Source organism: Pseudomonas bananamidigenes, assembly GCF_001679645.1.
GTDB classification, from domain to species: Bacteria; Pseudomonadota; Gammaproteobacteria; order Pseudomonadales; family Pseudomonadaceae; genus Aquipseudomonas; species Aquipseudomonas bananamidigenes.
Window position 1 is genome coordinate 1 of record NZ_LRUN01000037.1, and the last position, 161893, is coordinate 161893.

At 61.2% G+C, this 161893-nt stretch carries 156 protein-coding genes and 5 pseudogenes; 94 read left to right on the plus strand and 67 right to left on the minus strand.

Features of this window, described 5'->3' with window-relative positions; genetic code table 11:
* Window positions 1–205 precede the first annotated feature (205 nt).
* The 30 genes from rpsJ to bfr all read left to right on the plus strand — a co-directional run bounded on the left by rpsJ (window position 206) and on the right by bfr (window position 16215).
* On the plus strand, window positions 206–517 hold the full coding sequence (rpsJ, locus tag BBF94_RS13430) for a 30S ribosomal protein S10 (RefSeq protein ID WP_003186070.1): 312 nt from the start codon (window positions 206–208) through the stop codon (window positions 515–517).
* Between the two features lie 80 nt (window positions 518–597).
* A complete protein-coding gene (gene rplC / locus BBF94_RS13435; protein ID WP_065259507.1) occupies window positions 598–1233 on the plus strand; it encodes a 50S ribosomal protein L3 in 636 nt (211 codons plus the stop codon).
* A 12-nt stretch (window positions 1234–1245) separates the two neighbouring features.
* Entirely contained in the window at window positions 1246–1848 is a 603-nt protein-coding gene (gene rplD, locus BBF94_RS13440) for a 50S ribosomal protein L4 (protein ID WP_003228735.1), read from the plus strand.
* A complete protein-coding gene (rplW, locus tag BBF94_RS13445; protein WP_002555488.1) occupies window positions 1845–2144 on the plus strand; it encodes a 50S ribosomal protein L23 in 300 nt (99 codons plus the stop codon). The genes rplD and rplW overlap by 4 nt, the downstream gene beginning before the upstream one ends.
* Before the next feature lie 14 nt (window positions 2145–2158).
* Complete coding sequence (rplB, locus tag BBF94_RS13450; RefSeq protein ID WP_065259508.1) at window positions 2159–2983, plus strand: 50S ribosomal protein L2; 825 nt, start codon at window positions 2159–2161, stop codon at window positions 2981–2983.
* Between the two features lie 16 nt (window positions 2984–2999).
* Window positions 3000–3275 carry a 30S ribosomal protein S19 gene (gene rpsS / locus BBF94_RS13455; protein WP_011336172.1) on the plus strand — a complete coding sequence of 92 codons (276 nt, stop codon included), beginning with the start codon at window positions 3000–3002 and terminating at the stop codon, window positions 3273–3275.
* An 11-nt stretch (window positions 3276–3286) separates the two neighbouring features.
* Window positions 3287–3619, plus strand: coding sequence for a 50S ribosomal protein L22 (gene rplV, locus BBF94_RS13460; RefSeq protein WP_003304070.1), 333 nt, complete (start codon window positions 3287–3289; stop codon window positions 3617–3619).
* A 13-nt stretch (window positions 3620–3632) separates the two neighbouring features.
* A complete protein-coding gene (rpsC, locus tag BBF94_RS13465; protein ID WP_007924192.1) occupies window positions 3633–4319 on the plus strand; it encodes a 30S ribosomal protein S3 in 687 nt (228 codons plus the stop codon).
* Between the two features lie 12 nt (window positions 4320–4331).
* A complete protein-coding gene (rplP, locus tag BBF94_RS13470) occupies window positions 4332–4745 on the plus strand; it encodes a 50S ribosomal protein L16 (RefSeq protein ID WP_003228729.1) in 414 nt (137 codons plus the stop codon).
* Window positions 4745–4936, plus strand: a complete 192-nt coding sequence (gene rpmC, locus BBF94_RS13475) for a 50S ribosomal protein L29 (protein ID WP_002555481.1) — start codon at window positions 4745–4747, stop codon at window positions 4934–4936. The genes rplP and rpmC overlap by 1 nt, the downstream gene beginning before the upstream one ends.
* 2 nt (window positions 4937–4938) lie before the next feature.
* Complete coding sequence (gene rpsQ / locus BBF94_RS13480) at window positions 4939–5205, plus strand: 30S ribosomal protein S17 (protein WP_065259509.1); 267 nt, start codon at window positions 4939–4941, stop codon at window positions 5203–5205.
* Between the two features lie 23 nt (window positions 5206–5228).
* Complete coding sequence (rplN, locus tag BBF94_RS13485; RefSeq protein WP_002555479.1) at window positions 5229–5597, plus strand: 50S ribosomal protein L14; 369 nt, start codon at window positions 5229–5231, stop codon at window positions 5595–5597.
* A gap of 11 nt (window positions 5598–5608) precedes the next feature.
* Complete coding sequence (gene rplX / locus BBF94_RS13490; protein WP_003186046.1) at window positions 5609–5923, plus strand: 50S ribosomal protein L24; 315 nt, start codon at window positions 5609–5611, stop codon at window positions 5921–5923.
* A 20-nt stretch (window positions 5924–5943) separates the two neighbouring features.
* A complete protein-coding gene (gene rplE / locus BBF94_RS13495; RefSeq protein ID WP_003194642.1) occupies window positions 5944–6483 on the plus strand; it encodes a 50S ribosomal protein L5 in 540 nt (179 codons plus the stop codon).
* Between the two features lie 13 nt (window positions 6484–6496).
* Window positions 6497–6802: a 30S ribosomal protein S14 gene (gene rpsN / locus BBF94_RS13500; RefSeq protein ID WP_065259510.1), complete on the plus strand. Its 306-nt coding sequence runs from the start codon at window positions 6497–6499 to the stop codon at window positions 6800–6802.
* Window positions 6803–7010: 208 nt separating this feature from the next.
* On the plus strand, window positions 7011–7403 hold the full coding sequence (gene rpsH / locus BBF94_RS13505; protein WP_011336171.1) for a 30S ribosomal protein S8: 393 nt from the start codon (window positions 7011–7013) through the stop codon (window positions 7401–7403).
* 12 nt (window positions 7404–7415) lie between these two features.
* Complete coding sequence (rplF, locus tag BBF94_RS13510; RefSeq protein WP_065259511.1) at window positions 7416–7949, plus strand: 50S ribosomal protein L6; 534 nt, start codon at window positions 7416–7418, stop codon at window positions 7947–7949.
* 10 nt (window positions 7950–7959) lie between these two features.
* Complete coding sequence (gene rplR / locus BBF94_RS13515; protein WP_003186037.1) at window positions 7960–8310, plus strand: 50S ribosomal protein L18; 351 nt, start codon at window positions 7960–7962, stop codon at window positions 8308–8310.
* 3 nt (window positions 8311–8313) lie between these two features.
* Complete coding sequence (gene rpsE, locus BBF94_RS13520; protein WP_007955637.1) at window positions 8314–8814, plus strand: 30S ribosomal protein S5; 501 nt, start codon at window positions 8314–8316, stop codon at window positions 8812–8814.
* 2 nt (window positions 8815–8816) lie between these two features.
* Window positions 8817–8993, plus strand: a complete 177-nt coding sequence (gene rpmD, locus BBF94_RS13525; RefSeq protein WP_003176408.1) for a 50S ribosomal protein L30 — start codon at window positions 8817–8819, stop codon at window positions 8991–8993.
* A 3-nt stretch (window positions 8994–8996) separates the two neighbouring features.
* The gene (gene rplO, locus BBF94_RS13530; RefSeq protein WP_011336169.1) at window positions 8997–9434 is read left to right on the plus strand and encodes a 50S ribosomal protein L15; all 438 of its coding nucleotides are present in this window, start codon (window positions 8997–8999) and stop codon (window positions 9432–9434) included.
* On the plus strand, window positions 9435–10763 hold the full coding sequence (gene secY / locus BBF94_RS13535) for a preprotein translocase subunit SecY (RefSeq protein WP_003228718.1): 1329 nt from the start codon (window positions 9435–9437) through the stop codon (window positions 10761–10763).
* A 27-nt stretch (window positions 10764–10790) separates the two neighbouring features.
* Window positions 10791–10907 (plus strand): 50S ribosomal protein L36, encoded by a 117-nt coding sequence (rpmJ, locus tag BBF94_RS27160; protein WP_002555468.1) that lies wholly within the window; start codon window positions 10791–10793, stop codon window positions 10905–10907.
* A 130-nt stretch (window positions 10908–11037) separates the two neighbouring features.
* Window positions 11038–11394 (plus strand): 30S ribosomal protein S13, encoded by a 357-nt coding sequence (gene rpsM, locus BBF94_RS13540; RefSeq protein WP_003186020.1) that lies wholly within the window; start codon window positions 11038–11040, stop codon window positions 11392–11394.
* Between the two features lie 30 nt (window positions 11395–11424).
* Complete coding sequence (gene rpsK / locus BBF94_RS13545; protein ID WP_002555466.1) at window positions 11425–11814, plus strand: 30S ribosomal protein S11; 390 nt, start codon at window positions 11425–11427, stop codon at window positions 11812–11814.
* Between the two features lie 18 nt (window positions 11815–11832).
* On the plus strand, window positions 11833–12453 hold the full coding sequence (gene rpsD, locus BBF94_RS13550; protein WP_065259512.1) for a 30S ribosomal protein S4: 621 nt from the start codon (window positions 11833–11835) through the stop codon (window positions 12451–12453).
* Window positions 12454–12475: 22 nt separating this feature from the next.
* Window positions 12476–13477 carry a DNA-directed RNA polymerase subunit alpha gene (locus tag BBF94_RS13555; RefSeq protein WP_003186012.1) on the plus strand — a complete coding sequence of 334 codons (1002 nt, stop codon included), beginning with the start codon at window positions 12476–12478 and terminating at the stop codon, window positions 13475–13477.
* 42 nt (window positions 13478–13519) lie between these two features.
* Window positions 13520–13906, plus strand: coding sequence for a 50S ribosomal protein L17 (rplQ, locus tag BBF94_RS13560; protein WP_007955635.1), 387 nt, complete (start codon window positions 13520–13522; stop codon window positions 13904–13906).
* 237 nt (window positions 13907–14143) lie between these two features.
* Window positions 14144–15598, plus strand: a complete 1455-nt coding sequence (locus BBF94_RS13565) for a catalase (protein WP_065259513.1) — start codon at window positions 14144–14146, stop codon at window positions 15596–15598.
* Window positions 15599–15747: 149 nt separating this feature from the next.
* The gene (bfr, locus tag BBF94_RS13570; protein WP_065259514.1) at window positions 15748–16215 is read left to right on the plus strand and encodes a bacterioferritin; all 468 of its coding nucleotides are present in this window, start codon (window positions 15748–15750) and stop codon (window positions 16213–16215) included.
* Window positions 16216–16280: 65 nt separating this feature from the next.
* On the opposite strand, the pseudogene uvrA reads toward bfr, so the two are convergent.
* Window positions 16281–19114: pseudogene (gene uvrA / locus BBF94_RS13575) on the minus strand (excinuclease ABC subunit UvrA).
* Window positions 19115–19304: 190 nt separating this feature from the next.
* Between uvrA and BBF94_RS13580 the strand changes: the two are divergent.
* Together BBF94_RS13580 and BBF94_RS13585 are read left to right on the plus strand one after the other, a co-directional pair.
* Window positions 19305–20702, plus strand: a complete 1398-nt coding sequence (locus BBF94_RS13580) for an MFS transporter (protein ID WP_065259515.1) — start codon at window positions 19305–19307, stop codon at window positions 20700–20702.
* Between the two features lie 9 nt (window positions 20703–20711).
* The gene (locus BBF94_RS13585) at window positions 20712–21224 is read left to right on the plus strand and encodes a single-stranded DNA-binding protein (protein WP_065259516.1); all 513 of its coding nucleotides are present in this window, start codon (window positions 20712–20714) and stop codon (window positions 21222–21224) included.
* Window positions 21225–21299: 75 nt separating this feature from the next.
* On the opposite strand, the gene BBF94_RS13590 is transcribed toward BBF94_RS13585, so the two are convergent.
* The 7 genes from BBF94_RS13590 to BBF94_RS13620 all read right to left on the minus strand — a co-directional run bounded on the left by BBF94_RS13590 (window position 21300) and on the right by BBF94_RS13620 (window position 26447).
* Complete coding sequence (locus BBF94_RS13590) at window positions 21300–22457, minus strand: glutathionylspermidine synthase family protein (protein WP_065259517.1); 1158 nt, start codon at window positions 22455–22457, stop codon at window positions 21300–21302.
* Window positions 22457–23137, minus strand: coding sequence for a DUF1190 domain-containing protein (locus BBF94_RS13595; RefSeq protein ID WP_065259518.1), 681 nt, complete (start codon window positions 23135–23137; stop codon window positions 22457–22459). The genes BBF94_RS13590 and BBF94_RS13595 overlap by 1 nt, the downstream gene beginning before the upstream one ends.
* Window positions 23138–23154: 17 nt before the next feature.
* Window positions 23155–23580, minus strand: a complete 426-nt coding sequence (locus BBF94_RS13600) for a DUF350 domain-containing protein (RefSeq protein WP_065259519.1) — start codon at window positions 23578–23580, stop codon at window positions 23155–23157.
* A 13-nt stretch (window positions 23581–23593) separates the two neighbouring features.
* On the minus strand, window positions 23594–24232 hold the full coding sequence (locus BBF94_RS13605) for a DUF2491 family protein (protein WP_065259520.1): 639 nt from the start codon (window positions 24230–24232) through the stop codon (window positions 23594–23596).
* A 122-nt stretch (window positions 24233–24354) separates the two neighbouring features.
* Window positions 24355–25053, minus strand: coding sequence for a PspA/IM30 family protein (locus BBF94_RS13610; protein WP_065259521.1), 699 nt, complete (start codon window positions 25051–25053; stop codon window positions 24355–24357).
* A 17-nt stretch (window positions 25054–25070) separates the two neighbouring features.
* Window positions 25071–25739: a YjfI family protein gene (locus tag BBF94_RS13615; RefSeq protein ID WP_065259522.1), complete on the minus strand. Its 669-nt coding sequence runs from the start codon at window positions 25737–25739 to the stop codon at window positions 25071–25073.
* A gap of 144 nt (window positions 25740–25883) precedes the next feature.
* Window positions 25884–26447 (minus strand): cysteine hydrolase family protein, encoded by a 564-nt coding sequence (locus BBF94_RS13620; RefSeq protein WP_065259523.1) that lies wholly within the window; start codon window positions 26445–26447, stop codon window positions 25884–25886.
* Between the two features lie 100 nt (window positions 26448–26547).
* Between BBF94_RS13620 and BBF94_RS13625 the strand changes: the two genes are divergently transcribed.
* From BBF94_RS13625 to BBF94_RS13635, 3 genes are all read left to right on the plus strand, one after another.
* Complete coding sequence (locus BBF94_RS13625) at window positions 26548–27543, plus strand: GlxA family transcriptional regulator (protein ID WP_065259524.1); 996 nt, start codon at window positions 26548–26550, stop codon at window positions 27541–27543.
* Window positions 27544–27721: 178 nt separating this feature from the next.
* Window positions 27722–28831, plus strand: a complete 1110-nt coding sequence (locus BBF94_RS13630) for a DUF3182 family protein (protein ID WP_065259525.1) — start codon at window positions 27722–27724, stop codon at window positions 28829–28831.
* A complete protein-coding gene (locus BBF94_RS13635) occupies window positions 28821–29579 on the plus strand; it encodes an alpha/beta hydrolase family protein (protein WP_065259526.1) in 759 nt (252 codons plus the stop codon). Before BBF94_RS13630 ends, BBF94_RS13635 begins: the two co-directional genes overlap by 11 nt.
* On the opposite strand, the gene BBF94_RS13640 is transcribed toward BBF94_RS13635, so the two are convergent.
* The 5 genes from BBF94_RS13640 to BBF94_RS13660 form a co-directional block, all read right to left on the minus strand.
* Window positions 29580–30569 carry a lysylphosphatidylglycerol synthase domain-containing protein gene (locus BBF94_RS13640; protein WP_065259527.1) on the minus strand — a complete coding sequence of 330 codons (990 nt, stop codon included), beginning with the start codon at window positions 30567–30569 and terminating at the stop codon, window positions 29580–29582. It abuts the gene before it with no gap.
* Complete coding sequence (clsB, locus tag BBF94_RS13645) at window positions 30566–31852, minus strand: cardiolipin synthase ClsB (protein ID WP_065259528.1); 1287 nt, start codon at window positions 31850–31852, stop codon at window positions 30566–30568. Before clsB ends, BBF94_RS13640 begins: the two co-directional genes overlap by 4 nt.
* Complete coding sequence (locus BBF94_RS13650; RefSeq protein ID WP_065259529.1) at window positions 31849–32646, minus strand: endonuclease/exonuclease/phosphatase family protein; 798 nt, start codon at window positions 32644–32646, stop codon at window positions 31849–31851. The genes clsB and BBF94_RS13650 overlap by 4 nt, the downstream gene beginning before the upstream one ends.
* Window positions 32643–33569 carry a DUF72 domain-containing protein gene (locus BBF94_RS13655; protein ID WP_065259530.1) on the minus strand — a complete coding sequence of 309 codons (927 nt, stop codon included), beginning with the start codon at window positions 33567–33569 and terminating at the stop codon, window positions 32643–32645. The genes BBF94_RS13650 and BBF94_RS13655 overlap by 4 nt, the downstream gene beginning before the upstream one ends.
* A 193-nt stretch (window positions 33570–33762) precedes the next feature.
* On the minus strand, window positions 33763–34974 hold the full coding sequence (locus BBF94_RS13660; RefSeq protein ID WP_065259531.1) for an MFS transporter: 1212 nt from the start codon (window positions 34972–34974) through the stop codon (window positions 33763–33765).
* A gap of 394 nt (window positions 34975–35368) precedes the next feature.
* Here BBF94_RS13660 and BBF94_RS13665 point away from each other — a divergent pair, with 394 nt between their 5' ends.
* The gene (locus tag BBF94_RS13665; protein ID WP_065259532.1) at window positions 35369–37474 is read left to right on the plus strand and encodes a mechanosensitive ion channel family protein; all 2106 of its coding nucleotides are present in this window, start codon (window positions 35369–35371) and stop codon (window positions 37472–37474) included.
* Between the two features lie 150 nt (window positions 37475–37624).
* Here BBF94_RS13665 and BBF94_RS13670 read toward each other — a convergent pair whose 3' ends face one another.
* On the minus strand, window positions 37625–41920 hold the full coding sequence (locus BBF94_RS13670) for a DEAD/DEAH box helicase (protein WP_065259533.1): 4296 nt from the start codon (window positions 41918–41920) through the stop codon (window positions 37625–37627).
* Window positions 41921–42097: 177 nt separating this feature from the next.
* Here BBF94_RS13670 and BBF94_RS13675 point away from each other — a divergent pair, with 177 nt between their 5' ends.
* Both BBF94_RS13675 and BBF94_RS13680 read left to right on the plus strand, forming a co-directional pair.
* The gene (locus BBF94_RS13675; RefSeq protein ID WP_065259534.1) at window positions 42098–42982 is read left to right on the plus strand and encodes a sugar nucleotide-binding protein; all 885 of its coding nucleotides are present in this window, start codon (window positions 42098–42100) and stop codon (window positions 42980–42982) included.
* Window positions 42975–43904: an NAD-dependent epimerase/dehydratase family protein gene (locus BBF94_RS13680; RefSeq protein ID WP_065259535.1), complete on the plus strand. Its 930-nt coding sequence runs from the start codon at window positions 42975–42977 to the stop codon at window positions 43902–43904. The genes BBF94_RS13675 and BBF94_RS13680 overlap by 8 nt, the downstream gene beginning before the upstream one ends.
* Window positions 43905–44087: 183 nt before the next feature.
* Here BBF94_RS13680 and BBF94_RS13685 read toward each other — a convergent pair whose 3' ends face one another.
* The 6 genes from BBF94_RS13685 to BBF94_RS13710 form a co-directional block, all read right to left on the minus strand.
* A complete protein-coding gene (locus BBF94_RS13685) occupies window positions 44088–44786 on the minus strand; it encodes an OmpW/AlkL family protein (RefSeq protein WP_065259536.1) in 699 nt (232 codons plus the stop codon).
* 222 nt (window positions 44787–45008) lie between these two features.
* A complete protein-coding gene (locus BBF94_RS13690; RefSeq protein WP_065259623.1) occupies window positions 45009–45527 on the minus strand; it encodes a DUF3299 domain-containing protein in 519 nt (172 codons plus the stop codon).
* Between the two features lie 11 nt (window positions 45528–45538).
* Window positions 45539–46804 (minus strand): ABC transporter permease, encoded by a 1266-nt coding sequence (locus BBF94_RS13695; protein ID WP_065259537.1) that lies wholly within the window; start codon window positions 46802–46804, stop codon window positions 45539–45541.
* 1 nt (window position 46805) lies between these two features.
* Complete coding sequence (locus tag BBF94_RS13700; protein ID WP_065259538.1) at window positions 46806–47516, minus strand: ABC transporter ATP-binding protein; 711 nt, start codon at window positions 47514–47516, stop codon at window positions 46806–46808.
* A gap of 14 nt (window positions 47517–47530) precedes the next feature.
* Entirely contained in the window at window positions 47531–48133 is a 603-nt protein-coding gene (locus tag BBF94_RS13705) for a DUF2796 domain-containing protein (RefSeq protein WP_065259539.1), read from the minus strand.
* A gap of 157 nt (window positions 48134–48290) precedes the next feature.
* Window positions 48291–48845 carry a hypothetical protein gene (locus BBF94_RS13710; RefSeq protein WP_065259540.1) on the minus strand — a complete coding sequence of 185 codons (555 nt, stop codon included), beginning with the start codon at window positions 48843–48845 and terminating at the stop codon, window positions 48291–48293.
* A gap of 258 nt (window positions 48846–49103) precedes the next feature.
* Between BBF94_RS13710 and BBF94_RS13715 the strand changes: the two genes are divergently transcribed.
* Complete coding sequence (locus BBF94_RS13715; RefSeq protein ID WP_065259541.1) at window positions 49104–49460, plus strand: hypothetical protein; 357 nt, start codon at window positions 49104–49106, stop codon at window positions 49458–49460.
* A gap of 4 nt (window positions 49461–49464) precedes the next feature.
* On the opposite strand, the gene trxA is transcribed toward BBF94_RS13715, so the two are convergent.
* From trxA to BBF94_RS13730, 3 genes are read right to left on the minus strand one after another with little or no spacing between them, the layout of a single operon-like run.
* A complete protein-coding gene (gene trxA / locus BBF94_RS13720) occupies window positions 49465–50337 on the minus strand; it encodes a thioredoxin (protein ID WP_065259542.1) in 873 nt (290 codons plus the stop codon).
* A 39-nt stretch (window positions 50338–50376) separates the two neighbouring features.
* Complete coding sequence (locus BBF94_RS13725) at window positions 50377–51033, minus strand: class I SAM-dependent methyltransferase (RefSeq protein ID WP_065259543.1); 657 nt, start codon at window positions 51031–51033, stop codon at window positions 50377–50379.
* On the minus strand, window positions 51030–51494 hold the full coding sequence (locus BBF94_RS13730; protein ID WP_065259544.1) for a hypothetical protein: 465 nt from the start codon (window positions 51492–51494) through the stop codon (window positions 51030–51032). Before BBF94_RS13730 ends, BBF94_RS13725 begins: the two co-directional genes overlap by 4 nt.
* A 128-nt stretch (window positions 51495–51622) precedes the next feature.
* Here BBF94_RS13730 and nrdR point away from each other — a divergent pair, with 128 nt between their 5' ends.
* From nrdR to BBF94_RS13790, 12 genes are all read left to right on the plus strand, one after another.
* Window positions 51623–52087 (plus strand): transcriptional regulator NrdR, encoded by a 465-nt coding sequence (gene nrdR / locus BBF94_RS13735; protein WP_003228656.1) that lies wholly within the window; start codon window positions 51623–51625, stop codon window positions 52085–52087.
* Window positions 52084–53217 (plus strand): bifunctional diaminohydroxyphosphoribosylaminopyrimidine deaminase/5-amino-6-(5-phosphoribosylamino)uracil reductase RibD, encoded by a 1134-nt coding sequence (gene ribD, locus BBF94_RS13740; protein WP_065259545.1) that lies wholly within the window; start codon window positions 52084–52086, stop codon window positions 53215–53217. The genes nrdR and ribD overlap by 4 nt, the downstream gene beginning before the upstream one ends.
* Before the next feature lie 47 nt (window positions 53218–53264).
* A complete protein-coding gene (locus tag BBF94_RS13745; RefSeq protein WP_065259546.1) occupies window positions 53265–53930 on the plus strand; it encodes a riboflavin synthase in 666 nt (221 codons plus the stop codon).
* Between the two features lie 16 nt (window positions 53931–53946).
* Entirely contained in the window at window positions 53947–55038 is a 1092-nt protein-coding gene (gene ribBA, locus BBF94_RS13750; RefSeq protein ID WP_065259547.1) for a bifunctional 3,4-dihydroxy-2-butanone-4-phosphate synthase/GTP cyclohydrolase II, read from the plus strand.
* A 91-nt stretch (window positions 55039–55129) separates the two neighbouring features.
* Window positions 55130–55606 carry a 6,7-dimethyl-8-ribityllumazine synthase gene (gene ribH, locus BBF94_RS13755; RefSeq protein WP_003228649.1) on the plus strand — a complete coding sequence of 159 codons (477 nt, stop codon included), beginning with the start codon at window positions 55130–55132 and terminating at the stop codon, window positions 55604–55606.
* Window positions 55603–56103, plus strand: a complete 501-nt coding sequence (gene nusB / locus BBF94_RS13760) for a transcription antitermination factor NusB (protein WP_065259548.1) — start codon at window positions 55603–55605, stop codon at window positions 56101–56103. The genes ribH and nusB overlap by 4 nt, the downstream gene beginning before the upstream one ends.
* A 27-nt stretch (window positions 56104–56130) precedes the next feature.
* Complete coding sequence (thiL, locus tag BBF94_RS13765) at window positions 56131–57096, plus strand: thiamine-phosphate kinase (protein ID WP_065259549.1); 966 nt, start codon at window positions 56131–56133, stop codon at window positions 57094–57096.
* Window positions 57093–57596 (plus strand): phosphatidylglycerophosphatase A family protein, encoded by a 504-nt coding sequence (locus tag BBF94_RS13770; RefSeq protein ID WP_065259550.1) that lies wholly within the window; start codon window positions 57093–57095, stop codon window positions 57594–57596. The genes thiL and BBF94_RS13770 overlap by 4 nt, the downstream gene beginning before the upstream one ends.
* Before the next feature lie 27 nt (window positions 57597–57623).
* Window positions 57624–58358: a substrate-binding periplasmic protein gene (locus BBF94_RS13775; protein ID WP_065259551.1), complete on the plus strand. Its 735-nt coding sequence runs from the start codon at window positions 57624–57626 to the stop codon at window positions 58356–58358.
* Window positions 58359–58481: 123 nt separating this feature from the next.
* Window positions 58482–59099, plus strand: coding sequence for a GTP cyclohydrolase II (gene ribA, locus BBF94_RS13780; protein ID WP_065259552.1), 618 nt, complete (start codon window positions 58482–58484; stop codon window positions 59097–59099).
* Window positions 59096–59515, plus strand: coding sequence for an MFS transporter (locus BBF94_RS13785; protein ID WP_065259553.1), 420 nt, complete (start codon window positions 59096–59098; stop codon window positions 59513–59515). Before ribA ends, BBF94_RS13785 begins: the two co-directional genes overlap by 4 nt.
* Window positions 59515–60315 (plus strand): cobalamin-binding protein, encoded by an 801-nt coding sequence (locus BBF94_RS13790; protein ID WP_065259554.1) that lies wholly within the window; start codon window positions 59515–59517, stop codon window positions 60313–60315. The genes BBF94_RS13785 and BBF94_RS13790 overlap by 1 nt, the downstream gene beginning before the upstream one ends.
* A 124-nt stretch (window positions 60316–60439) precedes the next feature.
* Here the strand turns inward: BBF94_RS13790 and BBF94_RS13795 are convergent, their stop codons facing one another.
* The 4 genes from BBF94_RS13795 to BBF94_RS13810 all read right to left on the minus strand — a co-directional run bounded on the left by BBF94_RS13795 (window position 60440) and on the right by BBF94_RS13810 (window position 65604).
* On the minus strand, window positions 60440–62323 hold the full coding sequence (locus BBF94_RS13795; RefSeq protein ID WP_065259555.1) for a TonB-dependent receptor domain-containing protein: 1884 nt from the start codon (window positions 62321–62323) through the stop codon (window positions 60440–60442).
* Between the two features lie 164 nt (window positions 62324–62487).
* Window positions 62488–64386 (minus strand): 1-deoxy-D-xylulose-5-phosphate synthase, encoded by a 1899-nt coding sequence (gene dxs / locus BBF94_RS13800; protein ID WP_065259556.1) that lies wholly within the window; start codon window positions 64384–64386, stop codon window positions 62488–62490.
* A 91-nt stretch (window positions 64387–64477) separates the two neighbouring features.
* Complete coding sequence (gene ispA / locus BBF94_RS13805) at window positions 64478–65365, minus strand: (2E,6E)-farnesyl diphosphate synthase (protein WP_065259557.1); 888 nt, start codon at window positions 65363–65365, stop codon at window positions 64478–64480.
* Window positions 65362–65604 (minus strand): exodeoxyribonuclease VII small subunit, encoded by a 243-nt coding sequence (locus tag BBF94_RS13810; protein WP_065259558.1) that lies wholly within the window; start codon window positions 65602–65604, stop codon window positions 65362–65364. Before BBF94_RS13810 ends, ispA begins: the two co-directional genes overlap by 4 nt.
* A gap of 364 nt (window positions 65605–65968) precedes the next feature.
* On the opposite strand from BBF94_RS13810, the gene BBF94_RS13815 reads away from it, so the two are divergent.
* The 6 genes from BBF94_RS13815 to BBF94_RS13840 are packed head-to-tail and all read left to right on the plus strand — an operon-like array spanning window position 65969 to window position 76159.
* Window positions 65969–66760, plus strand: coding sequence for a YfaP family protein (locus tag BBF94_RS13815; protein WP_065259559.1), 792 nt, complete (start codon window positions 65969–65971; stop codon window positions 66758–66760).
* Window positions 66761–66812: 52 nt separating this feature from the next.
* A complete protein-coding gene (locus BBF94_RS13820) occupies window positions 66813–68525 on the plus strand; it encodes a DUF2138 domain-containing protein (protein WP_065259560.1) in 1713 nt (570 codons plus the stop codon).
* The gene (locus BBF94_RS13825; RefSeq protein WP_065259561.1) at window positions 68495–69160 is read left to right on the plus strand and encodes a DUF1175 domain-containing protein; all 666 of its coding nucleotides are present in this window, start codon (window positions 68495–68497) and stop codon (window positions 69158–69160) included. The genes BBF94_RS13820 and BBF94_RS13825 overlap by 31 nt, the downstream gene beginning before the upstream one ends.
* Window positions 69157–73722 (plus strand): alpha-2-macroglobulin family protein, encoded by a 4566-nt coding sequence (locus tag BBF94_RS13830; protein WP_082302403.1) that lies wholly within the window; start codon window positions 69157–69159, stop codon window positions 73720–73722. The genes BBF94_RS13825 and BBF94_RS13830 overlap by 4 nt, the downstream gene beginning before the upstream one ends.
* A gap of 1 nt (window position 73723) precedes the next feature.
* Window positions 73724–75343 carry a DUF2300 domain-containing protein gene (locus BBF94_RS13835; RefSeq protein ID WP_065259562.1) on the plus strand — a complete coding sequence of 540 codons (1620 nt, stop codon included), beginning with the start codon at window positions 73724–73726 and terminating at the stop codon, window positions 75341–75343.
* A 3-nt stretch (window positions 75344–75346) separates the two neighbouring features.
* On the plus strand, window positions 75347–76159 hold the full coding sequence (locus BBF94_RS13840; RefSeq protein ID WP_065259563.1) for a YfaP family protein: 813 nt from the start codon (window positions 75347–75349) through the stop codon (window positions 76157–76159).
* Between the two features lie 9 nt (window positions 76160–76168).
* On the opposite strand, the gene BBF94_RS27165 is transcribed toward BBF94_RS13840, so the two are convergent.
* The 11 genes from BBF94_RS27165 to exaC all read right to left on the minus strand — a co-directional run bounded on the left by BBF94_RS27165 (window position 76169) and on the right by exaC (window position 87619).
* Window positions 76169–76621 carry a hypothetical protein gene (locus BBF94_RS27165; RefSeq protein ID WP_225875054.1) on the minus strand — a complete coding sequence of 151 codons (453 nt, stop codon included), beginning with the start codon at window positions 76619–76621 and terminating at the stop codon, window positions 76169–76171.
* Window positions 76622–76727: 106 nt separating this feature from the next.
* Window positions 76728–77789 carry a PDDEXK nuclease domain-containing protein gene (locus BBF94_RS13845; protein ID WP_065259564.1) on the minus strand — a complete coding sequence of 354 codons (1062 nt, stop codon included), beginning with the start codon at window positions 77787–77789 and terminating at the stop codon, window positions 76728–76730.
* A 520-nt stretch (window positions 77790–78309) separates the two neighbouring features.
* Entirely contained in the window at window positions 78310–79050 is a 741-nt protein-coding gene (locus tag BBF94_RS13850; RefSeq protein WP_065259565.1) for a S24 family peptidase, read from the minus strand.
* Between the two features lie 221 nt (window positions 79051–79271).
* Entirely contained in the window at window positions 79272–79799 is a 528-nt protein-coding gene (gene ppa, locus BBF94_RS13855; RefSeq protein ID WP_065259566.1) for an inorganic diphosphatase, read from the minus strand.
* Between the two features lie 112 nt (window positions 79800–79911).
* Complete coding sequence (locus BBF94_RS13860) at window positions 79912–80724, minus strand: M90 family metallopeptidase (RefSeq protein ID WP_065259567.1); 813 nt, start codon at window positions 80722–80724, stop codon at window positions 79912–79914.
* Between the two features lie 4 nt (window positions 80725–80728).
* Window positions 80729–81385: a DedA family protein gene (locus BBF94_RS13865; RefSeq protein ID WP_065259568.1), complete on the minus strand. Its 657-nt coding sequence runs from the start codon at window positions 81383–81385 to the stop codon at window positions 80729–80731.
* A gap of 225 nt (window positions 81386–81610) precedes the next feature.
* The gene (locus tag BBF94_RS13870; protein ID WP_065259569.1) at window positions 81611–82072 is read right to left on the minus strand and encodes a GNAT family N-acetyltransferase; all 462 of its coding nucleotides are present in this window, start codon (window positions 82070–82072) and stop codon (window positions 81611–81613) included.
* Between the two features lie 115 nt (window positions 82073–82187).
* Window positions 82188–83021 carry an ethanolamine ammonia-lyase subunit EutC gene (eutC, locus tag BBF94_RS13875; protein ID WP_404820944.1) on the minus strand — a complete coding sequence of 278 codons (834 nt, stop codon included), beginning with the start codon at window positions 83019–83021 and terminating at the stop codon, window positions 82188–82190.
* Window positions 83018–84412: an ethanolamine ammonia-lyase subunit EutB gene (locus tag BBF94_RS13880; protein ID WP_065259570.1), complete on the minus strand. Its 1395-nt coding sequence runs from the start codon at window positions 84410–84412 to the stop codon at window positions 83018–83020. The genes eutC and BBF94_RS13880 overlap by 4 nt, the downstream gene beginning before the upstream one ends.
* An 81-nt stretch (window positions 84413–84493) precedes the next feature.
* Window positions 84494–85864, minus strand: a complete 1371-nt coding sequence (gene eat, locus BBF94_RS13885) for an ethanolamine permease (RefSeq protein ID WP_065259571.1) — start codon at window positions 85862–85864, stop codon at window positions 84494–84496.
* A 234-nt stretch (window positions 85865–86098) separates the two neighbouring features.
* Entirely contained in the window at window positions 86099–87619 is a 1521-nt protein-coding gene (gene exaC / locus BBF94_RS13890) for an acetaldehyde dehydrogenase ExaC (RefSeq protein WP_065259572.1), read from the minus strand.
* A 298-nt stretch (window positions 87620–87917) separates the two neighbouring features.
* Here exaC and BBF94_RS13895 point away from each other — a divergent pair, with 298 nt between their 5' ends.
* The 4 genes from BBF94_RS13895 (at window position 87918) to BBF94_RS13910 (ending at window position 92223) form a co-directional block, all read left to right on the plus strand.
* The gene (locus BBF94_RS13895; protein ID WP_065259573.1) at window positions 87918–89834 is read left to right on the plus strand and encodes a sigma-54-dependent Fis family transcriptional regulator; all 1917 of its coding nucleotides are present in this window, start codon (window positions 87918–87920) and stop codon (window positions 89832–89834) included.
* 118 nt (window positions 89835–89952) lie between these two features.
* Window positions 89953–91302, plus strand: coding sequence for a UDP-N-acetylmuramate:L-alanyl-gamma-D-glutamyl-meso-diaminopimelate ligase (gene mpl, locus BBF94_RS13900; RefSeq protein ID WP_065259574.1), 1350 nt, complete (start codon window positions 89953–89955; stop codon window positions 91300–91302).
* Window positions 91299–91946, plus strand: a complete 648-nt coding sequence (gene ubiX / locus BBF94_RS13905) for a flavin prenyltransferase UbiX (RefSeq protein ID WP_065259575.1) — start codon at window positions 91299–91301, stop codon at window positions 91944–91946. Before mpl ends, ubiX begins: the two co-directional genes overlap by 4 nt.
* The gene (locus BBF94_RS13910; protein ID WP_065259576.1) at window positions 91939–92223 is read left to right on the plus strand and encodes a YceK/YidQ family lipoprotein; all 285 of its coding nucleotides are present in this window, start codon (window positions 91939–91941) and stop codon (window positions 92221–92223) included. The genes ubiX and BBF94_RS13910 overlap by 8 nt, the downstream gene beginning before the upstream one ends.
* Window positions 92224–92261: 38 nt before the next feature.
* Here the strand turns inward: BBF94_RS13910 and BBF94_RS13915 are convergent, their stop codons facing one another.
* From BBF94_RS13915 to BBF94_RS13930, 4 genes are all read right to left on the minus strand, one after another.
* Complete coding sequence (locus BBF94_RS13915) at window positions 92262–94514, minus strand: hypothetical protein (protein WP_141676579.1); 2253 nt, start codon at window positions 94512–94514, stop codon at window positions 92262–92264.
* A gap of 490 nt (window positions 94515–95004) precedes the next feature.
* Window positions 95005–95646 (minus strand): oxidoreductase, encoded by a 642-nt coding sequence (locus BBF94_RS13920; RefSeq protein ID WP_065259578.1) that lies wholly within the window; start codon window positions 95644–95646, stop codon window positions 95005–95007.
* Window positions 95647–95673: 27 nt separating this feature from the next.
* Window positions 95674–97401 carry a C13 family peptidase gene (locus BBF94_RS13925; protein WP_065259579.1) on the minus strand — a complete coding sequence of 576 codons (1728 nt, stop codon included), beginning with the start codon at window positions 97399–97401 and terminating at the stop codon, window positions 95674–95676.
* Between the two features lie 110 nt (window positions 97402–97511).
* The gene (locus BBF94_RS13930) at window positions 97512–97967 is read right to left on the minus strand and encodes a MaoC family dehydratase (RefSeq protein ID WP_007909575.1); all 456 of its coding nucleotides are present in this window, start codon (window positions 97965–97967) and stop codon (window positions 97512–97514) included.
* Window positions 97968–98160: 193 nt separating this feature from the next.
* On the opposite strand from BBF94_RS13930, the gene BBF94_RS13935 reads away from it, so the two are divergent.
* Genes BBF94_RS13935 through BBF94_RS13945 form a run of 3 tightly spaced genes read left to right on the plus strand, consistent with a single transcriptional unit; the run spans window position 98161 to window position 99840 of the window.
* Window positions 98161–98523, plus strand: a complete 363-nt coding sequence (locus tag BBF94_RS13935) for a CidA/LrgA family protein (RefSeq protein ID WP_065259580.1) — start codon at window positions 98161–98163, stop codon at window positions 98521–98523.
* Window positions 98523–99239 carry an LrgB family protein gene (locus BBF94_RS13940; protein WP_065259581.1) on the plus strand — a complete coding sequence of 239 codons (717 nt, stop codon included), beginning with the start codon at window positions 98523–98525 and terminating at the stop codon, window positions 99237–99239. Before BBF94_RS13935 ends, BBF94_RS13940 begins: the two co-directional genes overlap by 1 nt.
* A 10-nt stretch (window positions 99240–99249) precedes the next feature.
* A complete protein-coding gene (locus BBF94_RS13945; protein WP_065259582.1) occupies window positions 99250–99840 on the plus strand; it encodes an LON peptidase substrate-binding domain-containing protein in 591 nt (196 codons plus the stop codon).
* Window positions 99841–99846: 6 nt separating this feature from the next.
* Here BBF94_RS13945 and BBF94_RS13950 read toward each other — a convergent pair whose 3' ends face one another.
* The 4 genes from BBF94_RS13950 to BBF94_RS13965 all read right to left on the minus strand — a co-directional run bounded on the left by BBF94_RS13950 (window position 99847) and on the right by BBF94_RS13965 (window position 107168).
* On the minus strand, window positions 99847–101277 hold the full coding sequence (locus tag BBF94_RS13950; RefSeq protein WP_225875055.1) for a hypothetical protein: 1431 nt from the start codon (window positions 101275–101277) through the stop codon (window positions 99847–99849).
* 244 nt (window positions 101278–101521) lie between these two features.
* Window positions 101522–104764 carry a hypothetical protein gene (locus tag BBF94_RS13955; RefSeq protein ID WP_065259626.1) on the minus strand — a complete coding sequence of 1081 codons (3243 nt, stop codon included), beginning with the start codon at window positions 104762–104764 and terminating at the stop codon, window positions 101522–101524.
* A 337-nt stretch (window positions 104765–105101) separates the two neighbouring features.
* Entirely contained in the window at window positions 105102–106418 is a 1317-nt protein-coding gene (locus tag BBF94_RS13960) for a bifunctional DedA family/phosphatase PAP2 family protein (RefSeq protein WP_065259584.1), read from the minus strand.
* Between the two features lie 54 nt (window positions 106419–106472).
* Window positions 106473–107168 (minus strand): DNA-3-methyladenine glycosylase, encoded by a 696-nt coding sequence (locus tag BBF94_RS13965; RefSeq protein ID WP_065259585.1) that lies wholly within the window; start codon window positions 107166–107168, stop codon window positions 106473–106475.
* 177 nt (window positions 107169–107345) lie between these two features.
* Here BBF94_RS13965 and BBF94_RS13970 point away from each other — a divergent pair, with 177 nt between their 5' ends.
* The 13 genes and pseudogenes from BBF94_RS13970 to BBF94_RS14030 all read left to right on the plus strand — a co-directional run bounded on the left by BBF94_RS13970 (window position 107346) and on the right by BBF94_RS14030 (window position 120069).
* Window positions 107346–108617 (plus strand): glutamate-5-semialdehyde dehydrogenase, encoded by a 1272-nt coding sequence (locus BBF94_RS13970; RefSeq protein ID WP_065259586.1) that lies wholly within the window; start codon window positions 107346–107348, stop codon window positions 108615–108617.
* Window positions 108586–109308, plus strand: coding sequence for a nicotinate-nucleotide adenylyltransferase (gene nadD, locus BBF94_RS13975; RefSeq protein WP_065259587.1), 723 nt, complete (start codon window positions 108586–108588; stop codon window positions 109306–109308). The genes BBF94_RS13970 and nadD overlap by 32 nt, the downstream gene beginning before the upstream one ends.
* 72 nt (window positions 109309–109380) lie before the next feature.
* Entirely contained in the window at window positions 109381–109875 is a 495-nt protein-coding gene (gene rsfS, locus BBF94_RS13980) for a ribosome silencing factor (RefSeq protein ID WP_065259588.1), read from the plus strand.
* Window positions 109876–109884: 9 nt separating this feature from the next.
* Window positions 109885–110352, plus strand: a complete 468-nt coding sequence (gene rlmH, locus BBF94_RS13985) for a 23S rRNA (pseudouridine(1915)-N(3))-methyltransferase RlmH (protein WP_011063671.1) — start codon at window positions 109885–109887, stop codon at window positions 110350–110352.
* Window positions 110353–110362: 10 nt separating this feature from the next.
* Window positions 110363–112258 (plus strand): penicillin-binding protein 2, encoded by a 1896-nt coding sequence (gene mrdA, locus BBF94_RS13990; RefSeq protein ID WP_065259589.1) that lies wholly within the window; start codon window positions 110363–110365, stop codon window positions 112256–112258.
* Between the two features lie 31 nt (window positions 112259–112289).
* The gene (gene rodA, locus BBF94_RS13995) at window positions 112290–113393 is read left to right on the plus strand and encodes a rod shape-determining protein RodA (RefSeq protein ID WP_065259627.1); all 1104 of its coding nucleotides are present in this window, start codon (window positions 112290–112292) and stop codon (window positions 113391–113393) included.
* Between the two features lie 17 nt (window positions 113394–113410).
* Entirely contained in the window at window positions 113411–114421 is a 1011-nt protein-coding gene (gene mltB / locus BBF94_RS14000) for a lytic murein transglycosylase B (RefSeq protein ID WP_065259590.1), read from the plus strand.
* Window positions 114421–115432: pseudogene (locus BBF94_RS14005) on the plus strand (septal ring lytic transglycosylase RlpA family protein). The gene mltB and the pseudogene BBF94_RS14005 overlap by 1 nt, the downstream one beginning before the upstream one ends.
* A gap of 324 nt (window positions 115433–115756) precedes the next feature.
* Window positions 115757–116914: a D-alanyl-D-alanine carboxypeptidase family protein gene (locus BBF94_RS14010; protein WP_065259591.1), complete on the plus strand. Its 1158-nt coding sequence runs from the start codon at window positions 115757–115759 to the stop codon at window positions 116912–116914.
* 84 nt (window positions 116915–116998) lie between these two features.
* Complete coding sequence (locus tag BBF94_RS14015; protein ID WP_007958664.1) at window positions 116999–117274, plus strand: DUF493 domain-containing protein; 276 nt, start codon at window positions 116999–117001, stop codon at window positions 117272–117274.
* Window positions 117274–117921, plus strand: coding sequence for a lipoyl(octanoyl) transferase LipB (lipB, locus tag BBF94_RS14020; protein ID WP_065259592.1), 648 nt, complete (start codon window positions 117274–117276; stop codon window positions 117919–117921). The genes BBF94_RS14015 and lipB overlap by 1 nt, the downstream gene beginning before the upstream one ends.
* A gap of 25 nt (window positions 117922–117946) precedes the next feature.
* Window positions 117947–118945: a lipoyl synthase gene (gene lipA, locus BBF94_RS14025; protein WP_176704459.1), complete on the plus strand. Its 999-nt coding sequence runs from the start codon at window positions 117947–117949 to the stop codon at window positions 118943–118945.
* Window positions 118946–119118: 173 nt separating this feature from the next.
* Window positions 119119–120069 (plus strand): S66 peptidase family protein, encoded by a 951-nt coding sequence (locus BBF94_RS14030; RefSeq protein WP_065259594.1) that lies wholly within the window; start codon window positions 119119–119121, stop codon window positions 120067–120069.
* Window positions 120070–120185: 116 nt separating this feature from the next.
* On the opposite strand, the gene BBF94_RS14035 is transcribed toward BBF94_RS14030, so the two are convergent.
* The 5 genes from BBF94_RS14035 to leuS all read right to left on the minus strand — a co-directional run bounded on the left by BBF94_RS14035 (window position 120186) and on the right by leuS (window position 126238).
* Window positions 120186–121508 (minus strand): lytic murein transglycosylase, encoded by a 1323-nt coding sequence (locus BBF94_RS14035; protein WP_065259595.1) that lies wholly within the window; start codon window positions 121506–121508, stop codon window positions 120186–120188.
* A 62-nt stretch (window positions 121509–121570) separates the two neighbouring features.
* Window positions 121571–121735, minus strand: coding sequence for an alternative ribosome rescue factor ArfA (gene arfA, locus BBF94_RS14040; RefSeq protein ID WP_065259596.1), 165 nt, complete (start codon window positions 121733–121735; stop codon window positions 121571–121573).
* Between the two features lie 126 nt (window positions 121736–121861).
* On the minus strand, window positions 121862–122899 hold the full coding sequence (holA, locus tag BBF94_RS14045; protein ID WP_065259597.1) for a DNA polymerase III subunit delta: 1038 nt from the start codon (window positions 122897–122899) through the stop codon (window positions 121862–121864).
* 39 nt (window positions 122900–122938) lie between these two features.
* Window positions 122939–123544: an LPS-assembly lipoprotein LptE gene (locus BBF94_RS14050; RefSeq protein WP_065259598.1), complete on the minus strand. Its 606-nt coding sequence runs from the start codon at window positions 123542–123544 to the stop codon at window positions 122939–122941.
* A gap of 87 nt (window positions 123545–123631) precedes the next feature.
* Window positions 123632–126238: a leucine--tRNA ligase gene (leuS, locus tag BBF94_RS14055; protein ID WP_065259599.1), complete on the minus strand. Its 2607-nt coding sequence runs from the start codon at window positions 126236–126238 to the stop codon at window positions 123632–123634.
* A gap of 254 nt (window positions 126239–126492) precedes the next feature.
* Between leuS and BBF94_RS14060 the strand changes: the two genes are divergently transcribed.
* Window positions 126493–126816 carry a hypothetical protein gene (locus BBF94_RS14060; protein WP_065259600.1) on the plus strand — a complete coding sequence of 108 codons (324 nt, stop codon included), beginning with the start codon at window positions 126493–126495 and terminating at the stop codon, window positions 126814–126816.
* Window positions 126817–126921: 105 nt separating this feature from the next.
* Window positions 126922–127683, plus strand: a complete 762-nt coding sequence (locus BBF94_RS14065; RefSeq protein ID WP_065259601.1) for a YdcF family protein — start codon at window positions 126922–126924, stop codon at window positions 127681–127683.
* Window positions 127684–127779: 96 nt separating this feature from the next.
* On the opposite strand, the gene lnt is transcribed toward BBF94_RS14065, so the two are convergent.
* The 5 genes from lnt to miaB form a co-directional block, all read right to left on the minus strand.
* The gene (lnt, locus tag BBF94_RS14070) at window positions 127780–129303 is read right to left on the minus strand and encodes an apolipoprotein N-acyltransferase (RefSeq protein WP_065259628.1); all 1524 of its coding nucleotides are present in this window, start codon (window positions 129301–129303) and stop codon (window positions 127780–127782) included.
* A 289-nt stretch (window positions 129304–129592) separates the two neighbouring features.
* The gene (locus BBF94_RS14075) at window positions 129593–130432 is read right to left on the minus strand and encodes an HlyC/CorC family transporter (protein WP_007909641.1); all 840 of its coding nucleotides are present in this window, start codon (window positions 130430–130432) and stop codon (window positions 129593–129595) included.
* A gap of 5 nt (window positions 130433–130437) precedes the next feature.
* Window positions 130438–130932 carry an rRNA maturation RNase YbeY gene (gene ybeY / locus BBF94_RS14080; RefSeq protein ID WP_065259602.1) on the minus strand — a complete coding sequence of 165 codons (495 nt, stop codon included), beginning with the start codon at window positions 130930–130932 and terminating at the stop codon, window positions 130438–130440.
* On the minus strand, window positions 130925–131929 hold the full coding sequence (locus BBF94_RS14085; protein ID WP_065259603.1) for a PhoH family protein: 1005 nt from the start codon (window positions 131927–131929) through the stop codon (window positions 130925–130927). Before BBF94_RS14085 ends, ybeY begins: the two co-directional genes overlap by 8 nt.
* A 123-nt stretch (window positions 131930–132052) precedes the next feature.
* Window positions 132053–133381 (minus strand): tRNA (N6-isopentenyl adenosine(37)-C2)-methylthiotransferase MiaB, encoded by a 1329-nt coding sequence (gene miaB / locus BBF94_RS14090; RefSeq protein ID WP_065259604.1) that lies wholly within the window; start codon window positions 133379–133381, stop codon window positions 132053–132055.
* A 134-nt stretch (window positions 133382–133515) separates the two neighbouring features.
* Between miaB and BBF94_RS14095 the strand changes: the two genes are divergently transcribed.
* A complete protein-coding gene (locus BBF94_RS14095; RefSeq protein WP_007958692.1) occupies window positions 133516–133845 on the plus strand; it encodes a DUF1820 family protein in 330 nt (109 codons plus the stop codon).
* A 17-nt stretch (window positions 133846–133862) separates the two neighbouring features.
* On the opposite strand, the gene BBF94_RS14100 is transcribed toward BBF94_RS14095, so the two are convergent.
* The 4 genes and pseudogenes from BBF94_RS14100 to BBF94_RS14115 all read right to left on the minus strand — a co-directional run bounded on the left by BBF94_RS14100 (window position 133863) and on the right by BBF94_RS14115 (window position 137375).
* Window positions 133863–134417, minus strand: a complete 555-nt coding sequence (locus tag BBF94_RS14100; protein WP_065259605.1) for a tetratricopeptide repeat protein — start codon at window positions 134415–134417, stop codon at window positions 133863–133865.
* Between the two features lie 225 nt (window positions 134418–134642).
* Window positions 134643–135925, minus strand: a pseudogene (hemL, locus tag BBF94_RS14105) (glutamate-1-semialdehyde 2,1-aminomutase).
* 10 nt (window positions 135926–135935) lie between these two features.
* Window positions 135936–136559, minus strand: a complete 624-nt coding sequence (thiE, locus tag BBF94_RS14110) for a thiamine phosphate synthase (RefSeq protein ID WP_065259606.1) — start codon at window positions 136557–136559, stop codon at window positions 135936–135938.
* An 18-nt stretch (window positions 136560–136577) separates the two neighbouring features.
* Window positions 136578–137375, minus strand: a complete 798-nt coding sequence (locus BBF94_RS14115) for a hydroxymethylpyrimidine/phosphomethylpyrimidine kinase (RefSeq protein ID WP_065259607.1) — start codon at window positions 137373–137375, stop codon at window positions 136578–136580.
* A 303-nt stretch (window positions 137376–137678) separates the two neighbouring features.
* Here BBF94_RS14115 and BBF94_RS14120 point away from each other — a divergent pair, with 303 nt between their 5' ends.
* The 4 genes and pseudogenes from BBF94_RS14120 (at window position 137679) to BBF94_RS14135 (ending at window position 144065) form a co-directional block, all read left to right on the plus strand.
* Window positions 137679–140027, plus strand: a complete 2349-nt coding sequence (locus BBF94_RS14120) for a hybrid sensor histidine kinase/response regulator (RefSeq protein WP_065259608.1) — start codon at window positions 137679–137681, stop codon at window positions 140025–140027.
* Between the two features lie 95 nt (window positions 140028–140122).
* Window positions 140123–141771, plus strand: a pseudogene (locus BBF94_RS14125) (acyl-CoA dehydrogenase family protein).
* Between the two features lie 86 nt (window positions 141772–141857).
* Window positions 141858–143357: an AMP nucleosidase gene (gene amn / locus BBF94_RS14130; protein ID WP_176704457.1), complete on the plus strand. Its 1500-nt coding sequence runs from the start codon at window positions 141858–141860 to the stop codon at window positions 143355–143357.
* Between the two features lie 72 nt (window positions 143358–143429).
* Window positions 143430–144065: a pseudouridine synthase gene (locus tag BBF94_RS14135; RefSeq protein WP_065259609.1), complete on the plus strand. Its 636-nt coding sequence runs from the start codon at window positions 143430–143432 to the stop codon at window positions 144063–144065.
* On the opposite strand, the gene BBF94_RS14140 is transcribed toward BBF94_RS14135, so the two are convergent.
* Both BBF94_RS14140 and BBF94_RS14145 read right to left on the minus strand, forming a co-directional pair.
* Window positions 144060–144269: a DUF2788 domain-containing protein gene (locus BBF94_RS14140; protein WP_003228500.1), complete on the minus strand. Its 210-nt coding sequence runs from the start codon at window positions 144267–144269 to the stop codon at window positions 144060–144062. The genes BBF94_RS14135 and BBF94_RS14140 overlap by 6 nt on opposite strands.
* Window positions 144270–144440: 171 nt before the next feature.
* Window positions 144441–144920, minus strand: a complete 480-nt coding sequence (locus BBF94_RS14145; RefSeq protein ID WP_008081091.1) for an Lrp/AsnC family transcriptional regulator — start codon at window positions 144918–144920, stop codon at window positions 144441–144443.
* Between the two features lie 455 nt (window positions 144921–145375).
* On the opposite strand from BBF94_RS14145, the gene BBF94_RS14150 reads away from it, so the two are divergent.
* A complete protein-coding gene (locus BBF94_RS14150) occupies window positions 145376–146407 on the plus strand; it encodes a DUF6515 family protein (protein WP_065259610.1) in 1032 nt (343 codons plus the stop codon).
* Here BBF94_RS14150 and BBF94_RS14155 read toward each other — a convergent pair.
* The gene (locus BBF94_RS14155; protein ID WP_065259611.1) at window positions 146401–147297 is read right to left on the minus strand and encodes a cation diffusion facilitator family transporter; all 897 of its coding nucleotides are present in this window, start codon (window positions 147295–147297) and stop codon (window positions 146401–146403) included. The two genes, BBF94_RS14150 and BBF94_RS14155, sit on opposite strands and share 7 nt — an antisense overlap.
* Before the next feature lie 15 nt (window positions 147298–147312).
* Window positions 147313–147732, minus strand: coding sequence for a polyribonucleotide nucleotidyltransferase (locus BBF94_RS14160; RefSeq protein WP_065259612.1), 420 nt, complete (start codon window positions 147730–147732; stop codon window positions 147313–147315).
* A gap of 361 nt (window positions 147733–148093) precedes the next feature.
* Between BBF94_RS14160 and hrpB the strand changes: the two are divergent.
* A pseudogene (hrpB, locus tag BBF94_RS14165) lies at window positions 148094–150612 on the plus strand (ATP-dependent helicase HrpB).
* Window positions 150613–150615: 3 nt separating this feature from the next.
* On the opposite strand, the gene BBF94_RS14170 reads toward hrpB, so the two are convergent.
* Window positions 150616–151530, minus strand: a complete 915-nt coding sequence (locus BBF94_RS14170; RefSeq protein WP_007958716.1) for a LysR family transcriptional regulator — start codon at window positions 151528–151530, stop codon at window positions 150616–150618.
* A gap of 238 nt (window positions 151531–151768) precedes the next feature.
* Between BBF94_RS14170 and BBF94_RS14175 the strand changes: the two genes are divergently transcribed.
* The 5 genes from BBF94_RS14175 to BBF94_RS14195 all read left to right on the plus strand — a co-directional run bounded on the left by BBF94_RS14175 (window position 151769) and on the right by BBF94_RS14195 (window position 157697).
* Window positions 151769–153262, plus strand: a complete 1494-nt coding sequence (locus BBF94_RS14175; RefSeq protein WP_065259613.1) for an aldehyde dehydrogenase — start codon at window positions 151769–151771, stop codon at window positions 153260–153262.
* Between the two features lie 32 nt (window positions 153263–153294).
* Window positions 153295–154665, plus strand: a complete 1371-nt coding sequence (locus tag BBF94_RS14180; RefSeq protein WP_065259614.1) for an aspartate aminotransferase family protein — start codon at window positions 153295–153297, stop codon at window positions 154663–154665.
* Between the two features lie 416 nt (window positions 154666–155081).
* Window positions 155082–156059, plus strand: a complete 978-nt coding sequence (locus BBF94_RS14185) for an ABC transporter substrate-binding protein (RefSeq protein WP_065259615.1) — start codon at window positions 155082–155084, stop codon at window positions 156057–156059.
* A gap of 10 nt (window positions 156060–156069) precedes the next feature.
* On the plus strand, window positions 156070–156873 hold the full coding sequence (locus tag BBF94_RS14190) for an ABC transporter permease (RefSeq protein ID WP_065259616.1): 804 nt from the start codon (window positions 156070–156072) through the stop codon (window positions 156871–156873).
* On the plus strand, window positions 156861–157697 hold the full coding sequence (locus BBF94_RS14195) for an ABC transporter ATP-binding protein (RefSeq protein WP_065259617.1): 837 nt from the start codon (window positions 156861–156863) through the stop codon (window positions 157695–157697). The genes BBF94_RS14190 and BBF94_RS14195 overlap by 13 nt, the downstream gene beginning before the upstream one ends.
* A 2-nt stretch (window positions 157698–157699) precedes the next feature.
* On the opposite strand, the gene BBF94_RS14200 is transcribed toward BBF94_RS14195, so the two are convergent.
* Together BBF94_RS14200 and BBF94_RS14205 are read right to left on the minus strand one after the other, a co-directional pair.
* On the minus strand, window positions 157700–158776 hold the full coding sequence (locus BBF94_RS14200) for an endonuclease/exonuclease/phosphatase family protein (protein WP_065259618.1): 1077 nt from the start codon (window positions 158774–158776) through the stop codon (window positions 157700–157702).
* Between the two features lie 74 nt (window positions 158777–158850).
* Window positions 158851–159525 (minus strand): YciC family protein, encoded by a 675-nt coding sequence (locus tag BBF94_RS14205; protein WP_065259619.1) that lies wholly within the window; start codon window positions 159523–159525, stop codon window positions 158851–158853.
* Window positions 159526–159703: 178 nt separating this feature from the next.
* On the opposite strand from BBF94_RS14205, the gene BBF94_RS14210 reads away from it, so the two are divergent.
* The 3 genes from BBF94_RS14210 to BBF94_RS14220 all read left to right on the plus strand — a co-directional run bounded on the left by BBF94_RS14210 (window position 159704) and on the right by BBF94_RS14220 (window position 161781).
* Window positions 159704–160462, plus strand: a complete 759-nt coding sequence (locus BBF94_RS14210; RefSeq protein ID WP_065259620.1) for a DUF2076 domain-containing protein — start codon at window positions 159704–159706, stop codon at window positions 160460–160462.
* Window positions 160463–160678: 216 nt separating this feature from the next.
* Window positions 160679–161158, plus strand: coding sequence for a LabA-like NYN domain-containing protein (locus BBF94_RS14215; RefSeq protein WP_065259621.1), 480 nt, complete (start codon window positions 160679–160681; stop codon window positions 161156–161158).
* 17 nt (window positions 161159–161175) lie between these two features.
* Complete coding sequence (locus BBF94_RS14220) at window positions 161176–161781, plus strand: 3'-5' exonuclease (protein WP_065259622.1); 606 nt, start codon at window positions 161176–161178, stop codon at window positions 161779–161781.
* Window positions 161782–161893: the final 112 nt, after the last annotated feature.

The following is a 161893-nucleotide window of genomic DNA, read 5'->3' on the forward strand; positions in this document are numbered from 1 at the left end:
AGGCGGTCGTACCGTCGGCGCCGGCGTCGTAGCCAAAATCATCGAGTAATCTCTTTTTAGAGATGGCTTGATGAGTTGAAAAAGCCCCCGCTCAGCGGGGGCTTTTTTATTGGGTTGACACCTATCTGGGGCGTCTATAGAATTGCGCCTCCTTTTAACGGGCGTATTGCGCCCGGTGGGAATAGCAGCCGGAGTCTGAAATCCAATGCAAAATCAGCAAATCCGTATCAGGTTGAAGGCTTTTGACCATCGCCTGATCGACCAATCAACCCAGGAAATCGTGGAAACCGCGAAACGTACTGGTGCTCAAGTGCGTGGTCCAATTCCACTGCCTACCCGTAAAGAGCGGTTTACCGTTCTGGTTTCCCCGCACGTCAACAAAGACGCGCGTGACCAGTACGAAATCCGCACTCATAAGCGCGTTCTGGACATCGTTCAGCCAACGGATAAAACCGTTGATGCACTTATGAAGCTGGATCTTGCGGCCGGTGTGGAAGTGCAGATCAGCCTCGGCTAAGACTCGGTCTTGGTCGTGTAACGCTCTGAAATGGGCGGCCATAGCGGGTGAAAGCCCCGTACACTCATGAGGTTTACAACATGACTATTGGTGTAGTCGGTCGTAAAGCGGGTATGACCCGTATTTTCACCGAAGAAGGTGTCTCCATTCCGGTCACGGTCATTGAGATCGAGCCGAATCGCGTCACCCAGTTCAAAACTGAAGAAACCGATGGCTATCGTGCAGTGCAAGTCACTGTCGGCGAGCGTCGTGCTTCCCGTGTAACAGCTGCTCAGGCTGGCCACTTCGCCAAGGCGAACGTTGCTGCCGGTCGTACCGTGCTGGAATTCCGTCTTGAAGAAGGCGAATACAAGGCCGGTGACCTGATCAACGCTGAAATCTTCGCTGCTGGTCAGCTGGTTGATGTAACCGGTCAGTCCAAGGGTAAAGGCTTCCAGGGTACGATCAAGCGCTGGAATTTCCGCGGGCAAGATAACACCCACGGTAACTCCGTATCCCACCGCGTCCCAGGCTCTATCGGCCAGTGCCAGACTCCTGGTCGTGTATTCAAGGGCAAAAAAATGTCCGGTCATATGGGCGCTGAGCGCGTGACCGTGCAGTCCCTGGAAGTAGTGCGCGTGGACGCTGAACGCAATCTGTTGTTGGTCAAGGGCGCTGTTCCTGGCGCTACTGGCGGCAACGTGGTTGTACGTCCAGCAGCCAAGGCTCGCGGTTAAGGGGAAGCTGACATGCAATTAAATGTAAATGACGCTCAAGCGATCGAAGTTTCCGAACTGACATTTGGCGGCGAGTTCAACGAGACGCTGGTTCACCAAGCAGTCGTGGCCTACATGGCTGGCGGCCGTCAAGGTAGCAAGCAGCAAAAGACCCGTTCCGACGTTCGTGGTGGCGGTAAGCGCCCATGGCGTCAGAAAGGTACTGGCCGTGCTCGTGCCGGTACTATCCGTAGCCCAATCTGGCGTGGCGGCGGTACCACTTTCGCAGCTCGTCCACAGGATCACTCCCAGAAGCTGAACAAGAAGATGTATCGCGCAGCAATGCGTTCCATCCTTGCTGAGCTGGTGCGTACTGATCGTCTGGTCGTGGTTCAGGATTTCGCAGTTGAAACTCCGAAAACCAAAGACCTGCTGGGCAAGCTGAACAACATGAGCCTGACCGACGTACTGATCGTGTCGGACGCTGTTGATCAGAACCTGTACCTGGCTGCTCGCAACCTGCCGCACGTAGATGTACGTGATGTGCAAGGTTCCGATCCAGTTAGTCTGATCGCATACGACAAGGTGTTGATCACCGTGTCGGCCGTGAAGAAATTCGAGGAGCTGCTGGGATGAACCAGGAACGCGTATTTAAAGTTCTGCTTGGCCCGCACGTTTCCGAGAAGGCTACGGTTCTGGCGGACAAGAAAGGCCAGTTCGTTTTCAAGGTTGCTACCGATGCAACCAAGCTGGAAATCAAGAAGGCCGTCGAAAGCCTGTTCAGCGTGAAAGTTGAGCGTGTTACTACCCTGAATGTCCTGGGTAAGAGCAAGCGCACCGCTCGCGGTCTGGGCAAGCGTAATGACTGGAAGAAGGCAGTTATCTCCCTTCAGCCAGGCCAAGATCTCGATTTCAGCAGCAGTGCTGAGTAAGGAAGGGGTGCATCATGGCAATCGTTAAATGCAAACCGACTTCCCCTGGCCGCCGTTTTGTGGTCAAGGTGGTCAACCAGGAGCTGCACAAAGGCGCTCCTCACGCACCGCTGCTCGAGAAGAAATCGAAGTCTGGTGGTCGTAACAACAATGGCCGCATTACCACTCGTCACGTTGGTGGTGGTCATAAGCAGCATTACCGTATGGTCGATTTTCGTCGCAACGACAAGGATGGCATCGTCGCCACCGTCGAGCGTATCGAATACGATCCAAACCGTACTGCTCACATCGCTCTGCTGTGCTACGCAGACGGCGAACGCCGCTACATCATCGCCCCTAAGGGCGTGAGCGCTGGCGATCAGCTGGTAGCGGGTGCTCTGGCTCCAATCAAGCCAGGCAACGCTCTGCAACTGCGCAACATTCCGGTTGGTTCCACTGTACACGGCATCGAACTGAAGCCAGGTAAAGGTGCACAGATCGCTCGTTCCGCTGGTGCTTCGGCTCAGTTGATCGCTCGTGAAGGTGTTTACGTTACCGTGCGTCTGCGTTCCGGTGAAATGCGTAAAGTGCTGGCTGAATGCCGCGCGACCCTGGGTGAAGTCTCGAACTCCGAGCACAGCCTGCGTTCGCTGGGTAAAGCTGGTGCCAAGCGCTGGCGTGGCGTTCGCCCAACCGTTCGTGGTGTTGCCATGAACCCGGTTGACCACCCACATGGTGGTGGTGAAGGTCGTACCTCTGGTGGTCGTCATCCGGTATCGCCATGGGGCTTCCCGACTAAGGGCGCGAAGACTCGTGGTAACAAGCGTACCGACAAAATGATCGTCCGTCGTCGCAAGTAAATAGAGGGATACGACAGTGCCACGTTCTCTGAAAAAAGGTCCTTTTATTGATCTTCACCTACTGAAGAAGATCGAAGTGGCGGCGGAAAAGAACGATCGCAAACCAATTAAGACTTGGTCGCGTCGTTCGATGATCCTGCCACAAATGGTCGGTCTGACCATCGCAGTACACAACGGTCGTCAGCACGTCCCAGTTCTCGTTAACGAAGACATGGTCGGCCACAAACTGGGCGAGTTCGCCGGTACCCGCAACTATCGCGGGCACGTGGCAGACAAGAAAGCCAAGCGTTAAGGGGTAAGGAAATGGAAGTAGCCGCTAAGTTGTCGGGCGCTCGAATCTCCGCCCAGAAAGCCCGCTTGGTCGCCGACCAGATCCGCGGGAAGAAGGTGGGCGACGCGCTCAACCTGTTGGCTTTCAGCAGTAAGAAAGCCGCCGAGATCATGAAAAAAGTGCTGGAGTCGGCCGTGGCCAACGCCGAGCATAACGAAGGCGCAGACGTTGATGACCTGAAGGTCAGCACTGTTTTCGTCAACGAAGGGCGTTCGCTGAAGCGCATCATGCCACGTGCCAAAGGCCGTGCTGATCGCATCGTCAAGCGGTCTTGCCATATCACTGTCAAGGTTGCTGACAAGTAACGGAGTCGAAGAGATGGGTCAGAAAGTACATCCCATTGGCATTCGCCTGGGAATCGTCAAGGAGCACACCTCCGTCTGGTACGCAGACGGTCGGACTTATGCGGACTATTTGCTCGCAGATCTGAATGTGCGTGAGTATCTCCAAGACAAACTAAAAAGCGCGTCCGTAAGCCGTATCGACATTCATCGTCCGGCTCAAACTGCACGCATCACCATTCACACCGCTCGCCCAGGTATCGTTATCGGGAAGAAAGGTGAGGATGTTGAGAAACTGCGTCAGGACCTGACCAAGCAAATGGGTGTGCCTGTGCACATCAATATCGAAGAGATCCGCAAGCCGGAGCTCGACGGTATGCTGGTTGCCCAGAGCGTAGCTCAGCAGCTGGAGCGTCGTGTGATGTTCCGTCGCGCCATGAAGCGCGCCGTACAGAACGCCATGCGCATTGGTGCCAAAGGCATCAAAATCCAAGTGAGCGGTCGTCTCGGCGGTGCTGAAATCGCACGTACTGAATGGTATCGCGAAGGTCGTGTGCCACTGCACACCCTGCGTGCCGATATCGACTATGCCACCTACGAAGCTCACACCACTTACGGTGTGATCGGTGTAAAGGTTTGGATCTTCAAAGGCGAAGTAATTGGTGGTCGCCAAGAAGAACTGAAACCACAAGCACCAGCGCCTCGTAAAAAAGCTGCTAAGTAAGGGGTACGCCAAATGTTGCAACCAAAGCGTACGAAGTTCCGCAAGCAGATGACCGGCCACAACCGTGGTCTGGCGCTGCGCGGTAGCAAAGTCAGCTTCGGCGAGTTCGCGCTGAAGTCTGTTGCTCGTGGTCGTCTCACCGCTCGTCAGATCGAGTCAGCGCGTCGTGCTCTGACCCGTCACGTAAAACGTGGTGGCAAGATCTGGATCCGTGTATTCCCGGACAAGCCGATCTCCAAGAAGCCTCTCGAGGTTCGTATGGGTAAAGGTAAGGGTAACGTGGAATACTGGGTTGCCCAGATTCAGCCAGGCAAAGTCCTGTATGAAATCGAGGGTGTTTCTGAAGAGCTGGCGCGTGAGGCTTTCGCCCTGGCTGCTGCAAAGCTGCCGCTCGCCACCTCCTTTGTTAAGCGGACGGTGATGTGATGAAAGCGAATGAACTTCGTGAAAAATCCGCACAGCAGCTGAACGAGCAACTGCTCGGCTTGCTGCGCGACCAGTTCAATCTGCGCATGCAGAAAGCAACTGGCCAGTTGGGGCAGTCTCATCTGCTCTCGCAAGTTAAGCGTGACATCGCTCGCGTGAAGACTGTGCTCAACCAGCAGGCAGGTAAGTGATCATGGCTGAAGCCGAAAAAACTGTCCGTACGCTGACTGGCCGTGTTGTCAGCGACAAGATGGACAAAACCATCACCGTTCTGATCGAGCGTCGCGTGAAGCACCCGATCTACGGTAAATACGTTAAGCGTTCGACTAAGCTGCACGCGCACGACGAAACCAATCAGTGCCACATCGGCGACAAGGTCACTATTCGTGAAACTCGTCCGATGGCCAAGACCAAGTCTTGGGCGCTGGTTGAAGTTCTCGAACGCGCTGTGGAAGTCTAAGGGCTAGGGGTCGGAGAAATTATATGATTCAGACTCAATCCATGCTCGATGTGGCCGATAACAGCGGCGCTCGCCGCGTTATGTGCATCAAGGTGCTGGGTGGCTCCCATCGTCGTTACGCTGGTATCGGTGACATCATCAAAGTTACCGTGAAGGAAGCAATTCCTCGCGGTAAGGTGAAAAAAGGCCAAGTGATGACTGCTGTTGTAGTCCGCACTCGTCACGGCGTACGCCGTGCTGATGGCTCCATTATCCGCTTTGATGGCAACGCTGCTGTTCTGTTGAACAACAAGCAAGAGCCGATCGGCACCCGTATCTTTGGGCCAGTGACCCGTGAACTTCGTACTGAGAAGTTCATGAAGATCGTCTCGCTCGCCCCAGAAGTGCTGTAAGGAGATCCGACATGCAAAAGATTCGTCGTGACGACGAGATCATCGTGATCGCCGGCAAAGACAAAGGCAAGCGCGGTAAGGTGCTGAAGGTTCTGGCTGACAACCGTCTGGTTGTTGGTGGTCTGAACCTGGTCAAGCGTCATACCAAGCCTAACCCGATGTCGGGCGTACAAGGCGGTATCGTCGAGAAAGAAGCGCCACTGCACGCTTCCAACGTTGCCATCTTCAACGGCGAAACCAACAAGGCTGACCGCGTTGGTTTCAAAGTGGAAGACGGTAAGAAAATTCGTGTCTTCAAGTCGACCCAAAAAGCGGTTGATGCTTGAACACTGCTAGGTAGAAGACCATGGCACGACTACAAGAGATTTACCGGAAGGAAATCGCTCCCAAGCTGAAGGAAGAACTGAAGCTTGGCAACGTGATGGAAGTTCCGCGCGTTACCAAAATCACCCTGAACATGGGTCTGGGCGAAGCGATCGGTGACAAAAAAGTCATCGAGCACGCTGTTGCTGACCTGGAAAAGATCACCGGCCAGAAAGTCGTTGTGACCTACGCTCGTAAATCTATCGCTGGCTTCAAAGTCCGCGAAGGTTGGCCGATCGGTGTCAAAGTGACTCTGCGCCGTGAGCGTATGTACGAGTTCCTGGATCGTCTGCTGTCGATCTCCCTGCCTCGGGTTCGCGACTTCCGCGGCCTGAATGCCAAGTCCTTCGATGGTCGTGGCAACTACAGCATGGGCGTGAAAGAGCAGATCATCTTCCCGGAAATCGACTACGACAAGATCGATGCTCTCCGCGGTCTGGACATTACCCTGACCACCACTGCCAAGAACGATGACGAAGGCCGCGCTCTGCTGCGTGCTTTCAAATTCCCGTTCCGCAACTGATTGGAGTAGGAAAATGGCCAAGAAGAGCATGAAGAACCGTGAGCTGAAGCGTCAGCTCACCGTTGCCAAGTACGCCGTCAAGCGTGCAGCGCTGAAAGCTATCATCGTGGATCTGAACGCAAGTCCAGAAGCACGTTGGGAAGCTGCCGTAGCTCTGCAGAAGCAGCCGCGTGACGCAAGCGCTTCGCGCATGCGTAACCGCTGCCGTCTGACTGGTCGTCCGCACGGCGTTTACCGCAAGTTCGGCCTGGGCCGTAACAAGCTGCGTGAAGCTGCAATGCGTGGTGACGTTCCAGGTCTGGTTAAAGCCAGCTGGTAATCGCTGTCAACGTCTCGATGGTCGGGGTCTCAGGAGCCTGACCATCGGTGACCTTGAAGATGAATCAAGCCCCTTTTGGGGCTTGATTCATTTCTGGGGTGTGTCTAGAATGACCGGCTCGCCTGAGCCCGTGTTTTTCTGCCCGGAGTTTCTCGGCGACAAGTAGTAGCCGCAAGGCTAATTTTTCTGTATTAGGAGCGTCTAGCCCATGAGTATGCAGGACCCGTTAGCGGACATGCTAACTCGAATCCGTAATGCCCAGATGGCTGAAAAGTCCGTCGTAAGCATGCCTTCTTCCACGTTGAAGGTGGCTGTAGCTAAAGTCCTGAAGGACGAAGGTTACATCGCGGGTTATCAGATCAGCAGCGAAACCAAGCCACTGCTGTCTATCGAGCTGAAATATTTCGAAGGCCGTCCGGTTATCGAAGAAGTCAAGCGCGTTAGCCGTCCAGGCCTGCGTCAGTACAAGTCCGTCGAAGAACTGCCAAAAGTACGTGGCGGTCTCGGTGTGTCTATCGTCTCCACCAACAAGGGTGTGATGACTGATCGTGCTGCGCGCGCTGCCGGTGTCGGCGGCGAAGTTCTTTGCACTGTGTTCTAAGGGGGGATAAGCATGTCTCGCGTCGCTAAGAACCCCGTTAAGCTGCCAGCCGGTGTCGAAGTAAAATTCGCAGGCCAACAGCTTTCGGTGAAGGGTGCCAAGGGTACTCTTGAACTGAACGTCCATTCGTCCGTTGAAATCGTTGAAGAAGCCGGTGAGCTGCGTTTTGCTGCTCGCAATGGCGATCAGCAGACTCGCGCAATGGCCGGTACCACTCGTGCGTTGGTAAACAACATGGTCCAGGGCGTAAGCCAAGGCTTCGAGCGCAAGCTCCAGCTGGTCGGTGTTGGTTACAAGGCGCAAGCAAAAGGTCAGGTGCTGAACCTGGCTCTTGGCTTCTCGCACCCAGTGGATTACGAACTGCCGGAAGGCATCACCGCTGAGACTCCTAGCCAGACCGATATCCTGATCAAGGGCATCGACAAGCAGCTGGTGGGTCAAGTGGCCGCCGAGATCCGCGACTTCCGTCCACCAGAGCCGTACAAAGGCAAGGGTGTGCGCTACGCGGACGAAGTCGTCCGTCGTAAAGAAGCCAAGAAGAAGTAGGGCATAGCAAATGACCGACAAAAAAGTTACTCGACTGCGTCGCGCTCGCAAAGCACGCCTGAAAATGCACGAACTCGAAGTCGTGCGTCTCTGCGTGTTCCGCTCTTCGCAGCACATCTACGCCCAGGTCATTTCGGCCGACGGCAACAAAGTCCTGGCAAGCGCCTCGACTTTGGATAAAGAACTGCGTGATGGCGCCACTGGCAACATCGACGCGGCCACTAAGGTTGGCCAGCTGGTCGCTACGCGTGCTAAGGCCGCTGGCGTCTCGCAGGTGGCTTTCGACCGCTCTGGCTTCAAGTACCACGGCCGCGTTAAAGCGCTGGCTGATGCTGCTCGTGAAGCTGGGCTGGAGTTCTAAGTTATGTCAAATAACGACCAAAAGCGCGACGAAGGCTACATCGAGAAGCTGGTTCAAGTTAACCGCGTAGCAAAAACCGTTAAAGGCGGCCGTATCTTCACTTTCACCGCGTTGACCGTGGTTGGTGATGGTAAAGGCCGTGTTGGCTTCGGCCGTGGCAAGTCGCGTGAAGTGCCTGCTGCGATCCAGAAGGCAATGGAAGCTGCTCGCCGCAACATGATCCAGGTTGATCTGAACGGCACCACTCTGCAGTACGCAATGAAGTCCGCCCACGGCGCTTCGAAGGTGTACATGCAGCCTGCTTCTGAAGGTACCGGTATCATCGCTGGCGGCGCAATGCGTGCTGTCCTCGAAGTTGCTGGCGTCCAGAACGTTCTGGCCAAGTGCTACGGCTCGACCAACCCTGTAAACGTGGTTCACGCCACTTTCAAGGGTCTGAAGGCCATGCAATCTCCTGAATCCATTGCGGCCAAGCGTGGTCTGCGTGTTGAGGAGATCAAGTAATCATGGCTACCGTAAAAGTTACGCTGATCAAAAGCATGACCGGCCGCATCCCTAACCACAAACTGTGCGTTAAGGGTCTGGGCCTGCGTCGCATCGGTCACACTGTAGAAGTCCAGGATACTCCCGAGAATCGCGGGATGATCAACAAGGCTTACTACATGCTGCGTGTCGAGGGTTAATCGATGAAACTCAATGATCTGAGTCCAGCGCCGGGTTCCCGCCGCGAAAAGCATCGTCCGGGCCGTGGTATCGGTAGTGGTTTGGGCAAGACTGGTGGCCGTGGTCACAAAGGTCAGACCTCCCGCTCCGGTGGCACCATCGCTCCAGGCTTTGAAGGCGGTCAACAGCCGCTGCATCGTCGCCTGCCGAAGTTCGGTTTCGTTTCCCTGAAAGCCATGGATCGCGCAGAAGTGCGTCTGTCCGAACTGGCTAAAGTGGAAGGCGACATCGTCACCGTGCAGTCCCTGAAAGATGCCAACGTGATCAACGTCAACGTACAGCGTGTGAAAATCATGCTGTCCGGTGAAGTGGCTCGCGCTGTCACTATCGGCAAGGGAATCGGCGCCACCAAAGGTGCGCGTGCGGCTATCGAAGCAGCTGGCGGCAAGTTCGAGGAATAAATGGCTAAGCAAGGTGCTCTCTCTGCGCTCGGCAAAGGCGGTATGTCTGAACTCTGGGCTCGTCTGCGTTTTCTGTTCCTGGCGATTATCGTCTACCGAATAGGCGCACACATCCCGGTTCCAGGTATCAACCCGGACCGACTCGCGGACCTGTTTCGACAGAATGAGGGGACCATTCTTAGCTTGTTCAACATGTTTTCCGGCGGCGCGCTGGAACGGATGAGCATCTTTGCACTGGGGATCATGCCGTACATTTCGGCATCGATCATCATGCAGCTGATGACCGCCGTCAGCCCGCAGCTGGAGCAGTTGAAGAAGGAAGGTGAAGCTGGCCGTCGCAAGATCAGCCAGTACACCCGCTACGGCACCGTCGTCCTCGCTCTCGTTCAGGCCATTGGCATGTCCATTGGTCTGGCGGGGCAGGGCGTTGCGTTCACTGGTGACTTTGGCTTCCATTTCGTCGCGGTATCCACGTTTGTGGCTGGCGCGATGTTCATGATGTGGCTGGGTGAGCAGATTACTGAGCGTGGTGTAGGCAACGGTATCTCGATGTTGATTTTTTCGGGTATCGTCGCCGGTCTTCCGAGAGCGATCGGGCAGTCTTTCGAGTCTGCGCGTCAGGGTGATATCAACATCTTCGCCCTGGTTGCCATCGGTTTGCTGGCAGTAGCGATTATCGGTTTCGTGGTGTTCATTGAGCGTGGCCAGCGTCGTATCGCTGTTCACTACGCCAAGCGTCAGCAGGGCCGCAAGGTTTTCGCTGCGCAGACCAGCCACCTGCCGCTGAAAGTGAACATGGCCGGTGTTATTCCGGCTATTTTCGCGAGCAGCATTCTGCTGTTCCCGGCTTCGCTGGGTGCCTGGTTCGGTCAGTCTGAAGGTATGGGCTGGTTGCAGGACATCTCGCAGTCGATCGCTCCTGGTCAGCCGTTGAATATTCTGCTGTTTAGTGCAGGGATTATTTTCTTCTGCTTCTTCTATACGGCGTTGATGTTCAATCCGAAAGACGTAGCGGAAAACCTGAAGAAGTCCGGTGCCTTTATTCCGGGCATCCGTCCAGGCGAGCAGTCTGCGCGCTACATTGATGGCGTTCTGACTCGTTTGACCATGTTCGGTGCTCTTTACATGACGGCCGTGTGTCTGTTGCCCCAGTTCCTGGTGGTTGCAGCAAACGTTCCGTTCTACCTTGGCGGGACCTCGTTGCTGATCGTGGTCGTGGTTGTGATGGACTTCATGTCCCAAGTACAATCGCACCTCGTTTCGCACCAGTACGAATCCCTGATGAAGAAAGCCAACCTGAAGGGTTACGGCAGCGGCATGTTGCGCTGAGTACCCATAAGGTTCGAGGAGTTGGTGATGAAAGTTCGTGCATCGGTGAAAAAGCTGTGCCGTAACTGCAAGATTATTCGCCGCGAAGGTGTTGTTCGAGTAATTTGCAGCGCGGAACCGCGTCACAAACAGCGCCAAGGCTGAGTGTGATTGTGCTTCAAGCCCGGCAGCTAGTGCGCTGCCGGGTTGATTATTTGTTATTACAGCGATATTATCTCGCGCCCTATTTCTTGGCTTCCGGGGCGTAGGTAGCTGTCAATTGGAGTCCCACTGAATGGCCCGTATTGCAGGCGTTAACATTCCAGATAACAAGCATACTGTTATCTCGCTGACCTACATCTATGGTGTTGGTCGCACTACTGCGCAGAAAATCTGTGCAGTGACTGGGGTAAACCCAGCAGCAAAGATCAAGGATCTGAGCGACGAGCAAATTGAACAGCTGCGTGGCGAAGTGGCGAAGTTCACCACTGAAGGTGACCTGCGTCGCGAAATCAACATGAAAATCAAGCGCTTGATGGACCTCGGTTGCTATCGCGGTCTGCGTCATCGTCGTGGTCTGCCAGTACGCGGTCAGCGTACCAAGACCAACGCGCGTACCCGTAAAGGTCCGCGTAAGCCGATCCGCAAGTAATCGCCCCAGCGAATCGACAGGAATTTAATCATGGCAAAACCTGCTGCTCGTCCTCGTAAAAAAGTTAAAAAGACAGTGGTTGATGGCATCGCCCACATCCATGCCTCTTTTAACAACACAATCGTGACCATTACCGACCGTCAAGGTAACGCTCTTTCCTGGGCTACCTCCGGTGGTTCGGGTTTCCGCGGTTCCCGCAAGTCCACCCCGTTCGCTGCTCAGGTAGCTGCTGAGCGTGCTGGTCAAGCTGCGCTGGAATACGGCCTGAAAAACCTCGACGTAAACGTCAAGGGCCCAGGTCCAGGTCGTGAATCCGCAGTCCGCGCTTTGAACGGCTGTGGCTACAAGATCGCCAGCATCACCGACGTGACGCCAATCCCGCACAACGGGTGCCGTCCGCCGAAGAAGCGCCGCGTGTAATCCAGGAGATTGTAAAGAATGGCTCGTTACATTGGTCCAAAATGCAAACTCGCTCGTCGCGAAGGCACCGATCTCTTCCTGAAGAGCGGCGTGCGCGCGATCGAATCGAAGTGCAACATTGAAGCAGCACCTGGTATCCACGGTCAGCGCCGCGGTCGCCAGTCCGACTACGGCACCCAACTGCGTGAGAAGCAGAAGGTTCGTCGTATCTACGGCGTTCTCGAGCGTCAGTTCAGCAGCTACTACAAAACTGCTGCAAGCAAGAAAGGTGCAACCGGTGAAAACCTGCTGCAACTGCTCGAATGCCGTCTGGACAACGTTGTATACCGTATGGGCTTTGGCTCGACTCGTGCCGAATCCCGTCAGCTGGTATCTCACAAGTCGATCAGCGTTAACGGTCAAACCGTAAACGTTCCTTCGTACCAGGTTCGTGCTGGTGACGTGGTCGCTGTTCGCGAGAAAGCAAAAAATCAACTTCGCATTGTCCAAGCTCTCGATCTGTGTGCTCAACGTGGCCGCGTAGAGTGGGTAGAAGTAGACACTGAGAAGAAGTCGGGCGTTTTCAAGAACGTTCCTGCTCGCAGTGATCTGTCCGCCGACATCAACGAAAGCCTGATTGTCGAGCTCTACTCCAAGTAAGGGCTAGAAAATAGGTGCATCCATGCAGATTTCGGTAAATGAGTTCCTGACACCCCGCCATATTGATGTGCAGGTTGTCAGTCCAACCCGCGCCAAGATCACTCTCGAGCCTCTCGAGCGTGGTTTCGGCCACACCCTGGGCAACGCGCTGCGCCGCATCCTGTTGTCCTCAATGCCCGGCTGCGCAGTAGTCGAGGCCGAGATTGACGGTGTGCTCCACGAGTACAGCGCCATCGAAGGTGTACAGGAAGACGTAATTGAAATCCTGTTGAACCTTAAAGGTCTGGCTATCAAGCTGCACGGCCGTGACGAAGTTACGCTGACCTTGTCGAAGAAGGGTTCGGGGGTGGTTACCGCTGCCGATATTCAGCTGGATCATGATGTCGAGATCGTTAATCCCGATCACGTAATCGCTAACCTGGCGTCTAACGGCGCCCTGAACATGAAGCTCACCGTAGCTCGTGGTCGTGGTTATGAACCAGCCGACTCGCGTCAGAGCGATGAAGACGAAAGCCGCAGCATCGGTCGCTTGCAGCTTGACTCTTCGTTCAGCCCGGTTCGCCGTATCGCATACGTGGTGGAAAACGCCCGTGTGGAACAGCGTACCAACCTGGACAAGCTGGTTATTGATCTGGAAACCAACGGTACTCTGGATCCTGAAGAGGCTATCCGTCGTGCTGCAACCATCCTGCAACAGCAGTTGGCTGCGTTCGTGGACCTCAAAGGTGACAGTGAGCCAGTGGTTGTCGAGCAGGAAGACGAGATCGATCCGATCCTGCTTCGCCCGGTTGACGATCTGGAACTGACTGTACGTTCGGCTAACTGCCTTAAGGCGGAAAACATCTACTACATCGGCGACCTGATTCAGCGTACCGAAGTAGAGCTGTTGAAGACTCCGAACCTGGGCAAGAAATCCTTGACTGAAATCAAGGACGTTCTGGCCTCCCGCGGTCTGTCCCTCGGCATGCGCCTCGACAACTGGCCGCCTGCAAGTCTTAAGAAGGACGACAAGGCGACTGCCTGATCGTCGTAATCACCGAACGTAGTGTTTGGTAAGGAATGAACCATGCGTCATCGTAAAAGTGGTCGCCACCTGAGCCGCACCAGCTCGCACCGCAAGGCCATGTTCCAAAACATGGCTGTGTCGCTGTTCGAGCACGAGCTGATCAAAACTACTCTGCCAAAAGCCAAAGAACTGCGCCGCGTTGCCGAGCCGCTGATCACTCTGGCCAAGACAGACAGCGTTGCTAACCGTCGTCTGGCTTTCGACCGTACTCGTTCGAAAGCTATCGTTGGTAAGCTCTTCAACGACCTGGGCAAGCGTTACGCTACCCGTGAGGGTGGCTACCTGCGCATCCTCAAGTGCGGTTTCCGCGCTGGCGACAACGCGCCTATGGCGTATGTCGAACTGGTTGATCGTGCTGTCGGCGGTGAAGCTGTATCCGCTGAGTAAGACGTCAGTCTGAAACAAAAAACCGGGCCCAGTGCCCGGTTTTTTGTGTCTGTAAGAAATGCGCCGTTCGTACAAGCTTCTACCCTGTTGAGGTCTGCACTATATGCCGGGGTTGATCGTTAGTAATTTTCTATTGATAGTCATGAGTTAATGAATTTGTGACTGTCATAGTGATGATCGATACTCCCAACAAGCCGATTAGCCGGCAGTTCAAGACTGACAGAGGAAGAAGATCGCATGAGCCAGAACAAGACGCTTACGACTGCCAGCGGCGCGCCTGTCGCCGACAACCAGAACTCCCGTTCCGCCGGGCCGCGTGGTCCATTGCTGCTCGATGATTTTCACTTGATCGAGAAGCTTGCCCACTTCAACCGGGAGAACATTCCGGAGCGCCGTGTTCACGCCAAAGGCTCGGGCGCCTACGGTACTTTCACCGTTACACGCGATATCACGCAGTACACCAGCGCCAAGCTGTTTTCTGCTGTAGGCAAGCAGACACCGACTTTCCTGCGTTTCTCTACGGTGGGTGGTGAACGCGGATCGGCTGACACCGAGCGTGATCCTCGTGGATTCGCTCTGAAGTTCTATACCGAAGAAGGTAACTGGGACATCGTTGGTAACAACACTCCGGTGTTCTTTATTCGTGATCCACTGAAATTCCCCGACTTTATCCACACCCAGAAGCGTCTGCCGCAAAGCAACCTGAAAAGTGCGCAGATGATGTGGGATTTCTGGTCGCACTCACCCGAAGCGCTGCACCAGGTCACCATCCTGTTTTCTGATCGCGGCATTCCGGACGGCTACCGCCATATGCATGGTTTCGGCAGTCATACTTACAGCCTGATCAACGCACAAGGTGAGCGTCATTGGGTGAAGTGGCACTACAAGACCATGCAGGGAATCAAGAATCTCGCCCCGGCTGAGGCGGCACGCCTGGCAGGCACAGATCCAGACTACGCACAACGTGACCTGTTCGAGGCCATCGAGCGCGGTGATTTTCCGAAATGGAGCGTGTGCATCCAGATCATGACCGAAGCCCAGGCCGCGGCGCATTACGAGAACCCGTTTGACGTGACCAAAACCTGGTCGCAGAAGGAGTTCCCGTTGATCGAAGTCGGTGAGCTTGAGTTGAATCGCAATCCGCTGAATTACTTTGCTGAAGTCGAGCAAGCCGCGTTCGGCCCAAGCAACATGGTGCCAGGCGTAGGCCTTTCGCCGGATCGCATGCTGCAAGGTCGAGTGTTCGCTTATGCCGATGCGCATCGCTACCGTGTAGGCACCAATCACCAGCAACTGCCGGTGAACGCTCCGCGCAGTCCGGTGAATACCTACCAGCGCGATGGCTCGATGGCATTCGGCAGTAACGGCGGTGCGACCCCCAATTACGAGCCGAACAGTTACGTGGAGTCGCCGAAACAGGCGCCGCACTACGCCGAACCCGCACTGGCCTTGAACGGTGCTGCTGATCGCTACGATCACCGGGAAGACACCGATTACTACAGCCATGCCGGTGCACTGTTCCGTTTGATGAGCGAAGAGCAGAAAGCTCTGCTGGTCAGCAATATCGCGGGTGCGATGGCAGGTGTTTCGAGTGACGTGGTAGACCGTCAGTTGCAGCATTTCCACAAGGCCGACCCGGCGTATGGAGAAGCGATCGCAAAGCTGCTCAACGTACAGCTTAACGAAGTCTAAACGAGAAGCAGAACCGCCCTCATTAGGGCGGTTTTTGCGTTATTTAACCTGCTTTTCTCAGAATATCTTCGCTTTTATTGCGCGAAGTAAGTGACCTTGCAGCCAGGTTGGTTCAAACTACAGACTTTCAAGAAGGGAGATGTAGGGCGATGCAAGGCCACCCAGACGTTATCGATTACCTCAACACGTTGCTGACCGGCGAACTGGCTGCGCGTGACCAATATTTCGTTCACTCGCGGATGTATGAGGACTGGGGATTCACCAAGCTCTACGAACGAATCAACCACGAGATGGAAGAAGAAGCCGGTCATGCTGACGCTTTGATGCGCCGCATTCTGATGCTCGAAGGCACGCCGCGCATGCGCCCGGATGATCTGGATGTCGGCACCACGGTGGAAACCATGCTCGAAGCGGATCTGCGCCTGGAGTACAAGGTGCGTGCCGCACTGTGCAAAGGCATCGAGCTGTGCGAGAAGCACGGCGACTACGTAAGCCGCGATATCCTCAAGCTTCAGTTGCACGACACTGAAGAAGATCACACCTACTGGCTGGAAAAGCAGTTGGGCCTGATCAAGCTGATCGGTATCCAGAACTATCTGCAATCCCACACCTCCTGATTGCAGCTGCTACAAAAAAGCCCCTGTCACTGATGAAGTGACAGGGGCTTTTTCATGCCCGTCAATCAGGCTCTATCGCGGATCAGCAGCGGCTTGAGGTAATGGCCGGTATGAGATTGCTTCATCTCGGCCACTTCCTCCGGCGTACCGGTAGCAATGATCTGCCCGCCTTTCGAGCCACCCTCCGGGCCGAGATCGACCAGCCAGTCGGCGGTCTTGATCACGTCGAGGTTATGTTCGATCACGACCACGGTGTTGCCGTGGTCGCGCAGGCGATGCAGCACATCGAGCAGTTGCTGGATATCCGCGAAGTGCAGGCCGGTGGTCGGCTCATCGAGGATGTACAGGGTCTTGCCGGTGTCGCGCTTGGACAGCTCGCGAGACAACTTGACCCGCTGGGCCTCACCACCGGACAGCGTCGTGGCCGACTGCCCGAGCTTGATGTACGACAGACCCACATCCATCAGCGTCTGCAGCTTGCGCGCCAGCGCCGGCACCGCGTCGAAGAACTCCCGCGCTTCCTCGATCGTCATCTCGAGGGTTTCGTGGATGCTCTTGCCCTTGTATTTGATTTCCAGGGTTTCGCGGTTGTAGCGCTTGCTCTTGCACACGTCGCACGGCACGTAGATGTCCGGCAGGAAGTGCATTTCCACCTTGATCAGGCCATCGCCCTGGCAGGCCTCGCAACGACCGCCCTTGACGTTGAACGAGAAGCGCCCCGGGCCATAACCACGGGAGCGGGACTCGGGCACGCCGGCGAACAGTTCGCGGATCGGCGTAAACAGGCCCGTATAGGTCGCCGGGTTGGAGCGTGGTGTGCGCCCGATCGGGCTCTGGTCGATATCGACAACCTTGTCCAGATGCTCCAGACCCTTGATGCTGTCGTGGGCCGCAGCTTCCAGGGTGGTCGCACCGTTGAGTGCCGTGGCGCTCAGGGGGAACAGCGTGTTGTTGATCAGCGTCGACTTGCCCGAGCCGGAAACGCCGGTCACGCAGGTCAGCAGGCCGATCGGAATCTCCAGATCGACGTTGCGCAGGTTGTTGCCACGAGCGCCCTTGAGCGAGAGCACCTGCTTCTTGTTGCGTGGTGTGCGTTTGGCCGGCACTTCGATCTTGACCCGGCCCGACAGGTATTTGCCGGTCAGCGAATCCGGGTGCGCCATGACTTCGTCCGGCGTGCCTTCGGCGACGATCTGTCCGCCATGAACCCCGGCACCCGGCCCGATATCCACGACGTAGTCGGCCAGACGGATCGCGTCCTCATCGTGCTCGACCACGATCACCGTGTTACCGATGTCGCGCAGATGCTTCAGGGTGCCGAGCAGGCGGTCGTTGTCGCGCTGGTGCAGGCCGATGGACGGCTCATCGAGGATGTACAGAACCCCGACCAGTCCGGCGCCGATCTGACTGGCCAGACGAATCCGCTGGGCTTCGCCGCCGGACAGGGTATCGGCGCTGCGATCCAGCGACAGGTAGTCCAGCCCCACGTTGACCAGGAACTGCAGGCGCTCGCGGATTTCCTTGAGAATCTTGTCGGCGATTTCGCCCCGGCGGCCGGTCATTTTCAGCTCGCCGAAGTAGTCGCAGGCGTCGCCAATCGGCAGGTTGGTCACCGCCGGCAGCGTTTTCTCGCCAACCCACACGTGTCGCGCTTCGCGTCGCAGGCGGGTACCGCGGCAGTCCGGGCAGGACTGGGTGCTGAGGAACTTCGCCAGTTCTTCGCGCACGCTCGCCGATTCGGTTTCACGGTAACGGCGCTCAAGGTTGGGCACGATGCCTTCGAACGGGTGCGAGCGCTTGACGATGTCGCCGCGATCATTGAGGTACTTGAAATCGACGTTCTGCGAACCGCTGCCGTGCAGGATGTACTTCTGCTGGTCGGCCTTCAGCTCGTTGAAAGGTTTTTCCAGGCTGAACCCGTAGTGTGCAGCCAGCGAGCCAAGCATCTGGAAGTAGTAGACGTTGCGCCGGTCCCAGCCGCGTATCGCGCCTTCGGCCAGGGTCAGTTCGCCGTTGACCAGGCGTTTGATGTCGAAGAACTGTTTCACCCCCAGGCCATCGCAGGTCGGGCAGGCGCGGCCGGGTTGTTGAAGGAAAACAGTTTGGGTTCCAGCTCGCTGATCGCGTGGCCGCAGATCGGGCAGGCGAAGCGCGCGGAAAAGATCATTTCTTCGCCCGGCTCGTCGTCCATCGGCGCCACCAGGGCGATGCCGTCCGCCAGCTTCAGGGCGGTCTCGAAGGACTCGGCCAGACGCTGCTGCAGATCGGCGCGAACCTTGAAGCGGTCGACTACCACCTCGATCGTGTGCTTCTTCTGTTTGTCGAGCTTCGGCAGTTCGTCTAGCTCGCAGAGCCGACCGTTGACCCGTGCCCGGACGAAACCCTGGGCGCGCAGCTCTTCGAACACCGACAGATGTTCGCCCTTGCGTTCGCGGATCACCGGTGCGAGCAGCATCAGCTTGCTGCCTTCCGGCTGGGCCAGCACCAGGTCGACCATCTGGCTGACGGTCTGGGCTTCCAGCGGGATGTCGTGATCGGGGCAGCGCGGTGTACCGACGCGTGCATACAGCAGGCGCAGGTAGTCGTAGATTTCGGTGATGGTGCCGACCGTGGAGCGCGGGTTGTGCGAGGTCGACTTCTGTTCGATGGAAATGGCGGGTGACAGACCTTCGATGGTGTCGACGTCGGGTTTTTCCATCATCGACAGGAACTGCCGGGCATAGGCCGACAGGGATTCGACATAGCGGCGCTGACCTTCGGCGTACAGCGTGTCGAAAGCCAGGGACGACTTGCCGGATCCGGACAGGCCGGTGATGACGATCAGTTTGTCCCGTGGCAGGGTCAGGTCGATGTTCTTCAGGTTGTGGGTACGGGCCCCACGTATCAGGATCTTGTCCAAAGTGGCCTCGCTCGGCGGGCTTCGAAAACACAGGAGTATACGGCCAAATACTGGATGGATGCACACTATCGAATGAAGGGTTTTCTCCTTGCATGAAGAGAATTTCATCTGTACGTGGCAAAGCGTCGCGATATACCCCGTCTTTCGATGGGACTGGTAGAATCGCCGCCGGTTCACACGAGGTTTTTCCATGCACGATCCCCACAGCGAACGCATGAGTGGCAGCGAGACCCGCGCGGCGAGCGGTCTGGCCCTGGTGTTCGCCTTCCGTATGCTTGGCATGTTCATGGTGCTGCCGGTACTGGCGACCTATGGCATGGATCTGGCTGGCGCGACCCCGGCCCTCATCGGGCTGGCGATTGGCGCCTACGGCCTGACCCAGGCGATTTTCCAGATCCCGTTCGGAATCATTTCCGACCGTATCGGCCGCCGTCCGGTGATTTTCCTGGGGCTGATCGTCTTCGCCCTCGGCAGTGTGCTGGCGGCCCAGGCGGATTCGATCTGGGGCGTTATCGCCGGTCGCATCCTGCAGGGCGCCGGGGCGATTTCCGCGGCGGTCATGGCCCTGCTTTCCGACTTGACCCGCGAACAGCACCGCACCAAAGCGATGGCGATGATCGGCATGACCATCGGCCTTTCGTTCGCCGTGGCCATGGTGGTCGGCCCGCTGCTGACTCGCGCCTTCGGTCTTTCCGGTCTGTTCCTGGCCACTGGCGGCATGGCGCTGGTGGGTATCGTGATCGTGCAGTTCATGGTGCCGAAATCCACCGGGCCGCTGAGTCATCGCGAGTCCGGCGTTGCGCGTCAGGCATTGATGCCCACGCTCAGGCACCCGGACCTGCTGCGTCTGGATCTGGGCATTTTTGTGTTACATGCGATGTTGATGTCGAGCTTCGTCGCACTGCCTCTGGCGCTGGTGGAAAAGGCCGGGCTGCCCAAGGAACAGCACTGGTGGGTCTACCTCACAGCCTTGCTGATCTCTTTCTTCGCCATGATCCCGTTCATCATCTACGGCGAGAAGAAACGCAAAATGAAACGAGTTTTGCTCGGCGCCGTCATGACGCTGATGCTCACTGAGCTATTCTTCTGGCAGTTCGGTGACAGCCTGCGGGCTCTGGTGATCGGCACGGTGGTGTTCTTCACCGCGTTCAATCTGCTGGAAGCTTCGCTGCCGTCGCTGATCAGCAAGGTTTCACCGGCAGGCGGAAAGGGCACGGCCATGGGCGTGTATTCCACCAGCCAGTTCCTCGGTTCTGCACTCGGCGGGATTCTCGGTGGCTGGATGTTCCAGCATGGCGGTCTGTCGGTTGTGTTCCTCGGATGTGCCGGGCTGGCTGCCATCTGGCTGGCCTTTGCTGTTACCATGCGCGAACCACCCTACGTGACGAGCCTGCGCTTGCCGTTGTCGCCCGAGGCGATCCGCGAAGCGGGTCTGGTCGAGCGCCTCAGGGCCCTCGTGGGGGTAACGGATGCAGTGATAGTCGCCGATGAAGCGGCTGTTTACATCAAACTGGATAAAGAATTAGTGGATCGCGACACCCTCGAACGCCTGGTGAACAACCCGGCCGAGGCTGCTTGCGAAGCCTAGGAGAACGTTATGGCCCGTGGGGTTAACAAAGTCATATTGGTCGGCACTTGCGGCCAGGATCCCGAAGTTCGCTACTTGCCTAACGGTAACGCCGTGACCAACCTGAGTCTGGCAACCAGCGAACAGTGGACCGACAAGCAGACCGGTCAGAAGGTCGAGAAGACCGAATGGCACCGCGTATCGATGTTCGGCAAGGTTGCCGAAATCGCCGGCGAATACCTGCGCAAGGGTTCGCAGGTTTACATCGAAGGCAAACTGCAGACCCGCGAGTGGGAAAAGGACGGCATCAAGCGTTACACCACCGAAATCGTGGTCGACATGCAAGGCACCATGCAACTGCTGGGCGGCCGTCCACAACAGGGCGACCAACAAGGCGGTGGCAACAACTATCAGCAGCAGGCGCCACGCCAGCAGGCTCCACGTCCGCAGCAGTCGGCACCGCAACAGCGTCCGGCTCCTCAACAGGCCGCACCGCAACCGGCTCCGGATTTCGACAGCTTCGATGACGACATTCCGTTCTGATTCGCTGCTGCATCCGCTTTGAACAAAAAGGCCCGTCGCTGAACACGACGGGCCTTTTTCATGGGCGCAGGTTTTTCAGTCGAGAATCAGATGCGGCAGGAACCGGCTCGAATCCTTGGTGATCAGGCTGTTGTCCTCGCGCACGCCAATTCCCGCCGCCTGATCGCCGATGACCCATGACCCGATCAGCGTGTAGCTGTCATCGAACTTCGGCAGCGGCGCAAATTCCTGCAGGATGAAGGGCGCATCCGTGTAGGGACCATCCTCTTTGACGATCAGACCGTCGGCAGTTTGCAGCTCGATGTTGGCACCTTCCCGGGAGAAGTACGGTTTGCGTACCCAGCCTTTCGGCACAGCGCTTCCCGGATTCGGATCGAGATGCGCCGCCAGCAGATTCGGATGGCCCTTGTGCATTTCCCAGAGCAGGGGCAGGGCGCCCTTGTTCGAGAGAATGGCTTTCCACGCCGGTTCGAAAAACTGCGTATCGCAGTCGGCAATGGCGGCACCGAACGGCTCGTGGAAGATGAACTCCCAGGCATGCAGCTTGAACAGGTGCGGGATCCAGCGATCCTCGAGGTCAACGAAACGCCCTTCACTCGTCAGGCCGATGTCTTCGATATCGATGTGCCGGGATTCGATGCCGACTTTCTCCGCGATCAGTCGCAGGTAGTCTGTGGTGCCCTTGTCTTCGACGGAGCCTTTCATCGAGGCAAAGTAGAAAGGACGCTTGAGCTTCAACGCGGCAAAGGCTTCATGCAATCGTGTGTCGATGCTGTTGAACTGGTCGGCATGGCGCGGCAGCATCCCGCGCTCGATGCATTGCTCCAGCCAGCCCCACTGGAAGGCCGAGGCCTCGTAAAGGCTGGTAGGCGTGTCGTAGTTGAGTTCCAGCAGCTTCGCCGGGCCCTTGCCGCTGTAGGAGAAGTCCATGCGCCCGTACAGATGCGGATGACCTTCCAGCCAGGACGTTCGGATCATGTCGTAGTACGGCGCGGGGATGCTCAGGCGGTCGAGCAGTTCTTCGCTGTGCACGACCCGATCCACCAGATCCATGCACATCTCATGCAGTTCGGCAGTCGGATCTTCGAGATCGTTTTCGATCTGTGCGAGCGTGAACTGGTAGTACGCGCGCTCGTCCCAGTAGGGCTCGTCGTCGATGGTGTGGAACAGAAAGCCGAGGCTTTCGGCCGTCTGTTTCCAGTCGTGGCGCTCGGCGCAATGGATCTTCTTCATCAGCTGCTCGAACTGCCCCAGCCGCCCCAACCGCTGCGGGCGCTGGACTGGCTGCCGAAACCGCCACGGGACGTCGAAGACGCCACGTTGACCGGTTTGCTCCGGGAACTGGTGTAGTCCGAACTGCTGCTGGTGCGCGTCGATTCGATACGCCGGTTCAGCGTCGAAGTGTCGTACGTCTGACGGGCAGGGCGGTCGCGATACACCGTCCGCGTGTTGTTGCTCATGGCATTGCCGATCAACCATCCGGTGAGCCAGCCGTTACTCGACCCGCCACCGCTGGAGACGTGAGTCGTGCTCTGGGTCCGGACAGGTTCGGCATCGCCTGCCGGCATCTGCGCATTGGCAATCGCATCGAGGTTCTGGGCCGGCTCGGGATTTGGCGGCACCTTGAAACCACCGAGCTTCGGCACAAAACGCCCGTCCGAATTTTTCTGACACCAACCGGCGGCAAAGTCTGCGTCACACTTGCTTTTGTCGTCGTACGCCGGGGCGATGCGCCGGTGTTCGGCCAGCGCTGCAATGTAGGCATTCGAGCAGGCATCGGCTGCCACTTCGGCGTCGACGCACTGTTCCACGCTCTGGAAGGTGCGCTGTTGTGCCTCGGCGGCCGCTTCACCGGAAATCGCCAGGGCCACCGAGGCGGCCAGTGACAGTTGAACGTACTTGCTTCGTTTCATCTCAGGCTTCCTGCCGATCAGTAGGACGGAGTCATGCATGCGGCGTTGAGCATGCCGACGCTGATCGCCACCGCCGCCACATAGATGCCGGCGGCGACCTCACCGTTGGCGATGCGTCGGGAGGTGCCCTTGAGCACCAGCCCGGTGGCCAGGAAGGCCAGCAGTTGCACCACGGCAGCGATCACGGCCCAGAGGACGAAATCGAGGACGTTGATCGAGTGAGCGATGATGTTGCTCGCCGGGATCGCGAAACCGATGATCGCACCCGACAGGGCGATGGCCGCCGCGTTGTTGCCGGCGCGAATCAGTTCGAACTCCTTGTGCGGCGTGATGCGCGTGTAGACGAACTGAAACAGCATGAACAGCAGTACGGCGCCGATCAGATAGGCGACGAAGCCCACCAGCGCGGCCTTGTTCAGGGAAACGGACAGCACTTCCAGCATGAGGAACTTCCTTTTAAATGGTGCTCAGATCGGTGGTGTACAGCGAGATGCCCAGCGATGTGCTCAGGCTGACGGTGCCTTCTTCGTCCTGTTCGACGGAGAACAGCAGCAGTTCGCGGCGGTCGGTCAGGCCGGTTTCCCGGGCGTACAGCATCGAATGGTGCTCGATGGTGTAGGACTCGTCGGGATTGATCACCTGCTCGGTGAGCGGGACCAGTTCGGTCTGACCGCGTTCGGTGCCCCATTCGCGGGTAAAGGTGACACCCTCATGGGTATAGGCCGGCAGACCGATCAGGCTGTTCGGGCCCGCCAGGCGCTGCAGCTCGGCATCACTGTTGACCGTGATGTAGCTGAGGTAATTGAACAGCGTCACCGACTCGACCTGATCCTCGCCGGTGACGTGAACCTGCAGCCAGAAATCTTCGTTGTCCAGGTAGTAACGATGCAGCTTGTTCGACTGACCGAGATCGATCCAGCCGGCGCTCCAGATGGCCTGGGCATCGGGAACCCTTACCGAGGTGCTGCCGTCGAGCAGCAGGCCGAGCGTCGAATCGAAGCGGATCGCCTTGCCCTGCGCCAGCCCCAGCGGGCCGCCGGCCGCCTCGCGTACGGGGGCCGGGCCGGTGCCGAGCAAGTTCTTTAACCATCCCATGGGTACATTCCTTGAAGCGGGTGGAGGTGTTCTTTGGCAAAACGCCGCTAGTGTACCGGCCTCGTGACGAACGAGCAGGCAAAAAAGAAGGGCACCGGGTGCCCTTCTTTTCCCTGTCGCCCTTACTGGGCCGACTTCTGCTTCAGGCGCTCGAGAATCGCGTTGGCGCTGCCTTCGTTCGGCGTGATGCCGGCTTCGCGCAGCTTGCGCTCCAGGTCGTTGCCGGTCGTGGCATCGGCCAGTTCGTCCTGAGCGTTCAGCTCGGCGGCGCGTTGTTTTTGCTTTTCCTGCAAACGGTTCAGGGTGCCGACCGCGGTTTCCAGTTTGCCATTGGCGCCGCCGCTGGCGATGGACGCACTGACCTGGGCCTTCTGCACGCTCTCACGGGCCTTGGCCATGTCCACTTGCTGACGCAGGCTCTTGATCCGCGCTTCGGCCTTGTTGATGTCCTTGCGCATGTTGTCGGCGTAGGTGCCGAACTCGTCGCTCTGGGCTTTCTCGGTGTTCAGGTCGTTGGTCAGGGTCGAAATCGCTTCGGCCACTTCCATGGCCAGGTCTTCACGACCGGCGTTCAGGGCAGAAACGGCCTTGGCTTCCAGATCCTTGATCTTGGCGTCGTACTCGCTCACGCGGTCGGCGGAGAGTTTGTGCTTGGCCATGATGGTGACCAGTTCGCGACGGGCACTGGACAAGGCACTGTCGGCGTCACGGATTTCCTGGTCGAGAATGCGCAGGGCCTGTTGATCGACGATCGCTTCGCCGACTTCACTGGCGCCGCCACGCAGTGCGGTGAACAACTTGCTCCAGATGGACTGAGTCATTGGATTTTCCCTGTTGATTACTTGAAGAAGTGTTCGAAGGCTTCGCTGGCGCGCTGCACGTTATCGACCAGGGTTTTCACCTCGGTGACCACGTTGGTCAGGCTCGAATCCGCGCTCAGTGCGCCGAACATGTTGTAGACGGTCTGCCCGTTGGGCATGGTCTCGATGCCGATCGACGACAGCGGGAACATTTCCCGGCTGCGCAACACAGCGTCGTTGAAGGCGCGCACGTCGGTGATCGAATCGATGTCCACCAGCACGGTATCGACGATGATCTGCTGACCGGCGATGGCGATGTGAATCGGCAGGCCGCCGAACTCGTTCATTTCCAGTTTGAGGCTGGGTTCGGCGCTCTGGATCAGGGACAGCGTGATCTCGTGCGATGCCACCTCGTCCAGCGCCTTGAAAGCGTTGTAGAGGCTATCGATGTTCCAGTTGTTGCCTGCGCTCATGTAATTCTCCGACATGAATGAGCCAGCCAGAATCGGTTGGCGTAGCTGTTGCTCCATTTGCTTGAGCAAGCTTCGGTTTTCGGGAAGCACCCAAGTTTCGTGTTTCACATAACCGGCGGCAGCCAGGCCCGCGCGCATCTGCTTCATGTAGAAGCTCGACGGCTTTTTCGCGGACGGTGTCGAGCGCACTCCCTTCGGGCTCTCCGATTTTGTTGCGGGGGAGTTGCTTTTCATGGCGATGACTCCGTTATGAACATCTCACGCGTGAGCCACACTACAGCCAATCCAAAGTGCCATCAATGACTCACGCGTGAGATTTTTTTCAGTGCACAAAAAAAGGCCCGCAACATGGCGGGCCTGTATGTTTACGAAGTTTCGTTACAAGGATTGGCGGCCGGCTGCGAGGAATTCGTCTGCCGAGACCACGCTGGCGTAGGCAAATGCCAGCGAAGACATGAACGCCGTATGCACCTGGGCCGCCGGCACGGTCAGGCCATTGAATTCCAGATCACGGGTGGCGCAGGCATCGTGGATCACCGTGACGGTGTAGCCCAGATCCGCCGCCGCACGGGCGACACCATCGATGCACATGTGGCTCATGCTGCCGACCACCACCAGTTCCTTGATGTCTTTCTCATCGAGGATCGATTGCAGTTCGGTTTCGCGGAACGCGTTGACGAAATGTTTGAGCACCACCGGTTCGTCGGCGCGGTTGAGCACCTTGGGGTGCAGCTTTGCGCCCTCGGAACCTGGAGCAAAAAACGCTGCGTCTGCAGTGGCGAACTCGTGGCGGATATGGATCACCGGTTTACCCGCTTCACGGAACGCGGCGATCAGTCGGGCGGCGTTGTCGGCGGCGGCATCGACGCCTGCCAGCGGCCACTTGCCCTGGGGGAAGTAGTCGTTCTGGATATCGACTACGATGAGTGCTTGCCTGGCCATGGGGGTGTCCTCGAAGTGTTGTTGAGAGTGGATTCAGTATTGGCGCGGAGCACGGTTTCGAGGATTGGCCGCACCGACAATAAGCAGGGGAAAACTGACAATGGGTGTTGAAAGGGCCGTTGCCGAGCTGGGCGTGCTGATTTATCCCGGTGCGCAGATGGCGGCGGTGCATGGTCTGACCGACCTGTTCGGCGTGGCCGAGCGGATCGCTGCCGAGCATCGGGCCGAGCAATTGCCGCGCCTGCGGGTGAGTCACTGGCAGGTCGGCTTCGATCACGCGCCGGTACGGATCCACGACAGCCATCCGGCAACCGATACGGGGTTGCTGGCGGTGTTGATCCCGCCTTCGATCGCCGGGTTCAGCGCAGAGCAGGCAACACCGCAACTGCTGCAATGGCTGCGCGAGCAACACGCCCGGGGCGCGACGCTGGGCGGGGTTTGCGTGGGTTCGTGGCTGCTGGCCGAAAGCGGCCTGCTCGACGGGCGCAGCGCCACCACTCACTGGACCTCGGCCAAGGCCTTTGCCGAGCGTTATCCGCAGATCAGGCTCAAGGCTGACACACCGGTTGTCGATGACGGCGACCTGATCACCACCGCCGGGCTGATGGCCTGGTCGGAACTGGGGCTGCGACTGGTCGATCGTTTGCTGGGGCCGAGCATCGCCAGCGCCACCGCGCGGTTTCTGGTGATGGACCACAGCGACAGCGCCAGTGCCTGCGGCAGCAACTTCGCGCCGATCCTCGGCCATGGCGATGCGTCGATTCTCAAGGTCCAGCACTGGCTGCAGAGCACCGGTGCGACCGATGTATCGCTTGGGGCGATGGCCGAACGCTCGGGCCTGGAAGAGCGCACATTCCTGCGCCGGTTCCGTGCCGCGACCGGGCTGAAACCCACCGAGTACTGTCAGCACCTGCGGGTCGGCAAGGCCCGGGAAATGCTCGAGTTCACCAACGGTACCATCGATCACATTGCGTGGACGGTGGGTTATCAGGATCCGGGAGCCTTTCGCGCCATCTTCAAGAAAATCACCGGGCTCACACCAAGTGATTATCGCAACCGGTTCGGCGTGTCCCCGCCGACGGCGCTGGCGAAATAGCACCGGTCGGTCGTGCAAAATGCCGGGGCCATGGCCCCGGTCGTGCAGATTGAAACGGGCGGGGTGCCAGTACTAAATGGCTAATGCACTGATTCCCGTGAATTTTCCCGCGACGCTGATTTGGCCTGATCTCTGCACCCTCTGACCTACATTCACCGAGCCGCTGGAAGGGGGACGCATGACCCCGACACCTCGCAAAAAATTAGTCGTCGCCCACTCCGTACGTCCCGACGCGCCGCAACACGAAGTGCAGACCAACAGGGCACTGGCCCGTTGGCTGGCGCAGATTCTCGGGCTGAAATTCGGCGGCAGCTACGACGCGCAACAACACCGTGGTCGCGATTTGTATCTGCTGCCGACCCAGACCATTGTCGGCGCAGCCAGCGCCCATGCACTGGGCATCAAGGGTCCCGACGATCTGTGGGGCGGCTTCGTCGAGCACGATTTCATCTGCACCAAAGCCATCAGTCATGGTTTGCGCAGCCATCTGGCCCATGCGCCGCAAGGCTGGTCGCCGCTGTTTTCCGAACGCACGCGCAATGTCGTGCTCGACGGGCTCAGTGTGTTCGCGCTGGAAGATGCACGGCCCGCCGCAGAACATCTTCTCTACAGCGGGCCGATCCGTCTCAAGCCGGTTCACGCCTGTGCCGGGCGCGGCCAGGAAGTGATCGATAGTCTCGATGGGTTCGACGAAATCCTCGTTCGCCCTGATGCCGCAAAGCTCTTCGCTGAAGGTGTGGTGCTCGAACAGGATCTGAGCCGGGTGGTCACCCACAGCGTCGGCCAGTCGTTCATCGGCGACCGGGTGCTCAGTTACTGCGGTGATCAATACTTGACCGAAGACGCCCACGGCGAAGAGGTCTATGGCGGTTCGAACCTGCTGGTGGTGCAGGGCGGCTATGACGATTTGCTGAAACTGGATCTGCCGGACGATGTGCGGTTGGCGATTGAACAGGCGCAGGTGTTCGACAGTGCGGCGAATGAGGCCTATCCACGTTTCTACGCTTCGCGACGCAACTACGACATCGCTCAGGGGCTGGACAGCAATGGCCGATCGCGCAGCGGCGTGCTCGAACAATCCTGGCGCATGGGTGGCGCCAGCAGTGCCGAAGTGGCGGCGTTGCAGAGTTTCGTCAACGACCCTGCGATGCGCGGGATCCGCGTCTCGTCAGTGGAAACCTATAGCGACCGGGCACTGCCGGCGGATGCCATCGAGGTCTATCGCGGCCCGGCCGAGAACAGCGACTTTCTCCTCAAATACGTAACGGTCCAATCCTATGACGGCTAGAAGCGAAAGCATTCAGATCGACATTGATGACGAGCAGATGAGCGGGACCTTTCTCAGTCCCAGATCGAAAGTCCCCGGCGTGTTGTTCGTGCACGGTTGGGGCGGCAGCCAGGAGCGGGATCTGGAGCGGGCCAGAGGCATCGCCGGTCTGGGTTGCGTGTGTCTGACGTTCGACCTGCGCGGGCACACCGGCGGCACCGGCATCCCGTTGAGCCGGGTAACCCGTGAAGACAATCTGCGTGACCTGCTGGCGGCCTACGACCGACTGCTCGCGCACCCGGCGCTGGACACCTCGGCCATCGCGGTGGTCGGCACCAGCTACGGCGGCTATCTCGCCTCGATCCTCACCTCGCTGCGTCCGGTGCGCTGGCTGGCGCTGCGGGTGCCGGCGCTGTATCGCGACGAACAATGGCACACGCCCAAGCGCGATCTGGACAAGGCCGACCTGCGCGATTATCGCGGCACCCTGGTGCGGGCCGACAGCAACCGGGCACTGCATGCCTGCTCGCAATTCACCGGCGACGTGCTGCTGGTGCAATCGGAAACCGACGACTATGTGCCTCACGCGACGATCATGAGCTATCGCGCCGCGTGCCAGCAGACCCACTCGCTGACCCACCGGATCATCGACGGCGCCGACCATGCCCTGAGCGATCCGACGTCGCAGCAGGCCTACACCTCGATCCTCGTCGACTGGATCACCGAGATGGTGGTGGGTGAGCGGTTGAGCATCATTCAGTCGCGCTGATCACGGTTTGGGTTTCTTTTCGATCCGCAGCGCCTTGGCCTTGGCCTCCACCACCAGGTACATCACCACGGTGATCAACAGCGGCAGCAGAAAATAGATCGCCCGATAGGCCAGCAAACCGGCCACCAGGCTGCCGCGTGAAGCCTCGTGTTGCAGCAGGGCGACGAACACGGCTTCGAGCACCCCAAGCCCCGCCGGAATGTGGGTGATGACCCCGGCAATCGCACTGATCAGCAGTACGCCGAGCACCAGCGGATAGTCGAGTTTGCCAGGCAGCAAAGTGAAAATCACCGCGGCCATCAGCGACCAGTTCAGCGCACCGAGCAGCAGTTGCAGAACGGCCATGCGCAGCGACGGCAGGTTGATTTCCACCCCGCGGATCGACCATTCGCGTCGTCGGGAATACCGGCACGCAAGCAGATAACCGGCACTCAGCAACAGCAACAGCACGCCGATGCCCTGCAACGCTTCGCTGCTGACTTTCCAGCCCGGCGGCATGCTGACCAGTCCGCTGCTGAACACCGCTCCGGCAATGGTCATGTAGCCGAACCAGTTGGTGGCCAGGCTCAGTCCGAGGATCTTGGCGATATTGCTTTTGCTCACCCCGAGCCGCGAATACAGGCGATAGCGCATGGCGACTCCGCCGACCCACGCGCTCAGGTTGAGGTTGAACGCGTAACTGATGATGCCCACCGGCAGGATCTGTTTCCAGGTCAGGTTCTGGCGGATGTAGGTTCGACCGATCAGGTCGAAACTGGCGTACACCAGAAAGCTCAGCAGCGTCAGGCTGGCGGCGACGAGCAGCGTGCGCACCTTGAAGTCGGCGAGGGTTTGCAGCACTTCAGCCCATTCGATGCGGGTGGCGAACAGCGTCAACAAGACGATCAGTGCAAGAAAAAACAGCAGCGTCAGCGGACGCTTCCAGCGGCTCCAGCGAGAGCTGGTCGAGGTCGGCGAGTGCGTCGCGGCATGCGCATCGGAACGGCTCATGATGGATCGCTCCCGCGCTTGCCAATGAAGGGTTTCAACCGGGGTTTATGCGCGGGCAACCAACCGGCCATGGCCGGGAAATGGCGCAAAAAGTGAAACACCAGAAAACCCACGGTCATGTGCCAGATGCGTCCACGCGGGGCCTTTTCCGGATCCATGGCCTTGCAGTGGTTCTGGCTGAGGTCTTCGAGTCGCTCGAACAGCGTCTGATTGAAGGCCCGGTCGCGGATCAGCACGTTGGCCTCGAGGTTCAGCGACAGGCTCAGCGGATCGAGATTGCTCGAGCCGACGGTACTCCAATCTTCATCCACCAAAGCGACTTTGCCGTGCAGCGGTCGCTGGCAATATTCGTGAATCTGCACCCCGGCCTTCAGCAGGTAGTCGTAGGTCATGCGCGCAGCGAGCTTGGCCACCAGCATGTCCGGCTGGCCCTGCAGGATCAGTCGCACGTCGACACCGCGCCGGGCCGCGTTACGCATCTCGCGCAGCAAGCGATAACCGGGAAAGAAATAGGCGTTGGCGATCACCACCCGGCGTTTCGCCCGACGCAACACCTGCAAGTAAACGTCTTCGATATCGGTGTGATGTTGGTCGTTGTCGCGAAACACGAGGCGCACCTGACCGTCATGTTCGGTGAACGCCATTTCTGCCCGTCGCTGGCGCCGGCGCTGCCACCAGAAGCGCGCCCGGCCGGGGCGACCGCTTTGCAGCAGGGCGAAATGGTGAATATCGGTCACCGCCGGGCCCTGGATTTCCACCGCGTAATCCTGCTTCGCCTCGGGGCCGAAATCGGCCAGGTGATCACCGGAAAAATTGATCCCGCCGATGAACGCGATCAGCCCGTCGACCACCACGATCTTGCGGTGCAGGCGACGGAACCAGTTGGTGCGAAAACCAAGGTGTTTCGGTGCCGGGTCGAAGATCTGCAAATGCACGCCGGCATCGCTCAGCGCCGCCAGATAACCGGTGCTCAGTTCACCGCAGCCGAAGCCGTCGAGACTGACCGTGGTGCGCACGCCACGTCGGGCGGCATCGATCAGGATCTGCTGCAGTTCCTTGCCCACCTTGTCTTCGAAAACGATAAAGGTTTCCAGGAGGATTTCGCTCTTGGCCCCACGCATCGCGTCGAAGACTCGCGGGAAGTATTCCTCGCCGTTTTCCAGCAGCTCCACGCGGTTGCTACCCTGCCAGCCATAATCGACCTCGACGTGACCGGGCTCGCGGATCGGCGGGTTGATGGTGATCGTTTCGGCGGCGGTTTTTTCCAGCGGCGCGCTGCTCATAGTTCGATCTCCACGGACAGCGGTACATGATCGGACAGGTGTGACCAAGGCCTGTTGGCAAGGACCCTGGGCTGGCGGGCCTTGAGGTTGCGCACGTAGATGCGGTCCAGCCGCAGCGCCGGCCAGCGCGCCGGAAAACTGCGCGCCGGTCTGCCCAGATGTTCGGCAAACACTTCGCGCAGTCCGCAAGGCGCAAGCAGCGCATCGGCGCGCTGGCGCCAGTCGTTGAAGTCGCCGGCGACAATGACCGGCACGTCGTCGGGCAGCTCGGCCAGACGTTTGCCCAGCAGTCTCAGCTGGGCGTTGCGATGGCTTTCCCGCAGGCCCAGGTGCACACAGATCGCATGCAGTTCGCGATCGTCTCCCGGCAGGCGCAGGACGCAGTGCAACAGGCCGCGGTTTTCGTGGCCGCTGATCGAGACGTCGAGGTTGTCGTGGCGCACGATCTGGAATTTCGACAACAGCGCATTGCCGTGATCGCCATCGGGGTATACCGCGTTGCGGCCATAGGCGAACTGTGGCCACAGGCTGTCGGCGAGGAACTCGTACTGCGGCATGGCCGGCCAGTTGTCATAGCGCTTGGGATGGTGTTCGTGGGTGCCGTGCACTTCCTGCAAAAACACCACGTCGGCGGACACGCTGCGCACCGCTTCGCGCAATTCCGGAAGAATGAAACGCCGGTTCAGTGCGGTGAAACCCTTGTGGGTGTTGACCGTCAGCACCGTGAAGCGACGTACCGTGGTGATGACGGCGGCCTGTTCATCGGTGACGCCAATCGGCTCGGGAATGCTCATGCCAGCACTCCTTCGGCAACCGGTTCGCCGGGAGCCGTGACAAGGTCCTTGTCGAGGTCGAATCGATGCAGCAGGCTGCGCGCATCGAAAGGTGCGCGGACTTTGACGTCGTTGTCGAAGTAGCAGAAGACTTCCCGTGACTTGCGCGCCCGGGGCTTCAGGCGTGGGGCGATCAAGTGGGCGTCACGGGGTTGCCGACCGTGCTGCCAGGCGTCGATGCGTTCGGCCCAGCGTTTGATGGCCGTCTCGGTGTAGCCGCTGGCGTAGAGTTCTTCGGCTCCGTGCAGACGCAGGTAGACGAAATCGCTGGTGAGATCCTCGCGATACGGCCACTTGCCGGCGGTGTCGGCGATCACCAGCGCCGTGTTGTAGCGCTTGAGCAAGCGGACGAAGTCCGGATCGATGAAGCTGTCGTTACGGATTTCCACGGCGTGCCGCAGAGGTTTCTTGCCGTAGGCCTTCAGGCTGGCATGGCCGTGCAGATGAGCGTCGTGCTGGCGGGCGAGTGCAGCGGCCGCCTGGGTGTCGTGAGGGAGTTGCGTGAGGAAGTGTTCGAAAAGAGCCGGATCGAATTTGAAGCTGGGCGGAAACTGCCAGAGTATCGGGCCGAGCTTTTCCTTCAGTTCGAGCACCCCGGAAGCAAAGAAATTCGCCAGGGGCTTTTCGATATCGCGCAAGCGGCGGATATGGGTGATGAAGCGCGGCGCCTTGACGCTGAACACAAAGTCGTCAGGCGTCTCGGCGTACCACTGGGCGTAGCGTTCCGGCCGTTGCAGGGCGTAGAACGATCCGTTGATTTCGATGCTGTTGACCGCCCGGGAGGCGAACTGCAGTTCGCGCTTCTGTGCCAGCCCCCGCGGGTAGAATTCGCCACGCCACGGGGCATAGCGCCAGCCCGAAATCCCGATATGAATCGCCGTCATGCCGTCCTCCCGTCGAAAGTCCTCGTGCAGCCTCTGTCTGGTGATGACTGTGGGCGGTTCGGGAAAGTTTCGACGGGACTACGGACGGTATGTGGGAGCGAGCCTGCTCGCGATAGCGGAGTGTCAGGCACATCAATTTTGAATGTGCTGCCGCAATCGCGAGCAGGCTCGCTCCCACAGGGGTATTTCTGGATCAGTGGCCGGTGATGACTCGCGCCGAGCCGCCAGCAGGTTCGGCATGGACCGGGCCCAGACGGTCGAGGCGACCGCTCAACGCTGTCAGCGCCCATGCCACCAGCACTACCAGCCCGCCGATCCACGCGGTATGGATCAGTCCGATGTGCGCGACGATCAGCCCGCCACCCCAGGCACCGCCGGCAATGCCGAGATTGAACGCGGCAATGTTCAGCCCCGAAGCCACATCCACCGCCTGCGGCGTGTGATGTTCAGCCTGACGCACCACGTAAACCTGCAAGCCCGGCACATTGCCGAAAGCGACGGCGCCCCAGACCAGTACGGTGACCAGTGCCAGCCACGGATTGGCGGCGGTGAAGGTGAGGATGAACAGCACGGCGGCGAGCAGGGCGAAGATGATTTTCAGAGCGCTGATCGGCCCGCGCTTGTCCGCCAGTTTGCCGCCCCAGATATTGCCGACGGCCACCGACACGCCATACACCAGCAGCACCAGGCTGACCGCGCCGGCACTGAAGCCTGAGAGGTCCTGAAGAATCGGTGCCAGGAAGGTGAACGCAATGAACGAGCCGCCGTAACCGATAGCGGTCATGGCGTACACCAGCAGCAGGCGTGGCTGCTTGAGCACCTGCAGCTGTTGCAGCAACGATGCCGGTTTGCTGTGGGCGATGTTTTTCGGCACGTACAGCAAGCTGCCGATGAACGCGATGACACCCAGCGCCGACACGGCAAGGAAGGTTTCACGCCAGCCGAAATGCTGGCCGATGAAGGTGCCCAGCGGAACCCCGGTGACCAGCGCCACGGTCAGGCCGGTGAACATGATCGCAATCGCGCTGGCGGCTTTTTCCTTGGGCACCAGGCTGGTGGCGATGGTCGAGCCGATGGAGAAGAACACGCCGTGGGCCAGACCGGTGACGATCCGTGCCAGCACCAGCGATTCGTAACTCGGCGCGAGCCAGGCCAGCAAGTTGCCGAGGGTGAACAGCACCATCAGCGACAACAGCAGCAGTTTGCGCGGGACTTTGCCGGTGAGCGCGGTCAGTACCGGTGCACCGATGGCCACACCGAGGGCGTAGAGGCTGACCAGCAGGCCGGCGGACGGCAGACTGACGCCGAGATCGGCGCCGATGGTGGGAAGCAGGCCAACGATGACGAACTCGGTCGTTCCGATGGCGAATGCGCTGAGAGTCAGCGCGAGCAAGGCAATGGGCATGACGGCACTCCGGTAAGGGGATTGAATGGAGCGCAGTGTCGGGGTTTGGCAGGGGCTGAAAAATACAGGGATGGGCATTTGATATTTGACCTGGGCGCAAAGATCAAAAGCGCCCCCTCACCCTAACCCTCTCCCCGAGGGAGAGGGGACTGATCGATGTGCCCTTTTAAGTTACGCCGACGTGATACACCGAGCCGTACTCAAGTATTGGAGCAACATAGGCCGGCTCTCGGACCTGAGATCAAAACGAACCTTTCAGGTCGATATAACTCTTGAGAGCACCTCGGTCGGCTCCCTCTCCCTCCGGGAGAGGGCTGGGGTGAGGGCGCTCTTGAACTTTGCCGGTCAAATGTCGATCAGTTCCTTACAGGTTCAACCAAGGGAGCTCTGCGTTTTGACCAGGTTCAGGATCGCAATTCTATTGGGGGCGCTGCTGTTTTCCGGCGGCCAAATGCTGCAGGCCGCCACATTGCCGGGCGTCCCGGCAGCCACCGCAAAAGCCGCCGAACCCGAGCCATTGGTGCAGGGCGGACTGCTCGGCGCAATCAGTTCCAGCATCGATGACGTGCAGGACAAACTCGACCTCAACGAGCATCTCGTCGACGCCTGGCGCCTGCGTGCCGACCGGGCGGCGGATGAAGTCGACAGACTGGTCAATCAGCCGTCGGATCGCTCGGGGTGGAGCGTGGCCGGGGATTTCATGATGCTGTCCGGCGTGTGGCTCGGCACCTTCGCCGTGCTGACGGTGCTGGGCAGTGTCCTGGCCAGGCGGATGCGCGAGGGGCGCTGGTTGCGCACCCGTCAGCGCAGTCAGGACCTGATCGGTTATTGGTTGCCCTACACACTGCCGGCACTGATCTGTCTGCCGTTGACCCTGTACGTCAGCCATTTTCTGCCGGCCTCGGTCGGCCGGGCGCTGGCGTTGTGTTTTGCCTATGCCACCAGCAGCGGCATTTTTTCCACCTCGATGCTGTTGTGCGTGGTGGTCATGTTCAATATCGGCCACAAGCGACGGGCGGTGCAGATCATTCGTGACTACTGCCCGAAGCCGCTGTTCCTGATCGGCTTCCTTGCAGCGCTCAGCGATGCCCTGACCAGCCCGCAGATCGCCCGGCAATTGGGCGGCAATATCACTAGCAGTGTTGCGGTGTTCACCGGGCTTCTGGCCTCCATCATCTTTGGCTTGCTGGTGATTCGCCTGCGTCGGCCGGTGGCGCACCTGATCCGCAACCGTTCGCTGGCGCAGCGTCTGAAGCAACCGTCGTTGCAGGAATCGCTGCGGATCTTTTCCGGGCTCTGGTACTGGCCGATCGTGTTGATGGTGCTGGTTTCGGCGGTCAATCTGATCGGCATTGGCGAAGACAACCAGAAAGCCTTGCGCTGTGCGTTGTTCACCACCGTGCTGCTGATCGGCACGGTGTTTCTCAGTACAGTCCTGCAGCACCTGTTCAAGTCGCGTCGGGCCGAGGCGATCCAGCGCAGCAGTGCCTACAAGGAGCGGTTCCTCAGTCTGTTGCATGCGCTGCTGCGGATCGTCATCGCGATTGCATTCATCGATATTCTCGGGCGGATCTGGGGTGTTTCGCTGATCGACTTCGCGCAAAGCAGCACTGTCGGTCGGGCGATCAGCAATGCCTTGAGCAGCATCGGCCTGATTTTCCTCGTGACGTGGCTGTTGTGGGTGGTGCTCGACACGGCAATTCAGGAAGCGCTGAAACCACCGGTCAACAAACGTTCGGCGCGCCAGCCCAGCACCCGGGTGAAAACCATCCTGCCGCTGTTGCGCAATGCGATCAAAATCATCCTGGTGGTGATCTGCGCGATCACCACCATGGCCAATCTGGGCATCAACGTTGCGCCGCTGCTGGCCGGTGCCGGGGTGGTCGGCCTGGCCATCGGTTTCGGTTCCCAGCAACTGGTGCAGGACGTGATCACCGGGCTGTTCATCATCATCGAAGACACGCTATCGATCGGCGACTGGGTGGTGCTCGATTCCGGACATGCCGGGACCGTCGAAGGCCTGACCATCCGCACCCTGCGTCTGCGCGACGGCAAGGGTTTCGTGCATTCGGTGCCGTTCGGTCAGATCAAGGCGGTGACCAATCAATCACGGCAGTTTGCGTTCGCTTTTTTCTCGGTGCAGTTCACCTATGACACGGATGTCGACAAGGCCATCGAGCTGATACGCGAGGCCGGGGATTCGATCCGCGAAGACCCGTTCCTCAAGTACAACCTGCAAGGTCCGCTGGACGTATTCGGCGTGGACAAAATGGACCTGAACGGCGTGGTGCTGACCGCGCAATTCCGCACGGTGTCGGGCGGGCAATACGCGGTGAGCCGAGCCTTCAACCAGCGTTTGAAAAAGCTTGTGGATAACAGCCCGTGGGTGCATTTCGCGCAGACTTATCCACGACAGGTTCTGTTGCCCAAGCGACAGGAAGAAAAGGCGGCGTCGGCGCATTCGTCGGTGGTGTTGCCGGAGCAATCGCCGACTCAATAGAAGTTTTTGTAGTGCATGTGCCGGCCTCTTCGTCGGATCGCCGCCCGAACCAAGCCCGCTCCCACAGTATTTGGGCGGTACCTGCTATTTCGGCATCACACAGAGCCTGTGGGAGCGGGCTTGCCCGCGAAGAGGCCAGACCGGTTTACATCAATGCCGGATCAATTTGCTGCGAACCTGCACCATGAAAACCTGATCCAGCTCCACCCAGAACTGCTGCTTGCCGGCGACTTCGGCTGCCACCGGCAAGCCGTCGCGATACACCAGCCGATTGCTCGCCAGCGCCGGGACTTTCGCGCCGGGCAGCAAGGTGCCGGCGAGGTTCAGCGGATCGACCCCGCACACGGCTATCAGGCTGCCGTCCTGGGGCCGGCGGCGCACTTCGCGCAGCAGCGGAATCGCTTCGGGCAGGGCGAATTGCTCGCCGGCCAGGCCACTGACAAATCGTCCGCCGCGAATCTCGCCCCGGGCCTCCAGTCGATGGAACGTGCGCAAGAGTTCGCGCCAGCTCGGCAGCCAGTCGGCCTCGCGCTCCAGCAGGCGCCAGAACACCACGCCGTAACGGCGCAACAGGGTCATGGCGATATGTTCGAGGGATTCGGGCGACGCGGTCTGACGGCTTTCCACAACCGGCCCTCGACGCAACAGCGCCCAGCGCCCGGCATCGTCCATGCTACCCACGAATGCCCCGCGCCCGCGTCGACTGCTGCGTTGCTGGCGCTTGCTCGCCGGCGTGATCAGCGCGCGCAATCCGGCAAAGCTGTCGGCATTCACCAGACCGGCACCCACCAGTTCCTGCAAGGCGATCTCCAGTTCGCTGCGCAGCAGGTGCGCTTCGTGAATCAGCTCATCGAAAAACAGCGCCCCGTGCTGACTGAGGGCCTCGAAGACTTTCTGCGTCCTGGGCGACAGCTCGCTGACCGGCGTCTGTTCGGCCAGCGAACTCCACAAGCCGACCTGACTGCGCGGCAGTAACACCACCGGTGTGTTGCGCAATGCCGCGCCGCCGGTTTTCTGCCGGGCGCTGAGCCGCGTCCACACCAGTTTGCCGCTGCGGCACAGATCGTCCAGCCAGCTCGGCGAATAGTCCTTGAGCCGCGCCGCAAGGAGGTCGCTGTCCCAGGCCGAGGCGGCTGCCGGATAGCCTTCGAACTGACCGACAATCGCCGGCAACATGGCGCTGCCCTGACCCCGGGTGGATGGAGACAGATGCTGCCAGTCGAACAGGAATCGCATGAAGTCCTGCAACGCCACCGGTTCGATTTCCCGGCGCAGACGCTTGACGGTGTAGCGGTGGATTCGCGCCAGCAGATGCCGCTCGCACCATTCTTCAATCGTCAGCCCCGGCGTGAAGCGACCGCGCAGCACATAACCTTCGCGCTCGAGTCGGGCCAGGGCTTGATGAACGTCTGCCGGTGGCAATGACAAGGGCTCGGCGATGGCCTCCAGACTCAGCGGGCCGAACGCGCTCAGTCGTGCGCGGATGACTTCCACCAGGGCATCGTCGGCAGTCCAGGCTTCATCGAAACCGGGCAACGCCGACAGTGTCGAGTGCGCCTGTGGATAAAGCGCTTGCAGACAGGTCAGGCGTTCCCGTGCCAGCCACAGCGAGTGGTCGCGATCGATCTGCAATCGACAGGCTCGACCGGTGTCGGCCAGGACATTCAGCCAGTCGCGCCATGGCGGGTTGGCCTCGACTTCGCGGTCAGTGATGCACGCCAGATTCATCAACGCTTCGTGCATTTCGTCGGTGTTGTTCGGCGTCGGCCACGCCTCTTCGCGCACGGCTTCTATCGCATCGGCATCCAGCGCGCCCAGATCATCGGTGGATTGCGGATCGCTCCAGCGGCGGTTCAGCACCGCCTGGGTACGACGCTCTTCCAACGGCGCATCGTCGAGAAAGGTGTAGGGCCGGGCACTGAGGATTTCCGCGGCCAGCGGCGAGGGCGCCGGAAGGTCGCGGGCGATCAGCCGCACTTCGCCACGCTCCATGCGCCGCAGGAGTTCGAGCCAGCCCTCGCTGTCCATCGCTTCGTGCAGGCAATCGTCGAGGGTCTGCTCCACCAGCGGATGCTCGGGGATTTCCCGCTCGCCGGCGAGGTTTTCCAGGCAGGCGATCTGATCGGGAAACACGCTGGCGATCAGGTCTTCGCTTTTCATCCGCTGCAATTGCGGCGCGACTTTTCGCCCGCCCGTGTAGCGCGGCAGGGCCAGCGCCACCCCGGCATTCCAGCGCCAGCGCACACCGAACAGCGGCGCATCCAGCACTGCCTGAATCAGGATGTGCTCGGCACTGTTGCTGTGCAGATAGCGCCAGACTTCGTCGAGTTCGAAACTGTGGCTGGTGGACAGCGACAGGACGATGGCGTCTTCGCTCGCGGCAGCCTGCAATTCGAAGTTGAAGGTGCGACAGAAACGCTTGCGCAGCGCCAGACCCCAGGCCCGATTGATTCGGCTGCCGAACGGCGAATGGATGATCAGTTGGGTGCCGCCGGATTCGTCGAAAAACCGTTCCATCAGCAACGTGTCGCGGGACGGCAGGGCGCCGAGGGCGAGGCGGGCGCGGGCCAGGTAATCCACAAGCTGTTCGGCGCTTGCCGGATCCAGTCCCAGGGTTGCAGTCAGCCAGTCGAGGGCCGGTTGCAGGTTGGCGGGGCTGGCGCTCAGCAATTCGTCGAGCTGTGCCTGCAGGCGGGCCACGGCCATCGACAATTCGGCGCTGCGACCGGGAGCCTCGCCGAGCCAGAACGGAATCGTCGGCGGCTGGCCCTGAGCATCCTCGACCCGCACCTTGCCGGTTTCCACCCGCAGGATCCGGTAAGAGGTATTGCCGAGCTGGAACACGTCGCCGGCAATGCTTTCCACGGCGAAGTCTTCGTTGACGCTGCCGATGTTCAGGTTTTGGGGTTCCAGCAGCACGCTGTAGTCGGCGTTGTCCGGGATGGTGCCGCCGCTGGTGACGGCGGCCAGCCGTGCGCCGCGCCGCCCGCGCAGGGTCCGGCTCACCGCGTCGCGATGCAGATAGGCACTGCGCACGCCCTGGCGACCGCTGTAACCCTCGGCGAGCATGGTCAGCAGCGCCTGAAAGTGTTTTTCATCGAGACGGGCGTAGGGTTCGGCGCGACGGATCAGTGCGAGCAAGTCGTCTTCGGCCCATTCCTGACAACTGACTTCGGCGATGATCTGTTGCGCCAGCACGTCCAGCGGTGCTTCGGGGATGTGCAGGGTATCGAGCTCACCCCGGCGCACGCAGTCGAGCAGCGCGGTGCATTCGATCAGGTCATCGCGGGTCGTGGCGAACAGTCGCCCCTTGGGCGTGCCACCGACCTGGTGTCCGGAACGGCCGACCCGTTGCAGAAAACCGGCAATCGAACGCGGCGAGGCGATCTGGCACACGAGGTCGACTTCGCCGATGTCGATCCCCAGTTCCAGCGATGCAGTGGCAATCAGCACTTGCAGTTCGCCACGCTTGAGGCGCTGCTCGGCATCGAGGCGAAACTCCTTGGCCAGGCTGCCGTGGTGCGCCGCTACGGCGTGTTTGCCGAGGCGTTCGCTCAGGTGTCGGCTCAAGCGTTCGGCCAGGCGTCGAGTGTTGACGAAAATCAGCGTGGTGCGGTGTTCCCGGGCCAGTGTGGCGAGGCGGTCGTAGACCAGTTCCCAGACGTCATTGGCCATGACCGCCGACAATGGCACCGGCGGTACTTCGATGCCCAGGTCCCGTGGGCGGGCGTGGCCGATGTCGATGATTTCACAGGGGCGCTCATGGCCCACCAGAAACCGCGCAACCGCATCGATCGGTTTTTGCGTGGCCGACAGACCGATGCGGGTCAGCGGTTCGGTACACAACGCCTGCAAGCGTTCGAGGCTCAGGGCCAGGTGGCTGCCGCGTTTGCCGGCGGCGATGGCGTGGATCTCGTCGACAATCACCGTGCGCGTGGTGCCGAGCATTTTTCGCCCGGATTCCGAGCCCAGCAGTACGTAGAGCGATTCCGGGGTGGTGACCAGAATATGCGGCGCGCTCTTGCGCATGGCGGCGCGGTCTTTCTGCGGGGTGTCGCCGGTGCGTACGGCGGTGGTGATTTCCAGTGGCGGCAGATCCATCTGACGTAACTGTTCGGTGATCCCCTCAAGCGGATTCTGCAGGTTGATACGGATGTCGTTGGACAGCGCCTTGAGCGGCGAGACGTAGACCACCAGGGTTTCGTCGGGCAGACCGCCCGGGTTTTCCAGGCCACGATGGACCAGTTCGTCAAGCACCGCCAGGAACGCGGTGAGGGTCTTGCCGGAACCGGTGGGCGCGGCGATCAGGGTCGAGCGGCGCTGACGGATCAGCGGCCATGCGCGGGCCTGGGCGGCGGTGACTGTCGCGAAAGTGCGGTTGAACCAGGCGCTGACGGCAGGGTGAAAGCCTGCCAGGGCCGCGTCCTTGGGAAGGGGCAGATTCATGTCTGCAGTTATGCGGGTGGACGGGCGAAGTTGCAAGTACCGCCGGGGATCTACACTTTACGGGTGACGGTTGCGCACTAAACCCGCAAAATGCAACGATTCCGGCAAATATCGACGACGGTGCCCCCGCATTGTCGTCAAAGCCATCGTTTCAATCAGACTGGGCCTGCTGACTCTATGCGAATGCGCCTTATGTTACTGGGCGGCGGAAATGCCCTTGGGCAGGCGCTGATTCGCCTCGGTGCAGAGGAAGACATCGGTTTCCTCGCTCCCCGCCCGCCCGAAGACGGCTGGGATGCCGCGAGCCTGACACAACTGCTCGACGACACCCGTCCCGATGCACTGATCAACCTTGCCTACTATTTCGACTGGTTCCAGGCGGAAACCGTCAGCGAAAGCCGTCTGTCGGGCCAGGAACGCGCCATCGAACGGCTGGCCGAGCTGTGCCAGCATCACAACATCGTGCTGGTGCAGCCGTCCAGCTACCGGGTATTCGATGGCTCCCGTGCCACCGCCTACAGCGAAAAGGACGAGCCGGTGCCGCTGGGCCTGCGCGGTCAGGCGCTGTGGCGGATCGAACAAAGCGTGCGAGCCACCTGTCCGCAACATGTGTTGTTGCGCTTCGGCTGGCTGCTCGACGACAGCCCGGACGGGATCCTCGGGCGCTTTCTCGCCCGTGCCGAGCAACCGGACGAGTTGCTGCTGGCCGACGACCGTCGGGGCAATCCGACCCCGGTCGATGATGCGGCGCGGGTGATCATTTCGGTACTCAAGCAACTCGACTGCGCCGCGCCGCTGTGGGGCACTTACCACTACGCCGGCCATGAAGCGACCACATCGCTGGCGCTGGGGCAGGCGATTCTCACCGAGGCCCGCAGCCTGCATCCGCTGGCGATCGAAGAGCCGACCGCCCAGGCTCACGCCGCACGCGAGGATGCCGCCGAAGAGCCACAACACGCGGTGCTCGCCTGCAAGAAAATTCTGCACACTTTCGGGATCAAGCCGCGCGCCTGGCGTGCCGCGCTCCCGGGCTTACTGGATAGGTTTTATCGTCATGGCTGAAGGCCCTGTTCTAATCACTGGCGGCGCCGGTTTCATCGGTTCGCACCTGACTGACGCGCTGCTCGCCAACGGCCATTCGGTACGGATCCTCGATGACCTGTCGACCGGCAAACGCAGCAACCTGCCGCTGGACAATCCCAGGGTCGAACTGATCGTCGGCGACGTCGCCGATGCCGTACTGGTCGCCCGGGTGATGCAAGGTTGCAGCGCCGTCGCGCACCTGGCCGCCGTGGCCTCGGTGCAGGCGTCGGTGGACGATCCGGTGAAGACTCACCAGAGCAATTTCATCGGCACGCTCAATGTCTGCGAAGCCATGCGTCAGGCGGACGTCAAGCGTGTGCTGTTTGCCTCCAGCGCAGCGGTCTACGGCAACAATGGCGAAGGCCAGTCGATCGACGAAGACACGCCGAAGGCACCGTTGACACCGTATGCCTCGGACAAACTGGCGGGCGAACACTACTTCGATTTCTACCGTCGCCAGCACGGTCTGGAACCGGCGATCTTCCGTTTCTTCAACATTTTCGGCCCGCGCCAGGATCCGTCCTCGCCGTACTCCGGCGTGATCAGCATCTTCAGCGAGCGCGCGCAGAAAGGTTTGCCGATCACCGTGTTCGGCGATGGCGAGCAGACCCGGGATTTCATGTACGTCGAAGACCTGGTCGACGTGCTCGTGCAGGCCCTGGAACAACCTGAAGTGCAAGTCGGTGCGGTGAACGTCGGCTGGAACCAGGCGACCAACCTCAAGCAGATGCTGGCCGCGCTGGAGGCCGTTGTCGGAGAGCTGCCGCCGGTCAGCTTCGGCCCGGCGCGCTCCGGCGATATCCGTCATTCGCGGGCGAACAACGGTCGCTTGCTCGAGCGCTTCAAATGCCCGGCTCAAACGCCGATGAGCGTCGGCCTGGCGCGTCTGCTCGGCCGCTGAGCTTCTCGCAGACGTGAAAAAGGCGCCTTTTGACAGGCGCCTTTTTCACGGCCGGAATTCAACAGATTTCCTGTAGCGAGGGAGCTTTGCTCCCCGGTCGATGGCGTAACATCGCCGTCAGTTCTGAGCCTGCCCGCCACCAAGCCTCATTCACCACCACGTGAACGTTCTTTGAATGCCTGGTCAGAACTTGTAGCCCAGACCGACCATGTACACAAATGGATCGACGTCCACATTCACTTTTGCGCGGGTACCCGGCGCTACGGCGTTGTTCTCCACAGTGGCGCGGGTGTCGATGTCGATGTAGCGCACCTGGGCGTTGAGCATGATGTTGTCGGTCAGCATGTAGTCGGCGCCGACCTGCCAGGCCAGGCCCCAGGAATTTTTCGCCTTGAAGTTGCTGAAGCCGTTGGACTGGGCTTCGCTGCCCACGTGCTCGTCGTAGATCCAGGTGTAGTTGATGCCGCCGCCGATGTACGGTTGGAACGCCGACTTCGAATCCAGCGGGTAGTAGACGACGCTCAGGGTCGGCGGCAGGTGTTTCAGTGTGCCGAGTTTGCCGTTGGCCGCCGGCAGGGCAGTGCCCTTGAGCTTCACGTCATGTTCGAACGGCGTGGCGGCCAACAGCTCGATACCGATGTTGTTGGTCAGCATGTAGGCGAAGTTCAGGCCCAGTTGGGTGTCGCTGCTCATGGTCGCCTTGCCGCCCAGGTTGGTGCCGCTCAGCGGACCCTGATCGACCTTGACGCTGGAACTGTCGGCCTTCGGGTTGACGGTGATCGCACCGGCACGAACGATGATGTCGCCGGCTTCGTGGGCGTGGGCGAGCGGGGCTGCGAGCGCGAGGGCAAACAGCGAAGCGCTGAGCAAGGACTTGTTCATGGAAGCTCCCAAAGGACGTCAAAAATGTTTGATGTCCTATGGTACGAATCCGTCTGATACGGTCTTTTGACTCAGCTCAATGAAACAGTGATGGGCGGTTTTTTTGTGGAACCTTTGCCGACCCCCTTCGCGAGCAAGCTCGCTCCCACATCAGAGCTTGGTCAACTGTGGGAGCGAGCTTGCTCGCGAGACAATGGGCCAAACAGTACAGAATTACCGGACTTACTCCGGCAGCTCGTACACATAAATCTTGTCCGCCTCCATCTGATACCCGGCATCGGCCAGTTCGCTGGTGGACGGTTTGACCTGCAACGGTCCTTCGACCCAGTACGGCTGATACAGCTCGTCGAGCTTCACGCCGACGGCGCTTTTCACATGCACGATCTGGTTCGACGGTGGCGGCGGCACATGGATGCAGGCGCCGAAATACGGCACCAGCAGGAAGTCTGTGGTGCGACCTTCCTCGCTGACTTCCAGCGGCACGATATAGCCCGGCAGGCGGATGTTCTGGCCGTCGAGGCTTTGCACCACCGGGGCATTGGGCATGTCCTGTTTTGCCGCCGGTGCCGATTCGGCGGACAACGCGTCGCCCATCTTCGACAGGTCGTGCAGCGGTGTCATGTTCGGCACCTCGGGCGCAGCGTCCGGGGGGATCATTTCCGACCAGGTCAGGTCTTTCGGTGCCGCCGCCCACACGGGCAGGGCGACCAGCAACAGCAGCGCAAGCACGGCGCGGGGCATGGTGAACATCCTCATAAACGGATCGACAGGCCATCGGCCAGGGATTGGCGATACGCGCGCCAGGCCGGCACGCTGCCCATCAGCAGCGCGGCAGCCAGAATGCCACCGAGCAGCGTCCATTCATACTCGCTCGGCCATGCCAGCGGCAGATACAAGCCGTAATTGGCCTGCACATAACCCTGTGCCGCAGCGATGCCGATGTACAGCAACGCCAGCCCGGCGATCACCCCGGTCAGTGCCAAGGCAAAGGCTTCCAGCACCAGCAGGCTCGCGATGTGCCACGGTCGCGCACCCACCGACCGCAGGATCGCCATTTCGCGGCGACGTTCGTTGAGGCTGGTGAGGATCGCTGTGAGCATGCCGATCAACCCGGTCAGCACCACGAACAGCGAGACCACGAACAGCGCTTTTTCGGCGGTGCTCATCAGGCTCCACAACTCTTGCAAGGCCACGCCCGGCAGGATCGCCAGCATCGGCTCGCCACGGAATTCGTTGATTTCCCGTTGCAGGGCGAAGGTAGAAATCTTGCTGTTGAGACCGAGCATGAACGCGGTGATCGCTTGGGGCGTCAGGTCCATGTTGCGCGCCTGCTCGGCGCTGATGCGCCCGTTTCCACGGGCCGGTACACCGTTGTGCCAGTCGATGTGGATCGCCTCCATGCCGCCGAGGCTGATGTGCAACGTGCGGTCCACCGGCGTGCCGGTGCGCTTGAGAATGCCGACCACGGTGAACGGTTTGTCGTCGTGCTTGACCAGGCTGATCGCCGCCACGCCGTGGGCCAGCACCAGTTTGTCGCCGAGTTTGTAATGCAGCGCCTCGGCCACTTCGGCCCCGAGCACCACTTCGAACGGATCGGTCGCGAAGGCGCGGCCGTCAGCCAGTTCCAGATGTTGCTGGCGACCGTACTGGTAATGCTCGAAATAGGCTTCGGTGGTGCCCATCACCCGGTAGCCGCGATGGGAATCGCCGAGGGACATCGGGATCGCCCATTTCACCTTCGGGTCATTGGCGAAGTGTTCGAAGCTGTCCCAGCGAATGTTGTTGGTGGCGTTGCCGATGCGAAACACCGAATACAGCAGCAGGTTCACCGAGCCGGAACGGGCGCCGACGATCAGGTCGGTGCCGCTGATGGTGCTGGCGAAACTGGCCTTGGCTTCGGTGCGCACTCGCTCCACCGCCAGCAGCAGGCACACGGAGAGGGCGATGGCGAACGCGGTGAGCAGGGCGGTGAAACGGCGGTTGGCGAGGCTGGCCATGGCCAGACGGAACAGATACATCTCAGACCTCGGCAGACGTGGCGGCGCGATTGAGTTCGGCCAGGGACAGGTGACGGTCGAACAGCGGTGCCAGGCTCTGGTCGTGGCTGACGAACAACAGGCTCGAACCCGCCTCACGGCACTCGGCAAACAACAGGCGAATGAAGTTTTCCCGGGCGTCGTAATCCAGCGCCGAGGTCGGCTCGTCGGCGATCACCAGTTCCGGTTGACCGATCAATGCTCTCGCGGCAGCGACTCGTTGCTGCTGACCGATCGACAGCGAATCGGCGCGTCGGCCAAGGATGCCTTCATCCTTCAGACCCAGGTGGGCGAGCAGCGTGGCGGCCGCCTGATCGACACTGCCGTGACGCTGTCTTGCACGTTCTGCACGCAACTTCGAAAAGTGGCACGGCAGCTCGACGTTCTCGCGCACCGAGAGAAACGGCAGCAGGTTGAACTGCTGGAAAATGTAGCCGGTGTGATCGACGCGAAAGCGGTCGCGGGCGCCGGCACCCAGTTCGGTCAGTTCCTGGCCGAGCAGGCGAATGCTGCCGCGGCCAGGCTTCTGTACCCCGCCGAGCAGCCCGAGCAGGGTGGTCTTGCCACTGCCGCTGGGCCCTTTGAGGAACAGGGTTTCTCCCCGCTCCAGACGAAACGCCGGAATGTCCAGCAGCGGCGGGTGACCGGGCCAGTTGAAGCCCAGGTCGGACAGTTCGATGAGTGCTTGGGTCATGGCGCCGTTCGTGATCAGAATTTCAGGGCGGCGGCTTTGGCCGTCACTTCCGTGCCTTGCTGGCCGCTCGGGCCGATCAGTTGTACCTGGATTTTCTGGGTTGCCGGGAAGGTATTGAAAATGTTTGCCAGATCCAGGCTGTTCAAGGCGCCAGGCGCGGCGCAACTGAGTTGGTAGTGAGCGTGGATCTCGCTGTGGTCGTGGTGATGCGCTTCACCGCCCTTGGCGTCTTTGTCGTGGTCATCGTCGTCATGATCGTCGGCATCCGGCTGGTCGCCGAACAGCGGGCTTTCCAGTTTCTGACTGACGACCTTGCAACCGGCAGCCGCGGGCAGGCTGAACAACGCCAACGGTTTTTCAAGCTGTGCGCGGGCGGCGGCGACCCTGGCCTTGTCCGCATCACTGGTGGCGACGTGTTCAAAACCCACAAGGTTCATCGCCGGGCTTTCCAGCTCCAGTTCCAGGGTCTGGCCGTCGAGCGCGGCGTTCAGGCGACCGACCCCATGTTCGTGGGTACCGAGGCTGCCGTGCTCATGGTCATGATCGTGTTCGTCGGCAGCCTGGGCGATGGCCAGCGGCAACAGGGCAAACGGCAAAGCGAGCAGCAGACGACGCATGGCGGACTCCGGGAAGTAAAGTGAAGAGTTTGTTATGTAATCTTGTAACAAAAGTCCGCAGAGTTTGCCCGCCTGAAACGCTTTGCGCAAGGCATGACTGAGCACCGTCCGGGATGTTCCCGGAGCGGTACGTAGATTGAATGTCTCGATTTTTGAATCAGAATCCGGCGCCGGGATAGTCGAACCAGTAGCCTCCCGTCAGCACATGGCGGTTCAGACTTTCGTCGAGCAGATCCGGAGCATCGCGAGTGAAGCGCTGGCGCCAGGCTGGAAGCCACCAGTAGTTGATCGCCGTGCCGCGCGGAAGTACCACCACCTTCATGACCTCCGGACCTATTCTGTGCTCTGAGTAGAGTTGATGGCTGCGATCCATGAAGCCCATGTACTGGCTGATCGGCAACCGGAACATCAACGCCGTAGTGAAGATTTTTTCACTTTCACTGAACGCGGAGCTTTGCAGAAGCTGTAACGCTTCACAGACATATGCTTGGGGTTGGCCGGCGATTTTCTGTCCTTCAGGCGTCGATAGCACATCGAATCGATCATCCAGTTCGCGCCAGTCGACACGACCATTGCGCTCGAAGTAGTCCCGTATGAACGCTGTCAGTGGTCCGGCTGTGGATGCTCCGGAGGTACAGGTCGAGAGATCGGCGGGCGACCAGAGTCGCCACGCCACGATCAGTGCGAGGAGTATCCAGATTAGTCGTTTCATCGGGCAAGCGGCCTGATGGAAACGATGAACTTTACTGCGACTATGAAGTTGTCGTTGCCCTCGAGAGCCTTACCGCTCGATGAGGTTGTCGTCCCTTTTGAAGCAAGTTTTCGTCCAGAAGACATGGGCATCCTTCCCATAAAAAAGAGGAATGTAGTAGAAAAGTGGAAAACCGTCAGTTCCCGGCGCCGCCCCGGCACTTGGCCTTACACAACTCCCATGGGAGCATGCAGGTCAGAAATGTGCGGGAGCGAAGTTATGTTGCGAATACGTGGAACCGTCGGCGACTTGCCGGTGGATTTGACCCTGGAGCTGGATGAAAGCGACTGGGCCCGGCTCGGTTCGCAGTTTGGCGTGCAGGTGCAAACGGCCCAGCCGCAAACTGCAACGACGCCTTTAGCGCGACCGGTCAATCAGGATGATGCGTTGTGGCAGGTCGCCAGGGATCTGTTGCGCAAGGCCGGGCAGCTCAGCGGGCCGGAGTTGCTGGATCAGCTCGAAGGACTGACCGGCAGCGCGGCGGCGGGCAAGCGCCTGCTGGTGCGTTTGCGGCATTCGTCGGATGTGAAAGTGGCGAGCGGCGGGGATACGCCGCTCTACAGCTGGATCGAGTAAGCGCTTAGTACAGTGCTGCAAACACCTTGCGCCGGTAGGCGGTCACAAGCGGGTGATCGTTGCCCAGCAGTTCGAACACTTGCAGCAAGGTCTTGTGCGGCAGGCCCTCGCCGTAGCTGCGATTGCGGATGAACAGCTTGAGCAAGGCATCCAGCGCCGCTTCATATTGCTGACGGGCCAGTTGCTGGATCGCCAGTTGATACACGGCTTCATCGTCCTGCGGGTTCTGCGCCAGACGGCTTTTCAGGTCGGCGGCATCCGGCAGGTCGCGGGCCAGGCCGAGGAACTTGATCTGCGCCTTGGCTCCGGCCAGCGCAGCCTTGTGCTCATCGCTCTTGACCGCATCGAGCACGGTTTGCGCTTCGCCCAGTTCTCCGCGCTCGGTCAGGCAGCGGGCATACAGGATCAGTGCTTTGGCGTTGGTGTTGTCTTCGTTGAGCATCACCACCAGGGCCGCCTCGGCATCGGCGTAACGACCGTCATCGAACAGCGCCTGGGCCTGTTCGAACGGATCGGCGGCGGCCGGCGGTGGCATTTTTACGTGAGGCTCGAGCAAGGCGCGTACGGCGGATTCCGGTTGTGCGCCGGCAAAGCCGTCGACCGGTTGGCCGTCCTTGAACAGTACCACGGTCGGCAGGCTGCGAATGCCGAAGCGGGCGACGATGTCCTGCTCGATGTCGCAGTTGACCTTGGCCAGCAGCAACTCGCCCTGATAACTCTCGGCGATGCCTTGCAGCATCGGCATCAGCGCCTTGCACGGCGCACACCATTCGGCCCAGAAATCCACCAGCACCGGTTTTTGGAAGGAAGCCTCGATCACCGACTGGTCGAAGTCGGCCGTCGTGGCGTCGAAGATGTACGGCGTTTGCTGACTCATGGGGTCTCTCGTGAAAGCGTGAATGGGGCAACTATAAGGTCAGGCGCGGGCCGCGTGGTAGAGGCTGACATGGCGAAACTCTTCGGGTTCGGCCAGATCCGGCAGGGTCATGGCTTCGAGCATTTCGATCCGCCGGTACAGCGGATGGCGGAAATCCCTGATCCGCGAATCCGCGACCAGCGCTTCGCGACCGCGGCTGAGAAAAGCATCGAGCAGTGGAAGGTTCTCGCGGTCGTACAGGACGTCCGCCACCAGGATCAGGTCGAAGCGATCCGCCTCGGCGAAAAAATCCGTGGAGTAGCTCATCTGTACGTCATTGAGTCCGGCGTTGGCCCTGCAGGCGGCAATCGCCAGTGGGTCGAGGTCGCAGGCCACCACTTCCAGCGCGCCGGCCTTCACGGCGGCAATGCCGGCGATCCCGGAACCGGCACCGAAATCCAGCACGCGTTTGCCGCGCACCCACTCGGGAAACTTTGCCAGATAACGCGCCACCGCCAGGCCGCTGGCCCAGCAGAAACTCCAGTACGGCGGTTCGTGAAGGATCCGCCGGGTTTCCTCCGGGCTGAATTCCCGGGCCATGTTGTCACCGTCGATCAACCACAGTTTCAGGTCAGTGTCCGGTAGCGGGCAGGCCACCAGTCGGGCGTCGCCGAGCAACTCGCCCAGCGCCCGTTGCAGGTCCGGCGGTGCATTCATGGGGCTTTGACAAATTGCAGTTGGCCCAGGGCCTGGGTGGTCGGCTGGCTGATGGTCTGCGACGGCAGATGCAGGATCAACTGGCCGGACTGTGTGGCGCGGCCACGCAGTTCGACCCGCGCGCCGACGGGGAATGCATCAGGATTGAAGCGCAGGCGGAACGGCAGAACCTGGTTGTTGCCGATCAGGCTGGAGCTGGCGAGCAATTGTTGCGGACGACCTTTCTCGTCGATCACCAGCAGTGCCAGTTCGACTTCGGCGCCCGCCGGCACGCCCTGCAGGGTGCCGCTCAGTTCCCGTTGATACGCGGGCAGCGGGCCGAGGTCGGCGGCCTCTTTGGCCTTTTTCTGCGCCTGTTGCGGTGCCGGGCCCGGTGTTGGCGGCTGCGGCTTGGGCGCGTCGCTGCCACAGGCCACCAGCAGGCTGAAAACACTGAGCAAAACGAGCGGTCGTAGCGACATGGTAGGCTCCGTCAAAATGAAATCCATGGATCAAACGATCATGGCAGTCTGTATACCGCAAAGCCTATGGCTTGTCTTGCCACCGGGATGCGCTACCATGGCCCTCCCTTTTTTTGTTGCCAGCCACCATGCACTGTCCATTCTGCGGTGCCAACGACACCAAGGTCATCGACTCGCGTCTGGTCGCCGAGGGCGAACAGGTGCGCCGCCGGCGTGAATGCCTGGCCTGCGGCGAACGTTTCACGACGTTCGAGACGGCCGAACTGGTGTTGCCGCGCCTGATCAAAACCGACGGCAGCCGCCAGCCGTTCGATGAAGAAAAACTCCGCGCCGGCATGCAGCGCGCCCTGGAGAAACGTCCGGTGAGCGTCGAGCGTCTCGAGTCCTCGCTGGTCCATATCAAACACAAGCTGCGCGCCACGGGCGAGCGCGAGGTCAAATCCCTCGTGGTCGGCGAACTGGTGATGGCCGAACTGCAGAAGCTCGATGAAGTCGCCTACATCCGTTTCGCGTCCGTGTACCGCCGCTTCCAGGACCTCAACGAGTTCCGCGAAGAGATCGACCGTCTCGCCCGTGAACCGGTGAAAGAATGACCACCGCCACCGAGCAGGCCATCCTCGACGCCCGTTTCATGGCTCGGGCCCTGGAGCTGGCGCGCAAAGGGCATTACACGACTCATCCCAATCCACGGGTCGGCTGTGTGATCGTGCGCGACGGGCAGATTGTCGGCGAAGGCTGGCATGAACGCGCCGGCGAGCCCCACGCCGAAGTCCACGCCATGCGTGCTGCGGGCGAACTGACCCGGGGCGCCACCGCTTACGTGACCCTCGAACCGTGCAGCCATCACGGCCGCACGCCGCCCTGCGCCGATGCGCTGGTGAATGCCGGTTTGAATCGGGTGGTAGCGGCGATGCGCGATCCGAATCCGCAAGTCGCCGGGCGCGGTTTGCAGCGTCTGGCCGATGCCGGCATCGCCACCGAAAGCGGTGTACTGGAAAGCGAAGCCCGCCGGCTCAACCAAGGTTTTCTCAAACGCATGGAACACGGCTTGCCGTTCGTGCGGGTCAAGTTGGCCATGAGCCTCGACGGGCGCACGGCGATGGAAAGCGGCGAAAGTCAGTGGATCACCGGCCCGGCGGCACGTTCTGCGGTGCAGCGCTTGCGCGCCCAGGCCAGCGTGGTGCTGACCGGCGCCGACACGGTGCTGGCCGATGGCGCACGCCTGACCGTGCGTGGGGATGAACTGGGGCTGGATGCCGAGCAGACCGCGCTGGCCCTGAGCCGTCCGCCTTTGCGGGTGCTGGTCGACGGACGTCTGCGGGTGCCGCTGGAGGCGCCGTTCTTCAAGGCCGGCCCGGCGCTGGTCGCCACCTGTGTGGCCATCGAAGAACAGTATGCCCACGGCCCGGAGTGCCTGATCGTGCCGGGTGACGACGGTCAGGTCGATCTGCATCAACTGCTGATCGAACTGGCCAATCGCGGCGTCAACGAAGTGTTGGTCGAGGCCGGCCCGCGACTGGCCGGCGCGTTTGCCCGGCTCGGTCTGGTCGATGAGTTCGTGATCTTCATCGCCGGCAAGTTCCTCGGCTCCACGGCGCGTCCGTTGCTGGACTGGCCGCTGGCTTTCATGAAGGATGCGCCGGCGCTGAAAATCACTGAAATTCGCGCGGTTGGCGATGACTGGCGAGTCACTGCAATCCCTGTCGCGTCGGCGAGCGTATAATTCCCGGCCATCGTTTTAGCGCTGGCTTCGTTCTCAAGGAGAACCCCATGTTTACCGGCATCATCGAATCCATCGGCAGTATCCGCGCACTGACCCCAAAGGGCGGTGATGTGCGGGTGCATGTCGAAACCGGCAAGCTCGACCTGAGCGACGTCAAACTCGGCGACAGCATTGCGGTCAACGGCGTGTGCCTGACCGCCGTGGAACTGCCGGGCAACGGCTTTGCCGCCGACGTCAGTCGCGAAACCCTCGACTGCACGGCCATGAATGACCTGAAAAGCGGCAGCCCGGTCAACCTGGAAAAAGCCCTGACCCCGACCACCCGTCTCGGCGGGCATCTGGTCAGCGGTCACGTCGACGGTGTCGGCGAAGTGGTCTCGCGCAGCGACAATGCCCGCGCCGTGGAATTTCGCATCCGCGCGCCGAAAGAGCTGGCCAAATACATCGCCCACAAAGGCTCGATCACCGTCGACGGCACCAGCCTGACCGTGAACGCCGTCGATGGCGCCGAATTCCTGCTGACGATCATTCCGCACACCCTGAGCGAAACCATCATGGCGTCCTACAAGCCGGGTCGCCGGGTGAACCTGGAAGTCGACTTGCTGGCGCGTTATCTGGAGCGTCTGCTGTTGGGCGACAAGGCAGCAGAGCCGAGCGCCGGCGCTACGATCACCGAAAGCTTTCTGGCCGCCAACGGCTACCTCAAATCCTGACTGAAGGGGGTGCCTTGTGGCGCTCAATAGCATCGAAGAACTGGTTGAAGACATCCGCCAAGGCAAGATGGTCATCCTCATGGATGACGAAGACCGCGAGAACGAAGGCGACCTGATCATGGCCGCCGAATGCTGCAAGGCCGAGCACATCAACTTCATGGCCAAGCACGCCCGTGGCCTGATCTGCATGCCGATGAGCCGTGAGCGCTGCGAAACCCTGAAGCTGCCGCTTATGGCGCCGCGCAACGGTTCCGGTTTCGGTACCAAGTTCACCGTTTCGATCGAAGCGGCCGAAGGCGTGACCACCGGCATTTCCGCCGCTGACCGTGCGCGCACCGTGCAGGCGGCCGCAGCGAAAGACGCGAAAGCCGAAGACATCGTCAGCCCCGGCCACATCTTCCCGCTGATGGCCCAGGCCGGCGGCACCCTGGCCCGTGCCGGTCACACCGAAGCCGCCTGCGACCTGGCGCGCATGGCCGGCTTCGAGCCGAGCGGCGTGATCTGCGAAGTGATGAACGACGACGGCACCATGTCCCGTCGCGCCGAACTGGAAGCTTTTGCCGCCGAGCACAATATCAAGATCGGCACCATCGCCGACCTGATTCACTACCGGATGATCCACGAACGTACCGTTCAGCGGATTGCCGAGCAGCCGCTGGACAGCGAACTGGGCCAATTCAACCTGGTGACCTATCGTGATTCCGTGGAAGGCGACGTGCACATGGCACTGACCCTGGGCACCGTTTGCGCCGAAGAGCCGACCCTGGTTCGCGTGCACAACATGGACCCGCTGCGCGACCTGCTGATGGTCAAGCAGCCGGGCCGCTGGAGCCTGCGCGCCGCCATGGCCGCGGTCGCCGAGGCCGGCAGCGGTGTGGTGCTGCTGCTCGGTCACCCATTGGATGGTGACGTGCTGCTGGCGCACATCCGTGAAACCGGCGATCAGGCGGCGGTGAAAAAACCGACCACCTACAGCATCGTCGGTGCCGGTTCGCAGATTCTGCGTGACCTCGGCGTGCGCAAAATGCGCCTGATGTCTGCGCCAATGAAATTTAATGCGATATCCGGTTTCGATCTGGAAGTTGTAGAATACGTGCCCTCCGAATAATGACCGGTTGTTTCCGGACCCGAATTCGCGGCAAATAAATCACTGAGGGACGCCAAACAGACGCGTCCCGGCTCTTTAAGAGATCTGACGAATGACCCTGAAGACCATCGAAGGTACCTTCATCGCCCCTAAAGGCCGCTACGCTCTGGTAGTGGGCCGTTTCAACAGCTTCGTGGTTGAAAGCCTGGTCAGCGGTGCAGTCGATGCCCTGGTACGCCACGGCGTGAGCGAAAGCGACATCACCATCATCCGCGCACCTGGCGCCTTCGAAATCCCGCTGGTTGCGCAAAAAGTCGCCCAGAAAGGCGAGTTCGCAGCAATCATCGCCCTGGGCGCGGTCATTCGTGGCGGCACTCCGCACTTCGAATACGTGGCTGGCGAATGCACCAAGGGCCTGGCCCAGGTGTCCATGGAGTTCGGCGTACCGGTCGCTTTCGGCGTCCTGACCGTCGATTCCATCGAGCAAGCCATCGAACGTTCCGGCACCAAGGCCGGCAACAAAGGTGCTGAAGCTGCCCTGTCCGCTCTGGAAATGGTCAGCCTGCTGGCGCAGTTGGAGGCCAAGTGATTAGCGACGAAAGCGATCGTTTCAACCCGCGCGATCCGAAACCTGCGGATGCCGGCAAGCCATCGAAAAGCGCCAAGCGTCGCGAAGCCCGTCAGCTCGCGACTCAGGCCCTGTATCAGTGGCACATGGCTCGGCAGTCGTTGAACGAGATCGAAGCGCAGTTCCGGGTCGACAACGATTTCACCGATGTCGATGGCGCGTATTTCCGCGAGATCCTGCACGGGGTTCCGGCCAACCGTACCGAAATCGACAACGCGCTCACGCCTTGCCTGGATCTGGCGATCGAAGAGCTGGATCCGGTCGAGCTGGCGGTTCTGCGCCTGTCCACCTGGGAACTGCTCAAGCGCGTCGACGTGCCGTACCGCGTTGTGATCAACGAAGGTATCGAGCTGGCCAAAGTGTTCGGTTCCACCGACGGCCACAAGTTCGTCAACGGCGTGCTCGACAAGCTGGCTCCGCGCCTGCGTGAAGCTGAAGTGAAGGCGTTCAAGCGCTGATCCGCGCTTGAACACTTTTTCTCGGCCATGGGCGAGTTTGAGCTGATCCGCAATTTCTTCGCCGCCGCGCCCTGTGCGCAGGGCGGTGAGGGCGTTGCACTGGGGATCGGTGACGACTGCGCCTTGCTGGCGGTTCCTTGCGGGGAACAACTGGCGATTTCCACCGATACGCTGGTGGCCGGCGTGCATTTCGCCGATCCCTGCGATCCGTTTCTGCTCGGTCAGCGTTCGCTGGCCGTGGCGGTCAGCGACCTCGCCGCCATGGGCGCCATGCCCGTTGCCTTTACCCTTGCCCTGACCTTGCCGACGGTGACTGCCGATTGGCTGCAAGCCTACGCCCATGGTTTGAACCGCATGGCGCAAAGCTGTGGTGTGGCGTTGGTCGGCGGCGATACCACTCGGGGGCCGTTGAGCCTCACCGTCACGGTGTTCGGTCGCGTCCCGACCGGTCAGGCCCTGACCCGCAGTGGCGCGCAGCCGGGCGATCTGCTGTGTGTCGGCGGTGAGCTGGGCAACGCCGCCGGCGCCTTGCCGCTGGTGTTGGGGCAGCGTGAAGCCGACCCGCACATCGCCCGACCGCTGCTCGATCATTACTGGTCGCCGCAACCGCAACTCGCCCTCGGTCAGGCTCTGCGTGGCAAGGCCTCTTCGGCGCTGGATATCTCCGATGGCCTGCTCGCCGATTGCGGCCATATTGCCCAGGCCTCGAAGGTACGCCTGGAAATCGAGCGTGAGCGCGTGCCGCTGTCGGACGCGCTGGTGGCGTTTCTCGGCCAGCGTGGCGCCGAACGGGCGGCCTTGAGCGGTGGCGACGATTACGTGCTGGCCTTCACACTGCCGTCCATCGAGTTGCCGGCGCTGATTGCCGATGGCTGGCCGATCCATGTGATCGGGCGTGTGGCCGAAGGGCAGGGCGTCGTGTTGCTGGACCGCGAAGGACACGACATCACCCCTCAAGTCCGGGGTTATCAACATTTTCAGGAGTCACCGTGACAGATCACCCGAAACAGGTTCCCGGCGAGTTCGTTCCGCCGTCGGTCTGGCGCAATCCCTGGCATTTCATTGCGTTCGGCTTCGGTTCGGGCACCTTGCCCAAGGCACCGGGCACCTGGGGTTCGCTGGTTGCGCTACCCTTTATACCGTTGTGGCAGATGTTGCCCGACTGGGGCTACTGGCTGATGCTCGGTATCACCATGCTGTTCGGCTTCTGGCTGTGCGGCAAGGTCGCCGACGATCTGCGGGTACACGACCACGAAGGCATCGTCTGGGACGAGATGGTCGGGATGTGGATCACCCTGTGGCTGGTGCCGGAAGGCTGGTACTGGCTGCTCGCCGGGTTCCTGATGTTCCGCTTTTTCGACATTCTCAAGCCGTGGCCGATCCGCTGGATCGACCGACATGTGCATGGCGGCGTCGGCATCATGCTCGATGACGTGCTGGCGGGGGTTTTCGCCTGGCTGGCCATGCAGGGTCTGGTGTGGATTTTCGCCTGATTTCAAGGTGCGGATGAGGACACAGGGATGGCTCGACGCGGGTTGGCGATACTGTTGTTTATCCTGTTTGGTGCTGTTGCCCAGGCACAGGATGCACCGCCGTCGGTCATTCACCTGGCCAGCGAAGAGTGGGAAGACTACACCGCCGCCGACGGTCATGGTCTGGGCTGGGACGTATTGCGCAAGGTGTTCGAACCCGCCGGCGTGACCCTGGATATCCGCACCGTGCCTTACACCCGTTCGGTGGGGCTGGTGCAGTTGAAGGAAGTCGATGCCCTGGTCGGTTCCTATCGGGGCGAGGCGGATCAGGTGCTGTACCCGAAATGGAATTTCGATTCCGATCACATCTACGCGCTGGGGCTGGCCAGCAATCCGGCCCCGACCGAAGCCACGCTCGGCAAATACCGGTTGGCCTGGGTGCGCGGTTATCGGTATGAAACCTACCTGCCGAACATCAAGCGTTACAACCAGATCCAGCGCCGCACCGGAATCCTGTCGATGCTCAGGCAGGGACGGGCGGATTACTACATCGACGCATTGACGGAAATCGAGGCGGTGCTGAGAAATACCGCCGATGCTTCGCAATTTCGCTATACGCACCTCGCGGAGTTACCCCTGTACCTCGGGTTTGCCGATACCCCGCAGGCTCGCGCACTGATGTCGATCTACGACCAGCGCATGGAGCATCTGGTGAAAAGCGGCGAGTTGAAGCCGATCTTCGAACACTGGAAGCAACCGTATCCGTTCGACCGAGGGCAATGACGGCAGACCTGTCATCAAACTTTTTGATCGTTATGGCCGATAATTCAGCCTAAGCGTCTGCAGGAACCTGCTGTTACAATGCCGCCCAGCGAATCTCGGACTTTTTAGATCAGGAGCACACCGGTGCCTGTCGTTTTTGTCGCCGCTTCCAAGCTGCCAACGCCTTTTGCGCAATTCACCATGCACGGTTTTCTCGATGAAGCCACCGGCCGCGAACACGTCGTGCTGAGCCTGGGTGAGATTGCCGACGGTGCCCCGGTACTCGGCCGGTTGCACTCCGAATGCCTGACCGGCGACGCCTTGTTCAGCCAGCGTTGCGACTGCGGCTCGCAACTGGAGGCCGCGCTCAAGGCGATTGCCCGTGAAGGTCGTGGCGTGTTGCTGTACCTGCGCCAGGAAGGTCGTGGCATCGGCCTGCTGAACAAGATCCGTGCCTACGAATTGCAGGATGGCGGCGCCGATACCGTTGAAGCCAACGAGCGTCTGGGTTTTGCCGCCGACCAGCGTGACTATGCCATGTGCCTGCCGATGCTGGAGCATCTGGGCGTGAAATCCCTGCGTCTGATGACCAACAACCCGCGCAAGGTCAAAGCCCTGACCGACATGAACATCGTCGTCGCCGAGCGCGTGCCGCTGCACACCGGCCACAACCCGCACAACAAACTCTACCTGGCGACCAAGGCCAGCAAGCTCGATCACATGATGGGCAACGAACATCAGGGCGAGGTAGACCGGGCGTGACCCGCGGTCAGGTGCGCCGCCGCCTGTCGGTCGCCTGGTGGAAATACCTGGCGCTGGCACTGGTGCCGCTGTTCGTGCTCAACGCCGTGTTCGGCGAGAGCGAAGCGATCATGCCGGTGCTGGCGATGCCGTTGTTCATCGCCGGCGTGGCCTCGATGTTTGTCAGCCTGAAGTTTTTCGGTCGTTACAAGCACGCGCTGATCGCCACGCAAAAGGCCCTCGATACCCCTGAAGAGCCTGCCGCCTGGATCGCCCTGGCGGCGCGGCGACGCACGGCGTTCCTGGCGGCGGGATTGCCGGCGTGGATCGGCGCGCTGGCGGTGTTCGTCGGCCTGGAAGCGGTGCCGCTGATGCTGTTGGCGTTGTCCACGGCGGTGCTGTTCTACCTCTACCGTATCCCGCGTCAGCTCGGTTGATGCGTCGTCTGTGGCTGGCGGTTCTGCTGCTGGCCGTCAGCAGCGAAACCCTGGCCGCTCTGCGGGTGGTCAGTCTCGCGCCATCGTTGTCTGAAATCGTCGTTGAACTGGATTCGGCCGATCTGCTGGTGGGTGCTCTGGATGCCGGTGACCGGCCATCCGCGATCAAGGACGTGCCTTCGGTGGGCCGTTATGGTCAGCTCGACCTGGAGCGGCTGCTCAGCCTCAAACCTGACTTGTTGCTGTTGTGGCCCGGCAGTGTCGGCCCGGCTCAGCGCGATCAGCTCAAGCATCTGAATATCCCGACCTTTGTTGCCGAACCCCACGATTTCGAGCAATTGACCCTGCAGATCGAAGCCATCGCTGCGCAACTCGGTCGTCCTGAGCGTGGCGTCGAGCTGGCGACCGGATTGCGGCACAGGCTCGTAGAGCTGCGCCAGCGCTACCGACGGGAAACACCGCTGCGGGTGTTCTATCAAGTCTGGGACAAGCCGCTGTACACCGTCGGCGGCGGGCAGATCATCAGTGATGCGCTTGAAGTGTGCGGCGCACGCAACGTGTTCGCCGACATGACGCTGCCGGCGCCGCAGGTGAGCATCGAGGCCGTTTTACAGCGTGATCCCGAAGTGATTCTGGCCGGCGATCAGCTGCAACTGGAAGCGTGGAATGCCTGGCCGCAGCTGGCGGCGGTCAAGCACCGGCAGTTGCTGCTGGTCACCGACAAGGGGCTGGAGCGTCCGAGCGGGCAAATGGTCGAGGCGACTGCCAGGCTCTGCCAACTGATAGCGCCAGACCGCTGAGACCGCAGCGCCTGCATTCGCGAGCAAGCTCGCTCCCACAGGGATCACGCTGAACCTGTGGGAGCGAGCTTGCTCCGGGCGGCGATCCGACGATGAGGCCCGTCAAAGCGGCGAAAGTTCTGGGTCAGAGCTGCGGTGTCCAGGTCACACCGAACATGAACGCCCGGCCTTCCTCGCGATAGCCATACTGACCGCCATCATGGCTGTACAGCGTCCGGCTGTAACCCTTGTCCAGCAGGTTATCCACCTTGAAGTCCAGCTTGATCTCGCGGTTCAGCGCCCAACTGCTGCGCAGCCCGAGCAACGCATACCCTCCCAATGGCTGCTGGTTGCTCAGGTCGTCATAACTGCTGCTGACGGCCTGCCAGCTGGCGCCGAGGCCGAGGCGGTCGAATTGTCGATCCAGATCCCAGCTCAAGGTGCGACGGGCGCGCCGCGCCAGGGTGTGGCCGGTGTCGCGGTCGCGGGGATCGATGATTGCCACGCCGAGGTTGCTCTGCCAGCCGAGCAGCTCCTGTTTCAGCGCCGCTTCGAAGCCGTTGATCCGCGCCGAGGCAACGTTCTGCGGGCGTGAGTTGCTGCCGAAGATGATCGCGTCTTGCAGATCGGTCCGATACAGCGATGCTTCCAGGCGGCTGCTGTCGCTCAGCTGGCTGCGCCATTGCAGCTCGTAGCTTTTCGAGGTTTCCGGTTTCAGGTTCGGGTTGCTGAAGTCCGGGTAGTACAGGTCGTTGAAGGTCGGTGCGCGAAAGCCTTCGCTGTAGCTGAGCAACAGGTCGTTGTCCGGGTTGACCGGCAACGTCAGCGTGCCGCTCCAGCTGTTCTGGCCGCCGAACTGCTGGTTGTCGTCACGGCGCAGGCCCAGTTCGGTGGAAAAACTGTCGGCCTGGAAGCGATGCTGGATGAATGCGGCACGGTTCCAGCGGCTGTCCTCGTCGAACGCAGTGCTGCTGTTGACCCGGTCCTCGTACCAGTCACCGCCAAGGATCAGGCTGTTGCGCGCATCCAGAGTCAGGTCGTTCTGCCAGGTCAGCGAGTCGCGATACGTGTTGAATACCGTGCGTTCGTCGCTGAGCTTGTCGAGGGATTTGTCGCGGTTTTCGCTGTGGCCGAGTTCCAGACGGGTTTTCCAGCGTTCGTTGATCCGCGCGTCGATGTAGCTGCTGAAACTGCTGACGGCGAATTCGCTGTAAGGCTGTTGCTGGACGGAGTCGAAGGTGGCCGGGTCAAAGCGTCCGAACGGATTGTCGAATTCGCTTTTGCCACGGTTATCCAGCAGGTTGGCGCCGACTTCGATGTCATCGGTCAGCGCATGGCTGAGGCTCAGGCTGATGGATTTGTTGCGGTAGGCATCGTGATCGCTGTCGCTGGGATAGGACTGGTGGGTGCGGTCGATGCCGGCAGTTTCATCGAGGCTGGCGCCGAGGTTGAAGCGGGTTTTGTCGTCACCGCCGGACAGGCCGACACTGCGTTCCCAGGTTTGGTTGCTGCCGAAACCGACATGCATCCGCGGCTGCAAGCCTTGTTCGCCGCCGCGCCGGGTGAAGATCTGAATCACCCCGCCAATCGCATCGCTGCCATAGATCACCGAGCGCGAACCGCGCAGCACTTCGACGCGTTCGATTTGCTCGATGTTCAGGTGTTGCAGGTTGCTGTCGCCGGAGGTGGCGTTGCCGATGCGCTGGCCGTCGACCAGCACCAGGCTCTGCGCCGACTGCGTGCCGCGAATATAGATCCCCGGCAGACTTCCGCGCCCGCCGGTTTGTGCCACTTGTACGCCGGGCACCCGTTGCAGCAGATCGGTGACGCTGCGCGGTTGCAGACGTTCGATGTCTTCGCGGGTGAATACGGTGTTGGCGGCGCTGCTGTCGTTGCGCGCTTCCACCTGGCGGTTGGCGCTGATCAGCAGGTCCGGCAACTTCAGGGCCTGATCACGTTCGAAAGTGTCGGCGAGGGCACTGGTGGTGGGCAGCAGGAGAAGGGGCAGGGCGAGACGCGAGAGGTTCATCGGAATCCGTTGGTACATAAAGCGAATTGAATTTTGAAAGCTGCACAAACCACTGTGGGAGCGAGCTTGCTCGCGAATGCGGTGTGTCAGTCAAGAATGAGTCGACTGACTGTCCGTCTTCGCGAGCAAGCTCGCTCCCACAGGGTTATTCACAGGTCTGGCGATTAGCGGTCAAGCAGCCCCAGACGCTCACGCACCGCCGCTTCGATCCCGGCCTCGTCCAGGCCGCACTCGGCCAGCATCTGCGCCGGTTTGGCATGCTCGACGTAGATGTCCGGCAAGCCCAGATGCAGCACCGACTTGAGGATATTTTCGCGGGCGAGGAATTCGCTGACCGCACCGCCGGCGCCGCCCATGATCGCGTTCTCTTCGACGGTCACCAGCAGGTCATGGCTGTTGGCGATTTCACGCACCAGCGCTTCGTCCATCGGTTTGACGAAGCGCATGTCGACCACGGTGGCGTCCAGGGTTTCGGCGACGTTCAACGCTTCGGTCAGTTGCACGCCGAACACCAGCAGGGCGACTTTGCTGCCTTGACGACGAATCACGCCCTTGCCGATCTCGATCGGCTCGAGGTTCTTCTCGATGGTCGCGTTCGGGCCGGTGCCGCGTGGGTAACGCACCGCCGCCGGGCCGTTGTACAGGTGGCCGGTGGTGAGCATCTTGCGCAGTTCGTTTTCATCGCTCGGGGTCATGATCACCATGCCCGGGATGCAACGCAGGTAGGACAGATCGAAACTGCCGGCGTGGGTCGGACCGTCCTCGCCCACCAGACCGGCGCGGTCGATGGCGAACAGCACGTCGAGGTTCTGTACCGCGACGTCATGCACCAGCTGGTCGTAACCGCGCTGCAGGAACGTCGAGTAGATCGCCACCACCGGTTTGGCGCCTTCGCAGGCCATGCCGGCCGCGAGGGTCACGGCGTGCTGTTCGGCAATCGCCACGTCGAAATAGCGCAGCGGGAAGCGTTCGCTGAACGCCACCAGATCCGAGCCTTCTTTCATCGCCGGGGTGATGCCCACCAGGCGCGGGTCGGCAGCGGCCATGTCGCACAGCCATTCACCGAACACACCGGAGTACTTCGGTCCGCCGGCCTTTTTCGGCGCGGCGGCCGGGGCGTCCAGCGGTTCGAGTTTGGTGATGGCGTGGTAACCGATCGGGTCGACTTCCGCCGGGGCGAAGCCCTTGCCTTTCTTGGTCACGACGTGCAGGAACTGCGGCCCCTTGAGATCGCGCATGTTGCGCAGGGTGGCGATCAGGGTCGGCAGGTCGTGGCCGTCGATCGGGCCGATGTAGTTCCAGCCCAGCTCTTCGAACAGAGTGCCGGGCACCAGCATGCCTTTGGCATATTCTTCGGTGCGGCGAGCGATTTCCCAGGCACCGGGCAGGCGCGACAACACTTTCTTGCTGCCTTCGCGCATGCTGGCGTAGGTGCGGCTGGAAAGGATCTTCGCCAGATAGTTCGACAGACCACCGACGTTGCGCGAGATCGACATGTCGTTGTCGTTGAGGATCACCAACATGTTGGCGTCGACTTCCGGCGCGTGGTTCAGCGCTTCGAAGGCCATGCCGGCGGTCAGTGCGCCGTCGCCGATCACCGCAATGGCCTTGCGATCACTGTTCTGCAGGCGGGCGGCAATGGCCATGCCCAGCGCGGCACTGATCGAAGTGCTGGAATGGCCGACGCCGAAGGTGTCGTACTCGCTCTCGGAGCGACGCGGGAAAGCGGCGATGCCGTCCTTCTGGCGCAGGGTTTTCATGCGCTCGCGACGACCGGTGAGGATCTTGTGCGGATAGGCCTGATGACCGACGTCCCACACCAGCCGGTCGTCCGGGGTGTCGAAGACGTAATGCAACGCGATGGTTAGCTCGATGACGCCCAGGCCGGCACCGAAATGCCCACCGGTCTGGCCGACCGTGTAGAGCAATTCCAGGCGCAACTCATCAGCCAGGGTTTCCAGCTCGGCTTCGCCTAACCGGCGCAGGCCGTCCGGCGTGTTCGCGCGGTCGAGCAGGGGCGTGGTCGGGCGCTTGCGGGGAATCTCATGGAACGTCGTGGGCATCAGGCGAATCGTTATAGGTATAAAAGATGCGGCAGTTTACCTGATGCATCGTTCCCTGCCCACGCGTTGGTCTTTTTTGGCTGATCAGCCTTCAGTTGCGCCGGTCGACGATATACCGGGCCAGATCGCGCAATGGCTCGGCGGCCGCGTCAAACGGTCGCAGTGCGTGCAGGGCCTGATCGCGCAGTTCCAGGGCGTAGGCCTTGGCTGCATCCAGGCCAAGCAGGGCCGGGTAGGTCGGCTTGTCGCGGGCGATGTCCGCGCCCTGGCGCTTGCCGAGGGTTTCGGTATCGCTTTCGACGTCGAGGATGTCGTCCTGCACCTGGAAGGCCAGGCCGATGGCCTGTGCATAACTTTGCAGGGCCTTGAGTTCATCCTTCTCGGCACGGCCACTGGAAAGGGCACCGAGTTTCACGCTGACTTCGATCAGCGCGCCGGTCTTGTGCCGGTGCATCTGTTCCAGAGCTTTCTGATCGAGCTTGAGGCCGACCGAGCCGAGGTCGATGGCCTGGCCGCCGACCATGCCCGCCGGGCCTGCCGCGTGCGCCAGTGCCGTGACCTGTTGCAGGCGGATATCCGCGCTCAGATCGCTCAGGCGTGGATCGAGCAGGGCGCTGAACGCCAGGCTCTGCAAGCCGTCACCGGCAAGGATCGCGCAGGCTTCGTCGAATTTTTTGTGGGTGGTCGGCTGGCCGCGACGCAGATCGTCGTCGTCCATCGCTGGCAAATCGTCGTGTACCAGCGAATAAGCGTGGATCAGCTCCACCGCGCACGCCGCGCCGTTGGCTTGTTCAGCCTTGCCGCCGAGGGCTTCGCATGCCGCGTAAACCAGCAGCGGACGCACGCGCTTGCCGCCGTTCATCACGCTGTAGCGCATGGCTTCGTACAGCCGCGCCAGCTCTGGCAGCGGCGCGTTGAACAGGGTTTCCAGTGCCGCATTGACCCGCGCCTGGCTGGTCGCCGAATACGCCGCGATCATTCCGGCTGGTCCGCGTCGAAGGGTTCCTCGGCGAGTTCGCCATCGCGCTCCAGCAACACCTGGACCTTCTGCTCGGCCTGGGCCAGCGCTGCCTGGCAGTCACGGGTCAGACCGATGCCCTGCTCGAAAGCGGTCAGCGAGTCTTCCAGAGACAATTCACCGTTCTCCAGACGCTCGACCAGCACTTGCAGGTCGGCGAGGGACTGTTCGAAATCCAGTGCAGCTTTTTTGCGGGCCATGGCGGCTAATTCCGGTTGACGTTAAACCGGCGCGACACTAGCAGATAGGGGGTTTATGGGCAAATGAGCGGCGGTTTCACGGTCATCGCGGGCGGATGGGAAACGGGTTTTGAACGTGACGAAAGTTATTCGGCTCATTTCGTGAGCCGAATAATTCCGCTATTCGGCTCACACCTCGTAAATCTGCGTGATTTCTGCCGCATTTCAAGATGTATCCGATTGTTAAAAAACTGCCGAATCGCTAACCTTCGCGCCTTCTACGACCCTACAGTCACGGGTCTTTCAGACGAAACGCAGTTTTCACCGCTGTGAAGTACCGAGGATCGGGTGCAAGGTTTCGTTCAGGCATGGCAGGAGGCATTACATGCGTTCAATTTTTTTGCTGCTGATCGGGCTGGCCGTTGCGCCGGCTCTGTGGGCTGCGCCGACTGCCGAGATGACGGAACCGGTGGGCGGCTGGCGCTACAACGGCTTGCTCGACCGCAGTGAAAACCCGCAAGTCGCCTATCCCACGCCGCCGATCGATCGCGGCATCCAGCGCAATCGCACGATGATCCAGGGCCAGCTCAAGGCCATCGGCAACCAGCGCGGACCGCACACCCTGGCGGTCAACGGCAATCCGCTGAATCTGTACACCGATGATGACGGGCGCTTCGCCCGGCCTTATGCGTTCGGCGCGGGCTCCAACAGTGTCGAAGTGCGCAGCGCCGAGGGCCAGTCGCTCAAACGCGTGCAGTTCTACGAAGCGAACAATCTGCGCACACCGGCGCGGATTCGAGTGGTACTGGGCTGGGACGATCCGAAGGCCGAACTGGACCTGCACATCATCACTCCGGACGGCCAGCATGCGTTTTTCGCCCACACGGCGTTGACCAACGGCGGCGGTCTGGACCCGGACGGCGTCGATGGCCCCGGCCCGGAAATGTTCACCATGACCGCACCGCTGCATGGCACCTATCTGGTTTACGTCAACTATTGGGGCAACTTCGGCGACGGCGGCTATAACTTCGAGGAGACCAGCAACCAGAACGAGGTCATCACCTCGCAAATCACGCTGGTGCTCAACGAAAACACCGTCGACGAAAAACGCGAAACGTTCATCGTGCCCCTGCGGGCCATCGGTGATCTGCTGCTGGTCAAGACTTTCAACTATTAAGCATCCCGCAACCACGGATGAACTGCCGAGCTTTGGGAACATGAGCGAGAAGATGAGCGAAAACACTGAGACCCCGGCGACCGCCGCACCCACCGCCAAACCTTTCCGGCGCTGGCCGTTGCTGGTGGCCGGCCTGTGCCTGGTGGCCGGCGTGGCGGGCGGGCTCGGCTGGCTGATGCACAAACCCAGGCTGCCGGCGGCGGCACTGGCCAGCGACAAGCTCGGCCTGAGTCGCCCGGATGCGCTGCTGGAAACGCGCTCCCTGAGCCAGTTGCCCAAGGACCTGCTGACGGTGCCGTTCCTCAAGGCCACGCTCACCGAGGATTTCGTCTTCTATTACGAGACCCACGCCGACCGTCTCGGGCTGATCGGCAGTCTGCGGCGGATCATCTACGAGCATGACCTGAAGCTGCAGGACAGCCTGATCGAGCAACTCTTCGATCAACCGGCAGACGTCGCGCTGTGGCGCGGCGCCGATGGTCGCCTGAAGGATTTCCTGCTGGTGATGGACCGCGGCGGGCTGGCCAGGCTGCTGGAACCGCTGGCGAAAGTTGCACTGGATGACTCGCAACTGAGCGTGCTCAGCACTCTGAAAGTCGGCGGCGATGATGTGCCGCTGTATCAACTGACCTACAACGCCAGCAAATCCCTGTTGTTCGCTTCCCGTGGCGACAAGCTGGTGGTGGTGTCCAACCCGGCCAAGTTCTACGATCCGGAAAACGGCGCTTCCGAAGAGTCCGGCCATGTTTCTACGCAAGCGCTGGCGGCGCTGCTCAACGGCGAAAAGCTGTTCCCCGAAGCGTTCGGGTTGCCGGTCAAGGCACCGGAAATCAAACAGCGTCTGTCGGTCAATTCCAGCGTCCTGGCCATGGGTTACCAGCGTTTCATCCCGAATTTCGCCGGCCTGCGTTTCGACATGGATGACAAGGGCTGGCACAGCTTCCTGGCCATGGATGAACTGGACAATCAGCCGGACTTCGATTTCAAACCGGTGTGGCAGGCCATGCCCTTGGGCGCCAGTGCCTGTGTGACCTTGCCGGTGGCGGCCGAGCCGCAGAAACCATTGCTGGTGAAGCTCGGTGCCGAAGAAGCGGTGGCGCAGAAACTCACCGAACACGTGGCCGGCGCGGCGGGCCTGTGCTGGTACGCCGATTCGCGGCTGTACACGCCGTTGCTGGTGGCCAGTCTGAAGGACGAAGACAGCGGCAAGCTCGACGCTGATATCGGCACGTTGTTCGATTCGATGGTCGGCGCCTATGAAGGCAAGGTCGACGACCACGCCTTCCCGGTGGTCGAGAAGCAGGAAGGCCAGAGCCATCTCTGGCAGCGTCAGGTCAGCTCCAATTTCGGTCCGTATGCAGCGAAGGATGCCGAAAACCCGGATGCGATCACGGGGCGTGCCTTCATGAAGGTCAGCCTCGCGCGCCACGGTTCGACGCTGTTGTTTTCCCTCGACGACAAACTGGTCGACAAGGCCCTCGGCACCCTCGACAAGCGCTTCCCGCCGATGGCCGACGTGCTGCCGAAAGACGTGCTGATGCCGATCTACTTCGGCCCGGACTCCATGGCGCAACTGATGCAGCAGGAAACCCTCGACAGCCTGCCCCAGGACATGGAGCCGGTGTTCTACAACGCCGCGCAAACCTACCTGATCCCGAAACTGCGCACCCTCGGCGGCTACGGCAAATATGCCCTGACCCTGCCTGAAGGCAGTGAGCCCGACGGTCACTGGCAATGGCTGCCGCTGGAGTGGAAAGCGCTGTGACAGCACTTATCCGCAGCCTCGGCTTGTTCGCACTGCTACTGAGCGCGGGCGCCCGAGCGGTCGAAACGCCGGCGCTCGACCCCGCGCAATCTCAGGTCTTTCGCGCCTGGTTCGTGCGCATCGCTCAGGAGCAGTTGAGCAAAGGCCCGAGCCCGCGCTGGTATCAGCAGGACTGCGCCGGGCTGGTGCGGTTTGCCGCCAACGAAGCGCTGAAAGTCCATGACGACAAATGGCTGCGCAGCAACGGCGTATCCAATCGCTATTTGCCGCCGGAGCTGGACCTGAGCGCCGACCAGCGCAAGCTCGCCCAGCAATGGCAGCAGGGCGGCGGCAAGGTCGGGCCCTACGTCAATGCGATCAAACTGATTCAGTTCAACAGCCATCTGATCGGCCGCGACGTGTCCCAGGCACGGCCTGGCGATCTGATGTTTTTCGATCAGGGCGACGACCAGCACCTGATGATCTGGATGGGCCGCTACATCGCCTATCACACCGGCACGACCACCCCAACCGACAACGGCATGCGTTCGGCAAGCCTGCAGCAACTCATGACATGGAAGGACACCCGATGGATACCCGACGCAGCCAACCCCAACTTCATCGGCGTCTATCGACTGAACTTTCTCTCCCAATGACCGGTGCCCGCATGTTGCGTTTACTGCCTTTTCTGTTGTTGTTAGCCCTGCCGTTTTCGGCGGTAAATGCCGATGACTCTGTTGAGCCAAGCGGCTACGCACCGGTCTCCGGTGAAAGCTTCTTCCTGCTGGCCGACAGCAGTTTTGCCAGTGACGAGCAGGCGGTGGTGCGCCTCGAAGCGCCGGGCCGTGACTACCGCCGTTTCCGCATGGAACCGTATGGCGGGGCCGACATCCGCGTGTACAGGATCGACAAGCCGCTGGACTTCCTCAAGCGCCAGAAGAACCTGCACCGCGTGGTCAGCGACGGCCAGTTCAAGGGCGAAGGCCTGTCGAACACCCTCGCGTATCTGTGGGACAACTGGTACCGCAAATCCCGTCGGGTAATGCAGCGTGCGTTTTCCTACGAATCGCGCCAGCAAGTCACCGAGCAAGTACCGGAACTGAAAATGGGCAACGCCATCGCCGCGCCGACGCCGTACGACGCGCAACCGCAGTTCGCCCTGATTCCGGGCCTGCCGGTGGTCAGCCAGTTCCGTTATCCGCTGTGGCAGGCCAAGCCGATCCAGCCGCCGACCGGGGTCAATCTGGCCGGATCCTCCAGCGAGTTCGTCAGCGTCGCACCGGGTAACGTCTACATCCCGCTGGGCAATCTGAAACCGGGGTTGTATCTGGTCGAAGCGCTGATCGGCAAGTACCGCGCAACCACCATGGTCTTCGTTTCCAACACCGTTGCCGTGAGCAAGATTGCCGGTGATGAACTGCTGGTCTGGGCTGCACGCAAGCACGAAGGCAGCTCGGTGCCGAAGGTCAATGTGCTGTGGACTGACGGCCTCGGCGTGATGAGCAGCGGCGCCACCGACACCGACGGTCTGCTGCGCCTGAAACACGTCAGCCCGGAGCGTTCGTTCGTCATTGGCGAGGACGAAGAGGGCGGCGTATTTGTCTCGGAAAACTTCTATTACGACAGCGAAATCTACGACACCAAACTCTATGCCTTTACCGACCGGCCGCTGTATCGCCCGGGTGATTGGGTGTCGCTGAAAATCGTCGGTCGCGAGTTCAAGAATGCGCGGGACTCGGTACTGCCGGGCGCGGCGGACGTCGATGTCAGCGTGCTCGATGCCACCGGCACCGAGTTGCAGCGTCTCGATCTGAAGCTTGATGCCAAGGCAGGTACCCAGGGCCGTTTCCAGTTGCCGGACAACGCGGTGGCCGGTGGTTACGAGATTCGCTTCAACTACAAGGATCAGGCTTACAGCAGCGCGTTCCGGGTGGCGGAGTACATCAAGCCGCACTTTGAAATCTCGCTGAATCTGGCCAAACAGGACTATCGCACCGGCGAAGCGGTGAAGGGCAGCCTGGTGCTGCTGTACCCGGACGGCAAACCGGTGGCCAACGCCAAACTGTCTCTGAGCCTGCGCGCCCAGCAACTGTCGATGGTCGACAATGAGCTGCAATACCTCGGGCAATTCCCGGTGGAACTGACCAGCACCGAACTGACCACCGACAGCAAGGGCAGCGCGACCCTCGACCTGCCGGCCACGGACAAACCAAGCCGTTACATGCTCACTGTGTTTGCCAGTGATGGCGCGGCGTATCGGGTCAAGACCACCAAGGAAATCCTCATCGACCGGGGCGCCGCCAGTTTCCGCCTGAACGCACCGCAGCGCTTCAGCGCAGTCGGTGACAAGGTCGCATTCAGCTACGCCAATGAGGGGGGCAGCGAACAGGCCCGGGCCGTTGTGCCGAGCAGCTACAGTTGGGTGCGTCTGGAAGACCAGAGCACCGGCGAAGGCAAACTGGCAGCGAAAGACAAAGGCTTCAGTGTGACGTTCGATCGTCCGGGGACTTACAACCTGTCGCTGAAGGATCAGTTTGGCCGGGTGCTCGGTGGCACCGGTCATTCGGTCACCGGTGATGGCGTCAAGGCCGTGCCGGGCACCGTGGAAATCGTCCTCGACAAACCCGAGTACAAGGCCGATGACGAAGCACTGGCGCTGATCACCTTCCCCGAGCCGGTCAGCGATGCATTGCTGTCGCTGGAGCGCGACAAGGTCGAAGCCACCGCGCTGCTGGCCAAGGGCGGCGACTGGCTGAAGCTGGAAAAACTCAGTGACACCCAATACCGAGCCCGCATCCCGGTGAAGGACAACTTCGCGCCGAACCTGACGTTCTCCGTGCTGTACACCAAGGGCGGTCAGTACAGCTTCCAGAACGCCGCGATCAAGGTCGCCGCGCCGCAGATCGATGTGGCGATCAAGACCGACAAAGAGACGTATCAGCCAGGCGATACCGTGACGGTCGACCTGACCACCCGGTTCGCCGGCAAGGCTGTGCCGGCGCACCTGACGGTCAGCGTGGTCGACGAAATGGTCTACGCGCTGCAACCGGAAGTCGCGCCGACCATCGACCAGTTCTTCTACCACCCGCGCCGCAACAACGTGCGCACCAGCGCCAGCCTGTCGTTCATCAGTTACGACGTGGCATTGCCGGGCAGCCCCGGCGCGCCGGGCAAGGCCAATCGCAGCGAGCGCGGAGTGAAAGTGCTGGAACGGCCTCGCCGCGAAGACGTCGACACCGCCGCGTGGCAGCCGGAGCTGTTGACCGACGCCGACGGCAAGACCCGTTTCACCTTCAAGATGCCGGACTCGCTCACCCGCTGGCGCATCACCGCGCGGGCGATTGCCGATGATGGTCAGGTCGGGCAGAAGAAGCAGTTCGTGCGCTCGGAAAAACCGCTGTACCTGAAGTGGAGCGGGCCGAGCAAATTCCGCAAGGGCGATCAGCCGCAACTCGGCGTGTTCGCCTTCAGCCAGGCCGAAAAACCGGTCAAGGCTGAACTGGTGACTCACTACGCCGGCACCGAACAGCGCCTGCCGGTGACCCTCAACAACGGCATCAACTACCTGCCGTTGCCGGCGTTCGCCCTGGCTTCCGGCGAGTGGACCGCCGAGCTGGTGCAGGACGGCAAAACCGCCGACGCCCTCGCGGTGCGCCTGACCGCCACCGGTGAAGGCTGGCAAGTGACGCAGACCCAGAGTCTGGACGTGGCCAGCGGCGATACACCGTTGAGCCTGCCGGCAGACGCCACCGACATTCGCCTGCGTCTGGATGACAGCCCGCAAGCGCTGTTCCGTTCGGCCCTCGACGATCTGCTCGGCTATCCCTACGGCGGTGTCGAGCAGACCGCCAGCCGCCTGCTGCCGCTGAGCATTGCTTACCCGTCGCTGGCGTCCAACCCGCAGATCCGCGACCGCTTGCGCCTGATCATGCAGAACAGCCGTCTGCGTCTGGTGCAAATGGCCGGGCCGTCGGCGAGCTTCACCTGGTGGGGCTTCGACGGCGAGCCGGATGCGTTCCTCACCGCTTATGCCTATTTCGCCGACTGGAACGCCAGCCGGGTGCTCGAGCTGACCCTGCCGCCGGAGCACTGGCAGCGGGTGCTGGAGGTCTACGCCAAGCAGGCACCGAACACACCATTGCTGCAACGGGCGCTGATCCTGTCGTTCGCCAGACAGATGCATCTGCCGGTCAACACATTGCTCAGTGGCTTGATGGAGGATCTGTCCAGGGCCGGTGAAGGCAATGCCGAAACCTTGATGGACGACGGTGAAGACAGTCTGGTGATGAGCGATCCGGAATCGACGCTCGGTCTGGCGGCGGCGCGGGTCTTGACCGCATCGCTGGCCACCCAGTCCAAAGTCGCGTTGCCGGATGCGTTCAATCGTCAGCTGAGCGCTGCGCAACAGCGTCTGGCCGTCAGCTCTCAACCGTTTGTCGAAGCGCTGAACCTGTCGCTGCAACCGTTCGATCAGGCCCGTGCGACAGCGCTGCTGCAACGCCTGTTGCCGCAGCAATCGACCCTCGAACGTGCGCTGGCGCTGACCTGGCTGCAACGCAGCATCGCTCAGGCCTCGCCGACCATCGCGCTGGCACCCGGCGAAGGCTGGAAGAAAAACTACGGCGCGACCGGCGAGATGTATTGGACGTGGCAAGGTGCGACGCCGGTGCCGAGCGTGTTGACAGTGTCGGGCACTCAGGAGCGCCCGTTGCTTGCGGCGCTGAGCTTCCAGACCCAGCAACCGGCGGTCGATCCGATGGCCGTGACCATCACCCGTCGCCTGTCGCGTCTGGTGCCGGGTGACGAAGCCTTCACCTTCAAGCTGGAGCCGGTCGGCACCAAACCGTTGTCCAGCGACAGTCTGTACCTGGACGAAGTGATCCTCACCAGCAAAGCGCCGAAACCACTGCGCTACGGCATGCTCGAAGTGCCGTTGCCGCCGGGCGCCGATGTCGAGCGCACCACGTGGGGCATCAAGTTGCTGGGCAAGGATGGCACCGAGCCGACCGCGCTGGAGAAGGCACGGTTCGAACCGGGCCAACTGGCCTACGCCGTGCCGGTGGATGCGCTGAGCGGTGAATTGCGCCTGCGGCATCTGGTGCGCTTCTCGCAGAAGGGCCAGTTCAACCTGCCGCCGGTGCGTTTCACTCAGGTCTACGCGCCGCAGCATCAGGCTCAGGAAGCGAAAGCGGCCCTCGGTCAGGTCACGGTCAACTGACATGAAACGGCCGCTGCTGTGGCTGATGCTGTGTCTGATTCCTGCGCTGGCGACGGCGCAGGATGAACCGCTGCGCGTGGCCTACAAGGGCGAATTGTTGTCGCTGAACACCACGCAACTGACCGCCCGCGAGCCGTTGCCGTCGTCGCTGGATACGCCGCTGGGCAGTTTGTGGAAGGTGTTCGTCTACGCGTGGCTGGTGGATACCGGCGCACGGGAACCGGCGTATGAATGTCGCGGACAGTCGAAGGAGGAAGTCTATTGCTGCACTGCGGGCGGCAGGATCGAGCGTGATCAGGCGCTGGTGAAATCCTGCGGGTTGTATTTCGAGCCGGCGCGGCTGGGCATAACCGCTGGCGATTGGAAAACCTATTGGCAGGCGCGACAGGCGCCGTCGTGGTTGCTGAACCTGCCGTCGATGCAGCCGGCTACTCGGGTGTCCGTGGCTGACTTGCTGAAGGTTTTATCCTGGTTGCCGGCTCAGGATCAGATGCGTCGCGTGCTGCTCGACGTGGTGCTGAACGCGGCGGATGGCAATGTCGTCGGTGAACTCGGCGGCCGCTTGCGGGTGAAGACCTGGAGCTGGCTCGGCGATCAGGACCCGCAATCACGTCAGGGCGGATTCGCCGGCTGGACGGCAGATGGCTCGCCGATCTGGGCCGGTGGCCGGGGGACCAGTCAGATGGTGTTGCGGCATTACGGTTCGGCCCTGGCAACCGTGTTGCCCGCATCATGGCCGGCGGACGCGGGGCGATGTGTCGAAGTCGGTCTGTTTTCGCGTTATCCCGTTGCCCGGGTCATGACCGGTGATCGGGCGGTGACTTCAGGCCCGTTGCAGGGCGATTACCGCGTCGAATTCGCCAACGGCAATGCGCTGGATATCCACAGCGACGGCGAACTGTTTCTGCTCAATGACAAGCTTGTGGCGCGGCTGGATCGCGAAGAATACGTCGCTCGTGTCCTCGAACGTGAAGCCAGACCGGAACCCGCCGAAGCCGCCAAAGCCCTTGCCGTGGCGATCCGCACTTATCTGCTGCAGAACGCCACACGCAACGGCGAATGTCTGAGCATCGATGACAGCAGCACCCGCCAGCGTGTCGCTCCGCGTCCGGCGTCCGCCGAATCGCGCAACATCGCGGCATGGACGGCGGATCTGGTACTGGCTGGCAGCACTGTCACCTATCACTCCGATCAACCCGGCCCCGACAAACTGGCCTGGCAACAAGCCGTCGAACAAGCCAATGCCGGGCAGCGCTACGACGCGATTCTGCTCCACGCCTATCCGCGCGCCAGCCTCAGTCGCTGGGACAACCCGGTGGCGTCCTGCGAAGCACTGCCCGCCGCACAGGACTGGCTGCAGAAGCAGCGGCGTGGCTGGCGTCCGAAGCTGGAAAGCGAAACCGGCTACAGCGAAGTCAGCACTTTCGCCGTCTGCAAACTCGCGTTCGGGCGACCCTTCGTCGACCGCGAACGCCAGCGCATCTACGTGCGCGGCGTGCTGTCGTTGCAGGATCGCCTCGATCTGACTCACGAATACCTGCACCTGGCCTTTGAAGCACACCCCAACGGCCAGGATGAAACCTACATCGAAGGGCTCGCCCGTCACCTTTTGCTGGAATAGACCATGACACTCCGTTTTCCACAGGCCCTGCTGTTGCTCTGCGCATTCAATGCATTGCCGATGGCGATGGCCGCCGACAGCGTCAAACTCGACACTCCGGTCGGTGGCTGGCGCACAGGCGCGCCAGACGGCGAGGGGGAAGACTTCCGCCAGACCGTCAACTACCCGGCCTCCTCGGTGAACACCCCGGTCGGCCAGGCCAACACCGCCCGCATCAGCGGTGAAATCAAAGCCACACCGAAAAGCAAAGAGCCCGGCCGGCTGATCGTCAACGGTGTCAGCATGCCGTTGAAAATCGACGACAGCGGCCGCTTCGACCGCCCGTTCTCCTTCCCCAAAGGCAGCAACAGCGTCGAAGTCCGCAGCCCCGACGGCCAGCAACGTCACCGCACCCAGTTCCTCAACGCCAGCGGCGGTGCGACGCCGGCCAAACTGCGCGTGCTGCTGTCCTGGGACAGCGACGGCACCGACCTCGACCTGCACCTGATCACCCCCGACGGCGCACACATCTGGTACGGCGACCGCGTCGCCCCCAACGGCGCGGCCCTGGACGTCGACGTGACCACCGGCTACGGCCCGGAAATCTTCGCCATGCCGGCGCCGATCAAGGGGCAGTATCTGGTGTATGTGAACTACTTCGGCGGTGGCTATCGCGGGGATGACGAGGGCGGGGAAGAGGCGGTGCAGCCGCTGACCACCGCGCAGGTGACGGTGATTACCGAGGAAGGGACGCCGAGCGAGAAGATGGAGACGTTCGTGGTGCCGATGCGGGCGGTGGGGGAGTTGACGTTGGTGAAGTCGTTTAGTTATCCCTGAACTATCGGATCATTTAGAAAAAACCCCGCACAGTGCATTGCCTTCATATCCGTGAACGATGGGTCCCAGCACCATGAATGGGCCACAAGCGTATAGCGGAGATGGCACTTTTTGCTCGGTGTCGAGCAGAACGACTTCGTTTCCGAACTCGTCTTTGCCGAAGGATTGCTCGGAATACGACGCGCACACCGGCAGTTTCAACGGCACCGGAACCAGTGCCCAGATAGTAACTCCGCACCATTCTCGGACGGGTGGCGATTTTGCTGTTCTGGTGATCTGTGGGGGAGTCGAACGGTAGTTTTGTACTCTGTAGGCGTCGGTTTTGAGTGTGGTTTTTTCAGGGAAGGAAACACCTACTCCCACGCATGCTGTCAGGCTGAGGCATGCAGTCGTTGTCAGGGCAGCAGATGTCAGGCGTGAATTCATGAGGTGGGTTATCAATTTTGAAACGTCCTTGTGCAATATTGTTCCTTGCTTTTCCGTGCCGGGTAACGGTGAAACTCTCCGCGTGGTCGATGTTTCTCGGGACCAAATAATGACCTCTGTCTTAACCTCAAAGGTCGTGCGATCAGTGCTCGTCACCGTTCCTCGATATGTCATCACTCGCCAGCTCACGCTCGATTTGTTCGATGCTGGGCAGGCTGGTTTGAAATTCTACCGGCAGAGACTCTACCAATTGGTATTCCGCCACCCCTATAGGGCGGGCGTTGTCACGAAGGGCATATTCAGCCACCACCTTATTCTTGCTTTTGCACAGCAGTAGACCAATGGTCGGGCTGTCCTGGGGGTGTTTGAGCTGTGCATCGACTGCGGTCAGATAAAAACTCAGTTGCCCCAAATGCTCGGGCTTGAATTTGCCAGCCTTGAGTTCTATCACCACATAGCAACGGAGCTTGAGGTGATAAAACAGCAGATCGATAAAGAACTCGTCACCACCCACATCCAGCAGTACTTGCTGACCGACGAACGCAAAGCCTGCACCCAGTTCCAAGAGGAAATCAGTGACATGTTTGATTAGAGCGGTTTCAATTTCTCTTTCTTGGGCATCTACGGTCAGACCGAGGAAGTCGAAACGGTACGGGTCTTTCAGCGATTCGCGGGCCAGGTCGGAATGAGGTTTTGGCAGGTTGCTGTCGAAGTTACTGACTGCCTTGCCGCTGCGCTCCAGCAAGCGCGTCTCGATTTGCATTACCAGAATGCTGCGTGACCAGTTGTGCTCGATGGCCTGAGATGCGTACCAGCAACGAGGTTCACGGGAGGACAGCTTGTCCAACAGCACTAGGTTGTGGCCCCAAGGTAATTGTGCAGCAGCTTGTTGCACAAATTCTCTATCCGGCCACGCTTCAGCAAAAGCGCGCATGTATTTCAAATTACGGGGGGAAAACCCTTTCATATCTGGAAAGGTTGCGCGTAAATCCTGAGCCAAGCGATCGATTACCTTTGTACCCCAGCCTTGTTGTGCTTGCCGCGACAAAATATCGTGGCCGATCTCCCAGTAAAGAAGCACAAGCACCCGATTGACCGCCAACGTTGCGCGTTGTTGAGCATCATGGATACGGCTCTTCAATTCGGTCAGCCAGACGCTGTAACCCTCGGGTTGTGCACTTAGACTAACAGGGGTGTGGCGCATGCTTTTTCCGCTTGGTTTCATCGGTGCGGCCTTGCAGTTTTGCAGGCAGGGCCGAAGGTTAGCCAGCGTACTCCCCAGGCGCAAGCGGGACGGACTGCTCTAGGACATTTCCTTCGGTAGAAAGAGAGGCTGCTTACTTTTTCAGGCGTCGATGCTTTGCAGGAGAGCAGTGGCGGCAATGTTCATGCAGGATCAGCAGCTTTTCTGAAGGCATTAAAAAGCCGGCTTGTGGCCGGCTTCTCGGGGACTGGCTTGGTTTATTTTTGGTAAACCGCGCCAGCCTTCAAAACGTACATCCGGATCTTGCGTCCGGCTGTGGGACTTGGTCAGACAGTGGTCTGCCGCGTCAGGCGTCATCTGGGCCGCAGGGCGGGGCGATGCGCGAATGTGGGGCGCAGGATACTGAGTTTTGCCGGGGATTCCCAGCTTGAACTGCGGTTTAGAGCCATCAAACTGCAGAAAATCGAGGATTTGTACCGAGTTTCAGGGGCTCATCACCAGCAGGCCGGGTCACACCAGGTCAAAGAAACGGCACCACCGGCCGCCGTTTGCCCAGCGTCGACCACCAGAACACCCACCCCAACACATGAATTCTCTGCTCCTCGATCTGCGCAGCCCTGAAGATCTCGTCCGGGTATTCCGCGCTGTTGTGGCTACGCAGGCGCAAGGCGTTGCCGGGCATGCGGTGCAGGTATTTGATGCGCAACATGCCGTCGTGTTCGATGGCGTAGATTTCGCCGTCCACCACTTGGGTCAGGCTGCGGTCGATGGCGAGGGTGGAGCCGTCTTCGATTTTCTCGGCCATGCTGTTGCCGATCATGTGGGTGCAGATGGCGTCAGTGGGGTGGATATCCAGGGATTCAAGGTGGCTGCGGGGCAGGCGCACGGTCTGCTCCGGGTCCTTGATGACGTGGGTCTTGCCGGAACCGGCTGCCGTGGGCGCTTCCTTGTAGAGCGGCAGTTCGATGTCGGTGGATTCGAGCACCGTGTAAACGCCACTGATGGACTGGGCATCGAACGTATCGCCCGGACCCGCCTGCAGACGCGGGGCGTCTTTCGGGCCTTCGCCGGTTCTCAGCCAGAGACTGTTGACCGATAACAGGCGCGCCACCTCTTCCATGCGGTACGCGGGGACGCCCCGGGTGTACCAGTTATGAACGTTTTGGGCTTCCGTGCCCCAGAACTTTGCGAATCCCGTGGTGGTGATGTTCGCAGCTTCCAGGAGTGCCTTGAATCTTGGACCGCTAGTGTTCTTTCTCATAAACACGAGTCTAAGGCCGGCCCAGAGCGCTTTGAATAAACCTGGCGTTCAAAATCGAGGCAAATTTTGCGACGGGATGTAAGACGTACTTGTAGGAAATTACACACGCTAAAACTTTTCTGTAGGCAGCCATAAACAAAGCGTTTAAGTCACTGCCCGTCAGGCACAAAAAACCCCGGATCAACCGGGGTTTTCTTCAAGCGTGTCGCAGGTCGAGAGGCTTAGCCTTTGTAGGCAGCAACCGACTTGGTGATCGCGGCGCGGGCAGCGTCAGCGCCGTCCCAACCTTCGATTTTGACCCATTTGCCTTTCTCGAGATCCTTGTAGTTCGCGAAGAAGTGCTCGATCTGCTGGATCAGCAGGGCTGGCAGGTCGGTGTATTCCTTCACGTCCACGTACAGCTGGGACAGCTTGTCGTGCGGGACTGCGATGACTTTGGCATCGCCGCCGCCGTCGTCGGTCATGTTCAGGACGCCGACCGGACGTGCGCGGATCACCGAACCTGGCGCAACCGGGTAAGGGGTCACGACCAGCACGTCCAGGGGATCACCGTCGTCAGCCAGGGTGTTCGGGATGAAACCGTAGTTGGCCGGATAGAACATCGGGGTGGCCATGAAACGGTCAACGAACAGGCAATCGCTGTCTTTGTCGATTTCGTACTTGATCGGCGCGTGGTTGGCCGGGATCTCGATCGCGACGTAGATGTCGTTCGGCAGGTCTTTGCCAGCCGGAATCTTGCTGTAGCTCATTGGGCGTTGCCCCCGTTAGTAGACCAAAACACTTGGCCGGATTGACCAAAAAGTGGCGGCGATTATAGGCATATTCGACCCGCGATGCCATGCACCGAAAGTCGTCCGGGCCTTACTCGTGTGCCTGATAGACCGGGTCCGTGGCCTGAAGTTGCTTCAGTCGGGCCAATGGATCCTGGCGGTAGAAAAGTCGCAGTTGCGCATACACCTGTGGATAAGCCTCGTGCAGCAGGTCCGGGGCGCTGAAAAAGTACTCGCTGGTAACGGCAAAGAACTCGGCCGGGTTCTCGGCGGCATACGGGTCGATGGCCGTTTCGGCGTCGGGATGGCGGTCGAGCTGACGGTTGAGATCATCGTAGGCCGCCTGCATGACCTCGGCCCAGTCGCTGACCCGCATGTCGGCGTGCAGCGGCGGCAGGCCATTGGCGTTGCCGTTGAGCATGTCGAGTTTGTGCGCCAGTTCGTGGATCACCAGGTTATAGCCTTCCCAGCCACCACTGGCCATCACTCCGGGCCAGGCGAGAATGACCGGCCCCTGCTGCCAGGCTTCGCCGCTGTGCTCGCCATCCCACTCGTGTTCGACGCCACTGGCATCGCGATGGCGCTGCGGGCTGAGGAAGTCGTCGGGGTACAGAATGATTTCGTGGAAGCCCTGATACCAGTTCAGATCGCCGAGGTGCAAAAGCGGCAACTGCGCCTGGGCTGCGAGCAGCAGCCGCTGTTCCTGATGCAGTTCGACACCGGGCAGGGCGGTCAGGTGCTTGTCTTCGAGGAACAGTACGCAGGCTTCGCGCAACCATTGGTCCTCTGCCGGGCTGATGCCGTCAAGAAAACTCAGATGGTGGCGCACCCGTTGCCACATGTCATCGGCAATCGGGTGCCTGGCCAGAATGCGCCGGCGTCGCCAGGCGCTCAGTGACCACATCGGATCAGCGCGATTCGGCTTTGGAACCGGCGCCGCCAAGGCGGCTGCGCAGCATGCCGATGATCATCGGCACCAGCGACAGCAGGATGATACCGACCACCAGCAGCGACAGATTCTTCTTGATGAACGGTACGTTGCCGAAGAAGTAGCCCAGGGTCACCAGACCGCCAACCCACAGGATCGTGCCGAATACACTGAAGCCGAAGAAACGCGGGTAAGGCATTTTTGCGACGCCGGCGACGAACGGCGCAAAGGTACGGATGATCGGCAGGAAGCGCGCCAGGGTCACGGTCTTGCCACCGTGCTTGTCGTAGAAGTCATGGGTCTGTTGCAGATAATCCCGACGGAAAATTTTCGAATCCGGATTGCTGAACAGTTTTTCCCCTGCCGTCCGTCCGATCACGTAGTTGGTGCTGTCGCCGAGAATCGCCGCCAACATCAGCAGGCCCGCCAGCAGCACGGGGTCCATGCCGCCGCCTGCGGCCACTGCGCCGGCGATGAACAGCAACGAATCGCCCGGCAGGAACGGCGTGACCACCAGACCGGTTTCGCAAAAGATGACCAGAAACAGGATGGCGTAGATCCAGGTCCCATAGTTGTTCACCAGCATGTCGAGGTAGACGTCGAGATGCAGAATGATGTCGATCGGGTTGAAATCCATGTGGGCACCTGTGGTAATGGCCCGACTCGGCAGGCCTGTGCGGATGATTCGGTGTAAGCCTACAAGCGGGTGTAGTTTTTCTTACAGGCCGGAAAGCACAGGATTATACGATCTGTCAGGTGAAAAGCGCGTTGGTTTTGTAGCGGGGCGTTTCGAGGGGAAACGAGGCGCAGGCCTGGTGGCGAGGCAGACTGCTCCTTCGCCACGATGGCCTGTTAGAAAAAATCAGAGTTCGTCGCTGATCGGCAGAATGTAGTTCTTGAACTCGGTGTCTTCCTTGAATCCGATGGACTCGTAGGTTTTCTGCGCCACTTCGTTGTCGCTGCTGGTGGAAACGCGCATCCGCACGGCCTGGGTTTCCTTGGCCATGCGCTTGGCGGTGCGGATCAGGTTGTCGGCGACCAACTGACGCCGGGCATCTTCGGCGACGTAGATGTCGTTGAGGATCCACACGCGCTTGAGCGACAGCGAGGAGAAGCTCGGATAGAGCTGGCAGAAGCCCATGAGCTTTTTGTCGTCGTCATCGGCCAGGGCCAGGTAAATCACCGATTCCTTGCGCCGCAGGCGTTTTTCGAGGAATGCCCGGGACGAGTCCGGATAGGGCAGGGAGCCGTAGAACTCACGATATTTGACGAACAGCGGAGCCAGCAGGTCCAGGTGTTCGAGGGTCGCTTGAATAATCCGCATGATAGGTCTCGTCTTCAAGTGGCTGTCTTCAACTGCTCTGACGGCGATGGGAAACCCGGGCGGCCGTGCGTCGATCCTGCCTGAAACCGGCGCATCAAGGCAATGCGGAAACGGTTCAGGCCGTCGGTGGATCGAGCAGGAAATTACTCTTCATATCTGCACCGGCTTCCGATTCCAGCGTCTGAACCTGCGCCTCGTCCTTCAGATTGACCCCCGACAGCTTTCGCCGACAGGCTTCGCGCATCAGATACAGCAAGCGATGCGCCGCCATGCCGTAGCTCAAGCCCTCAAGCCGCACATTGGAGATGCAATTGCGGCAGGCATCGGTGAGGCCGACCTTTGGATTGTAGGTGAAATATAAACCGAGGCTGTCCGGCGAGCTGAGGCCGGGGCGCTCTCCGATCAGCATCACGACCATTTTGGCGCCCAGCAACTGGCCGATTTCGTCGCCAATCGCCACTCGGCCTTGCTCAACCAGCACCACGGGCGCAATTGACCATTCGTCGGCGGCCATTTGTTCTTGCAGGCGGGTTAGCAATGGCAGGGTATGCCGGTGCACCGCCAGCGCCGAGAGCCCGTCGGCCACTACGATCACCAGATCCACGCCGCCTGGATTCGCCAGGGCGTATTCGCGCAGGGCTTGCGCCGATTGATCGCTCAACCTGCGCCCCAGATCCGGGCGTTGCAGGTAGCTGTTGCGATCCACCGCCGCGCTGTGCAGCAGCAGGCTGTCGCGCTGGCGCTCGGCCAGTTGAGCGCTGAGCCCGGCATGATCGAAGGGCAGATGCACCGCATCCCGGGCCTGTGCGTGGGCGTACTGGAAATCCAGTTGGGCGCGGGTCGGCAGGCTGGTGCCGGTGCGACCGAGGGCGATTCGCGCCGGGGTCAGGCGACGCAGCTCAAGCCAGGGGTTCTGTGGATCGACGGGCGGTTTTTCCATCTGACTCATCCCAGTTGCGCCAGGGCCTGGCGGAAGGCCGGCGGCAGGTTGTTACCGAAGCGGACCTTGCCGTCCGCCTGGGTGAAGATGCCCATCTTCGCCAGCCACTGCTCGAACTCCGGCGCCGGTTTCAGGCCCAGGGTCTGGCGCGCATAGAGCGCGTCGTGGAACGAGGTGGTCTGGTAGTTGAGCATGATGTCGTCGGAGCCGGGGATGCCCATGATGAAATTGATCCCCGCCACGCCCAGCAAGGTCAGCAGGGTGTCCATGTCGTCCTGGTCGGCTTCGGCGTGGTTGGTGTAGCAGATGTCGCAGCCCATCGGCACGCCGAGCAGCTTGCCGCAGAAGTGGTCTTCGAGGCCGGCGCGGATGATCTGCTTGCCGTTGTAGAGGTATTCCGGGCCGATGAAGCCTACGACGGTGTTCACCAGAAACGGCTTGAAATGCCGCGCCACGGCGTAGGCCCGGGTTTCGCAGGTCTGTTGATCGACGCCGTGGTGGGCGTTGGCCGACAACGCGCTGCCCTGACCGGTTTCGAAATACATCAGGTTTTGTCCAAGGGTGCCGCGATTGAGGCTGAGTCCGGCTTCGTAGCCTTCCTTGAGAATGTTCAGGTTGATACCGAAACCGGCATTGGCCGCTTCGGTGCCGGCAATCGACTGGAACACCAGATCCAGCGGCACCCCACGGTTGATCGCTTCTATGGAGGTGGTGACGTGGGTCAGCACGCAGGCCTGGGTCGGAATGTCGTAGCGCTGGATGATTGCGTCGAGCATTTCCAGCATCGCGCAGATCGAGGCGATGCTGTCGGTGGCCGGGTTGATGCCGATCATGGCGTCACCGTTGCCGTACAGCAGCCCGTCGAGAATGCTCGCGGCAATGCCGGACGGTTCGTCGGTCGGGTGATTGGGTTGCAGCCTTGTGGATAACCTTCCACGCAGGCCGAGGGTGCCGCGAAACTTCGTCACGACGCGGATCTTCTGCGCCACCAGCACCAGATCCTGCACGCGCATGATCTTCGACACGGCGGCGACCATTTCCGGCGTCAGGCCGGGGGCGAGGGCGTGCAGACTGGTCTCGTCGGCCACTTCGCTCAACAACCAGTCGCGAAAACCGCCGACCGTGAGGTGGCTGACGACCGCAAAGGCCTGTCTGTCGTGGCTGTCGATGATCAGTCGGGTGACTTCATCGGCTTCATAAGGAATCAGCGCTTCTTGCAGAAAATGGCTCAGCGGGATGTCGGCCAGCGCCATTTGCGCGGCCACCCGCTCGCCATCGTTGTGCGCAGCGACGCCGGCCAGAAAATCCCCGGAGCGCGCCGGACTGGCCTTGGCCATCACATCCTTGAGACTGTCGAAGCGGTAGGTCCGGGCGCCGACGGTATGCGCAAATGCGGCCATGGGGCGCGTTACTCCTGAATGAATGTTTTCAGTGCAGGCATCGGGCATCAGGCCCGATGCCGGTGCAACTCGGCTAACGTTTTAAATACCTTCGAGCATAGCGTCTGCCGGTGCTTCGGAGCGTTGCCTGGCGGTCAGCTGGAAATACAGATAGCCGGCAGCCATGAAGCCCAGGAACACACAGCCGATCAGGGTGTTGAACCACGCCATTGCCACCAGACACACCAGTGCCAGAAACAGCGCGATCCCCGGCACGATCGGATAGCCCGGAGCGCGGAAGGTGCGCTCAAGGTTCGGCTCGGTTTTACGCAGTTTGAACAGGCTGAGCATGCTGATGATGTACATCACGATGGCACCGAACACCGACATGGTGATCATCGCAGCGGTGAGGCTCATGCCTTGCAGATTGACCAGACCGTCGCTGTAGATCGCCGCGATGCCGATCACGCCACCGGCCAGGATCGCCCGGTGCGGGGTCTGGAAGCGCGAGAGTTTGGCCAGGCTTTTCGGCAGGTAACCGGCCCGGGCCAGGGCGAAGAACTGCCGCGAGTAGCCGAGGATGATCCCGTGGAAACTCGCCACCAGCCCGAACAGGCCGATCCACACCAGCATGTGCATCCACGTCGAATTGTTGCCGACCACGGCTTTCATCGCCTGGGGCAGCGGGTCGTTGATGTTCGCCAGTTGTCGCCAGTCGCCGACGCCGCCGGCCATCACCATCACGCCGATGGCCAGGAACACCAGGGTCAGGATGCCGCTGACATAAGCCTTGGGAATCGTGCGTTTCGGGTCCTTGGCTTCTTCAGCCGCCATGGCCGCACCCTCGATGGCGAGGAAAAACCAGATCGCGAAAGGAATCGCGGCGAAGATCCCGGGAATCGAGCCGAGGCTGAATTCGCTGGAGCCCGACCAGCCATTGAGAACGAAGTTGCTGAAGCTGAAGCCCGGTGCGACCACGCCCATGAACACCAGCAATTCGGCGACGGCGAGCACGGTAACCACCAGTTCGAAGGTCGCGGCAATACTCACGCCGAGAATGTTCAGGGTCATGAACACGAAATACGCGCCGACCGCCGCGACTTTCGGATCGAGCTCCGGATATTGCACGTTGAGGTAAGCGCCGATGGCCATGGCGATGGCCGGTGGGGCGAAGACGAATTCGATCAGGGTGGCGATCCCGGCGATCAGTCCGCCTTTCTCGCCAAAGGCCCGGCGGCTGTAGGCAAACGGCCCGCCCGCGTGGGGAATCGCGGTGGTCAGTTCGGTAAAACTGAAGATGAAGCAGGTGTACATGGTCGCGACCATCAGGGCGGTGACCAGGAATCCCAGGGTTCCCGCCGTGCCCCAGCCGTAACTCCAGCCGAAGTATTCGCCGGAAATCACCAGGCCGACGGCAATGCCCCACAGGTGCAGGGTGCCGAGTGTGGGTTTGAGCTGTGTGGTGGAAGTCATAAGTCCTCTCTTTCTCTTTTTATTGTTCGATCTGTTGGACTTTCGGGTGCAGCGGTTGAGTGAGTGGGTGCTGTTCACGCAGCGGCGATGTTCACGCAAATCCTGAATGACGGGTACGCAAGGCCCGTGCCAGAGCGGCCAGGCTTTGTGTTGTGTCATCGAGGACGCCATCGCTGGCTTGCCAGCGATAGCAATTTGGAGGGCGACACCGATAGTTCGGTGTCGCCCGGTTTTTCAGAAGAAGCCCAGCGGGTTGATGTCGTAGCTCACCAGCAGGTTTTTGGTCTGTTGGTAGTGGTCGAGCATCATCTTGTGGGTTTCACGGCCGACACCGGACTTCTTGTACCCGCCGAACGCGGCATGCGCCGGGTACAGGTGGTAGCAGTTGGTCCACACACGACCGGCCTTGATGGCCCGGCCCACGCGATAGGCGCGGTTGATGTCGCGGGTCCAGAGGCCGGCGCCGAGGCCGAACTCGGTGTCGTTGGCAATCGCCAGGGCTTCGGCTTCGTCCTTGAAAGTGGTGATGCTCACCACCGGGCCGAAGATTTCTTCCTGGAACACGCGCATCTTGTTGTTGCCCTTGAGCAGGGTCGGCTGGATGTAATAACCGGAAGCCAGGTTGCCTTCGAGTTTTTCCACCTTGCCGCCGGTCAGCAGCTCGGCACCCTCTCCCTTGGCGATTTCCAGGTACGAAAGGATCTTGTCGAATTGCTGTTCGGACGCCTGGGCGCCGACCATGGTGTCGGTATCGAGCGGATCGCCGCGTTTGATCTGGCTGACTTTCTTCATCACCGCTTCCATGAACTGCGGATAGATCGACTCCTGAACCAGAGCACGGGACGGGCAGGTGCAGACTTCGCCCTGGTTGAAGAACGCCAGCACCAGGCCTTCGGCAGCCTTTTCAATGAAGCTTGGCTCGGCCTGCATGATGTCTTCGAAGAAGATGTTCGGCGACTTGCCGCCCAGTTCCACGGTGGACGGGATGATGTTCTCGGCAGCGCATTTCATGATGTGCGAACCGACCGGGGTCGAGCCGGTAAAGGCGATCTTGGCGATGCGCTTGCTGGTGGCCAGGGCTTCGCCGGCTTCTTTGCCGAACCCTTGCACCACGTTGAGCACGCCCGGCGGCAGCAGGTCGCCGATCAACTCCAGCAGCACGCTGATGCCCAGCGGGGTTTGTTCGGCAGGTTTGAGCACCACGCAGTTGCCGGCAGCCAGCGCCGGAGCGAGTTTCCACGCGGCCATCAGGATCGGGAAGTTCCACGGGATGATCTGGCCCACCACGCCCAGTGGTTCATGGATGTGATAGGCCACGGTGTTGCCGTCGATTTCGGCGGCGCTGCCTTCCTGGGCGCGCAGGCAGCCGGCGAAATAGCGGAAATGGTCGGCAGCCAGCGGGATGTCGGCGTTGAGGGTTTCGCGGATGGCTTTGCCGTTGTCCCAGGTTTCGGTGATTGCCAGGGTTTCGAGGTTCTGTTCGATGCGGTCGGCGATTTTCAGCAGGATCAGCGAGCGGGCCTGGGCGGAGGTCGAGCCCCAGGCATCGGCAGCGGCATGGGCGGCGTCCAGGGCCTTTTCGATGTCTTCGGCAGTGGAACGCGGGAATTCGGCAATCGGCTGGCCATTCACTGGCGAGGTGTTGGTGAAGTACTGACCTTTGACAGGCGCGACGAACTCGCCGCCGATGTAGTTACCGTACTTGCTCTTGAACGAGACCTTGGCGCCTTCAGTACCGGGGTGAGCGTAACGCATGACGATTTCTCCTTGGCTTTTGTATTTGTCGGGAGGCGCATGTGCGCTTGCCATAAGCGTAGAGCAAAGGCCGGGCCACTGCCGTGCAGCTCAGGAAAATCAAGGCTTTGCGTGATTTCTGTCGGACAAGTGGCAAGCGCCTGTGACGGTATCGGTACAGCCCGGGTGACAGTTTGTACCGCTTCTGGCACAACCCGTGACCGGGCGGTCTTGCCAGCATTGCAAAGACCGGTTGGCTGGAGGATGCTGAGCACCACTTCACGCATGGGCCGATGAGCCTCGGGGAGAATAATAAGAAATGCACGACAACCATTTGAGTCGCCATGCCCGTCAGGTTCTCACCGTCACCCAGGGCAAGCCGCACCTGCATGGCCCTGGTGCCGACCCGTCGATTGCCCGTTCGTGGCTGCGTTGTCTTGAGGACTATCACCTCGACCCGGCCCTGACCATGGCGCCGACGGTGCTCGAACACGGTCGTGTCCTCGAAAGCCGCGAACGCCTGCAGCAGGTGTTGCAGATCGCCGGCAATGAAATGAGCAGCCTGCATCAACAACTTTCCGGGGCCGGCCACGCGGTGCTGCTGACCGACGCGCGGGGGGTGATCCTCAACTGCGTCACCGCTCCTGCCGAACGCAAGATCTTCGAGCGCGCCGGCCTCTGGCTGGGTTCAGACTGGAGCGAGGCCTGTGAAGGCACCAACGGCATCGGCACCTGCCTGGTTGAGCGTCAGGCCCTGACCATTCATCAGGACGAACATTTCCGTGGACGCCACACCGGCCTGACGTGCTCGGCGAGCCCGGTGTTCGATCCCCACGGCGAACTGCTGGCGGTGCTCGACGTGTCCTCGGCGCGGCCGGACGTTTCGCGCCAGAGCCAGTTTCACACCATGGCGCTGGTCAATCTGTCGGCGAAGATGATCGAGAGCTGTTACTTCCTGCGTTGTTTCGATAATCAATGGTTGCTGCGTTTCCATCTCCAGGCCGAGTCCGTGGGGCTGTTCAGCGAAGGGTTGCTGGCGTTTGACGGGGAAGGGCGGATCAGTGCGGTCAACCAGAGCGCATTGAACCTGCTGGGGCACATTCGTGGCGGCTTGCTCGGCAAACCGGTGGAGGCGTTTTTCGATTGTTCGCTGGATGAATTGCTCGGGCGCGCCAGTGCCCAGGCCAGCGCCAGCTGGCCGTTGCGCAGCCGTGACGGACGGCATCTGTTTGCCGTATTGCGTGGAGAAGCGCGCAAGCCGTCTTCCGTCCTGCCGAAACCGACAGTTCCCGAAACACCGCGCCTGGCCGGCATTTGCCTGGGTGATGCCGGGCTGCAGACGGCCTTTCGCAAGGCTTTGCGGGTGTTCGAGCGCGACGTGCCGCTGTTGATCAATGGCGAAACCGGCTCCGGCAAGGAGGCGTTCGCCAAGGCTGTGCACAACGCCAGTCAACGCGCAGGCAAAGCGTTTGTCGCACTCAACTGCGCAGCGATTCCCGAGAGCCTGATCGAGAGCGAACTGTTCGGCTATCGCGGCGGCAGTTTTACCGGCGCACGCAAGGACGGCATGCGCGGCAAATTGCAACAGGCCGATGGCGGCACGCTTTTCCTCGACGAAATCGGCGACATGCCGCTGGCCTTGCAGACCCGTCTGCTGCGAGTGCTCGAAGACCGGCAGGTGGTGCCGATCGGTGGCGAGCCGGAGGCGGTCAACGTGCGGATCATCAGTGCCACTCACCGCAATCTGCTGGAGCGAGTGGCGGACGGCAGTTTCCGCGAGGATTTGTATTACCGCCTCAATGGGCTGGAAGTGGCGCTGCCGCCATTGCGCGAGCGCAGTGACAAATCCCAATTGCTGGATTTCCTGCTGGCCGAAGAGGCCAGTGGTGAAACGATCCTGATCGAAGAACCGGCGCGCCGGGCCTTGCTCCGGTTCAACTGGCCGGGCAACGTGCGGCAGATGCGCAATGTGTTGCGCACGCTGGCGGCGTTGTGCGATGAAGGGCGGATCGGACTGGAGGATCTGCCTGCGATGTTCCGGGAGATACAGCCACTGTTGATCAAAGTCGATGAGGCGTCGTCCGGACAGCCGCTGGAGGATGCCGAACGGCTGGCGTTGCTCAATGCACTGGAGCACACGCGCTGGCATATGACCCATACGGCCGAGCAGCTTGGCGTCAGTCGCAACACCCTTTATAGAAAACTGCGCAAACACGGGATTGCCCGAACTGCCTGAATACCCCTCCTGATCGTTCCCACGCTCCGCGTGGGAACGATCATGTCGGGTGATCAGCTAAAGAGTGCGATTTCCCCCTCCCTGCGCTACCCTGCGGCCATGTTTTACGAGGTCGACTATGCACATTCATATTCTGGGTATCTGCGGGACTTTCATGGGTTCGATGGCGGTTCTGGCCAAAGAGCTGGGCCATCATGTGACGGGCTCCGATGCCAACGTCTATCCGCCGATGAGCACTCAGCTTGAAGCCCAGGGCATCGAACTGACCCAGGGTTATGACCCGGCCCAGCTCGATCCGGCACCGGATCTGGTGGTGATCGGCAACGCCATGTCCCGGGGCAATCCGGCAGTGGAATATGTGCTGAACAAAGGCCTGCCGTACGTTTCCGGTCCGCAATGGCTGGCCGACCATGTGCTGCAAGATCGCTGGGTGCTGGCGGTTGCCGGTACGCACGGCAAGACCACCACCAGCAGCATGCTCGCTTGGGTGCTGGAGCACGCCGGCATGAGCCCGGGTTTCCTGATCGGCGGTGTGCCGCAGAACTTCTCGGTGTCGGCACGTCTGGGCGGCACGCCGTTCTTCGTGATCGAGGCCGACGAGTACGACAGCGCGTTCTTCGACAAGCGTTCGAAGTTCGTCCACTACCGTCCGCGCACCGCGATCCTCAATAACCTTGAGTTCGATCACGCGGACATTTTCCCCGATCTGCCGGCCATCGAGCGGCAGTTCCACCACTTGGTGCGCACGATTCCGAGCGAAGGTCTGGTGATCCATCCGACCACTGAACCGGCCTTGCAGCGCGTGATCGAGATGGGCTGCTGGACGCCTGTGCAGACCACAGGTGCCGGCGGCCAGTGGCAGGTCAAGTTGCTGAAAGAAGATGGCTCGGCGTTCGAGGTGATGTTTGAAGGCGAGTCCCAAGGTGTGGTCGAGTGGGAATTGACCGGTCAGCACAACGTTGCCAATGCCCTGGCCACTCTGGCCGCCGCACGTCACGTCGGTGTCGTGCCATCCATGGGCATTGCCGGGTTGAGCAGCTTCAAGAGCGTCAAACGCCGGATGGAGATAGTCGCGCAAGTGCGCGGCATCACCATCTATGATGACTTCGCCCACCACCCGACCGCGATTGCTACCACCCTCGATGGCTTGCGCAAACGCATCGGTGATGCACCGCTGATCGCGATCATCGAGCCGCGCTCCAACTCCATGAAGCTCGGCGCTCACCGTGACGGCCTGCCGGACAGCGTGGTGGATGCCGATCAGGTGATCTGGTACGCCCCGGCCAACCTCGGCTGGGACCTGGCGGGCACTGCCGCGCTGTGCACCGTGCCGTCGATTGTCAGCGATTCGCTGGAAGGCATCATCGAACGCGTGAAGAGCCAGGCCCAGCCCGGCACCCACGTAGTGATAATGAGCAACGGCGGTTTCGGCGGACTGCACGGCAAACTTGCCGAGGCGCTGAAATGAACACTCGCTTTCAGGACGGCGGCCCGGAACGCATCACACTGGCGATGACCGGCGCGTCCGGCGCCCAGTACGGCCTGCGCCTGCTGGATTGTCTGGTGCGCGAGGATCGGGAGGTGCATTTCCTGATCTCCAAGGCCGCGCAACTGGTGATGGCCACCGAGACGGATGTGACGCTGCCGGCCAAACCGCAATCGATGCAGGCATTCCTGACCGAATACACCGGTGCCGCCGCCGGGCAGATCCGGGTGTATGGCAAGGAAGACTGGATGTCGCCGGTGGCCTCGGGCTCCGGGGCGCCGGCGGCGATGGTGGTGGTGCCATGTTCGACCGGCACCTTGTCGGCCATCGCCACCGGCGCCTGCAACAACCTGATTGAACGCGCGGCGGACGTGACGCTGAAGGAGCGCCGCCAGTTGATTCTGGTGCCGCGCGAAGCGCCGTATTCGAGCATTCACCTGGAGCACATGCTCAAGCTGTCGAACATGGGCGTGACCATCCTGCCTGCTTCGCCGGGCTTCTATCACCAGCCGCAGACCATCGATGACCTGATCGATTTCGTGGTGGCACGGATTCTCAATCTGCTGGGCATCCCCCAGGACATGCTGCCGCGCTGGGGCGAGCACCATCTGAGCAGTGATGAATAAGCTGCTGGCGATCCTGCTGATGTTGCAATTGACCGGCTGTGCCACGGCCCGAACGCTCGATGCCGCCAAACCCGGCGCGCCGGTGGTGTATTCCGGCACGCGACTGGATTTGTATGCGATGCATGGCGGCTGTTGCGCGATGGATCGGTTCGGCGCCGAGGCGCCGAGCTATCCCGGCGTGGATCTGCCGGCCAGTGCGTTGCTCGATACTCTGTTGTTGCCGTTGTCGCTGCTCACCGTGATTGGCGTGGGGTTCCAGGCGACTGGAGGGTTGTGAAGCCTCCGGCCCGCCAGACTGCCGGCTCATGATTTTTTCTACAACGTAATGGTTTCGACGGGAAAGGTGATGTCGGTGGAAAAGATGTCGTTTCCTGGCGGCCATTCCATCACCCGTTTCCCGGCCGTTGCCACCTCATCGATCAAGGCGTCGTATTCATCCCGGTTCAGGACTTCGACTGCCAGGTCTTGGCTTCTTGCTCGTGCCTGCGTGTACAGGTCGTCCACGGTGGCTGCACGCGTCATGGCCGAGTTGACCAGCCAGATACGCCTTGAGCTGAACCCGGCGGGCTGCATCGAAACGTGTCCCTCCAGCTTCATGGCAGGAAACAAAGTGCTGTCATCTGCAGAACGCAGGTTGACCCGCGCTGCGTTGTAGATGCGGTTGTCCGAACCCGGGACCACCTCGACATTACGGGTATCGATCAGGTAGCAAAACAGGAGGCGTGGAGAGTGGGGGCTGGAAGTGACGTCATTGATCCGGGTGGGTTCCTGGCGTGTCAGTGATTCCCTCGGTCGGGCGCTGGAGGCAGCAGGCATTGTATTGAACTGACCGATGAAACCCATCGCAGTCTTGAGACTGAACAGTGCACTCACGGCAGTTGCACTCGTGGAACCCTCGAGTGACAAGGGCTGTGGAATCATTGCACCTGCGCGGGCGAATTCAAACGGTGTCCGCTCATCCACTTTGAATACGGCAGGAATGTCATCTCTGTACAGATAATTATGTTTGTTGCGTTTGTAGCCACAGCGCTCCAGCAACTGCCGAAAGAACGGAGGTGTCAGACTGGCCTGCAGCAGGCTTGAGCCTCCACCCTGACGCCTCAACCTGATGATCTCGGCATGGATTTCCGACAGGTACGGCTCGAATTGTTCAAATCTGGTCACCACCAGTGTGCGAGCCTGGTGTGACTTGACCCAGGTTGGTACTTCATCGCCGATCAGGTTGTTGAATTGCCCGGTTGGCGATATTTCCTGACTGAGGCGTGTCAATTGCTCGATGGAAAGATTGTAGGGCTGGAATCGGGCAATCACTTGCTCCTGTGTTTGAAGCGGTGAATGCGGATTTGTCCACAGTCGCAAGTAGTCGATCAACTGCTCCCTGAGTGATGGATATTCCCGGGGTTTGACCCAGTCTGGCGCGATCCCCTTGATCGCAACATCCCGACGAAAGCGCACGATGTCGTTCCCTTCGATTCTGTACAGGTTCCAGATATCGATGTCTCGCCAATAAGGGCGAAATATCTTGTTATTGGCCGTATATCTGGCTGGCGTGACAATTTTCAGAGTGGTGCCGTCGTAAAACGCGGCCTGCGTCAGCGGGCCGTGACGGTCACTCAGACCGGGTTTGCGCTGCAACCGGACATACCCGTGAAAATCCGTCTGGCCGTGATCCCAGGTGTAATAGGTCTGATGGCCATAGGGTGCGACGTCTGTTGTCCCGGACGTGTCGACTGTTTCCAGGCGTGGCGAATGCGTTGGGGAGTCGGGTGTTTCACCTTGCAGAGGAACGTGGGTGCGTTCACCTGCATCCTCGGCGGATGTGGTGTCTTGACGGTTCAGAGGACGACCGGACCTTTCGCGTTCCAGCCCCCAGCTTTGCCAACGGTTCAACTCTGCGTCCAGATAGACCTTCTGCTGTCGTTGCGTCCGGACTCTGGCCCATAAGGGTCTTTTGCCGAGGTTGTGTGCCTCGGTGCGAAAGCGGGTGATGTCTGCACCCTGAAGACCGTAGAGATCCCAGATGTCGTGATCCGTCCACCCAGGCAACAGATCTGCAGGCTGATCGACATGAGTGGCGGAAGGCTCGACTCTGACGAACGATCCATTGTCGTCCTTGAAGGCGTGAAGCAGCTCGGGACCGACGGCGCTGCTCCGTCCCCTTATGCGATGCATGATCGTGTAGCCATGATGGTGGGTGACGGCTTTGTTCCACACGTAATGCTGGAGGTCTACGTACGCGACATTCGAGCCTGGAGATGTCTGAGACGGCTGCGCGGCTTGCGACGAGTGTGTCTGGACCGGCATGTTGCCGGTGGTGGTCGGTTGTCCGGATATCGCCAGTGAAACCGAGGGACGGGGGGCGTCCGGTTCACGGACCCGCCAGGAATGGCTGTCGGAATCGAAATCCAGGGCCGGACCTGACGGTTGTGCTTCCTGGGGCAATTTCGCCCGGTAGGTTCCGATGCTGTCGTCCCATCCCACCATCACCGTGGTGGTTGTGGTGTATTGCACTTCGGCATAAATGCGCCCTCTGTGAACTCGCAGCCCTTCAGCATTGGCGTCGGGCAAACGCGTCTGGACCTGTGGCGGCAGTTCATAGTCGCGTATGGGGGCGGCGGGGCGAGGGTTACGGGATGAACTTGTCTCCCTTTCCACGGGAGTGGGCACGAGGTCGTGGAGGTAAATCGTGGGCAACGTCGCGCTCGAGGGCTGTGTTGTCGACGACGGTGAGTCGGATTGCCGAACGCTCGGTCCATCGGCTCGAATGAGCCCAGGAAGCTCGATGCGCGGAGTCGATGGCGGTAGCGGGGGCTCGAGGGGCGTGGGGGAGGTGCCAGGTTTTTTCGGTGTCGGATTTCTGGGTGCCATCAGGGGTCCTTTCATTGATTGCCTGCCGTAAGGCACGTTATTGATGAAAGGAATGGTGTGTGTGGTAGATAGTTACGACGCGGTTGGCGAATCGAATCGGCTTATGGTGTCGGACGGTTCAACACAGGGTTCTCGGACTTGATCGGAAAATCACGGTCTGGACCTGTGTCGAACCGCTTGATGTGCGAACTCACTTGCCGAGTTTGCGTAGCTCATCCGACTCGACGATCCGCACGCCGTCCTGTTCTTCCAGCGCCAGGCGCCACATGGCCCGGGCCAGCTGGCAGGCTTCGATGCCACGGTACTTGCCGGGAATCAGTTTCGAGAACGGCGCGGCAAGCTGCTCGCCCAGGCGCGGCTCGCTGCGTTCGCCAAGCAGCAGTGACGGCCGGCAGATGGTCAGTTGCGGCCAGTCCTGCGCGCGCAATGCGTGTTCCATCTCGCCCTTGACCCGGTTGTAGAAAATCGAGGACCGGCGATCGGCTCCGAGGGCGCTGATCACGATCAGGTGCCGTGCCCCCATTTCCCGGGCACGCTTGGCGAACGCCACTACCATGTCCAGATCCACGGCGCGAAACGCCTCTTCGGAGCCGGCCTGTTTGATGGTGGTGCCGAGGCAGCAGTAGGCGATATCGACACGACCGGCCAGTTGCGGCAGGAAGGTCTGTGGATCGCCGACCGGGTTTTCCAGATGTGGATGTTCGGCCAGTGGCCGGCGTGAAGGGGCCAGGACACGGGTGATCGTCGGCTCGTTGAGCAAGCGATCGAGCAGGTGCTCACCGGTCAGCCCGGTGGCGCCGGCAAGCAAGACATGCTGAGGCGTCAAGTACATAGTGTCTCTCCCTTGATACTGTTCAGCTTAGTTGCTGTTTGTCGCTCCGTCGTTCAATGCAGCACTTTGCAATGCTTTTCTCGCCTGTTGCTTGCGCAGTAGCTGCCAATGCGAAAGCACGGTTTTCGGTGCCCAGATTTGTGGTTCGGACGCTTCGAAATTGTCCGCCAGCTCGCGCTCGGCCACGGTGGCCTTGGCCAGTTTGAAGGCTTGCTCCAGGTCGTCTGTCTGATTCAGTGCCTGGGCGAACAGGGCATCGCCGAAATACGTGAAATTGGCTTCTTCCGAGCAGCCGAACGATACGCGGTCGGCGCGCGAGGCGGTCATGATCAGTGTGCGTTCGTCCTTGAGTGCCGGAATGAAGCCGCCGGAATAGCACGCCGAAATCACGATGATCTTGTCGCGGTTCTTCAGTGGTGCGAGCACGGTGGCGAGTTCGTCGGCGGGCAGATCGGCCAGTTCCATGCGCGGCTGGTCGAGGACCAGTTCGTGTTCGGCGGTGCCATGGCTGGTCAGGTAGATGAAGACCAGGTCTTCCGGACCGCTGCGTTCGGCCAGGGTCTGGGCGGCGCGACGCAGGTTTTCGCGGGTGGCCATCGGCCGGTCGCCGAGGTGGTCGCGATGATTGACCAGGCGGATTTGGCCAACGGCGCCGAAACGGCTGGTGAGCATGTTGGCCACGTAGTCGGATTCGCGCAGGAACACGCTTTGCTTGCCGTCGCCGCCGAGGGTCAGGGTGTACAGCTCCACTGCCGGGGTCGAAGCCGGCACATTGGCCAGCGCTTCGTCGAGCAGCCGCCCTTGGGCCAGCAGGCCGAGTTCGAGGGTGTCGGGCAACAATTTGCCGTCGGCGTCGCGCACACGCTGGCCGTTGATCCAGGTGCCGCTGAGCACGGTGCCGTCGGTGAGCACCAGGGTGCCGCGTCCCGAGTAGCTGTCGCTGTCGAATCCGCCGATGTAGAAACTGCCATCGGACAGGTTCAGACGACCCTGGCCACTGAAACGCCAGTCGTTGAAGTAGCCGATGTAATGGCTGCCGTCGGCACCGATCAGTTCGCCCTTGCCGGTCAGCGCGCCTTCCTTGAACTGGCCGAGCCAGACGTCGCCGTCAGCGTTTTCGTAACGGCCCTTGCCGTGCAGTTGATTGTTCTTGAAGCCGCCGACATAGATGTCGCCGTCGGCGCTGTTGAAGGTGCCGTTGCCTTCGAGCTGGCCATTGATGAAATGGCCGCTGAACTGATTGCCGCTGGCATCGCCGCGCTGGCCTTCGCCGTTGGGTTTGCCGTGGAGGAACTGGCCCTGATAGGAGCTGCCGTCATCCAGCTCCAGGCGACCGAGCCCGGAATACTGGTCGTCCTTGAATTCGCCGCGATAGGTCATCGCGTTTTCCTTGAGAGTGCCTTCGCCTTCGCGCCGTCCCTGCTTGAAACCGCCGGTGTAGCTGCCGCCATGAGTGGTCAGCGTGCCCTGGCCGTCGAACAGGCCCTGCTGGAAGTTGCCGCGATAGACCTCGCCATTGCTGCCGTGCCATTCACCCTGGCCGTGCCACTGTCCCTTGTCGAAGGTGCCGGCGTACCAACTGCCGTTGGGGTAGTCGACCCGTCCCTGGCCTTGCAGCAGACCGTTGACCAGTTCACCGCGGTAACGTCCGCCATCGGGCAGCCGTGCGTCCGGGGGCAACAGCGATTCGCCGTCGCCGCAGGCGGTGAGCATCAGGGTCAGGGCAAGCGGTGCAAGAGCAGCAAGTTGGCGCATAGCGGGATCCGGGCAATTAGGCGACCGAGTATGCCGCAGCTATGTGACCTTATACAGCCGGCAGAGAGGAGTGGATGCGAAACCGCGTGAGCCGCTTCGCATCCCGGCACTCAGACGAAACAAAGTGACAGCGGTTCGGCGATGTAGGCCGGTTTGTCCGAGCCTTCGATCTCCAGGGTGGCGGTGGCCTTGAGCAGCCACTGGCCGGGTTTCTTCTCGGTCACTTCACCGAGATCGACCTTGAGCCGGACTTTGGAATTGACCTTGACCGGCTGAATGAAACGCACGCTGTCCAGACCGTAGTTGACCACCATCTTCACGCCTTGCGGCAGGATCAGGATGTCTTCCATCAGTTTGGGAATCAGCGACAGCGACAGGAAACCGTGTGCAATGGTGCTGCCAAATGGCGTTTGCGCTGCTTTGACCGGATCGACATGGATGAACTGATAATCCCCGGTGGCTTCGGCGAACAGGTTGATGCGTTCCTGATCGATGGTGAGCCATTCGGAACGTCCGAGTTCCTTGCCGACATAATCTTTGAGCTCTGCAACTGGAACATAGGGCATTGAGACTCTCCTTGGGTTCATCGGTTTTATCGTTTTTCAGGTGGGGGATTTGCCCGCCCTGCGAACCACTGTAGATCATCATGGCGATTTGCTCAGGTCAACCGACCATGCTTTTGGCGAATGCCGATCCATAGCGCAGGCGTGCTTATAATGCCGACGACTTGCGGGTTGGAAAGTAAGACGGAGATGACGGATGTTGCTACGCGGCCTGACGTGCCTGGTGCTGTTTCAATTGCTCGGCACGGCCCTCAATCATTTGCTGTTGCCGGTGCTGCCGGGGCCGATCATCGGTCTTTTGCTGTTGCTGGCGTTTTTGATCGTGCGCGGTGAAGTGGGCGAGCCGCTGAACCTGGCCGCCGGCAGTCTGTTGCGTTATCTGCCGTTGCTGCTGGTGCCGCCGGCGGTAGGTGTAATGGTTTATGCCACGGCGATTGCCGCGGATTTCTGGGCCATCGTCGGCGCGCTGGTGGTCTCGCTGATTCTGTCCATGGCCTTCGCCGGGGTGCTGATGCAACGCTTGGTCAAGCGTCACGCACCGCACTCGGAGGATTACTGATGCTGTTCGACTGGCAAGGTGCCTGGGCTTCGGTGATTCACCATCCCCTGTTCGGCATCGGCATCACCCTGGGTGCCTATCAACTGGTGTTGGCAGCCTTCGAGAAAACCCGCTGGATCTTCCTGCAACCGGTGCTCGTTTCGATGTTGCTGGTGATCGCTGTGCTGGTGGGTTGCGGTCTGACCTACGCCGAATACCGCAAGAGCACGGAAATCCTCAGCATTCTGCTGGGTCCGGCGACCGTCGCGCTGGCCGTGCCGCTGTATCTGAATCTGCGGCGCATCCGCCAATTGTTCTGGCCGATTTTTACTACGCTGGTGATAGGCGGGGTGGTCGCCACGGGTATGGGTGTGGCGTTAGGCTGGTGGTTCGGCGCCGATCACATGATTTTGATGACCATGGCGCCCAAGTCGGTGACTTCGCCCATCGCGATGCTGGTGGCCGAGCAGATTGGCGGTGTCGCGGCGCTGGCGGCGGTGTTCGTGCTGATCACCGGGGTGATTGGCGCGATCTTCGGCCCGGCGTTGTTGACCCGCCTCGGCGTGCACAGTCCGGAGGCGCGAGGCATGGCGCTGGGCATGACGGCGCATGCGGTCGGTACGTCGGTGGCGTTGCAGGAAAGCGACGAGTGCGGCGCCTTCGCGGCGCTGGCGATGAGTCTGATGGGCGTGGCCACGGCGGTCTTCCTGCCGTTGGCGGTGACAATGGTGGTGTAAGGAAATGTCTATGAGTCTGCCGCTTTTCCCGCTGAACACGGTGCTGTTTCCCGGCTGCAATCTGGATCTGCAGATCTTCGAGGCACGTTACCTGGACATGATCGGTCGCTGCATGAAACAGGGCGGCGGGTTCGGTGTGGTGTGCATTCTCGAAGGCCATGAAGTCGGCGTCGCCCCCGAAGGTTACGCGATGGTCGGCTGTGAGGCGCGGATCACGGATTTCCAGCAGCAGGACAACGGGCTGCTGGGTATCCGGGTGCAAGGCGGGCGCCGCTTCATCGTGCAGCACAGCGACGTGCAGCGCGATCAGCTGATCGTCGCCGAGGTGGAGTGGCTGGACGAAGAGCCCGAGCAACCCTTGCAGGATGAAGACGCCGATCTGGTGGCGCTGCTCAAGGCCCTCGCCGAACATCCGATGGTCGAAGCGCTGAACATGGGCACCGAAGCGGTCGGTCAGCAGTCGCTGGCCAACCAACTGGCCTATCTGCTGCCCTTCGCCGAAGAGGACAAGATCGACCTGCTGCAACTCGACGATCCGCAGCAGCGACTGGATGCGATCCAGGCGCTGCTCGACGAGTTACAGGGCGAACTTTTCGCCTGAAGCGGCTTATTCGGGCCAGACGATATCGTTGGCGAACCACTCCTTGCCCCTGTCCAGTGTCAGGATCGGCTTGCCTGCCAGGGCAACCTTGTCGATCAGGGCGTCATATTCATGCCGGTTGAACGCACCACTGTGGGTGCGCTCTTCAATGGAGTCGCCGTATTGTGCCTGCTCGCCAATGTCGTCGACCTTCGCTGCGCGAGTGAACGTTGAGTCGAGCAGCCACAGGCGCTGCGACTCGATGCCCCGCTTCGAGGTCGATATCAGTGCTTCGAGTTCATCGTCGGGAAACCACGCACCTTTGCGGATGGCTGCGTCATTGAGAAACTGGTTTTCCTCCCTGAGGACCACTTCCAGCTTTCGCGTGTCGATGACGTAGGCAAAAACAAACTGCTGATTGTGGCGGATCGTTTCGTAGTTGCGCTCGGGGTCCAGTTCCACGTCGGATACATCAGACCAGTCGTTGTCCGATTCGCCCGACTCGACATCCGGCTCGCCGGGCTTTCTGCCGGGGTATTTGTTTTTCTGGTTGTTGTAGCGCAGGTATTCCGGATCGGGGGACTCGGTACCGCGACCGGCGTATCCCCTGACCAGCTCAAGGCTGACCGTGGCGCTGATCGGCTTCTCCGTTGTCGCACCACGGGGATGCTTCAGACGCGGCAGCATCCGGCCGTCGTTAAAGAACTCGAAAGGCGTACGTTCATCGCCCCTGAACAGACCGGGAATGTCGGTGCGGTACAGGCAATTGCTGCTGTTGCGCAAATAACCCAGCTTTGCAAGAAAAGCGTCCAGAAACTCTCCGCTGACACTTTCATCGAAGCCGCCAAGACCGTGGCGCAGCAGCTTGCCGTTGCGCAATGGCAGGAGCAGCGGTTCGATTTCCTGGTGGAACGCATCGAAGCGGGTCGGATCGTCTACGTCCATTGAGCGAAGCTTGTGGCTGTCCGCCCAGCGGGGAAGCATCAACGGATTGGCGATCAGATCGTCGCGCAGTCGCACGTGCTGACGGGGGGACAGGTTGTAGGCGCGCAACAGTACGACGCGTTCACCGTGGGTCATTTGTGGATACAGCCGCTTGAAGTGCTCGTTCAACAACTCGGTGGTGGCGGCCTTCAAGTCTATCGTTAGCGGTTCGGGCGAGGGTTGCCTGGTCGATACAATCGCTGCGCCGTCAGTGTCCGTCGGGTGCGGTCGTTTCAGCGGTCTCGACAGGCTCCACGTTGTCTCACCGGTATTTCGGTAGAGGGCCGGGCCGGGCGCAAGTTTCTTGTAAAGATCCATTGCCCGGTAAGTGCCAAGGCTGTCATCGAACTCCACGTATACCGTGCCGACCTCTTTCACATCGACGAACTGGCGCCCGACGATGTAACGCAGGCCTTCGTCGTTGGGCGGTTGCATGTTGCGCAGCAGTCCGGGGTTCAGCAGGTAGCCGTTCAAGCCTGTGGCTGATTGACGGAGTCCCGATGGCAAATCCGATATCTGTACACGTGGCGGTTCGGATGTACCGGCGGGTGGCGGGGTATGCCCCGGGTTTTGACCACGTGGCGTGAACGAGTCGGGCGATTGATGTTGCGGCGACTGTGGAAGCAGTGGTCGTAACCGGGGTGGTTGAGCGAGTGGGACGACAGGCGTGTCTGGCCTGGTAGGGCCGGGTGGTGCGGGCGGTTTGGGGCGCATGGTGTCATTCCTTGACGTTGATCAGGTGCTCGATCGGTATCGAGCGGGACGGAGCACTTTCCGAGCTCCAGGCACGGGTGTCGGTGTTGTAGAAGATCCTGCCGGCAGCCCCATCGCGCAGGCGAATATTGCGAACCTGCACGTGACGGGTCTCGAGTTCGTCGCGTTGTTGGTGGTCAGCGATGTCCTGGATGATTGCCTGAATCGATGAATAAGCGCGGGCATCCACGGCGTAGAGACCGATTACCTCGAACAGGGCGTTGATCCTGTAACGGTTCCCCGATGTGACCAGCACCTCGACAGTTTCCAGTGGCAACGTCGGGTCGTTGCTGTCCGGCAGATGAATCCGGATGCTGCCGATCTTCAGCAGGTTGTCCTTTATGGCAAGGTCGCGCGAGGTGATCTGTTCCTGCAGATGTTGTGTGTGAACGTGCCAGGTGGATGACCCCGAAATGCTGGCGTCGGCCTCGGTGGTGGACAGTCGAATGGAGAGGTGGCTGGCGGGAAACAGCTCGTAAGTCGAGGATCGTCCTTCCAGCCAGTAGGTCGCATGGTGCTCGGCAGCCCGAAAATCGATCCGTTGCGGCGTAGCCTTCAAGGTGCGTTTTTCGATGAAAGGCCGGACGAAAATGTATTTGCCGGCCCGTTCACGCAATGAGGCGCGGCTCTGGATACTGGTGTAACCGCTGTTTTTTGCATCCTCGAGGTACGAGTTGTCAGGGAATTCGAGGGCGTAGGAAACGCCGTCGCGCATGACCAGGGTCACGGGATGTTTCATCAGCCAGCCGGAGGCCATGATCCCGGCACCCATATCGCTTTTCTTGCCCGGACCTTCTTCTACTGCGCCGTGCAAAGAGAGCAGCCCTCCTCCCGGACCGAAAGTGATGGCGAAGTGAACGTTCGAGTAGCCGAGAAACGTGAACGCACCGGGCTCCGTTTTTTTTACGGTATAGATGGCCCGGACTTCGTCGATTTCCGAACTGTCGCGATCGATATAAAGGGTGCTCCGGGAGGGCTTGTCGTTCTGCGTGGCCACCAGGATCGTGTGATGGACATCGCGGGAAACGAAGTAGGACGAGTGCGTCTTGTCCGAAAGATTGAAAGGGCGGTCATTGACCGGAACCGGGGAAGCCTTGGCGATGCCGGCAGTCAGAACGCTGACACCCACCGACAGATCGTTCAGGTCCGTAACTTCGGCAGGCCACTCCGGTTGCAGGTGGTAACCGTCCTGGGTGATGAACGTCCATTTGGCATTGCGCAACGAGCGCTTGCCATCGACGGTCCGGTACACCGCTTCGAGAGTCAGTTCCCGTCGTGGCGAGCGCACGTCGTCATCGCGTAGTGATTCGATGACCAGTGCGTCATTGCGAATGTACCAACGCTGGATGGCTTCGAGCGGTACGCCCAGATAGACCTTGCTGGGCTCCTGGCCATCTTCGGTGATGGAAACGTGGTGACTCGTCGGGTCCAGCTGATAGGTATCGCTGCCAGGGCCTCCGTCGACCGTGACATGCAGACCACGTACGGAAATCTGGTCGTCCCCGGCACCGGCATCGACACGATCATTGCCATTGGCGGCGATGATGTCGGCCTGTTCGGAGCCGGTCACGCGATTGATCGCGCCGGCGAGCGTCTCGACCTTTTCGATGGAGCTGAGCGTCGAGTGCAGCACCGGCTCGAGTTCTGGGTCCTCGGGTCGCAACGATAGCGCGCCGTTTTTCAGGTCGATGTGATAGCCGAGGTGACGCGGCGGGTCGGGGATATGATCCAGATGTCTGTGCGTGCCTTGCAGCCATAACAGATCGATACCGTCCCCTCCCGACAGCTCGCTTGCCTTGATCGGATCGTATGAAAGAGCTTCGGACGCCGACTGAAAAATAAAGGAGTCACCCTTGTCGCCGCCATGCAGCACTTTTCTGCCGGTGCCATAGCTGAAAAAGTTGGCTTTGTTCCGCACGCCCTGCACCGCGTCCTGGCCACCGCCGAGGCTCCAGAACACACCCTTGGCCGGATCACTTTTTACTTTGGAAAGGATGGAATCCGATGCCGGCAGGCCAGCTCTTGCGTCGTAAATGTCATCGGTATCAACGATGACCGGCAGGTTCTCGGTCTTGTACGGCGACTCGCCGTTGTTCCACGCATAGTAATAGATGCGAGTGGGCTGCAGCCGGACCTCGTACTGGCCATTGACGATCACATCGACGGTTTCCTTGAATTCATTGTCCAGCCAGCCAAGGCTGCGGGTCTTCAGGGCTTTGGCGTAGTCCGCAGTGGTCTTGGCGACCAGGTAGCGATACATCAGCGCCTTGTCCTGATCCTGACCGGTGAACGCAAACCAGCCGGCACGCCAGCGCTCGTTCACGGTCAGTTCGATGTAGTCGTCAATGTCGTCGACCGCCCGGACGGCGCCATAGATTTTCGCCCCGACAATCATGATCGCGGCGGCGGCGAGCCCCACCGGGCCTGCTGCCTGAAATCCCGCCAAAGCTGCACAGCCGAGAGCCAGTGAAAGCACACCGCTGAATACGCTCAACCCGCCGGTGACATACAGGTCCTGCGCCTCCTTGCCCTGGGTCCTGGCGGCATCGTTGAAGGATTTGATGGCGGTATAGATATCGAAGGGCAGCGTCAGCACGCTGGCGATCAACCCCGCCCCGCGACACAGCCATTTGCCCATGGAGGTCTTGCCGAATTGTTCGAACGCCATGGACCCCTGGCGGATCATTTGCTCGCCGGTCTTGCTCAAGGCGTACTCGACACCCAGGGAGGTGATTTCCGCGAGCCCTCCGCCTGCGTTGATCAGCGCCTCAGCTGTATCGCCTTTCTTCAAGGCGTCGATAGCACCGATGTAAGCGCTGTAAAGTCCGTACGCCTGCATCCCGACGCCCACGCTGGCCATCCCGCGGCTTTTGGTTTTATCGACCCAGTCCGGCAGGTGTTCGGGTAGCGGGTCTCGACGAATATCGAGGCGCTGGGTGGCGTTCAGCAGGTGGTTGATCCTGTTCATGGCGTCAGCGAATTCGCCGGTTGGCATCTCTCGCATGAGTGGTGGGGCATCGGGAGAACGCTGGGTGACGATCTCGTACAGCAGGGGCGGGATCTGAGCGTTTTCCGCTGAGGGAACGGCTCTCATGCGCTGTTCGATCCGAGCCGTATCGAATTCCAGTGCATCGATGAACGCCTGGTCAGGTTCGGAAAAGTAGGTGTTGATTGGCGAAATGGCCTGCCCGTCGACTCGGCCACCCAAGGCTTGAAGTGTCCGGCGACTGACGCTGAATTCGCCGATGTGCAAGGGACCGAACAGGGCATCCAGGTCTGCAAGGCCGGGCGTTTGATTTGAGGCGGGAACCTGTGGCTCTGGCGGGATGTTCAGGTCGGATATTTTGATCGGCGCTGACGGCCTGTCAGTCTGAGGTGGGGTGTTCAGTCGATTTGTCGAAGTCATTGCTCTTTTCACAAGTCCGTTTGTGGTTTATCTGCCGGAATGTTGCACGGGGCACGGACTTGTTCATGAGCATTTGCTTTGCCAAATGTTTGAGGACGCTCACCGGCGCGGAGTGTGCCGATGAGCGTTGAGTGCGGGCTCAGTAGGCATATCGCAACAAGGTGTGTGGCAAATGCCGCAATACGAAGAACCCGAACAGGGCGACCAGTGCAGGCAGCACCAGCCACCAGACTTTCTGCGGCATCGCTTCGAGAGGGGAGCGGCGCTGACTCAGCCACAGGCTCGCTGCGCAGACGCAGGAGGCGAGCATGGCGCCGGCCAGGACATCCGTCGGCCAGTGGGCGCCCAGATACACCCGCGACAGCGCGATCGCCAGCGCCGGCATGCAGCCGATCAACAGCCAGGTCAGGCGCAGTCTTGGCGGTTGCCCGCGTCCCGCCAGCACCGCGAGCGTCAGGAACAGTGCAAACGATCCGGACGCATGACCGCTTGGCATGCTGTAGCTGGTGATCGGATCGGTCAGCACTTCCGGGCGTACCCGGGCGAAAAACAGTTTTGTGCCGGTGTTGGCCAGCGCAGTGACGAGCAGCGTGCCGCCCGCGAAGATCGCCTGGCGCCACTGTCGGCACAGCAGCAACAAGCCTGTCAGCAGGGCACTGAACAGCAACATGTTGCGGAATTCGCCGATCAGGGTGAAGACCACTGCGACCTCGTCGAGCGCTGCACTGCGGTGCTCTTGCACGAGGGTCATGACGCCTTGGTCGAGTGCCGTCAGATAGGGATAGCCGATGAACAGCGCAATCAGGATCGACAGGCTCATGCTGCTGATCCAGATTGTCGCCCGACGGTGACGGCGCAGGCTGCTGTTGGCGCTCAGGCCGACCATCACCGCAATGCTGGCGGCGACGATCCCGGCCTGCGGCCAGAAACCTTCCGGCAGCGGCAGACGAATCGCCGCCCCGGTGGCCCAGCCCGGCAGCAGGTAGGCGATGCTCCAGCCGGCGGCTGCCAGCAGGCTGACTGCCGCGAAGCGCGGGAAGGGCATGTCGCACATCCCGGCGACCATCGGCAGCATCGGACGCAGCGGGCCGATGAACCGTCCGACCAGCAGGCTGGCGATGCCATAGCGCTGGAAGTAGGTTTCAGCGCCGGCCATCCATTCCGGATGATGACGCAGGCCCGGCAGGCGCCGGATGTTCTGGTGGAAGTGGCGACCCAGGAAATACGAAATCACATCCCCGAGAATCCCGCCGAGAAACCCCAGCAACAGGGTTTCGCTCAACGACAGCGCACCGCTGCCCGCCATGACAGCCACGGCGAACAGCAACACCGTACCGGGCACGATCAATCCGGCAATCGCCAGACATTCCACGAACGCCACAATGAGCACGGCGGCGGCCAGCCACTGCGGGTTGGCGGCCAGCCACCCGGTCACGCTATCGAGCCATGGGCCCATACACAACACTCCATTTCATTGATGCCCCTGGCCGGCGTACCGCAGAGAGGACACTCACAGCAGAAAATAATCGCGACCTTCGACCTGACCCCGGCGCAGCGGGTTCCGGGTGCACCACTGGGCGTAGGATGCGTCGACGAAGCGGTACATCAAATGCTCGTCACGCCCATGGGGAATGCCCAGGCGGGTGGTCTGGATGATGTGGCCTGGCGCGGGGCCGGTGTCTTCCACCAGCAGGATTTCGTGGTCGAAACGCTTGGCGTCCCACACCGGCACCTTCAGCCCCAGCGCCTTGCACAACAGAGTCTGCCCGGCGCAGAGCTTTTGTGGCGGGCGCGGGCGACCCTGAGCGTCGGGGTTGTTCAGCAGCATCTGTGCGAGGCTGGCCGGACCACTGATTTCATCAACCCACGGATAGGCCGATTTGATCAGCACCGCGTTGCCGGGACCCTGGGCGCTGAAGTTCAGCGAGTCGCCGCCACGGGCGTAGTACATATAGATGTGGCCGCCATCCAGAAACAAAGCCTTACGCTTTTCCGTGTAGCCGAGGGAGGCATGGCTGCCTTTTTCCGCGCAGTAATACGCTTCGGTTTCAATGATTCGGGCGCTGAGCCACAGGTCACCGACCCGGTGGCGGATGACTTTGCCCAGCAGATCCCGGGCCAGCACTTGGGCATCGCGGTCGAAAAAAGCGTCCGGAAGGCCCAGCGGCAGGCGCCCGGCATGGGCGCGAACGGTCAGGTTGGACATGGCAAACGGTGTTTATCCAGACAAAAGAGGTCGTGATGATAGCAATCCGAGCCTTAATTTCGGCTGAACATCGGCAAATCGCCGTCCATTTCGACCATCCGCCCGTCACCGCTGTTAGTCCCGGGGCACGACAGCTATAATCTGCCGCTTTCCTCTTTGCCAAGACCCCAGCAGACCATGACTGAGTCCGTTCTTGACTACATGACCCGATTGGGTCGCGCCGCCCGCGAAGCTTCCCGGGTCATCGGCCGTGCCAGTACCGCGCAGAAAAACCGCGCCCTGCTGGCTGCCGCCAATGCTCTGGACGCCGCCCGCACCGAGCTTGCGGCAGCCAATGAACAGGATCTGGCCGCAGGTCGCGCCAACGGTCTGGAGCCGGCATTGCTGGAACGTCTGGAACTGACCCCGGCCCGCATCGACGGCATGATCGTCGGTCTGCGTCAGGTGGCGGCCCTGCCGGACCCGGTCGGCGCGATCCGCGACATGAGCTTCCGTCCGTCGGGGATTCAGGTCGGCAAGATGCGCGTGCCGCTGGGCGTGATCGGGATCATCTACGAATCCCGGCCGAACGTGACCATCGATGCCGCCAGCCTGTGCCTGAAGTCCGGCAACGCAACCATCCTGCGCGGTGGCTCAGAGGCAATTCACTCCAACCGTGCCATTGCCGCCTGCATCCAGCGCGGTCTGGCCGAAGCCGAACTGCCGGCCGCCGTGGTGCAAGTGGTGGAAACCACCGACCGCGCCGCCGTTGGCGCCCTGATCACCATGCCCGAGTACGTCGATGTGATCGTGCCACGCGGTGGCCGTGGCCTGATCGAGCGCATCAGTCGCGACGCCCGGGTGCCGGTGATCAAACACCTGGACGGCATTTGCCACGTTTATGTCGGCGAGCACGCCGACCTGCCGAAAGCCCGGCGCATCGCCTTCAATGCCAAGACCTATCGTTATGGCATCTGCGGCGCGATGGAGACGCTGCTGGTCGATCAAAGTGTTGCGAAGGATTTCCTGCCGTCGATGGCGGAACAGTTCCACGAAAAAGGCGTCGAGCTGCGTGGTTGCGAGCGCACCCGGGCGATCATCGAGGCTGTAGCGGCGACCGAAGAGGACTGGAGCACCGAGTACCTGGCGCCGATTCTGTCGATCCGCGTGGTCGACGGCCTGGACCAGGCCATCGAACACATTAACCGTTACGGCTCCCATCACACCGATTCGATCGTCAGCGAAAACCTCGCCGACACCCGGCAGTTCGTGGCTGAAGTCGACTCGGCGTCGGTGATGATCAACACCCCGACCTGTTTCGCCGATGGATTCGAATACGGATTGGGTGCCGAGATCGGCATTTCTACTGATAAGCTGCACGCCCGTGGCCCGGTGGGCCTCGAAGGACTGACCTGCGAGAAGTACGTTGTGGTCGGTGATGGCCAGTTGCGCGGCCAGGCGACGGTCTGACTTGTCCGACCTCGACCCGAAAGTGCCGAAGTCCGGCAGAAAGCCCCGTCCCCGGCGTATTGGCGTATTGGGCGGAACCTTCGATCCGGTACATGTCGGCCATTTGCGTGGCGCGCTGGAAGTCGCCGAGGCGCTGGGGCTCGATGAGCTGCGCATGATGCCCAGCGCCCGCCCGCCGCACCGCGATACCCCGCAGGTATCGGCGCAGGATCGGCTGGCAATGGTTGAATGCGCGGTGGCCGGAGTGCCGCCGCTGGTGGTGGACGCCCGCGAGCTTCAGCGGGACAAACCGTCCTGGACCATCGACACCCTGGAGTCGCTGCGTGCCGAAATGGCCGCAGGGACCCAGGTTTTTCTGCTTTTGGGCTGGGACGCATTTTGCGGCCTGCCCACCTGGCATCGCTGGGAGGAGTTGCTCCAGCATTGCCACATCCTGGTGCTACAGCGCCCGGACGCCGACAGCGAGCCGCCGGATGCCTTGCGCAACCTGCTGGCAGCGCGTTCGGTGAGCGACCCGCTGGCCCTGAAAGGGCCGGGCGGACAGATTGCATTCGTCTGGCAGACACCGCTCGCGGTCTCCGCCACCCAGATCCGTCAACTGCTGGCCAGCGGTAAGTCGGTACGTTTCCTGGTGCCCGACGCGGTCCTGGCCTACATCGATGCGCACGGTCTGTATCGTGCGTCGAACTGAACAAGGCGTGCTTCACTGATACGGGTCAACGTATCGCCAAGCCGCCGAATACATGAGCAAAACGAGTTTTATATGACTGACAAAGATGTAAGCAAAGTTAAGCGCAAAGGTACTTTCAAGAGCGCCCCGTTGCCGGAAGTCGCCAACGCCCAGGAGCCGCTGAAAGGCGACGAACTGGTCAAGGTGGCCGTGGCAGCCCTGGAAGACGTCAAGGCCCAGGACATCCAGATCATCGATGTGCGCGACAAGCAGAGCATCACCGACTACATGATCATCGCCACCGGTACGTCCAACCGCCAGATCAACGCGATGCTGGAAAAGGTTCGCGAAGAGGTCAAGAAGAACGGCGCTCGTCCGTTGGGCGAAGAGGGCAAGGGTGACAGCGACTGGGTACTGCTGGACCTGGATCTGGTGATCGTGCACATGATGACCGCCTCGGCCCGTCAGTTCTACGACCTGGAGCGCCTGTGGGCCGGTGCCGAGCAAAGCCGTGCGAGTGATGGCAAGCATCACAGCCCGGAAAACACCCACGAGCATTTCGCCAAGCTCAACAAAGACCAGCTGTAAGGGATCGCCGTGCGCCTGCGACTGATCGCCGTCGGTTCACGCATGCCCAAGTGGGTGGAAGAAGGCTGGCATGAATATGCCAAGCGTCTTCCGTCCGAGCTGGCGCTGGAACTGGTGGAAATTCCGCTCAATACCCGTGGCAAGAATGCCGACGTGGCGCGCTTCATCCGTCAGGAAGGTGAAGCCATGCTGGCCAAGGTCGGGCACAACGAGCGGATCGTCACCCTCGAAGTGCACGGCAAGCCCTGGAGCACCGAGCAACTGGCGGTCGAACTCGACCGCTGGCGACTGGACTCGCGCACGGTCAATTTCATGGTCGGCGGCCCGGAAGGGCTGGCGCCTGAAGTCTGTGCCCGCGCCGACCAGCGCTGGTCGTTGTCGCCGTTGACGCTGCCGCACCCGTTGGTGCGCATCCTTATCGGCGAACAGTTGTATCGTGCCTGGACCGTGCTGTCCGGCCACCCTTACCACAAGTAATCCTGCCCTCATGTCCCAGCCGATCCGCATCAAGGACCACGAAAAAGACGCACGCCTGGTGCGTAGTCGCGTCGTGTTCGGGGCCATTGCGATCGTTGCACTGATCGGTGTGCTGATCGCCCGGCTGTATTTCCTGCAGGTCATCCAGTACGAGTACCACTCGACGCTTTCGGAAAACAATCGCGTCCATGTCCAGCCGATTCCACCGACCCGCGGCCTGATCTATGACCGCAACGGCGTGGTGGTGGCAGACAATCGTCCGAGCTTCAGCCTGAGCATGACCCGGGAGCGTTCCGGCGACTGGCAGCAGGTGCTCGACGTGATCGTCGAAGTGTTGCAGTTGACGCCGGAAGACCGGGTGATCTTCGAAAAACGCATGCGTCAGGGGCGCCGGCCGTTCGAGCCGGTGCCGATCCTGTTCGAGCTGACCGAAGAGCAGATCGCCCGCATCGCGGTGAACCAGTTCCGTCTGCCGGGGGTGGAAGTGGTCGCGCAACTGGTTCGTCACTATCCGCAGGGCGCGCATTTTGCGCACTCGGTGGGTTACATGGGACGGATCAACGAAAAAGAGCTGAAGACCCTCGACCCGGTCAACTACAGCGGCACCCACCATATCGGCAAGACCGGTATCGAGCGTTTCTACGAAGCGGAACTGCATGGCCAGGTGGGTTACGAAGAAGTCGAGACCAACGCCCGGGGGCGTGTGTTGCGGGTACTCAAGCGGACCGATCCGGTGCCGGGCAAGGACATTGTCCTGAGCCTCGACATCAAGCTGCAGGAAGCTGCCGAAGCCGCTCTGGGCGGGCGACGTGGCGCGGTGGTGGCGCTGGATCCGAGCACCGGCGAAGTGCTGGCGATGGTCAGCCAGCCGAGCTTCGACCCGAATCTGTTCGTCACCGGTATCAGCTTCAAGGCTTACGCCGAGCTGCGCGACTCCATCGACCGGCCACTGTTCAACCGTGTCCTGCGTGGCCTGTACCCGCCGGGTTCGACGATCAAACCGGCGGTGGCGATTGCCGGTCTGGACGCGGGCGTGGTGACGGCGTCGAGCCGGGTGTTCGACCCGGGTTACTACATGCTGCCCAACTACGATCACAAGTACCGCAACTGGAACCGTACCGGTGACGGTTTCGTCGATCTCGACACGGCGATCATGCGCTCCAACGACACCTACTTCTATGACCTGGCCCACAAGCTCGGCATCGACCGGTTGTCGTCGTACATGAACAAGTTCGGTATCGGCCAGAAGGTCTCGCTGGACATGTTCGAAGAGTCTCCGGGCCTGATGCCGTCCCGCGAGTGGAAACGCGCCACCCGCAAGCAGGCGTGGTTCCCGGGCGAGACCCTGATCCTCGGGATCGGCCAGGGCTACATGCAATCGACGCCGCTGCAACTGGCCCAGGCCACCGCGCTGGTGGCCAACAAGGGTGTGTGGAACCGTCCGCACCTGGCCAAGACCATCGAGGGCGAAAAACCCAAGGACGAGAATCCGATGCCGGACATCGTCCTGCGCGACCCGTCGGACTGGAACAAGGTCAACCATGGCATGCAGCAGGTGATGCACGGCGCTCGCGGTACGGCGCGCAAGGCATCGATCGGCGCGCAATACCGGATCGCCGGCAAGTCGGGTACCGCCCAGGTGGTCGCGATCAAGCAGGGTGAGAAGTACGACCGCTCCAAGGTCCAGGAACGCCATCGCGACCACGCCCTGTTCGTCGGTTTCGCCCCGGCCGACAACCCGAAAATCGTGGTGTCGGTGATGGTCGAGAACGGTGAGTCCGGTTCCGGCGTCGCCGCGCCCGTGGTGCGTCAGGTGATGGACGCCTGGCTGCTGGATCAGGACGGACGCTTGAAGGCCGAATACGCCAGCCCAATCAGTGCGGAGGCTACGGCCCGTGAAGAATAATTTCGATCGCATGCTCTCCAGCGAGGATGTGATGCGTCGCCGCGCGACGCTGTTGCAACGTCTGCATATCGATGGTCCTTTGCTGGTCCTGCTGCTGATCCTCGCCGCCGGCAGTCTGTTCGTGCTCTATTCGGCCAGTGGCAAGAGCTGGGACCTGCTGGCCAAGCAGGCCACGTCGTTCGGCATCGGTCTGGTATCGATGATCGTCATCGCCCAGTTCGAGCCACGCTTCATGGCCCGCTGGGTGCCGCTCGGCTATGTGATCGGGGTGGTGCTGCTGATGGTGGTGGACATCATGGGCCACAACGCCATGGGCGCGACCCGCTGGATCAACATTCCAGGGGTGATCCGCTTCCAGCCATCGGAATTCATGAAGATCCTGATGCCGGCGACCATCGCCTGGTATCTGTCCAAGCGCACGTTGCCGCCGCAGCTCAAGCATGTGGGGATCAGCCTGATGTTGATCGGTGTGCCGTTCATTCTGATCGTGCGTCAGCCGGACCTGGGCACGTCGCTGCTGATTCTGGCCGGCGGTGCGTTCGTGCTGTTCATGGGCGGGCTGCGCTGGCGCTGGATCCTCAGCGTGCTGGCGGCTGCCGTACCCGTGGCGATCGCCATGTGGTTCTTCATCATGCACGACTACCAGAAGCAACGGATCCTGACCTTCCTCGACCCGGAAAGCGATCCGTTGGGCACCGGCTGGAACATCATTCAGTCGAAGGCCGCCATCGGGTCCGGCGGCGTGTTCGGCAAGGGCTGGCTGCTGGGCACCCAGTCGCACCTGGACTTTCTGCCGGAAAGCCACACGGACTTCATCATCGCGGTGCTGGGCGAAGAATTCGGCCTGGTGGGCATCTGCGCGCTGCTGCTGATCTATCTGCTGCTCATCGGCCGCGGTCTGGTGATTACCGCCCAGGCGCAGACGCTGTTCGGCAAATTGCTCGCCGGTGCCTTGACCATGACGTTTTTTGTTTATGTTTTCGTCAACATCGGTATGGTCAGTGGCCTGTTGCCGGTCGTAGGGGTGCCGTTGCCGTTCATTAGCTATGGCGGAACTTCGCTGGTGACGCTGCTGTCAGCGTTTGGGGTTTTGATGTCGATTCATACGCATCGCAAGTGGATCGCACAGGTTTGAATAAGGTGAAGAGTTCAATGCAAGTAATGCGTGACTGGGCGACACGATACGCACCGTGGCTCGGCCTGGTAGGCATCCTTGGCAGCGCGCAGGAAGCGCTGGCCGGCGATTACGAAGGCTCGCCCCAGGTGGCCGAATTCGTCGGCGAAATGACCCGCGATTACGGTTTTGCCGGCGAGCAACTGATGGCGGTGTTTCGCGAGGCGCAGCGCAAGCAGGCGATTCTTGATGCCATTTCCAAACCCGCCGAGCGGGTCAAACAGTGGAAAGAATACCGGCCGATGTTCATTACCGACGCGCGGATTGCCCGCGGTGTGGACTTCTGGCGTCAACACGAAGCGGTCCTGGCCCGCGCCGAGCAGGAATACGGCGTTCCGGCCCAGGTGATCGTGTCGATTATCGGCGTTGAGACCTTTTTCGGACGTAATACCGGCAATTACCGGGTGATCGATGCGTTGTCCACGCTGGGATTCGACTATCCTCCCCGTGCCGAATTCTTCCGCAAGGAGTTGCGTGAGTTTCTGCTGCTGGCCCGCGAAGAGCAGGTCGACCCGTTGACCCTCAAGGGCTCCTACGCCGGGGCGATGGGCCTGCCGCAATTCATGCCGAGCAGCTTCCGCGCCTACGCGGTGGATTTCGACGGTGACGGACACATCAATATCTGGAATAACCCGGATGATGCGATCGGCAGCGTCGCCAGCTACTTCAATCGTCACGGCTGGGTGGCCGGCGAGCCGGTGGTCAGTCGTGCCGATGTGCGCGGCGAACAGGTGGATGAAGGCCTGACCGCCGGCATCGAACCGACGAAAACCGTCGCAGAGTTGCGAGCGCTGGGCTGGTCAAGTCATGATGCGCTGCGCGATGATATGCCGGTTACTGCATTTCGCCTGGAAGGCGACAACGGTCCGGAATACTGGATGGGCCTGAAGAATTTCTACGCGATCACGCGTTATAACCGCAGCGTGATGTACGCCATGGCCGTACATCAACTGTCTGAAGAGCTGGTAAAAGCACGGGGCGTCAAGTAATGCAGGCATGGCCTATCAACAAACCCCTGAAACTGGTGGCATTCGCCGCGCTGGCGATCATGGTCGCCAGTTGCTCGACCAGTCGTGCGCCCACCCAGAAATACGCCTCCAACACCGTTCGTGCCCAGCCGGGTCTGGACATCAACCGGGCCCACAAGGACGGCGCGCCATGGTGGGACGTCGATGTGTCGCGCATCCCGGATGCCACGCCGACTCTGCACACCGGGCCGTACAAGGCCAACCCCTACACCGTGCTGGGCAAGACCTACTTCCCGTTGCAGGAATCCAAGACCTACGTGGCCTCGGGCACGGCATCCTGGTATGGCACCAAGTTCCATGGGCAGAACACCGCCAACGGCGAAGTCTATGACCTGTACGGCATGAGTGCCGCCCACAAGACCCTGCCACTGCCCAGTTACGTTCGTGTGACCAACCTGGACAACAACAAGAGCGTGATCCTGCGGGTCAACGACCGTGGACCGTTCTATTCGGACCGGATCATCGACCTGTCCTATGCGGCTGCGAAGAAACTCGGCTATGCCGAAATCGGCACCGCGCGCGTCAAGGTCGAGGGTATCGACCCGCAACAATGGTGGGCCGCCAGGGGCCGTCCGGCGCCTTTGATGCTCAACGAGCCACAAGTCGCGCAGAATAACGTGCCGGCGATCACGGCTTCGGCGGGCACCATCGAGCAGTGGACGCCTCCGCCGCAACAACATGCCTCCGACACTGTACCTGTACAGATCGGCGCAAAAAAAAAACGCTTCTGCGCGAGCGTCTGGCCAGTATCTGCAGGTGGGCGCGTTCGCCAACCCGGACGCTGCAGAACTCCTGAGGTCGAAGCTCAGCGGGATGGTGAGCGCTCCGGTGTTCATCAGCTCGATCGTGCGCAATCAGCAGACCCTGCACCGGGTACGCCTGGGACCGATCGGTACGCCGGGTGAAATCGCCCAGGTGCAGAACAGCGTGCGCCTGGCCAACCTTGGTTCGCCAAGTGTGGTCACCGAGTAAACGTGGGACTTGATTGACGGTTCACCAGCGATTGGGGGGTGAACCAGGTTGTTGGCTCGTCGAAGAACAAAAGCCCGGCAAAGGGTGACTGGAGTGAGCAACTGAACACGCGATGCTCGTAGGGTTTGCTCGAAAGCTCGCCGAGCGGCGATCAGGCAAGGCAAAAACAGGTGAGGAAGCGGAGTGTAGGGGACCTGCATGAGCATTCCGAATCTGTTTTTAACGCAGCATGATCGTCGCGCAGGCAGGTTTCGGGCAAAGCCTGAAAGACATCTGATTAAATTTTGCCCTTGGGCAGTTTCCATTAGCGATTTCGAGAGACGGATGAACATCACCACCTTTGCCAAACGCCTGTGCCTGCTAGTCCCGCTGCTCCTCTCGCCAGCCGCCTTCGCGGCCGAGATGATGCCGTCGCCACCTCAACTGGCCGCAAAGGCCTATGTGCTCATGGACGCCAGCAGCGGCAACGTGCTGGTGGAGAACAACGGTGACCAGCGTCTGCCACCGGCCAGCCTGACCAAGCTGATGACCGCGTACATCGCCACGCTGGAAATCCGTCGTGGCCAGATCGGTGAAAACGATCCGGTGACCGTCAGCGAAAACGCCTGGCGCACCGGCGGTTCGCGGATGTTCATCAAGGTCGGCTCGCAAGTGACCGTCAGCGACCTGCTGCACGGCATCATCATCCAGTCCGGCAACGACGCCAGCGTCGCGGTGGCCGAGCACATCGCCGGCAGCGAAGACGCCTTCGCCGACCTGATGAACAAGACGGTCGCCGATCTGGGCATGACCAATACCCACTTCATGAACCCGACCGGTCTGCCGAACCCCGAGCACTACTCGTCGGCGCATGACATGGCGATCCTGGCGCGCGCGATCATTCACGAAGATCCGGCTCACTACGCGATCTACTCGCAGAAAGAGTTCTTCTGGAACGGCATCAAGCAGCCTAACCGCAACCTGCTGCTGTGGCGCGACAAGACCGTCGACGGTCTGAAAACCGGTCACACCGACGAAGCCGGCTACTGCATGGTGTCCTCGGCCGTACGTGACGGCATGCGTCTGATCGCCGTAGTGTTCGGCACCAACAGCGAAGTGGCCCGTGCCGCCGAGACCCAGAAGCTGCTGACCTACGGTTTCCGCTTCTTCGAAACCCAGACCTTCTATCAGAAGGGCACCGAACTGGCTCAGGCCCCGGTGTGGAAAGGCACCACCAGCCAGGTCAAGGCCGGTCTGGCCGAAGATCTGACCATGACCCTGCCGAAAGGCCAGCTGAAGAAGCTCGCTGCCAGCATGACCATGAACCCGCAACTGACCGCGCCAATCGCCAAGGGCGACGTGATCGGTAAAGTCGAAGTGAAGCTGGATGACAAGGTGGTGCACAGCGCCGACCTGATCGCCCTCGACGCTGTCGAGGAGGGTGGTATCTTCCGCCGCATGTGGGATAGCATCCGTCTATTCTTCTACGGCTTGTTCAACTGATACGAGTTGACCTGCAGGGCCCCGTTCCCCTCCGGAGCGGGGCCTTGTTCGTTACCGGGCTTACGCTTTAGAGGCCGTTACGCCATGACCGATACCGAAGTAAAGGCGCCAAAGATCGAATTTCCGCAGGTTGATTATCCGGTTAAGGTGATCAGCGACACGGGCGTCGGCAACAAAGACAAGATCATCGACATCGTCAAGAAGCACGCGAAGATCAACGACGAGCGTGTGGACGAGCGTCAGAGCAGCAACGGCAAGTACACCACTATCCAGTTGCACATCGTCGCGACCGACCAGGATCAGCTGTACAACATCAACAGCGAACTGCGGGCGACCGGCTTCGTACACATGGTGTTGTGATGCCGGCCACGCTGGGCTTTCGCGAACTTGGCCGGATGGCTTACGAGCCGGTCTGGCATGCCATGCAACGCTTTACCAACGAGCGCGGCAGTGATGCCGCCGACGAAATCTGGCTCGTCGAACACCCGCCGGTATTCACTCAGGGCCAGGCCGGCAAGGCCGAACATCTGTTGCTGCCGGGAGATATCCCGGTGGTGCAGGTCGACCGCGGCGGGCAGGTGACTTACCATGGTCCGGGCCAGCTGGTGGCCTACCTGCTGCTGGATGTGCGCCGGCTGGGGTTCGGCGTGCGGGATCTGGTCAGCCGCATGGAGCGGTGCCTGATCGAACTGCTGGCCAGCTACGGCGTCACCGCCGTGGCCAAACCTGATGCTCCCGGCGTCTATGTCGATGGAGCGAAAATCGCTTCTCTGGGTTTGCGGATTCGCCACGGTTGTTCCTTTCATGGCCTGGCCCTGAACGTGGACATGAACCTGGAGCCGTTTCGACGGATTAATCCCTGCGGCTATGCCGGGCTGGCGATGACCCAGCTGAGCGATCACGCAGGATCGATTGAATTTGCCGAGGTAAGTGCCCGGCTGCGCGCGCAGCTCGTCAAACACCTCGACTATGCTGAGCAGACGACCCTGACGGGCGGAATCGACTGATATGACTACTGATGCAGTGCAAACCATGATCCCGACGCTCGACGTGACCGAGCGCCCGGCCCCGCGTCCCAAGGTTGAAGCCGGCGTCAAGCTGCGCGGCGCCGAGAAGGTTGCACGCATTCCGGTGAAGATCATTCCGACCACCGAACTGCCGAAGAAACCCGACTGGATCCGCGTGCGCATCCCGGTTTCGCCGGAAGTCGAGCGCATCAAGAGCCTGCTGCGCAAGCACAAGCTGCACAGCGTCTGCGAAGAAGCATCCTGCCCGAACCTGGGCGAATGTTTCTCCGGTGGCACCGCGACCTTCATGATCATGGGTGACATCTGCACCCGTCGCTGCCCGTTCTGCGACGTCGGCCATGGTCGTCCGAAGCCGCTGGACGTCAACGAGCCGGAAAGCCTGGCCATCGCCATCGCCGACCTGAAACTCAAATACGTGGTGATCACCTCGGTGGACCGCGACGACCTGCGTGACGGCGGTGCCCAGCACTTTGCCGACTGCATCCGTGAAATCCGCAAATTGTCGCCGAACGTACAGCTCGAGACGCTGGTTCCGGATTACCGTGGCCGCATGGACATCGCCCTGGAAATCACCGCGGCCGAGCCGCCGGATGTGTTCAACCACAACCTGGAAACCGTGCCGCGCCTGTACAAGGCCGCGCGTCCGGGTTCGGACTACCAGTGGTCGCTGACCCTGCTGCAGCGCTTCAAGCAGATGATGCCGCACATTCCGACAAAGTCCGGCCTGATGCTGGGGCTGGGCGAAACCGATGACGAAGTCATCGAAGTGATGAAGCGCATGCGCGAACACGACATCGACATGCTGACCCTGGGCCAGTACCTGCAACCGTCTCGCAGCCACTTGCCGGTGCAGCGTTTCGTGCACCCGGACACCTTCGCCTGGTTCGCCGAGGAAGGTTACAGGATGGGCTTCAAGAACGTCGCTTCCGGCCCGTTGGTACGCTCCTCGTACCACGCCGACGAGCAGGCGAAACTGGTCAAGGCCGAGCTGCTCGGTTCCTGATTCAGCGCTGAATACGAAAATGCCCGCCGGGTTGAACGTCCGGCGGGCATTTTTTTGCCCGGCCTACGCTCGTCAGTGACTTTTCCCGCAATCTGCGGCGCAGCTGTGCCCCTTCAGTTTGTCGCCGTTCCTGACTACTGTGTGTGCATGACCGCACACAGGGAGATCCATGGATGACCGTTCGACCCACCCACACCCTTTTTCCGCACAAGCCTGTGCCGGCGCTGCCGGCGGAAGGACTGATAGGCGTCATCGCGCCAGCCGGTCCAGGTGCGCTGGATACTGAAAAGGCCATTCAGTGGATGCGCGCCCGGGGTTACGGTTTGCGGGTGTTCCCGGGTGTTTACGAAAAGGATGGCTATCTGGCCGGCAGCGATGAGGTGCGTCTGAATGATCTGCATGCCGCGTTCGCTGACGAAGAGGTCGATGCCATCATTTGTCTGCGGGGCGGTTACGGTACGCCAAGGCTGCTGGACCGGATCGACTACGATCTGCTGGCACGCCATGCCAAGCCCTTCGTCGGCTACAGCGACATCACCGCACTGCACCTGGCCATCAGCCGCTATGCCGGATTCGTGACCTTTCACGGGCCACTGTTGAACGCCGACCTGCTGGGGGACAAGGAGCCGCCGACGGTGACGTCGTTCTTTGCCATGCTGCGCGGTCAAGTGAAGGCCGGCAGCGTACTGAGCCATCCGGTGGCGTATCCACTGACCACGGTCGAACCCGGCGTCGCTCACGGGCGTCTGCTGGGTGGCAATCTGGCGATGATCGCATCGACCTTGGGCACTCCATACGAAATCGATGTCGAGGGCGTGATCCTGCTCATCGAGGATGTCAACGAGCCGCTGTATCGCATCGACCGCTTGCTGACCCAGATGCGTCTGGCCGGCAAGCTGTCCAGATTGCGCGGGGTGCTCGTCGGGGATATTGCGGGAGTGGATGTGGACGCTCTGAATCGCCTGCTCAAACAGACCTTCGAGCCACTGCGGATTCCGGTGCTGTCAGGTTGGCGCAGCGGCCATTGCGATCCGAATCTGACCCTGCCTCTGGGGGCGCTGGTTCGGCTGGATGCGGGGAAGAAGGAGTTGATGCTGGAGCAGGATCTGGTGATCAAGGCATAGAAACTGATCGCCCGATAGTCAGTCATCGCGGGCAAGCCCGCTCCCACAGTTTTCAGGTTGTACGCAGAGCTGCGGCCACCTCTAAACCTGTGGAGGCGGGCTTGCCCGCGATGCTTTTACTGGTTACGCAGACTTTCCAGCAGTTTGTGCGTCGGATAACCATCCGCCGGCCAGCCAAATGATTGCTGCGCACTGCGGATCGCCTTGCGCGTATTCGCGCCGATGATGCCGTCGGCGGTGCCCGCGTCGTAGTTGCGCGCTGTCAGCAGGTTCTGCAGCTCGATGCGCTCGGTACGACTCAGCGGCAGATCATCCTTCGGCCAGCTGCCGTTGATCAGGCCGGCACCGTTGAAGCGCTCGGACAACAGGCTGACGGCCAGGGCATAGGACGACGAGTTGTTGTACTTGAGGATCGCGCGGAAGTTGTCGAGGATCAGGAACGCCGGGCCACGATAGCCGGCCGGCAGCAGCAGGGCAGCCGACAACTGCTCGGAGCTGGCGGGTGCCTGGCCACCGTTTGGCAGGATCACACCCAGTTGACGCCATTCGGCGACGCTCTTGCGAATCGCTCCATCGGCCAGGGTGTAGTTGAAACCGCTCGGCAGCTGCACTTCGAAGCCCCATGGCTGGCCGCGTTGCCAGCCGGAACTTTGCAGGTAGTGCGCGGTGGATGCCAATGCGTCAGCCGGGCTGCCCCAGATATCGCGGCGACCATCACCGTCGAAGTCCACCGCGTGGGTATTGTAGGTGGTCGGGATGAACTGGGTCTGGCCCATGGCGCCGGCCCAGGAACCGAGCATTTTCTCAGGTGTGATATCGCCCTGTTGCAGGATCTGCAGGGCCGCGATCAGTTGCGCATGGGCAAAGGCCGGGCGGCGACCTTCGTAGGCCAGGGTCGCCAGGGAATTGATCACCGACTTGGTGCCCTGGAACTGGCCGAAATTGCTTTCCATGCCCCATACCGATACCAGCGCCTGACGATCGACACCATAGCGTTGCTCGATGCGTTGCAGGATATCGGCGTACTGGTTGATCAACGCCTGGCCTTTGCGCACTCGCAGTGGCGACAGGGCGCCATCGAGGTATTCCCATACCGGCCGGGCGAATTCCGGCTGGCTGCGATCGGCGCGAATCACACTCGCGTCAAAGCTGACATTGGCAAAGGCGCGATCGAACACGTCGGGGCGGATGCCGGCGGCCAGGGCGTCCTTGCGGAAACCTGCCTGCCACTCGGCGAACGTCTGGGTCGGTTGCAGGTCGAGGTCGTCACCCGATGGCACTACCGGCGGGACGATGGCAGGTGCCGTGGCAGCGGGGGCGGCCTGAAGCGGTTGCGCGTCGGCGGCGGTGGGTTTTTCCGCGCAGGCGACAAGCAGAATGAAACTTGTGGCAGCGATCAACTGGCGAACGGGCCAGCGACGGGAAAGACTGAGGGGCATGCACAGGTCCAGGGGAATACGAATCAGGTGCAGACCTTACCATGAGGAGGGGGTGCTGCGCTTCAAGCGGCCAGAAAACAAGAAGCCTCCCAGCTGTCAGACTGGAAGGCTTCGCGGCGGTAGCTGCCTTTACCCTTGGAGGGGCGTTCCTGGCGGCTGCGGAACAGGGGTTGGGCGATGATGGACTTGGCCTTGTTGTGGCCATGTTTTGATGGCTTCTTGCTCATGGGATTCTCGCGAGTGAGTGGGTTTTGCGCGGCAAATGATCTGCCGATGTGGGGCGTCTGTCCATAGGGCCGAAGGCGGCAGGTTCTGTAGGAAATGCGGGATCGCACACAGGGCGATCCCGAGTTTCATTCGGCGGGTAATGTCAGGCGTTGACCTGCCATCAACAACGCCAGTCGACTCAGGCTCATCCACGGCGAACCGGTCGCCTGGCCCTTGATCTGCGCATCGATGCGCTGGGCTTCGAGCAACAATTGCGCCCAGCGTGGCGCCGAGTAGCGTTGCAGGGCCTTGCTCATCAGCGGTTTGCGCTTGTCCCAGACCGGTGGTTTTGCCTGGCTGAAGCACTTGTCCAGCGGCGTGCCCTGGCTGTATTGCAGGGAAATGTTGGCCAGCAGGCGCAGCTCCCGGGCCAGGGCCCAGAGAATCACCGGCGGTTCGACCCCTTCACCGCGCAGCCCTTCGAGCATGCGCAGCGCGTGAGCCGGTTCGCCGTTGAGTACCGCGTCGGTCAGGCCGAACACATCGAAGCGCGCACTGTCGGCCACGGCCGCCTGCACGGTTTCGAGGGTGATCTGCCCGTCCTCGGCCATCAGCTTGAGCTTTTCGATTTCCTGCGCGGCAGCCAGCAGGTTGCCTTCGACCCGCGCGGCGATCAGTTCCACTGCATCCTGGGTGGCCGACAGTCCGGCCTGGGAAAGGCGCTGACGAATCCAACTCGGCAGCTGATTGGCATCCACCGGCCAGATCTGGATGAACTGGGTCTGCGGTCCTTCGATCAGTGCTTTGCCCCACTTGGTTTTTTGCGCACTGCCATCCAGCTTGGGCAGGCTGATCAGCAATACGGTGTCTTCAGCAGGACGCGAGCAGTACTCGATCAATGCGGCGGCGCCCTTGTCACCAGGCTTGCCCGAAGGCAGGCGCAGTTCCAGAAGGCGCTTTTCGGCGAACAGCGACATGCTGGCGCCGGCCAGCAGCAACGTTCCCCAATCGAAATTGGCGTCGGCGGCGAAGACTTGGCGTTCATCGAAACCTTGTTGACGGGCAGCGGACCGAATGGCGTCGGCCGCTTCCTGGCACAGCAGCGGGTCATCGCCGCTGATGATGTAGACCGGCGCGAGAACACCTTGCAGGTGTTTGCCGAGTTGGGCGGGAGCGAGCTTCATAAGAAAGGGCGAACGGGGCGCCTGAGCGCCCCGAACTTCTTATTGCTGCGGCAGTTCGAGCGGCGACTGCTGCGGCGTTTCCGCTTCAGCCTTCTGCGCCGCTTCCAGAGCGTCGGCTTCAGCCTTGGCCCGTGCATTGGCGGTTTGCTGCAAGGCATCGAGCTGAGCCGGCGTCAGTTGCTGCAGACGCAGCATCATTCGCTGGACCAGTTCGCGGCGGGTTTCACGGCGAGCATCGTTGGCTTCCTGATCGGAGCCCACCAGGTTGTTGCCGTCATGGATGAACACTTTTTGCACTTCAAGCTTGTCGCTTTTGAGCAGCAGGTTGTTTTCGCCACGGATGTCGTAATTGAGCACGGTGCTTACCTGATACTCGCCCGTACGGCCGGCACCGGCGTAGCTGAGAATGCGCTGGTTTTCCTGCTCATCGGCCAGGTACAGCTTGTATGGCGCACCGGAGACGATCCTGACGCCGCTGGCCTCCAGCAGTTGGCGCAGCTGCGTCACGGTTTCGCCGTAGGCGTTGCGGGCGCTCAGATCGAGCTCCTTGATCGTCAGTTCGGTGGTGCCGGTACCGCGCAGCTGGAAACCGCAGGCGCTCAACAGGACCGCGAGGCCCATCACCAGCAAGTTGCGTTTGATCATTGTGTTGCTCCCCTTGAAACCATGTGGGCCGGCTCTGCGGCCCGAAAGGTTTTACAGGGCGCCAGGCAAGCCCGGCGCCCGATCCAATTAGCTGGCGACGATATTGACCAGTTTCCCGGGCACTACGATCACTTTGCGGATAGTCAGGCCATCGACGAAGCGCAGCACGTTTTCGTTGGCACGGGCGGCGGCTTCGATTTCTTCACGGGTGGCGGCGGCCGGCATTTCGATCTGGCCGCGCAGTTTGCCGTTGACCTGGATGACCAGGGTCAGGCTGTCCTGCACCAGTGCGCTTTCGTCGACCACAGGCCAGCCGGCGTCGATCACCGGGTCAGCGTGGCCCAGGCGGTTCCACAGCTCATGGCTGATGTGCGGCGTGATCGGAGCCAGCAGCAGGGTCACGGCTTCCAGGCCCTCGTGGATCAGTGCGCGATCCTGCTCGGTGGCCTGGGCGGCTTTTTCCAGTACGTTCATCAGCGTCATCACCTGGGCGATGGCAGTGTTGAATTTGTGGTTCTGGCCGACGTCGTGGCTGGCCTGCTTGATGGCCTGGTGAGTCGCACGGCGAACGGCTTTCTGCTCGTCGCTCAGGCCGGCGATGTCCAGTTTGCCCGGCAGGCCCTGAATCACGTGCGCCTGTGCCAGACGCCAGACACGCTTGAGGAAGCGGTGCGCACCTTCGACGCCGGAGTCGGACCACGCCGCGCTCATGTCAGGTGGCGAGGCGAACATCATGAACAGACGGCAGGTGTCCGCGCCGAACTGGTCGATCATCGACTGCGGGTCGACGCCGTTGTTCTTCGACTTGGCCATCTTCTCGGTGCCGCCGATTTCCACCGGCAGGCCGTCGGTTTTCAGTCTGGCACTGGTCACGTTGCCTTTGCCGTCGCGTTCCAGATCCACGTCCGCCGGGTTGAACCAAGTGTAGGCGCCGTTGGCTTCGCGACGATAATAGGTCTCGGCGATCACCATGCCCTGGGTCAGCAGGTTCTTGAACGGCTCGTTGGAGCTCACCAGGCCTTCGTCGCGCATCAGCTTGTGGAAGAAGCGCGCATAAAGCAGGTGGAGAATGGCGTGTTCGATACCGCCGATGTACTGATCCACCGGCAACCAGTGGTCGGCCGCGGATTTTTCCACCAGGCCGCCTTCGAAGTGCGGCGAAGCGTAACGGGCGTAGTACCAGGACGACTCGACGAAAGTGTCCATGGTGTCGGTTTCACGTTTGGCAGGCTGGCCGCATTTCGGGCAGTTGCATTCGTAGAACTCGGGCATGCGCGCCAGCGGCGAACCGGCACCGTCCGGTACCACGTCTTCAGGCAACACGACCGGCAGCTGGTCTTCCGGCACCGGCACGTCACCGCAGGCATCGCAGTGGATGATCGGGATCGGGCAACCCCAGTAGCGCTGACGGCTGATGCCCCAGTCGCGCAGGCGGAACTGGGTGCGCGAGGCGCCGAGGTTTTTCTTGATCAGGGCGACTTCCATGGCGTCGAACGCGCCGGCGAAGTCCAGGCCGTCGAACTCGCCGGAGTTGATCAGCGTGCCATGTTCGCCGTAGGCGTCCTGCCATGGCGCAGGGTTGGTGTCACCGGAACTGGTGCGCACCACGGATTTGACCGGCAGGTTGTACTTGTGGGCGAATTCGAAATCGCGCTCGTCGTGAGCCGGCACAGCCATGACCGCGCCATCGCCGTAGTGCATCAGCACATAGTTGGCGACCCACACCGGCAGTTTTTCACCGGTCAGCGGGTGCTCGACGAACAGGCCGGTCGGCAGGCCTTTCTTCTCTTGAGTGGCGACGTCGGCTTCGGCGACGCTGCCGCCCTTGCATTCGGCGATGAACGCTTGCAGCTCGGGGTTGTTCTTCGCGGCGAGGGCGGCCAGGTGATGTTCGGCAGCCACGGCAACATACGTTGCGCCCATCAGGGTGTCCGGACGGGTGGTGAAGACTTTCAGGGTGCCGCTTTCGCCGATCGAGTCGACGTTGTACGGGAACTGCACTTCCATACCGCGGGACTTGCCGATCCAGTTGCGCTGCATGGTCTTGACCTGTTCCGGCCAGCCATCCAGTTCATCGAGACTCTCCAGCAGCTCATCCGCGTAGGCGGTGATCTTGAAGTAGTACATCGGGATTTCGCGCTTTTCGATCAGCGCGCCGGAGCGCCAGCCGCGACCGTCGATCACCTGCTCGTTGGCCAGAACGGTCTGGTCGATCGGGTCCCAGTTCACGGTACCGTTCTTGCGGTAGATCACACCCTTTTCGAACAGGCGGGTGAACAGCCATTGTTCCCAGCGGTAGTATTCCGGCTTGCAGGTGGTGACTTCGCGTGTCCAGTCCACCGCCAGGCCCAGGCTGCGCAGCTGGGATTTCATGTAGGCGATGTTTTCGTAGGTCCACTTGGCCGGGGCCACATTGTTCTTCATCGCGGCGTTTTCCGCCGGCATGCCGAAGGCGTCCCAACCCATCGGTTGCAGGACGTTCTTGCCCAGCATGCGCTGGTAGCGGGAGATCACGTCACCGATGGTGTAGTTGCGCACGTGCCCCATGTGTAGCTTGCCGCTGGGGTAAGGGAACATCGACAGGCAGTAGTAAGTCTCCTTGCCTGGCTGTTCACTGACTTCAAAGGACTTTTGCTCGTCCCAGAAAGACTGGGCGGCGGCTTCGATTTCACGGGGCTGATATTGTTCGTGCATGGCTACTTTTGTACTGGATAGGGGTGGCCTAATCCTCTTCAATGCGACATCCGGAGCGGGCCGGACGGGCTGGAAGTGGAGTTACAGGAAGCGCCGTAGCATACATGACCGCGCTTGGCCTAGGGAAACCCTGATTGCAGCCGTTTGACCCGCTGAAATCGTGGCGGGGGCCGTTGGTCGCGGCGCGCAGCCGGTTTGTGCAGCGAAGCTAAGCTCTAACTGGGGAGTGAGTCTTATCTTCAATGAGGTGAGGGATGGTGGAGTCACGGCAAAGAAACATAACCAAACCCGAGTTGTACGAGCGGTTGATCGATCGTCTGGGCATGGCCCTGGACGCTGCGAAAACCGCTGGACGGCTGCGCGACGAACGTCCCCTGGAGCTGGAATTGCGTGGCTTGAGCCCCGCCGAGTTCAATCTGGTCAAGGCCTATCTGGATCGCAGTGAGCGTGAATCCCACGGATACCTGTCACAGGCAGTGAAGCAACTCGATGCAGTCCACTCGGCCAAGGTCATCTGGCTCAAGGACAAGGCGCCCGGCAGAGACCCCGTCAAGGTCCGTACCCTGCAGGCCAAGTAAACCCGTGGCAGGTCAAAAAACGGATCTTTTTCAACGGGATCCGCACCTGCCGGTTGTCGCGCTGTATCAACCCACTTAGGCTTCGGGCATCTCTGGAGATGCCCGATGCCTTTTCGCTATTTCATTAAACAACTGTTGTTGCCGCCCGGCGTTCTCTTGCTGCTGTTGCTCGTCGCCTGGTGGTTGCGGCGTTCACGGCCGCGACTGGCCGGATTGTGTTTTGCCCTGGGTTTTGGCGGGTTCTGGCTGATGAGCCTGCCGGTGGTCGTGCAATGGGGCGCCAAGGCGCTGGAACGTGAGCCGCCACTGGCCCGGGAAGCGTGGACAAGCCTGGCGCAACGTGCCGATGCGATTGTGGTGCTGGGCTCCGGACGTGAGCGCGGTGATCTGGCCTGGGGTGAGGATCAGCCGACCGGCGTCGGGCTCGAACGGCAGCGTTATGCGGCACGCCTGGCCAAGGCTTCAGGACTGCCGGTGCTGACCAGCGGTGGTCTGCATTACGGAACACCGCCGACCGAAGCGAAACTGATGGCCGATTCGTTGCGCGATGATTTCGGTGTGACGGTGAAATGGCAGGAGGGTGAGAGCCGTACTACGTGGGAGAACGCCGAGTACAGCGCCAGAGTGCTGTTGCCGGAAGGGGTCAAACGTATCGTGCTGGTGACCCAGGCCTGGCACATGCCGCGTGCCGTGTGGAGTTATCAACAGGCCGGATTCGAAGTGGTGCCGGCACCGGTCGGCTTCCTCGGTACGGACAATGCCAGGCCGTTCGGCGGCTGGCTGCCGGAGTTCAAGTCGATCTGGCAGAGCGGGCAGTTGATGAACGAGGCGGTGGGGCAGGTCGGCTATTCGTTGTTCTACCGTTGAACAGACTTGTGGCGAGGGCGGTTGCTTCCGCTGCTCTGACGACTGCTGCGCAGCCGAGCGGGAGTAAGCTCCCTCGCCACAGCGACCGGTGTTGCTTCAGAGGGTCTTGGAGATCCGGTTGGTCATCAGCGCCCAGCCAAACAGCACCACGCACAGGATGATCAGCGGCCAAGAGCGCCATTGCAGATACGGCGTCAGGTCGTGCATCGGCACCACTTCGCCGTACAGCACGCCTTGCTCGAACTGCGGAATGCGTTCGGTGATCTGGCCGAACGGGTTGATCAGGCCGGTCACGCCGTTGTTGGTGGCGCGAATCATCCAGCGCCCGGCTTCAAGCGCACGCATCTGTGCCATTTGCAGGTGTTGCAAAGGCCCGATGGAGGTGCCGAACCAGGTGTCGTTGCTGATGGTCAGCAGCAGGTCGCTGTGTGCGGCCAGGCCTGCTGCGAACTCCGGATACACCACTTCATAGCAGATGAACGGCGCAATCTGATAACCCTTGGCCTGCAACAGCGGCTGTTCGGCCGGTCCGCGGGCGAAATCGGACATCGGCAGATCGAAGAACGCGATCAGCCCGCGCAACAGATCCTGCAGCGGTACGTATTCGCCGAACGGCACCAGTTTCTGTTTCAGATAGGTGCCATCACCTTCGCCGACCACGGTGATGCCGTTGAAGAAGCGCTTTTCGTGGCGAACGGTCTGGCGGATCGGCACGCCGGTGATCAGTGCCGACTTACGCTCGGCGGCAAAGGTGCCCATCATGTTCAGGTAGCCCTCGGCGGACTCCTTGAGCACCGGGACGGCGGTTTCCGGCCAGATCAGCAAGTCCACTGGCTTGGAGCGGAAACTCAGGTCACGGTACAGCGCCAGTTGCGCGTTGAGCTGCGCCGGGTCCCATTTCATGCTTTGCTCGACGTTGCCTTGGATGGCGGCAACGGTCAGTGGTGCGCCGGAAGGGCTGGTCCAGGCATGGCCCTTCAAGGCGATGCCCGCCGCCCAAGGGCCGACCAACAACACCAGACCAGCGGCGATAAAGCCTTTACGACCGGACTGCAGCAGCCGCGGTGCGTTGTAGATCAGCGCAGCGGTCAGCGCCAGGACGAACGACACCAGCCACATGCCGCCCACCGGCGCGAGGCCGGCCAGCGGGCCATCGAGCTGGCTGTAACCGGAATACAGCCACGGGAAACCGGTGAGGAACCAGCCACGAAAAGCTTCCTGGCCGACCCACAACGCCGCGAAGGCCAAGGCATCGGCCAGCGGCGCCTCGTTGCGACGCAACCAGCGCGCCCACAGCCATGCGGGCAGGGCGAAGAACCAGGCAATGGCCGCCGTGAAGATCAGCATCAGGAACCCGGCCAGCAGCACCGAAGCGCCGCCGAAGTGGTGGATGCTGTAGTAGATCCAGCTGGTGCCGGCGCCGAACAGACCGAAACCGAAGCACCAGCCACGGCCCAGGGCCTGGCGCGGGCTCAGCTCGCGCAGGCCGGCATAGAACAGACCGACCGCCAGCAATGCAAGCGGCCAGAGATCGAACGGCGCGAGAGCGAAGGTGGTGATTGCGCCGGCCGCCACGGCCAGCAGGTTACCGGGCCAGCCGGGGCGGGTTGTCCAGCGCAGGGGGTATGTCATCAGCTATTTCCTGTATCGCGCCGGGTCTGCTGTTACGCAGGGCAAGGCGCGAGGAGTGAAGTTTGGTTTTTCAAATGAACGACGAGTAACGCAGCCCTGCGTAACAGCAGGCCCGGCCCTGCGGGTTACGCCTGAAAGCGGGCCATGCTGCGTTGCAGTCCTTGGAAAGGGAATGCCATTCCCTGCGGACTGCGCCTTGCCTGGCCCGCTTTCAGGCGTAACGCGATGCAGGAAATAGCTGATGACATACCCCAGTCCTTAATGTTTACCGGAATGTTTACCGGGCGATTGGCGTCAGTCGCAGCAAGTGAATCCGACGGCTGTCGGCGTTCAGGATGCGGAAACGATAGGCGCCGATTTCAGTGATTTCGTTGCGTTTTGGCAAGTGCCCGAACGCGCTCATCACCAGCCCGCCGACGGTGTCGAACTCGTCGTCGGAGAATTCGCTGTCGAAGAACTCGTTGAAGTTCTCGATCGGCGTCAGGGCCTTGATCAGGAAATCACCGCTGGGCAGCGGCTTGATGTAGCTGTCCTCTTCGACGTCGTGCTCGTCTTCGATGTCGCCGACGATTTGCTCGAGCACGTCTTCGATGGTCACCAGACCGGCCACGCCGCCATATTCGTCGATGACGATGGCCATGTGGTTATGGTTGGCGCGGAATTCACGCAGCAACACGTTCAGACGCTTGGACTCCGGCACGAACGTGGCCGGGCGCAGCAGGTCCTTGATGTTGAAGCTGTCGCCGTTCTCCTTGAGGATCAGCGGCAGCAGATCCTTGGCCAGCAGCACGCCCATCACGTCGTCATGGCTTTCGCCGATGACCGGGTAGCGCGAGTGGGCCGAATCGACCACGGCGGGGAGGAATTCACGGGGTGTCTGGGTCGCCTTGATGCTGATCATCTGCGAGCGCGGCACCATGATGTCGCGCACCTGCAGGTCAGCCACCTGGATGGCGCCTTCGACGATGGCCAGCGCTTCGCTGTCCAGCAGTTTGTTCTGATGTGCATCGCGCAGCAGCTCCAGCAGCTCCTGGCGGTTCTTCGGCTCGTGGGCAAAAGCCTGGGTCAGTTTACCCAGCCAGGACTTCTGCCCGTTGCTCGATCGATCTTCGCTCATAGCGATTACTCTGAATCCTTTGTTGTAACGATAGGGGATGTTTCGGTTTCGTCGTCCGCGTACGGATCGGGATAACCCAGTTCGGCAAGCAACTCGCGTTCCAGTGCTTCCATTTCCTCGGCTTCCTCGTCCTCTATATGGTCGTAACCAAGCAGATGCAAGCAGCCGTGAATGACCAGATGTGCCCAATGGGCGTCAAGTGCCTTGCCCTGTTCGGCCGCTTCGCGCTCGACCACGGCCACGCAGATCACCAGATCGCCCAGCAACGGGATGTCGAGAAACTCGTCAGGCACTTCGGCGGGAAAGGACAGGACGTTGGTCGCGTAATCCTTGTGGCGCCAGGTGTGATTCAGTTCGCGGCCTTCTTCTTCGTCGACCAGACGAATGGTCATTTCCGAGTCGGCGGTGCGCTGGCGCAGGGCCAGTTCGCACCATCGGCGAAATTCGGCTTCGGTCGGCGCCGACGCTTCGGTCGCGATTTGCAGGTCAAGCTCAAGCATCGTGGCGAGTGTCCTTTGGCGCTGTATCAACTGCACGCGTCTCGAAGCGCTCGTAGGCTTCGACAATGCGCTGCACCAATGGATGGCGCACCACGTCCTTGGGCTGGAAGTGGGTGAAGCTGATGCCCGGCACATCCTTCAGGACTTCGATCACGTGATGAAGGCCGGACTTGGTGCCGCGCGGCAGGTCGACCTGAGTGATGTCGCCCGTGATCACCGCCGTGGAGCCGAAACCGATCCGGGTCAGGAACATCTTCATCTGCTCGATGGTGGTGTTCTGGCTCTCGTCGAGAATGATGAAGCTGTTGTTCAGTGTACGACCGCGCATGTAGGCCAGCGGCGCGACTTCGATCACCTGGCGTTCGATCAGCTTGGCCACGTATTCGAAGCCGAGCATCTCGTAAAGCGCATCGTAGAGTGGTCGCAGGTACGGGTCGATCTTCTGCGACAGGTCGCCGGGCAGGAAGCCGAGTTTCTCACCCGCTTCGACCGCCGGACGCACCAGCAGGATGCGGCGGATCTGCTCGCGCTCCAGAGCGTCCACGGCGCAGGCCACGGCCAGATAAGTCTTGCCGGTACCGGCCGGGCCGATGCCGAAGTTGATGTCGTTGCCGAGGATTTCCTTCACATAGCGCAGCTGATTCAGGCCGCGGGGGCGAATCATGCCTTTCTTGGTGCGCAGGGCGACGGAAGCTTCGGCGGGAGCGTGGTTGTCCAGTTGCTCGACGGCCGACTCCTGGAGGAACAGGTGAACCGTATCCGGCGACAGCTCTGAACCCTTGGTTTCCCGGTACAGGCGGCGAATCAGGTTTTCCGCGGAAGTGGTGTGTTTGGGTTCGCCGATCAGCTCGAACTGATTGCCGCGATTGCGGATCTCGATGGCCAGGCGCTGTTCGATCAGGCGCAGGTGCTCGTCGAACTGCCCGCACAGGTTGGCGAAGCGGCGAGCCTCAAAAGGCTCGAGGATGAAACGATGAGGTTCTATGGGTGCGTTCAAGGTCGTATTTAGCCGCCCTGGGGCAATTGGGATGAAATCAAGGATAACGCCAGTGGCGTGGGTGCGAAAGCTCTTAAAAAGCCTGGCACCGATTCAGCCCTCTGGCGCGGTCTCCTTGCGGTGTTACTGGATCAGCGAGCCGCGCAGCGAGTGCGGTTGTGCCGAATCGATGTGCACGTCGGCAAACTGTCCGATCAGGGTCGGATTGTCGCAGCGGAAGTTGACGATACGATTATTCTCGGTACGCCCTTGCAGCTCGCCGGGGTCTTTCTTCGAATAGTCGGTCACCAGAATCCGCTGGATCGAGCCGACCATTTGTCGGCTGATCTCGAAGCCTTGCTGATTCAAGCGGTGCTGCAAGGCGTTCAAGCGTTCTTTCTTCAGTTCTTCCGGGGTGTCGTCGGCCAGGTCGGCAGCCGGGGTGCCAGGGCGCTGGCTGTAGACAAACGAGTAGGAAAAGTCGAAACCGACGTCCGCAATCAGCTTCATGGTCTGTTCGAAGTCTTTTTCGGTTTCCCCCGGGAAGCCGACAATGAAGTCCGAGCTGATGCAGATGCCCGGTACGGCGGCACGCAGTTTGCGCAGCTTGGACTTGTACTCCAGTGCCGTGTGGTTGCGTTTCATCGCCGCCAGGATCCGGTCCGAACCGGATTGCACCGGCAAGTGCAGGTGCTTGACCAGCTCCGGAACCTCGGCGTGAGCCTGGATCAGACTGTCGGAGAACTCCAGCGGGTGCGAGGTGGTGTAGCGGATGCGGTCGATGCCGTCGACAGCGGCCACGACGCGGATCAGTTCGGCCAGGTCCGCCAGGCGCCCGTCGTGGGTCAGGCCGCGATAGCCGTTGACGTTCTGCCCCAGCAGGGTCACTTCACGCACGCCGTTCTCGGCCAGATGAATGATTTCGGCGATCACGTCGTCGAAGGGCCGGCTGACTTCTTCGCCGCGGGTGTAAGGCACCACGCAGAACGTGCAGTACTTGCTGCAGCCTTCCATTACCGAGACGTAGGCGCTCGGGCCGTCGATGCGCGGCTCGGGCAGGTGGTCGAACTTTTCGATTTCCGGGAACGAGACGTCGACTTGCGGCAGCTTGCTGATGCGCGCAGCGTCGATCATTTCCGGCAGACGGTGCAGGGTCTGCGGGCCAAACACCACGTCGACGTACGGGGCGCGATCACGGATCGCCGCGCCTTCCTGGCTGGCCACGCAACCGCCGACGGCGATCACCATCTCCGGGTTGGCCAGTTTCAGTTCGCGCCAGCGGCCGAGCTGGGAATACACCCGGTCCTGGGCGCGTTCGCGGATCGAACAGGTGTTGAGCAGAATCACGTCGGCGTCTTCGGCGCGCGCGGTGACTTCCAGGGCCTGGTGTTCGCCCAGCAGATCGACCATGCGCGAGCTGTCGTACTCGTTCATCTGGCAACCGTGGGTTTCGATATAAAGCTTCTTGGCCATGGAATAGGGTCGTCACGTGGTTCAAAGAACCGCGCATTATAGGGAACATGTCCCCAGGTTCCTACCGTTGCGCGTCCGGCGGCTATGCTATAGTTCGCGCCCTCATTTTTACCCCGATGTGTTGTCCGCCCACCATGACCAAACGCGAAGCTCCAATCTACAAGGTGATTTTCCTCAACCAGGGCCAGGTGTTCGAAATGTACGCCAAGCAGATCTATCAAAGTGACCTGTGGGGCTTTCTGGAAGTGGAAGAGTTCGTCTTTGGCGAGCGCACTCAGGTGGTCGTCGACCCGAGCGAAGAGAAGCTCAAGGCTCAGTTCGAAGGCGTGGTGCGCAGCTTTGTGCCGATGCATTCGATCGTGCGCATCGACGAAGTGGAGCGTCTCGGTACGCCGAAAATCAGCGAGGCCCGCGGCGGTGTTGGCAATGTGATGCCGTTCCCGGTGCCGATGCCCGAGAAGTAAGCGGGGCGGGAAAGGCGTTAAGGCAGGGGCGAGAACGGCGTACGTCCGTCGGCGCTCTGCAGTTCCATCAGGTATTTACGGAAAATTTGCCCCAGGACCTGGGTTGCGGTCTCGAGATCTTCCCGGGACATCTTTTCAGAGACTTCGTCAGCGGTGTCGAGCGCATCTTCGGCGCCGTTGACCGCGGCCATCTTCAGCACGATGTAAGCCTGAATGTTGTTGGCCTGCACGCCTTCACCGTGGAAGAACATGGTGCCGAGCTTGAATTGCGCCTGGGCGTGGCCTTGCAGCGAGGCCTTTTCGAAATAGCTCAGGGCTTGATTGAGGTCGTGCGGCGCATTCTTGCCGTCGTAGTAAAACTCACCCAACTCGTATTGCGCTTGCGCATCCCCTTCATCCGCTGCCTTTTGGCAGGCGGCGAGGGCCTGCGTGACATCTTGCGGCTGAGTATTGAGGGTGCAGCGACCCATCGCCGGGATCAACAACGAGTTGCCGCCTGCCTGTGCATGTGCGAGCAGCGGCTGAAGGAGCAACAGGCAGCCCAAGGCAAGGGTGCGGCCGGTGCGGTTCATGGGAATCGACTTACCTCTGAAGGGCGCGCGGACCCGTCGAGGGATCCAATAAGCGCGCATTATGAAATAAGCAGGGGCCACCTTACAAAGTCTTTACTCGATTTTCTGCTGTGTGGGGCATGGATCACCCGGTTTGCGGGAGGTTTTTGGCAGAAGCGTCGGAGAAAACGCTGGAATGTAGGTGAAAGCTGACGCTGGCAATGGCCAACGTCAGCGATCCAGCCATTACTTCAGTTTGGCGAAGGCGCGCTCGGCAGCGTCGAGGGTCAGTTTCAACTCCGCTTCGCCGTGGGCGATCGAGGTGAAACCGGCTTCGAATGCGCTCGGAGCGAGGTACACGCCACCTTCGAGCATCAGGTGGAAGAAACGGCCGAACAGGGCTGCATCGCTGGCCATCACGTCTTCAAAAGTAACGATGTCATCAGCGCCGCTGAAGTACAGACCGAACATGCCGCCGGCCTGGGTGGTCACGAACGGAATGCCCGCCGCGTCGGCGCGCTGTTGCAGGCCGTCGAGCAGGCGAGTGGTGTAGTCGGTCAGCTCGGCGTGGAAACCCGGACGGCTGATCAGGCGCAGGGTGGTCAGGCCGGCGGCCATCGCCAGCGGGTTGCCCGACAGCGTGCCCGCCTGATAGACCGGGCCCAGTGGCGCGATGCGCTCCATGATCGAACGCTTGCCGCCGAAGCAGCCGACCGGCATGCCGCCGCCGATGATCTTGCCGAAGGTGGTCAGGTCCGGAGTCACGCCGTAGTGAGCCTGGGCGCCGCCGAGGGCGACGCGGAAACCGGTCATCACTTCGTCGAAAATCAGCACCACGCCGTGTTTGTCGCACAGCGAGCGCAGGCCTTCGAGGAAACCCGGCGCCGGCGGCACACAGTTCATGTTGCCGGCCACCGGCTCGACGATGATGCACGCCACGTCCTGGCCGACTTCGGCGAGCATCTTCTCAACCGCGTCGATGTCGTTGAACGGCAGGGTCAGGGTGTGTTTGGCGAACGCGGCCGGTACACCAGCCGAGCTAGGCACGCCCTGGGTCAGGGCACCGGAACCGGCCTTGACCAGCAGGCTGTCGGAGTGACCGTGGTAGCAGCCTTCGAACTTGATGATGCTGTCACGGCCGGTGAAGCCACGGGCCAGACGGATGGCGCTCATGGTGGCTTCGGTGCCGGAGCTGACCATGCGCACCATCTCCATCGACGGCACCAGTGAGCAGACCAGATCGGCCATCTCGGTTTCCATCGCGGTCGCGCGCCGTAGGACAGGCCGTGCTGCAGCTGGTCACGCACGGCGTCCAGCACCTCGGGATGGCTGTGGCCCAGGATCATCGGGCCCCAGGAGCCGACGTAATCCACGTAGTGCTTGTTGTCTTCGTCGGTGACATAGGCGCCTTCGGCGTGCTTGAAGAACAGCGGAGTGCCGCCAACGCTCCTGAACGCGCGAACCGGCGAGTTCACGCCACCGGGAATGTGTTTCTGGGCATTGGCAAACAGGGTTTCGGAACGGGACATGATCGGGCTCTCAGACTTTTAGTAATTCGTTGAATGCGCGGGCACGGCGGGTGACTTCAGCGGTGCTGTCGGCGCCGAACAGGCCATGGACCACGGCCAGCAGATCGACGCCGTGGGCCACCAGCGGCGCGGCGTTGTCGAGGGTGATGCCGCCAATCGCGCAGATCGGCAGGTGCAGCGTCTGGCGGGCCTGATCGAGCAGGTCCAGGCTGCAGGTCGGTGCGCCGGGTTTGGTATTGGAATTGAAGAAGCGACCGAAGGCGACGTAGCTCGCGCCTTCTTTGACAGCCTGTTCGGCCAGTTCAAGCCGGGCGTGGCAGGTCGAACCGATGATCGCTTTCGACCCGAGCAGGGCGCGGGTCGGTGAGAGCGGGCCGTCGGTCTGGCCCAGGTGTACGCCGACGTTCAGGCGCGCGGCCAGTTCGGCGTCATCGTTGATGATCAACCGGGTCTTGTAGCGCTCGCACAGATCACGCAAGGCCTCGGCCTCACGCAGGCGGCGGGCTTCGTCGCTGCTCTTGTCGCGGTACTGCAGCAGGGTGACGCCGCCTTCCAGCGCGGCCTCCACATACGGCAGGAACTTGCCGGCCAGCAACGGACCGTCGGTAATGGCGTACAGGCCACGTAGTTTCATCAGGCACACCTCACGACATTACGAGCAGAAATCCAGCGGCAGGCGACGCGGCACGAACTGGCCTTTGCCCAGTCGTTCGGCATCGCGCAGGGTGCGCCAGGTGTAATCCAGCGCGGTACGCACGGCGCTGGCGAGATTGTCACCCTGAGCCAGTCGACCGGCGAGGGTGCTGGCGAGGGTGCAGCCGGAGCCGTGATAGCTGCCCGGCAGACGCTGGCATTTGAAGGTTTCGCGCAGGCCGTCCCGGCTGTACAGGCGATTGTGGATTTCGGTTTCGTCGCCGTGGCCGCCGGTGATCAGCAGGTTCTTGATGAACGGCAACAGTTTTTCAGCGCACTCGTCTGCGGTGCCTTCCGGCAGTTCGGCGAGGATCCGGGCTTCGGGAAGGTTGGGGGTGGCGATGATCGACAGCGGCAGCAGGCGTTCGCGCATGGCGTAGCCGACCTCGTCCTTGCCCAGACGTCCGCCGCCGCCGGCGCGCAGCACCGGGTCGCAGACCACTGGCAAGTGCGGGTGCGCCTGGAGCAGCTCGACAACGGTGTCGACCATTTCCAGGGAACCGAGCATGCCCAGCTTCACAGCCGCAACGTCGGAGTCGTTGAGCACGGCATTGGCCTGGGCCAGTACCCACTCACGGTCCAGGACGCGAAAGTCAGTGACGTTGACGGTGTCTTGCACGGTCAGGGCGGTGACGGCCGGAGCCGCATGGCAACCCTGGGCGAGCAGGGCTTCGATATCTGCCTGCAGGCCGGCGCCACCACTGGGGTCGTGGCCGGAGAGACAGAGGACAACGGGGCGTGAGCTGTAGATATTCATGGTGCGCGAGCTTACCACCAAACCTGTTTTTCGGGTGTTGTGGCGCAGCCCTTGGCCGATAACCCGGATATCCGGAGCCCAGCGGCATCCTGCAACCGACCGATTCGACAGCTCTAGCTCGGTGCTTTGCTCTGAAACGCCCGTTCTAGAGCCTTTGTAGGAAAAATTTCCATGGTGCTCAATGGCCATCAACGGCTATGCTAGAGTGGATCCAAACCAATAACAGGTAATACCGGTTTTACGTCATCTCAAAGGGAATGGGGGGCTTCCTGACGCAACCGGACAAGCCACGCTGGGGCTTCAATGCGCTATTTGTTGATGTTGCTGTTCTGTTTGCCCCTCCTGGCAAACGCCGTCGAGTTCGACGAGTTCACCCAGAGCCTCCCGCTGGGTCGATCCCTGCAAGTGTTCGAAGACCCGAGCGGTCAGGCGAGCATTGCCGACGTCCGCGCGCAGGCCGCTGCCGGACAATTCAAGGTTCACGATAAAGCCACGCTCAATGCCGGTTACTCACGTTCGGCGTTCTGGCTGAAGATCGACCTGCATTACCGCCCGAGCAATCCGGCGGCGCAGCGTACCTGGCTGCTGGAGCTGGCCTATCCGCCACTCGATCACCTCGACCTGTATCTGCCCGATGCCGCCGGCGAATATCGTCTGGTGCGTCAGACCGGGGACGCATTGCCGTTCGCCAGTCGCGAGATCCGGCAGAACAACTATCTGTTCAACCTCACGTTCAAGCCCGACCAGCAGCAGACCGTCTATTTGCGGCTGTCCAGCGAAGGTTCCATCCAGGCCCCGGTGACGTTGTGGTCGAGCACCGCGTACCTCGAAGATCAGCCGTTGCGTCTTTACGTGCTGGGCCTGATTTATGGCGTGCTGCTGGGGATGCTGGTCTACAACCTGTTCATCTACCTCAGCGTGCGCGACACCAGTTACCTCTATTACATCTTCTATATCGCATCGTTCGGCCTGTACCAACTGTCGGTCAATGGTGCGGCGGTCGAGTATTTCTGGCCCGACAACCCTTGGTGGGCCAACGCCGCCACGCCTTTCTTCATTGGTTGCGCGGGGCTGTTCGGCAGTCAGTTCGCCCGCAGTTTCCTGCAGACCAAAAACCACAGTCGCTGGCTCGACCGTCTGTTGATCGCCCTGATCATCTTCGGCGCCGTGGTGATCGGCCTGTCGTTGATGACCAGTTACGCCCTGGCGCTGCGCCTGGCGACGACGCTGGCACTGACCTTTACCGTGGTGATCTTCGCCGCCGGGATCCTTGCCTGGTGGCGCGGTCTGCGCGTGGCGCGCTACTTCATCATCGCCTGGTCGGCGTTTCTGCTCGGCGGGATCGTCAACACGATGATGGTGCTGGGCTTGCTGCCGAATGTGTTCCTGACCATGTACGCCAGTCAGATCGGTTCGGCCATCGAGGTGGCCCTGCTGTCTCTGGCGCTGGCCGACCGTATCAATGCCATGCGCGAGCAGCAGGCTCAGACGCTGTTCGACGCCGGCCAGAAACTCGAATTGCTCAACCAGCAACTGGCCCACAGCAACAAACTCAAGGACGAATTCCTCGCGACCCTGACCCACGAACTGCGTACGCCAATGAACGGAGTGATCGGCTCGCTGGAGTTGATGCAGACCGTCGAACTGGATCCGGAGCTGGAGCAATACCAGCAGACCGCCGCCGGTTCGGCGCGGGACATGATGCGCATGGTCAACGGTATCCTCACCCTGACCGAATTGCAGGCCGGCAAGCTCAAGGCCACGCCGGGCAGTTTCAGCCTGAGGGCGGTGGTGGAGGCGCTGCGCGTGCAGTTCGAAGGCAACGCCTCGAGCAAGTCGCTGGACTTCAAGGTCGACGTGCTGCCGACACTGCCGGATCGATTGAATGGCGACAGCGCCAAACTCGTGCAATGCCTGGAGTGTCTGCTGGACAACGCGATCAAGTTCACCCGGGTCGGCGGCCTGGCGTTGCGGGTCACCGGCAAGCCGTCGACGGACAATCGCCTGGCGCTGTCTTTCGCCGTGATCGACACCGGCATCGGATTTACCGATCTGGGCGAGGCCACGCTGTATCAGCGCTTTTTCCAGCTCGACGGTTCAATGACTCGCGAGTACGGCGGTTTGGGCGTCGGTCTGGCGATCTGCCGACAGCTGGTGGAATTGCTCGGCGGCAAGCTCACGCACCGTTCCGAGCCGGGGCGCGGCAGCCGTTTTCAACTGGACGTGGAGTTCGAGTTGCCGGCGGTTGAAGCCGCGCCGACGCTTGTTCGCGATGCCATACGCGCACCGCAGGACTGCACCGTGTTGCTGGTGGACGACAACAGCGTCAATCAACTGGTGATGCGCGGCATGCTGCTCAAACTCGGTTTCCGCGTGCGCACCGCCGACCACGGTGCCGCCGCCATCGAATGCCTGCAGCGCGAGCCGTTCGATGCGGTGCTGATCGATTGCCAGTTGCCACCGCTCGATGGTGTGTCGCTGTGCTGCCAGATCCATGACTTGCCGGGCTGCGCCCACCTGCCGGTGTTCATGATCGCGCAGGGCGCCGATCGCGAGCACTGTGCGTCGGGCGGGGTGATCGATTACTTGAGCAAACCGGTGAAATTCGAGGACTTGCAGGTCGCCATGCAGCGACGGGTATTGAGTTGCTGATGGGGTGAAAGCGCCGCGATTTAGGCCGATATGACACTTTGATCGGTCTGGAGGCGGTGCTTAACTGAAGCTCTGGCCGATCGAGGAGCCCCGTCATGAACCTGCATCAGTTCGCCGAAACCCACGAAGTGACCAACCAGCCGCCGTCGCTGGACGGTACCAACCTGTACCGTATCGACCTGCCGTTGCAGGAATGGTCGCGGCGGTTCGGCGCCGGTTGGGCCGAGTCGCGGATCGATGCCTACGGTGCGCTGGCCGGTGGTCCGCTGATGGAGGCCGGGTTTCTCGCCAACCAGAACAAACCGGTGTTCGCCAGTCATGACCGCTATGGTCATCGCATCGATCTGGTGGAATTCCACCCCGCCTACCACGAGCTGATGCGCACGGCCATCGAGCATGGCCTGACGTCGTTGCCCTGGGCCCATCCACAGGACGGTGCCCATGTGGCCCGGGCCTCCATGACTTACCTGCACAGCCAGGCCGAGGCGGGCAGCGGTTGCCCGCTGACAATGACCTTCGCCAGTGTTCCCGCGCTGCGCTTGCAGCCTGATCTGGCTGAGCAATGGCTGCCGAAAATCCTCGCCACCGAATACGACCCGCGAAATGTCGGCATGGCCCACAAGGCCGGTGTGACCATTGGCATGGCGATGACCGAGAAACAGGGTGGAACCGACGTGCGGGCCAACACCACCAAGGCTTATCCGGTGGGGGCCAGCGGCCCGGGCCAGGCTTATGAGCTGGTGGGCCACAAGTGGTTCTGTTCGGCGCCGATGTGCGACGCGTTCCTGACGCTGGCGCAGACCGACAAGGGCCTGACCTGCTTCCTGCTGCCGCGTCATCGTCCGGATGACACGCGCAATCAGTTCTATATCCAGCGCCTGAAGAACAAGCTCGGCAATCAGTCCAACGCCTCCAGTGAAGTGGAGTTCCGGGGCGCACTGGCGTGGATGATCGGTGAGGAAGGGCGCGGCGTGCCGACCATTATCGAGATGGTGGCCATGACCCGTTTCGACTGCATGGTCGGTTCCAGCTCGCTGATGCGTCAGGCGCTGACCCAGGCCAGCCATCACTGCGCCCACCGCAAGGTCGGCGGCAAACTGCTGAGTGAACAGCCACTGATGCAGAACGTGCTGGCCGATCTGGCACTGGAAAGCGAAGCCGCGCTGGCCCTGAGCCTGCGCATGGGCAAGGCGCTGGATCATCTGAATGATCGCCATGAGGCGCAATTCGCCCGGCTGGTGACGGCGGTGGGCAAATACTGGATCTGCAAACGTGCGCCGGGGATGATCAATGAAGCCGCCGAATGCATGGGCGCGCCGGGTATGTCGAAGACAGCATCCTGCCGCGCCTGTACCGCGAAGCGCCGGTGAATTCGACGTGGGAAGGTTCCGGCAACGTGCAATGCCTGGATGTGTTGCGTGCACTGTCGAAAGAGCCGGGCGTTCTCGATGTGCTGTTCAACGAACTGGGTGACGGCCATGGCGACAAGCGGCTGGCCGCACATATCCAGCAATTGCAGGCCTCGTTCAAGGACACCGGCGACATTCAATACCGGGCGCGGCAACTGACCGAAGACATCGCGCTGGGGTTGCAGGCGAAGCTGTTGCTGGAGGCCGGGAATTCGGTGGTCAGCGATGCGTTTATCGCCAGTCGCCTGAGTGGCGGCGGCCGGGTCTACGGCGCGTTGCCCCGTGGGCTGGATGTCGAAGCGATCGTCGCCCGCTCGACGCCGCAAGGTTTCTGACTGCAATTTCCAGGCACCGAAAGTCCCTGTCAGATTGATGAATAGCCACAACGCCACTGTTTCCGTGAAGCCACGATGCAGGCAAGATGAAGCTCTGCAAGTCAGAACACAGGAAGCTGATCGTGACCGAAGCGTTTATTGTCGTTCAAACCGCCGAACAGGCCGTGGATCGTCTGGCCGAGCTGCATGAGCGGGCCACCACGGCGCTGAACTCGGCGCTCAAGCGTTATCTCAAGGATCGCGTCGAGCCCGACGCCGGGCAACGAGCCCTGTTCCGTTATCCCGAACTGCGTCTGACCTACCACTGCCAGGGCGAAGTCCCGCAGACCACCCGCGCTTACGCCAAGGTGCAGTTGCCTGGCACCTACAGCGTTACCGTCACCCACCCGAAGGCGTTTCGCAAATACCTGCTGGAGCAGCTCACGCCGCTGATGCACGACTTCACGGTGACCGTCGAAGTCGGTGTCAGCGAGCAGAATATTCCGTACCCGTACGTGGTCGAGCAGGGTGATGAACTGGCCGGCTCCGGTGTCACCGCCGCCGTGCTGGCGCGGGTGTTCCCGAGTACCGACCTGTCTGCCGCCACCGACGGCATCGCCGACGGTCTCTACGACTGGGAAAACACCCATCCGCTGCCGCTGGCGCTGTTCGATGCGGCGCGCGTCGACTTTTCGCTGCGTCGTCTGGTGCATTACACCGGCAGCGACTGGCGCCATGTACAGCCATGGATTCTGCTGACCAACTATCACCGTTACGTCGACCAGTTCATCGTCCATGGCCTGGAACAACTGCGCCGCGATCCGCGTTTCGTGCGCATGGTATTGCCGGGCAACGTGATCATCGAAAAAGGCATGGACCACGGCGAAGCCTCGGCCATTGCCGCCGGCGTGGTCTGGCACCGTTACCAGATGCCGGCCTATCACCTGATCGCCAGCGATGGCCACGGCGTGACCCTGGTGAACATCGGCGTCGGCCCGTCCAACGCCAAGAACATCACCGATCACCTGGCGGTACTGCGTCCGCATTGCTGGCTGATGATCGGTCACTGCGGCGGCCTGCGTCAGTCGCAGACCATCGGCGACTACGTATTGGCCCACGCTTACATGCGTCGCGACGGGATTCTCGACCGGGTGGTACCGCCGAACATTCCGATACCGGCCTTGGCCGAAGTGCAGCTGGCGTTGCAGCAAGCGGCGGCCAATATCACCGGCGAGAAGGGCGAAGAGCTGAAAAAACGCCTGCGCACCGGCACCGTGCTGACCTACGACGACCGCAACTGGGAATTGCGCTGGGCCCAGGAGCGACCGCTGATCAACCTGTCCCGCGCCGTGGCGGTGGACATGGAAAGCGGCACCATCGCCGCTCAGGGTTATCGCCTGCGGGTGCCGTACGGCACGTTGCTGTGCGTTTCGGACAAGCCGCTGCACAGTGAAATCAAGCTGCCGGGTTCGGCCAACGCGTTCTACGAGCGCGCGGTCAGCCAGCACTTGAAGATCGGTATCGAAGCAGTGGACCTGCTGCGCACCGAACTCAACTCGCTGCACTCGCGCAAACTGCGCAGCTTCGACGAACCGCCGTTCCGCTAACGGTTTGTCGTGGTCATTTGGCGGTCGGGGCACTAGCATTAGCAGCTCCGACCGTTAGGTGTTGTTTTGCCCATGTCCCGTCCCCAACGTCCACCTTCCCGCCGCCCCGGCGCGAAGCCGTCCTCTTCAGCCCCGCGCCGTGTCGCCAAGGCGCCGCCGGCCGAGCCGAAGCTGATCCTGTTCAACAAACCGTTCGATGTGCTGACGCAATTCAGCGACGGTGAAGGGCGGGCGACGCTCAAGGATTACATCGACGTTCCGGGCATCTACCCGGCCGGACGACTGGATCGCGACAGTGAAGGTTTGCTGCTGCTGACCAACGACGGCCAGTTGCAGGCGCGAATCGCCGACCCGAAGCACAAACTGGCGAAAACCTATTGGGTGCAGGTCGAAGGCGTGCCGACGGCCGAGCAGTTGCAGCGCCTGCGTGACGGTGTCGAATTGAATGACGGCATGACCCTGCCCGCCGAAGCGCGGCAACTGGATGAGCCTGAACTGTGGCCGCGCAATCCGCCGGTACGCTTTCGCGCGACCATTCCGACCACCTGGCTGGAACTGGTGATTCGCGAAGGGCGCAACCGTCAGGTGCGGCGGATGACGGCAGCGGTCGGGCTGCCGACATTGCGGCTGGTGCGGGTCAGGATCGGTGACTGGACGATCGAAGGGCTCGATCAGGGCCAGTGGAAAGAAGTGCCGGCGCGTTTATAAGGCGCCGGATTCGATCAGGCCGATCACCACGCTCTTGATGATGAACGCGGCCACGCCCAGGCCCAGCACGAAGAACAGAATGAACGAGCCGAAGCGCCCGGCCTTGGACTTCTTCGCCAGATCCCAGACGATGAAACCCATGAAAATGATCAGGATGCTGACCAGACCGGTCATCATCCACTCTTCAAATACGGCTGGATCCATCGGGCATCTCCGGCACTGTGCGGCAGAAAGGGCGGCGGGGAGTATACGCCAGCGACGGTTGACGCGGCATTGACCTGCGTCGGTGTGCCGCAGTCATTCGTCGCCTGCACTGGCTTCTTCGCGTTTGCAATGCATTCCCCTGTGGGAGCGAGCCTGCTCGCGAAGACGGTTTCAGTTGCGCAGATGCGTCAAGGGCAGTTCGGTGCTGTTGAGCACCTGATTCAGCACAAAGCTCGAACGCACGCTGGTCACGCCTTCGATGCGGGTCAAATGTCCCAGCAGCAGCTTCTGATAATGGTCCATGTCCGGCACCACGACTTTCAGTTGATAGTCGGCATCGACCCCGGTCACCAGGCTGCATTCGAGCACCTGCGGCAAGGTGCGGATGGCCGCTTCGAAGTTCTCGAAACGCTCCGGCGTGTGCCGGTCCATGCCGATCAGCACGTAGGCTGTCAGGCTCAGGCCGAGCATCTTGCGGTCCAGCAGGGCCACCTGCCGCGAGATGTAGCCGTCGTCCTCCAGTTGCTTGACCCGACGCGAGCATGGGGACGGTGACAGACCGATGCGCTCGGCCAGTTCCTGGTTGGAGATGCGGGCGTCGCGCTGCAATTCCGCCAAAATGCTCAGGTCGTAGCGGTCGAGTTTGCTCATGAATCTGTCCTTTGTCCTGACTATTGCGGCGGATTATCTATCCGGGGTTAAAAATTGCGCAAGTGATGTTTATTTGAGCAATCTTCGCAATCATCTGTCGCAGCCTCAGGCCTATCCTTATCACCAGAATCACTGCTCGGTAACACAGTCCACTGCGGCCCGCCCAATCAGGCCCGCCGCGGCCGCCGCCCCCACCGGGGACGTGCCGGCCCCCGAGCTGCACACTGTCCAGAAGACGGCGTGAGGTGAGCCGGCGTCAAAAGCGTCGAGCCAGGACGAAGTTCTCTGAAGGGGAGGCCGACGGGTCTCCCTTTTTTCTTGCCCGCGATTTGACCTCTCCCGCTCAATAAATAAATGGCGTGACTGATAACCTGTTGCAGAACCCGGTGTGCCCCTTCCCGGTCTTAGCTACAGGCACTCTTAATGACAGGCTTTGGCCCGCAGTGAGGAATTTCATGAAGTCGCGTATCTGGCGTGTGGCCAGTGTTGGTTTGCTGTGTGTGAGTGTCTGTGCCCAGGTGCTGGCCGATGAGCCGCAGAATCGTGGCCCTGAGGGAGGCGGGCGTGAACGGGAGCATTGGGGGCACAATGAAGGTCGCGAGGGCAACAATCAGCCGCGTCCACAAAACCAGCCGCAACAGAATCAGCCACGACCGCAGAACAACGAGATCATTCGCGGCGACAACAGCCGTCAGTTCGAGCATAACGGTCAGCAACACAACAACGGGCAGTGGCAGAATCGCCCGCCCGTTCAACCCGCGCCGGTTCATCAGCCGCCTCCGCCGCCGGTGAACAATCTGCCGATCCAGCCGCGCCCCGATACCGTGCGCCAGACTCAGGAGCCGCGTCAGGGCTACTACCGCGACGAGCGTCCGCAGAACGGTTATCACCCGAACTGGCAGACCGGCAACCGACCCGATGATCGCCGCTGGCCGGGGCGTCCGGACGGGCATGGCAATGGCTGGGGCCCGGGCCCGCAGTATCGTCCGGGCCACGTAATCGACCGCTTCCCGGATCGCGACTTCCGCGTGCCGTATCGCGGTCAGGATTATTTCTATTCCGGCGGCTACTGGTATCGCCCGCAAGGTCCGCGTTATGTCGTGGTTCAGCCGCCACGGGGGATCCGCATCCAGTACCTGCCGGATTACGCCCGTGAGGTGTGGATCGGCGGTTCGCTGTTGTTCCTGGCGGCAGGCTCGTACTACGCCTATCAGGAAGCGACCCAGGATTACGTAGTCGTCGAGCCGCCGGTGCAGCAACCGCCGCAACCGACGGGCAACGGCTATGACGTGGAAGCGTATCCCGCCAACGGCCAGTCGCCGGAGCAGGTCCAGCAGGACGGCTATCAGTGCTACCAGTATGCGGTGCAACAAAGCGGCTTCGATCCGCGTACCGCAACCTATCAGCCAGCGCCCGAGGTGGTGCAGGCCTACCGCCAGGCCCAGGGCAATTGCCTGAGCAGTCGCGGTTATCAGGTCAACTACTGAGCACGGGCAGCTTGCACCACTTCCTGCGGGTCGGCGTGCACCAGCACTTCGGCCCGCGGGTAGGCCGCATGAATCGCATCCGCCGCTTGATCGCTGATGCCGTGGGCGACTGACAGCGTCAGCTCCCCCGGCAACTCCAGATGCAATTGCACGAACCAGTGATTGCCGGAAATCCGCGTACGCAGATCGTGGGCGCCCAAGACGCCCGGCACAGCGCAGGCCAGTTCGAGCATGTGCTGGCTGACATCCACCGGCAGCTCTTCATCCATCAGCACCGAAAAACTTTCCCGGGCGATCTGGATCGCGCTCCACAGGATGTACACGGCAATCCCCAGACCGAACCAGGCATCCAGTTGATGAAAACCCAGACCCGCCAGGATCAGGGCAATCAGGATGCTGCCGTTGAGCAACATGTCCGAACGGTAATGCAACGAGTCCGCCCGCACCGCGTTGGAGCCGGTCTGTTTGATCACCCGGTGTTGCAGCATCAGCAGCGCCGCCGTCAGCACCAATGAAAACACAATGACGCCGATGCTGATCCAGGGCGCGCCGAGCGGTTCCGGTCGCTGGATGCGCTCGTAAGCCTGCAATGCGATCAGCACCGCACTGCCGCCAATGAACAGCGCCTGCGCCATGCCCGCCAGAGACTCGGCCTTGCCGTGGCCATAACGGTGATCGTCATCTGCCGGGCGCAGCGCGTAGTGCACCGCCAGCAGATTGAGCAATGAAGTGACGCCATCAAGGGCCGAGTCGGTGAGGCCGGCGAGCATGCTCACCGAACCGCTCAGCCACCAGGCGATGGCTTTGGCGATGATCAGCGTACAGGCCACCGCCACCGAGGCGCGGGTCGCCAGCCGCAGCAGGTGGGCGTGTTCGGGGCTGGAGGTCATGGGGGCGTCGATTCCTTATGCGGCAGGTTGCAGGCCGAACATCGCCAGTTGCTGAGTGCTGCCCTTGTGCTGGATCAGGCGCGGGTCGTCCAGCGGCAGGTTGCGGCCCAGCTCTGTTTCGAGAATAGCCTGCAACTTGAGGTTATCGACCTGACCGTCCGGGCCGATGGCTTGCTTGAGTTTGGCCGGATCGACCTGCGCCGTGTGGCCCGGTTCGAAATAGATCGCGCCGGTGGTGAAGTCCACGGCAAACGCGATCAGGCCGGGGATGATGTAGAACAGCAGGCCCACGGCATCGAGCACGGCAATCGCCGGGTCGATCTTGCCGTCGAGCTGGCCGCGCCGGTCGGGATAGAAAATCGACCCGCACGCAGTGATCTGAGTGAGCAGGGTGGCAACCAGTACACCGCCGATCAGGCGAAAAGGTAAGCGCATGGGAATCTCCTGAGTCATCTGTTAACGAAGCGTCATCGTGTGAAGTTAAGACCCTGACGAACGCTCAGCAGTTCGCCGTTATACTCGCCGCGGCAGGGCGTGCCCACAGTAAATTGCGGCCCCGTCTCACCCCTATCGAAATACGTTGAGGATTGAAGTTGTTTTCTCCAGATCCATACCGCGTGATGGCTACCGAATCCTTTCGGGGTTCGGCCCTCCGGGCTAAAGCTGTGAGCGCGCCATGCTGCGTTGCGAGACTTGGCAAGGAAACGACCCTTACCTGCGTCCCGCGCCTTGCCTGGCACGCTCACAGCTTTAACGCGACTCGCAATTTACTGTGGGCACGCCCTGGGGAGCCAGCATGATTTCTTTGCCGATCGATGACGTTTTACCCGCCCTGCGTGAAGCCCTCGCGACACGCCACGAAGCCGTGCTCGAAGCACCGCCCGGCGCCGGTAAAACACCCGCGTGCCCTTGGCCCTGCTCAATGAAGCGTGGCTCAACGGGCAGACCATTCTCATGCTCGAACCGCGTCGACTGGCCGCGCGCGCAGCGGCGGAACGGCTGGCCAGCGAGCTGGGCGAGAAGGTCGGTGAAACCGTCGGTTATCGCATTCGCCTCGACAGCAAGGTCGGCCCCAATACACGCATCGAAGTGGTCACCGAAGGCATTCTCACCCGGCGCTTGCAGGACGACCCGGCGTTGGAAGGCGTGGGCCTGCTGATCTTCGACGAATTTCACGAACGCAGTCTCGACGCCGATCTGGCGCTGGCCCTCAGTCTGAACGGTCGCGAGCTGTTTCGAGCTGAACAACCGCTGAAGATTCTGCTGATGTCCGCCACCCTCGAAGGCGAGCGTCTGGCCGGTTTGCTCGACGACGCGCCGATCCTGCGCAGCGAGGGCCGGATGTTCCCGGTGACGATGCGCTGGGGCCGACCGTTCCAGCCCGGCGAATACATCGATCAGCGCGTCACGCAGACGGTGCTCGAAGCCCTGCACGATGAAACCGGCAGCCTCTTGGTGTTCCTGCCGGGGCAGGCGGAAATCCGCCGGGTCCATCAGCAACTGGCGGACGCCATCGGTGAGCGCAGCGATGTGTTGCTCTGCCCGTTGCACGGCGAACTCGATCTGAATGCCCAGCGCGCCGCCATCGACCCGGCACCGCATGGAAAACGCAAAGTGGTGCTGGCCACCAACATCGCCGAGACCAGCCTGACCATCGACGGCGTGCGTGTGGTGATCGACGCCGGACTGGCGCGGGTGCCGCGTTTCGATCCGGGCAGCGGCATGACTCGCCTCGACACTCAACGCATCTCCAAAGCCAGCGCCACCCAGCGCGCAGGCCGGGCCGGGCGTCTGGAAGCGGGCGTGTGTTATCGGCTGTGGTCGCAGGATCAGCACGAACAACTGGCGGCCTATGGCAGTGCGGAAATCCTTTCGGCGGATCTCGCCGGACTCGCTCTGCAACTCGGACGCTGGGGCGTGGCGCCGGGTGATCTGATCTGGCTGGACGTACCGCCCGCCGCCGCTTATGCACAGGCTCAGGATCTGTTGCAGCGCCTCGGTGCATTGGACGGTGAGACCCTGAATCGCCACGGTCAGGCCATGGCTGAATTGCCGGCACATCCGCGCATCGCTCATTTACTGTTGCGCGGTCAGGCGTTGGGGTTGGCGAACATGGCGTGTGACGTCGCCGCGTTGCTGGGTGAACGGGATATCTTGCGCGGCGCCGGGGCGGATCTGCACAGCCGTCTGGTGCTGCTGTCCGGCGAAGAGCGCGCGGCCCGCGGTGCTCAGGGCGGCGTGCAGCGCGCCCGGCAACTGGCGCGGCAATATCGCGGCTTGTTGCGCGGCCAGCCGAGCCAAGCGGTCAGCGATCCCGACCACCCGCGCTGGCTCGGTGCTCTGCTGGCGCTGGCCTACCCGGATCGCGTCGCTCAGCAGCGGCGAGCCGGTGGTGCCGAATACCGTCTGGCCAACGGCCGGGCGGCGCTGTTCGCTGAAGCCGACAGCCTGATGAAAGAACCGTGGATCGTGATTGCCGACCTCGGCAGCCGTCAGGGCCAGCGCGAAGAGCGGATTTATCTGGCGGCGGATTTCGACCCGGCGCTGTTCGATTCAGTGTTGGCCGAGCAGGTGCACACCGTCGATCAACTGGACTGGGATGAACGTGAAGGCGTGCTGCGCGCCGAGCGTCAGCGCAAGGTCGGCGAACTGATCCTCAGCCGTGAACCGCTGACCGGTCTCGACGAAAACGCTCGCAGTCAGGCACTGGTCAATCTGGTGCGACGCAAGGGACTTGAGCTGCTGCCGTGGACCCCGGACCTGCGCCAGTGGCAGGCGCGAGTCGCCTTGTTGCGCCAGCTCGATCTGGACGCCAAAGGCGACAGCCAATGGCCGGATGTCAGCGACGCTACGCTGCTGAAAACCCTTGAAGACTGGCTGATGCCTTATCTGGGCAAGGTCTCGCGCCTCAGCCATTTCGCCAACCTCGACTTGTCGAGCATCGTGCGTAATCTGCTGCCGTGGCCACTGCCGCAACAGCTCGACGAACAGGCACCGCATCACTTGAGCGTACCGTCAGGCTCGTCGATTCGCCTCGACTACAGCGAACAACCACCGATTCTCGCGGTGCGTTTGCAGGAGCTGTTCGGCCTCGCCGACACACCGCGCATCGCCGGCGGCCGGCAAGTGGTCAAGCTGCACCTGCTGTCGCCCGCACGACGTCCGGTGCAGGTCACGCAGGATCTGGCCAACTTCTGGCGCAGCACTTATGCCGAGGTGAAGAAGGATCTGAAGGGGCGGTATCCGAAGCATTATTGGCCGGATGATCCGCTGGTGGCTGAAGCGACCGCACGGGCCAAACCGCGGGGTACTTGAGAGTCAGCGGCTGGCCTTCGCCGTCAACTGCTCCCGGCAGTAATCGGCAAACAACTGCGCCGGTTTGGTCAGTTGCCCGCGCTTGAGCCATGCCGCGACCAGCCCTGAGCCGGTGACGTCTTCGACGATGTCCACGCACACGACTTTCTTGCCATCGTAGGTGCATTCCGAATGCGGGCGGGTCACCAGGATCGAGAAGCCGAATCCCTGGCCGACCATGCCACGCACCATTTCAATCGACGGCGAGCTGAATTCAATGCGCGGCGACAGTCCGAGTTCTTCGAACAGGCTGACGAAGTAGGTGCGGCTCGGTTGCACGTCGAGCAGGATCATCGGCTCCAGACACAAATCCCGCAGCGACACTTGCTTGAGCTGAGCGAAGCGATGATCCGCCGGCAGAAGGGCGTAAGGCCGCTGGGCCGGCATCAGCGGTTCGGTTTCGATGGTGGCGTCGAGGTCGTGCTTGTACAGGATCGCCAGGTCGAAGGTGCCCGAGGTCAGGCCTTGCACCAGTTCCTGCTGTTCGCCGTCGCGGATGCGGATCTTCACCCCCGGATACAGCGCCGAGAAGCCGGCAATCAGTTGCGGCAAATAGAGTGGTGCGACGGTTTCGAAACAGCCGATGTCGATCTGCCCGGCCACCACGTCGTTATCGGCAAGGGCGTTCTGTTCGAACTCCTTGGCCATGCGCAGCAGTTCCTGGGCCTTGCGGAAGAACCGCGCGCCGCTCGGCGTCAGGGACACACCCTGAGCGTGATGGCGGATCAGCAGTTGCACGCCAAAGCTGTCTTCCAGCCCCTTGATCGCCGTGGAAATCGCCGGTTGCGCGATGTACAGCTTGCGCGAGGCTTCGGCGACGCTGCCGCATTCGACGGTGGTGATGAAGTATTTCAACTGACGCAGGTTGTAAGCGGCCACGGTGAACCTCAAAGCGAACGGATTTCACATCCAAGCAATTTGTACGCCGCCGGCCTCCGTTCTGTCGGCGGTTTTTTTTGTCCCTGAACAATAGCCCCATACGCGCGCGAGGGGGCCATCGGCTGGTTACCTTTTTTATTGTCTGCGAAGACATTTTTACTGGTTTTGCCCCGTGCGGGCCTGAGCGACTATCGACTGAAGCTGTTTATAAAAAATAAAAGTCCAGGGAGCATCCACCGTGTTCGAACTTGCAGACTGGCAGCGCAAGGCCGCTGAATTGAGCTATCCGTACCAGGCCGTGATCGACGGCAAGTTGTGTGACGCGCTGTCGGGCCAGACCTTTGCCGCGATCGATCCGGCCACCGGCAGGTTTCTGGCTGATGTGGCCGCGTGTGGTGAAGCCGATGTCGATGCGGCGGTGCGCAATGCGCGGCAGGTGTTCGAGGCCGGCATCTGGGCCGGGCGTTCACCGACCGAGCGCAAGCAAGTGCTGCTGCGTCTGGCGGATCTGATCCTGGCCCATCGCGAAGAACTGGCGCTGCTCGATTCGCTGAACATGGGCAAACCGGTGATGGACGCTTACAACATCGACGTACCGGGCGCCGCCGGGGTTTTCCGCTGGTACGCCGAAAGCCTCGACAAACTCTACGACCAGGTCGCGCCGAGCGCCTCGAATGTGTTGGCGACCATCACCCGCGAAGCGCTGGGCGTGGTCGCCGCCGTGGTGCCGTGGAATTTCCCGCTGGACATGGCCGCGTGGAAACTCGCCCCGGCGCTGGCGGCGGGCAACTCGGTGATCCTCAAACCCGCCGAGCAATCGCCGTTCTCCGCATTGCGTCTGGCCGAACTGGCGCTGGAGGCCGGGTTGCCGGCCGGTGTGCTGAACGTGCTGCCGGGGCTCGGCGAGCAGACTGGCAAAGCCCTGGGCCTGCACCCGGATGTCGATTGTCTGGTGTTCACGGGGTCGACTCAGGTAGGCAAATATTTCATGCAGTACTCCGCGCAGTCGAACCTCAAGCAGGTGTGGCTGGAGTGCGGCGGCAAGAGCGCCAACCTGGTGTTCGCCGACTGCAATGATCTGGATCTGGCGGCGCAGAAAGCCGCCTTCGGGATCTTCTTCAATCAGGGCGAAGTCTGCTCGGCCAACTCGCGGTTGCTGGTGGAGCGCTCGATTCATGACGAGTTCATTGAACGGCTGAAAGCGCAGGCCGAACGCTGGCAACCGGGTAATCCGCTGGATCCGACAAGTGCGGCGGGGGCGATTGTCGACGCACGTCAGACCGAGAGCATTCTGCGCTTCATCCACCAGGCCGAGCGTGAAGGCGCGACCCGCGTCTGTGGCGGGCAGCAATTGAGCTTCAACGGTTCGGACAACTTCATTCAGCCGACGATCTTCACCGACGTGCAGCCGCACATGACCCTGTTTCGCGAAGAAGTGTTCGGCCCGGTGCTGGCGGTGATCCCGTTCGATGATGAAGCCCACGCCTTGCAACTGGCCAATGACAGCGTCTACGGTCTGGCGGCGTCGCTGTGGACCGATGATCTGCACCGTGCCCATCGGGTGGCGCGGCAATTGCGAGCCGGTACGGTGTCGGTCAACAGCGTCGATGCGCTGGACGTAACCGTGCCGTTCGGCGGCGGCAAGCAATCGGGTTTCGGCCGCGATCTGTCGCTGCACTCGTTCGACAAATACACCCAGTTGAAAACCACCTGGTTTCAACTGCGCTCATGACAGCCGCTCACAACAAAAAAGGAGATCCGGCGATGACCACCTCACGTGAAACCCGCGACTACCAAGCCGCCGATGCAGCGCACCACATTCATGCGTTCGTCGACCAGAAGGCCCTCAACGACGAAGGCCCACGGGTGATGGTGCGCGGTGAACGCCTGCATCTTTGGGACAACGACGGTCGGCGCTACCTCGACGGCATGTCCGGGCTGTGGTGCACCAACCTCGGTTACGGGCGCAAGGATCTGAACGCGGCGGCGAGCCGGCAACTGGAGCAGTTGCCGTACTACAACATGTTTTTTCACACCACCCACCCGCAGGTGATCGAACTCTCCGAGCTGCTGTTCAGCCTGCTGCCGGGGCACTACAGCCACGCGATCTACACCAACTCCGGCTCCGAAGCCAACGAGGTGCTGATCCGCACCGTGCGCCGTTATTGGCAGGTGTTGGGCAAGCCCGAGAAGAAAGTCATGATCGGTCGCTGGAACGGCTACCACGGTTCGACTCTGGCGGCGACGGCCCTCGGCGGCATGAAATTCATGCATGAAATGGGCGGGATGATTCCCGACATCGCGCACATCGACGAGCCGTACTTCTTCGCCCACGAAGGCCATCTGACCCCGGCGGAATTCGGCCTGCGGGCGGCGCAGCAGCTGGAAACGAAAATCCTCGAACTGGGCGCCGACAAGGTCGCCGGTTTCATCGCCGAACCGTTCCAGGGCGCGGGCGGGATGATCTTTCCGCCGGAAAGCTACTGGCCGGAAATCCAGCGCATCTGCCGCAAGTACGACGTGCTGTTGTGCGCTGATGAAGTGATTGGCGGCTTCGGTCGCACCGGCGAATGGTTCGCCCACGAATACTTCGGTTTCGAGCCGGACACCCTGTCCATCGCCAAGGGTTTGACCTCCGGCTACATCCCGATGGGTGGCTTGATTCTGTCGAAAAAAATGGCTGACGTGCTGGTGGAGCAGGGTGGCGTGTTCGCCCACGGCCTGACCTATTCCGGGCACCCGGTGGCGGCGGCGGTGGCGATTGCCAACCTCAAGGCCCTGCGCGATGAAGGGGTGGTGGCGCGGGTCAAGGATGACATCGGCCCGTACCTGCAACAGTGCCTGCGCGAGGTGTTCGGCAATCACCCGTTGGTGGGCGATATTCAGGGCACCGGCATGGTCGCGGCGTTGCAGCTGGCTGAAGACAAAGCGACCCGCAAACGCTTCGTCAATGAAAACGACATGGCCTGGCGCTGCCGCACGATCGGTTTTGAAGAGGGGGTGATCATTCGTTCGACCCTGGGGCGGATGATCATGGCGCCGGCGCTGATTGCCAGTCGTGAAGAGATTGACGAGCTGGTGGGCAAGACCCTGAAAGCGGTTGATCGTACGGCGCAGGAATACGGCCGCCTCTAACCCCCCCCGGATCGTTCCCACGCGGAGCGTGGGAAGGATCTCGGAACCCCTTCGCGAGCAGGCTCGCTCCCACAGTGGACCAGCGTCGTACACAAAATTTGTGGGCGATAACGTCCCCCTGTGGGAGCGAGCCAGCTCGCGATTGCGTCAGTCGATTCACCACTGTTTTTGCTGTCTTGCACTCCCTCCGTGCCCCCCCGCCCGACGCGCCCTTTCGTGGTGCGCACTACCCAGTTTTTTCATCGTTCGCGTCTAACTATTTCCTCGTTTTCCTGACGCCGGGCCTGGGTCAACATCGATTTCGCCAGCCAAGGCATTGCCTGCCAGAGTCCGACAGAGACCGCAGCGTGCAATCGCGACACCCCGGCCGGCCGTACTGCCCATGACAACTAAATCAACAGCGTTGGGAGTGCTCCATGAACAAGTCCTTGTTTACCCGTCTTGCATGTCCTCTGGCGATTTCCGCCCTTTCGGTCACCGGCGCCCAGGCCGGCACCTTGTCGATCGGCCACACCACGTGGGTCGGTTACGGCACCCTGTATCTGGCCCAGGATCTGGGTTACTTCAAGGAAAACGGCCTGACCGTCGAATTGCCGGTAGTCGAGGAAGCCTCGATGTACATGGCCGCTCAGGCGTCCGGGCAATTGTCCGGCTCGGCTTCGACCATCGACGAAGTGCTCAAGTACCGCCCGCAGTTCTGCTTCAAGGCCGTGGCCGCGCTGGATGACAGCCATGGTGGCGACGGCGTGCTGGTCGGCAAAAACGTCAAGAGCCTGCAGGAACTCAAGGGCCAGGCCGTGGCCGTCAACGAGGGTTCGACCTCGCAGTTCTGGCTTTCGTATCTGCTGAAAAAGAACGGCATGCGCATGAGCGACATCACCGTGCAGAACATGACCGCCGACGATGCCGCCACCGCGTTCATCGCCGGTCGCGTACCGGCTGCCGTGACCTGGGAACCGCATCTGTCGATGGTGCGCGACAAGCAGCAGGGCAAGGTGCTGGTCGACAGCAGCAGTACGCCGGGCGTGATCGTCGACGTGGTGGCGCTCAACTGCACGGTGATCGAGAAACAGCCGGAAGACGTCAAGGCGCTGGTTGCCGGTCTCTATAAAGCGGTGCAATACACCAAGGACCATCCACAGAAAGCCTACGAAATCATGGCCAGGGGTGTCGGCGGTTACCTGTCCGATCCGAAGGAGCTGGCCGCCGCCGCGCAAGGCGTGCGTTTCTACGATCAGGCCATGAGCGAGAAGCTGCTGGGCAAACCGGGCGCGCCGGGTGACAGCGCTCCGCTGATCAAACTGGCCAACGAAACCGCCAGCGAATTGCAGGGCAAGCCCTACAACGTCAGCAACGACGATCTGGTAGACAACCGTTTCGTCAGCCCGCTCTAGGAGACTGCTCATGTTCAAGCGCAATTCATGGCTGAGCCGCTGCATCACGCCGAAGACCGGATTGCCGGTGCCGGTGGTGTGGAGCGCCAGCGGTCTGGCCTGGGTGTTGCTGGTCGGCCTGTGGGCCGGATTGTCCTACGGCGGCATCGTGCCGGGTATGTTCCTGCCGACGCCCGGTGCGGTGGTCGAAGCGGCGCTGCGCCTGAGTCGCGACGGCACCCTCGGCCAGCATGTCTGGGCCAGTGTCGAAGTGGTGATGGTCGGCTTCATCGTCTCGTCGCTGGTGGCGGTGCCGCTGGGCCTGCTGATGGGCAGCTTCCGCATCGTCCAGGCATTCCTCGAACCGATGGTCAATTTCATCCGCTACCTGCCGGTGACCTCGTTTGTGCCGCTGTTCATCCTGTGGATCGGCATCGGTCTGGAGCAGCGGGTGTCGGTGATCATTTTCGGTGTGTTCTTCCAGCAACTGGTGATGGTTGCGGACGTGTCCAAAGGCATTTCCAAGGACTTGATCAATGCCTCTTACACCCTCGGTTCCAACCGGCGTGACGCGGTGCTGCATGTGATCGCCCCGGCGTCGTTGCCCGGTGTACTCGACACCTTGCGGGTGACCATGGGCTGGGCCTGGACCTATCTGGTGGTGGCCGAACTGGTCGCCGCATCCAGTGGCCTCGGTTACTTGAGCCTCAAGGCCATGCGCGGCTTTCAGGTCGACGTGATTTTTCTCGCCATCGCGATCATCGGCCTGCTCGGCCTGGTCACCGATCAACTGTTCCGCTTCTTGCGTTTGAGGATTGCCGCATGGGCTCAGTAACCGCTGCCAACCGTCGTTTCATCGAGCCGGTCGCCGCACCGGCACACGCCGCGCCAAGGTTGCAGGTGGACAAGGTCAGCCTGCGCTACAGCAAACCCGGCGGCGGAACCTTCACCGCGCTGGAAGAAGTGTCGTTCGAAGTGCCGGACCAGCAATTCGCGGTGCTGGTCGGGCCGTCGGGCTGCGGCAAGTCGAGTCTGTTGTACCTCACTGCCGGCCTGGCCGAGCCGACCTCCGGCGAGATCTACGTCGGCGGTCAGCAAGTGCAGGGCCCCGGTGCGGATCGCGGCATGGTGTTCCAGAGCTACACGCTGTTCCCGTGGCTGACGGTGCGGCAGAACGTCGAGTTCGGTCTCAAGCGTCGGGGCATGCCGGCGGCCAGGCGCAAGGAAATCGTTGATCACTACGTGCACGAAGTCGGGCTGTCAGGCTTCGCCGACAACTACGCCAAGCAGTTGTCCGGCGGCATGATGCAGCGGGTGGCGATTGCCCGTGCATTGGCCAACGATCCGCAGATCCTGCTGATGGACGAACCCTTCGGCGCCCTCGACAGCCAGACCCGTCTGCAAATGCAGCAACTGTTGTTGCGGGTGTGGGGCAACAGCAAGAAAACCGTACTGTTCGTCACTCACGATATCGATGAGGCGATCCTGCTTGGTGACCGGGTGTACGTGATGGGCGCGCGGCCCGGGCGGATCAAGCAGATTCTCGATGTGCCGATCGAACGCCCGCGTTCGCTGGACATGGTCATGGAACGCTCGTTCATCGACATGAAGCGGCAGATCTTCGGGCTGTTGCACGACGATCTTGAAGAGGCTCACTGAGTTCAGTTGGGTGGCAGGAGGAACTTCGCAATCACCGGCAAGTGATCGGAAATGCGCAAGGTATCGTCCTGCCGCACCGTGGCCTCGACCCGTTTGATTTTCGGGCTGTAGAACAGGTAGTCGACCGTGCGGTCCGGGCCGTTGAGGCCAGGGTCGTTGGGATAGTGGGTCAGCCACCTGGCGCGGTCGATGCCGCCGGCTTCGTTGTTGGTCGGGATCATCGGGTACTTGTCCCACAGCAGATGCAGCGCACTGTCCACGGAGTAGGGCGTGCGCTGTTCGACCGGCAGGCGCCGGTACTGGCCGAGCGGCAACAGGTTGAAGTCGCCCCCGATCAGCCACGGCGTGCCGTGGCTTTCGTGCTTGTCGAGGACTTTCGCCACCGCCGTGACCTGCGCCTGCAAGGTTTCGTCCGGCTGCATGGCGCGATCCAGGTGCGTGTTGAACATCACCAGTTGTCCGCCATCGCTAAACGGCAAAATGGTGGCGAGCAGGGCGTTTTTCGGCTGGAACTGGCGGCTGATGAAATTCAGCGGCTGCACCGGCAATTGCAGGCGTTCGGCGTGTTCGATGCGGTAGCGGCTCAGGGTGGCGAGCTGTCGACCGACGCTGCCGAAGATATGAGGATCGGGGACGAAATCGGCCTTCCAGTCAAAGGCGTGTGCGCTGCACGGGTAGAGGTCGGTGAGGCGTTCCTGCAACAGCTTTAGCTGGTTCTGATAGTCGCTGGCCTTGGCGCCGTCATCCAGTTCCTGGATCAGCACCACATCGGGCTGTTCGTCGCGGATCACCCGGGCCACTTCATCGAGGCTGAAGGCCATGTCCTCCGGAGTCGGGGCTTCATCGTCGCCACGGGCCAGGTCGTTCCAGAACACGTAACGCTTGCCCGCCAGGTATTGCACGTTCCAGGTCATGACTTTCAGCGCCTGGCCGGGCACCAGCGTCGGTGGTTGCCCGGTGCAACTGACCGGCAGGGACTCCCGGGCGTCGGGGCGCCAGGTCAGGCTGAAAATCATCACGCCGATCAGGGCGACGGCCAGCAGCACAGAGAGCAGGATGTAGCGCAGTAGACGGGTCATGGCTCGGCTTGTAGCGATACGGAAGTGGTCCCGAGCATACCCGAGACCCGTCGCTCGGCCCAAGCCCGGAGCGGTCAGACCCTTCCGTCACGTTTGTCGGGCAATTCGCTGATCAGCATGAACAGGCGGAACAGCACCACGCTGGTGAACAGTTGCAGGAAGCTGTGACCGCTGTCGATCAGTACGGCGATCAACGGATTCTGTGGGTCGGGATAGACCTGCAACGTCAGGCCCTTGAGCAGCCACAGCGGCCCCATCACACAGAGAATGCACACCAGAATCCGCAGGAAATGCCCACGGCTCAGGCGCAGGCTTTCCTTCATCGCCTGCAACGGGCCGTAGCCGCGCAATACCAGCAGGTATTCGCCGAAGGCCAGGGTGACCATCAGCCACAGGCCTGGCAGGAAATACAGGGACAGACCGAGCAGAATCAACAACGTGTTCAGCGCAGTGAGCACGGCAAAGCGTGGCCACAGACGCGCCGCCATCGCCAGCAAGTCGAGGGTCTGCGGGAATTCGCCACGGGTGCGGGCATCGAGAAACAGGATCAGCGCGGCGGTGTACAGCGGGTAGACCAGCAGGCCGACGATCACGCTGATGGCCGAATAACCGTCAGGGTCGCTGGCATGATCGACCACTTGTTGCAGCGCGGCTTCGAAGATCACCAGCGGCAGGCACAGCTGGACGATCCGCGCCAGATTGCGTTTAAAGAAATACAGCGAGTCACGCAGCACATCGAAGGCATTCATCAGTCGGTATCGCAGGTCAAAAACAGTGGCTCACTTTAACCGATGAAGTGCGGCGAGGCGCAAACGTAAACGTTCGGTAAAGACCATTGAAACATTCTGTCATTGCCTCCATTACGTAGGTGCGCCTCCTCCACCGTGGACGAGGGCAACGTTATTTCCGGCAATCTACGAGGTCGCCATGAACAGCGAAGAGCAAACCCTGATCGATGGACTGTTTTCCCGGCTGCAACAGGCCGAAACGGAGGCAGCCCCGCGCGACGCCCAGGCCGAGGCGCGGATCAAGGAACACCTGACGCGCCAGCCGGCCGCAGGCTATTTCATGACCCAGGCGATTCTGGTGCAGGAGGCCGCGATCAAGAGCCTCGACGAACAGAACAAGCAACTGACTCAACAGGTTCAGCAACTGCAGGCCGAACTGCAATCGGCCAAGGCGCAAAGCGCAGCCCCGGCGTCGAGCGGCGGCGGTTTCCTGTCGAGCATCTTCGGGAGCAGCAGTCCGCGCCCGGCACCGACCCAGAGCGCCCCGGCTTCCACCGGCGGCTGGCGTGAACCGGCTCCGCAGCAGAACTACGGTGCCCCCGCGCCGCAACAGAACTTCGGCGCGCCACCAGCGGGTTATGGCCAGCCACAAGCGGCCCCGGCGGCCGGCAGCGGCTTCCTCGGCGGCGCCCTGAAAACCGCAGCCGGTGTGGCCGGTGGTGTGATGCTGGCACAGGGCATCAGCAGCCTGTTCCATCACAACCAGCAGCCGCAGGAAATCGTCGAAGTGATCAAGGAAGAGCCTGCGCAAGTGGCCGACCAGGGCAACAACGGTTGGGGCGATGACCAGCGCATGGCCAACAACGACTCCTGGGGCAACAGCCAGGGTGGCTTCACCGACACCGACTACAGCGATGACAACTCATCGTTCTTCGATGACGATGATTCCTTTGTCTGATAAACGGTAGGTCACCGGGTAATACCACACTCCGTGGCGAGGGAGCTTGCTCCCGCTGAGCCGCGCAGCAAATCCGTCTTCAAGAGGATGGGCCTGCTGCGCAGTCCAGCGGGAGCCAGCTCCCTCGCCACACTGCTTTTTACTGGCATACTGAGCACCTTTTTCGGGCCTGATGCCTGATCCGGCTCATGCGCGTCAGCGCTCACAGGAACTCCGGTGAAAAAAATCGCAGTGTTCGCCGATGTGCAGAACCTCTACTACACCGTCCGCCAGGCCTATGGTTGCCACTTCAACTACGCGGCGCTGTGGGCGGATGTCAGCCGGCACGGGCAGATCGTCGAGGCCTACGCCTACGCGATCGACCGGGGCGACAGCAAACAGCAGCAGTTCCAGCAGATCCTGCGCAACCTCGGTTTCACCGTGAAACTCAAACCCTACATCCAGCGCAGCGACGGCTCGGCCAAGGGCGACTGGGACGTGGGCATCACCCTCGACATCATGGACGCCGCCGACCATGTCGATGAAATCGTCCTGGCCTCCGGTGATGGCGATTTCGACATGCTGCTCGAACGCATCATCAACAAACACGGTGTACAAGCGGTGGCCTACGGCGTTCCCGGCCTGACCGCCAACTCGCTGATCCGCGCCGCCAGCCGTTATGTGCCGATCGAAGGCACACTTTTGCTGAAGAATTGAACGGAGTTGAACCCGGTTTGGAACGCATTGCAGTCATCGACTTTGAAACCACCGGCATCTCGCCGAGCAGCAGCTGCCGGGCCACGGAAATCGCCGTGGTCATGCTGGAAAACGGCCGCATCGTCGAGCGTTACCAGAGCCTGATGAACGCCGGCGTGCGCGTCCCGGCCTTTATCGAACAACTCACCGGCATCAGCAACGCCATGCTGCGCAGCGCGCCGTCGGCGGAGCAGGTGATGAACGAAGTCAACGAATTCGTCGGCTGCACGCCGCTGCTGGCGCACAACGCCGCGTTCGACCAAAAGTTCTGGGACTTCGAACTGGGCCGGATCAAACGCACCCGTTTGCAGAACTTTGCCTGCTCGCTGCTGCTGGCCCGCCGCCTGATGCCGGCGGCGCCGAACCACAAGCTTGGCACACTCACCACTTTTGCCCAATTGCCGCATACCGGCCAGGCGCACCGGGCAATGGCGGATGCGGAGATGGCGGCGAACCTGATGGTGCATCTGGCGGATGAACTGCGGCACAAGCATGGGGTGCGGGAGTTGTCCCATGATCTGCTGTGCAAATTGCAGAAGGTACCGGCTGCCAAGGTTGGCGAGCACTTGCAGAGGTTTCGCTGAAGTCCGCCCCCGGTTGATCGTTCCCACGCTCTGCGTGGGAATGCAGCCCGGGACGCTCTGCGTCCCTTCCGAAGCCGAACGCGGAGCGTCCGTTGAGTCATTCCCACGCAGA

Excerpts from the sequence above, each read along its gene's own strand:
- rpsJ (WP_003186070.1), top strand. The coding sequence starts at position 206 with ATGCAAAATCAGCAAATCCGTATCAGGTTGAAGGCTTTTGACCATCGC.
- rplC (WP_065259507.1), top strand. The coding sequence starts at position 598 with ATGACTATTGGTGTAGTCGGTCGTAAAGCGGGTATGACCCGTATTTTC.
- rplD (WP_003228735.1), top strand. The coding sequence starts at position 1,246 with ATGCAATTAAATGTAAATGACGCTCAAGCGATCGAAGTTTCCGAACTG.
- rplW (WP_002555488.1), top strand. The coding sequence starts at position 1,845 with ATGAACCAGGAACGCGTATTTAAAGTTCTGCTTGGCCCGCACGTTTCC.
- rplB (WP_065259508.1), top strand. The coding sequence starts at position 2,159 with ATGGCAATCGTTAAATGCAAACCGACTTCCCCTGGCCGCCGTTTTGTG.
- rplV (WP_003304070.1), top strand. The coding sequence starts at position 3,287 with ATGGAAGTAGCCGCTAAGTTGTCGGGCGCTCGAATCTCCGCCCAGAAA.
- rpsC (WP_007924192.1), top strand. The coding sequence starts at position 3,633 with ATGGGTCAGAAAGTACATCCCATTGGCATTCGCCTGGGAATCGTCAAG.
- rplP (WP_003228729.1), top strand. The coding sequence starts at position 4,332 with ATGTTGCAACCAAAGCGTACGAAGTTCCGCAAGCAGATGACCGGCCAC.
- rpmC (WP_002555481.1), top strand. The coding sequence starts at position 4,745 with ATGAAAGCGAATGAACTTCGTGAAAAATCCGCACAGCAGCTGAACGAG.
- rpsQ (WP_065259509.1), top strand. The coding sequence starts at position 4,939 with ATGGCTGAAGCCGAAAAAACTGTCCGTACGCTGACTGGCCGTGTTGTC.
- rplN (WP_002555479.1), top strand. The coding sequence starts at position 5,229 with ATGATTCAGACTCAATCCATGCTCGATGTGGCCGATAACAGCGGCGCT.
- rplX (WP_003186046.1), top strand. The coding sequence starts at position 5,609 with ATGCAAAAGATTCGTCGTGACGACGAGATCATCGTGATCGCCGGCAAA.
- rplE (WP_003194642.1), top strand. The coding sequence starts at position 5,944 with ATGGCACGACTACAAGAGATTTACCGGAAGGAAATCGCTCCCAAGCTG.
- rpsN (WP_065259510.1), top strand. The coding sequence starts at position 6,497 with ATGGCCAAGAAGAGCATGAAGAACCGTGAGCTGAAGCGTCAGCTCACC.
- rpsH (WP_011336171.1), top strand. The coding sequence starts at position 7,011 with ATGAGTATGCAGGACCCGTTAGCGGACATGCTAACTCGAATCCGTAAT.
- rplF (WP_065259511.1), top strand. The coding sequence starts at position 7,416 with ATGTCTCGCGTCGCTAAGAACCCCGTTAAGCTGCCAGCCGGTGTCGAA.
- rplR (WP_003186037.1), top strand. The coding sequence starts at position 7,960 with ATGACCGACAAAAAAGTTACTCGACTGCGTCGCGCTCGCAAAGCACGC.
- rpsE (WP_007955637.1), top strand. The coding sequence starts at position 8,314 with ATGTCAAATAACGACCAAAAGCGCGACGAAGGCTACATCGAGAAGCTG.
- rpmD (WP_003176408.1), top strand. The coding sequence starts at position 8,817 with ATGGCTACCGTAAAAGTTACGCTGATCAAAAGCATGACCGGCCGCATC.
- rplO (WP_011336169.1), top strand. The coding sequence starts at position 8,997 with ATGAAACTCAATGATCTGAGTCCAGCGCCGGGTTCCCGCCGCGAAAAG.
- secY (WP_003228718.1), top strand. The coding sequence starts at position 9,435 with ATGGCTAAGCAAGGTGCTCTCTCTGCGCTCGGCAAAGGCGGTATGTCT.
- rpmJ (WP_002555468.1), top strand. The coding sequence starts at position 10,791 with ATGAAAGTTCGTGCATCGGTGAAAAAGCTGTGCCGTAACTGCAAGATT.
- rpsM (WP_003186020.1), top strand. The coding sequence starts at position 11,038 with ATGGCCCGTATTGCAGGCGTTAACATTCCAGATAACAAGCATACTGTT.
- rpsK (WP_002555466.1), top strand. The coding sequence starts at position 11,425 with ATGGCAAAACCTGCTGCTCGTCCTCGTAAAAAAGTTAAAAAGACAGTG.
- rpsD (WP_065259512.1), top strand. The coding sequence starts at position 11,833 with ATGGCTCGTTACATTGGTCCAAAATGCAAACTCGCTCGTCGCGAAGGC.
- BBF94_RS13555 (WP_003186012.1), top strand. The coding sequence starts at position 12,476 with ATGCAGATTTCGGTAAATGAGTTCCTGACACCCCGCCATATTGATGTG.
- rplQ (WP_007955635.1), top strand. The coding sequence starts at position 13,520 with ATGCGTCATCGTAAAAGTGGTCGCCACCTGAGCCGCACCAGCTCGCAC.
- BBF94_RS13565 (WP_065259513.1), top strand. The coding sequence starts at position 14,144 with ATGAGCCAGAACAAGACGCTTACGACTGCCAGCGGCGCGCCTGTCGCC.
- bfr (WP_065259514.1), top strand. The coding sequence starts at position 15,748 with ATGCAAGGCCACCCAGACGTTATCGATTACCTCAACACGTTGCTGACC.
- BBF94_RS13580 (WP_065259515.1), top strand. The coding sequence starts at position 19,305 with ATGCACGATCCCCACAGCGAACGCATGAGTGGCAGCGAGACCCGCGCG.
- BBF94_RS13585 (WP_065259516.1), top strand. The coding sequence starts at position 20,712 with ATGGCCCGTGGGGTTAACAAAGTCATATTGGTCGGCACTTGCGGCCAG.
- BBF94_RS13590 (WP_065259517.1), bottom strand. The coding sequence starts at position 22,457 with ATGAAGAAGATCCATTGCGCCGAGCGCCACGACTGGAAACAGACGGCC.
- BBF94_RS13595 (WP_065259518.1), bottom strand. The coding sequence starts at position 23,137 with ATGAAACGAAGCAAGTACGTTCAACTGTCACTGGCCGCCTCGGTGGCC.
- BBF94_RS13600 (WP_065259519.1), bottom strand. The coding sequence starts at position 23,580 with ATGCTGGAAGTGCTGTCCGTTTCCCTGAACAAGGCCGCGCTGGTGGGC.
- BBF94_RS13605 (WP_065259520.1), bottom strand. The coding sequence starts at position 24,232 with ATGGGATGGTTAAAGAACTTGCTCGGCACCGGCCCGGCCCCCGTACGC.
- BBF94_RS13610 (WP_065259521.1), bottom strand. The coding sequence starts at position 25,053 with ATGACTCAGTCCATCTGGAGCAAGTTGTTCACCGCACTGCGTGGCGGC.
- BBF94_RS13615 (WP_065259522.1), bottom strand. The coding sequence starts at position 25,739 with ATGAAAAGCAACTCCCCCGCAACAAAATCGGAGAGCCCGAAGGGAGTG.
- BBF94_RS13620 (WP_065259523.1), bottom strand. The coding sequence starts at position 26,447 with ATGGCCAGGCAAGCACTCATCGTAGTCGATATCCAGAACGACTACTTC.
- BBF94_RS13625 (WP_065259524.1), top strand. The coding sequence starts at position 26,548 with ATGGGTGTTGAAAGGGCCGTTGCCGAGCTGGGCGTGCTGATTTATCCC.
- BBF94_RS13630 (WP_065259525.1), top strand. The coding sequence starts at position 27,722 with ATGACCCCGACACCTCGCAAAAAATTAGTCGTCGCCCACTCCGTACGT.
- BBF94_RS13635 (WP_065259526.1), top strand. The coding sequence starts at position 28,821 with ATGACGGCTAGAAGCGAAAGCATTCAGATCGACATTGATGACGAGCAG.
- BBF94_RS13640 (WP_065259527.1), bottom strand. The coding sequence starts at position 30,569 with ATGAGCCGTTCCGATGCGCATGCCGCGACGCACTCGCCGACCTCGACC.
- clsB (WP_065259528.1), bottom strand. The coding sequence starts at position 31,852 with ATGAGCAGCGCGCCGCTGGAAAAAACCGCCGCCGAAACGATCACCATC.
- BBF94_RS13650 (WP_065259529.1), bottom strand. The coding sequence starts at position 32,646 with ATGAGCATTCCCGAGCCGATTGGCGTCACCGATGAACAGGCCGCCGTC.
- BBF94_RS13655 (WP_065259530.1), bottom strand. The coding sequence starts at position 33,569 with ATGACGGCGATTCATATCGGGATTTCGGGCTGGCGCTATGCCCCGTGG.
- BBF94_RS13660 (WP_065259531.1), bottom strand. The coding sequence starts at position 34,974 with ATGCCCATTGCCTTGCTCGCGCTGACTCTCAGCGCATTCGCCATCGGA.
- BBF94_RS13670 (WP_065259533.1), bottom strand. The coding sequence starts at position 41,920 with ATGAATCTGCCCCTTCCCAAGGACGCGGCCCTGGCAGGCTTTCACCCT.
- BBF94_RS13675 (WP_065259534.1), top strand. The coding sequence starts at position 42,098 with ATGCGAATGCGCCTTATGTTACTGGGCGGCGGAAATGCCCTTGGGCAG.
- BBF94_RS13680 (WP_065259535.1), top strand. The coding sequence starts at position 42,975 with ATGGCTGAAGGCCCTGTTCTAATCACTGGCGGCGCCGGTTTCATCGGT.
- BBF94_RS13685 (WP_065259536.1), bottom strand. The coding sequence starts at position 44,786 with ATGAACAAGTCCTTGCTCAGCGCTTCGCTGTTTGCCCTCGCGCTCGCA.
- BBF94_RS13690 (WP_065259623.1), bottom strand. The coding sequence starts at position 45,527 with ATGCCCCGCGCCGTGCTTGCGCTGCTGTTGCTGGTCGCCCTGCCCGTG.
- BBF94_RS13695 (WP_065259537.1), bottom strand. The coding sequence starts at position 46,804 with ATGTATCTGTTCCGTCTGGCCATGGCCAGCCTCGCCAACCGCCGTTTC.
- BBF94_RS13700 (WP_065259538.1), bottom strand. The coding sequence starts at position 47,516 with ATGACCCAAGCACTCATCGAACTGTCCGACCTGGGCTTCAACTGGCCC.
- BBF94_RS13705 (WP_065259539.1), bottom strand. The coding sequence starts at position 48,133 with ATGCGTCGTCTGCTGCTCGCTTTGCCGTTTGCCCTGTTGCCGCTGGCC.
- BBF94_RS13710 (WP_065259540.1), bottom strand. The coding sequence starts at position 48,845 with ATGAAACGACTAATCTGGATACTCCTCGCACTGATCGTGGCGTGGCGA.
- BBF94_RS13715 (WP_065259541.1), top strand. The coding sequence starts at position 49,104 with ATGTTGCGAATACGTGGAACCGTCGGCGACTTGCCGGTGGATTTGACC.
- trxA (WP_065259542.1), bottom strand. The coding sequence starts at position 50,337 with ATGAGTCAGCAAACGCCGTACATCTTCGACGCCACGACGGCCGACTTC.
- BBF94_RS13725 (WP_065259543.1), bottom strand. The coding sequence starts at position 51,033 with ATGAATGCACCGCCGGACCTGCAACGGGCGCTGGGCGAGTTGCTCGGC.
- BBF94_RS13730 (WP_065259544.1), bottom strand. The coding sequence starts at position 51,494 with ATGTCGCTACGACCGCTCGTTTTGCTCAGTGTTTTCAGCCTGCTGGTG.
- nrdR (WP_003228656.1), top strand. The coding sequence starts at position 51,623 with ATGCACTGTCCATTCTGCGGTGCCAACGACACCAAGGTCATCGACTCG.
- ribD (WP_065259545.1), top strand. The coding sequence starts at position 52,084 with ATGACCACCGCCACCGAGCAGGCCATCCTCGACGCCCGTTTCATGGCT.
- BBF94_RS13745 (WP_065259546.1), top strand. The coding sequence starts at position 53,265 with ATGTTTACCGGCATCATCGAATCCATCGGCAGTATCCGCGCACTGACC.
- ribH (WP_003228649.1), top strand. The coding sequence starts at position 55,130 with ATGACCCTGAAGACCATCGAAGGTACCTTCATCGCCCCTAAAGGCCGC.
- thiL (WP_065259549.1), top strand. The coding sequence starts at position 56,131 with ATGGGCGAGTTTGAGCTGATCCGCAATTTCTTCGCCGCCGCGCCCTGT.
- BBF94_RS13775 (WP_065259551.1), top strand. The coding sequence starts at position 57,624 with ATGGCTCGACGCGGGTTGGCGATACTGTTGTTTATCCTGTTTGGTGCT.
- BBF94_RS13790 (WP_065259554.1), top strand. The coding sequence starts at position 59,515 with ATGCGTCGTCTGTGGCTGGCGGTTCTGCTGCTGGCCGTCAGCAGCGAA.
- BBF94_RS13795 (WP_065259555.1), bottom strand. The coding sequence starts at position 62,323 with ATGAACCTCTCGCGTCTCGCCCTGCCCCTTCTCCTGCTGCCCACCACC.
- dxs (WP_065259556.1), bottom strand. The coding sequence starts at position 64,386 with ATGCCCACGACGTTCCATGAGATTCCCCGCAAGCGCCCGACCACGCCC.
- ispA (WP_065259557.1), bottom strand. The coding sequence starts at position 65,365 with ATGATCGCGGCGTATTCGGCGACCAGCCAGGCGCGGGTCAATGCGGCA.
- BBF94_RS13810 (WP_065259558.1), bottom strand. The coding sequence starts at position 65,604 with ATGGCCCGCAAAAAAGCTGCACTGGATTTCGAACAGTCCCTCGCCGAC.
- BBF94_RS13815 (WP_065259559.1), top strand. The coding sequence starts at position 65,969 with ATGCGTTCAATTTTTTTGCTGCTGATCGGGCTGGCCGTTGCGCCGGCT.
- BBF94_RS13820 (WP_065259560.1), top strand. The coding sequence starts at position 66,813 with ATGAGCGAAAACACTGAGACCCCGGCGACCGCCGCACCCACCGCCAAA.
- BBF94_RS13825 (WP_065259561.1), top strand. The coding sequence starts at position 68,495 with ATGGCTGCCGCTGGAGTGGAAAGCGCTGTGACAGCACTTATCCGCAGC.
- BBF94_RS13830 (WP_082302403.1), top strand. The coding sequence starts at position 69,157 with ATGACCGGTGCCCGCATGTTGCGTTTACTGCCTTTTCTGTTGTTGTTA.
- BBF94_RS13835 (WP_065259562.1), top strand. The coding sequence starts at position 73,724 with ATGAAACGGCCGCTGCTGTGGCTGATGCTGTGTCTGATTCCTGCGCTG.
- BBF94_RS13840 (WP_065259563.1), top strand. The coding sequence starts at position 75,347 with ATGACACTCCGTTTTCCACAGGCCCTGCTGTTGCTCTGCGCATTCAAT.
- BBF94_RS13845 (WP_065259564.1), bottom strand. The coding sequence starts at position 77,789 with ATGCGCCACACCCCTGTTAGTCTAAGTGCACAACCCGAGGGTTACAGC.
- BBF94_RS13850 (WP_065259565.1), bottom strand. The coding sequence starts at position 79,050 with ATGAGAAAGAACACTAGCGGTCCAAGATTCAAGGCACTCCTGGAAGCT.
- ppa (WP_065259566.1), bottom strand. The coding sequence starts at position 79,799 with ATGAGCTACAGCAAGATTCCGGCTGGCAAAGACCTGCCGAACGACATC.
- BBF94_RS13860 (WP_065259567.1), bottom strand. The coding sequence starts at position 80,724 with ATGTGGTCACTGAGCGCCTGGCGACGCCGGCGCATTCTGGCCAGGCAC.
- BBF94_RS13865 (WP_065259568.1), bottom strand. The coding sequence starts at position 81,385 with ATGGATTTCAACCCGATCGACATCATTCTGCATCTCGACGTCTACCTC.
- BBF94_RS13870 (WP_065259569.1), bottom strand. The coding sequence starts at position 82,072 with ATGCGGATTATTCAAGCGACCCTCGAACACCTGGACCTGCTGGCTCCG.
- eutC (WP_404820944.1), bottom strand. The coding sequence starts at position 83,021 with ATGAGTCAGATGGAAAAACCGCCCGTCGATCCACAGAACCCCTGGCTT.
- BBF94_RS13880 (WP_065259570.1), bottom strand. The coding sequence starts at position 84,412 with ATGGCCGCATTTGCGCATACCGTCGGCGCCCGGACCTACCGCTTCGAC.
- eat (WP_065259571.1), bottom strand. The coding sequence starts at position 85,864 with ATGACTTCCACCACACAGCTCAAACCCACACTCGGCACCCTGCACCTG.
- exaC (WP_065259572.1), bottom strand. The coding sequence starts at position 87,619 with ATGCGTTACGCTCACCCCGGTACTGAAGGCGCCAAGGTCTCGTTCAAG.
- BBF94_RS13895 (WP_065259573.1), top strand. The coding sequence starts at position 87,918 with ATGCACGACAACCATTTGAGTCGCCATGCCCGTCAGGTTCTCACCGTC.
- mpl (WP_065259574.1), top strand. The coding sequence starts at position 89,953 with ATGCACATTCATATTCTGGGTATCTGCGGGACTTTCATGGGTTCGATG.
- ubiX (WP_065259575.1), top strand. The coding sequence starts at position 91,299 with ATGAACACTCGCTTTCAGGACGGCGGCCCGGAACGCATCACACTGGCG.
- BBF94_RS13910 (WP_065259576.1), top strand. The coding sequence starts at position 91,939 with ATGAATAAGCTGCTGGCGATCCTGCTGATGTTGCAATTGACCGGCTGT.
- BBF94_RS13920 (WP_065259578.1), bottom strand. The coding sequence starts at position 95,646 with ATGTACTTGACGCCTCAGCATGTCTTGCTTGCCGGCGCCACCGGGCTG.
- BBF94_RS13925 (WP_065259579.1), bottom strand. The coding sequence starts at position 97,401 with ATGCGCCAACTTGCTGCTCTTGCACCGCTTGCCCTGACCCTGATGCTC.
- BBF94_RS13930 (WP_007909575.1), bottom strand. The coding sequence starts at position 97,967 with ATGCCCTATGTTCCAGTTGCAGAGCTCAAAGATTATGTCGGCAAGGAA.
- BBF94_RS13935 (WP_065259580.1), top strand. The coding sequence starts at position 98,161 with ATGTTGCTACGCGGCCTGACGTGCCTGGTGCTGTTTCAATTGCTCGGC.
- BBF94_RS13940 (WP_065259581.1), top strand. The coding sequence starts at position 98,523 with ATGCTGTTCGACTGGCAAGGTGCCTGGGCTTCGGTGATTCACCATCCC.
- BBF94_RS13945 (WP_065259582.1), top strand. The coding sequence starts at position 99,250 with ATGAGTCTGCCGCTTTTCCCGCTGAACACGGTGCTGTTTCCCGGCTGC.
- BBF94_RS13960 (WP_065259584.1), bottom strand. The coding sequence starts at position 106,418 with ATGGGCCCATGGCTCGATAGCGTGACCGGGTGGCTGGCCGCCAACCCG.
- BBF94_RS13965 (WP_065259585.1), bottom strand. The coding sequence starts at position 107,168 with ATGTCCAACCTGACCGTTCGCGCCCATGCCGGGCGCCTGCCGCTGGGC.
- BBF94_RS13970 (WP_065259586.1), top strand. The coding sequence starts at position 107,346 with ATGACTGAGTCCGTTCTTGACTACATGACCCGATTGGGTCGCGCCGCC.
- nadD (WP_065259587.1), top strand. The coding sequence starts at position 108,586 with ATGGCCAGTTGCGCGGCCAGGCGACGGTCTGACTTGTCCGACCTCGAC.
- rsfS (WP_065259588.1), top strand. The coding sequence starts at position 109,381 with ATGACTGACAAAGATGTAAGCAAAGTTAAGCGCAAAGGTACTTTCAAG.
- mrdA (WP_065259589.1), top strand. The coding sequence starts at position 110,363 with ATGTCCCAGCCGATCCGCATCAAGGACCACGAAAAAGACGCACGCCTG.
- rodA (WP_065259627.1), top strand. The coding sequence starts at position 112,290 with ATGCGTCGCCGCGCGACGCTGTTGCAACGTCTGCATATCGATGGTCCT.
- mltB (WP_065259590.1), top strand. The coding sequence starts at position 113,411 with ATGCAAGTAATGCGTGACTGGGCGACACGATACGCACCGTGGCTCGGC.
- BBF94_RS14010 (WP_065259591.1), top strand. The coding sequence starts at position 115,757 with ATGAACATCACCACCTTTGCCAAACGCCTGTGCCTGCTAGTCCCGCTG.
- BBF94_RS14015 (WP_007958664.1), top strand. The coding sequence starts at position 116,999 with ATGACCGATACCGAAGTAAAGGCGCCAAAGATCGAATTTCCGCAGGTT.
- lipB (WP_065259592.1), top strand. The coding sequence starts at position 117,274 with ATGCCGGCCACGCTGGGCTTTCGCGAACTTGGCCGGATGGCTTACGAG.
- lipA (WP_176704459.1), top strand. The coding sequence starts at position 117,947 with ATGATCCCGACGCTCGACGTGACCGAGCGCCCGGCCCCGCGTCCCAAG.
- BBF94_RS14030 (WP_065259594.1), top strand. The coding sequence starts at position 119,119 with ATGACCGTTCGACCCACCCACACCCTTTTTCCGCACAAGCCTGTGCCG.
- BBF94_RS14035 (WP_065259595.1), bottom strand. The coding sequence starts at position 121,508 with ATGCCCCTCAGTCTTTCCCGTCGCTGGCCCGTTCGCCAGTTGATCGCT.
- arfA (WP_065259596.1), bottom strand. The coding sequence starts at position 121,735 with ATGAGCAAGAAGCCATCAAAACATGGCCACAACAAGGCCAAGTCCATC.
- holA (WP_065259597.1), bottom strand. The coding sequence starts at position 122,899 with ATGAAGCTCGCTCCCGCCCAACTCGGCAAACACCTGCAAGGTGTTCTC.
- BBF94_RS14050 (WP_065259598.1), bottom strand. The coding sequence starts at position 123,544 with ATGATCAAACGCAACTTGCTGGTGATGGGCCTCGCGGTCCTGTTGAGC.
- leuS (WP_065259599.1), bottom strand. The coding sequence starts at position 126,238 with ATGCACGAACAATATCAGCCCCGTGAAATCGAAGCCGCCGCCCAGTCT.
- BBF94_RS14060 (WP_065259600.1), top strand. The coding sequence starts at position 126,493 with ATGGTGGAGTCACGGCAAAGAAACATAACCAAACCCGAGTTGTACGAG.
- BBF94_RS14065 (WP_065259601.1), top strand. The coding sequence starts at position 126,922 with ATGCCTTTTCGCTATTTCATTAAACAACTGTTGTTGCCGCCCGGCGTT.
- BBF94_RS14075 (WP_007909641.1), bottom strand. The coding sequence starts at position 130,432 with ATGAGCGAAGATCGATCGAGCAACGGGCAGAAGTCCTGGCTGGGTAAA.
- ybeY (WP_065259602.1), bottom strand. The coding sequence starts at position 130,932 with ATGCTTGAGCTTGACCTGCAAATCGCGACCGAAGCGTCGGCGCCGACC.
- miaB (WP_065259604.1), bottom strand. The coding sequence starts at position 133,381 with ATGGCCAAGAAGCTTTATATCGAAACCCACGGTTGCCAGATGAACGAG.
- BBF94_RS14095 (WP_007958692.1), top strand. The coding sequence starts at position 133,516 with ATGACCAAACGCGAAGCTCCAATCTACAAGGTGATTTTCCTCAACCAG.
- BBF94_RS14100 (WP_065259605.1), bottom strand. The coding sequence starts at position 134,417 with ATGAACCGCACCGGCCGCACCCTTGCCTTGGGCTGCCTGTTGCTCCTT.
- thiE (WP_065259606.1), bottom strand. The coding sequence starts at position 136,559 with ATGAAACTACGTGGCCTGTACGCCATTACCGACGGTCCGTTGCTGGCC.
- BBF94_RS14115 (WP_065259607.1), bottom strand. The coding sequence starts at position 137,375 with ATGAATATCTACAGCTCACGCCCCGTTGTCCTCTGTCTCTCCGGCCAC.
- BBF94_RS14120 (WP_065259608.1), top strand. The coding sequence starts at position 137,679 with ATGCGCTATTTGTTGATGTTGCTGTTCTGTTTGCCCCTCCTGGCAAAC.
- amn (WP_176704457.1), top strand. The coding sequence starts at position 141,858 with ATGAAGCTCTGCAAGTCAGAACACAGGAAGCTGATCGTGACCGAAGCG.
- BBF94_RS14135 (WP_065259609.1), top strand. The coding sequence starts at position 143,430 with ATGTCCCGTCCCCAACGTCCACCTTCCCGCCGCCCCGGCGCGAAGCCG.
- BBF94_RS14140 (WP_003228500.1), bottom strand. The coding sequence starts at position 144,269 with ATGGATCCAGCCGTATTTGAAGAGTGGATGATGACCGGTCTGGTCAGC.
- BBF94_RS14145 (WP_008081091.1), bottom strand. The coding sequence starts at position 144,920 with ATGAGCAAACTCGACCGCTACGACCTGAGCATTTTGGCGGAATTGCAG.
- BBF94_RS14150 (WP_065259610.1), top strand. The coding sequence starts at position 145,376 with ATGAAGTCGCGTATCTGGCGTGTGGCCAGTGTTGGTTTGCTGTGTGTG.
- BBF94_RS14155 (WP_065259611.1), bottom strand. The coding sequence starts at position 147,297 with ATGACCTCCAGCCCCGAACACGCCCACCTGCTGCGGCTGGCGACCCGC.
- BBF94_RS14160 (WP_065259612.1), bottom strand. The coding sequence starts at position 147,732 with ATGCGCTTACCTTTTCGCCTGATCGGCGGTGTACTGGTTGCCACCCTG.
- BBF94_RS14180 (WP_065259614.1), top strand. The coding sequence starts at position 153,295 with ATGACCACCTCACGTGAAACCCGCGACTACCAAGCCGCCGATGCAGCG.
- BBF94_RS14185 (WP_065259615.1), top strand. The coding sequence starts at position 155,082 with ATGAACAAGTCCTTGTTTACCCGTCTTGCATGTCCTCTGGCGATTTCC.
- BBF94_RS14190 (WP_065259616.1), top strand. The coding sequence starts at position 156,070 with ATGTTCAAGCGCAATTCATGGCTGAGCCGCTGCATCACGCCGAAGACC.
- BBF94_RS14195 (WP_065259617.1), top strand. The coding sequence starts at position 156,861 with ATGGGCTCAGTAACCGCTGCCAACCGTCGTTTCATCGAGCCGGTCGCC.
- BBF94_RS14200 (WP_065259618.1), bottom strand. The coding sequence starts at position 158,776 with ATGACCCGTCTACTGCGCTACATCCTGCTCTCTGTGCTGCTGGCCGTC.
- BBF94_RS14205 (WP_065259619.1), bottom strand. The coding sequence starts at position 159,525 with ATGAATGCCTTCGATGTGCTGCGTGACTCGCTGTATTTCTTTAAACGC.
- BBF94_RS14210 (WP_065259620.1), top strand. The coding sequence starts at position 159,704 with ATGAACAGCGAAGAGCAAACCCTGATCGATGGACTGTTTTCCCGGCTG.